The sequence below is a fragment of the Pseudomonas sp. S3E12 genome (assembly GCF_001702295.1).
In the GTDB taxonomy this organism is placed as follows: Bacteria; Pseudomonadota; Gammaproteobacteria; order Pseudomonadales; family Pseudomonadaceae; genus Aquipseudomonas; species Aquipseudomonas marginalis.
Genome location: NZ_MBDT01000014.1, coordinates 1 through 209,633, shown reverse-complemented (window position 1 = coordinate 209,633; position 209,633 = coordinate 1). Strand labels below are relative to the sequence as shown.

141 protein-coding genes and 26 pseudogenes are annotated in these 209,633 nt (G+C 56.4%); 63 read left to right on the top strand and 104 right to left on the bottom strand.

The features are described 5' to 3' along the window. The 4 genes from BB029_RS13490 to BB029_RS13475 all read right to left on the bottom strand — a co-directional run. Positions 1-6,065 (bottom strand): non-ribosomal peptide synthetase (locus BB029_RS13490; protein WP_256558253.1); only part of this gene is annotated, 6,065 nt, incomplete at its 3' end. Positions 6,066-6,418: 353 nt separating this feature from the next. Continuing rightward, positions 6,419-7,408, bottom strand: coding sequence for a threonine/serine dehydratase (locus BB029_RS13485; protein WP_065939534.1), 990 nt, complete (start codon positions 7,406-7,408; stop codon positions 6,419-6,421). Positions 7,409-7,452: 44 nt separating this feature from the next. Next, positions 7,453-8,106 carry a hypothetical protein gene (locus BB029_RS13480; protein ID WP_141696538.1) on the bottom strand — a complete coding sequence of 218 codons (654 nt, stop codon included), beginning with the start codon at positions 8,104-8,106 and terminating at the stop codon, positions 7,453-7,455. A 121-nt stretch (positions 8,107-8,227) separates the two neighbouring features. Next, positions 8,228-9,034, bottom strand: a complete 807-nt coding sequence (locus BB029_RS13475; RefSeq protein WP_065939532.1) for a pentapeptide repeat-containing protein — start codon at positions 9,032-9,034, stop codon at positions 8,228-8,230. Between the two features lie 296 nt (positions 9,035-9,330). On the opposite strand from BB029_RS13475, the gene BB029_RS13470 reads away from it, so the two are divergent. Continuing rightward, on the top strand, positions 9,331-10,521 hold the full coding sequence (locus tag BB029_RS13470) for an efflux RND transporter periplasmic adaptor subunit (RefSeq protein WP_083236409.1): 1,191 nt from the start codon (positions 9,331-9,333) through the stop codon (positions 10,519-10,521). Between the two features lie 5 nt (positions 10,522-10,526). Next, entirely contained in the window at positions 10,527-12,524 is a 1,998-nt protein-coding gene (locus BB029_RS13465) for an ABC transporter permease (RefSeq protein ID WP_065939531.1), read from the top strand. A gap of 14 nt (positions 12,525-12,538) precedes the next feature. Here the strand turns inward: BB029_RS13465 and BB029_RS13460 are convergent, their stop codons facing one another. The 5 genes from BB029_RS13460 to BB029_RS13440 form a co-directional block, all read right to left on the bottom strand. Continuing rightward, positions 12,539-13,357, bottom strand: a complete 819-nt coding sequence (locus BB029_RS13460; protein WP_083236406.1) for a GNAT family N-acetyltransferase — start codon at positions 13,355-13,357, stop codon at positions 12,539-12,541. 27 nt (positions 13,358-13,384) lie between these two features. Beyond that, positions 13,385-15,313: an amino acid adenylation domain-containing protein gene (locus tag BB029_RS13455; protein WP_065939530.1), complete on the bottom strand. Its 1,929-nt coding sequence runs from the start codon at positions 15,311-15,313 to the stop codon at positions 13,385-13,387. A gap of 67 nt (positions 15,314-15,380) precedes the next feature. Beyond that, positions 15,381-16,796: a condensation domain-containing protein gene (locus tag BB029_RS13450; protein WP_065939529.1), complete on the bottom strand. Its 1,416-nt coding sequence runs from the start codon at positions 16,794-16,796 to the stop codon at positions 15,381-15,383. A gap of 87 nt (positions 16,797-16,883) precedes the next feature. Further along, positions 16,884-19,199, bottom strand: coding sequence for a 7-cyano-7-deazaguanine synthase (locus BB029_RS13445; protein ID WP_083236404.1), 2,316 nt, complete (start codon positions 19,197-19,199; stop codon positions 16,884-16,886). Further along, the gene (locus BB029_RS13440) at positions 19,200-20,999 is read right to left on the bottom strand and encodes a non-ribosomal peptide synthetase (RefSeq protein ID WP_065939527.1); all 1,800 of its coding nucleotides are present in this window, start codon (positions 20,997-20,999) and stop codon (positions 19,200-19,202) included. Between the two features lie 943 nt (positions 21,000-21,942). On the opposite strand from BB029_RS13440, the gene BB029_RS13435 reads away from it, so the two are divergent. From BB029_RS13435 to BB029_RS13420, 4 genes are read left to right on the top strand one after another with little or no spacing between them, the layout of a single operon-like run. Then, positions 21,943-26,418, top strand: coding sequence for a non-ribosomal peptide synthetase (locus tag BB029_RS13435; RefSeq protein ID WP_065939526.1), 4,476 nt, complete (start codon positions 21,943-21,945; stop codon positions 26,416-26,418). Next, positions 26,415-27,944 (top strand): condensation domain-containing protein, encoded by a 1,530-nt coding sequence (locus BB029_RS13430; protein WP_065939525.1) that lies wholly within the window; start codon positions 26,415-26,417, stop codon positions 27,942-27,944. Before BB029_RS13435 ends, BB029_RS13430 begins: the two co-directional genes overlap by 4 nt. 5 nt (positions 27,945-27,949) lie before the next feature. Further along, the gene (asnB, locus tag BB029_RS13425; protein ID WP_065939544.1) at positions 27,950-29,809 is read left to right on the top strand and encodes an asparagine synthase (glutamine-hydrolyzing); all 1,860 of its coding nucleotides are present in this window, start codon (positions 27,950-27,952) and stop codon (positions 29,807-29,809) included. 15 nt (positions 29,810-29,824) lie between these two features. Continuing rightward, a complete protein-coding gene (locus BB029_RS13420; protein WP_065939524.1) occupies positions 29,825-35,035 on the top strand; it encodes an AMP-binding protein in 5,211 nt (1,736 codons plus the stop codon). A 51-nt stretch (positions 35,036-35,086) separates the two neighbouring features. Here BB029_RS13420 and BB029_RS13415 read toward each other — a convergent pair whose 3' ends face one another. Beyond that, positions 35,087-36,772, bottom strand: coding sequence for a cyclic peptide export ABC transporter (locus BB029_RS13415; protein WP_065939523.1), 1,686 nt, complete (start codon positions 36,770-36,772; stop codon positions 35,087-35,089). Between the two features lie 42 nt (positions 36,773-36,814). Continuing rightward, a complete protein-coding gene (locus BB029_RS13410) occupies positions 36,815-39,229 on the bottom strand; it encodes a penicillin acylase family protein (protein WP_065939522.1) in 2,415 nt (804 codons plus the stop codon). A 171-nt stretch (positions 39,230-39,400) separates the two neighbouring features. Between BB029_RS13410 and BB029_RS13405 the strand changes: the two genes are divergently transcribed. Further along, complete coding sequence (locus tag BB029_RS13405) at positions 39,401-40,162, top strand: thioesterase II family protein (RefSeq protein WP_083236401.1); 762 nt, start codon at positions 39,401-39,403, stop codon at positions 40,160-40,162. A gap of 32 nt (positions 40,163-40,194) precedes the next feature. Here the strand turns inward: BB029_RS13405 and sbnB are convergent, their stop codons facing one another. From sbnB to hutH, 5 genes are all read right to left on the bottom strand, one after another. After that, entirely contained in the window at positions 40,195-41,217 is a 1,023-nt protein-coding gene (sbnB, locus tag BB029_RS13400) for a 2,3-diaminopropionate biosynthesis protein SbnB (RefSeq protein ID WP_065939521.1), read from the bottom strand. A 24-nt stretch (positions 41,218-41,241) separates the two neighbouring features. Further along, positions 41,242-42,231, bottom strand: a complete 990-nt coding sequence (gene sbnA, locus BB029_RS13395) for a 2,3-diaminopropionate biosynthesis protein SbnA (RefSeq protein ID WP_065939520.1) — start codon at positions 42,229-42,231, stop codon at positions 41,242-41,244. 11 nt (positions 42,232-42,242) lie between these two features. Further along, the gene (locus BB029_RS33770) at positions 42,243-54,104 is read right to left on the bottom strand and encodes a non-ribosomal peptide synthetase (RefSeq protein WP_256558252.1); all 11,862 of its coding nucleotides are present in this window, start codon (positions 54,102-54,104) and stop codon (positions 42,243-42,245) included. Positions 54,105-55,338: 1,234 nt separating this feature from the next. Then, a complete protein-coding gene (locus BB029_RS13385) occupies positions 55,339-57,705 on the bottom strand; it encodes a condensation domain-containing protein (protein ID WP_065939518.1) in 2,367 nt (788 codons plus the stop codon). 6 nt (positions 57,706-57,711) lie between these two features. After that, the gene (gene hutH / locus BB029_RS13380; RefSeq protein ID WP_065939517.1) at positions 57,712-59,238 is read right to left on the bottom strand and encodes a histidine ammonia-lyase; all 1,527 of its coding nucleotides are present in this window, start codon (positions 59,236-59,238) and stop codon (positions 57,712-57,714) included. A 310-nt stretch (positions 59,239-59,548) separates the two neighbouring features. Here hutH and BB029_RS32165 point away from each other — a divergent pair, with 310 nt between their 5' ends. The 3 genes from BB029_RS32165 to BB029_RS13365 all read left to right on the top strand — a co-directional run bounded on the left by BB029_RS32165 (position 59,549) and on the right by BB029_RS13365 (position 62,178). After that, positions 59,549-60,604 carry a GNAT family N-acetyltransferase gene (locus BB029_RS32165; RefSeq protein ID WP_083236399.1) on the top strand — a complete coding sequence of 352 codons (1,056 nt, stop codon included), beginning with the start codon at positions 59,549-59,551 and terminating at the stop codon, positions 60,602-60,604. Between the two features lie 32 nt (positions 60,605-60,636). Beyond that, entirely contained in the window at positions 60,637-61,884 is a 1,248-nt protein-coding gene (locus BB029_RS13370; RefSeq protein WP_065939516.1) for a lysine N(6)-hydroxylase/L-ornithine N(5)-oxygenase family protein, read from the top strand. Positions 61,885-61,956: 72 nt separating this feature from the next. Next, positions 61,957-62,178: an MbtH family NRPS accessory protein gene (locus BB029_RS13365; protein WP_065939515.1), complete on the top strand. Its 222-nt coding sequence runs from the start codon at positions 61,957-61,959 to the stop codon at positions 62,176-62,178. On the opposite strand, the gene BB029_RS33220 is transcribed toward BB029_RS13365, so the two are convergent. After that, on the bottom strand, positions 62,161-62,382 hold the full coding sequence (locus BB029_RS33220; RefSeq protein WP_168166811.1) for a hypothetical protein: 222 nt from the start codon (positions 62,380-62,382) through the stop codon (positions 62,161-62,163). The two genes, BB029_RS13365 and BB029_RS33220, sit on opposite strands and share 18 nt — an antisense overlap. Before the next feature lie 549 nt (positions 62,383-62,931). On the opposite strand from BB029_RS33220, the pseudogene BB029_RS32160 reads away from it, so the two are divergent. After that, a pseudogene (locus BB029_RS32160) lies at positions 62,932-63,125 on the top strand (transposase); the annotation flags it as partial. 443 nt (positions 63,126-63,568) lie between these two features. On the opposite strand, the gene BB029_RS13360 reads toward BB029_RS32160, so the two are convergent. From BB029_RS13360 to BB029_RS13350, 3 genes are read right to left on the bottom strand one after another with little or no spacing between them, the layout of a single operon-like run. After that, a complete protein-coding gene (locus tag BB029_RS13360) occupies positions 63,569-64,006 on the bottom strand; it encodes a hypothetical protein (RefSeq protein WP_218188802.1) in 438 nt (145 codons plus the stop codon). A 59-nt stretch (positions 64,007-64,065) separates the two neighbouring features. After that, positions 64,066-65,454, bottom strand: a complete 1,389-nt coding sequence (locus BB029_RS13355; RefSeq protein WP_065939513.1) for a HAMP domain-containing sensor histidine kinase — start codon at positions 65,452-65,454, stop codon at positions 64,066-64,068. After that, complete coding sequence (locus BB029_RS13350; protein ID WP_017530590.1) at positions 65,454-66,131, bottom strand: response regulator; 678 nt, start codon at positions 66,129-66,131, stop codon at positions 65,454-65,456. Before BB029_RS13350 ends, BB029_RS13355 begins: the two co-directional genes overlap by 1 nt. 126 nt (positions 66,132-66,257) lie before the next feature. Here BB029_RS13350 and BB029_RS32150 point away from each other — a divergent pair. Further along, positions 66,258-67,111 (top strand): IS5 family transposase gene (locus tag BB029_RS32150; protein WP_085986890.1). Its coding sequence is split into 2 segments (ribosomal slippage): positions 66,258-66,606 and positions 66,606-67,111, totalling 855 coding nucleotides; the frame shifts between segments, so codons are not numbered across the junction. A gap of 156 nt (positions 67,112-67,267) precedes the next feature. Here BB029_RS32150 and BB029_RS13340 read toward each other — a convergent pair. The 8 genes from BB029_RS13340 to BB029_RS13305 form a co-directional block, all read right to left on the bottom strand. Then, positions 67,268-67,654, bottom strand: coding sequence for a hypothetical protein (locus tag BB029_RS13340; protein ID WP_065939512.1), 387 nt, complete (start codon positions 67,652-67,654; stop codon positions 67,268-67,270). Positions 67,655-67,798: 144 nt separating this feature from the next. Further along, entirely contained in the window at positions 67,799-68,254 is a 456-nt protein-coding gene (locus BB029_RS13335) for a hypothetical protein (protein ID WP_174556999.1), read from the bottom strand. Positions 68,255-68,667: 413 nt separating this feature from the next. Continuing rightward, positions 68,668-68,874: a hypothetical protein gene (locus BB029_RS13330; RefSeq protein WP_032883549.1), complete on the bottom strand. Its 207-nt coding sequence runs from the start codon at positions 68,872-68,874 to the stop codon at positions 68,668-68,670. A gap of 99 nt (positions 68,875-68,973) precedes the next feature. After that, positions 68,974-69,288: a hypothetical protein gene (locus tag BB029_RS13325; protein ID WP_015371109.1), complete on the bottom strand. Its 315-nt coding sequence runs from the start codon at positions 69,286-69,288 to the stop codon at positions 68,974-68,976. A 29-nt stretch (positions 69,289-69,317) separates the two neighbouring features. Continuing rightward, positions 69,318-69,920: a hypothetical protein gene (locus BB029_RS13320; protein WP_015371108.1), complete on the bottom strand. Its 603-nt coding sequence runs from the start codon at positions 69,918-69,920 to the stop codon at positions 69,318-69,320. A 203-nt stretch (positions 69,921-70,123) separates the two neighbouring features. Next, complete coding sequence (locus tag BB029_RS13315; RefSeq protein WP_065883888.1) at positions 70,124-70,984, bottom strand: SMP-30/gluconolactonase/LRE family protein; 861 nt, start codon at positions 70,982-70,984, stop codon at positions 70,124-70,126. A gap of 39 nt (positions 70,985-71,023) precedes the next feature. After that, the gene (locus BB029_RS13310) at positions 71,024-71,497 is read right to left on the bottom strand and encodes a DMT family transporter (protein WP_015371102.1); all 474 of its coding nucleotides are present in this window, start codon (positions 71,495-71,497) and stop codon (positions 71,024-71,026) included. Positions 71,498-71,508: 11 nt separating this feature from the next. Then, the gene (locus BB029_RS13305; RefSeq protein WP_065939511.1) at positions 71,509-72,906 is read right to left on the bottom strand and encodes an amidohydrolase family protein; all 1,398 of its coding nucleotides are present in this window, start codon (positions 72,904-72,906) and stop codon (positions 71,509-71,511) included. A gap of 145 nt (positions 72,907-73,051) precedes the next feature. Between BB029_RS13305 and BB029_RS32145 the strand changes: the two genes are divergently transcribed. Further along, positions 73,052-73,963, top strand: coding sequence for a LysR family transcriptional regulator (locus BB029_RS32145; protein WP_015371104.1), 912 nt, complete (start codon positions 73,052-73,054; stop codon positions 73,961-73,963). On the opposite strand, the gene BB029_RS13295 is transcribed toward BB029_RS32145, so the two are convergent. Next, the gene (locus tag BB029_RS13295) at positions 73,876-75,123 is read right to left on the bottom strand and encodes an MFS transporter (protein WP_015371105.1); all 1,248 of its coding nucleotides are present in this window, start codon (positions 75,121-75,123) and stop codon (positions 73,876-73,878) included. The genes BB029_RS32145 and BB029_RS13295 overlap by 88 nt on opposite strands. Before the next feature lie 88 nt (positions 75,124-75,211). Here BB029_RS13295 and BB029_RS13290 point away from each other — a divergent pair, with 88 nt between their 5' ends. Continuing rightward, entirely contained in the window at positions 75,212-76,006 is a 795-nt protein-coding gene (locus tag BB029_RS13290; RefSeq protein ID WP_041931406.1) for a helix-turn-helix domain-containing protein, read from the top strand. A 126-nt stretch (positions 76,007-76,132) separates the two neighbouring features. Here the strand turns inward: BB029_RS13290 and BB029_RS13285 are convergent, their stop codons facing one another. Continuing rightward, positions 76,133-76,912, bottom strand: coding sequence for a GIY-YIG nuclease family protein (locus tag BB029_RS13285; RefSeq protein ID WP_168166818.1), 780 nt, complete (start codon positions 76,910-76,912; stop codon positions 76,133-76,135). A gap of 280 nt (positions 76,913-77,192) precedes the next feature. Further along, positions 77,193-78,335: a hypothetical protein gene (locus BB029_RS13280; RefSeq protein ID WP_141696537.1), complete on the bottom strand. Its 1,143-nt coding sequence runs from the start codon at positions 78,333-78,335 to the stop codon at positions 77,193-77,195. 298 nt (positions 78,336-78,633) lie between these two features. Here BB029_RS13280 and BB029_RS13275 point away from each other — a divergent pair, with 298 nt between their 5' ends. After that, positions 78,634-79,203: a hypothetical protein gene (locus tag BB029_RS13275; protein ID WP_065939508.1), complete on the top strand. Its 570-nt coding sequence runs from the start codon at positions 78,634-78,636 to the stop codon at positions 79,201-79,203. Between the two features lie 63 nt (positions 79,204-79,266). Here BB029_RS13275 and BB029_RS13270 read toward each other — a convergent pair whose 3' ends face one another. Beyond that, positions 79,267-81,573 (bottom strand): hypothetical protein, encoded by a 2,307-nt coding sequence (locus BB029_RS13270; RefSeq protein WP_141696536.1) that lies wholly within the window; start codon positions 81,571-81,573, stop codon positions 79,267-79,269. Between the two features lie 308 nt (positions 81,574-81,881). Here BB029_RS13270 and BB029_RS32865 point away from each other — a divergent pair, with 308 nt between their 5' ends. Both BB029_RS32865 and BB029_RS13265 read left to right on the top strand, forming a co-directional pair. Continuing rightward, positions 81,882-82,835, top strand: coding sequence for a hypothetical protein (locus BB029_RS32865; RefSeq protein ID WP_141696535.1), 954 nt, complete (start codon positions 81,882-81,884; stop codon positions 82,833-82,835). 525 nt (positions 82,836-83,360) lie between these two features. Beyond that, on the top strand, positions 83,361-84,098 hold the full coding sequence (locus BB029_RS13265) for an EthD domain-containing protein (RefSeq protein ID WP_065939506.1): 738 nt from the start codon (positions 83,361-83,363) through the stop codon (positions 84,096-84,098). A 44-nt stretch (positions 84,099-84,142) separates the two neighbouring features. Here the strand turns inward: BB029_RS13265 and BB029_RS13260 are convergent, their stop codons facing one another. From BB029_RS13260 to BB029_RS13160, 21 genes are all read right to left on the bottom strand, one after another. Next, a complete protein-coding gene (locus tag BB029_RS13260) occupies positions 84,143-85,276 on the bottom strand; it encodes an FAD-dependent oxidoreductase (protein WP_083236397.1) in 1,134 nt (377 codons plus the stop codon). 315 nt (positions 85,277-85,591) lie between these two features. Then, entirely contained in the window at positions 85,592-87,061 is a 1,470-nt protein-coding gene (locus tag BB029_RS13255; protein ID WP_065939505.1) for an NAD-dependent succinate-semialdehyde dehydrogenase, read from the bottom strand. Positions 87,062-87,077: 16 nt separating this feature from the next. Further along, complete coding sequence (locus BB029_RS13250) at positions 87,078-88,094, bottom strand: dihydrodipicolinate synthase family protein (protein WP_065939504.1); 1,017 nt, start codon at positions 88,092-88,094, stop codon at positions 87,078-87,080. Positions 88,095-88,123: 29 nt separating this feature from the next. Further along, a complete protein-coding gene (locus BB029_RS13245; protein ID WP_065939503.1) occupies positions 88,124-89,134 on the bottom strand; it encodes an ornithine cyclodeaminase family protein in 1,011 nt (336 codons plus the stop codon). A gap of 99 nt (positions 89,135-89,233) precedes the next feature. Further along, positions 89,234-90,184, bottom strand: a complete 951-nt coding sequence (locus tag BB029_RS13240; protein ID WP_235865574.1) for a LysR family transcriptional regulator — start codon at positions 90,182-90,184, stop codon at positions 89,234-89,236. Continuing rightward, on the bottom strand, positions 90,181-90,912 hold the full coding sequence (locus tag BB029_RS13235) for a FadR/GntR family transcriptional regulator (protein WP_027603329.1): 732 nt from the start codon (positions 90,910-90,912) through the stop codon (positions 90,181-90,183). Before BB029_RS13235 ends, BB029_RS13240 begins: the two co-directional genes overlap by 4 nt. After that, entirely contained in the window at positions 90,909-91,694 is a 786-nt protein-coding gene (locus BB029_RS13230; protein ID WP_065939502.1) for a cyclase family protein, read from the bottom strand. Before BB029_RS13230 ends, BB029_RS13235 begins: the two co-directional genes overlap by 4 nt. Further along, positions 91,681-92,688, bottom strand: coding sequence for an NAD-dependent epimerase/dehydratase family protein (locus tag BB029_RS13225; protein WP_065939501.1), 1,008 nt, complete (start codon positions 92,686-92,688; stop codon positions 91,681-91,683). The genes BB029_RS13230 and BB029_RS13225 overlap by 14 nt, the downstream gene beginning before the upstream one ends. Further along, on the bottom strand, positions 92,679-93,671 hold the full coding sequence (locus BB029_RS13220; protein WP_065939500.1) for a fumarylacetoacetate hydrolase family protein: 993 nt from the start codon (positions 93,669-93,671) through the stop codon (positions 92,679-92,681). The genes BB029_RS13225 and BB029_RS13220 overlap by 10 nt, the downstream gene beginning before the upstream one ends. Further along, positions 93,668-94,240, bottom strand: a complete 573-nt coding sequence (locus tag BB029_RS13215; protein WP_065939499.1) for a cupin domain-containing protein — start codon at positions 94,238-94,240, stop codon at positions 93,668-93,670. The genes BB029_RS13220 and BB029_RS13215 overlap by 4 nt, the downstream gene beginning before the upstream one ends. 63 nt (positions 94,241-94,303) lie before the next feature. Then, entirely contained in the window at positions 94,304-95,257 is a 954-nt protein-coding gene (locus tag BB029_RS13210) for a PDR/VanB family oxidoreductase (RefSeq protein ID WP_065939498.1), read from the bottom strand. Beyond that, entirely contained in the window at positions 95,257-96,300 is a 1,044-nt protein-coding gene (locus BB029_RS13205) for an aromatic ring-hydroxylating dioxygenase subunit alpha (RefSeq protein WP_065939497.1), read from the bottom strand. The genes BB029_RS13210 and BB029_RS13205 overlap by 1 nt, the downstream gene beginning before the upstream one ends. Further along, positions 96,297-97,370, bottom strand: a complete 1,074-nt coding sequence (locus tag BB029_RS13200) for an aromatic ring-hydroxylating dioxygenase subunit alpha (protein WP_065939496.1) — start codon at positions 97,368-97,370, stop codon at positions 96,297-96,299. The genes BB029_RS13205 and BB029_RS13200 overlap by 4 nt, the downstream gene beginning before the upstream one ends. A 48-nt stretch (positions 97,371-97,418) precedes the next feature. Then, entirely contained in the window at positions 97,419-98,621 is a 1,203-nt protein-coding gene (locus tag BB029_RS13195; protein WP_065939495.1) for an MFS transporter, read from the bottom strand. 126 nt (positions 98,622-98,747) lie between these two features. Beyond that, positions 98,748-101,282, bottom strand: coding sequence for an RND family transporter (locus BB029_RS13190; protein ID WP_065939494.1), 2,535 nt, complete (start codon positions 101,280-101,282; stop codon positions 98,748-98,750). A gap of 4 nt (positions 101,283-101,286) precedes the next feature. Continuing rightward, positions 101,287-102,390: a YCF48-related protein gene (locus tag BB029_RS13185; RefSeq protein WP_065926049.1), complete on the bottom strand. Its 1,104-nt coding sequence runs from the start codon at positions 102,388-102,390 to the stop codon at positions 101,287-101,289. Between the two features lie 71 nt (positions 102,391-102,461). Next, positions 102,462-103,826, bottom strand: coding sequence for a DUF1329 domain-containing protein (locus tag BB029_RS13180; protein WP_065939493.1), 1,365 nt, complete (start codon positions 103,824-103,826; stop codon positions 102,462-102,464). Positions 103,827-103,838: 12 nt separating this feature from the next. Beyond that, a complete protein-coding gene (locus BB029_RS13175) occupies positions 103,839-105,518 on the bottom strand; it encodes a DUF1302 domain-containing protein (protein ID WP_065926047.1) in 1,680 nt (559 codons plus the stop codon). Between the two features lie 128 nt (positions 105,519-105,646). Continuing rightward, positions 105,647-106,771 (bottom strand): FAD-dependent oxidoreductase, encoded by a 1,125-nt coding sequence (locus BB029_RS13170; RefSeq protein ID WP_065939492.1) that lies wholly within the window; start codon positions 106,769-106,771, stop codon positions 105,647-105,649. A 178-nt stretch (positions 106,772-106,949) separates the two neighbouring features. Further along, positions 106,950-107,312 (bottom strand): Rieske 2Fe-2S domain-containing protein, encoded by a 363-nt coding sequence (locus BB029_RS13165; RefSeq protein WP_065939491.1) that lies wholly within the window; start codon positions 107,310-107,312, stop codon positions 106,950-106,952. A 15-nt stretch (positions 107,313-107,327) separates the two neighbouring features. After that, positions 107,328-108,266, bottom strand: coding sequence for a VOC family protein (locus BB029_RS13160; protein ID WP_053121646.1), 939 nt, complete (start codon positions 108,264-108,266; stop codon positions 107,328-107,330). Positions 108,267-108,592: 326 nt separating this feature from the next. On the opposite strand from BB029_RS13160, the gene BB029_RS13155 reads away from it, so the two are divergent. After that, positions 108,593-109,504 carry a LysR family transcriptional regulator gene (locus BB029_RS13155; protein ID WP_065926044.1) on the top strand — a complete coding sequence of 304 codons (912 nt, stop codon included), beginning with the start codon at positions 108,593-108,595 and terminating at the stop codon, positions 109,502-109,504. A 219-nt stretch (positions 109,505-109,723) separates the two neighbouring features. Further along, positions 109,724-110,881, top strand: a complete 1,158-nt coding sequence (locus tag BB029_RS13150; RefSeq protein ID WP_065939490.1) for a S9 family peptidase — start codon at positions 109,724-109,726, stop codon at positions 110,879-110,881. A 289-nt stretch (positions 110,882-111,170) separates the two neighbouring features. Here the strand turns inward: BB029_RS13150 and BB029_RS13145 are convergent, their stop codons facing one another. From BB029_RS13145 to BB029_RS13135, 3 genes are all read right to left on the bottom strand, one after another. Beyond that, positions 111,171-112,532, bottom strand: coding sequence for a cytosine permease (locus BB029_RS13145; RefSeq protein ID WP_065939540.1), 1,362 nt, complete (start codon positions 112,530-112,532; stop codon positions 111,171-111,173). Then, positions 112,532-113,218 (bottom strand): cysteine hydrolase family protein, encoded by a 687-nt coding sequence (locus tag BB029_RS13140; RefSeq protein WP_065939489.1) that lies wholly within the window; start codon positions 113,216-113,218, stop codon positions 112,532-112,534. Before BB029_RS13140 ends, BB029_RS13145 begins: the two co-directional genes overlap by 1 nt. Positions 113,219-114,854: 1,636 nt before the next feature. Then, positions 114,855-115,430: a hypothetical protein gene (locus BB029_RS13135; protein ID WP_371914620.1), complete on the bottom strand. Its 576-nt coding sequence runs from the start codon at positions 115,428-115,430 to the stop codon at positions 114,855-114,857. A 658-nt stretch (positions 115,431-116,088) separates the two neighbouring features. On the opposite strand from BB029_RS13135, the gene BB029_RS13130 reads away from it, so the two are divergent. The 12 genes and pseudogenes from BB029_RS13130 (at position 116,089) to BB029_RS34040 (ending at position 126,101) form a co-directional block, all read left to right on the top strand. Further along, the gene (locus BB029_RS13130) at positions 116,089-117,207 is read left to right on the top strand and encodes a hypothetical protein (RefSeq protein ID WP_256558240.1); all 1,119 of its coding nucleotides are present in this window, start codon (positions 116,089-116,091) and stop codon (positions 117,205-117,207) included. A 126-nt stretch (positions 117,208-117,333) separates the two neighbouring features. Continuing rightward, positions 117,334-118,101 (top strand): annotated as a pseudogene (locus BB029_RS33475) (transposase). Positions 118,102-118,255: 154 nt separating this feature from the next. Continuing rightward, a complete protein-coding gene (locus BB029_RS13120) occupies positions 118,256-118,957 on the top strand; it encodes a FadR/GntR family transcriptional regulator (RefSeq protein ID WP_065939487.1) in 702 nt (233 codons plus the stop codon). Between the two features lie 16 nt (positions 118,958-118,973). Further along, positions 118,974-119,672 carry a GntR family transcriptional regulator gene (locus BB029_RS13115; RefSeq protein WP_065939486.1) on the top strand — a complete coding sequence of 233 codons (699 nt, stop codon included), beginning with the start codon at positions 118,974-118,976 and terminating at the stop codon, positions 119,670-119,672. A gap of 250 nt (positions 119,673-119,922) precedes the next feature. After that, entirely contained in the window at positions 119,923-120,177 is a 255-nt protein-coding gene (locus BB029_RS13110) for a hypothetical protein (protein WP_065939485.1), read from the top strand. Positions 120,178-120,405: 228 nt separating this feature from the next. After that, positions 120,406-120,639 (top strand): hypothetical protein, encoded by a 234-nt coding sequence (locus BB029_RS32850; protein ID WP_141696533.1) that lies wholly within the window; start codon positions 120,406-120,408, stop codon positions 120,637-120,639. A gap of 411 nt (positions 120,640-121,050) precedes the next feature. Further along, entirely contained in the window at positions 121,051-121,347 is a 297-nt protein-coding gene (gene tnpB, locus BB029_RS13105) for an IS66 family insertion sequence element accessory protein TnpB (protein WP_065939484.1), read from the top strand. A gap of 80 nt (positions 121,348-121,427) precedes the next feature. Then, positions 121,428-122,932, top strand: a pseudogene (locus BB029_RS13100) (IS66 family transposase). Between the two features lie 32 nt (positions 122,933-122,964). Continuing rightward, positions 122,965-123,774: pseudogene (locus tag BB029_RS34240) on the top strand (MCP four helix bundle domain-containing protein); the annotation flags it as partial. Positions 123,775-123,882: 108 nt separating this feature from the next. After that, positions 123,883-124,857 (top strand): methyl-accepting chemotaxis protein, encoded by a 975-nt coding sequence (locus BB029_RS34235; protein ID WP_371914619.1) that lies wholly within the window; start codon positions 123,883-123,885, stop codon positions 124,855-124,857. Positions 124,858-125,156: 299 nt separating this feature from the next. After that, positions 125,157-125,222: pseudogene (locus BB029_RS34045) on the top strand (hypothetical protein); the annotation flags it as partial. Further along, the gene (locus tag BB029_RS34040) at positions 125,223-126,101 is read left to right on the top strand and encodes a cache domain-containing protein (RefSeq protein WP_305881723.1); all 879 of its coding nucleotides are present in this window, start codon (positions 125,223-125,225) and stop codon (positions 126,099-126,101) included. A gap of 60 nt (positions 126,102-126,161) precedes the next feature. On the opposite strand, the gene BB029_RS34230 is transcribed toward BB029_RS34040, so the two are convergent. Further along, positions 126,162-126,500 carry an SDR family oxidoreductase gene (locus BB029_RS34230; protein WP_371914616.1) on the bottom strand — a complete coding sequence of 113 codons (339 nt, stop codon included), beginning with the start codon at positions 126,498-126,500 and terminating at the stop codon, positions 126,162-126,164. Positions 126,501-126,641: 141 nt separating this feature from the next. On the opposite strand from BB029_RS34230, the gene BB029_RS33565 reads away from it, so the two are divergent. From BB029_RS33565 to BB029_RS33205, 6 genes are all read left to right on the top strand, one after another. Further along, positions 126,642-126,980 (top strand): hypothetical protein, encoded by a 339-nt coding sequence (locus BB029_RS33565; protein ID WP_218188801.1) that lies wholly within the window; start codon positions 126,642-126,644, stop codon positions 126,978-126,980. 57 nt (positions 126,981-127,037) lie between these two features. Then, on the top strand, positions 127,038-127,628 hold the full coding sequence (locus tag BB029_RS33560) for a GMC oxidoreductase (RefSeq protein ID WP_256558250.1): 591 nt from the start codon (positions 127,038-127,040) through the stop codon (positions 127,626-127,628). A gap of 408 nt (positions 127,629-128,036) precedes the next feature. Next, positions 128,037-128,393: a cytochrome c gene (locus BB029_RS33555; RefSeq protein ID WP_218188799.1), complete on the top strand. Its 357-nt coding sequence runs from the start codon at positions 128,037-128,039 to the stop codon at positions 128,391-128,393. 29 nt (positions 128,394-128,422) lie between these two features. Continuing rightward, complete coding sequence (locus tag BB029_RS33550; RefSeq protein ID WP_065939481.1) at positions 128,423-128,971, top strand: c-type cytochrome; 549 nt, start codon at positions 128,423-128,425, stop codon at positions 128,969-128,971. Between the two features lie 134 nt (positions 128,972-129,105). After that, entirely contained in the window at positions 129,106-129,669 is a 564-nt protein-coding gene (locus tag BB029_RS13065) for a hypothetical protein (RefSeq protein WP_065939480.1), read from the top strand. A gap of 168 nt (positions 129,670-129,837) precedes the next feature. Further along, on the top strand, positions 129,838-130,002 hold the full coding sequence (locus tag BB029_RS33205; RefSeq protein WP_168166817.1) for a hypothetical protein: 165 nt from the start codon (positions 129,838-129,840) through the stop codon (positions 130,000-130,002). 164 nt (positions 130,003-130,166) lie between these two features. Here BB029_RS33205 and BB029_RS13060 read toward each other — a convergent pair whose 3' ends face one another. Genes BB029_RS13060 through BB029_RS13040 form a run of 5 tightly spaced genes read right to left on the bottom strand, consistent with a single transcriptional unit; the run spans position 130,167 to position 135,177 of the window. Then, entirely contained in the window at positions 130,167-130,877 is a 711-nt protein-coding gene (locus BB029_RS13060) for an ABC transporter ATP-binding protein (protein ID WP_065939479.1), read from the bottom strand. Beyond that, positions 130,874-131,722 carry an ABC transporter ATP-binding protein gene (locus BB029_RS13055; protein WP_065939478.1) on the bottom strand — a complete coding sequence of 283 codons (849 nt, stop codon included), beginning with the start codon at positions 131,720-131,722 and terminating at the stop codon, positions 130,874-130,876. The genes BB029_RS13060 and BB029_RS13055 overlap by 4 nt, the downstream gene beginning before the upstream one ends. Beyond that, on the bottom strand, positions 131,712-132,566 hold the full coding sequence (locus BB029_RS13050) for an ABC transporter permease (RefSeq protein WP_065939477.1): 855 nt from the start codon (positions 132,564-132,566) through the stop codon (positions 131,712-131,714). Before BB029_RS13050 ends, BB029_RS13055 begins: the two co-directional genes overlap by 11 nt. Further along, positions 132,563-133,567 carry an ABC transporter permease gene (locus BB029_RS13045; protein ID WP_083236394.1) on the bottom strand — a complete coding sequence of 335 codons (1,005 nt, stop codon included), beginning with the start codon at positions 133,565-133,567 and terminating at the stop codon, positions 132,563-132,565. Before BB029_RS13045 ends, BB029_RS13050 begins: the two co-directional genes overlap by 4 nt. 32 nt (positions 133,568-133,599) lie before the next feature. Then, positions 133,600-135,177: an ABC transporter substrate-binding protein gene (locus BB029_RS13040; RefSeq protein WP_065939475.1), complete on the bottom strand. Its 1,578-nt coding sequence runs from the start codon at positions 135,175-135,177 to the stop codon at positions 133,600-133,602. Positions 135,178-135,556: 379 nt separating this feature from the next. Here BB029_RS13040 and BB029_RS13035 point away from each other — a divergent pair, with 379 nt between their 5' ends. Continuing rightward, complete coding sequence (locus tag BB029_RS13035; RefSeq protein WP_065939474.1) at positions 135,557-136,519, top strand: LysR family transcriptional regulator; 963 nt, start codon at positions 135,557-135,559, stop codon at positions 136,517-136,519. A gap of 87 nt (positions 136,520-136,606) precedes the next feature. On the opposite strand, the gene BB029_RS13030 is transcribed toward BB029_RS13035, so the two are convergent. The 4 genes from BB029_RS13030 to BB029_RS13015 form a co-directional block, all read right to left on the bottom strand. Next, positions 136,607-137,215 carry a DUF6250 domain-containing protein gene (locus BB029_RS13030; protein WP_256558238.1) on the bottom strand — a complete coding sequence of 203 codons (609 nt, stop codon included), beginning with the start codon at positions 137,213-137,215 and terminating at the stop codon, positions 136,607-136,609. A 76-nt stretch (positions 137,216-137,291) separates the two neighbouring features. Beyond that, positions 137,292-140,045: a Tat pathway signal sequence domain protein gene (locus BB029_RS13025; protein ID WP_065939473.1), complete on the bottom strand. Its 2,754-nt coding sequence runs from the start codon at positions 140,043-140,045 to the stop codon at positions 137,292-137,294. 11 nt (positions 140,046-140,056) lie between these two features. Further along, complete coding sequence (locus BB029_RS13020) at positions 140,057-142,237, bottom strand: TonB-dependent receptor (protein WP_256558237.1); 2,181 nt, start codon at positions 142,235-142,237, stop codon at positions 140,057-140,059. Between the two features lie 143 nt (positions 142,238-142,380). Next, the gene (locus BB029_RS13015) at positions 142,381-143,415 is read right to left on the bottom strand and encodes an ABC transporter substrate-binding protein (RefSeq protein WP_083236392.1); all 1,035 of its coding nucleotides are present in this window, start codon (positions 143,413-143,415) and stop codon (positions 142,381-142,383) included. A gap of 184 nt (positions 143,416-143,599) precedes the next feature. On the opposite strand from BB029_RS13015, the pseudogene BB029_RS13010 reads away from it, so the two are divergent. Beyond that, positions 143,600-144,883, top strand: a pseudogene (locus tag BB029_RS13010) (MFS transporter); the annotation flags it as partial. Here the strand turns inward: BB029_RS13010 and BB029_RS34225 are convergent. After that, positions 144,837-145,229 carry a prolyl oligopeptidase family serine peptidase gene (locus BB029_RS34225; protein ID WP_083236391.1) on the bottom strand — a complete coding sequence of 131 codons (393 nt, stop codon included), beginning with the start codon at positions 145,227-145,229 and terminating at the stop codon, positions 144,837-144,839. The pseudogene BB029_RS13010 and the gene BB029_RS34225 overlap by 47 nt on opposite strands. A gap of 127 nt (positions 145,230-145,356) precedes the next feature. After that, positions 145,357-145,491: pseudogene (locus BB029_RS34220) on the bottom strand (alpha/beta hydrolase); the annotation flags it as partial. Between the two features lie 621 nt (positions 145,492-146,112). Between BB029_RS34220 and BB029_RS13000 the strand changes: the two are divergent. The 3 genes and pseudogenes from BB029_RS13000 to BB029_RS12985 all read left to right on the top strand — a co-directional run bounded on the left by BB029_RS13000 (position 146,113) and on the right by BB029_RS12985 (position 150,026). After that, positions 146,113-147,592: pseudogene (locus BB029_RS13000) on the top strand (ABC transporter permease). Next, positions 147,589-148,418: pseudogene (locus BB029_RS32115) on the top strand (ABC transporter ATP-binding protein). The pseudogenes BB029_RS13000 and BB029_RS32115 overlap by 4 nt, the downstream one beginning before the upstream one ends. A 114-nt stretch (positions 148,419-148,532) precedes the next feature. After that, positions 148,533-150,026, top strand: coding sequence for a methyl-accepting chemotaxis protein (locus BB029_RS12985; protein ID WP_065939467.1), 1,494 nt, complete (start codon positions 148,533-148,535; stop codon positions 150,024-150,026). A gap of 878 nt (positions 150,027-150,904) precedes the next feature. On the opposite strand, the gene BB029_RS32110 is transcribed toward BB029_RS12985, so the two are convergent. The 8 genes and pseudogenes from BB029_RS32110 to BB029_RS34215 all read right to left on the bottom strand — a co-directional run bounded on the left by BB029_RS32110 (position 150,905) and on the right by BB029_RS34215 (position 155,277). Continuing rightward, a complete protein-coding gene (locus BB029_RS32110; RefSeq protein WP_083236389.1) occupies positions 150,905-151,276 on the bottom strand; it encodes a histone-like nucleoid-structuring protein, MvaT/MvaU family in 372 nt (123 codons plus the stop codon). Positions 151,277-151,519: 243 nt separating this feature from the next. Continuing rightward, positions 151,520-151,702 (bottom strand): DUF1289 domain-containing protein, encoded by a 183-nt coding sequence (locus tag BB029_RS32105; RefSeq protein WP_083236388.1) that lies wholly within the window; start codon positions 151,700-151,702, stop codon positions 151,520-151,522. A gap of 3 nt (positions 151,703-151,705) precedes the next feature. Beyond that, positions 151,706-152,076 (bottom strand): annotated as a pseudogene (locus BB029_RS12980) (hypothetical protein). Between the two features lie 25 nt (positions 152,077-152,101). Continuing rightward, the gene (locus tag BB029_RS12975) at positions 152,102-153,124 is read right to left on the bottom strand and encodes a WD40 repeat domain-containing protein (protein WP_065939466.1); all 1,023 of its coding nucleotides are present in this window, start codon (positions 153,122-153,124) and stop codon (positions 152,102-152,104) included. Further along, the gene (locus tag BB029_RS12970) at positions 153,117-154,088 is read right to left on the bottom strand and encodes a GTP-binding protein (protein ID WP_065939465.1); all 972 of its coding nucleotides are present in this window, start codon (positions 154,086-154,088) and stop codon (positions 153,117-153,119) included. The genes BB029_RS12975 and BB029_RS12970 overlap by 8 nt, the downstream gene beginning before the upstream one ends. 326 nt (positions 154,089-154,414) lie before the next feature. Then, on the bottom strand, positions 154,415-154,612 hold the full coding sequence (locus BB029_RS33470) for a hypothetical protein (protein WP_065939464.1): 198 nt from the start codon (positions 154,610-154,612) through the stop codon (positions 154,415-154,417). A 211-nt stretch (positions 154,613-154,823) separates the two neighbouring features. After that, positions 154,824-155,030 carry a hypothetical protein gene (locus tag BB029_RS33750; protein ID WP_065939463.1) on the bottom strand — a complete coding sequence of 69 codons (207 nt, stop codon included), beginning with the start codon at positions 155,028-155,030 and terminating at the stop codon, positions 154,824-154,826. Further along, positions 155,008-155,277: a His/Gly/Thr/Pro-type tRNA ligase C-terminal domain-containing protein gene (locus BB029_RS34215; protein ID WP_083236387.1), complete on the bottom strand. Its 270-nt coding sequence runs from the start codon at positions 155,275-155,277 to the stop codon at positions 155,008-155,010. Before BB029_RS34215 ends, BB029_RS33750 begins: the two co-directional genes overlap by 23 nt. A 266-nt stretch (positions 155,278-155,543) precedes the next feature. Here BB029_RS34215 and BB029_RS12950 point away from each other — a divergent pair. From BB029_RS12950 to BB029_RS12935, 4 genes and pseudogenes are all read left to right on the top strand, one after another. Continuing rightward, a pseudogene (locus tag BB029_RS12950) lies at positions 155,544-157,671 on the top strand (TonB-dependent receptor). Further along, positions 157,671-158,450: an ABC transporter ATP-binding protein gene (locus BB029_RS12945; protein WP_065939461.1), complete on the top strand. Its 780-nt coding sequence runs from the start codon at positions 157,671-157,673 to the stop codon at positions 158,448-158,450. The pseudogene BB029_RS12950 and the gene BB029_RS12945 overlap by 1 nt, the downstream one beginning before the upstream one ends. 52 nt (positions 158,451-158,502) lie before the next feature. After that, positions 158,503-159,411 carry an ABC transporter substrate-binding protein gene (locus tag BB029_RS12940; protein WP_371914618.1) on the top strand — a complete coding sequence of 303 codons (909 nt, stop codon included), beginning with the start codon at positions 158,503-158,505 and terminating at the stop codon, positions 159,409-159,411. Next, positions 159,408-160,448 carry an iron ABC transporter permease gene (locus tag BB029_RS12935; protein ID WP_065939459.1) on the top strand — a complete coding sequence of 347 codons (1,041 nt, stop codon included), beginning with the start codon at positions 159,408-159,410 and terminating at the stop codon, positions 160,446-160,448. Before BB029_RS12940 ends, BB029_RS12935 begins: the two co-directional genes overlap by 4 nt. 500 nt (positions 160,449-160,948) lie before the next feature. Here the strand turns inward: BB029_RS12935 and BB029_RS12930 are convergent. Beyond that, positions 160,949-161,836, bottom strand: a pseudogene (locus BB029_RS12930) (LysR family transcriptional regulator). 139 nt (positions 161,837-161,975) lie between these two features. On the opposite strand from BB029_RS12930, the gene salA (BB029_RS12925) reads away from it, so the two are divergent. After that, a complete protein-coding gene (gene salA / locus BB029_RS12925) occupies positions 161,976-163,259 on the top strand; it encodes a salicylate 1-monooxygenase (protein WP_065939458.1) in 1,284 nt (427 codons plus the stop codon). 182 nt (positions 163,260-163,441) lie between these two features. Beyond that, on the top strand, positions 163,442-163,639 hold the full coding sequence (locus tag BB029_RS34210; protein WP_371914617.1) for a hypothetical protein: 198 nt from the start codon (positions 163,442-163,444) through the stop codon (positions 163,637-163,639). Positions 163,640-163,825: 186 nt separating this feature from the next. On the opposite strand, the gene BB029_RS32845 is transcribed toward BB029_RS34210, so the two are convergent. Both BB029_RS32845 and BB029_RS32070 read right to left on the bottom strand, forming a co-directional pair. Further along, positions 163,826-164,050: a hypothetical protein gene (locus BB029_RS32845; protein ID WP_141696531.1), complete on the bottom strand. Its 225-nt coding sequence runs from the start codon at positions 164,048-164,050 to the stop codon at positions 163,826-163,828. 1,251 nt (positions 164,051-165,301) lie between these two features. Continuing rightward, positions 165,302-166,327, bottom strand: coding sequence for a LacI family DNA-binding transcriptional regulator (locus tag BB029_RS32070; protein ID WP_083236383.1), 1,026 nt, complete (start codon positions 166,325-166,327; stop codon positions 165,302-165,304). Between the two features lie 678 nt (positions 166,328-167,005). On the opposite strand from BB029_RS32070, the gene BB029_RS12900 reads away from it, so the two are divergent. Beyond that, entirely contained in the window at positions 167,006-167,410 is a 405-nt protein-coding gene (locus BB029_RS12900) for a hypothetical protein (RefSeq protein WP_065939453.1), read from the top strand. A gap of 211 nt (positions 167,411-167,621) precedes the next feature. Here the strand turns inward: BB029_RS12900 and BB029_RS32065 are convergent. Beyond that, positions 167,622-168,754: pseudogene (locus BB029_RS32065) on the bottom strand (IS3 family transposase). Positions 168,755-168,816: 62 nt separating this feature from the next. Between BB029_RS32065 and BB029_RS32840 the strand changes: the two are divergent. Continuing rightward, positions 168,817-168,894 (top strand): annotated as a pseudogene (locus BB029_RS32840) (Lrp/AsnC ligand binding domain-containing protein); the annotation flags it as partial. Between the two features lie 2 nt (positions 168,895-168,896). Here the strand turns inward: BB029_RS32840 and BB029_RS12880 are convergent. From BB029_RS12880 to BB029_RS12870, 3 genes and pseudogenes are all read right to left on the bottom strand, one after another. Next, positions 168,897-169,301: pseudogene (locus BB029_RS12880) on the bottom strand (TrbI/VirB10 family protein); the annotation flags it as partial. Positions 169,302-169,685: 384 nt separating this feature from the next. After that, on the bottom strand, positions 169,686-169,943 hold the full coding sequence (locus BB029_RS12875) for a DUF2958 domain-containing protein (RefSeq protein ID WP_332847455.1): 258 nt from the start codon (positions 169,941-169,943) through the stop codon (positions 169,686-169,688). Between the two features lie 405 nt (positions 169,944-170,348). Next, a pseudogene (locus BB029_RS12870) lies at positions 170,349-171,276 on the bottom strand (IS5 family transposase). A 229-nt stretch (positions 171,277-171,505) separates the two neighbouring features. Here BB029_RS12870 and BB029_RS12865 point away from each other — a divergent pair. Further along, a complete protein-coding gene (locus tag BB029_RS12865; protein ID WP_065939448.1) occupies positions 171,506-173,299 on the top strand; it encodes a rhamnogalacturonan lyase B N-terminal domain-containing protein in 1,794 nt (597 codons plus the stop codon). 50 nt (positions 173,300-173,349) lie between these two features. Here BB029_RS12865 and BB029_RS32060 read toward each other — a convergent pair. From BB029_RS32060 to BB029_RS33735, 3 genes and pseudogenes are all read right to left on the bottom strand, one after another. Continuing rightward, positions 173,350-173,927: pseudogene (locus BB029_RS32060) on the bottom strand (chromosome partitioning protein ParB); the annotation flags it as partial. Further along, positions 173,912-174,115: pseudogene (locus tag BB029_RS32835) on the bottom strand (IS5/IS1182 family transposase); the annotation flags it as partial. The pseudogenes BB029_RS32835 and BB029_RS32060, both read right to left, overlap by 16 nt. A 349-nt stretch (positions 174,116-174,464) precedes the next feature. Next, a complete protein-coding gene (locus BB029_RS33735) occupies positions 174,465-174,653 on the bottom strand; it encodes a hypothetical protein (protein ID WP_256558228.1) in 189 nt (62 codons plus the stop codon). 124 nt (positions 174,654-174,777) lie between these two features. Here BB029_RS33735 and BB029_RS12845 point away from each other — a divergent pair. Next, positions 174,778-175,874 (top strand): annotated as a pseudogene (locus BB029_RS12845) (IS5 family transposase). A gap of 98 nt (positions 175,875-175,972) precedes the next feature. Here the strand turns inward: BB029_RS12845 and BB029_RS33730 are convergent. Together BB029_RS33730 and BB029_RS12835 are read right to left on the bottom strand one after the other, a co-directional pair. Then, positions 175,973-176,368 (bottom strand): hypothetical protein, encoded by a 396-nt coding sequence (locus BB029_RS33730; RefSeq protein WP_174556998.1) that lies wholly within the window; start codon positions 176,366-176,368, stop codon positions 175,973-175,975. A gap of 11 nt (positions 176,369-176,379) precedes the next feature. After that, a pseudogene (locus BB029_RS12835) lies at positions 176,380-176,604 on the bottom strand (MarR family transcriptional regulator); the annotation flags it as partial. A gap of 715 nt (positions 176,605-177,319) precedes the next feature. Between BB029_RS12835 and BB029_RS33195 the strand changes: the two are divergent. Then, the gene (locus tag BB029_RS33195) at positions 177,320-177,484 is read left to right on the top strand and encodes a hypothetical protein (RefSeq protein WP_168166812.1); all 165 of its coding nucleotides are present in this window, start codon (positions 177,320-177,322) and stop codon (positions 177,482-177,484) included. A gap of 138 nt (positions 177,485-177,622) precedes the next feature. Here BB029_RS33195 and salA (BB029_RS12830) read toward each other — a convergent pair whose 3' ends face one another. Beyond that, positions 177,623-178,918 carry a salicylate 1-monooxygenase gene (salA, locus tag BB029_RS12830; RefSeq protein ID WP_065939442.1) on the bottom strand — a complete coding sequence of 432 codons (1,296 nt, stop codon included), beginning with the start codon at positions 178,916-178,918 and terminating at the stop codon, positions 177,623-177,625. A 102-nt stretch (positions 178,919-179,020) separates the two neighbouring features. Between salA (BB029_RS12830) and BB029_RS34205 the strand changes: the two genes are divergently transcribed. Next, positions 179,021-179,299, top strand: a complete 279-nt coding sequence (locus BB029_RS34205) for a LysR family transcriptional regulator (protein ID WP_083236382.1) — start codon at positions 179,021-179,023, stop codon at positions 179,297-179,299. A 250-nt stretch (positions 179,300-179,549) separates the two neighbouring features. On the opposite strand, the gene BB029_RS12825 is transcribed toward BB029_RS34205, so the two are convergent. Continuing rightward, positions 179,550-180,497 carry a LysR family transcriptional regulator gene (locus BB029_RS12825; protein WP_065939441.1) on the bottom strand — a complete coding sequence of 316 codons (948 nt, stop codon included), beginning with the start codon at positions 180,495-180,497 and terminating at the stop codon, positions 179,550-179,552. Between the two features lie 107 nt (positions 180,498-180,604). On the opposite strand from BB029_RS12825, the gene BB029_RS12820 reads away from it, so the two are divergent. Beyond that, positions 180,605-180,850, top strand: coding sequence for a DUF2790 domain-containing protein (locus BB029_RS12820; protein WP_065939440.1), 246 nt, complete (start codon positions 180,605-180,607; stop codon positions 180,848-180,850). Between the two features lie 13 nt (positions 180,851-180,863). Here the strand turns inward: BB029_RS12820 and BB029_RS12815 are convergent, their stop codons facing one another. The 4 genes and pseudogenes from BB029_RS12815 to BB029_RS32045 form a co-directional block, all read right to left on the bottom strand. Next, on the bottom strand, positions 180,864-182,120 hold the full coding sequence (locus tag BB029_RS12815; RefSeq protein WP_065939535.1) for an OprD family porin: 1,257 nt from the start codon (positions 182,118-182,120) through the stop codon (positions 180,864-180,866). A gap of 73 nt (positions 182,121-182,193) precedes the next feature. Then, positions 182,194-183,534, bottom strand: a complete 1,341-nt coding sequence (locus BB029_RS12810; RefSeq protein WP_065939439.1) for an aromatic acid/H+ symport family MFS transporter — start codon at positions 183,532-183,534, stop codon at positions 182,194-182,196. A gap of 309 nt (positions 183,535-183,843) precedes the next feature. Further along, on the bottom strand, positions 183,844-184,749 hold the full coding sequence (catA, locus tag BB029_RS12805) for a catechol 1,2-dioxygenase (protein WP_065939438.1): 906 nt from the start codon (positions 184,747-184,749) through the stop codon (positions 183,844-183,846). Between the two features lie 60 nt (positions 184,750-184,809). Then, positions 184,810-185,004 (bottom strand): annotated as a pseudogene (locus BB029_RS32045) (muconolactone Delta-isomerase); the annotation flags it as partial. Positions 185,005-185,119: 115 nt separating this feature from the next. On the opposite strand from BB029_RS32045, the pseudogene BB029_RS12800 reads away from it, so the two are divergent. Beyond that, positions 185,120-185,875: pseudogene (locus BB029_RS12800) on the top strand (LysR family transcriptional regulator); the annotation flags it as partial. A gap of 788 nt (positions 185,876-186,663) precedes the next feature. Beyond that, positions 186,664-187,143, top strand: coding sequence for a hypothetical protein (locus BB029_RS32825; protein WP_141696530.1), 480 nt, complete (start codon positions 186,664-186,666; stop codon positions 187,141-187,143). A gap of 294 nt (positions 187,144-187,437) precedes the next feature. Here BB029_RS32825 and BB029_RS12790 read toward each other — a convergent pair whose 3' ends face one another. Then, positions 187,438-187,875, bottom strand: a complete 438-nt coding sequence (locus BB029_RS12790; RefSeq protein ID WP_065939436.1) for a hypothetical protein — start codon at positions 187,873-187,875, stop codon at positions 187,438-187,440. 1,010 nt (positions 187,876-188,885) lie between these two features. On the opposite strand from BB029_RS12790, the gene BB029_RS33725 reads away from it, so the two are divergent. Beyond that, a complete protein-coding gene (locus BB029_RS33725) occupies positions 188,886-189,146 on the top strand; it encodes a hypothetical protein (protein WP_256558223.1) in 261 nt (86 codons plus the stop codon). Between the two features lie 46 nt (positions 189,147-189,192). Here the strand turns inward: BB029_RS33725 and BB029_RS34200 are convergent. Continuing rightward, positions 189,193-189,330: pseudogene (locus BB029_RS34200) on the bottom strand (LysR family transcriptional regulator); the annotation flags it as partial. A gap of 648 nt (positions 189,331-189,978) precedes the next feature. On the opposite strand from BB029_RS34200, the gene BB029_RS12785 reads away from it, so the two are divergent. Next, positions 189,979-190,893 (top strand): LysR substrate-binding domain-containing protein, encoded by a 915-nt coding sequence (locus BB029_RS12785; protein ID WP_065939435.1) that lies wholly within the window; start codon positions 189,979-189,981, stop codon positions 190,891-190,893. Positions 190,894-192,557: 1,664 nt separating this feature from the next. On the opposite strand, the gene BB029_RS12775 is transcribed toward BB029_RS12785, so the two are convergent. From BB029_RS12775 to BB029_RS33710, 7 genes and pseudogenes are all read right to left on the bottom strand, one after another. Next, on the bottom strand, positions 192,558-193,457 hold the full coding sequence (locus BB029_RS12775) for a LysR family transcriptional regulator (protein WP_065939434.1): 900 nt from the start codon (positions 193,455-193,457) through the stop codon (positions 192,558-192,560). Positions 193,458-193,511: 54 nt separating this feature from the next. After that, positions 193,512-193,799, bottom strand: coding sequence for a hypothetical protein (locus BB029_RS12770; protein WP_141696529.1), 288 nt, complete (start codon positions 193,797-193,799; stop codon positions 193,512-193,514). A 577-nt stretch (positions 193,800-194,376) separates the two neighbouring features. Further along, positions 194,377-195,012 (bottom strand): annotated as a pseudogene (locus BB029_RS12765) (transposase). Positions 195,013-195,250: 238 nt separating this feature from the next. Next, positions 195,251-196,650 (bottom strand): annotated as a pseudogene (locus BB029_RS12760) (sensor histidine kinase). Continuing rightward, the gene (locus BB029_RS12755; protein ID WP_065939432.1) at positions 196,628-197,311 is read right to left on the bottom strand and encodes a response regulator transcription factor; all 684 of its coding nucleotides are present in this window, start codon (positions 197,309-197,311) and stop codon (positions 196,628-196,630) included. The pseudogene BB029_RS12760 and the gene BB029_RS12755 overlap by 23 nt, the downstream one beginning before the upstream one ends. Before the next feature lie 1,183 nt (positions 197,312-198,494). Next, positions 198,495-199,064 (bottom strand): reverse transcriptase domain-containing protein, encoded by a 570-nt coding sequence (locus BB029_RS33715; protein ID WP_256558222.1) that lies wholly within the window; start codon positions 199,062-199,064, stop codon positions 198,495-198,497. A 65-nt stretch (positions 199,065-199,129) separates the two neighbouring features. Further along, positions 199,130-199,543, bottom strand: a complete 414-nt coding sequence (locus tag BB029_RS33710; protein ID WP_256558221.1) for a hypothetical protein — start codon at positions 199,541-199,543, stop codon at positions 199,130-199,132. 272 nt (positions 199,544-199,815) lie between these two features. On the opposite strand from BB029_RS33710, the gene BB029_RS32025 reads away from it, so the two are divergent. The 4 genes from BB029_RS32025 to BB029_RS32020 all read left to right on the top strand — a co-directional run bounded on the left by BB029_RS32025 (position 199,816) and on the right by BB029_RS32020 (position 208,366). Beyond that, positions 199,816-200,133 (top strand): DUF2790 domain-containing protein, encoded by a 318-nt coding sequence (locus tag BB029_RS32025; RefSeq protein WP_083236379.1) that lies wholly within the window; start codon positions 199,816-199,818, stop codon positions 200,131-200,133. A 601-nt stretch (positions 200,134-200,734) separates the two neighbouring features. After that, positions 200,735-201,685: a helix-turn-helix transcriptional regulator gene (locus BB029_RS12745; protein WP_065939431.1), complete on the top strand. Its 951-nt coding sequence runs from the start codon at positions 200,735-200,737 to the stop codon at positions 201,683-201,685. A 998-nt stretch (positions 201,686-202,683) separates the two neighbouring features. After that, a complete protein-coding gene (locus tag BB029_RS12735; protein ID WP_256558220.1) occupies positions 202,684-203,667 on the top strand; it encodes a GGDEF domain-containing protein in 984 nt (327 codons plus the stop codon). Positions 203,668-205,351: 1,684 nt separating this feature from the next. Further along, complete coding sequence (locus tag BB029_RS32020; RefSeq protein WP_141696528.1) at positions 205,352-208,366, top strand: autotransporter domain-containing protein; 3,015 nt, start codon at positions 205,352-205,354, stop codon at positions 208,364-208,366. Between the two features lie 98 nt (positions 208,367-208,464). Here BB029_RS32020 and BB029_RS12725 read toward each other — a convergent pair. After that, positions 208,465-209,593: pseudogene (locus tag BB029_RS12725) on the bottom strand (IS3 family transposase); the annotation flags it as partial. Positions 209,594-209,633: the final 40 nt, after the last annotated feature.

Sequence of the window (209,633 nt, the reverse complement as noted above, 5' to 3'; positions counted from 1 at the left end):
AGCTTGCCATTGACCGTGCGTGGCAGGTCATCCAGCAGCATCATCGCCGCCGGCACCATGTAACCGGGCAACCGCTCCGCCAGGTAGTTCTTGAGCGCCTCGGGAGTGACCGCCTCAGCCTCGTGCAGCACCGCATACCCGACCAGTTGCCGAGGCTCGTCACGCAGGATCACAGTCGCCTGCGACACCGCTTCGTGCTGCAACAACACCGCTTCGATCTCTCCCGGCTCGATTCGCACGCCGTTGAGTTTCATCTGCTGATCGGCACGGCCGCGGTAGACGAGAGTGCCGTCGTCGCGCCAACTGCCGAGGTCGCCGGTGCGGTACATGCGGCTACCGGCTTCGCCGTACGGGTTGGCGATGAAGCGTTGCGCCGTCAGACCCGGTTGGTGCAGGTAACCTCGCGCCAGTCCAACACCTGCAAGGTACACCTCCCCCACCACGCCGACGGGCACCGGCTCCAGGTAGTCGTCCAGGATAAACACCTGGTAGTTCGGCAACGGCCGGCCAATCGGCAGCGTGCCATCGTCCATGTCCTCCAGCGTCACCCGGTAGGCAGTGGCATCACAGGTGGTTTCCGTGGGGCCATACAGGTTGGTGATGCGTTGCGCGCTCAGGGTATGGTAGATGGCTTGGCACACACTGGCCGATAACGCTTCGCCCCCTAAAAGCACCTGCCGCACCACCAGCCCCTGGGGCGCTGCCGACAGGGCATGGGCCAGATAAGAGGGCACGCAGCTCAGCACGCTGATGCCCTGGGTGTGCACGTATTCCCAGAAACGTGCGAGGTCGTCGCGCGTCGCGTCGTCGATCACCACGGTGCAACCACCGCAAATCAGCGGTACTGCCAGTTGCACGATCAGCGCATCAAACGACACGCCGCTGAGCAGCGACACGCGGTCGTCAGCACCGATCTCCAGGAAACCGGCAAGGCTTGCGATCTTGTTGGCGATCGCTGCGTGGCTCACCATCACGCCCTTGGGCTGACCGGTCGAGCCCGAGGTATAGACCACGTAGGCCAACTGGTCGGCACTTTGTACAGGGTTTAGCGGGGCTGATGAACGACGCCCAGCCAACCACTGCTCGGCATCCAACGCCCGTGCCGGTACGCTTGACGGGAAATCCGCCAGCGCCGACTCCAGGCACAGGGCCAGAACCGGCTTGGCATCTTCCAGCATCCACTCGATACGCTCACGAGGGTGCAACAGGTCCAGCGGCAAGTAGGCCGCGCCTGCCTTGAGCACGCCCCATACCGCCACCACAAACTCCAGCGAACGCGGCAAGGCGAGCGCAACCAGGTCCTGCGCGCCGATGCCTTCGGCCAGCAAGGCATCGGCCAGCCTGTTGGCTTGCTGATTGAGTTGTTCGTAGCTCAGATGACGGCTGCCGTGCTGTACGGCGGTGGCGTGGGGTGTGCGCAGCACCTGGTCTTCGAACAACGTCACCAAGTTCTTGGCATCGAACTGCGTAGCTGTGTCGTTCCACGCCTGCAGTACCTGCACGCGTTCATGATCCTGGAGGATATGCAATTGGTCCATACGAGTTGGCTCGCCATGGCCCAAGGCATCGGCCAGTTGCTCCAAGGCGCTGCGCATGTGCTCACACGTACGCGCTGGCGAGATCGGGCTGGCAACGTGTGCAATAAGCTCCAACGACTGCCCATAGTCCTCGATCGTCAGACAGAATGGATACGTTGCCCCGGCAGAGGAGCCAAGCCACTCGACGTCTGGTACGCCTGAGTCGTTACCCGTTGCAGCCATCGCCCCGTGTCGGTAATTGAGCAACGCACTGAACAATGGTGCGGGTACAGCGATACCACTGCAACTTTGAGCCAAGGCTAACGGCGCGTGCTCATGACGCAAGAGTGCAGTCAGGTTGGCATGGGCTTGACGAACAGCCGCATCCACCGCCATATCCTGCAACTCGAGACGCAGTGGCAAGGTATTGATGAACAGCCCCATGGTGCGCTCAGAATGCTCTTGAGTGGACAAACGCCCCAGCAATACGGTGCCAAATACCACTGTGTCAGACCCACTGGTGCGGGCCACGACCAGCCCCCACGCCAAATGGCAGAGGCTGCTCAAGCCAACTCCAAGACGCCGGGCCTGAAGGCTCAGTCGCTCTAAAAGTGCGGGCTCCAGCGCCAGACGGAACTCTGCAATGTCCTGGGTTTTCAACTGCGCGATGCCATACGGCAAGGCAGGTTCGTGGATATCGGCCAACTGCTCGCGAAAAAACACCTCGTGGCGCCCAGAGTCTTCCTCAAGGAAGGTCTGCGCGATCAAATTGCGAAACGGACGAGCCGTTCCCAGCGTACGTGCGTTTCCAGCAAGGATCTGGGTGACTTCTTCGTGCAACATCTCCAGCGTGGAATGGTCGCCAATCAAGTGGTGCTGAAGCAGCAGCAACAGCCACCTGTCGTGCTCAGAATCATAAGCGATGGCCGCACGCAGCAATCCAGCTTCCGTGACATCGATGCTCCGATACCGAGGGTCGAAACGCGCATGCAATTGCTCGCTGATCGCTCCTTGTGCGGGATCCAGATGCACCTCTTCGATGTGTAGCGGTGCCTCGCGCCAGACCACCTGCACAGGTACTGACAAGTCTTTCCAGACAAACCCGGTACGCAGGATATCGTGGCGCTCGATGACAGACGAAATGCCGGCCAGGTAGCGGTCGAGTCGCCCTCGATCCTGAAAGGCCAACTGGTGCGCCAGCAAATAAGGATCGCCCTGCGATGCCATCAAGTGATGAAACAAAATGCCGCTTTGCAAGGGCGACAACGCGTAGATGTCCTGGACGTTGGCCCGTCCACCACGGACCCGGGCAACGACCCGGTCGATATCGGCCTGGACCAACGTTGCCAGCGGCAGCATAAGCGGTGTGATAAGGGTGTCATCGTGCCTAATCAGGTTGGGCGGAACCTGGGCTTCTCGTTTTTCGTAAAGCGCCTTGGCCATGTCTGCCAACCTCGGTGCAGCAAACACCGAATGCACCTCCAGGTCGAGCCCTTGGGCGCGCAATTTCGCAACCATAGACACCGCCATCAACGAGTGCCCGCCCAGCTCGAAGAAGTGATCGTTGCGACCAACCCTCTCCAGGGTCAGCAGCTCTTGCCAAATGGAGGCCAACACCCACTCGCCGGTTTCGATGGGCGCCTCATAGGCGGCGCTCGCCGCACCGGCCTGATCCGCGCTGGGCAACGCCTTACGGTCGATCTTGCCGTTGAACGTCAACGGCATTGAATCAAGAAAAACGAAGCCACTGACAACCATGTGCCTAGGTAATCGCTGGATCAAATACTCGCGTAACAGCCCGGGCAAATGTTCCGAATGTTTCCCCCGGGGAACGACATAGGCCACCAGACGAGCATTGCCGCTGACATCATTGCCGGCGACCACTACCGCATCACGTACCTCGGGATGACTGATCAGACAAGTATCAATTTCACCTAGCTCGATCCGAGCGCCGCGAATCTTGACCTGGAAATCGTTGCGCCCCAGATACTGCAGGCGACCATCGGATAACCATCGTCCCATGTCACCGGTCTTGTACAGGCGCCCCTGCCCGCCACTGAAGGGGTCCCGGACAAAGCGTTCGGCGGTCAGCTCCGGACGGCCGATATAGCCCCGTGCAACACCTGCCCCACCGATGTGAATTTCACCCACGGCCCCCACAGGAACTGGTGTACCAGAGGGGTCAAGGACGTACACCTGGGTATTGTCCAGCGGCCGGCCAAGCGTGACCTCTGCCACGACGTCGCCCACCAGATGCTGGCACGTCGACCATATGGTGGTCTCCGTAGGCCCATAGAGGTTCCAGAGTTCTCCCGAGTACGCCAGCAAGCCCTGCGCCAATCCTGGCAGCAATGGTTCGCCACCCGACAATACCCGCACTTTCCTGCCAGGCCAGCCATGCTCGGCAAGCATCTTCCAGGTTGAAGGTGTTGCCTGCATGATCGACACCTCATGGTCCTCCATGAGCTGCGTCAGCATCCCGGGGTTGGCAGCGGCTTCACGGCTTGCCAGCACAATGCGCGCGCCGCATACCAAAGGTAAAAACAGTTCCAGTACAGCGATGTCGAAGGAAATTGTGGTGACCGCCAGCCACCCCTCTCCCGCTGCCAAGGGGATGCGCCGGCCAATGGCGCCCAGCAGGTTGATGACATTGCGGTGCTCGACCATTACCCCTTTGGGTACACCGGTCGAGCCCGAGGTGTAAATCACATAGGCCAGATCTTCCGGGCGACCTGCGTGCCTTAGCCCTGACCAGCGAGATTCTGGGGGTACGTTCCAGTCTTCCTGCAGGATATGGGTGAGGCAGTGAGCACTCTCGGGCAATACACTAACCAGATGTGCCTGGGTCAACATCACCTTCGCACCTGAGTCTTCGCACATGAATGCCAGGCGTTCTACGGGATACCCAGGATCCAGCGGTACATAAGCCGCTTCGGCCTTCAAGATGCCCAACAGCCCAACCATCATTTCAAGCCCACGCTCCGCCAGTAACACCACCCGCGTGCCGGCCTGCACCCCAAGCGCCAACAGCCCGGCAGCAAGACGGCTGGCCCTGGCATCTAGCTCTGCATAAGTCAGCTCTTGCCCTTCGAAAACCACAGCTACGGCGTCGGGCACCAGGCTCGCCTGTCGCTCGAACAACTGATGTATCGACTCGACATTCGCCTGGCTGGTCGCTGTGTCATTCCATTCGACCACCACCTTGTGCAGCTCCTGAGCACAGAGCAGCCGTAGCGTTTCAACACGCGCCTCAGGGCGTTCGCCGACGTCCTCCAGGAGCACCTCAAAGTGCTGCACCAACCGGCGCATCGTCGACTCGTCAAACAGTGCAGTGTTGTACTCCAGACTCCCCAGCAATTGATGAGGGTGGGCGTTTTCCACAATGGCACAGGTCAGGTCGTACTTACTTAGTTGGACAGGGCTTTCCAGCGTTTCGAAATGCAAGCCGGGAATATTCAGGGTGCCGCGTGGCGCGTTCTGCACAATGAACATTACCTGAAACAACGGCGAATGACTGAGGCTGCGCGTGGGCTTGAGTTCATTGACCAACTGTTCGAAAGGCAAGTCTTGATGGGCGTAAGCCTGCAAAGCGGTTTCCTTGACTTGCGCCAGCAGGTCAAGAAAGCGTGCCTGGGGATCGATACGCGTACGCAGCACCAGCGTATTGACGAAGAAACCGATCAGCGGCTCTAACTCGGTGCGGCTGCGGCCGGCAGTCGGTGTTCCCAGGCTGATATCTTCCTGGTTACTGTAGCGGTGCATCAACACGCAAAAAGCTGCCTGTAGCACCATGAACAATGTTGCGCCATGGATTTTCCCCAGTTCCCTCAGCCTGGCGGTGGTCTGTTTGGACAACATGAAGTCCAGGCTCGCCCCTTGGTACGTCTGGATGGGCGGCCTGGGTCGGTCCGTGGGCAAGTCGAGCAAAGCGGGAGCACCGGCCATCTGACGACGCCAATAAGTCACCTGCTCCTGAAGTAATTCACCTTGCAACCGTTGGCGCTGCCACACCGAATAATCCAAGTACTGCAACGGCAACTCAGGCAACTGCGACGGAAGACCGGACAAGTGCGCGTTGTAAAGGCTGAGTACATCCTGGATTAGCACCGACATGGACCAGGCATCCGAGGCGATGTGGTGCAACGTCACCAACAACACATGCTCGCGCTCGCCCATGCGAACCACCGTTGCCCTGAGCATGGGGCCACTGGTCAGGTCAAACAGCCTGGCCGACTCCTGTGCTAGCAGTGCCATCAACCGAGCCTCTCGCTCAACCATTGGCACAGCACTTAGATCGATCATGTCGATGAGTGATCGAGCCTGTGGCAGAACGACCTGATATGGCCGGCCTTCGCGCTCCACGAATACCGTCCTGAGTGACTCGTGCCGCATCAAAAGATCGTCCAGCGCGCACTGCAATATCGGCAAACTGAATGCCTCACCGCTCAGGCGAACGGCCGCCGGAATATTGTATTGGGCACTGCCGGATTCGTAGCGATCGAGGAACCACAACCGCTCCTGACCAAAGGACAAAACAGCAGGAAGCATCCGCTCCTTATCCGCCACTCTTGGGATTGTCCCTGCGCCGTTGAAACTCTTCAGCAGATCGATCAATGCCCGCTTGCTGGTCACGATCAGCTCCCGCATAGGCTCGGTCATGGCATCGCTTGGCGCCTGCACCTTGAGCTGGCCAGCAGGGGTGAGTGTGAGCCGTATATTGGCGGCTTCAAGCACACGCAAGATATCCAGCGGCGAACCGTGCGGGCGGTTTGAACCTTCAGCAGGCACAGGGGACTCCAGACAAAAAGAGAATGGCCGACAGGCCAAAAAAACGAGAAATTTGCCAACGCGTAGTTGTCAGCACGCACCAGCAGCGGCGTCAATCACGGATCCGGAGCACGTCAGCTTGATGAGAGATGCGCCTCAAGCGCAATGATTTCAGCGAATGCCGACGCATCGACATTTCCGCCCGACAGGACCACACCTACCGAGGCTCCCGTAAACAATTCGGGAGCAGACATGACCGCCGCCAACGCAATCGCACCGCTCGGCTCAACGACCAGCTTAAGCTCGGAGAATGCATGGGCAACTGCCTTGCGTACCGTCTCATCATCTGGTCTTAACGATCCACACCGGCCTTCCAAGGCCAATTCAAGCGTGATATCGGCAGGTGCGCGGGCCATGAGCGCGTCACAAATTGACCCTTCGCCCAAGCGGTTTTCGATCTTGCACCCAGCCTCCATGGATCGACGCATGCAGTCGAACCCCTCGGGCTCAACCGCCCATATCCTGGCATTCGACCGAGCGGCCCGGACGGCCAGCACTGCTCCCGAGAGCAACCCGCCTCCACCGCATGGGATCAGGATGTGATCCAGCTCACTCCCCTGCTCTCGACACTGACGGATCAGTTCGAGCGTTGCCGTTGCCTGGCCACAGATAATGTCCTCATCATCGAAAGGCGGGAACAGCACGCCTTGGGCGTCGTTGCACAAGCGTTGTGCCAGAGCGACTCGATCGGTATGGGTCCGGTCGTAGAAAACAATCTCTGCACCCTGCTCTCTCGCCCGTTCGATCTTGATTGCAGGCGCATCATGGGGCATCACGAGTATCGCTACGAGACCGTGTTGGCGAGCAGCAATCGCCACAGAGACAGCATGATTACCTGAGGAATACGCCACTATCGTAGTGCCGGGTGGCACTGGGCAGGCAAACAACTTGTTCATCACGCCGCGATATTTGAGCGCGCCTCCCCATTGCAGCGAGTCTGCCTTGATGAAGGCGTTACCATGGATCATTCGATCAAGGCTGCTGCTGCACAGGACCGGCGTCTTCCGGACAACACCCTCAAGTCGCAACTCGGCATCGAAAATATCCTGATTTGAAATCGTCATTCATGCATCCTTGCCAGACTACGCTGCAATACAACCTACCACCGTCAGAATACCCCGACGACATTTCCCCAAGACGTCCGCGACACTCTCATCTGAGCCACCGAGCGGCTTGGCACACAGACAAGCGGGAGCCCGAACGCCGTCGCCATAGGCTCGTTTGCCAGCACCTCCCAGGCAGGAGGGCAGCGACGCCCCAGATGAAACATGCTCAGGGAGGCCGACTCATCTTCGAAGCTGATCGTCACGGGCCTGTTGGACCCTGCCAGCGCTCCAGCCCGAAGTCGGGTGCGCTCCACACAGGCAATGAGTTCACACACTTCCCCATGCACCTTGTCACCGAGTAAACCAAGAGGAAATGACAACCAGGCAACCGGCCCTTCGTACTGGCTTATCAACGCCCAGAACGCGCAAAACGCGATAATTCCATAGAACTGCGGTACATCACCGGGACGCGTGGGAAAGTAGATAGCGCGAACCAGATCTGGTTCTGGCCGATACAACGGTGTTACCAACTGAGCACACTGCTCGACCAATGCCTGAGTCGGAGCACACGAAGGCAGTGTCTTGAGATCCCGACAATACATTGCAGCCATCAACCTGAAAGCCAGCCTGGCCAGATCCGGTTCGGCAACGTCGGCCAACTGTACGTCGAGTTCCTCGCAGGCTGCGATCCAGTCGGGTGTCAACAACGGGTCCATCAACCCTGAGTCCAAAGCGCTTTCCCTATGCTCATCCATTTTGCCATGCCTCCAACCTTGGTGTCGGCATCACCAGCGCGGCGCGCCTGGGCATTTAAGCCGCCTGGTGACAGGTCCAGACTCAGTCGTCTTTCAATGCACCTTTCATCGACGCATGCGTGAAGTCCGCATCGGTCAATATCGCACCACGCAGATCCGCGCCCTTCAATGAGGCTTCGATAAACTTGGCGCCTGTCAGGTCTACCCCTGAGAAGTTGGCATTTGCAAGATTGGCATAACTGAAGTCGACCCCTTTGAGATTGACCTTTCTGAAATCCACATCTGACGCCAGGCACTCCCCCAGATAGGCATTCTCAAAGATCGCCCCATCCAGTGTTTTTCCCTGAACGTTGGTATTGCTCAATCGAGCGCCTTCAAAGTTGGCACCGCGAAGATCAGCCCCACCTAGATTGCAATTGTTCAATGTGCAAAAACTGAAATCGGCGCCGGACAGATCGGCATCCTTGAAGTTGGTCACATTGAACTCGCCGCGCTTGGCACGTGCATCAACAAGAACGGCATTGATGAAGTTTCCACCTTCCAGCGAGACGCCTTCCAGCGTCGCCCCGCGAAGGTCTGCGCCCTGGAAACTGGTCCCGAGAAATTGTCCGCCGGAAAGATTGGCATGAGCGAGCCTTGCCTTCTCGAGCCAGGCGCCGCTGAGGACGGCACCAGAGAAAAGCGCACCCTCCAGATTGGAAGACGACAGATCGGCAAACTTCAGGCTGATGCCATCGAGCACCACCTCAGGAAATTCCATGCCCACCAGATCGAGATTCTCGATCCCCTCTGTATTTGCGCTGCGAATTAGAGCGATAAGATCCGATGCAACAGCAGTCTGATCCTCATCAACACCACGCAGTTTCCTGGTCAATCGACTTGCAGCCATCGCGCCTCCTTGCTCTGATAGAAAAACCTGTGAAGTAAAAAGCCAAAGTAATGTGCAGCGCCATAAAAGACGTATAATTTGCGCGTGCGCAACATGCAGATACTACGGCCAAACCCATGATATCGATGTGACGTTTTCGATTTTTGCACTCCCTGCAATAAGCTTCGTGGGGAGCGCTCAAAGGTCGCGCCGAGTATACTGAGTGTCCACTAAGAAAACAGCCCTCAAGATGGGGGTCCATCCGAACAAGGAAGCCGGCCGTGATTCTTCGCCGCCGTCATTGGCAGTCCACCACTATGTCCTCTAGAACTTCTGTCGGCACGCCACGTCATTCACGCTTGGCGCGCTGGTTTGCATGCGGTTTCGTACTTGTCCTTCTGCTGGTTGGCGGTGCGGCATGGCACCCTTGGGATCAGCGAGCGTCGAACCCTCCAGCATCCGTCGCCGTGACGCGCTCGACTATCGAAACCAGCGTCACTGCCTTAGGCACCTTGCAGCCACATCGGTATGTCGATGTCGGTGCACAGGTGTCGGGACAGATCATGCACTTGCATGCCCAGGCCGGGGATGTCGTGACCAAGGGACAACTGCTGGTTGAGATCGACCCGAGTGTCCAACAAGCCTCGGTTGACGCGGGACGCGCCTCGCTCAAAGCCCAGAAAGCCCAACTGATCGATCAGAACGCGCAGTACTGGCTGGCTACTCAGCGGCATGCGCGCCTTCGGCCATTGGCCAGCGACGGTGCCTCAAGCCTTGACGAACTGCAAGACGCGCAAGCCACGCTCACCTCCTCGGGCGCTCGCATTCAACAGTTGCAAGCGCAGATCACCCAGACTCAAGCCACACTCAAGGCCGATGAGGCGCGACTGGGCTACACCCGCATCTACGCCCCCATGGCTGGCACGGTTGTGTCGGTGGATGCCCGCGAAGGACAGACGCTCAACGCCACCTACCAGACTCCCAACGTGCTGCGCATCGCAGACTTGACGTCCATGACAGTGTGGTCCGAAGTCTCCGAGGCGGATGTGGGAAGAGTCAAACCCGGGATGGCCGCCTACTTCACCACACTCGGCAATGACCAGCGCCGCTGGGAAAGCAAGGTTCGCCAAGTATTGCCCGCGCCGCCTGCTGCAGCGGCAGGTGCTGCCACGGGCACCCCAAGCGCCGCGAACAAGGTGGTGGTGTATACCGTGCTGTTCGACGTCAGCAACACAGATGCCGAACTCATGCCCCAGATGACAGCGCAGGTAACCTTCGTCGAGACCTCGGCCAAGGACGCATTGTCGGTACCTCTTGCCGCGCTGTTTCCGGTAGAGGGCTCTGCTGATCTGTTCCTGGCGCAGGTGGTGAAAGCCGATGGCAACACTGAAACGCGCCAGGTACGTATCGGGACGCGCAATCGCTTTTTCGCTCAGGTCCTCGAGGGACTGCAGCCTGGTGAGCGTGTTGTCACCGGCAGCCTTATCCAAAATGGTGCAAAAGGATGACCTCCATGGATGGGCACCTTGGTAACCGCGCGCAACCGTTGATCGAGCTGCGCGACATACGCAAGACCTATGGCGACTCGCCGAAGCGAAATGCCCAGGGCCTTGCCTGTGCCGAAGTGCTACGCGGCGTCTCCCTGAAGATATACCCGGGAGAATTTGTCGCCATCGTCGGCGCGTCGGGCTCAGGTAAATCCACCCTGATGCACATTCTCGGCTGCCTGGATAAGCCCAGCTCCGGAGACTATTTATTTGAAGGGCGCGATACCCTTGGCTTGAGCGCCGACGAACTGGCTCAGCTTCGACGCGACGGCTTTGGCTTCGTGTTTCAGGGCTACCATTTGTTGGCCACCGAAACAGCCAGGGAGAACGTAGAGGTTCCGGCCCTGTACGCCGGGCAATTGCGCGAAAAACGCCGGGAGCAATCCACCAACCTGCTTCAGCGGCTGGGCATGGGTGCACACCTGGCGCATCGCCCCAGCCAATTATCGGGGGGTCAGCAGCAGCGCGTCGCGATTGCCCGCGCCCTGATGAATGGCGGACGTATCATCCTCGCCGACGAACCGACCGGTGCGCTGGACAGCAGCAGCGGAGCAGAAGTGATGGCGCTGCTGCATGAACTGGCCGAAGCGGGCCATACCATTATTCTCGTCACCCATGACCGTGACATCGCCGCACAAGCGCGTCGTATCATTGAAATCCATGACGGCCAAATCGTTGCAGATTCGGGCGACGCACATACACTCGATACCCCACCCAGCGCCTTAGAAACCGAGTCGGCAGCACCTAGCCCGCAGCTCAACGCGACGCGGTCCAGACGAGTGCCGGCCGATCTGGGCGAAATGGCCCGCTCCGCCTGGCGTGTCATGCAAACCAACCGGTTTCGCACCGGATTGACCTTGCTGGGTATCGTGATAGGCATCGCTTCCGTCATCGTCATGCTCGCCGTGGGGAGCGGAACGCAACGCCAGGTCATGGCACAGTTCGAAACCCTGGGCATTCAGACGATGTTTGTGTCGGTCAAGGCGGCCGGCACCCGCACCCAAGGGGCGCCACTGACCCTGGAGGATGCCAAGGCTATCCAGTCGCTGCCTAATGTCGAAGCCGTGGCCCCGTATATCGAAGATCGGGTAGTCGTCAGACGTGGCAATGTGGACCATGTAACCTACGGGGGTGGCGCCACCCCGAGCTTCGCTTCAGTCATGAACTGGAAGATGGCTGAAGGCACGATGATCGATGCGCAGGATGATCGCCGTGTCGAGAAAGTCGCGATGATCGGCCAGACGGTCAAAAAGGCACTTTTCGCGGACGGTTCAAACCCTGTTGGGCAGAACATCCTGGTAGATCAGGTGCCCTTTCAAGTCATCGGCGTCTTTGCCCCCAAGGGCGCCAGCGGTGGCCAGGATCTCGATGATCGTGTCACCGTGCCTTTCTCGGCTGCCGCCGCCCGCCTGTTTGGCCGCCCCAACCCATCCTGGATAGCCGTGAAGATCCGGGACATGGGGCAATCCTGGGAGACCGCCGAAGCCATAGAGGCGCTGCTGGCCGAACAGCGTCATGTGTGGGATGTGCAGGTGTGGAACAGGATCGACGCCATGCAGGCTCAAGCCGCTGCCTCCCAATCCATGACCAGGATGCTCGGGCTGGTGGCGGCAGTCTCCCTGATCGTCGGCGGTATCGGGGTGATGAACGTGATGCTCATGAGTATCCGCGAGCGAATGCGCGAGATCGGCGTGCGCATGGCTACGGGGGCCCGACAGCGCGATATCCTGTACCAATTCCTGACCGAAGCCGTACTGGTTACCTCCATAGGGGGAACCGCCGGTGTGATCATCGGGACGAGCGTGGTTGTGGCCCTGGAGTGGCTGAAGGTACCGGTGGTGCAGTCGCTGGCGGCGTGCGCAAGCGCCTTCGGCTGTGCCGTTCTGACCGGCCTGGTCTTCGGGTTCATGCCGGCGCGAAAAGCAGCCAAGTTGAACCCAGTCAATGCATTGGCCGCGGACTGACGGCCCAGGCCGCTTCAGTCTTGCGCAGCCGTGTAAAGCGTCTGAACATGGGAAAAGCCTAGGCCGAAGCGCTCCAGGTTGCGCCGGCTTTGCGAATTCATCAGCGCAGTCGCCGCCACACCATGACATCCGAACCGACGCGCTGCTGCGATCCTCGCTGCAATCAGAGCAGCGTGACAACCTTGCCCACGAAATGCTTTGGCCGTGGCAGCGGTCCCCAGATAGGCCATGCCGTTGGTGGCAAAATAGACAAGTGCCGCACCCGCCACTCGCCCGTCGATCTGAGCCACGAAAAAACCGGCACGCCCCGACTCGTACAACCCGACGAACGAGGCCAGTGACATCTCGCGCTCCTCAGGTGGGGTATGAAATGCCGAGGCATGGATATCAAGAAACGAGCCCAATTTCGCTACGTCCAACTCTTCGATCCGCACGCCGGGCTTGATCGCTTTCAACTCATCGACCGATGCGGCCATCTGGGCATGAGTCCAACCGCGCATTTTCGTAAGCCGGCACTCTCCGACCTGCCGCGCCTCACCACCCGGCTTGCGGGCGGACACAAGGGGCACAGCGACCTCCCTGCCATCATTTGCAAACCAACGTGCCAGCGCAGCGAAGTGATCTGGCGACTTCACCGCATCGCCGCAAACCCGGTTCAACATCGGGCTTTTGGTCGCCATCACCTTACACCCCGACAACTCCCCCAATTCACGAACACTCGCGCCATAGGGATTTCCAGCCAGGGCAGACAGAGCACGGACGCGTGCAGCGAGGTATTGCCCTTCGCAAAACTCGATTGAGCCCATATCAACAGGAAGAACTGAATTAGTCATGACACTTTCCGGCGGGCAGTGAAGCGTTCATTGAGCAAGATCATCGAGCACCCAGAGGATCTCTTCATCCTCGTCGGCCTGACTTTGAGTATTCTCTGGATCAAGCGCCAACCTCGACTCGATTGACGCGCAAAGCCCTTCGACAGTCCTGAGTTCGAGAATATCCCGAACCCCGATATTCACGTGACGCCAGTGCGTGTTGATAGCTGCGACGAGCCTCATTGCATCCAGAGAGTTACCGCCCAGCATGAAGAAGTCGTCACGTACTCCCACCGTGTCAAGACCCAGGGCCCTGGACCAGAGCTCACAGAGCCATACCTGAGTCTCACCCACCGGGGGCAGCCGAACCCCATCATCGAGGGTAGCGAGCGCCAGGCTGGGTTCCGGCAAAGCATGTCGATCTATCTTGCCGTTGATTTGCAAAGGCATGGTTTCCAACTCACTCAGAAACCTGGGGACCATGTGCGAAGGCAGCCTGTCGAGCAAGTGGCGTCGCACGCTGACACTGTCCGGCCATGGCCCGCCGAGGGTGTAGTAAGCCGCCAGGTCATGCCCATCCTCCCTTGACCGCGCTACGATCACGACATCCCTGATTCCACTCAACTGGCGCAGACATTCCTCAATCTCGCCCAGCCCCACGCGCATGCCAAGCACCTTGACCTGCGAGTCGCGGCGCCCCAGGTATTCGATTTGCCCGTCGGCTCGCAGCCGCGCCATGTCGCCCGTTCTGAAAAGTCGCTGGCCGGGCACTGTCGAGAAAGGATCAGGCACGAAGCTCCAGGCTGTCGCCGCCGGGTCGGCAAAGTAGCCCAGCGCAAGATTACTCCCCGCCACATACAGCTCACCCCGCGCGCCCTGCGGTAACAGGCTCATGTTCACATCGAGGACATAAGCCCTGACATTCGCCATCGGACGACCAATGGGAACGGGCACGGATACTGGCTGCATCTGATTCACCTCGGCGAACAACACATCACCCGAGACCTCAGTGGAACCGTAGAGGTTGAGCAGCAGGACATGGGGCAGCAAACGCAGAAACTCATTTCGCGTCTGTCCATCCAGCGCCTCGCCACTGACCACGCACAACCTGAGTCCGGCGAACTGCTGGCGCACCGCACCGCCCACCGCCAGTAACACCTTCAACAACGAAGGCACCAGCACAATGCGGGTAATTGCCTTCTGCTGCACCAGTGACAAAAAAGTCAAAGGCTCCTTCAACTGCGCATCGCTGATCAGCACCAAAGGCACGTTACTCAGCAACGGCCCGAAAATCTCAGTGATCGAATCGGTAAAATTAAGCGCCGTTTTCTGGCAGCAGACTTCATCGACTGCGTACGGATACTTTTCCCACATCCATTGAAGACGATTGAGGATGCTACCGTGCAAGCCTGCAACCCCTTTGGGAAGTCCCGTAGAGCCGGACGTGAATATCACATAGGCGAGCTCCCCGCCAACGACTTCAGGGTTGTCCTCGCTATAGCCGCCAAGCTGGTCATCGTCATAGATAACCCACTGCAGCGTGGTGTCGTCGCTGTCGGCAAGCGCGGCAGACGTGATCACCGTTGCTGCGCCGGATTGGCGCAACAGGTAGTCCAGACGCGCCCTCGGATACGCCGGGTCAAGCGGGACATACGCCGCACCACTCTTCAAGACCGCCAGCAATGCAATGATCATCTGCAGGCTGCGCTCCAGCTTGATACCGACCATGCTGCCGGCACCACAGCCGTCTTCGATCAAGCGGTGAGCCAATTGGTTGGCCTTACCGTTGAGCTGGGCGTAAGTCAGCCGAACGTCGCCGTGCTCCACGATTATCGAATCGGCAAACTGACTGGCCTGGCGCTCGAACACCTCATGCAGACGCAACCCTTGCGGATAGGGGCGCGAGGTATCGTTCCAGGCGGTCAATTGAAGCTGTCGCTGCGCGGGAGCGAGCACATCCAAATCACCTAAACGCACACGACACTCCTTTTTTGTCCATATCCATCCTTGACCTCGCCATGCAAGCAACAGGACACAGCACCCCTTAACACTCGGCAATCTGCGCAAGCAGGTGAAGGAAGTTGCTCGACAGGTTGTGCATCGTCTCTTTATGAAACAGCGACGTCTGGTACTCGAAAGACCCTACCAGCCCTTCGGCAGTGTCTTGCATGAAGAGGGAAAAGGGATATTTCGAATACCGGTTGCCATGCCAATTGACCGACGCCACCTGACTTTCAGACACACGCGCGCGCGCCGTATTTTCCGCGGTCCCCTGCATCGAGAATACCACCTGAAAAAGCGGGCCAACGGCTCGCTCTGCGCTGGCTAACTCCATGAGCTTTTCGTAGGGGACATCCTGATGCTCATAGGCCCTGAGCAAGTTCTTTTTAACGACCTTCAACAACCCTGCGAACGTCTCATCGACGGGTATTTGAGTCCTGATAACCAGCATGTTGGTGAACAGTCCGATAACCGGCTCCAACTCCAACCGCCCTCGGCCCGCCACGGGAACGCCGATGCAGATGTCGCTCTGGCCGGAATATTGGTGCAGCACCACATAAAACGCAGTGGCCAGCACCATGAACAAGGTCGCGTCGTTGGCAGCAGCCAACTGTTTCAGGCGGGTTGCCACACGCTCGTCCACAGCAAACGGCAACACAGCACCCGCGCTGTCCGCCATGGCATAAGAGGACAAGTCGAAGGGCAACTCAAGCGGTTCAGGCATTTGCACCAGTTGATCACGCCAGTAGGCCAACTGCCCGGACCAGGATTGGCCGCCCAACTGTTCAGCTTGCCAGCGGGCAAAGTCGCCATATTGCAGCGACAGCGCCGGCAACCCGTGAGCCCTGCCCTCGAGCAGTGCGCGGTAGATCGTCAGCATTTCCTTATACAAGAGCCCAATCGACCACGCATCGAACACAATGTGATGCACAGTCATCAACAGAACAAAATCATCATGACCGCAATGGTAGACATGCGCCCTGATGAGCGGCCCTGTGCGCAAATCGAATGGACTGGCCACGTCCCGGTCAATACGCTCAAACAGCACCGAGCTACCGGGCTCGGTGGATAGCTGCTGGGTCAGATCTACCAACACAGGCTCGACCGTCAATGCTGGTAAAACCACTTGGCAGAGCTGGGCATCGTGCATATCAAAAACGGTGCGCAGCACTTCATGGCGCTTGATCACTTCGTTGATCGCAAGGCCGAGCGCTGACATATCCAGGGCGGTGTAGAACCGGGTTGCATTGGGCACATTATGAACCGCAGGATCCGATGCAAGCTGATCGAGAAACCAGATACGCTGCTGAGCCAATGACAATGGGATTTTATCTTGGCCTGCGGGACGAGGCTGGATCAGCTGCTTTCTTTTGAATGCACCCTTCGCCAGCATGGCATCCAACAATTGCTTGCGTTGTTCCCGAGCTACGCGGGCGGCCTCCTCGACGCCTGATTCCATCCTTGCCTTCCTTGTACGTTTTATCGACGCAACCACGTTGCCCAGGCCGATGACTGCGCAATCGCAGGCACCGGCGACGCTCACTCATCACTGCACGAGACGGGCCAAGGCCTGCATCAGTGCGCTGTCATCTGCGCGGTCTGTGTTGGCACTCCACATCAGGCTCAAGCCACCGTCAGCCGGCTGAATCGTCAGCCAGGAGGCCTGCCCCACGAAAAATGGTCGGTAGACCTGGGTCGTATCGGGAAACAGCGCCGTGCTGCCCTGTATTTCATCCGAGAAGAGCAGTACACAAAAATCCTGCTCACCCGATTGCTCGGCGCCGACGTTGCCGGGCAATACGCTCATCGGCACAAACCGTGAATGGGACCCCACGATCTGGCCGTCGTCAGCGCGCTTGCACTCCAGTTGATCCGAGGCCCATGACCAGTGCCCCGGAACGTGCTTGCGCAAGACGTCCAGCAACTGCGCAGGCTCGGCGAACGGCAGCCACGCGGTAGCAACCCTCTCAGCGCGGCGCGCAGCAGAAGCTATCCCCCCAGGCGGGACCTGAAGCGGTGCCAGCGTCTCAACTCGCTGCCGAACGGGGCCAGAACGAACAGCGGTTGCGCCCTCTGTCGCCGCGACATAAGCCGCCTGGAAATCCGACAGGTACAGCGCCCACGCACAATCATCAGCCACCATCCCGTGAGTCGTGATCACAAGACTGCTGCCTGCGTTTTCATCATGGGTAAGCACCAGGAAGTTCACCAGTGGGCCACCGGAGCCAGCACGGGCCTTTTCAAGCACTTTGCCCATCGCCGCCGCCGTTACCGCTGCGCGTCGGTCCACAGCGATTTGACTCAGGTCGAGCCACTGCAAGGGCAACCCGGCAGCAGGCATTGGAAAGTCGCGGCGCCAGCGCCCTTCTACTTCCACCAGCGAGCTGCGCAGTGCCGGGTGCTGAATGAACAACTGCAACATCACGCGGCGGAATGCGGCCTTATCCAGGATCAGGCTGGATTCGATCTTGCGTTGCAACCATAAATCCGCAGGCGGCGGGGCCTCAAGCCATTCGGACGCCAAGGCTGGCTCTGTGGATTTATCGCCAACTGCCGGCTTAGATTCCTTGACGACCGCGGCCAACAGGCGCAAAGCATCTTCCTGAACGTTCGCATCGGTGTCGCGAGGAATATGCGAAACGGCCACGACATGCGGAGGCACACCATCGGTGTGCACGGCATTCACCGCCTGTTGCGCCTGCGCCAGCGTCTTGCCGGGCGCCAGCACGCAATAAAGAACCGAAGCCGCTACAGCGTGTCCGGTGCGAGGTGCATAGTTGATACGTCTTAGAATGCCGAGCACAGGTCGCTCGTTCTGGATTGGCGCCAACTCTGCCAACGCCGCTTCACGCTTGAGATGGCCCAAGCGTACCTCCCATGAAGTTGGCACCTCATAATTGGAGTAGCCCTTCTCTTTGCCATGCACGTAGACGCCCACGTCATTGATCAGGCAGTTGGATGAGCAGAAACCGGTATCTTCCGGTTCTTTCCACAAGCTGTCGTGATCGGTCAGGCAGCGATAGATATCTTCCTTCGAAGCATCGGAGTATCTGAAGTAATCAATGAGCGTGATGCGATCAAAGATACTGTCATCCTTGAAACGGGCGCCATTCAAACCGCTGTACGCTTCGACAGTGTGGTAGATCCGTCGCCCATCCTTGAGCCCTTGCTCGATGGTGCCCGAATCGAAAGTGTCCTGTTCGTAGAATTTTTTCAGCCGCTCCTCGACGATCTGCCCTCTGGACAAACCATTGACGATCAGATTGATCCCCTGTTGCTCGGCAAACTCCAGGCTCAGGTCCAGCAATGCCTTGAAGCAGCCCTTACAGACCGTGCTGTGACGGGTGAGGCTCTCGCGGAACACCTCGTGCATGTTCGCATGGGTAAGCGTCGTGTGTTCAACATCCAGCTTCTGCGTGATGTTGCTGATGTTGGTCAGTGCCTGCTTTGAGATGAAGCCGTTATCAAAGGTGAACGTATGGACTTTCAACCCCATCTTCAGCAGCTGATAAAGCACATAGGTCGAGTCCTTGCCACCGCTGTACAGCAGGAGGCAATCGTATGGCCCGCGCTTTACGGCGCGGTTTTCGCTGAACACTTCCGACAATTGGGCAGGTGTCCGAAAATAGGCCGCCAGGCGATCCCGATAGGTGTCGTAACGCAGGCACTCGCTACAGACTCCAGCCGCGTCCAGCACGATGCCGTCCACGAAATCGGAAATCCCACAGCGCGCACAACGGCAGCCCTTGGGCTGGGCCGCCCTCAACAGGACGGCATCAGTCGCCAGCCCTTCGGACTGCATCCGCGAGACCCAAGCGCCAGAGGTCATCGAGGTCGTCGGAAATACAGAGATCAACTCCATTTACGCCCCCTCGTCCATTAGCGCGAACAAGTCGTCGTCCGCACTGGCCTCAAGGAACGCGGTTTCGACCAATTGAGCAAGATGACGAACGGTGGGCGAGTCCAGGAAGTTGCGAATGGATACGCTGACCCCGAACGTCGCCTCGATCCGCGACAGCAACTGCATGGCCAGCAGCGAGTGCCCGCCCTTGGAGAAAAAGCGCGCATCGATGCCCGGTAGTTCGGGCACTTCCAGCAATTCCTGCCACAACTCTGCCACCGCGATCTCCAGAGGCGTCCCGGGCTGAGGACCATCATCATCACTATCGCTTGCCAGCAATTCGACGGCTGGAAGGTTCGCATAGTCGATCTTGCCTGTGACCGTACGCGGCAGAACCGGCATAAGCAGCAAGTGATGGGGCAGCATCACGGCTGAACCCTGTTCCAGCACAAAGCTGCGGACCTGTTCGATATCAGCGCCTTCGGCTATCACGATATAGGCAACCAATTCACTCGTACGCTCAGGCAACTGGCGCTCGACCACGGCAACGTCAGTGACACCAGGGGCCAGACGGATGAGGCTCTCAATTTCAGCCAGCTCAATACGAACGCCGTTGATTTTGACCTGGCGATCACGCCGGCCTACGAACTCGATGTCACCGGAATCCAGCATGCGCCCCAAGTCGCCGGTGCGATACACCAGGTCCAGTGGATCACCACTCAACGGGTTAGGCACAAACACTTCGGCGGTCAGGTCCGGGCGATTGAAGTAACCCAGGCTGCGGTAAGGCGTACGGATGTAGATCTCCCCAACCATGCCAATGCCGCAGGGTTTGTCGCGCGAGTCGATCACCAACGCGCGAGCACCGGGCATCGCCTTGCCCACCGGCACCGATACGCGCGAGTCGGCGTGCATGTCCACACGATGGAACAACTTGACCATGGTCGTTTCGGAAGGGCCATACAGGTTGATCAGCGACACCGTGTCGCCCAATGTTTCCTTGAACACCTGCACGTCCGCGGGAAACAGGACTTCACCCGCGACACACACATGCTGCAGCGACGCAGGGCGCAGGGCGCCGTTCGCCTTGATGGCCTGAAGCAACACGCGCAATACCGACGGCACGCAATGAAGAACGCTTACGTGCGCCTTACCAAGCCAAGCGGCAAAGGCGGCGCCATCACCCACGATCTTGCGAGAGGATGGCACACAGACGGTGCCACCCAATGTGAGTGGCGTGTACAGGTCGCGAAGCACGGCATCAAAAGAAGGCGACGTGATCTGTGAGACACGTACGCCCTCCTCAAGCTGCAGTTCGTCCACTTCCCAGTCGATAAAATGAGCGACCCCCTTGAGTCGACCCAGGATACCTTTGGGTTGACCGGTGGAGCCGGACGTGAAGTAGATGTAGCAAGGCGCATCGGGATCACGCGGGGTGACTTGAAACTGTCCGCAGGAGGTGATCGATAACTGATCGCGCTGAATATTCAAGCGGGGCACTGTAGCCAGCGCGGGGACGGCATCCAACACCCTGGCAGCCTCGGTGTCATGCAGTACCAACTGAGGCTTAACCTGTTCAACGATCTGAGACAAGCGGTGGGGCGACTGGTCCATATCCAACGGCACCATGACTTTGGCGCTGGCCATCAAGCTGATCATCGAGACCGCGGCCCCCATCGCATCGGCGCTCAGAATGAGTACGGCAGCCTCAGTGTCGGTGGCCAACTGCGCCACTTGCTGCTGAATACCTGCAGCCCAATGTCCGAGTTCGCGATAGCTGAGATCCTGGTCTGGCGTGCTGATCGCCACGTGATCGGGCAATGCCGTAATTACCTGGGCGATCGTTTCGGATATGTTCGATGACACTAGATTTCCTCCCTGAAATAGTTGACCAGAAACAGCACGCTAACCGACTTGCCTGCAGACGTGATTGTCCGCCAGAAACGCCTTATCAATGTTTTTTATCCGAGCGACCTTTCACGGGAACTGATAACAAATCTCATTAAAAAGGCCTTGCCTACTCACACGGGATCCCCTCGAAAGCATTCGACTAAACAGAATGTGCGAGTGTTGTGTGAATATGAAGTGACGATGTATGAATAGTTTGTTTCAGTTGATCCTTGCCGCGCAAGCGAAACATAGCGTGACGTCGCTTCGCAGGCACTACTCATCGCACCAAATTCAATAGGTAGTGTTCGCTTCGCACTTAACGTTCAGCGCAGCGACGCCATTAGAAGTTTCTTGCAATGCACGCCTCATTTGCGCTTAGATCTTATCCGTTCATCCGAGCGACGGCATCAAAAATCACTTCACACATCCGCAACTGCTGGTTTGCTTATTGCAAACACAACGCGTTGCGCGTGCGCGTGGTAGCCAATACCCAAGTGGCATCGGATGAACTCGGCAAGCACCGGGAATTCGATCGCCGTGCCGGCCCCAAGCAGCGGGGAGTTTTTGCCACACCCCACTGCACATGAGCGAATCAGGGAGGATTATGCAAAGTACAATCGAATATCGTCGATGGAACCCCGTGACCAATACCGGGGTGACCCTGACTTCTCACCAGCGACCTCTCGATGCCTTTCTCGCAACGATTGGCCAGCCTGGCAGCTTAATGACCTGATGCTTTTTACGTCGGCACCTTGCTGACGTACGACTCGTGTCGGGCGTTATCTCGACCCCGTCTCGCCCATACATCGTCATACGATCAAGGGGAGCGTCATGCCCGTCTCCTCATTCTTGAAATCAGTGCGAAGCAACCTCAGTGAATCGAAATTCGAACATCTTCGATGCCTATCATCTGACCTCGATGCAGGAAGGCATTCTCTTCCACTCTTTGCAGGATGAGGAGGCGAATGAGTACATCGTCCAAGTTTCATGCAAGCTGACCCGGCTGGAAACCGATCGTTGGAGGCGAGCGTGGAACAGTGTGATTGCCCATCATGAAATCCTGCGGGCCGGTTTCAGCTGGAAGAAAGTCAAGCGAGCCGTACAAGTCATTGCCGCCAACGCAGCTCCTGAATGGAACGAGATCGATGCTCGCCTACCGGATGCTACAGCGTTCAACCTGACAGATTTCCTGGCGCAGGATCGGGCCCAAGGTCTCAACCTTTCCAGCGCTCCCCTGATGAGAATGACGCTGGTTCGCCTGAGCGAACACGAGTATCAGTTTGTCTGGACCTATCACCATTTGATCCTCGATGGCTGGTCTGCCCTGATCGTCATGTCAGACGTCATGAAGATGTACCAGCACCCCGTTGAGCAAACGACACGCAACGCGCCCCGGTTCAAGGATTTCGCAAGATGGCTAGAGCACCAGGATGGCAATCGCGCACGCCAGTATTGGTCATCTCTGCTGGCCAATCACAACATCGCGGGCACAATGCAGTTGCCCGAGCCGTCGGCCCCAGGCGCCACACAGATCACCAAGCAAGTGCGCTTGCTGTCACCTGAGCTCTCACACGCAGTCGAAACGTATGTACGCACCCGGCAAATGACCCTGGCGCACTTCATGCAGTCAATGTGGGCGGTTGCCCTGCATCGCTACAGCAACGCAAGTGAGATCTGCTTTGGTTGGGTAATGTCGGTTCGCCCGCACGACCTTGCACAAGCCTCCGAGATGGTGGGCTTGATGATCGCGACCGTTCCCCTGCTGGTCAGTGTCGAACCGTCGCAAACACTGAAAGACCTCTACGCACAAGTCGCGCTGCGCTCTATAGAAGCGAATGAGTACGGACACCTTTCGCTTGCAGAGATCAAGCGTGTCGCTTCGATAGATCCTCGGCAGGAGCTGTTCGAGTCGGTGATGATTTTCGAGAACCTGCCAACTGCCCTCAAGCCCTCCTCCGAGGGTGAGTTGATGATCGAAGACCGGCGTACTCACTGGCAGACCAACTACCCGTTGTCGCTGATGATCGCCCCCGGGCATAGACTCAAGCTTGAGTTTTCTTTTGACAGTGGCCGCTTTTCCACTGACGGCATCGAGCGAATCCTGGAGCAACTGGAACGCCTCGTATCCAGCGCTCTTCAAGCCCCCCAGACCGTACAGCAACTGCTGGACGGTGCTTCATTCGGCAGCGGCGCCTGCACGGTTGTGCGTGGCCCTGCCCGTGCGGCTCCAGCGACGGGCATCGCCAAGACTATCCTTGCCCATGCCGACTCGCAGCCCCACCGGATAGCGATAGTGTCAGGGGCTGACGACGACTGCCGACTGACCTATGCACAACTGGCGCAACGCAGCCGCTCGTTCGCGCAGGCGCTGACGCAGGCCGGCATTGAGGCCGGTGATGTCGTGGCGATCCACCTGCCGCGCTCACCTGCATTGGTGGTAGCGATGCTCGGCATCTTGCAATTGAAAGCCACGCTCCTGCCAATTGACCCGATGCTTCCCTTAGCCCGCAAGCATCATATGCTCAAGGCCAGTGGCGCGCGCATCGCTGTCGCCTGGGAACCACCGTCCAATGGTTTCCCCACTATAGCCCTTGATCAGTCGGGGGGGATTTCCAGTATCGGAGCTCCAGCGCTGAACACCCTGCGAGGCGGTGATGAACGCATCGCATACCTGATGTTCACTTCGGGCACCACAGGTATGCCCAAGGCAGTTTCAGTCCCCCATAGCGCCCTGGAGAACGTGCTGCACGCCATGGCATTACACCCAGGCTTCAGTGCCGAAGATGTCATGCTCGCCGTCACCACCGTGTCGTTCGACATCTCGGTACTTGAACTGCTGCTGCCCGTCATGTCCGGAGGACGCCTGGTGATCGCGGCAGAAAACATGGTGCGTGACGCTGATTTGCTGGCCAAGGCTATCGAACAGTTCGACATCACCGTGATGCAAGCGACGCCTACCTCATGGCGCATGCTGTTGGAGAGTGGCTGGCAAGGCCGCTCGTGCTTGCGGGCATGGTGTGGGGGGGAGGCCCTGTCTCGTGATCTCGCTGACCGCCTCCTGGCGTGCACCGCCTCTCTGTGGAATTTATACGGTCCTACCGAAACCACGATCTGGACCATGGTTGCACAGGTCCAGCCTGGCCCCGCGCCAATAGAGCTGGGCCGCCCCATCAGTAACGTCGATTGCTACATCCTCGATCAATGGCTGCGAGCGGTTCCGGATGGCGTGGCCGGCGAGCTGTACTTCGCCGGAGCGTGCCTGGCGCAGGGTTATGCCGGCAATCCAGGTGCAACTGCCAACGCCTTCATCGCAAACCCGATGCCGGACCACCCCGGCCAGCGCATGTACCGCACCGGCGACCTTGCGCGCGTGGACGCGCATGGGCGTATCTGCTTCATTGGCCGCAGTGATACGCAGGTCAAACTACGAGGCGTGCGAATCGAACTCGGAGAAATCGAAGCGTTACTGAGCCAACATCCGCAGGTCAGCGCTGTCGCGGTCAAGGTGGTATCGCTGCAAGGACATGACACGCTTGTTGCCTATGTCGTCAGCGCCGGGTTGAAGCAAGCGGACATTCAGCTCATCGAGTTCCTCAAGCCGCATCTGTCCAGCGCTGCCATTCCTGCAAAATTAGTGCATCTGGATGCACTGCCCGTCAGCAGTAACGGCAAGGTCGATCGGAAAGCCTTGCCCACCCCCCTCGTCAATACCGAAATTGCTGCGACGGGCCCGCGCACACTCTTGCAGGATGCGGTGGGAGAAATCTGGTGCTCCATCCTGGGCGTCGCAACCTTCCAGCGCGACGACAATTTCTTTGCGCTCGGTGGCCACTCGCTCAAGGCCATCTCTCTGATGTCGGCCATCAATAGGACCTGTCACGTTTCACTGCCACTGGCGACCATCTTCGAAAACCCTGGCGCCGGGCAGTTCGTCACAGCTATCGAACAGGCATTGCGCTCGCCCGGCGCCGTACAGGACACCCTGCCGCCGGTAGATCTTGCGCAACTTCAACCCGCATCGGCCACCCAGGAGCGCCTGTATTACGTCACGCAGATATCCCCGGCGAACCATCCTTACCAGTTGAGTGCCGCTGTTCGCTTCGAAGGCTCAGTGGACTTGCTGGCGCTGCGCCAGGCCGTGGAAACATTGCAACAACGCAACGCTATCCTGAGGACGACATTCGTCAAGCAAGGCGACAGCCTTAAGCAAAAGGTGTTCGAACGCCCGACAGTGGCGCTGGAAGTCATCGACTTGCGCGACGCTGCGCCGAACGAACTGGAGCGCCGGATGCGCTCGGAAATCAGTGGCCCACTGCTGCTCGAAGAGCGCGTGCCGGTTCGCTGCATTTTTATGGAGCAGACAGCCAGCGCCACCCTGCTGCTGATCATCCATCACATCCTTGTAGATGAATGGTCCTTGAAGTTGCTGATTGACGATCTGGGCAGATGCTATGAAGCGGCAATAGACCCTGCGCTCGCACTACCCGATACAGTGCGTCCCGAATTCGCCCAATATGCAGCGCTGGAACAGCAACACGTGCGCGAAGGCCATTTCAACGAAGCCCTCAGATACTGGAGCCGACACCTGAGCGGTGTACGCCCGACGACACTGGCGTTGCGCCGACCACGGCCGGCAGTACCCAGTTTTGTGGGCGGGCACCACACCCTGACGATCTCGCCGGCCACCATGACTCGCCTGGGAACCGTAGCCACCTTGGCCTCCGCGACCCGCTTTGCTGCGCTGATGAGTGCTTTCAGCGTCCTGCTGCACCTTTACCACGCGGATAAAGACATCTGTCTGGGCACGATGGATGCCGGTCGCGATGAGCCATGGCTCGAATCCGTCGTGGGGCCACTCTCACGCCCGCTGGTGATGCGTATACCCGTCTGCCCCGATGATTCATTCAAGACTTTGCTGGCGACCGTACAACAGGTATTCCTCGATGCGCATCGTCACCGGGCCGTACCTTTCCAGCAGTTGGTCCAGCGCCTGGATCGCCATGACGGTATCAGTCAGCTGTTCAGAATCATGATTGTCATGCAAAACATGCCAGCGCCCGGATGCCATATCGCCGGCATCCCCATCAAGACGCAGGCAGTGGATAGCGCCACCGCAGAGACCGACTTGCTGATCGAGATGTTCGAACTCGATCGCGGCCTGACCTTACGCTTCACCTATGACACTGACCTGTTCGACCTGGTAGACATTGAAACTTTTGCCCAACGGTTCCAGCGCTTGCTGGACGTTGTGGTCGATGACGCCAACGTACAGATCGCCAGCATCGATTTACGCCATGGCGAAGATCAACGCATGGCCAATGTGTTCAACGAACGGTGGACCACCTCATGAGCAAGCAGCCTGAACAATCCCTGAGCCAACGTTTCCAGGACCTCACACCGCATCAGCGGCAAATACTGGTTGAGGCCATGCGTGCCAAGGCGAAAACCGCCATTGCGCCCATACCGCGCTATGACCACAGCACCTTCATCCCCCAGTCATACACTCAGCGCAGGCTGTGGTTTCTGTTTCGCATCACACCTGACAGTGCGATGTACAACATGCCGGAGTGCGCACGACTGACCGGCCCCATCGAGCTGGAACACTTCAACGGCGCATTCAATGATGTGCTCGAGCGCCATTCCAGCCTGCGTACGGTCTTTACCGATACCGAGCACGGCCCCGCGCAGACGATCCTGCCGGTCACGAACCAGGCCGTAGAAGTCGTCCAGGCCCCCTTCGCCGAAGGCGACCCCGACAGGGAGGAGCGGGTGACGCAGATGCTCACCGACCTATCCAATCGCTCCTTTGATCTGGAGAACGGACCGCTGGTTCGAATGACCTTGATCCGCGTTGGCGAGCACTTGCATTACCTGGTGGTGAATATGCACCACATCATCAGTGATGGTTGGTCAACAGGGGTATTCGTCGCCGACTTCAGCGAATGCTATCGAGCGCGCGTGGAAAACCGTCCCCACCGGTTGAAACCGCTGGCCATCGAGTTCGCCGACTTCGTACGCTGGCAACAAGAACACATGACGAGCGCAAGGCTGGACACGCTGCGCAGGTTCTGGCGTGAACGCCTTGCCGGCGTCGAGCCACTACGCTTGCCCTTTGACCGGACGCCGACTTCGGCGGTCACTGACCGCGGGGGGTACCGCTACGTACACTTCGACGCCCAAACCACTGCACGCCTCAAGGTGTTGGCCGAGCAATGGGGCGCCACGGTATTCATGGCGCTGCTCGCCGCCTTCAAAGGTCTTCTGCACCTCTACTCAATGCAGGAAGACATCACCGTCGGCGTGCCGGTCGCCGGGCGCACCCACCCCAGCACGGAAGACCTGATCGGCTTTTTCGCCAATACCGCCGTCATCCGTACAAACCTGGGTGGAAGCCCGACGTTCAAGGAACTGACGGAACGCGTGCGCAATTCATCGTTGGACGCATTCGAACAGGAAGACACACCCGTCGAAATGCTGGTGGAAATGCTACAGCCAGAGCGCCCACCGGGGCGCAACCCGCTGTTCCAAGTGATGTTCATCCTGCAAAACACCCGCAAGCCTGCCCTGTCATTGCCACAGATAGATATCAAGCTATTGGCGGCAGGCAGTACTTCGGTGAAGTTCGACATGCTGTTCGAGTTTGCCGAGAGCGGCGAAGGCCTCACCGGCTGGCTGGGTTATCGAATGGACCTGTTTGACGAAGGCACCATGACGCGTTTTGCCGATGCGTTCACAAAACTGGTTCTGGCCGTCTGCGAGTTTCCCGACAAACCCTTGAATCAGATCGATATACCCACGAACCCTCCTCTGGAGGCCCAGGATTTCAATGACGATCTGGAGATCATTCCGCAGATTCGTCGTCCCCGCTTTGGTTGATCGTCATGTGTGGAATAGCAGGTTTCATTGATCTCTCGGGAAGACACCCGGCAGACGCAAACGTATTGGCAGCAATGCTTGACAAGATTTGGCACCGTGGACCGGACGGCACCGGGACCTATATCAACGGTTCCGTGGCAATGGGCATGCGCAGGCTCTCGATTATCGACGCTCAAGGCAGCGCGCAACCGCTGTTCAATGAGAGCGGCGACATCATCCTTGTGGGCAATGGCGAAATCTTCAACTACCGCGAGCTGCGCCAGCAACTCCAGGCGCGCGGCCATTGCTTCAAGACCGAAGGAGACCTGGAGGTCGTGGTGCACCTGTACGAGGAAATGGGCACCTCATTCGTGCATCAGCTCAACGGGCAGTTTTCCCTGGCGCTCTTCGACAAACGTACCCAGGCGCTGCACATCGTTCGCGACCATTTCGGCATCACTCCGGTGCACTATGGGGTCTTTGATGGCGTGCTGGTGTTCGCTTCGGAAATCAAGGCGATGCTGTGCCACCCGGCGGTGCCCCGGCGCGTGGACCTGGCCGGCCTTGACCAGATTCTCTGCTTTCCAGGCCTGACCAGTCCCCGCTCGATGTTCAAGGGCATCAGCGCTTTGCCGCCAGGCCATTGCCTGAGCGTGACAAATCAGAAAGTGACCGCCACCCGTTACTGGGACTTGAATTACCCCGCCGATGGCGTGGCCGAAAACGTCATGACCGAAGACGAGGCCGTCGAAGAGTTCAGCTACCGGTTCAAGAATGCCGTGGCGCTGAGACTGCGCGCGGACACGCCGGTGGGTGTCTACCTCAGCGGCGGGCTCGACTCATCGATTGTCGCCGCCGTCATGCGTGAGCTCCAACCGGATAGAAGCATTCCTTCCTTCTCGATCACTTTTCCCGACTCGACATTGATCGACGAGCGCAAGTACCAGCGCCTGGTTGCTCAGACCTTGAAATTCGATCATCACGAAATCGCCTTTTCCCGCGAGCAGATCGCCTCTCGGCTCAGAGACTCCGTATGGCACTCTGAATGCCCGATCAAGGAAACCTACAACACCTGCACCATGGCGCTCGCTGAAGCCGCCAGGGCCAGCGGAGTCCCCGTGGTCCTGGGCGGGGAAGGTGCCGATGAACTGCTGGGCGGATATCCCGGCTATCGATTCGACCAGTTCGCCGCGAGCAACCCAAGCATGGCCTCGCCCGAGGAGCAGGTGGCCAACCAGCGGCTGTGGGGAGCGCGGGACATTCGCTATGAACGCCAATACGGTCAGTTCAGCCAGTGGCGACGCAACCTGTTCTCCGCCGATGCACTGCATGAACTGGGCGAACAGGGCTGCCTGGGCGCACCTATCCTGGACATTGAGCAGCTCAAGGGCCGCCATCGGCTGCACCAGCGCTCCTACATCGACGTCAAAGCGCGTCTTGGCGATCACCTGTTGGGCGATCATGGCGACCGGATGAACATGGCGTACTCGATTGAAGGCCGATATCCATTTCTTGATCGCTCGCTATGCGACTTTCTCATCAAAGTACCGCCGTCCTTGAAACTGCGTGGCCTGGAAGAAAAATACCTGCTTAAACAGGCCGCCAAGGGCCTGGTTCCAGAGCGCATCCTCAACCGCGAAAAATTTGGGTTCCGGGCGCCAGGCAGCCCCTATCTGCTCAGCCTCAACGAGCCCTGGATCGAAGAATTGCTGGCACCGGAAACGCTCAAGCGCCAGGGTTATCTCAATGTCGAGTGGATCACCCGAATGATCGATGACAGCCGCAAGACCGGGCGGACCCTGAACCCTCATATCGAAGATGACGCGGTGCTGCTGGCCTTGACCTTCGGCATTTTCCTCGACCTCTTCGACATGCCGAACCTATAGGGAACGCACCACCCGATGAATTTCCAGACCAACACATTTGACGGCCTGTCTACCCTGGGTGAAATCCTCACATGGCGTGCCGTGCACGATGCCGATAAGCCGGCCTTTCGCTTTCTCGACAAGGATGGCCAGGAGCGAACACAGCTGGACTATGCCCAGCTGTATCAACGCTGCGCAGATGTCGCCAGCGCACTGCAAGGATGTGGAACGCGCGCAGGTGATCGCGTCGTCGTTTCGTGCTCCAGCCCGGCCGATTTCGTCTGCGCGTTCATGGGCACGTCCCTGCTGGGTGCCATCCCAGTTCCTGCGCCCGTCAACCGGGGACGCCGCCGTGAGCGGATCAATGCCATTGTCGCCGATTGCTCGCCGACGGCATGGATCATGGACGCCAGCACGGCGACCACCCCGAGCGTCATCCACCCTGAGATCAACCTGCTGACAATGGCCGATGTAGAACCTGGCCAAGGTTTTACCACCGCCAGCGTACCGGCCACCCAAGCTGCCTTCTTGCAGTACACCTCAGGCTCCACGGGGCAACCCAAGGGGGTGATCGTCACGCATGAGGGCTGGCTGGCCAACGCACGCATGATTCGCGCCGCGTTCGGGCATGACGCCCGCAGTCGCTTTGCCAACTGGCTTCCACTGTTTCACGACATGGGCTTGGTGGGCACGGTACTACAGCCGCTTTTTCTCGGTGCCGAATCCATCCTGCTACCCACGGCGGGCTTTGTTGAACAGCCATCTCGATGGCTGCAGATGGTTTCCGACTATCGCGCGCACACCAGCGGTGCGCCTGATTCGGCCTACCTGCTATGCGCGCGCGACACTGAGGCGCGAGCCCTGCGCAACATCGATCTGAGCGCCTGGAAAGTCGCCTTCAACGGCGCCGAGCCTGTGCGCCCGACCACCTTGAAAGCCTTTGCAGACGCCTTCAGCAACGTCGGTTTCCGTCAAGAATCATTCCTGCCCTGCTATGGCCTGGCAGAAGCGACACTGTTGTGCTCCGGAAAGAGTCGTGACAGCGTGCCGCGCCAAGTTCACCTGTCTCAAGCGGCCATGCGCACAGATCGGCTGGTGACTGTTTCGCCGCACGATGAAGACGCCAAGACCCTGGTTTCCCTCGGCCCTCCCGTCTGCGACATTGCCATTGCCCAGGTCGACACCGATGCCGCCGTGCTACCCGGCCAGATTGGTGAAGTATGCCTCCGTGGGCCGAACATCACCCCTGGATACTGGCCGCAAGATCGCGATGACCTGTCGAATTATCACACCTCACACGACCACCGCTTTCTGCGCACCGGCGATCTGGGTTGCCTGATCGATGGTGAGCTGTTTATCGTCGGGCGCCAGAAAGACCTGTTGATCATCGCCGGGAGCAATCATCACTCCCAGGATATCGAAGAGACCGTGCGCGCTGCCCATGCCCTACTGACACCTGGGCTCGGCGCGGCCCTGGCGCTGAGCCCGGAGGAAATGCAGGCGGCGTTCGGTATCGAGTCCGCGGAGCGAGAAACCAACGACAGCGTGGTGGTCGTACATGAGGTCGGCCGACATACCCCGGCGGATCAGATCGACATCGCCATGCTTGCGCTACGGCAGGCCATCGCGCAAGAACACGGTATCGCCGTCGCCGCTGTCGTGATCGTTCACCAAGGTGGCGTGGAGCTCACCACCAGTGGCAAGGTCCGCCGGGCACAGATGCGCCATCAGTTGGTTCATCAGCAACTGAAAATGCTCGCACGCTGGACTCGCCCTGCCGAACAGCCTGCCGAGCCAACCTCTACCGCGCTTGAAGCCCTGAGGCTGGCGTACCGTCGACAGGCACCTGAGGCCATGATCGAAGCGCTTTGCCAGCTATGTGGGTACTGGGCAACCTCAACTAACCCAATTGTTGCGCAAACCCCACTGACAGACCTCGGTTTACCCAGCTTGCATGCCATGCGCTTGCTCTCGTGCATCCGCGCACAAACCGGCGTAAGGCTGCCCATGGGCTTGCTCTATGGCAACGCCACTGTTCTGGATCTGGCCACCACCCTTCAGTCCACCCGCGCGATGCCTGCCGAGGCGCCTGCCGCGCCCAGCCCGCTGCCGTTATCTGTGCATGCGGAACAAAAGCTCGGGCCGGATTCCCAGGCTATATGGATACGCCGCAAAGAAATCGGCGATGCCGCGTTTTTGCTGGCCTTTCAGGTCCGATGCAAGGCGTCACATTCAACGACACTGATCGCAGCGGCCCGTGCGTTGCCCCTGCGCCATAGGGCCTTGGCCCGCAGGTTCGCGGAACAGGCTGGCATTGCCGTGATACTCGAGCAACCTCAAGCGCAACCGGCAGAGCTGCATCTGACGGGTGTACATGACGAAGCCCAGTGGCGCGATGAGCTCTCCAACGCACTTGAAACGCCCATGGACCTGGAGCAAGGTGCACTCCGGTTGGTCCATGGCGAACAATCCGGTGGCATGTACAGCGTACTGGTCATGGTGCATCACATCGTCGCGGACTTTACTTCATTGGCGCTCCTGGCCAACGACCTGCTCAACACCCTGACGCCGCAGCCGCACGAGCCATCGCCCCTGGAGGTTCGCCCAGCGTTGGCCCGCTCTCGCGACGAATCGGACAGCCGCGACGAAACGTACTGGGTGGACAACCTGCGTGACTGCACCTGGAGCACTTTCCCTACAGACTTTCACAACATACCGGACTATCGACATCCGCCCCATGAGGCATCTGTTTCGGTGCCTTCGACAGCGGTGTACCAGCGTGCCAGCGATTGGGGGCACACTCCCTTCGCCGTATTGCTGACGGCGTACGCCATCACACTCTGGCGCTACTCGCCAGACAACGATGTCGTCATTGCCGTGCCCATCTCGGTTCGCGATGACGCCCAGGACCCGACCAGCGTCGACTACCAGGTGAACCCACTGCCACTCAGGCTCTCACTGAACGAGCGAATGAGCCATGTCGACGCGGTGAAAGCCGTCGGCCAGGCGATCTTTTCTGCAATCGATCACCGCTCGCTGACACTCGGTCCGATCCTGAGTGCATTGCGCCGCAGTGGCCACGCTCACCAATCACTGGTGCTGGACAAGGCGGCCATTCATCTGTCATTGCCGCCCGGCCTGTCCCACGAGTGGGCAGGCCTGGGTTTGCGCAACAGCCATACGTCGATCGAGGCTGGGCCTTATTCACTGTCTGCGCTGCCCGTCACGCGGCTTGAACAAACCGTCGAACTGATTTCAGCCGAGTGTGCGGGCACGCTGCACGCGCTGCTCCGCATGGACGCTGACGTGCTATCCAAGGCCAGCGCCGAGCGCTTTGCCGCTCGCGTATCCGAATGCCTGCAACACCTCGTCGATGCGCCGGAAGAACTCATCAGTCCACATATCCCGCGTTCGGCCAGCGACACCCACAATGCCCTGGTATGGGGCCAACCCGCCCCCCAGGCAACCAACTCGACCTGCCTGCATACGCAGGTTGATCATTGGGTGCGCAACACGCCACAGAACATCGCCCTGCTGCTTGGCACTCGGTCCTGTAGCTATGAACAACTCGATGCCATGGCCGCGCGCATCCGTGACCAGATCCTCGGGGCAACCCATGGAAGGCACAACCCACGTATAGGCCTGCTGATAAAAGATCCGGTTTTGCAGGTAGCAGCCCTGCTCGGCACCTTGCAGGCGGGCGGGATCGCCATGGCACTCAACCACCAGGCGCCCGAAGATTATCTGGGCGCACGGATTGCAGCGGCCAATCCGGCACTGTTGCTGACCGATGGCGACCAGCCCCCTCTTCTGGGGCACCGTTGCACTGCCCTGGTCGATGTCACGGTACCCGGCGATAGGCCCCAACCTCCACGCTGTAGAGAGGTCGATAGCGCAGCGCCCGCCTACCTGGTCTTCACCTCCGGTTCAACCGGCACACCCAAGGGTATCGAGCAAAGCCACGCGGCCTTCTACCGCTTCCTCAAATGGCAGGCCCACGCCTTGTCCATTCAGCCAGGCACCCGGGTGGCACAAGTCGCAGTGGCCGGCTTCGATGTCAGCTTCTGCGAAATACTCGGCGCCCTTTGTTTTGGTGCAACCCTTTGCTTGCCCAATCGCGATACCGATCTGGCGCCGGGTAATTTCATGGCCTGGCTCGAGCGTGACCGTATCCACTGCGTACAGCTCATTTCATCGTTCGTCAGCGAAGTGCTGCGCTTCAGCCCGGGCCCATGGCCTTCGCACCTGCGCACCCTGGCCAATGTCGGTGAGGCACTGACGCCAGCACTGGCGAGCGAGATCCTGGGGCGCAGCCAGGCGCCGCTGGACCTGCTGAACCTCTATGGTCCCAGCGAGGTCGTCGCCGCCACCTACCATCATGTGACAGCAATGGACCTTCGCCGCCCCAAGATCCCGGTAGGTCGTCCGATCCATGAACGCACGTTGCTGGTTCTGAACAATGAAGGTGAACCTGTGCCCGTGGGCATCGAAGGTGATATCTGGGTAGAGACGTGGGACATGCCCCAGGACTACGCTTTTGGCGCGCCCGCCGTCGGCAACGGTTTCGTGCGCAAACCTGACCCTGTGCGCGCTATCAAAGGGCGTTACCGCACCGGTGACTGTGGGCGCTGGTTGAGCGACGGTGTGCTGGAGCTGGCGGGCCGTCGGGACAATCAGGTGAAGCTGCGAGGTGTGCGTATCGAACTGGGCGAAGTGGAAGCGGCCCTGCTACGTCATGAACACGTCGAGCAGTGTCTGGTCACCCTTGACCGCGAAGAAGGCGCCGATGCGACATTGATCGCCCTGGTGGTCGGCAGCACTGCGCTGGATGCCACCGAGTTGCGCCGCTTCTGCCTCGAAGCGCTGCCGCATACCCACGTTCCTGGCGAGTTGCGCCGGGTGTCCAGCCTGCCGCGGCTGCTCAACGGCAAACTGGACCGCACGCGACTGGAACGAACCAAGCGATCGGTCACACCACCGACGTCTGCCACCACCAAGCTCAGTGCCAACGAACGCTTGATGATTGAGATCTGGAGCAGTTTTTTCCCTGAGGAAACGATTGATATCACCAGCAACTTCTTTGCAGTGGGAGGCAACTCGATCATTGCCATGCAACTGCTCAACGAAGTGATGCGGCGCACAGGCACTCAAGTTGCAATTGGCGAGTTCCTTGCCAATCCAACCGTGGAAGCGTTGGCCAGCAAAACGTTCAGCGCTTGCGCCGCAGCCAACGCCGCCCTGACGTAGGCCGGCGCTCTTGCTGCGCCCGACATTGATCGCGGCGCAGCAAAGGCCCTGTTACCCTTCGCGATACGGCACTTTTACAGGCGTGCGGCTATCAACCAACTTGCCGGACTCCATCACCAGGATCTGATCAGCGATATCGAAATAACGATCGTCGTGACTGATGATCACGACCGCCTTGTCCCGCGCGCGTAACGACGGAAGAATCTTGCGATAGAAAACCTCCTTGAAGGCAGGATCCTGGTCGGCCGCCCATTCATCGAAGACATACAGCGATCGATCCTCCATCAGCGCAACCATCAAGGCCAGACGTTTGCGTTGACCGTCAGAGAGAGCCAGGGTCGAAAACTGCCCATCCTCGATAGAGACTTTGTCTTCCAGCCCCAGGTCGACAAGGTGCATGCGCGCTTGCGCCAGGACGCGGTCGTCCAACGGACACAGCAGACGCTCGAACAGGTGGTAGTCGGAATAGATAGCCGAGACCTCCTGACGAAAACTCTCTCGAGACCTATCGGTCACGGGGTGCTCGCCAAAATGAATCCCGCCCTTCATGGGTAGATAATGCAGCGAGATCATTTTGCACAACGTGGATTTTCCAGAGCCATTGCCACCCACGATGAAGGTCAATTGCCCGCGCCTGATTTCAAAACCCACCGGGCCGACGCTGAAACCATCCTTGCGCGAGCTGCGAGGATGCTCGTAGACCAAGTCCTCGAATGTAATATGGCGCCAGGGTTGTACCGCCTCAAGGGCGTTTTGGGAGGGGTCCTCGGACAGCTCCGCGAACACGCGCTCCATACTAGCGACCGCGCTCTTGGCCATCGCGATCGGTGCGATCACATCCATGATCACCGCCACGGGGCCGGATACATAGAGCAGCGCCATCACGATACCGACCAACTCTGTGGTGCTCACCGCGTGATAGTTGATAAATACGAAGGCGACCACGCCGATCACGAAGAAACTCAGCAGGTCGCCATAAGCATTGGCGGCAACCAGCGTGGTGTAGGTCGCTTTGTCCGACTGCAGCAAATCCCGCTCATGGCCCATGACGACTTCATCCAGATAAGTGCGTCGGCTTGCCGAGTTGAGCTTGAGCTCCTTCGCGCCATACACCAGCCCTGTAATGGACTCCTGGAGTTTGCCGAATATCTGGCGCGATTTGCGAAAACTGCGGGTGCTCAAGAACACCGGCACCTGGTGGGTGACCACGCCGAACAGAATGGCCTGGAGTACAAAAACAAACGCTGGACCATTGAGAAAAGCGAGAAAACCCAATATCCCCAACAGGGTCACGCAGTTCATCAGCAGGTCAGGCAGCAGTTGCCCGCCGAGGATGATGCGCTTGACGTCTTCGGTCATTGTCGCCATCAACCGTGGCGCGCCCACACGCTCAAGATTGTGCAGGTCTGCCGAGAGGATTCGCGCATACAACCGGCTGCGCAGGCTCACGGTCATTTCCACCGAAATGCGCGTCAACATCACCCGTGAGGCCGTGCGAGCCACTAGAATGAAAAGGCACAAGGCGAGGAACACCGCCGCCAGCCTGTGATCCGCAATTTCGATGGAAAACAGCGTAAAGGGTTGGCTGTCCGCAACAGTCTCCCCTTCGCCTGCGCCGCGCAGGCTGCTCAGCACAATCGGTATGAGAAAGGCATAGCACACGCCTGCCAGGCACCCTAGTACCACGGCGGCAAAGAGTCGGTTGGGCGCCTGGCGCCCGAATTCACTGATCAGCATGTCGATTACCGTTGTTGCAGCATGGGTTTCAAGCCAGATGGCTTATCTGGCAGAGGGCTCGGCATCGTCGAGTTTCACGTAATGACCTTGCTCGAAAGGCACCACCATGTCGGCGTAGTGCGGGCTCAATACGTTTCCAGACTGCCCTGTGGAGTTCATGTAGACGTGCTCGCTGTGCTCAGGGCCCATTTGCATGATCTGGCGGAAGCCGGCACCGGAGTATTTGAGGTAGCCCTCGGAATTCTTGAACACCGAATAGGCGATGTTGATGGTGTCCGTCGAGCCCGGTGTGCCGACCTTGCGTTCGAATAACGCATTGAGCGGTTTAACATTGCTGAAGGGAATATGCTCATAAAACGCACGCTGGATCTCACCCCACTTCCAGTTGCTCATGTCATCGCCCTTCAGCTTGCCGAGTTCATCCAGAGCTGCGTCCAGCGAACGTGACAGCGCATCGGCGCACGGTAGCGGCGACTGTGCCTGATCACACCAGGGGCTGGCAGGTTCAGTCAGCGAAGCGTACAAATCATCCGTCGTGGTACGCGCCATCAATGCGTTCAAATAGGTGTTATGACCCTTGGAGTTCCACGGCACCTTGATTCTTTTGCCGTACAACTGGGTGGCAAGATGGCGCATCCACACATTGAAGATCGACGCCGCCTGACTGTCCATGGCCATCTGGCCGTCCCACTGTTCAATGTACTTCAGGGCCGACTGCTGACGCGCCGTTCGGCCCTCGACCTTTTTCAGTACGGCCTGCATCTTGACTGCAGGCAAGCTCAGCACATCCAGCTGAATCTTCTGATGGGATTCAATGCCTATCCCTGTCCCGTTTGCTTTGTACAGGTCCAGCAACTGGGTAATGCGTTGCGCGCGCCCCGGCGGCGCCCAGTCGTTGGAAATGAAATACGGGTACTCGGGCCCTACTACCCGGTTATTGGCCGACACCAGGTAGCCGCTGGGCGGGTTGTAGCTGCGGGGCATTTCGCTTGCAGGGATGTATCCCTTCCATGCATAGGCGTCTGTTTCGCCGGCAACGGGCAAGCTTCCCTCGCCTTGCTGGCGAATCGGGATTCGCCCTGCCCCCAGGTAGCCGATATTCCCCTTGGTATCTGCATACAGGAAATTCATCGCCGGGGACACGAACAAGGCCAGGGCCGACTGAAACGTCGCCCAATCCTGGGCGTAATTCAGTTTCAGCAACGCCTCATACGTCGTGTCCCCGGGATCCAGGGCCACCCAACGCAACGATGCGGTTGCGTCCAGCGCCGTTTCGCTGTCAGTAATCACGGGGCCATGGCGGGTGGAGCGCACCCGGATGTCTACCGGCTGGAGCGGCGGGCGCAAACTGGACGGGAAATCCGACCGCACTTGAATACTTTCCGTTCGACTCGCAAAGTTTTCCCAGTGACCGTTACTCAAGTACTGCCCGGGCCTGCGTGTATCGGTGGTTTCGAAATACAGGTCCTGCACATCCGCCGTCATACTGGTCGCCGCCCAAGCCAGGTCCGCATTACGCCCGAGCACCACGATGGGAAGCCCCACCAGACTCATGCCAGAACTCCTCAAGCGTGAGCCTTTGAGCACGACCGGATACCACCACGATGGCATGCTCAACCCCAGGTGCGGATCATTGGCGAGAATTGCATGCCCGTCTGTGGACAATCGCCCTGCCACGGCCCAGGCATTGCTACCCAGCCATTTGCCACCCAAATGCAATTCATCCTGAACGCTCTGCGTAAGCCCCATGACCGATGTCAAGGCCTTCGCCCTGGCTTGCGCCTGGGTGTTCACGATAACGGGTTGCCCCTGGCCGCGATCCCGATAGAGGAAGGTCATCTCCTCTTTGGAAAGGTACTGGTTGCTGATGTAGCGCTCGATTTCTTCACTGAAGTTGCCCGACAGGTTCAAGGAGAACACTTTGATCCAGGCCAATGAGTCTGCAGGCGTCCAGGGCTCCGGCTTGATGCCCAGCGCAGTGAACTCCACCGGCAACGTGGGATGGCTGCCAATCCAGGCATTGATGCCCTCGGCATAGGCGTCAAGCGAATCCCGGGCTTCGGCGCTCAGGGCGGGCACGGCCGCCTGGGCGGCCCGGTACAGCCCCAATGTCCGGAACCAGGCGTCCTGCTTGACCATGCCTTGCCCGAACAGCTCACTCAAGCGTCCCTGGGCAATGCGCCGCTGTCGCTCAAGCTGCCATAAACGGTCTTGAGCGTGGGCATAGCCCAGGGCATAGAAGACCTCTCGATCATTACCAGCTTCGATATGCGGCACTCCCTGTTCGTCACGCAGGATATGCGCCATAGGGTTGCTCGAAACGTCGCCCTGCAACAGCTGCGTGTCCTGCTCGGGAAGCGCCGAGCGCAATTGATGAACGATCAGCCCCAACACGACCAGCAATGGAATGACGATGATCAAGATGACGCGCGTCAACAGTGGAAATTTCTTGCTCAAGAACTGAATCCTTTCATATCAATGCCTATGACCCGGTGGTCTTCAGGACACCATGCAAACCTTGGGAAGCGCTCACCGGTCATGCACAATGCGCCAATGCGTTCCAAACACTGCGCGGGACAGGTCCACCATAGGCTGCACCTCCCACGCTTTTTCATGACACCCTGATGGATGAATCTTGTGACCCCATCGTACAGTTCTTCTCCCTGGCTCATACATCCAGTGCCTGCAGTACGTAGCCGACAGCTGTATTGCTTCCCCTACGCGGGCGGCAGCGCATCGAGCTTCGCCAACTGGCAAAAGCACCTGGGCGCCCTTGCCGATGTTTACGGCGTACAACTGCCAGGCCGAGGAACGCGGTTCTCGGAGCCCCCGCTGGTCAGCATGGATCACGTCGTGACCCCCTTGGCCGAATGCATCGCACAGGACGTCAGAGGCCCGTTCTTTTTCTTTGGCCATAGCCTGGGCGCTCTGGTGGCATTCGAAGTCAGCCGAAAGCTGCAGGCTTGGGGCTTGCCACCAGAGAAACTGTTTGTCTCTGGCTGTAATGCACCACCACTCTTCAATCTGGACCGGGGCACGATGGCTCTGGATGACCACTCGCTGACCATATGGCTGCGAAAAAACAATGGCACCCCCACCGACGTCCTTGAAAATCGCGAGTTCATGGCGTTGCTCATCCCCCTTATCCGCGCCGACCTGCACATGGCTCGCAGCTACACCTACCGCCCAGGCCCTGCGTTGCAGTGCCCGATCATCGTGTTGAACGGAACCGGGGATTTTCAGGTCAGCCCTGATAAAACCAACCGCTGGGCTGAAGAAACAGCGAGCCCGTGCCGCACCCACAGCTTTGAAGGTGACCACTTTTTCATCAACACCCAGCTGGATGCGGTCATCGCCTGCCTGAAACGGGAAATGGCCACAAGCACCTGAGCGCGCACCTGTACTCAGCGCTCCCAGGCGCCTCAGCTTGACCAGGACAGATTGGGAATATGAAACCCCGGGATCTCCATGGCTGTACCGGCCTTGGTCGCCGCTTCGAGCACCAGGCTCGCCACGGCCAGATCCAGTACGCCCAGGCCGAACGGTGAAAACACTCGAGGTCTGGAGAAATCCGGTTGCAGCGTGCCGCTCGCCAGATCGGCAAACGTACCGGCGACAAATGCCCTGGAACCCAATTGTTGCTCGGCCAGGTGCAACGAGGTATTTGCCTTCATACTGTGTTCCACATCATCGGTAATGTTCTGCACAGAGGCGATGACTTCCGGTGCCAGGTCACGCAAGGACAAATGCAGCACTGTCGGCGCCTGTGCAAACACACCGGCATCGTGAACATAGGGCGTGGCAGCAGTGGTGGCAAACACCACCAGATCCGCGTCGCGGCAAGCCTGCTCCAGGTCTACCGCGCGTTGGGCAGATGTGCATTTGCCCTCCAGCCAGCCACAGAATCGGTCGGCACTATCAGCGTGATGGTCATGCACCACAACCTCCCCCAGTGACCAGTTGCGGCCGATGAGGTACTCGACCACATGCCGTGCAATCAAGCCGGCCCCCACAATCGCCAGACGCTGACTGCTACGGCCACGTCCAGACAACCTCTCGGCCGCCAGCACTGCCGAAGCCGCCGTGCGATGTGCACTGATCTGTGAGGCTTCCAGGCAGGCCCTTGGAAACCCGGTCGTGTAGTCGTTGAGAACCAGCACGGCAGAAGCCCGGGGCAGGTCCAATGCGGCGTTGGTCGGAAAGCTGGAGATCCATTTAAGCCCGGCGCAATCGAACGCACCTCCCAGGTAAGCTGGCAACGCGATAATGCGCGCCGAAGGCTTTTCGGCAAACCGCAGGAAGTAACTGTCCGGGTTCTCGGACTGGCCCTGCGCATGCAACAGATAGGCCTGCTCGACAACCTCGGCGATCGCATCGTGGGCGCGGGCCAGGACGTCGGTCACGGCGACACCCGGAACCAGGGTGAATGAAGGGGTAACGTTCAAAAAACATGCTCCTTGAATAAAAATTCAGTAACCGGTCGGCAACGCGCCGTAATGGTCGATGACCCAGTCATCGTCATAAATGGTATCCAGGTACTTGTCACCGGTATCCGGAGCGATCACAACCACGGTCTGCCCGTCCTGGAATTGCGACTCAAGTGCACGCACCGCAGCCAACACCGTGCCTGAAGAACCACCCAGCAGCAGACTGTAATTGCGGGCAATGTGCCGACAGGCCCGTATGGTCTCCCGTTCCTCAACCTGTATGACCTGATCTGGCAAAGTGGTATCCAACAACTCAGGCACTCGGCCGCCTCCCAGCCCGGGGATCCTGCGAACTCCCGCCGGCCCGCCGAAAATCACGGAACCAACGGGATCGACGGCAACCAGGCGGGTAGAGGGCGACTCGCGGCGAAATACCTCGGCGCACCCCATGAACGTGCCAGAGGTGCCGACCCCCAACACCAGCCAGTCGGGACGTGGGATGTGCGCCAGGATTTCACGCGCCGTTTCCCGGGCATGCACCCCTTTGTTTGCCGGGTTTGCATACTGGTTTAACCACAGGCAATCGGGCTCTTCGAGCACTATCTGCCGCACCCTGGCAATTCGGGCACCCACAAAACCTTCAACCGGGTGAGGTTCAGACACCGAGACTATCTGCGCGCCATAGGCACGCATTGCCAACAGGTTGCTGCGCGACATGGATGGATCGGTGGCACAAATGAAACGGTAACCGCGCTGCTGACATGCGCAACTGAGGGCCACGCCTAGGTTGCCGGAGGACGACTCCACAATAGTGGTTTTGCCCGGCACTGCCCCTCCCAGCCTTTCGGCGTCATCGAGCAACGCGAGCGCGGTCTTGATCTTGATGGACCCGGTGATGTTAAAGCCCTCGAGCTTGGCAATCACTCGTGCACGCTCGCTGAACCCCTCAAGCTCATAAAACAGATCGCGAAAGATCAGGTCTTGGGGCTGCCTTGCCAACTTCCGGGGAGCGGCTGGCGATAGTCTGCTCATAGCAACATTCATTATTGACTGATCTCTGAAATTGCAGCGCCAAGATCTTCAATGGCGACTGAGTCGAAGCGGTCGGATACCCGCTCCTGAGTGGTGTCGTCACGGCCTTCAAGGATATCCAGCGCCTTGGTCAATTCAGACTCGAACACTCGGGCGACTTCAAGCACCCGCTCCCGTGAGATCCGTGCCAGGTCAAGTGTCCAGTGCAGCTCTACCGCCTGCTCACGCACCAGGACATCCAGTTGTACCGCGCAAGGGTTGACACTCATACTGTCGCGAACCGTTCCGCCGCCCGCCTCGATGAAGCTGAGTGGGCCTGGAACACCACCGGCCCGGGAAACGCGGCCGAAATAGTTGAACGCGATTTCCGCAGGTGGCAACTCTGACAAAGCCTGACGCATCGAAGCGTCAGGGCTGAAATGCTTGAGCACGCCGAAACCGACCTGATGCCTTTTGGCGAACCGTATCTGCTCCAGCAGCCCCTCAATTTGCCGATCCACATTCGCATGCTCGTTGACGCGCAGGCGCATGGGGTACTCCGTCGCAAACCAGCCAACGGTCTGGCTCAGGTCCAGCTCATCAAACAGATCCCGGCCATGCCCCTCCATGAGGACGATCACATCGTTGTTGCCAAACCGCTGTTTCAATCCAAGGATCAAGGCGGTCAATAACACCTCTTCGACGCTGGCACCTGCCAGGCGCGGCGCTGGCTGGGTCAAACGGTGAGCGCTGTGCGAGTCGATCATCGTGGTGATGATCGCGGTACCCGCCGGTTCGCCTCCTGGCGATCCGGCAATCGGATGAGCCTGGCCCACACGCGCCTGCTCCACCCAAAATGGCCATTGGTCACGCAGTACTTGGGACTCCGCCAGGGCGATATGACGCTCTACCCACTCCCTGTAGCTCGCGCCTTTGCTCGGTAACATCGGTGAACGCTGCGCCGCCAGAGCCTGGAGCAAGTGCGACAGTTGATCCACGATAATCCGCCACGACACCGCATCAATCACCAAATGGTGTGCCACCAGCAATATCTTGCAGGTGCCGCCATCGCCAGCCGGTTGTACGGCCACTCGCATAATCGGTCCGTGCTCGAGCGAAAGGCCCGCGTTGAGTTGGGCTTCAGCAGCCTGGAAGGCTTCAGTGTTGTCATGAGCGATAAGCGTCAACGGAATATCCGGACACTCTGCCACCGGCGAATACACCTGATGCCAGCGCCCGTGCTCATTGACGAAACGCATGCGCAGCGCGTCGTTGCGATGCAGCAGATGCCGCAAGGCGTCGCGCAAGAGCGGCTCGTTGAGCGCTTCGCTACAGTGCAGCACGACGGCCTGGTTCCAATGGTTGATGTTCGCGTGCCCCGCGACAAAAAAATCCATTTGGTTGGGCGCCAGCGCAAAGTCACCGTGAAGCGGCTCGTCTCGATTGTCCTCACTGAACTGCCCGATAGTGGCAGCAGCCAGGTCGCCAATGGTCTGATGACGGAACACTTGCCGAGTCTTAAGTTTCAGGCCCTGCTTGGCCGCCATCGAAACCATTTGGATTGCCAGAATCGAATCGCCGCCCAACGCAAAGAAGTTGGCTCGAATGCCTACCCGTTTGACGCCGAGCAACTCCCCCCAGATCTGGCACAGAATGCGCTCGGCTTGGGTACGAGGCTCATCAAGCGGGGTTTCTTCTTGTACCAACTGCACTTTCGGCAACGCTCGCCGGTTGACTTTGCCGTTGCGCAGCAGTGGAAAGTCGTCCAATACAACCAGGGTTCCAGGCACCATATAGCTAGGTAGGCGCTCAGCCAGTTTTTCCCGCAGCCGTTGCAATAGGACCTGTTGGGCACGGTTACGCAGGGGATTGCTCGACAACGCGATGGCATCGGTATCAATGTCTTCCACGACCGGCCAGGAGATTTCCTGGCGACTGACCAGCAGATCGAACCCGAAGGCTGCTTGGCTGACGGAACTGAACCCCGTCTGCACCACATAGCCTTGCACAGCGAGCTCGTGAATCAGCTCATCGGGGCAGACCCTCGTCGGCATCGCCAACAGACGCATCTGCTCACGCAGTTCACCGACAGTCCTGAGCGATTCATTGGCGGCCAGGCAACTGGCCGCTCGGCACTCAGCCTCCAGCCGCAGATTCGGAACGCCCGTGATCAGCAGAGTCTCGACGCGACTGTCACGCAGTCGCTGCACAATCCCCGATCCCGCCACGTCCTGCCAAGTGACGCTGTCGATCACGTTGCTGGCGCGCGTATCCAGCATCAGCACGATATCCAGTCTGTAACGCACCAACTCGTTGTCAAACGGCCCGCGCTTGAGCCACTTGCGCACCCCGACAGGTCGACCGTCGAGGCCACTTTCGGCCAGCAGCCCGTTGAAGAAACGATTGGACAGCAATAGCTCCTTGTCGCGGGTGATCGCTACACGCGTGCGCTCCGCCAACTCGGCCAACGACAACTCATCCTCACTGCCGGTCAACTGCACTGCTTGGTGAAACGGTTCGAGCATTTCCAGTGCACGGATGTCACCCAGGAATATATGACCGCCCTTCACCAACTTGCGGCTGGCCGCCTCCAATACATTGCGCAGGTACGACTCACCTGGGAAGTACTGGACCACCGAGTTGAGGATGATGCAGTCAAACCCTGTCTCGTCGATAAGCTCGAGTTCATGGGCCGCGCATTGGCTGACCTCCACGTGGTCCCAATCCGGATGTCGCTCGGCCAGCGACACTTGCAATTGGGAAATGACCACTGCAGACAAGTCGATCCCGCGATAACGCTCGCAGCCCTCAGCGAGCCGGAACAGCAGCATGCCGGTACCGCAGCCGATCTCCAGAATTCTGCGCGGCTTCAATGACTGGATCCGCTCGACGGTCTGGTCCAGCCAGGAACGCATCTGCTGCGCGGGGATAGCGTCGGAGGTGAAACTATCTACCCAGCCTCGGGTGTCGAAAGTCGGGTCAATCGGCGCTTGTGGGTGTGCCGGCTCAACCGCGCGCTCATCACCGTCCTGATAGTAAAATTCGTAGATCGACTGCCATTCCGCAGTGCGATCATGGTTGGCATGATCGGCGATGAAGGCCTCCACTTGCGGCCAGTCTGCGGCCACGTAACCGACCAATCGCGTCTGCGTCTCCCCCGCCGCAATCACGACACTCTGGCGTACCAGGGCATCTTCATTGAGCACCGCTTCGACCTCACCCAACTCGATACGGCATCCACGGATCTTGACCTGATTGTCGACGCGTCCGAGAAACTCGAGCACGCCATCGGGGCGCCAGCGTGCCAGATCACCGGTCCGGTACAGCCCATACGGGCTGCCCGCATTGAAAGGGTCTTCGAGGAACTGCCGCTGGGTCGCTTGCGGGTTGTTCAGATACCCCGCGCCCACGGCGATGCCAGTGACACATAACTCGCCGGCAGCCCCCATTGGCACGATGTTCAGGTGCTCGTCCACCAGGTAGATGCGTACGTTACCGACCGGACGCCCGATAGGAATGGATACGGCATCGACCTCCGGCATGTGCGTGATGACGTGATGGGTCACATCATCCGAACATTCTGCCGGGCCATAGGCGTTCATTAGCGGAATATTCGGGAACACCACAAACCAGCGACGACACAGCGCCACGGTCAACGGCTCGCCAGTGGAGATCAGCCAACGCAGCTTCGCAAACAGCGTCGACGCACCGGCCGCACTGGCGGCGGTGATCGCCAAGTCGAGGAAGCTGGGCACCACCTGCAAGACGGTGACCGCCTCATGGTCGATGGCATCGATGAGCGCACGAGGGTTTTGCGCCATTTCATCATCGTAGATCCGCACACGCCCACCAACGACCAGCGCCGACAACATCTGCCACACGCAGATATCGAAGGTCTGCGGTGCTGTCTGTGCTACGCAGTCCCCGGTCTGCAACGACAGGTCGCTGATCTTGGCCCACAGGTGATTCATCATGCCGCGGTGCTGCACGATAGCCCCTTTGGGCCTGCCGGTGGAGCCAGACGTGAACATCACATACGCTGCAGCGTCAGCAACATCCTCATTAGGTTTGATGTCCTCCCCCCCCGCGAGGGGCACCACCAAGCGAACAGGCAGGTCGATAATCCCGACTTCCTGGCCTGCCTGGCGCGCCACCAAGCAGGCATCACCAACGCTGGGCGTCAGGTCATCGGTACACAGCACATGCCTGACGCTCGACTCCAGCAACAATTCACCAATGCGTCGCGATGGCCAGTTGGGGTCCAGCGGCAGGTAAACCGCCGACACTCGCCATAACGCCAGCATCGACACCAGCAATGGCACATCTCGATGGCAGATAACGGCCACCACGTCACCGGACTGCACACCCTCCGTCCGCAAACGCAGCGCAAGCAAACGGGCCTGCTCGTCCAGTTCGAGGTAGCTCAAGGCGCCCGATTCGCCTACCACGGCTTGGGCATCGGGAGTACGCGTCACCCAATCGGCAAAGATCTCAAGAAACGACCGTTGCTCCCACGCCACCGCTGTCTGGTTAAACTGATTAAGCAGGCGGTCTTTTTCGGCGTCGCCAATGATATCGATCTGGCTGATAGGTCGGCCAGGCTCGAGCAACACGCCCTGCAGCAACCGCAACAAACAATCAAGCAGTCGGTCGACCGTCTCGACTTTGTACAGCTGGTTGTTATAGATGGCCTGCAACGTCAGGCCCTGGCTGGTTCTGTGGGCGTTGAATTCCAGATCCAGGCGCGCAATGCCAATGTCGAACGGCAAGGGCTTGAGTGTCAATTGCGACAGGCTGTCCACCGTGAAATCGAACGTCTCTTGCAGGGTGAAAGCAACCTGGAAAATCGGGTTCCTGAACACCTCCCGTTGTGGGCTGAGATCGTTGACGATCATCTGGAACGGCAGGTCCTGGTGATCGTAGGCATCCAGTGCAGTGCCATGCACACGCGCCAGGAGCTGCGCGAACGACGGGTCTGCCGACAGATCGCAACGGATCGCCAGTTGGTTGACCAGCAACCCGCCCAGCTCCTGGGTGTCAGGCGACAAGCGATTGGCACTGTCCGAACCTACAACGATGTCGGTACGACCCGACATGCGCATCAACACAACAGCCAGTGCTGAAACCAACAGAATATGAGTCGAAGTACCTTGCTGCACTGCCAGTTCGTCGAGCGCCTTCAGCAGCGGCTGTACGATGAACAGGCTGGTAATCGCGCCCTGATTGTCCAGAGCATGGGACCGCGAGTAATCCAGGGGCAGTTCGAACGGAACCGGCAGGTCCGCCAGCTGTTCCCGCCAATATCGCAACTGTTCCGACTTGAGCGCCGGCGCCAAATGGTCCTGCTGGCGACGAACGAACTCAGAGTATGTCAACGCAAGCGGTGGGAGCGCGCGCTCCGGCTCGGCGTACTTGGCCGCTATCTCGCGCATGAACAACGCCAGTGACCAGCCATCGGAAACGATATGGTGCACCACCAGCAGCAACTGGTAGTGCTCCTCCCCCAAACGGGTGACCAGCATACGCAGCAAAGGCCCTTGCTCCAGATCGAAGCCCTTGCGCGCCACCTCACGCGCCAGGGCGATACCCGCGTCGATGCGCTGGGATTGGTCGAGCTCGCGCAGGTCGACCGTTTCGAAATCAAAAGCGCACGACTGCACATACCTGACGCGGCCAACGCCATGCTCTTCGAAGAAGCGGCTGCGCAGGCACTCATGCCGAGCGATAACGCACTCGACCGCTGCGCGTACACGCTCGATCGATAGGGAGCCACAGGCCTCCACCAACATCGCATCGTTATACGCCATCGACTGCGGCGCCAACTGCACCATCGCCCACAAGCTGCTTTGGGAGAAGCTCAGCGGATGAACTGAATGAGGCTGCTCTACAGTGGCCGTGCGAGCCTCCAGCGTCACCGGCGCCTGCTGCGAAATCCAGCGAGTCAACGCTTCGACCGTGGCGTTTTCGAAGACAGTGCGCACCGTGACATCGACGCTCAGTGCTTCGCTCAAATGCTTGGCGAACAACATCGCCTTCAATGAGTTGCCACCGGAACGAAAGAAATGCGCATCCGCACTGGCTGGCGCCGCACCCAATGTTCGCGCCCATAGCTGTGAAATGCGTGTGCTCAGTGCCGTTTCCGGTGCTGGCTCGATAACCGGCACGGTGGAGGCCGACGATGTGCCAACCAGACTGAGAATGCCGGACGCATCCAGCTTGCCATTCGGCGTACGCGGCAGGCGCGGCATCACGAGAAAACGGACGGGCACCATACCCAGCGGCAGGTGATCCAGGGCGAAATGCCGCAGCGCGTCCTCCGACAGCACTTGACCGGTGGCCGGCACGATGGCGGCAACCAACTGATCAGCCTCCAGTACCACGGCACAGTCGGCAACCGCCGGATGGGTCATCAAGACATGCTCAATCTCACCGGGTTCGATACGTTGGCCCATGATCTTGAGCTGCCGGTCCTTGCGGCCGAGAAACTTGATCTTGCCATCGGCCAGTCGCATACCGATGTCACCGGTGCGATACAGCCGCCCCTGGTTCGGCACCAGACCGTCGACGAATGCGGTGGCGGTCAGTGGCGCATTGTTCCAGTAACCATTGGCCAAGCAGGCACCGGCGATGTGAATCTCCCCAGGTTCCTCATCCCGCACCGGCTGACCCTCGTCATCCAGGACATGCAAGCTGCTGTTGCTCAACGGTTGCCCCAACGTCAGCACTGCATCGCTTAACTCGCTGCCGCTGACCCAGATGGTCGCTTCCGTAGGCCCATACATGTGCAGGACTCTCGACGGCCCTTCCCGGCGCAGGCGTTGAGCCAGGGTTTCAGGCAAGACTTCCCCGCCTACCAGCAGTACGTCGAGACTGCGCAGAGCACGGCCTGTACGCGGGTTGGCCATCAGTTCGCGCAGTAGGGTCGGTGTGCATTGGAAGTGCGTGACACCATGGCGCTCAATCAGCGCGGCGAGGGAATGGTCGTCACTCACTGAGGCGATCTCACCGGCCCTGGCCCGCACTTCGTCGAGACGCTCAAGGTTCTCAAGCACCTGGTTGGCATCGATCCCGAAGTCAATCAGGCACGCCAGCTCATCCACACCGCGTCGATGGAGATCGCGTGCGCGCTCGACGCACTCCTCGACAGAACCGATGAGGCTGGCGCTTTCCAGATAGCGCTGAACCGCCTGCTCCAACAGCGCGTCACGCGCACGGGAGTCACCCTCGCGCCCCGTCGCCGGGCTGGCCAGATTCATCGCCCCATCAAGGTATTGACGCAATGGGCCACCGGCGACATCCAGCGCCTGTTGCGCAGAGGTACCTACATAGCTATGGAGCATCAAGGCCACATGAGTTTTCTCGCGGGAGGCACGACGGTAACTCGCGATGTTCTCCGTGAGCCCTTCGACATCCTGAGCCAACAAGTGCGTCAGTACGCCGAAACCGGAATAACCCGCCAGTTCAAACGTTTCACGACCGCCGGCGGCGGAAAGCCAGATAGGCAGTTGGGCCTGAACCGGTCTAGGCAGGGTACTGACCGATCGCGTCGAACCATCACTGTCACGAACCGAAACAGCCTCACCCCGCCAAAGACGTGTGAGTACATCGATCCCCTCCTCCATGCTCTGGCGTCGTTGCGCATGCGGCTCTCTGGCCAGGACAAAATCGTCAGGATGCCAGCCCGAGCCGATGGACAAACCCACACGACCGGAGGAAAGCTGGTCCACCATCGCCCAATCTTCAGCCACTCGCACGGGATCATGCAAAGGCATTACCAGGCTGCCCGCACGAATCTGCAGACGCTGGGTGACCATGGCCAGCGCTGCACTGGTTATGGATGGGTTGGGGAATGGCCCACCAAAAGCGTTGAAATGCCGCTCGGGAGTCCAGATTGCGTTAAAGCCCATCGCGTCGGCGCGCCGGGCAGACTCAAGCAGAAGCCGATAAGCGTCGTCAGGCGCTTCACTGGCAAAGAAAAACAAACTCATGTCCGGGCCGGACCGCGGGTTCTTCCTGCCAGATGAAACACTTGGCAGCAACGCTTGAGTATCGTCATGAAGGACAACGGTGTGGCCTTCAGTCAACGGAAACAGCAGTTCGAGCAGCGAAATATCAAACCCGACACTGGTCCCCGACAGCCACACTGACGCAGAGTCAGATGACAAGAGATCGCTCATCGCCGCGCAGAAACTCGACAGGCTGGCTTGCGAAACCGCGACGCCCTTGGGTTTACCCGTCGAGCCCGATGTATAGGAAAGATAGGCCAAGCCCTCGGCCTTACTCAGGGACACGTCCAGAGCCGCCAGATCGGCAGAGACCTGTGTCATTTCAATCAGGTCGGCACACGGGGTTGCTTCATGCAATAGCGTGCGCCCCCGCAGGTCCGTCAGTACCAGGCTGGGTTGTGAGTCCTCCAGGATCAGCCTCAGGCGAGCAGGCGGCTGGTTAGTCGCCAATGGCACATACACCGCCCCGCAACGCATGGTCGCCAGCATGGCGATGACGAACGCCGGTGTCATTGTCGCGCACAGCCCCACCCGGTCCCCCGGCATTACCCCCTGACTGCGCAAGCGTTGGGCACAAGCCTGTACGCGCTGCGCGAGCTCGGCAAACGATACGTGCGTATTGCGATGTATCAGCGCATTAGAGCCGGGGCTGAGCGTCGCGCGCGATACAATCGCGCGTTCTACCGTGAAATCGGCATGCGCTTGTACATCGCTGCTGTCCCGGAGCTTCAGATCACTGTGGTGTGCATAGGGAGTCTCTGCGATGGAAGACAGGGCACGTTCGTAGCACTCACTGAGCTTCATCAACAGCGTCTCATCCACCACACTTCGGTCGACGGCCAGTGATGCCTTGACTTCCTCAGTGAAGGGTTCCACCCAGAAATTCGCCACCAGTTTGAAGCTCGAAGCCTCATGTCCGGACAGCTTGAGCAGCTCCACTCCATGTTCTTGCTTGAGCTTGCGGGCAATGTAGTAGTTGGTGAAATAGAACAGCGTTTCGCTGATCGCATCCCCGCCAGCCAGGGTTTTGATTTCGGCGAACGGCAGGCGTCGATGAACGAGCAAGTCACGCTCGCGGGAAACGACACGGCGGGCCAAGTCTATCCAGCTTTCGTCTTCCAGCTGGATTCGGACCGGAATGCTATTGATGAACAGGCCGACCATACGATCGCCGTCCAGGGTTTCGGGCCGACCGTTGACTACAATCGATGACGCACAGTCGTCCTGCTGGCGAAGAAGGGCCATTACCTTCAAGTGGATGGCAAACAAAAGGCTCTTGAGGGGCAGGTCGTTGTCCTGCGCGATTTGCTTCAGTCGCTCTGCCACCGGGGTAGGCAGCGATATAGGGTGTACATGGACACCCTGTTTCACTGCCACGGCACGGGGCAGCGGCACGAACCGATAACCTTCAAGTTCTTTGCGCCAGAACTCGCGGGCGACGGGGTCGGCGATGGTGGCTTGTTCCAGCTTGACGAACTCTGCGTATCGGGCCTTGGGGGCTGGCGTAGGGAGCGTGTCGGCAAGCAGTGCAAAATACAGCTCGAACAGTTCTGTGAGGATGACCACATCGCTCCAGCCATCGATCAGCGCATGATGGAAACTCATGGTCAACTGCACCGTTCCATCACCACGGATGTGCAGCATCAAGCGCATCATCGGCAGGGCTTCGATATCGAAACGACGACTCTTTTCCTCAGCCATGTACCGTTCAACGACGGCCGACTGCTGCTCAAGCGACAGCTGGCTGATATCTTCGACAATCAGCATGTCCGGTCCATGGGGGTGAACCAGTTGCAGCGGCTGGCTGTACGACACCAAGTCGAACGTAGTACGCAGGACTTCGTAGTTTTGCACAAGCTGGCGCGCCGCCAGAGTCAGTAGCGCCACATCCGGCGCAAATCGCAGATGGTAGCTGAATATGTCGTGGTACAGCGCATCGCTGCCGCCGTGTTCGTTGTGGTAGACCATTGCCAGCTGCAATGTGGCCATTGGATAGGCATCTTCAAGCCCCTGGGGCAGCCGGCGCCTATCCTGTTCGTCAAGCAGTGCAAAGCGCTCCACGGGTTGTTCAGGGCTTACCTTTTGAGCTTGGCAGGCTTGGGCAAGGGCTTGAATCGTGCGGTTGGCAAACACCTCGGCGACCGTGATTTCCACGCCCTGCAGACGAGCTTCACCGACCAACGCAATACTGCGTATCGAATCGCCCCCCAAACTGAAAAAGTCTTCATCGGTACCGACATCGGTCAGCCCCAGGGTTCGGCACCAGACATCCACCAGAAGGCTCTCCAAGGGCGTGACGGGCCGAGTCTTGCTTTCGACTGCGCCGACCTTGAGCGAGTCGATGTGCGCCATTGCCAGCAATGCCTCGCGATCGAGTTTTCCGTGACGCGTCAGTGGAAAGCCGGCAACCGCTACGATCTGCCCCGGCACCATGGCCGCGGGCAAATGCTCCATGAGACAAGCCTGCATACCGAGCAAATCAGGCAGGTCAGAATTACCCGGGACCACATATGCCTTGAGCGTCTCACTGGCCCCCTCGCTGATTTTCATCACCGCCGCTGCACTGATTCGGCAATGCGCCAACAGCAAGGCTTCAATTTCCCCTGGCTCGATACGCACACCGTTGACCTTCATTTGCGCATCAATCCGGCCAACCAACTCAATTTCGCCACTGGCCCGCACCCGTCCCAGGTCTCCTGTACGGTAGAAGCGCTGTGGCGTGTCAAACCAGGGCAGCGTCACGAACGACCTTTGCGTCAATTCGGGCAGGTTACGATAGCCACGACCGACACCCCTGCCGCCAATACAAATTTCACCGAACACATCGGACGGCACCGGGTTCCCCTGGGAATCCAACACCAGAATATGCGTGTAGTCGACGGGCATACCAATCGGCACATGCCCCATGCGAACATCGTCACGGGTCGCCTCGTGACAAATCGAACCCACCACGGTTTCCGTCGGCCCGTACTCGTTGAAAATTCTTGTGGTGACACCGTCGGCCAGCCAAGGCGCAATGACATCCCAGTGCAACATTTCACCGCCAACTACCAGGCTATGTACTGCACCCTTGAAATGCTTCTCGGGGAGGATTTCATTGATCAATTGCAAGTACGAAGGGGTTGCCTTGAGCAGGGTCAAGTTCCCGGCGATCAACTCATCACGCACAGTTTCAATCTGCGCTCCAGCACCGTTGACCGCATCGTCTTCGATGAGGATCACCGTCTGCCCGACCAGCAAGGGGCCGAGCAAGGCAGTCAGGGTCAGGTCAAAGGTCACTGGCGATTGAACGACAGCCCCACGCCCCTTATCGAGTTCATAAGCATGAGCGGCGTACTGGAGGTAATTGGACAATCCACCGTGAGTCAGTTCGACGCCCTTGGGCTGTCCGGTGGAACCCGAGGTATAGAGCACATACGCCAAGTCATCCGGCTCGAGCAGCACCGGCTCGTCTTGGGCTGCGGGGTCAACCGGCAAGGCCTCATCCTGTACCAAGACACAGCGGCGGTTCGCCAATGCCGGATGTTCGTGCCTTGTCGGGTCGACCATGACCAACGCCGCTTCGGCATTATCAAGCACGTAACCCAAGCGTCGGGCCGGCGCGCTGATATCGAGCGGCAGAAACACGCCGCCCATGCGCATCACCGCCACCATTGCGGCGATCAGCTCCGGCGAGCGTGGCATCATCAACGCGATGACGTCACCTCGTCGGCCACCCGCGGCCTCGAGCTGCACGCGCATGCCACTCGCCACGGCATCAAGGGTTTTGTAACTCCAGGCTTGCCCGCCGCAACGCAAAGCAATCCGCTCGCTGGCCCAGCCCAAGGTGCGTTGCAACAACAGGGGAAATGGCAGGTATTGAGTAGATGCCGGCCCCGACACTTGCATCTGCGCAGCGAGCTGCTTCGGGTCTGCAGTCAGAGGCATCTGCAAAGCGATCGCATCGGGCTGTTGCAGGATGGTCGCCAAAATCGCGGAGTAGCCCTGGACTATATGCTCAAGCAATTGCACGTCATACAACGACGGGTCGGCGCTGATATTCACTTGCAGGGATGTGCCTGAATCCACACATGAAAGGACCAATGGCACGCCGGATGCCGAATATTGCAACTCGCCGACTTCAATGCTGACCCGTCCGATCTCGATCCTCTTCTCGATCCGGGTATATAAGAACGAGTAGTTGCACGCCTGTGCCGGGAGCATGAAGGTCGTAACATCCACGGGCTCGCAGATATCCAGGTGCACCTGGCGCACCACGTCCTGGAACGACACCTGCTCTTCGACCGATACACACTGAACCCTCGGCATCGAATACGGCCCGACGCCCGCGCTGTCGCCGACCACTGTTCGAACGTCGGTGCAGACCTCCACCGAGATAGCATGAACGGTGTTCATGCGGGCCACCAATGAAGCCCATGCGGCGAGCAGGACCGCCTCCACGCAAGCGTCCGGAAACAATGAGACCAGGGGTTCCCTCGCGACCTTCAGTTGCATCGAGCAGCGTGCCGGACGCTGCCCAACCCTGGTCGGTACGGAGGTTTCGCCGGAAGGCATCGACGTCAACAACCAGCCCGCGACGTCAGCAAAGGGGATTCTGTGGACTTCGGGCAGAGCGTCGATTCGCCGTGCCACATCCTCAAGAATCATGACGAGGCTGGCGGTATCGACCACCTCGGCGCGGTGGTGCAGTGACACATGAATCAGACCGTCCGGTGCGACCGCAAGCACCGCACCGCCTTGAAGCCAATGCTGATTCGCAGTGTTTCGCTCGGCCTCTCCCACTTGTTCGTGGAAACCACGCAACCACTCTTCACTGTCCACTGCCTCCAGCGACAACGAGACGATGCAGGGTGCCGCCGATTCGTCCACAGCGAGCAGGGGCTCGGAAAACCCTTCCGGCACTTCAAGCCTGGAACGCAACCCCTGGTGCAGATCCCAGACGGTCAGCAGATGCGCATGCAGCTGTTTAAGGTCGCTACTGGCCCCTTGAATGCGAGCATATGCACTTACCGTGGACACTTGATCGTCCCCGGTTTGCTGGTCGACCGCCCAGAAATGCACTTGATGAGGCGCAGGCTCGAAATGTGACGCCATGTATAAATTCCCTTTTATCTGGTCTTGCTCAGTGACGCGAACCACCTGCCATGCTGACGAGTATTCGTCGAGGTGGGGTGTAGGTTTCGCGGCCGTGAGCCATAAGTCGGTTATCCAGCAACAGAATGTCACCCTGCTGCCAGTCGAAATGCACGGCATTGCGCCGGTAGGTATCACGGATTATTTCAATCCACGAGTCGGGTATGGGCTCGCCATCACCGAAGAATGTCGAGGTTGCCATCCCATCGGGATCATGATCCTGGAAGTGTCGGCGCAGCATCTCTGGCAAAGCAGCCCGGTGGAACAGACTGGCATGGTTGAACCAGCTCCTGTCGCCGCTGACGGGATGAGTCACTACGGCGGGAGCCCGAAAGCGCGCGACCAAGGTATGTTCACCCAGCCATTCAAATTGATAACCCTGAGGCCCGAATCGCTCTTGGAGTTCGCTCCGGTTGCGAACACCGAATGTTTGCTCCCAGGCAATCCCCATCCCGGGGCTGAACTGGCGGCGATACAACAGCCCACGTGATTCGAAAGCCTCTTTCACATAGCCAGGTAAGCTTGCGAGGACTTTGCGGCCATCGGCAATCGGTGTCCTGCCACCTGCGGCAGCAGGCTGGTCACACCAAAATGCAATCTGCTCAGGCCAAACGGAGGCGTATGAGTTTTCATTATGGAAAAAAATCTCCTGATCCGCCGGGTACTCGGTGGACGTATAGACCTTATCGAGCACGGCAATACGAGGAGTCGAGCACTGCACATAATCCATTACATCGGTGTTAAAGGCGCGCACGATGTCACTGAAATGCTGAGCACTGTCGACATGGAATCCGCGCAATAACACAGCTCCGGTTTCAACCAGCAGGTTGTTGAGTTCAACAGCTGATTGTCGAACCCATGCTCGCGCATCAACCTTGGCATGACTGGCAATGACCGTCGCGGGCAGTGCTCCGGGGACGTCATTGCGTACGATACGGGCCAAGGCTCCAACGGCAACCGGTACCCGCCGAGCGATAAAGGCTGCCGGGGCGACCACGGGTGGAGGCACACCAGCCTCATCGGGGAAAATCGAGGCGCCAGGGTCGGCGACCATCTGTTCAAGCGTGGAGAAAAGACCGCGGTGCAGTGCTCCCAACCAAGCTGAATCGGTGTAATGCGCAGAACCGACCATATCGCCACGCATGCCGGCCTGCGCATCCCAAAGCTCGATGAGCAACGGGAACTTCGCCCGCATGGGCTCGATCTCAACCTGCTCGACGGCCAGACCTGGCATATCCAATGTATGCATCGGCATGCTATGAAGCACAAACTTTACCGCGAACTCAGCGCCCGCTCCCGGCACATCCTTGCACGCACGCGCAATCATCGGGTACGGCAAGTCCTTGTGTGTTAGAGCAGCGATACAAACTCCATGGACATGGGCAAGTAACGCCTGCGTCGTCTTCACATGACCAATGTTCAGGCGCAAGGGCAATTGATTCACCAGCAGTCCGATCATTGGCTCCAGCTCGGGCAGGCCCCGATCGCTGAAGTCGGTCGCAATCACCAGGTCCTTCTCTCCAGTCATTTTGGCCAAGGCGACAGCGACCGCTGACAGCATGACCACGAACACGCTCGTTCTTGCCTGCCGAGCCAAGGCTGAAGCGCCGTCGATCAAAGCCTGTGGCGGAGCCAGTCGCTCATGGACGGCGTGGTCGGCCATCCCGGGGCGCTGTACCAGCAACGGACGCAGCGGACGATCACGCAGTTGGCTGCACCAGAAACGACCTGCGGCCTCCCCGGCGGCGCTGGCCACAAAAGCCCGCTGCCGTGCCGAATAGGCACTTGGCGTGGTAAGTATTTCAGGTAATTGGACATCCACCTGTCGCACCAAAGCACCGTAAAATGCTGAGAGATCGCGCCTGAATATTCCAAGCGACCACCCATCGACGACGATGTGATGCACAGCAATGACCAATACGTGATGGTCAGTTGCTAACGTGCCGAGCTCTGCACGAAACAAAGGCCCTGTTCGCAGATTGAACCCTGGGAGCGTGACACCTTTGATCCAACTGGCCAACAATTGCTCGTCATCCTGCAACGCGGGCGCGACTGACAGCACTACCGACGGTACGGACGCAACGCATTGCACGAGTCCTCCCCGACTCTCTACAAAACAAGTGCGCAGTGCGGCGTGACGCGCGATCACGTGTGATAACGCACGCTCAAGCACAGCCACATCGAGTGAACCGCGAAGATGCAAGACCACACTCTCGTTATAAGCACCCTGCTGCTGACGCATCGACTCGACAAACCACACCCCTTCCTGCATCAACGATGCAGGCCCGGACGATACGGGAACGGGGATAGCCATCAATTCGATACCCGGCTCGGCTGCATCATTGATGCCAGCCATGATCGACTACTCTAGGGTCTCGAGAACTGCATTGACTTCAGGTGAAGAAGCCAGGAATACACGGGTTTTATTGATAAGGTCACTCATCAACAGATCGTGCTCGAGGAAAGGTACCGTCTTGCGAAACGCGTTGAGCAAACGCTCTGCCGGCTCGGAAAGCACCAGGCCTTCGTTCAACTGCGTTGCTTGGCAGGCACATAGAAACTCGATAGCCAAGATGATTTCGCAGTTATCAAGCACCGTGACTAGCTTATAGGCGGAGGTGCCGCCCATGCTGACATGGTCCTCCTGTAGATGGCAGGTCGGAATCGTATCGATCGAGGCGGGAGTCGACAGCACCTTGTTCTCGTTGACCAGCGCCGCCGAAGTGTACTGAACCACCATGAAGCCCGAGTTTACGCCAGGACGGCTGATCAGGAAGTCAGGAAGACCGTTCTGCCCCGATAGCAATTGATAAGTGCGCCGTTCCGAAATGTTCGCCAGCTCGGACATGGAAATCGCGGCAAAGTCCAAGGCGAACGCTGTTGCCTGGCCGTGCAGGTTACCGCCAGTCAAAAGCTTGCCAGCCTCAGGAAACACTAATGGATTATCCGAGACGCTGTTGCATTCCTTGGCGATACTCGACGTTGCGAAATCGATGACCTGGCGTACTGCGCCATGTACTTGAGGCGCGCATCGGAAGGAGTATGGATCTTCCTTGGCGGCGTTACATTGAGGCAATGCGTAATGATTGCTGCCCTGGGTAAGTGCCGTGATGTTTGAAGCACAAACACTGCGCTCCGGATGATGGCTCGTGCGGTGAATAAGCGCATCGTAGAAGGTGTTTGCCGTGCAAAACCCCTGAATACTCATGGCTGCACACAGGTCTGCGAGCCTCAGCAAGCGCTGCGCCCGGACCAAAGACATCACGCCGTAACCGTTGATGTACTGCACGCCGTTGGTCAAGCATAACCCTTCCTTGGGTCCGAGCTGGACGGGCGCCATACCCAAGCGATTCAAAGCCTCGGATGCCGGGATCAAATGACCATCCATCCAGACTTCACCTTGGCCGATCAGGGGTAGTGCAAGATGCGCCAACGGCGCCAGGTCTCCACTGGCCCCTACAGAACCTTTTTGAGGAATGGCACCCACCACGCCTTGATTCCAGAGGTCAATGACCCGATCAAGGGTTTCGCGACCAATACCACTATTGCCGCTGCGGAAGGTCAGCAATTTGACCAGCACCACGATACGGCTGAGCAACTCCGGAACGATCATCCCGACGCCACAGGCATGCGAAAGCAGGTGATTATGCTGCAAAGCGGACAGTTCGGACTGATCCACTTTCGTCGTGCACAACGAACCGAAACCAGTATTGATACCGTAGGCGAAATCTTCCGACGAAGCGATTTTCAACACGTAGTCGCGGCCCTCATCAATCTTGCGAGCGACCTCGGGCGATAGGCGAATAGGCAGCCCACTCGCAGCTGCCTTGCTGATATCTTCAATGGAATAAAACTTGTGGGTGATTTCGATGTAATCGCCGCAGATCATCACAACATCCTTATTGCAAACGGTAGGTATTCTGCGCACCCGCTCGAACGCCAGAGCCGTTGTCACGGCACTGGCGCGGCCAGTCATTTCAGCTGACACACACGGAGGCTTGAGGAAAAATTAGTTAGAAAGAAACTGCTCGCCGCCTTTTTTGAATGGATCTTACTGCCCAAAATCGGCTACTACGTGAGCCAGAGCGAGCATTGATGCTTCATGATCTTGACAGTCACTCGCGTGCGTTGCGGGAAGAACTGCTGCTACCATAGCTCGAACCGTGTTTCGCTAATATTACATTACAGAAGATTACAACATGCAAGCAATAGGATGTGCTTCCGAAATCGAGAATAATGTCCAACACTTCCGCTCCTTCATCGACGCGCAATTGCTGGAGATTTCGCAAAACGGCAGGGCATTTACAGTGAACAGTCATGACTGTTCTACGCACAGCCATTGGCGATTGACTGGCGAGAATCATCTGGTGCAATTGGAGTCCTCAACCGACGTTGAGGCCTCACATGAGGGTCGACATTCACTGGCTGTCATCGATGCCGTGTTTGCATGCAACCCTGGCATCGGCCACGTTCACTTTTCTGGCTCGCCACGCCATGTGGAACATCTGCTGCATACCGGCGTTGCTGTCCCCCAGGGCGACCATGGTGCGGTCGTTGCACGGGAAGCCTTCTGGCAATCACCAAGAATCTGGCACAGCACCAATCCCGCTCCCTATCCGACCCGATACGTCAATGCCCAAGGCACGCGACACCCCCTTCGCCGCCCCAAAACATCCGGGGTTCTGTACCAACGCCATGTGCCGTGGCTGAACAAAACCCTGAGCTTTCGAACACTCGATCCTAAGGATGATCTGCCGCTCTTCCATAAATGGATGAATGACCCGCGTGTTGCACATTTCTGGCAGGAGGAAGGCGATCTAGAACAACACAAAACCTACATCCAAACTTTACAAGGCATGCCACATCAGCAAAGCGTCGTAGGCTGCTTCGATGACGTCCCCTTCGGCTACTTCGAAACGTACTGGGCCAAAGAAGACCGTATCGCCCCGTTCTGCAATCCAGGCGACCATGACCGCGGCTGGCACGCCTTGGTGGGAGAGCCCACATACAGGGGCCGAGCCTATCTGTCAGCGTGGCTGCCTTCTCTTGCGCATTATCTTTTTCTCGACGATTGCCGTACAGAACGGGTCGTGGTAGAACCCCGTGTGGACAACCTGAAGATGATCGGCAACTTATCCAAGTGCGGCTACGCCCTCCTTAAAGAGTTCTCTTTTCCCCACAAGCGAGCGGCCTTGTGTGTAATATCACGAGAGCGATTCTTTGAGGAAAGCCTTTGGATTCCAAAGGCAAACTGATTCAACTTTCTTATTTCAATGGACGTCAAAACATGGAAGTTCACGATCTCATCGGCATCGGTTTTGGCCCCTCAAATCTGGCGCTGGCCATTGCACTAAATGAAAAGCCCCAGAAGGAGCGTCCGCTCAACACCCTCTTTCTTGAGCGTCAGCCAGTGTTCGCCTGGCACAAACATATGATGCTGGAAGACACTAGAATGCAGATCTCGTTTCTGAAAGATCTGGTGTCACTGCGCAACCCGAAAAGCCATTTTACTTTCGTCAACTATCTGCACCAAAAACAGCGTCTTCAGGACTTCATTAACCTCAAGACCTTTTACCCAAGTCGATATGAATTCAATGATTACCTCAACTGGGCAGCCAGTCACTTCGAAGACCATTGCCGCTATGGTGAAGAGGTAGTCAGCATCACTCCTGAAAAAACGGGAGATGAGGTGAGCGCGCTTCGCGTGCAATCCATCAATAGCGACGGAACGCCCCATGAACGCCTGACCCGCAACCTCGTCGTCAGCATTGGTGGCGCCCCACATATCCCCGAGGCTTTTTTGTCATTGAAAGCGGATGCCCGGGTGTTCCACTCCAGTTCTTACCTACAAGATATCAGGTGCAGATCCAACATCCGCAACGTTGCGATCATAGGCTCGGGACAAAGCGCGGCCGAAATATTCATGGACCTCCAGAAGCACCCGGACTCACCCAACATTGATATCATCATGCGCGGGCATACGCTGAGGGTCTCCGATAACAGCCCCTTCGTGAATGAAATATTCAACAGTGACTTTGTCGACTTTGTTTATCATCATCCGGATAAAAGCCAGGCACTCATCAAAGAGTTCTGGCACACCAACTACTCAGCACCCGATGTTGAACTGGCAGAAAAGATGTTTGAGATTTTCTACAACCAGAAAATCAAAAGTCAGTACAAACATCGCTTCCTGAAAAGCCATACAGTGACTAGCGCCCAAGCGCACGCCGAGGGTGTCCACATCAACACATACGATATGGTTGGCAATTCAACTCAAGGGCATACCTACGACGCCGTCATCCTGGCAACGGGGTATGTGCGAAACCAACACGAAACGCTGCTCGCTCCGCTCCTGCCCTATCTGGGCGACTTGCGTGCAGACCGTCAATACCGCCTAGGCTCGACGGAAAACTTCAAACCTGCTGTTTTCCTGCAAGGAGCCTGCGAGGACACTCATGGCCTGAGCGATACACTTCTGTCGGTTATTTCTACCCGAGTAGAAAATATCAGAAGTGCATTGGTTGACGCCTATTAAGCCCTCCAGATCTTTTCCTCCGTTTTCAAACGCGAGAAGCGAATAAAACAGTGCTCATTATGAAGGTATATCATGTTGTGGGATAACGAAGACACTCAGTTTCACGTAGTCGTCAACGCAGAAGGACAGTACTCCCTATGGCCAATCGTCAAGGAAATCCCGAATGGGTGGCGCACCGTTGAGTTCCAAGGCACCAAAACGGACTGCCTCGCCTACATAGAAAAGAACTGGAGCGACATGAGCCCATTGAGCTTAAGGCAGTCGTCGCAGAGCACATCACGCGCGATAGAGTGACACGCCTAGTGCCAGGTAGGAGCGAGCCTTGATAAAACCATGGCCGATTTTTTTCAACAGAATCGGCCAAAAGAGTCCATACAACGCCGCCGGCCAAGAGGCCGCTTCAAAGCCCGCCCTCTTATACCCACCACGCCAGCCTGACGCGGCGATGCATACGCCGCAAAAGAAATAGCCCAGCCCCGTACAGCGGGCCTTGATCATCCCGTAGCCCAATATCGTCTCGGATTGATGGCTTTACTCCACCAGCACTTGAAATTGCCTCCTTGTGCTTGGCATTTACCGATACGCCCGAGCACCAAAAAGCCTTGCAGGCCATCTAGCACAGGCATCCAAACGCTGGGGCATTTTCCAGGCACAAAAAAAGCCACTCATATGAGTGGCTTTTTCTGAATCTTGGAGCGGGAAACGAGACTCGTATCTGGTGTCCGACTCATTGAAATATAAGGGGTTTCTTTTCTTGCCGTAGCAGGAAAAGACTTAATTCTGGACTTGTATTTGGGGAATAACAAGGGCTAAGAAAGCGTGATTCCGGGCTGCTCTATTTGCTTCTACCCATAACCAGCCGGACGGGAGCGTCCGGTCTGGACAATTACTCACTAATTTCTTAGGTAACTAGATGGGGCCGTGAAACTGCTCCTGCTGTAGCGCCCCTACGAGTTTAATGAACCGTATCCTGGAACTGCGACCTAGGGTTTGTCTGAAAAGTCGCTTTGGCTAAGATGACGTGCTCTGGTTGCTGGGAGGGCCGTTATGGCAGGCCGATATGAAATCTCATCTGCACGTTGGGCGATGATCGAATCCATCGTTCCCCTCCTCAACGCATGGGACGCCCAAGGCGCGATGACCGTCAGATGCTTAACGGTATCTTCTGGATATTGTGCTCGGGCGCCAAATGGCGGGATCTTCCAGAGCGCTTTGGGCCTTGGAAGACTGTTTGTGACCGCTGATGACGGATTGCCCCTGTTGCGGACGGGACGCTTACCCGGTCAGCTCGCGAATTACCCAGAGCCAATGATCGTTTACGTCACAACAGCCCGGGTCAGCTAAATATTAGCAACTGGATCAATCTCGCTCCAGCGCCAACAATGGTCTTTCAGCATGGCCACGCCTACCGACACTTGGCCAATCGGTCACCATTATTCAGAGCATATTGCGATCAAGCTTTACGGCTCCGTCCGATACCCTGATGCATTCAAACACCCAACCATAGAATGCTACCTACATTTAGGCCCACTACTCCTAAGCGACAAGTCGGCTCCTCGCTGCATCGACTCTATGCAGGCGACTGGCAAACGGCTCATTGCATATGTCGCCGTTGACCTATAAAAGCAGATTGAACAATTATGCGGGATTTTTCCAATAGTACTTGGAGTACTCACGGCATGAACTAGAGTTCGTTAGCGCAATTTATATCGCCGTCAGCCCAGCGCTTGATATCACTTATCTTCGGCGATCTAGCACCGACACTCAAGATGTTCTTTGTTGTGTACAACCTGACCTGTGCTTTGTTCGCATCATGTCTTTCTATTTCAATTAGGGCGTTGTTAATCAACAGTCCTTCCGAAAGGAGCTTTTGATTGATCTCACCTTCACTGCGCTCATCGCTAAACTCGCTTAATACGATGACCGGCTTTCCTGTATATGTCTCATGTTCCAGGCATTGTCTTGCCATTAGTCTTAAGTTTCGATAAGTATCGGAGGGCGTCTTCTCGCTAGTGAAGCTGCCGTCATAAGATGAATGACTACTTTTTAATTCGCTGACGGTTATAGCGCACCCGCTGATTGAGATAGAAAATAATAGTATAGGCAAGGATAAATATTTCAATTTCAACTCCATTGTTCTGGTATGGGCCCTCCGCCGGGCAGGCATCAAATCATGCTTTTTCAGTCGGAATTGTGTTTTGGAAAATCAACAGTCGCCAGGAGTCCACCCTCTGCAGATGTACTTAGCCATACGTTGCTGTTGTGCTGCAGTGCAACCGCTTTGACTATTGCGAGCCCCAGTCCGCTGCCGCTTTGCATTTGATTGGGCTCGCGAAAAAACCTATCGAAGACTCGCGCCCTTAATTCAAATGGAATGCCAGGGCCTGCATCTGAGACACGTAGCTGAGTAGATTTATCAAGTGATCGCACATCTACCTCAACGCGTCCGCCCTCAGGGCTGTACTTCACGGCATTTTCAATTAAGTTATCAATCAGCGACATAAGGCGTTCCCTGATGCCATTGATCCAGCTTTCACCATCAGAGTAGAATTCAAGTTCAATCCTACGCTCAGCCGCTAGGGGGGCCAGCGCAGCCATTTGCTCTTGTATGAGGGTCGTCAGCGGCACAGCCTCCATAACAGTGTCGATGCTTGCTTCGCTATGCATCAGCAGCAATAACTGATTGACGAGACGCGCAGCACGGCTATTGCTGCGAATAATCCCTGCAAGCAGCTCCTGTTGATTAGTGCTGCTTACATAGGACTGCAAAGCCTCAACATTGATTCGCATTGCAGCCAGGGGAGTACGCAGCTCATGAGCGGCATCTGCAATGAAAACCCGTTCCCTCTCAGAACTTGCTCGCACTCTGGCAAGAAATAGATTAGTCGCGTCCACCATTTGGCGAAGCTCTATCTGCTTTGGTCCTTCTTTTAAGGGGGAGAGATCTTCTAAAGTTCGCAAAGAAATACCATTTATCACCTTGCTCCAAGGGCGCATTGCAATACGGACTGATAGCCATGCGGGAAAAAAAAGAAAAGGAATGCACACCAGCAGCGGCAATATGTAGTATCCACGAGAGTTCAGGTATATGAAGAAGTTCCAGCCTCCGGCAGGGGTAATAAGTGTTACCTCCGCGTCGGAGTTCCCTGATTTGAGAGTACGGCTATTCCAGCTGCGCCCCTCACTCTGAATGCTCTGAATTTCTCCATACCTGCTATTTGTTACTCCTGTCGGAGCACCATCAGATGAATAAATTATCTTTCTATTCTTACGAACAATGAGGCTGATTGACAGTTTGGGATCTTCACCTCCGCCATAACCTTCCTGCAATGCTTCGCTGAACTTTTTCAGCACGGTAGTGAGGTCCTGCGGGCGATCATCCATGCGCTTAACTAATGTAAGAATGGTTTCGTAAGTATTGCTACCCGTGAGCATAGAGGGGCTTCGCAAGTTCTCCCACAAAATGTAGGTCAGAAAAAGACACCAAAGCAGTGTAAGTAGTAGCATCTGGGCGAGTATAATTCGTCTTACAAGCGTTGGAGTTTTCAAGTTGAGCCAAAAATTTCGCATCAACCAATCCCTTTCTGAATTGTAGCGGTATCAATGACATACCCCACACCCCGCACCGTTCGCACATAGCCTTCGCCGATTTTGCGACGCAAATTTCCCATATGCACATCCAGCGGATTACTCATATTTTCTTTCGCGCCGAATAGCCTTTCCTCCAGAAAACGTCGTGTAAGCACGCGGTCAGCGCGCATCATTAAAATTTCAAGCAGGGCGTATTCACTTGCCGTTAAATCAACATTACGTCCACTAACTGTCACGCGACGAGTCGGCATATGAAGAAATAATCCTCGAATTTCTATCACCTCATTTTGAAAACCGTAACTGCGTCGGGCCAGTGCTCTCACCCTAGCCAACAACTCGGCGAGAACAAATGGTTTTACCAGATAGTCGTCTGCACCCGCATCGAGCCCACACAGGCGATCTTGCAGAGTGCCTCTTGCAGTCAGGATGATGACGGGGATCCCCCTGAACTGCTGACGTAAGCATGCTACCAGGCTCATGCCGTCACCGTCGGGCAGTCCGAGGTCGAGTAGCACAAGTTCTGGCACGCAGACATCGAGCTGATGCAACGCATCTACTTTTCGGCGAACCCATATGACATCTAACCCTTGATCTGCAAGTGCGATACGAACGCCATTGCCGAGATCCAGGTCGTCTTCGATTAGGAGAATTTTCACAATAGTTACGTTATCAAAAGTGAATGAAGAACGTCTGAAGAAAAAATATATTAGGAAATCTATTATGATTTGTCTGAAAAGTCTCTTTGGCTAAAATGATGCCCTCTGATTGCCAAGAGGGCCGTCATGACAGGCCGCTATGAAATTTCATCTGAGCGTTGGGCGATGATCGAAGCCATCGTTTCTCCTCCTCAACACATGGGGCGGCCAAGGCGCGATGACCGCCAGATGCTTAACGGAATCTTCTGGATTTTGTGCTCTGGTGCCAAATGGCGAGATCTTCCAGAGCGCTTTGGGCCTTGGAAGACCGTTTACCAGCGTTTCCGACAATGGCGTGACAACGGCACTTTTGAGCAGGTTCTGCGCCATTTACACCTTCGTTTGTGCGAAGATGGCTTTATCGATCTGAATACCTGGATGGTCGATTCGACATCGATTCGAGCTACCCGAGCGGCCAGCGGTGCTGGAAAAAAAGGGGCCCGCAAGAACCGCAACACCACTGCCTAGGCCGTAGCCGAGGCGGATTGACCACCAAAATACATCTCGCCTGCGACAGCCATGGCTTCCCCCTGGCTGTCATGTTGTCGCCCGGTCAAGAAGCCGACTCGCGCTATTTCATGCCGCTACTGGAACAGATCAGCCTGCCAGGCAGCAAGGGTCGTCCGCGTAAGCGTTGCCGATGTGTACTGGCGGACAAGGGCTATGACAGCCAGATACTGCGTCAGTACTGTGACCGCTACGGCATGCAGCCGATCATTCCCTTGCGCAAGATGCATCGCAAGCCTCGACCAGGCCTGCCTCGACTGTTCGACAGGCCACAATATAAAAAGCGCAACGTGATCGAACGGCTGTTCAGTTGGCTCAAAGAAAAGCGTCGGCTCTGTACGCGATACGAAAAACTGGCGAGCAGCTTCAAAGCCATGGTTACACTGGCCTGTATCGAGAAATGCTTGCGGGCTGACTTTTCAGACAAACCCTAAGTCGCGCACCGTCATCGGTTCGCTGGCATGATCCAGCGCCTGGATGATCGCTCAAAGGACTGCTTTCGGCCAAAAGCAGCTCCTCAATTCAGGGGCGTTTTCGTCCGAAAAAACACCATTCGGAAATGTCTGAAAGAGGACGCGCAGGCACCTACCTCAAGGACGATGCAGCCCTGTCGCATCCCGCCAGTACAAGGTTTTTTCGAACTGAAAGCTAATAAGAAAGAAAGCCGAACACGACTGAGATATGGACCGAGCGATTTTATTCAGATCTTCCATAGCCGACTCCCCCTCTGGTTCGGGCCCTTTAATTCTGATGGTGCAACGCACAGCGACAGGGAAGTCGATACCCATTGTATTCTCAGCATAAATCGTAGGGGCATCGAGTACGTCATTGGTACTCAATTTAAGTCCCGAGGTAAATTCAGCGTATAGCCCATTTCCTGCGACCTCTATTTCCCAAGCACTGGCATTCGCAACTGCCTTGCTCAGCGTCGAAATTGTGAGCGTACTATCAGCTTCCAAGCACAGATCAAGACTCATGAATCCTCCCTTTTCCTTGGCTGCACACTTGCACCAAAATTTTTGAGTGCGATCTTCGCGACAGTGTATTTGGCTAGGGGTTTGAACGACCTCCGCCGTTCACTATGGGCGGGAGTCGACCCAAAGCCGACATAACTCCGTGCATTATCGTTTTTCCACAACAACCACATAATCGGAGAAGTCGACATCACCCACCCCGTCGCTACATTCCAACGTCATCGTGCCATCGGTCCCGTGGACGTGAATTCCAGCATTGCCAACCCATGCATTCATGCCAAAAGCGCTCTTCCAGACGTTCCAGATTTTTAGAACGTTTCCACCTTTAGAAAACACTTCTATCTCCAAAGCATCGGGACTGGTATCAGACCACAAAACTATTTCGGGACAGCCGTTGCCAGAGCCTTCGACGACGATTTGCCCGCCCATCATCTTTAATGCCAATCCTTGCACTCGACCGTTCGTAGCGCCCAATCGACGAACTGAAAAGACGGTTCTGGGTTCTGTGATCTTGATCTCCATTATCGCAACGATAGTTTTTCCATTGAAACTTATGGGCTTCCCTTTGGTGCGCATAAATGTAGAGGAGAGTGTTTCTTCCATTTTTTGATCCCCGGAATCTCTCAGGTGCCTTGCCTCAGTTTGGCCTAGCGAGGTTAGCATCCCTATACCTTAAGGGATTATGAATGGCTGCTTCTGGCCGAGGCTGTGGAAAAACGTTTTTGAGCGCGACAGGTACTCAAAACCGAACCGAAAATCGCGTTTCTACGCAAAATCCACATCTGCTGACGTACCGATAAATTTCAGATTTGACGTAGACGCGGACACTTAAATTTTGGTGAAGCGTTTTTACACACTCTGGGCCATTAGCCGCCATTTACTAAAAGCCGCTTTCGACTCAAAGCTGGCAATGGCGATACCCCAGACTGATTCCGGCCCGATACGATAGAAGCATTTACAACACTTGGTCGTGCCCAGCCCCATTGTTCGGGAACCTTCTGGCCACTTAATAAGAACTAATGCTGATCGTCTGGAGGGACGGTAACGGGATGAAGAAAAGAGTTCCAGGCCTTGTATGCTTCATGATGCTTTTTGACTTCCTCATCCCAATCAGGCCCTGAAACTCTCTTCGAGACCACCATCATCATCATTTTGGTATTGGCGGCATCAAGCTCAACTAGTAGCTCGTGGCATCTAAATCTAAAATCATCTATGTCTTCCATATACTCACCTTGCGACAGGTCTAGCCGGATATACCGGGTCATGCCCATTTTCGTAATGACAAGTCCCCAAAGACAAAGGTTCATTGAGCAGCCGAGTTTCTATTCGGCATGTTTTGAACAGACTGCATCGCACAGCAGCTCCAACAACTCATTCGCCAGGACCGCCGCTTCTTGTCGATAGTCGGCGTTCCAGCGGCACGACCAGTTATCAGGCTTTCCCTCATCCTCCCATTGCGCCAATGCAAGCCCGTTGAGTATTTCCAGCTCGAACCAAACACGCTGCCAAGCGACGGCGTCCTGGACTGACGCCGTGTCTTGCCATAGGAATTCTGTTTGCACGACAAATGCCGACCATGCAAACAGATCCTCTGAGGCTCGCTCACCGATCATTCGGAAGTATTTTGCGCTAGCCAATCAACGATTCCTTGTAGTCGTTTACCTGTTTAGTAAACGTCTATCCCCGGATAGAGATCCGCGGGTGGACGATAATTGGGGTTCTCAAAGCGGCTGTTCTCGTAATGGGTTTTGGCCGTCGGTCCATCGCCGTTATAGGTCACCTGCGGGTTTGGCGTGAGATGCCAACCGCTTCCTTCCTTGTCGCGCTCGATCAGTGATGCGTATAATCTACAGTTGCCTGATGAGCCGGATGTCAGCCTGAACTGGTAATAGCGTCCGGCTTGGGGCGTGAACTTAGTCGAGACATAGCAGGAACGAGTGCGTGTCCCCTCCCAGAATAGATCCACTTGCGTTTCGATACCGGGTCGGATCTGCGTTTCGTAATAGTCCCATGTAAGGTCTTGCCCTGCCTTTGGCATGCCCACGTCCTGTGTGTGGGTGAACGGCAGGGGGCCGGTGCGAACGGCGCCGCCCGAACGTTTGCCGTTTTCGTATTGGTAAATTTCGGCGTGCTGCGTGTAGTCGACGATACGTACCCAGGCAGGGTTGGGCTCGTTTTCGGGCGCGGTAAAGTAGTTGGTATGGGGCAAAAACTGGCAGCCTGCGAACAACGGCAATGCAAGCAGGCAGAGCAGAGGGCGTATCGACATGAAGCCTTTCCTTTTGCAGAGTCAGGGTTACAGACAGCAAAAGAGGAGGCGCATTGCGTAAAAGCTGAAAATTTTGTGGCTGAATCGTCGCGACGATATCGGTTTCAACCGGTCGCGACAGGCAGAAATCGGCCAGAAGCGGTCATTCATACGCGTCTACCAAGTTGGCATTCAGAACGGCGCGACAGGCTAGAACCTACTATTCAGTGCAGTCGTCCTGTAAATCGCTCTTCAGGGGATCCGGCAGCTAAAACGGCTTCGGCTTTTATCAGCGTGCCATCGAAATCTGCCGGCTTATCCAGCCCTATCCGTGCGCTGGTGCAGTAAAGCGTTTCATAACCAAGTCCCGCTAACACCGGACAAGTGGTCTGAATACACGGGGAGTCGATCACGCTGTCAACTTTGCCGTCAGTCGCGTAACGCACGACTCTGCTACCGCCCCATTCCGCATTCCAGAGAAAGCCCTGCGCATCAATACAAGAACCGTCTGGAGCACCCTGACCGTTGACTGTAGTGAATACACGCTGGTTTTCTAGCGACGGGTAATCGCAGCAGAAAATGCATCCTTGCAGGGAGTCCGCGTAATACATGGTGGAACCGTCCGGGCTAAAACAGATGCTGTTCGGGATCGCCACTTCGGGAAGGTCCAGCGTTTCAGTCTTGAGCGTCGCGGCATTGAACCGGTGAAATCGCCCTATAGTTTGCACCGCCTCACCGGCATCCATAGTGCTAAACACAAAGTTGCCCATACGGTCGCAGCGGCCATCATTGACCCGGGTTCCGGGTACTCCAGGCGTGATGGTAATTTTGGTGAAGCGAAGAGTACTCAGGTTGTAATAACCTAGGCAGGAGGCCAATCCCATTAGCAATACGTCTGTATTGGTCGTAAGGGCGAACGACCCCAGCGGCTCGGGCACTCGCCAGTGCTGTACTTCACCGCTCACGGGGTCCAGAGCAAGCAGTTCGCAACCAGGGATATCGGTCCAGAACAGGCGTTCCGTTCTTTCACACCAGACAGGGCACTCGCCAAGAAGACTGGTGGTGCCGCTTAGGGTTTTAAACATGGTTGCGTCCTACGAAACAGGATGGGGCAAACAAGGCAGTCAGTTGGAGAAAAGCGCTGACCACCTGTCACCGAACAGGGCGATGGCCAGTCCTGCGAGCATCACCATCGACCCGGCCAACTTGATGAGAGACACCGGCCTTTCCGATGCCCCCATCAATCCGAAATGATCGATAACCAGTGAGGAGATAATCTGACCTGCGATAGCGAGGCCCAGCAGGGCTGACAGGCCGATTTTTGGCGCAAGCACCACATAACTAAGCAAGGCACCGGCACCCAGCAGACCGCCCAGCAGGCTCCACCAGGGCTGGGCAGGTATAGCCGCCAGTGAGGCCACTATCCCGCCACGCATCAATGAAAAGACGCCCAGGCACACCGCTCCGGCAGTAAATGAGAACAGCGCCGCCGCTACGGAATCTCCACCAACACCTTTAGCGAGTTGACCATTCAGCGTGGTCTGCAGGGTAATGCCAAGCCCCGCGGCGATGGCCAGCAGGTAGTAAGCTGCGTTCATTTCGCGCCTCCTTACTTGGCTGACTCAAGCGGCATGAATGTCTCGGCAAAAATATCCGGCTGGTAGCCTGCGGCATCAAACAGATGCTCACGGGATTCGTCGATTGCTGCACGCAGCCTTTCGCTGTCCACGCCCAGCACCTTGCCGCCGCGCTTGACGATGCGCCCGCCAATCATGACCGTGTCGACATTGCTGCGTTCGGCCGCGTGTACCACGGTGCCGAATGCGTTACCCGACGGGTAAAGGTTGATGTCCTGCGCATTGATAAGGATCAGGTCGGCCTGTTTGCCGGGGGTCAGGGTGCCGACTTTGTCCTGCAATCCTGCACAGGTGGCGCCGTCAAGAGTGGCGGCTTTGAGCAGGCCATGAGCCGGCAGGGTCACCGGATGATGCTCTGCGCCGCAGCAGCGCTGCTGGTGCATGCCCATGACGCGTTGCAGGTAGAACGCCACCCGCATCTCCATGAACATGTCACCGCTATAGGAGGTTTCGTTATCGACACTCAGCCCCGGGCTGATGCCGTGACGCTGGGCCGACTGCATGGCGAACATTCCATCTTCAATGCCGTAGTGGGCATCTGAACGCGGGCATACGTTGACCCGCACGCCAGCCTCGCGAATGATTTTCCAGCCGGCGTCCGGCAGCGCTGTGCAGTGGTTGAAGATGTTATCGGGGCGCAGCAGACCCTCGCGATGCAAACCCTCCAACTCAGCTGCCATGTCCCCGCCGAAGAATTCGGTAATGATAGGCAGCCCCAAGCGCCGGGCCTCAGCCCATAGCTCAGGCTCCAGCTGCGCCATTACCGCCAGCGAGAGCAGCGGGTTGTCACCGTTCTTGACGTATTTCCCCTGGAGACGCTCCAGGTTGCCGGGCCAGTGGGCTTTGTCCCACTCACCAGAAACTGGCGCACCGGAGGCGTGTACAGACCGGATACCAGCATCGAGCAGCGCCTCGACCGCGGCGTCGGAGTGCGCGCCGGTGCGGCTGTTGTGCGAGTTATCGACCACGGTCGTGATGCCCGCATCGATGCACCCCAATGCAGTCAGTAGATTGCCAATATACATGTCAGCCGGGCGATAGTATTTGGCGAACGAGAAGTGCGTTGCGTTGCAGTAGTCTTCCAGGGTTTCGGCATTCGGATTGATTCGACGCAGTTGGCCCTCCCAGGAGTGACGATGCGTATCGACCATGCCGGGCATGGCAATCATGCCGGATGCCTCGATAACCATAGCGTCGCCGGCCTCGATGTTTTCACCTATGGCCGTGATGGTGCTGCCTTCGATAAGGATATCGCCGCGCGCCAGATTGCCGATATCACCGTCCATGCTCAGCACAGTGGCGCCGCGGATAAGGGTGCGGGCGGCCTGAGCGGTCGGGGCCTGCACAATGCTGCGGTTATATTCAGCCATTTTCTGTACACCTCTTCAAATTTCGTTGGAAGCAATGTACGCAATGCGATACTGCGGGAAAAAGATGGTTAAACTGTTTTTATTATTCAATATCTACGAATAATAACGACTTTACCCGATCACTGCTTTGAGGCTGCTAACAGTCATGGACCGTATTCAAGCGATGCAGGTTTTCGTACGTGTGGCTGAAGCAGGAAGCTTTATCCAGGCGGCGCAGACGCTCTCTCTGCCGGCCTCCACAGTTACCAGCAGCGTTAAAAATCTTGAGAAGTACTTGCAGGTACGCCTGCTGAACAGAACAACGCGTCGGGTCAGCCTGACCTCTGAGGGCGCACAATATCTGGCGCAATGCCGGGAAATATTGGAGCTGATCGAACACACAGAGACCAGCCTGACGGATTCCGTAAAACGGCCACAGGGGCGTTTGCGTGTCGATATGCCGGGTGGCATTGCACACTTCATCGTCATGCCAAACCTGCAAGACTTCTACAGGCGCTACCCGGATATCTACCTGATGATAGGCGTCAACGATCGGCAGGTTGATCTGGTTCAAGAGGGTGTCGATTGCGTTATTCGTACAGGCGAGCTCGATGACTCAACGCTCGTTGCGCGCCCACTCGGTCGGTTTCGCTGGGTAACCTGTGCGTCTGCCGCCTATCTCGAAGAGAACGGCACTCCGCAAAATCCGCAAGATTTGTCTCACCACCGGGCCATCCATTACTTCTCGGGCCGCGCAAGGCAAGCAGGTGAAATGCGCTTTGCCCGTGGTACCGAAAAAATCTCAGTCCCGGTGAACGGCACAGCGGCCGTCAACGAGACTGGGCTTTACATCAAAATGTGCCTTGAAGGCTTCGGGCTGGTGCAGCTCGCTGAGAACGTGGTCAGCGAGCATCTGCGAGAAGGGCGACTGGTCGAAGTGCTTGCTGACTGGCAGCCCGCATCGGTTCCTGTTCACCTGCTATACCCGCATCAGCGCTTTTTATCGCCAGCTGTGAGCGCATTCGCTGACTGGATTGCTGGGCTTGTTCGCGACGATGATTCAGCAGATTCAAGTTGAACGTTGCGCCCGGCCAGCATGCCGGTGAATGCTCCGGCTACGGAGATTGCGGCTGTGATCAGCAGCGGTCCTGTCCAGCCACCGGTCCAGTCGTGCAGTTGGCCCAGCAGCAAGGGGCCTGCGGCTGCCATCAGGTAGCCGACGCACTGCGCCATTCCTGAAAGTGCCGCCGTGTCACCGGCATTTTTTGTGCGCAAGCCGATGAAGGTCAGGCCGAGCATCATGCTGGCACCAGAGCCGAAGCCCAGGACCGCGGCCCACAACATGGCGTAGTCTGGCGCGTAAATGAGCCCGATCAGGGATGAGGCGGTTAACAGGCTGACGGTAGCGGCTGCCAGTTTCTGGTCTTTGAGACGACGAAGCGTGGCCGCCAGAATCAAGCCGGGAATGGCCGTCGTCAGTTGAAGCGTGCCGTGTACCGTGCCTGCTTGCTCCGGGGATATGCCATGGTCCATCAGAATGGTCGGCAGCCAGCCGACGGCTACATAAAAAGGCATCGCGTTCAGCCCCATGAACAGTGTGACCTGCCATGCCAGCGGCGAACGCCAGACGGCCACGGTTGGCGCTTGTTTCGGACCTGACAGATTTACGTGTTCGTGTTTTTTCAACTGCGGCAGCCACACCACCAGCGCCAACAACGGGGCTGCGACCAACAAACTCAGGGCAATCGGCCATCCCCATGATTGGGTCAGCGGAACTATTACGGCTGAACCGACAGCGCCCGCTGCACCCATGGTGATGGAATAAGCGCCGGTCATGGACGCCATTTTTGTCGAGAAGTCGCGTTTGATCAGGCCGGGCAGCAGCACGTTGCCCAGGGCGATCCCAGTGCCTATCAATATCGTACCGGCGTACAACACCCATGCGCTGCCTGCGGAGCGGAGCAGGATGCCCGCTGAAATGACCAACAGTGCACCGAAAAGCGTGCGCTCGATGCCGAACCTGCGGGCGACCGATGCGCTGAGCGGGGAGAAGGCTGCAAAGGCAAGTAATGGCAGTGAAGTAAGCAGGCCTAGAGCTGAGGCGCTCAAGCCAAAATCATTCTGGATCAGCGGCAAAACGGGCGCGATGCTGGTAAAGGGAACGCGCAGGTTCACGGCGATAAGCAGAATGCCTGCGACGAGCGCGATGGCATGCCACTTGTTTTTTGTATCTGACATATTCTTTATCTGTCCTCTTAAAAGAAGACAACTGTAGAGAACTTCAGAACCGGCTAATATAGATATCAAGACACCTGATATCTAAATTATGCCAAGCTCAAAAAATGTCGTTTCCTCGCCGGAAGATTTCGATTCAGACCTTTTCGCCCAGGCAGCGATTGCCCTCAAGGTTGCGCCTGACCTCAATGATTCGGGTGCCCGTCCGCATGATCATCGCAAAGGCCAGCTCATCCTGTCTTTGCATGGCGCAGTGAGCTGTGAGGTGCAAAATGCACTCTGGCTTGTCCCTCCCCAGCACGCCGTATGGATCCCGGGCGGCACGCCGCACAGTTGCCGAGTGACCGAAAACGCCCGGACCTGCTTTCTGTTCGTTGAGCCCGGTGCGGCAGCCATGCCTGAAGAATGCTGCACGGTTGCCATTACGCCCCTTGTTCGGGAGATGGTCCTGCATCTCGCTGAACAGGAACCTGCTTACCATTCCGAGGGCAAGACAGCTCGGCTGGTTGCAGTGCTGCTTGAGCAGCTTTCCGATGCCCCGCTGAAAGAGCTGCATTTGCCGATATCAGACCACCCCAAGATCAAACAAATCGCGGATACGCTCTTCTCAGATCCAGGCGACCGAACCACGTTGCGCGAGTGGGCCACTCGGCTTGCAACCAGTGAACGAACGCTGGCCAGGCTTGTAGAAAGCACGACCGGGCTGAGCTTCGGACGCTGGCGTCAACAATTGCATTTGATGATCGCACTGAGTCATTTGGCGGAGGGGGTATCCGTGCAACGTGTGGCGGGCATCCTGGGATATGACTCTGTTAATGCATTCATCACTATGTTCAAGAAAGCACTGGGTAAACCGCCTACTCAGTATTTTTCCTCTCTGCGCTAGTGCTCTGCTGGCTGATACAAAGCGCCGAGGCTGTAGAACGATCTGTCTGCTATTGGCCGTTAGCTGCCGATCCCGACTGTTCGCTCACGGGCGATTCTGTTGAAAAAGTCCCCCCGTCCGCAGAGATTATGGAACAGAGGGTGGGATTTCGCCGACGCCATGCCCCACCAGTAACTTGAGCGTTGCCTCGGGGTCAACGCTCCACCATGGGCCACCCCGCACATGCTGCCACCCTACTCTACGCATCAGACTTACCGTAGCCTTGGCGGCGAAACTCGCGGCCTCCGACTCGGCGACTATTCCCAAAGATCGGACGCTTAAAACCTCAACAGGTCTATACATCGTGGTCCATTCCGAACCTTTGCCCGCAAAGTGACGACGAATGCGTGCGACCGGGTTACTGCTGTAGCCTACAAAATACCGGTCCCCCTCCAGCAGTAACACGAACAGCGAGTACTCCCCGCCATTGCCCAACTCTGCGGGGCCGACAACATCGCAGGGTGGTTGTCCTGCGGCCATCGCGGACGCGACGCTGTTGAAGGCTTCCATGCCAGGCATTGCACCTACCACGTCATGGTGGCCATGACTGATCAGGGCCTTGACGGTGAGCTCATGGCTCAAATTAGTAAAGAAACCGCCTCGAACATTCTGATACCCATGGATGCGCATCAGCGCGAGAACTGCTTCGTTCTCCGCCAACTCCCCGGTCCTGTAGTCAATCTCTCCCAAGTCGACCCGACGTACTTCGCGCACGGGTGGATGGAGGCGTGTCCATTGAGATCCCGTGCCACTGAAATGCTTTTTAATGCGACGGTTTGAATCCTTTGCCTGCCCCACGTAAAACTTTCCGTTAGCAAGTTCCAAGACATACAGTTGGCGAGCGGCGAGCTCCAGTTTCCAGTCCATAGTCAGATCCATACCAATGTCAAGTCCGTAACATATGCACGAGTCGCTGATGTTGCCATCACCAACCGGCGCGACGACAGCGATATATCGCATCGCTTAGCTCAATCGCATTTCGCGAAGAGCAGCTTTAGAATCGATAGTTGCCGTTCATTAATGTTCCCTCTTGGTCAGATTCAGTAGCGTGCAAACACTGAACATTGGCCAGGCATCGCAACATCCGCGACACGGTACGCGGGAAGGACATTTCGTTTCGTTACAGGATGGTCATCCTGCAAATTTCCTACTCAAACGTTCCCATCTGCGGCAACCGCTGCAAAAGCGAATTACTTAGCGCATCACGCAGTCCTGTCGGGATGCTCGGTGGTCCCTGCCGAAAAATCGGGCTCACCATCTGCCCGTCAAACTCATTGAGAATGGTGTCGATGATCTCATCTGGTACCTTTGTCATATCGTATTGAACGATGGGCGTGGTGCCAGGAAACAATGTGTGTATTGCCATGAGTTGCGCCAGCTCGGCCAGCTTCAGTTCATGTGTCGCGACAAAGGCGATTTCGACATGGCCACCATTCACTGGCGGCTTCAATAGCAGTTCTGGCGTTCTCAGCAGCAACAAGTCCCACGCGGTAGCGGAAATATTTCTGAGCGCCTTTTTACGTGAGGTGTTCTCCTTGATTCCGAGCAGAGAGCCTGCTTGCCCGCTGAAGTAATGCAAAGCCAACTGGCTTTCCCGCGCAAGCGAGACATTTACCGTAGAGCTGATAAACCGCTGATAAGCAATATACTGGTCTGCTGCCGAGGCGCCTCGCATTTCAAATTCCCGTAACAGAACCATCTTCAGCAATGCTATCTCGGTGACTTCAACTGTCTCCAGAGCCTTACGCTGGGTGTGGGTTGCGATAAATGAATGCACATGCCGCTCGGCAATCTCATCAAGGGAATCTACGCCCTCCTTCGCAAGATAATGCGCGACGGCGGCCGGGAGCAGGCGGACGTTACCTGTCGCCAGAAAATAACCGGTGTCCATGGCTAGAAACCGATAAAGCAACCGTAAGCGCCGTGTGGCATGAAGTATGAAATTTGCGCGCGTTGATTTTGCATACTGCTCGACCAAAAAGAAGCCCGCGTTGATATCCCAGCCTTCTCGCGAGACAAACTCAATAAAGCCTCGCATGCCATCTTCTATCTCAGCACCAGACATCAGCGCTGCGATGCCGTCCAACAAATTGGAATCGACCACGACCCTGGCACAGGCCGGATAACTCAACTCGCCCTCTTCCCGGTACTGTTGGTTAATTAGGTAAGGTTGTTTACCGCCGAACTGATCGATCAACATGACGGGCTTATTGACACCAAAAATCTTCGTGCCGCGTAGCCAAGGCGAATCAATTGGGGAATCTTTCACCAGCCACTGGAATGCCGTCACGATGCTGCCCTCCATTTCCAAGAACTTTTTTTAATAACTACATTCCGAGGCTTGTGCAGCGCGAAATGAGCAACGATTAACTCGACACTTTGTCCATAAGGATGTCCATCCTAAACCCTTTCCGCGCTATCTCGCATGGCTGTGTGGATCATACAGGGAGTCTGGGTGACGGTCCGCTTGAGGTATGCGCTGTCACTCGTCAAGTTCGCCCTCCGCCTCGCCCCGCTACGGGGCAGCAGCCTAGAATCCCAGCCTGGCGCCGGCCATAATGAAGGTCCAATAATGCGTAGGCGCGATCATGAAAACAGCTCTAGGAATAGGACTAGCGCTACTGCTGGTGGTGACAACCTTTACGGCGCTCGGCCTCTTTGAAAAAAATCATATGCTGGTCTTCGGCCTACTCCTTGCGGTGGTCTCAGGCCTCGTAACCATCGCCCTGGCCGCCACGGCGAAAATCCAAGCGCTGCGCGCGACCTTTGAACCCACACCCTCGGTCGCGCAGAATAAGTCGCACTCTTTCAGCAACACCACAGCGATGCACCACTACCCTAGCGAGGAGCTCCGTGAACTGGCATCGCTACGCCAGGACTTACGCACGCTGCAGGATCTGCACGGTAATGCCGTGTTTGAGATTGCCGCACTGAAAACGCACATGCGCCTGTGCTTCGACAATATCCGCTACCACGAGCAAATCACCCTCCCCCACGCGCTGGCGGGTCAGGCCAGCGCGATTATTGTTGCAACGCTGTTGACGCTCGTGGGCACAGCCTTGTGCGCTCTGCCCGATATTGCCTATGCGCTGGCTAAGGCCGTCAATGTAGTGGTTGTTGACGGCTGGCAACACCTCAGTCATTGGCGCGCCGGCTGAACGCTCGACTACAGTGTGCTGATTCACGCCACCCCGGAATACCGGCCCATGGGATACACGGTCTCAACCCGGGAACACGATGGCAGTGAAGCTGTAGGGCTGCTGCCACGTTTCGATCATGCGCCCCACGACAACGCAGCGGGCTTTGCCAGTCTGCGCCAGTATGTCCTGAGCGAACTGACCAGCCACTTCATTACGCGTACTGGAGAGCATGCGCGGAAAGACGTAGAACGCCACCACGCTATCGCTGTAGGGCGCCGGCAAGACAGCGAGCCCTCGCGGCTGCTTGGGATCATGCGGGTTCACCGCAACATCCTGTTTAAGCGCCAGTAGCTCGTCGTCCAGGCTGTCGCCAGCGTGGAAAGCGATGTCCAGCAACGCCAGACTGACTGTCGTCCAGCCGTGACGGCCACGACGCTGCGCCTCTAGAATCATATAGCGCAGCGTGTCGGGTAACAGCAGCGTTGGCTTTGGCAGACTTACTCCGGCATCACGGCTGGTGTAATAGCGGTCAACGGGCTCGGACAGGCCGGAGATGGCAAACAGTGCGTCAGTCCGCGCGACTTCCCCCATGCCAAAGGCGGTTTGCAGATAGAATCCGAGGTAGTCCAGTTCATCGCCTAGCAGCCCCGTCGAGCGCTGGACAGATCCGCGATTAGCCAAATAGTGGAGGATGTATGCCGGCTCCTCCAAGACTTCTAAAATGCAGCCAAGGTCGGCGAGATTCACCGTCGGAGCAAGCTCGAGATCCAGCGGCACCCAACCTGCCTCCTTCAGCTCCGCTTCGCAACTAGCGAGAATGGAAAAGTCCTCCAGTGTCACCGACAGCCGAATCACCTGATCGATTACCCTGGCGTCAATCCCTAGGGATGTAACAACCTGTTGACTGAGCTCATCACCACGCTTGGCAGCGTCAATCACCTGCGCCAGCCGATCTGATTGAACGGCCGGCTCGACCAGCAATTCCTGCACATGGCGTTTAACTCGGTCTGGCGCCCCGCGCAGACCCTGTGCGCTCAAAGCTCCAGACTTCGCTTCAACAATCAGCACCGTACGATCGAGGATCAGCAGTACATCCGTCTCGTAGCGATCTACCCCCACCGCCCACTTGACTCCCGCCTGCAGCCGGGCGGAAGGAAATGCCCCTCGCAGCAGATCGGTTACTTGCGCTTCCAGGTACTCGGCCCGTGTCCGGGCCATTTTGTTCCTGACGGCCGGGGTGAGGTCTCCCAACAGCGAACGCATTACGCTATGAATATGACTGAACACTAACTGGGGCATGGGGAAGAAGTACTCAAGTCCGGTACTGATACAGGGTGCAGACCAGATCGGATTACCCATGAAGAAATGGGGGATGTCGTCGGCGCTTAAGCTCCCAGGTTCCCGCGACAAGCGTTCCAACACCCGTACCACGACGCCTCGATCACGGCCGGTGGCGTGTGCGATGCCTTCGGAGTCCACGATGGCCAGCTTGAGCAGTTGAAAATCGGCGTGAGACATTATCCAACCGGCCAACTGCTCGCGGCTTACGGTTTCCGGGATTTGGCGCAGAAACGCCTCAGGATCGCCTTCGACAAAGTCAGGCTCGCGAAAAAAAGCGTGGACCATTTCAGCATGGGTTTGGCAACGGATAATCGCGCCCAATCGCCGCAGACGTTCTGATGCGCGCTGCTCGACATCCACGAGCAAGGCCTTAGCCACCTCGATCACGTCGGTCGCGCCGAATCCGTAGGCAGCGGTAAGGTCGCCGTCCAACGCGCCGTATAGCTCGCGGGCAATGCGTAACACGGCACCATGGTAGCCCCAATTCCTGACGAACTGGGTATGCCCGCGCAAGCGCTCCTGGAGCACCAACGCGGCGCGTTCATTCACCTCCTTCGCCTCGGACAGTGAGGTGTACCGGGCATGGTAAAACGCGTCTGCTAGGGCTTTCAGGCGCTCGATTAACTGCTGAATCTCGTCGGGTTCAGCCGGGCGCTGCCCCCACTGATCCTGACGCAACGTCAGGATCAAGGCTTGCAGCAATTCGACATGCGGCTGCCCGATGCCCGACATTAGACTGCGTTGAGCTACGCCCTCGGCACTGACCGGTGCCTGCAGCCCGTAATGGGCGAGGACCGCCAGCAGGTGCGGGGGATAGCAGCGCTGCAGCAACGCACAAATGTCACTGCACAGTACAGGCAATTGCCGTTGGCTCTCGATCCCGTTTGCCACCAGTTGCGCTTGCAGCTCATCACGATCCATCGAACTGTAGGGGTGAATCGTCCATCCTCCAGCGGGCAACGCCGACGCATCATTCATGAGGTTCTCTTCCATTTTCCGTATCGTCGATGGCAACTTAGCCGAACGGGTCACCAGGTAGTTTTGCACACCGTGCCGTCCGGTCAACGCTCCGTTGTGAGAGCGAGACATGAAACATGTTTGGAGAGATGAAGTCAGGCGCGCCAATGCTGGAGTCAGAACCTAAAAGGCAAAGCCCGGCAGCATCAGCGATTTGCGAAGAGGATGGAGTCTCAACGATAAAGTTAAAAGGTGGACAAGGGATAGCCAATTGCCATTCCTAGTAATTCGACCATACTCAGATGCCATAGGAATGAAGCATAGGAATTTGACCGCCCCCTCAAGGGCTCCACTAATCCAGCATCTGACGAACGCAATCTATTCGCAAGGAGCAGACTTTGAAGGCATTTTTTCCTATGGTAGCCACCATGCTCCTCAGCGGCCTTGCACCGCTTGCGTCCGCTGAAGAAGTCGAGTCTTGTGGAGATATTCTTAGGTATGCGTCCCGGGATGTCCGTCACGACGTATCCTTCTCTGACCAAAGGAAGTACTACTACCAAAACGTGTGCAAAATGGCCGGTTCGGGATTTGGGATTGACTACAAAGACGCCTCATCCGCGCTCGGTTTTTCTTACTCTTCGAAAGATGAGTACTGCAAAGCAGAACAGTCGCTCAATACAAACACCAACTACAACCAAGCCGATTCAAGTTTAGTGGTTCGCAGTTCTTTGGATGCTTACGTTGCTTGTCGTGCACTTAGTGCTAAAGGCGTTGCTACGTCAATATCCATGCCGCCGGGCGAGACGCCCACTGTTTTTTCCATAAGCGTGAAGCGTCTGAGTTCATTACCGCAATCCGTTGACTCTTTGGCCATTGACCCTGAGGCGGTTTCTTGTAGTTCACAAAATAACGGCCAAGTGCAGTCCTATGACAAAGCGTTTAATGTTGTCGGGTTTCAGCTTCCACAAAGCGAAGCACAGTGGTCGCTCCTTTGCACGAGAAAGGCTGCGGTCAATTCAAATGGTAATCGGACATATGGCTCTGTCCAACTCATTCTTACGACCTCGTCAGGAGCGCTTCCTATCTCACTGCCGCAAGCCGGATATGCCTCTGGAGCCTGGGCAACAGAGCTTCAGGGTGAAACAGCAGCCATCTCGAAGAAGCTAACCTCTGTTGAGACAAGCCTGGCTGCGCAGAAGCTGATCGCGCAATGTAGTGGTGATGGTTGGCTCCCTCGACCTGCGGCGCCTGCCTGCCCTTCTGGATTCAAGGACAGTGGGCAATTCACTCACTCCGCACCTGGAGGCCCGCATGGGTTTGGTGGAAATTGCCGTATATGCTTGGGGAATTAAACGCCCCAAGCGCCAATTTGCTCACTAATATGAGGCCATATGAGCATTTTCTTGATGGTCCAGGCAGGCATACTGAACGTGTTGAAATAGCGGACCAGATGGGCTTTCATTTTCGTTTTTATGCAATTTTGCGGACAGCACCATGCCATATTCCAAAGCTGAGTGCTGTTGGCTTAACCAGTGTATACCCAACACTGACGGTCTCGTCCAAGAAGCGATGTTCCCCGATATGCAGGCATGAAGGGCTATTGCAAAGCTTATAGGCGATGCAGAGTACGCTCACTACATGCTCTGCCTTCAGAGCTCTCTCACTTCACACCAAACGCTCAAAGCCGAAGCCGAAGCCGACTCAAGGCTGGTCAAGCATGTTATTGCGTGATACCAGCCAGTAGAAATACTGATTGGTTTGCAGGGCCACTCTGACTCTATATTTTGGTGTTGAAAAACAACTAGATGAATAACACCCGCACAAAATGCATTTAAGGTCCAAGACCAGTCAACCCTGCCAAAAACGAGAACGCGCCCATGATTAAAATCCTAGCCGCTGTACGCAGAAAACCAGGAATGACGCATGCTGAGTTTTTAAACTATGTAGAGCACACCCACGGAGAAATCGCTAAAGCCAAACCGTTAGGCGTCAAACGGTACGTGCAAAACCATGTCATCGACGCGGCTTTCGGGGTCGACGCCGACAATGCCTATGCACAGTCCTTCCACAAAGACTCCATTACGGAGCTGTTTTTTGAAGACGTGCCAGGTTTGATTCGCACCTTCAGCGATCCCTATACCCAGCAAACCGTCGGCCCAGATGCAAAGAACTTCGCTGACCTTTCCGAGCAGCTCGCTCAATTGATGGACGAAGAAATAGAGACCTCCAACGTCGCTAAAGCCCCCCTCCAGTGGAAGGCGATGATCCTGCTGAAGAAGAATCCCGCGATGGCGCTCGATCGTTTTTTCGAAGCTTGGGACGCAGCTCACGAGAGCATTACCCGCGAACAGCCCGACTTCCAGAACGCCCTACGCCGGTATGTTCGCTCCCGGTATCTGCCCGAGGGTGACAAGGTGACGGCCTATTTCGGGCCAAACATCGCCGTATACGAAGGCGCCTCTAGCCTGTGGTTTGAAAATGAAGCGGATTTTTCGACCTTTCGGCAGTATCAGCGAGCGCTGTTTCAAAAACTTGCCGAGGACGGCGTGGCGCTGACGTCGGCGTCTTTTTTCGCTTACGTCAAAGAGGTCGTTATTTTCGATCACTGCTCCTAACGACCAGAAGCGCGACCCTTCTCATCCAGCAGGGTCGCAATCAATCAGATAGGCTCAGCCAGCGTCGCAGTGGACTCACGCATGATCTGCGCATGCTCTTCCTTGTCCCCGCCACTTTTCTCTATCTCGCACAGACGCGCGGAGTTCTCGACCACGAGTTGGCAACGCTCCCAGCGCCGCGTTTCGAACCGGCTCAGGGCCGTCTGTAGATTGCTACTGGCGAGCAACTCTTCGGCAAGCACGATGGCGCTCTCGATACCGATGCCGGCCCCGGAAGCCAGGTGCGGCGTGGTGGCATGCACCGTGTCGCCGATCAGCACGATACGGCCCTTGTGCCAGGGCAGCGGCACCAACAGATTGGACAGCGGACGATAGTCGATATTGGCGCCCGCCTCGTGCAGTTGTGGCACCAGCGCTTGCAGGATCGGGGCTGGGAACTCACTCAGCAGGCGCGCCATTTCACCCGGCCAACTGGCCGGATCAATCCACTCGGAAAACTCGCGGTTTTCCATGAGGAACATGTACATGTGCGTTTCGGAGATTGGATTGACGCCAACCTTGGTGCGACCCAGCCAATGAGTGGGGCGCACGATTTCCGGCGGACGCTTCAGCACCGCGCGCCAGACGCTCTGATGAATGGGTTTTGGCGAGGGTGCTTCCGGGAAAAAGTCCTTTCGCGTGCGCGAATGCACGCCGTCAGCGGCGACGACCAGGTCATAGCGTTCAGTGGTCCCGTCGGTGAAAGACACGTCAATGCCATCGTCATGCTCGATGACGCTGTCGTAGGTGATGCCCAGGCGCACACGGGTGCCCACTTCCCGCGTCCTGTCGGCAAATATTCGAGCCAGTACCGGGCGCAGGATGCCGCCACCACAGGGAATCGGCTTATCGCTGACCGGCGGTCGAAGCGCCAATTGCACGATCAGGTCGCCCGCCGGTGAAAACACATCGAAATTGGTCGACAGGTACCCTTCCCCGGCGACCCTTTCCAGAATCCCAACCGTATCAAGCGCTCGCAGCGTGGGCCCACTGAGCGTAATCCCCGCCCCCAAAGGACACCACAATGGATCGATTTCGACGAGGTCCACTTCGACGCCCTGGCGGGCGAGCTGGATAGCCGCGGTCATACCGGAGAACCCTCCCCCAATCACCAGGACCTTACTGACTGCTGCAATCATCACGCTCTCCTAATTATTCTTATTCACTCGGGCAGACATTGCATGGCGCACCGACGAGCTCTGCGGCGCTATCGCGTCAATGCCGCAGGAACATGGAATGCCGACGGAAAATGTCGGATCAGCCACGAGACTATCGAATCGGCTATCAGCGCTGAAATCGCTTTGCACAATCCGAGGTATCGCTGGCGGCGATGGGTCTCGCAGGTAAGCCGGGGGCATTGTTCGGAGTGCCTGCCTTTGCGGCAGAACAAATACAAAAGCCGATGAACGACGGCCCACACGAGCCGCCATCCATCGGCCTTTAACGGCGTTAGTTCAAACGCTTTCCAAGCCATCCCAGCACAGGTATTTCACTTCAAGGAATTCGTCGATTCCGAGGTGTGAACCCTCGCGCCCAAGTCCGCTCTGCTTCACGCCACCGAAAGGCGCGACTTCATTTGAAATCAAGCCACAGTTGATGCCCACCATGCCCGATTCGATGCGCGCGGCGTTGCGCCAGATACGCGCCGCGTCACGGCTGAACAGATACGCCGCCAGGCCAAACTCGCTGTCGTTGGCCATGGCAATGGCTTCGTCATCCGTGTCGAAACGCACCAGGGGCATGACCGGGCCGAAGATTTCTTCGCGCGCAACCCGCATCCCGTGGGCCACATCGGCCAACAAGGTGGGCTCGAAGAAACACCCGCCCAGCGCATGGGGCTTGCCGCCGGAAAGCAGCCGGGCCCCTTGCGCCAGCGCATCATCAACAAGTGCCTGGGATTTGCGTACCGCTGCGTCATCGATCAACGGCCCGACCTGTACACCCGGCTCCAGGCCATTGCCCACCTTCAAGCGCGCCATGCGCTCGACGATACGCTCGGCCAATGCGTCATAAACCGCTGACTGCACCAACACCCGATTCGCGCCAATACAGGACTGCCCACCATTGCGGAACTTGGCCAGCATCACACCGTCAGCCGCCGCATCAAGATCAGCATCGTCGAAGACAATGAACGGGGCATTGCCACCCAGCTCCATGGAACATTTCTTCACCGTCTGCGCCGCTTGCGCAAGCAGCAGCCGGCCCACTTCCGTGGACCCGGTGAACGTGAGCTTGCGCACCAACGGGTTGGCCGTGAGTTCACCGGCAATATCGCGCGTGTCATTGCCGGTGATCACACTGAACACACCCGCCGGCACTCCCGCGCGCAGGGCGAGTTCGGCGAGCGCCAGTGCGGTCAAGGGTGTCTGGCTGGCCGGTTTCACCACCATCGTGCAACCGGCCGCGAGGGCCGGAGCGGCCTTGCGTGTAATCATCGCAGCGGGGAAATTCCAGGGCGTGATCGCCGCGCAGACGCCGATGGGTTCGCGCAGGACCACGATGCGCTGAGTGTCCTTTACGCCCGGAATCAGATCACCGCGCACCCGTGTGGCTTCCTCGCCAAACCAGCGCACAAAAGACGCCGCGTAATCGACTTCACCCCGCGCCTCCTCCAGTGGCTTGCCCTCCTCCAGGGTAATCAGCGTGGCAAGGTCCTCCCGATGTTCAACCATCAACTCATACCAGCGGCGCAACACCTCGCCACGGCGTTTGGCCGTCAGGCGACGCCATGGGCCAAAGGCCTCATTCGCCGCGTCGATGGCGTGCCGAACTTCAGTTTCACGACAACGCGGCAACTCGGCCAGCACCGTTTGGTCAACCGGATTACGCAGCGTGTAGTGACCGTGCGGCGTCTCGCTCAGCCACTCACCGGCGATATAGGCACCGTCACGCCACAGTGTGGGATCTTTAAGTAAATGCTTCACTGTGCAACCCTCCTGATCAGCACGGATGACGCCCGATCATGAAGGCGCTGTCAGGATCCGAAGTCACCGGCAACCCCGACGCAACCAACCCTTGACGCAGCGACTTCATGAAGCGATCCGGCACGCGCATCGCCGGGGCACGCAGTGGGCCGCCGTTGAAGCCGGCGAGCCAGTCCTGGTATTTCCACATCGTGCGATTGAGCACACCAGTGCCGCCGGCATAGCTTTGCGCGGCGGCGCCGTTGGCGCTGCGTGCCGGATTGACCTTCCAGTACAGTTCCATCGCCTCTTCAAAGCGGCCCGTGCGTGCCAGTTCGAAAGCTTTCGGGTAGTAGTCGCTCATCCAGGCGGTGTTGCTGGTGCCGGAAAACTGCAACTTCATCAGGCTCATCAAGGGGATTGCGTCGCCTTCGATCGGGCAACTGATCACCACCTGATCACGGAAGTGGTAATACATCTCGCAAATGCCCGCCGGCAGCGGGAACCCTTGCTCGGACTTGATGGCCGCGATATTCGGGCAATCGGCCAACAGCCGACTGACCAACTCCAAGGACATCCCTGCCGGATGCACGCGCTCAAAGCCCCAGAGCGGAATCGGGAAGAGCATGACGGCGAGGTCCGTCGCGTCACAGAACGACTTGGTGTAGTCGTAGATTTCCTGCTCGCAGGTCGGCCAGAACTGTGGTGGATAGGAGAGTAGGACGATGTCCGCACCGGCATTCTCGGCGAGCTTCACCGCCTCGATATTCTCGGCAAGCGTGCCAAAGGCCGCATGGAAAAACAGGATCAGGTCTTTCCCTGACTCACGGGCCCAGGCAGTGAACTGGGCATTCTCCTGGATAGAAATCGCCAGCTCGCTGCACAGCAACGTAGCACTGTAGCCCAGGCCAACCGTATGTTCGATGTCGTGGCGTATGCCACGCTCATTGAGACGCTTCAAATCAGCACTGAAACTTGGGATGGTGACAGCCGAGCAGCCCACCAGGTTTTCCCGCGCCCAGGCACGGGCATCCGCTTTCTTGTATGTGGCCATGATGATTTTCCTTTGAACAGTGAAGGGAGTTATTTCGAGACAGGGACAATGCTGGCGGGCAACTCGATGCCGAGGCCTTGTTGCCGGGCGCGCTCGTACAGCGCTTGGGCGATGACGACGTCCTGCAGCGCCGAGCCAACAGACTTGTAGAGAACGATGTCGCTTGCGTGCTGGCGCGGTATGACACGGCCCGCGACGAGTTCCGACAGCGCGACCAATTTGTCGGCGACATAAACGCCGGCACTGATCGCCGCAATGGCGTCACCGGTATCGTGAAGCACCTCTTGCGGCATATCGGCGACGATGCAGACGGCTCGCTCCATCGTGACCGGGTCAACTTCCCGTTGCTCAGGCAAGGTGGAACCCAACGACACAACCGTGGCCCCCGGGCAAAGCCAGGCGCCTTGCAGGACCGGAGATTCGTCACGACTGCGGGCGGCACAAATCACCACGTCGCAATCCTGCACAGCTTCTTGCGCGCTGTTCACCGCTTGGATCTCCAGCCCTGGCCTGAAGCTCTCGGCAAAACGCTCGCGGCTAGCGGGCGTTGGACTGAATACCCGGACATGCGCCACATCGCGCACGGACTTGAGGCAGTCCAATGCGCCACGGGCCTCAAACCCCGAGCCAATCACCCCCACCCGCAGCGCGCGCTTGGGCGCCAGTAAATCGACTGCCAGCGCAGCGGTTGCCGCGGTGCGCAAACCCGTCACCCGGTTGCCGTCGATCAGGGCACTGAGCGCCATGGTTTTCTGATCGAACAACGCAATCAGGTAGCTGGCGCAGCGCGCCCGCATGGAGGCTGCGATCAACTTGCAGCCCATATGGCCGCCAGCCGGAGGTACGGCAGTCAAACTGCGCAGCCAGATGCCATCGCCCCGGGCCATGGAGCGAGGCGGCACCATGGCATCCGATGCAGGGCGTGCATACGCCTCGGCGAGCGCGGCGACGGCGGTGCTCCAGTCGGCGAGCGAGGCCACATCGGCGTCACTGAGAAAAAGCGTCGGGGCAATGACTTGGAGTTCTTGGGCATGATGCATGGCGCAAACCTCGCAATCGGGGATCAGTCGTTGGTTGACTGACACCCTACGAGGCGCGCCCCCCACCGAATACTGCTGGGGATGCAAAGCAGCTATCGCTTAAATCGATGGCATGGACAGATTGCAAATCAGCCGTCGCACTTCACGGGAAGCACGGGTCAAGGGGCGCCGGGGCGATTCGACCAGCACGACAAAGCGCTCCAACACGGGCTCTATAATGCGCGATGAAATAAGTCGTTGATCCAGTGAGCCCGGCAACACCGAGGCAATCGCATAGCCTCCGCCTGCCGCGACGACTTCGTACTGGAGCTGGACCGAGTCGGCTTCCACGGCCACGCACAGTTCCACGCCTTGCTCCGCAGCCAAATGATCGAGCCTGGCCCTCAGCAGATGCGGCCGCCCAGGCACGACCAATGGCAACCCAGATAGATTTTCCAGCGCAATATCTCGATTTCCGAGCAGAGGATCGGCGACGGGTCCTACCAGGTGCAGCGGTAGCCTGGCCAACAGATGAGCTTGGCCGACGCTCGCCTCGCTCTCGCGCAGCACCAGCGCCATATCCAGACGACCATCGTGCAACTGCTCTTCGAGTTGAGCACTGGCGCCCTCGATCAGGTGCAATCTCACCCCGGGCATCTGCGCGCGCACCGCAGAAAAGAGCGTCCCCGCAAACCGGCGCACCGCGGAAGGCAACATGCCCACAACTACCTCCCCCACCGGCTTTCCACGCAGGTTGCGAATGTCATCGACAAGGCTTTCAGCGTTCGCCAGAAGATCCGATATACAGGGCAGCAACTGCTCGCCAAATTCGGTCAGAACCACCCCACGTCCGTTGCGATGGAACAGGCGTTCGCCACATTGCGATTCGAGCAGGGCAATATTGCGACTCACCATGGACTGCGGCATGTCCAGCAGTACGGCCGCTTTGCTGAGACTGCCAGCCGCCACGACCCGGACGAACAAAGTCCAGCGGGGATCGATGATGGTGAGCGCCGTGGCAGTAGGCTGCGTGGCCATGTCCGGCACCGGGTAGCTCTGGTTCTCCGTCATGTCATCAACTCTTGGCGGGCCTGGTGCAAGTATTCGCGACTGTCCTGGAGATGCAGGCGCATCGCGGCACGCGCACACTCAGTGTCCTGATGGAAGATCGCCTGGTAAATCTGCTCGTGCTCGCTTTGCATGCGCTGTTCGTAATGCAAAGGCTCATCGTGAAACAGACGCGCAGAATCCAGTCGGCTGCGGGGGATGATGACCTCGCCCAGGTTGAGCAGTGTGCTGGCGATGTAGGGGTTGCCGGTCGCCTGGGCAATGCCCAAATGGAATTGAAAATCCAACGCCGCCCGATCATTGACGCTGACATCCGGCTGCCCGAGCTGATCGAGAAGTGCCCGCAACCCCGTCAACTGATCCGTGTTGCGTCGCTGGGCCGCGAGCCCGGCGGCTTCGACCTCAAGACCGATCCGAAACTCCATGATCGCCAGCGAATCGGTGATGAGACCGATCGTCTCCGGGTCGATGAAGGCCCCCAACGACAGGGCGCTACCGCATACAAAGGTCCCTATGCCGTGGCGTGTCTCGACCATTCCCCCGGCCTGTAGACGCGACATGGCCTCGCGCACCACGGTCCTGCTGACGCCATGCTCCAGCATCAGGGCCGACTCGGTGGGCAACTGTTCACCGCCACGCAGCCGTCCCTCGATAATGTGCTCCGACAGCAGCGCCTCGAGCCCCTGGGACAGGCTAGCGCGCTTTTTCCCACCGGCAGCCGGCACGCTCATTCCTCGAAAATCGCTACGGCGCGGACGAAACCGGCCGAAGCGTGCCTGATCTTGTAGGGGAAGCAGGACACCTGGAAACCATGGGCCGGCAGGCATTCCAGGTTGGCCAGCTTCTCCATCTGGCCGTAACCGATGTCGCGTCCGGCCTTGTGCCCTTCCCAGATGATCGAGGCGTCGCCTGTGGCGGCGAAGCGTTCGCGTGTGTACTTGAACGGCGCGTCCCAGCTCCAGGCATCGGTGCCCACCACGCGCACGCCGCGTTCCAACAAGTACAACGTGGCCTCACGGCCGATGCCAACCCCGGCGTCCAGGTACCCAGGCTGGCCAAACAGCGCGCCGGCACGGGTATTGACCAGGACAATGTCCAGCGGCCGTAGAATATGGCCAATACGCTCCAGCTCTGCTTGCACTTGGGCAGCGCTGACCACATGGCCATCCGGCAAATGACGAAAGTCCAGTTTGACGCCGGGTTGCAGGCACCAGTCCAGCGGCAACTCGTCGATGCCAAACGCCGGCTTGCCACCGTCCGTGGTCGAGGCGTAGTGCCAAGGGGCGTCCATGTGCGTACCGCTGTGCGTGGTGATCTGCAGGCGCTCGGCCGCCCAGGATTCGTCGCCAGGCAGTTGCGCCTTGGACAGGCCGGGAAACATCGCGGCCATCTCCGGCCAGCCTTGCTGATGGTCCATGTAGTCGATTTTCGGCAGCAACGGCGGTGGATCGGTGTAGGGGTTGTTGTCCAGGGTGACGGACAGGTCCACCAGGCGGCGTTTAGCTGTTTGCATGATCAGTCACTCCAAGCGCCACCCGTCCACGCATACGACGCGCCGGGGCAGCAGCGTTCAAACTGTTTCGTATCAAGGCGCCGGCAGAGCCGTCATGGCGAAAGCCAAGGGCGCGGGCCAGAGGGGTTTTCATTGCAGGGAAGTTGCCGAACAACGCTTGCAGCCCGGCATCCGGCGCGAAGCTGATCAGCGCGCGGCGTTCCTGGCCGTAGGCTGCGGCCAGGGCATCGATGACCTGGGCAATGGACAGGTGCAACAGCGGCAATTGCCAGACACGTGACTCGCCAAGCTCAACGGCGGGCAGTTCGGCGGCCCGCAGCAGGTTATCCACGCAACACCGCACGGACATCCACCACGCCTGCGCCTGCGGCGACACCGGGCAGCAATACGGTTCACCTTGAGCGAAGGCGTAAAGTAGATCGCTCATGAACGCCGAGCGCAGCCCATTGGGTTCACGTGGACGGGCTACGATGCCGGGCAGGCGCACGGCACGACCGTCCACCTCGCCCCGTCGGGCAAGGTCATTGATCGCCATTTCCACCATCGTCTTGTGCGCACCGTAACTCAACTGCGGGTGCGGCACGGCACGCTCATCCATGCGAGCCGGCAGGTCGCCGCCGTACACCGCCACGCTGCTGGCATACACCAGCACCGGCGTACCAGGCTGCTCGCGCAACTGGTCAAGCAACTCCAGGCTTGCCAGCAGGTTGACCTGATAGCCCAGTGAATAGTGCTGCTCGGCCGCGCCACCCGGGATGCTGACCAAGTGAAAGACCACATCGATGCCATCGGCCAAGGCCCGGCGCAATAACGCGGCGTCGGTGACACTGCCGCAATGCCGGCGCAGGCGCTTATCCTCAGCAAACCCCACCAATTCCTTGTCCAGTAATATCAACGCGCTGATCGACCGGCCTCGCAACTCATTGGTTTGGAGCAATCGTTTCACCAACGCCCGGCCGACAAAACCATTGGCCCCGGTAATCATTACGCGCATGGGAGGCCTCCGCGCACGATGCACTGGTCTATCGCCCCGAACACCGACTGCCCTTGCAGATCGAAGACCTCCATGCGCACGCGGTCGCCAAAGCGCATGAAGGACGTCTGTGGCGCGCCGTGCTCAATCATCTCAACGGCACGACGCTCGGCGATGCAGGCCGCGCCCACCGTGGGATCGGCATTGGAAACGGTGCCGGAACCGATCACGCAGCCGGCCCTGAGTCGCCGGGTCAGCGCCGCATGGGCGATCAATTGATGAAAGCCGAAATGCATGGCGCCACCGTGGGCATGACCGAACCACTGGCCATTCCATTCGACCCTCAGCGGCAAGTGCACACGCCCGTCGCGCCAGGCCTCGCCCAACTCGTCGGGGGTGATCGCCACCGGGGCAAAACTTGACGAGGATTTGGCCTGGATAAAACCGAAGCCGGTCTTCATTTCCCGAGGGGCGAGCGCACGCAAGCTGACATCGTTGACTTGCACGATGAGCCGGATATGGTCGGCGGCCTCTTGCGCCGAGCAGCCCATGGGGACCTCATCGACCAATACCGCGAACTCACCTTCGAAATCGATACCATGGGTTTCACTAGGCAGCACAATGTCATCGCGAGCGCCGAGAAAATCATCGCCAGAGCCCTGGTACATCAGCGGCGTGTGTTCAACGCCTTCGATCGGATCCAGCGCAAACGCCTTCTGCATCCGCTCGCCATGACTGAGGAAAGACGAGGCGTCCAGCCACTGCCAGGCACGTGGCAAGGGCGCGGCGGCTTGCCCCGGATCAAAGGCGAAGGCACCGGCCAGCGTGCCTTCGTTCAAGGCGTCATACCGCAAGCGCAAGGCCGTTTCGACGTTCGACCAATGCTCGAGGGCGGCCTGCAGCGTCGTGGCGATATCGCTGGCCTCCACCGCCCAGGCCAGGTCGCGCGACACGACCAAGAGGCGACCGTCGCGGCTGTGATCTTTCAGGGTGCTGAGCTTCATGCCGGTTCTCCTTGCAGCTCGGGGGCGAAGCGGCCATCGAGCAGCACGAACAACATGCGCGCCATCTGCTCGGTGCGATTGCTCCAAGCGTGGTTGGTGCCGCGCTGCACGACGATGTCACCGCGCTTGAGATGCACTTCCTCGCCATCGAGCACCAGCCACACCTCCCCCTCCGTGACCACGCCGTAATCGAGCGTTTCGGTGCGGTGCATCAGCTTGTGTTTGGAATCCGCCTGCCCCGTGCCGGCATGGGCCTGGCCAATTTCGACAAAGGCCGCCGCGGCATCCTCGGCGCTGATTTGGTTCTGCATGCTGTCGGGCGGGATATCCACCACGCGAATGACGCTGCCCAGGGGTGCCGGACTCAATTGAAGCGGCTTGCGGGTGGGGTCGTCGCCGTTATCCAGCACGGCCGGGCTGGCGCCACTGCTCCAGATCTCATGGAAGACCGTGCCAGGCACGGCCTTGAGCGGGAAGCTATTGGGCGTCGGTCCGCTGAGCGCGACCACCGCCTGGCCCTGGGCATCGTGCCCGGTGACCACGCGTTTGAAACCAGGAAGTTGTTGCATGTCCGACTCCTCAATCAGTTGGCGAAACACCGCAGCGGGTAAAGATGGATGCATGGAAAAACCTTAAAGATCGAGCACCAGCCGCGCGCTCCTGGCGCGCGAGCAACACGGCGTGAACTGGTCGTTGCGGGCTCGCTCGGCATCGGTCAAGAACATGTCACGATGCTCTGGCTCGCCTTCCAGCACGCGCGTGATGCAGGTGCCACAGATGCCCTGCTCGCAAGACAACGGGATCTCGATGCCGGCCTCCGACAGCACCTGGGCAACGCTGAGCGCGGCCGGCACTTGGAAACACTGTCCGGTGCTCGCCAGTTGCACTTCGAACCCGCCCGCCTCACCCGCCGGGGCAGCGGCGGCGGTAAAGTACTCACGGTGCAGTCGCGCCTCGGCCCAGCCCTGCTCGCGAGCCGTGCCAAGCACGTGTTCCATGAAACCGTTGGGGCCACAGACGTACAGGTGACGGTCGGCGGCTGGCCCGGATAAAACCCGAGCGGCGTCGAGACGCTGGGCATCCTCGCCATCGTCCACATGAACCTGCACACACTTGGCAAACGTCGAATGGCGCAGGTACTCGATAAAGGCCATGCGCCCGACCGAGCGACCGCAATAGTGCAGCTCGAAAGGCGCGCCGATCCGCGCCAGGCGCTCGGCCATGCAGAGAATCGGCGTGATGCCGATACCGCCGGCGAACAGCACGCTGTGCCCCGCCCCATGCTCAAGCGGGAACAGATTGCGTGGCTCGCTGATGCGCAGCCGGCTGCCTTCGTGCACTTGCTGGTGCATGGCCTGCGAACCGCCGCGAGACGCTGGGTCGAGCAACACTCCCAGCAGGTAGCGGTGGCGTTCTTCCGGGTGATTGCACAGCGAGTACTGGCGCACCAGGCCATTGGGCAGGTGCACGTCGATATGCGAGCCAGCGCTGAAGGCAGGCAGCATGGAATTTTCGACCGGGGCCAGTTCGAAGCTGTAGATGCCCTCGGCTTCGAGGCGCTTGCGAGTGACGATGACTTCAATCATCACTGGGCACCCGCAGGCTGTTCGGCAGCAATCATGCGGTCGAGGACACGCCGCGCCCGGACCGCTCCTGCATCACCAATCAGCAGGACCGGCTTCAAGTCCCAGAACGATGCAGCGCCCATCATGCGCTGCTGCGCCTCGAGCATTGGCAAGTCTTCATCGGCAAAGGGCCGGCTGATCGCGGCCGCCTGCTCATCAGCGAATCTCTCGACAAATTCGCCCATTGCCTTGGGGAAACAGACTGAGAACCAGTAGTGAGTCGTGGTCTCGGTCTCTGGAGTGAACAGATGCGGAATCGGTGTGGAAACGCCCTTATCCCTGGGGAGCCCGGTCGCCACGGCGCCGGAAAACAGCAACATGTTCGCCGGAGCATCCCAACGCACATCGATCCAACGGTCCACCGGTGTGCCCTGAGGAATGTTCCAGGCGGTGTAGAGAAACTCCGGCATGATTTCCGCAACCGTCTGGCGGTTGGACCAAACGGTGTTGCCCTCCTCTTGCACGCTGGTCAACGCGCTCTTGACGCCATCGCCACCCAGCGTAGACGGGTGCAAGAATTCGATATGACTCAGGTCCATGATGTTGTCGGTTTCCAGCACGTAGTTGGCTCTGGCGTGCAGGTAGCGTTTGCCGACATACCAACGGTCTTCATCCATGCAACTGAAATCCGGAATCAGCGTCGCATCGGCCAGTTGTGCATCGCCCATCCAGATCCACAGCAGGCTGTAGCGTTCAACCAGCGGGTAGGCCTTGACCTTTGCCGCCTTGGGAATTGCACCATCACCATGAGGGTTATGCACACAGGTGCCGCTGCCATCGAATTCCAGGCCGTGGTATGGACAACGCACCGCATCGCCTTTGAGGATGCCCATGCCCAGGGGCGCGAAACGGTGGGGACAGCGATCGGCAATGGCTTGGGCATTACCTTGGGTGTCGCGAAAAAACACCACGGGTTCATTGAGCAAGGTTCGTTGGAACAACTCGCCAGCCTTGATCTCGTTTCCCCAGGCGGCCGCGTACCAGACGTTGCGTAGAAAGCTCATCGCAGTTCCTCTTTTTCATAGTTTGATGACCGACTGGCTTGCGTCTCCGCTCGCTCGGCTTCCATCAATCGACGCAGAACACGTCGACAGCGCACGGCCCCTGCATCGACTGGCAGCAACACAGGGTTGAGGCCAAGCAGTTCAACCTCACCAATCTGGCGCTGTTGAGCCTCGACCATGGGTTTGTCTTCACCAGCGAAAATACCGATCAACATCTCTTGGACGAAGGCATTCAACTGCGCATTGTCCTGCTCGAAACTGCGCGTGTTGGCAAAGAAATAATGGGTGTTGGCCGCGTCCTGCGGCGTCATCAGATGCAGGTTCCATGTCACTGGTCCCTCGGCCCTGGGGCGCCCTGGCGCCGTGGCGCCACTGCCGAGCAGCATCAGGCCGGGGGCGTGCCAGATGACTTCGGCCCAGACGTCTGCCCGGCTCGGATCTTCAAGGTGAGCGCCGAAAGCCGGCGGGGGCACATCGTCCGGCGCCCACCAACTGATGCGTACGCGATCGTTGGGCAATTCCTCGATGGTGGCTCGGGTGTGTGACAACGCCCCGCCACCGAGCGTATCCGGGTGCAGGAAATCAACATGGCTCAGGTCCATGATGTTGTCGGACAGCAACTCGTAGTGCGCACGGGTCGGCAAATACCCATGCCCTTTGGCATGGGTGGGCGCCTGCTCGAAAAAGGAAAAATCAGGAATCAAGGCATCGCTGGCCAGGTGACGATCGCCCGGCCAGACCCAGATCGCCCCGTGGCGCTCAACGGCCGCGAAACCGCGAACACAGGCGGCCTTGGGGATGTTTCCTTCGCCATGGGGATTGTGCGTGCATTGGCCACTGCCATCGAAACGCAGGCCGTGGTACGGGCACTGGACGCTGTCGCCGACAACCTTGCCCATGTGCAGCGGGGCAAAACGGTGCGGGCAACGATCGGCGAGCGCCTGGATCACACCGTGGCTATCGCGAAAGAACACGATGGGTTGCTCGACGATGGTTCTGCCCAACATGCCACCTTGCGCCAGCTCGTCTGCCCATCCAGCGATGTACCAGGTGTTGAGCAAATAACTCATGATGTTCTCCTCGTTGTTCTTATTTTTATGAAACGTCGAATGGGCAGGTCAGTGCTCAGGGTCTGTGACAACCGCAGTAGTAAAAGCAGCCCCGCTGCCTCGCAACCGAAGACAGGCCAGGGCTACCACCAGCTGAACGCCCGCGACGATGCCCAGTGCGGCTGGCAAGGCGCCGATTACCCCGCCGGTGATCGCCAGCACCACCAGCGGGCTGGCGAACTCACCGGCGAAGAACATCGCCGTGAAGCCGCCGGCCGCGCGGCCGCGCTGCTGGAAGTCGACCTGGCTCATGATCCAGGTGAGCAGGGTTGGCATCATCAGGCCGATGCCCAGGCCGTTGATCAGGACGGCGATCACCACCAGCCCATGACTGTCGGCTACCGCCAGCAGCCCGCCACCCATCCCGGCCGCGACGAAGGCCAGGAGCATCTGCCGGTGCGCCGGCACACCACTGAACAGACGGAAACTCAGGGCGCCAACCAGCACGCCGAATTGACTGGCGCCCATGGTCAAGCCGATCTGCTGAGCGCCTTCAACGTGCAATAGGTTGAGTAGATAACCGACTTGTACCGGCACGATGAACAGGCTCAAGCCCGCCAGGAAAGACAAGCCATACAACGGTGCCAAGGTGCGCCAGGGGAATGCCCTGCTCATCGCCTTCTTCTCGATGGCCGCATGCCCGCGCGGCTCCCAGAGCAACCAGGCCATCAGCGGCAGCAACACCAGCCCCAGCCCATACAGGGCAAACGGGGTACGCCAGCCGTGCTCGCCGAGCACACCACCGACGGCAATGAAGATCGCCGCCGACAACGACGTCGCGACCATTTGCAGGGCGAACATGCGTTCACGTCGTGCGCCGCTGTAGTAGTCACCCATCATCGTTGTGCAGCAGGTCATGATCGCCGCTTCGGCCACGCCGATGCCGGCGCGGCTGATGACGATGACCTGCAGCGACTCCAGCCACAACGGCAGCACGCCACAGACGGTGTAGAGCACCATCGCACCGATCAGCAACGTCTTGCGCCCCAGCCGGTCGGCGATGATCCCTGCCACGGATGCCAACAGCGCAATCATCAACGCCGGCAGCGTCAGGGCGATGGGCACCAGCACGGCCACACCCGGTGTGTCGGCGAAGTGTTCCTGCATACGCGGCAGGACGGGGGCCAGCAGCACCGCACCGAGCACTGGCAGGCAACTGCCGAGCAACAGCAACAAGGATTGCGGTAGCCGCGCCTGGCGTTCAACGTTCATCGCGCACCTCCGCAGGTTGCGCCGCGCAAAATGCCATACCGAAGGCGCTCAGGCCGGCGATGACGTCAAGCCATAGAGACTGCTGGAACAGAGATGCACGAGACATGGGAAAGTCCTTTCTTGTTGTTATGACGCGACAGGGTCAGCAGCCGCTGTCGTCGTTTGATCGTGTCCCGACGTCAGGCGCAGTGAGTGGTGCTTCACACAGGCCCCCTCCTCGGCTACGGCCGGCATTAGCGGCAAGCTCAATGGGTGGCTGGGTCTGGCCTCGGCCGACCCCGCGCTCACCCGCTTGCTCGGCAACAGGAAGTGAGCCAGGGCTGGCAATAGAACCAGCGCACCGACCATGTTCCAGACGAACATGAAGGCCAGCAGCACGCCCATATCAGCCTGGAACTTGATTGGCGAAAACATCCAGGTGGCCACGCCGATCGCCAAGGTCACGCCAGTCAGCATCACCACCTTGCCGGTGGACAGCAGTGCCCGGTAATACGACTCAGACAAGCTTGTGCCCTGGCGCATATGACCGAGCAGGATGCTCATCACGTACAGCGCGTAGTCGACGCCGATGCCCACGCCGAGGGCAATCACCGGCAGGGTCGCGACCTTGACGCCGATGTTCAGCCAGACCATCAGCGCCTCACAGAGGATCGATGTGAGCATCAGCGGAATCACCGCGCAAATCGTGGCGCGCCAGGAACGGAAGGTGATCAGGCACAGCAGGATCACCGCGCCGTAGACCCAGAACAGCATTTCGCGGTTGGCCTGCCTGACGACGATGTTGGTCGCGGCCTCGATCCCGGCATTGCCAGCGGCCAGGAGGAACTGGACGTCATCGGTATTGTTCGCCGCGGCGAATTGCTCGACGTGATCCACCAGGCGGCTCAAGGTTTGCGCCTTGTGGTCGGAGAGGTAGACGTACAGTGTCAGCAGGCTGCAGTCTTCGTTGTACAAACCGCGCGGTGCCCCGGCGGTGACCATGTTGAGCATCGCCTGGTTGTTCTGCAGCTCATACCATTTCGGGCTGCCTTCGCTCAGGCCCACCAGCATGCGGCGGTTGAGCAACGCCAGGGAATTGGTCGAATCGACACCCGGCAAGGTGCGCAACTGCCAGTCGAGGGCATCGACCTTGTTCAGGATGTCATAGCGCGAACAGGCGCTGGCGGGTGTCTTGATCATGACCGCGAACAGATCGCTGCTGGCGCCGTAATGCCGGGTCAGGAATGCATCATCCTGGTTGTAGCGCGAGTCGGCCCGCAGCTCAGGCGCGCCCGCATCCAGGTCACCGACTTTCAATTGCAGGCTGACGATGAAGCCGAGCGTCGCCAGCGCCAGGCTCAGGGCGATGCACAGCGCCGCCCACCGGCGCTGGGTGAACAGGTCGAGGAAGCGCCAGAATCCGTGGCGATTGTGGCCGGCCAGTTCGGCGTGCTCGCTTTTCAGGCTCAGTTGCGCCGCACGGCGGCTGACCCCCACATAAGAAAGCAATATCGGCAGCAGGATCAAATTGGTGAAAATCAGCACCGCCACGCCGATACTGGCAATCATCGCCAGGTCCTGGATCACCTGGATCTTGATGATCATCAGCACCGCGAAACCGACCGCATCACACAGCAGCGCGGTGAGGCCGGCGAGAAACAGGCGGCGGAAGGTGAAGCGTGCGGCGACCACCCGGTGCATGCCGCGCCCGATATCCTGCATGATGCCGTTCATCTTCTGTGCGCCGTGGCTCATGCCAATGGCAAACACCAGGAACGGCACCAGCACCGAATAGGGGTCCAGTTGATAATTGAGCAGCGGCAGCAAGCCGAGCTGCCAAACCACCGCCACCAATGAGCAGAACACCACCAACAGAGTGCTGCGAATGCAGCGGGTGTACCAATAAAGCACCACCGTGGTGATCAGGATCGCCACGGCGAAGAACATCAGGATTTGCCGTAGGCCGGCAATCAGGTCACCGACTTTCTTGGCGAAACCGGTGATGCGGATGTCGATGCTGTCGCTCTGGTATTGGCTGCGCAATGATTCCAACTGTTGCGACAGTTGGCTGTAGTCCAAGGGTTTGCCGTCCGGGGTGCGCTGCAGCAGCGGTACCTGGATGATGCTCGAAGCCTGGTCGAACGCCACCAACTGGCCGATTTCGTTGGACAACTGCACGTTGCGCCGCAATGCCGCAAGGCTCGCTGCGCCGCCATCGTAGTTATCCGGAATGACCGGCCCACCCTCCAGGCCCGCCTCGGTCACCGCCACCCAGCGCGTGGCCGGCGTCCAGAGCGATTTCATGTACGCACGGTCGACACCGGGCAGCAGGTAGATCTTGTCGCTCAACGCCTGCAGGGTCTTGAGGTAGGCGCTGTCATAGATGTCGCCCCGCTTGTTGACCACTGCAATGCGCACCGCATTCCCCAGCCCGCTCAACTCCTGCTGGTGCTCAAGGTAGTTGGCGATATAGGGCTGATGGGTGGGAATCATTTTTTCGAAGCTGGCATTGAGCTCGACACGACTGGACTGCCACCCCAGCACCAGCGTGGTCGCCAGGCACAGCAGCAACACCCACAGACGATGGTTGAACAATGCTCGTTCGAGCAGCGAGCCGGAGCGTGGATCAAAGTCATCGAACGTACTTGCACGAGACGGGGAAAATTTATCAGGGGACGTCATAACCTCACTCCGGAGCGGCAGTGGCTGGCTGCGCAAGACGCTGCAGCCCGGTGAAACCGGCAACGATCAAGCTGCCATCGGCGGCCTCGATCACACTTGAAACAGGTTTGCCCAAGGGCGTTCCCAACGGCAGCAGCGCCGCCCCGGTCTGCTCGCTGTTGCGAAACAGCATGCCGCCCTGGTTGACCAGCAGTAGTTGGCCGTCGGCCAGGCGTGTGGCGTCGTTGAAGGAGATCGGTACGGGCACCGAAAGACGCTGGAAACTTGCGCCGGCGTCGTGGGAGACAAAGGCATTGCCCTTCAGACCGGCGACCATCAGCGCGCCATCCGCGCGGTTCTGCAGGGTGAAGAAACTACCTTCGTAGGGGCTGTCCAGTTGACTGAACGACAGCGCATCGTCGTCCGAGCGTGCCAGGTAGCCCTGCTCGCCAGCCAGGAACCAACGTGTGCCGTGGCGACTGATGGCGTACAGGTGCAAGCCGTTGGGGTTGGCAATTTGCCCCATCAGCGATTGCCAGGTGGCGCCACCATCGGTGGTCAGCAGCGCCAAACCGTAGGCACCGACGATCAGCCCGCGATGTGCGTCGACGAACTCCAGTGCCAGAAAGGGTTTGTCTGGACCATCGGCGACAAGACGCTCGGCATTTTGTACCCGTATCAGGGCGGCATCCGGGTCGACAGCGGTGGCTTGTTCCGCCTTGGCGGCGTCCAGTTCCAGCTGTGCCACGCGTACGCCGTCGAGCTGCAGCGTCCAGTGCTCGCCGCCGTCCAGCGTCGCCAGCACCACGCCCGCATGACCGACTGCCCAGCCCTTTTGCGCATCCACGAACCGCACCGCCGTCAGGCTGACCGAAACCGGTACCGAAGCCTGGTGCCAGCTTTGCCCATTGTCGTCGGAGAACAGCACCAGGCCGCGCTCACCCACGGCCACCAGGCGTGTGCCGGCACGCGCCAGGTCGATCAATACGCCGTTCTGCGCAGCCGGTACCCGCATGGCCGGGGTATTGAGCGGCACGCCCACCGCTGCCGACCCGGCCAGACACTCGCTCGTGGCGAGGGGCAAATACAAGGCCAACAGCAACGCGCTCGCCTGACTGATTCTGTTCATAACCTACCTCGGACAAACACTCGTATCCCAAGGGCAGACCGGCAGGCCTGCCCTTCACTCTCGGCTCAGGTCTAACGCACGCCACGCCCCGCCATCGCCGCGGGCGAGAACTCCGAGGACTTGTAGCGATCGACCGCGCGATACTGATCCGGCAACCCGGCATAGAGATTCTGGATAAACCACGCACCGGAGGTCAGGTCATAAAAACCTGAAGAGAGTTGCACCAGCCCAGGCAGGTCGGGCAATACGGAAGGCAGCGACCAGAGGGTCTTGGCCAGTTGGCCGCTGGCATCCCAACGGTCGCCGAGCAGGGCTTGCCAAGTGTCTTCATCGAGGTAGTAACGCCCCTTGGGCAACTGGTGGCGCTTGCCGGCGGCCACCGTCGATTCGAGCACCCAGACGCGGTGCAATTCCCAGCGCACGTAGTCCGGGTTCAGATGGTGCTTGCCCAGCAGGTCCTGCGGCTGGGCAGCGTTTTGCACCTTGTTGGTGTTGTAGGGGACATACATCTCCTGCTTGCCCACCAGTTTCCAGTCGAACCGGTCCGTGCGACCACCCCACACACTCAACTCATCGAAGGACATGACCCCGGCAGTGGACGGCGTCGGCGTATCGCAGCAAGCGTTGGGCAGCGTGCGTACCCGGCGTTGACCGCTCAGGTAGACATGGGCCTGGGATTTGTCACCGTTGATGTTTTCACGCCCCAGGATCTGCTCACCGGCACGAATCGCCGGGCCGAGATTGACAAAGTGCACCTGCCAGTAGTCGCCCGAATAGTTCTCAGGGCCGCCCTCCTGAAAGTAGTAGGGCATTTCCTGGGTCAACAGGCCGTCGCTGGTCATCACCTGGTTGCCGTCAGCGGTCATCAGATAGTGGCGAAAGTGCCCCGCCACCGAAGTGCCGCGCCAGTTCAGCACATGGTTCCAGATGGCTTCGGTACCATTCTGTGGAATCGGGAACGGGATCCCGCCATAGGCACCGTCGGGGATCAGTCCGGCGCTGCTGTCGACCAGTTTGGCGCGGGTCGCATTCTTGAACGTGTTGTCATAGACCCACTGCGGCGCGGCCGCCGTGCGCCGGGTCGGATAGACATCGATGCGATAGGTGTCCGGGAAACGCTTGAACAGCTCCTTGGTGCCGTCGCTGAGTTTGTCGGCGTACTTGGCCAGGTTCTGGGCGGTGATGCTGTACAAGGGTTTGTCCGCAGCAAATGGATCGCTGCGTTTGCCGCCCGGGACGTAGCCTGGATCAACCTTGGTGTAGCCACCGTCCCAGGCCGGAATACTGCCGTCGGCATTGCCGGCTTTCTCGGCACCGAAGGGCGTCAGGGTCTTGCCCAGCGCGGCCGCTTGTTCGGCGCTGGCGGCCAAGGCCATCGGCGCGGCAGCGGCCAGCAGGGTTAAGCACAAGGCCTTTAGAGTGAACTGAATGGTCATGCGCAAATCCTCTTAGAACGTGGTCTTGACGGAGAAAGCCAGGTAATCCCGATCCTTCAGCGACTGCTTGTAATTGAACTGGTTGGCGGCGTTGAGGCTGGTGTCCTCGGGACCGTAAAAGTGGGTGTAGGTCAGCCCCACCGTCACTTGGTCCAAATAGGTGGCGGAGACGCCGATGTTCATGTCCCCGCCTCTGTCGGGGCCGAACCCGCTGATCACAGCCGACTTGCCCATGGGGAAATAGCTGATGCCCAGCGGCACGCTGATATCCACGCCCGGAAAGAACTGGCGATAGGTGGGCGTGTAAACCAACTTCAAGCCCAGGCCATCATCAGTGGCGTTAGGGTCTAGGGCGGCGCGGTTCCTGGTTACGGCGAGCAGGCGGTTCCAGGCGATTTCCCCTACCAGGCTGGCTTCATTGGCGACGAAGGAAGGGCCCAGCGATGCCAGGACGTTGAGGTTGACGTGGGCCGTACGGCCGACGGCATAGAGGGCGTCGTCGTTGTTGTCCGCCTCGGCGCCCGGCAGGACGGTCTGGGCGTTGGACACCAGCGGCATGTTCCAGCGCATCGATGCCTCGCCGGCAAAGCTGTACTCGTTCACGGAGGTCGCGAAACTGGCGCCCAGGACCCGGATATCTTCCGGGTAGACCCAGGAATATTCGCCGACTTGCCCGGTACTGAAGTTCGGCCCGGTGGCATTCGGCTTCAAGTACAGCGTTGGGGTTTTCTCGTGATATTGGAGTGCGTACAGGCCGTAATCCGTCGTCCCGGTGTTGTACTTGAGCTGCAGGCCGCCCTGGCCGGAACTCCTGGCTTTCTTGTCCTTGCCATGGAAAAACGCAGCCGGGCTGTTGGCATTACCGCCGAGGAAATCCGGGAACGGCCCGCCGGTGATCAGCCGTTCATTGCCGTCGCCGATGGTATCGCTGGTGGAGAAATAGCTACCGGCGCCCGGCAAGCGGGTGGCTTCCCACTCCAACTGGTAGAAGGCGCCCAATGACACATCGTCGGTTAGTTGGTAGGCGGTCGAGAGCTGGTTGACCGGTCGGGTGATTTCCTTGAATTGGGTGTTGGGCACCGATTGCGCCTTGACCACGTCCACCGGCGCCATGGCTCCGGCAATGCCGTTGCCGCCGAAGAACAGGCTCTCGCCCCAGATCAGCCCGTGGCGCCCGGCGCGAACCGACAAGGTACGGTCGGCCAGCTCACCGTTCCAGTAGACGAACGCATCCAACAGTTCACCGTCACCGCCGTGCAGTTGACGGGTATCACTGGTGAACTCGTTGAAACCCACCGAACGCTGGTTGGCACTGGCCGCGTCGTTGTTGTCGTTGCGGTCCTGGTAGACAGTGTCGTACCAGGCCGCACCGCTCAGACGGGCACCAAAGTTGTGAAAACCGATGTCCAGTTCGGAAAGAATATCCAGGCGATTGGAGATCAGGCCCTTGCCGAAGTTGTGATCACCGTCATTCTGGTTCAGCGCCGTCTGCCCCTCGCTAAGCTTGCTGCTGGGCTCCTTCAGGCGCCAGGCCGCGCTGTACTTCAGCGTGTTGTCCCAGCGCAAGCTGAGATCGGGACTACCGGTGTCGATCTGAAAGGCCTGGGCAGCCGAAGCGCCAAGCCCCAGGCTGGCCGCAAGGGTCAGGGTGAAGGGGACGCGCCGCGACGCAGCGAACTTGCGAGTAGCCATCGAAGTAACCCTCTTTATTGTTGTTGTATGTCAGCTCTTCTGGTGGAACGGCGCCCGCAGTCGAACCGGGCCAAGCCTGCACAGGCATGAAGCATCCATGGGAGAGCAAATTCAGTTTTGCCGGCGCCTCAGATAGGCGCTGCCGTGACGTCGAGCATCCGCCTGACCAGGCCGATCCGGTCGAAGCTGCTGTCGTGGGCCATTTCCTTGTCACCGGCCAGCACCGAGCTGTCGCTGATGAATTTGCAGCGCTCATAACGGCGCGCCATAAAGCGTTCGAGCTGCTGTTCGACGTTGCCGCCGGCGACCAACTCTTCGCCAAGCACCACGGCATCCTCGATGGCCATGCCGGCACCCTGGCCCAGGTGCGGCGTCGTGGCGTGCACCGCATCGCCAATCAGCACGACACGGCCGCGGTACCAGGGCTCGCTGACGAACAGCACCTCCAGCGGCTTGTAGACCACCTGGTCGCTGTCGGTTATTTGCTCGCGCAGTTCGCCGATCAGCCCGGTGAAACCACTCAGGCGCTGGCGCATCTGGGTCGCCAGCGTGGCAGCCTCCATCCTGGGGTTGGCGGGCTCATGGGAAGTCACGAACAGGTACATCTGGTCGCGGCCCAGCGGCACCAGTCCGGCGTTACCGGCAGGTCCCTGGAAGGTGGCCAGATGATCAATTCCAGCGGCACGAGGAAAGTTGTAGCGCCACACCGATTGACCGGTGAAGCGCGGCAGGTACTGCTCGCCAAACAGCAGACCGCGCAGGTGGGAGTACAGGCCATCGGCGCCGACGACCAGGTCGTAGCGACCGCGACTGGCATCGGTGAACAGCACATCGACGCCCTCGCCCATCTGCTCCAGCGACTCGACACTCAGGCCCAGACGAACCGAGACGCCAAGGGCAGCAACGGTTTCGCTGAGGACTTGATGCAGGGCCAGGCGCGAGATGCCGACGTTGGCTGGATACTCGGGCCCCGCCAGGCGCTTGCCGGGAATTCGCGCCAGTTGTTCACCGGCGGTGGTGTTGATGGTCACATCCTCGAACGCGTAGGCGGCATCCAAGTAGCCGTCCAACACACCCAGCTTGGCCATCTCACGGACGACGTTACTCTGCTGGATGATGCCAACGCCATAGACTGTCCACTGCGTCTTGAGCTCGACAAGATCGACTTCGATGTCCTGGCGACGCAAAGCGATTGCCGCACATAGACCACCGATACCACCACCGACGATAAGCACCTTTTTCACTGCGTTCATGCTCGTCTCACTCTTATTCTTGTTATTCACGCTAGCGCTCTGCCGGAGCGATCCCAGGCTTCACCACCGGCTGTGTTTGCACGCATTCGCTACCGCGTTGTGTTCACTTTCTCGGCAAAGCAGGCGTTTGACTAATCGCATGTAGGGATACGATGTATCAGCTACCGCGATACGTTAATCAGGATGCATACGCCTCCAACTGATCCGCTTCGAGCACCAGCCAATCGGCCTCTGCATGCCATTGCAGTGCGCTCAGGCTGTCCCCCAGGCACGGCCCGTAGACGCACAGACCACTGTCCGGAAGGAACCGGGCACCATGGGCGTAACAGACGATCTGGCGGCCATCGACGCTGAGAAAACGATCCTTGCGGTACTCCAGGCGCACCTTCAGGTGCGGACAGCTGTTGCGATAGACCCGCACTTCGCCGTCATGGCGCAGGGCGAACACACTGTCCTTCCCCGTGCCCAGGGGATCGAACCCGCGGGCCTGCCCTTCCACCAGTTCATCCAGGCAACAGAGCACCAGGGCCTCGTGACTCATGGACAACCTCCACACTCAGGCCTGCTTGGGCGGAGGGCCGCTCGGGAACCATTTTTCCCGGGAGGTGAACAGGAACAATTGCGAATTATCCGCCGACAGTGGCGCCTGGCGCGCTTGCCAGGCGTCATCGTGCTTGTCCATATCGGCGTCGTATTCGATGTGACAGCCCAACGGACTGTTGAAGTACCAGAACCAGTTGGAACCGAAGAGATGGCGGCCCGGCCCCCAGAAGCTGGTCCAGCCTTGCTGCTCGAAGCGACGTCCGGCCAGCAGGACTTCCGTGCCGCTGCCCATGTGAAAGGTGAAATGCTCGCAACCCTTCATGTGTGGCGGTGTCTGGATCATGAACAGGCAGTGATGGTCATCGGAACCGGCCGGCCGCATGAACGGACCCGCGCCGACAAAGGTGTCGGTGGTCACGAAGCCCAGGCGCTGGTAAAAAACCTCGGCCTTGGCTGCATCCGGCACGAAATACACCACGTGGGACAGGGTACGCGGCAAAGCCTGCATATCGGGGCTGATGCCCGGCTGGTTGACCGGCCGCTGGGGGACATGGCCCGGTGCGTTAGTCAGGTCGGCGGGCGCGCTGTACGCACGCCGCACGCTGATCTGGAAACCAATGGCAAAGCCCATATCGTCCACGCTGTGCACGGAGCCATCGGCACCGCGGGTCACCGGGCGGTCGCGCCCCAACTCATCGGCGATGGCCTCGAGGTCAGCCACGCCGGCCACGCCATAAACGGTTTCCCGAATCGAGGGAGCAGGCCCGATGGCCACCGGCAAACGAGCATCGTCTGCATGACGGATAATCACCGCCGTGCCGTCGAGGGCTTCAAAACGACCGCCCTCGCTGTCGACATCGACAGGGCGCAGGCCGTAGTCACGCAGGCAATGGGTACAGGCTTGAATATCGTCGACGCCAAAAATCAAGGCATCAAGGCCAATGATGTTCATTGAGTTACCACTCCATTGTAATTATTCAGCGCAGGCCAGCACCCCGCTTACGGGAACCGTGCCAGGCGGAGCGCTGCCGAGGCGGGTCTTGAAGTCGATGAAGCGTCACGCCAACCGACTGTGGGCCGATACTGAAGGGGCAAAAACCCACTGACTAATCGCTTGTCGGGATGCGACCTATCGGCAAATGCGATACCTGGCTGCGCGGCGCAAGTGACATGGAAAATCGAACCAGGCGTCGTTCGATTCATCCATTCACGGGACTTGACGCCGCGATAGGAAGGCCGGAAGGTATTTACAAAATAAATACAAGAATCGAGACCGCCATGCGCTTCAACCACCTGGATCTCAATCTCCTGGTGGCGCTGGATGTGTTACTGGAAGAGCAGAACATCACCCGCGCTGCCGAACGCCTGCACATGACTCAATCCGCCACCAGCGGCGTACTGGGCAGGCTGCGCCTCTACTTCGAAGATGAACTGCTGGCGCAGGTCGGGCGCAAGATGCAGCCCACGCCCTATGCCCGCGAGCTGGCGGCGCCCGTACGCCAGGTGCTGCTGACGATCCAGTCCTCGATCACCGCCAAACCGGTGTTCGATCCCGCCACCAGCAAGCGCCATTTTCGCCTGATCACTTCCGACTATCTGATCAGCGTCCTGTTTGCCCGGGTGATCCAGAAGATCTCCCTGGAAGCCCCGCACATCACCTTCGAATTGCTGGGTCCCGGTGACACGTCCACTGAGATGCTGATGCGCGGCGAGGCCGATATGATGATCGTGCCTGAGCGCTACCTCATCGAAGGCCACCCCTCGCAGCTGCTGTTCGAAGAAGAGCACGTTTGCGTGGTGTGGGACGGCAACACCCAGGTGGGCGACAGCATCACCCTCGATCAGTACATCGAGATGGGCCATGTCTCGGTGATTTTTGGCCGCAACCGGCAATTGAGCGTCGAAGAGTGGTTGATGAGCCAGTATGGATTCACCCGTCGCATGGAAGTGGTGACCCATGACTTCAACACCCTGCCGCAGTTGATTGTCGGCACCCAACGTGTCGCCACCATGCTCCAGCGCATGGCCAGGCTCTACGCCAACTACCTGCCGCTGCGCATCTTGCAGCCTCCGGTGAAAATCCCGGTGATGCGTGAGTTCATGCTCTGGCACCGAACCATGGAAGGAGATCCGATGCACCGTTGGTTGCGGGCGAAAATCAGTCAGATCATCAACAAGCTGGAGCAGTAGTCGCTCCCGCTGCTCGGCGGCGAGCCAGGATTCATGCGCGCGCCGAGACTCAAGCCAATGGCGCATATGCGCCCTATCGCCGTTCGCAATACCTCCCATCCTGACTCGCGATTGGCCAAACAATGGGCCTCCCCTTAGCCTGCTTCGAACCGTCAGGTCTGGCGTACCCCGCTCCGGATTTGGCCGCCTGCCTTTGCTTGCACAAGGACAATAACAATCATGTTTCGCTACTTCCCGACCAACTACGTGTGGAATCTTTCCGTCGACCTGGCCATTGAAATGGGCGCCCGCATCGGCGAAATCGAGGAAATGTGCGCGCCGCTGCAAGAAGCCGCCAAACAGCCGGATGCCGCCGGCAGCAAAGCCTTCCGTGAAACCTGGGCGAACATGGCCGACAAGCTGTGCGGCCTGGCGGAAGAAGACGAAGGCAAGGGTCGACTGTTGTCTGCCGGTGAAAAATACAACCGCGCCGCGACCTATTACCTGAGCTGCGAACGCCTGCAGGCCCACGGTGCACCGGGCCGCATGGAGCTGTACCAGCGCTTTCTGCACACCTTCCAACGGAGTATCGAACTGGCACGGGAAAATTGCGAGCGCGTTGAAATCCCTTACGAAGGCAAACACCTTTCCGGTCTGCTGGTCCGTGCCGAAGGCGTCAGCGGCCCAGCGCCGATCCTGGTGCAGGTCAATGGACTGGATTCCACCAAAGAAATGAAATACCGCGTCGGCCTGCCCGCCTGGCTGGCCAAACGTGGCGTGTCATCGTTGATCATCGACCAACCCGGGACGGGCGAAGCGCTCCGGCTACATAATCTGACTGCGCGTTTCGACAGTGAGCATTGGGCCAGCCGCGTGGTGGATTGGCTGGAAACCCGCGACGATGTCGACGCCAAACGCATCGGCCTGGAAGGTGTGTCGCTTGGAGGCTACTACTGCCCGCGCGCGGTAGCCTTCGAGCCGCGCTTCGCGTGCGGCGTCGTATGGGGGGCCAACCATGATTGGCGTGATGTGCAGAAACGTCGAATGGAAAAGGAAGGCAGCTTCCCGGTGCCGCATTATTGGTCGCATGTGTCTTGGGTCTGGGGTGCCAAGGACACGGACGAGTTCATGACCATCGCCGAGAACGTTCATCTGGACGGCATCCTGGACCGCATCAAGGTGCCCTTCCTGGTCACCCACGGAGAAAAGGATTCGCAGATTCCATTGAAGTGGGCCCACCGCACTTACGAACAGTTGGTCAACAGCCCCAAACGCGAACTGAAAATCTTCACCGAACGTGAGGGCGGCGTGCAGCATTCGAGCTTCGACAACAGTATCAATGCCGGCCAGTACATCGCCGACTGGGTGGCTGAGGTACTCGGCGGTCGTACTGCATGACTATTCGTTTCAAACTTGAGCCAACGCTCGTTGCGGAAATGCTTCTGTGCCGGGCAGCGCCTATCGCTCTGGAATCGATGACCCGCCACTACCGTTAAAAAAGCTTCCCCGTCTGGCCTGCCGCAAAATCTTCGCAACGGCCAGATGGGGAAGCACACAGCATGATGGGACAGCTATCGAGTGGATAGATACGACTATCTCGGTTGCTCAGTCACAAAGATCACATCCAAGCACTCCCTTCAGCGCAGCCTGATCAGTGTTTTGATCTGAGCGATCTCCCGCTCAAAGATCATGCTTTTGTTGGCTTGATCACCACGAGACCGCGCCGACTCATTAATCCGTAGTAAGCGCATGCTGGAAACAGCAGACCAACAACCCACGCCAAATCGATCCCTTGCAGGGCGGAGGCGATGGGGCCGACGTAAAGGGAAGTATTCATGAATGGAATTTCTAGCAAGATGGTCGCGAGGAACACCCCGATAGCGATCCAGTTCACCCGACCGTAAATTCCCGAGGGGTCAAAGATATCGGCAATCTTGTATACGCCTTTGCGTAGCGCGTAGTAGTCGACCAGGTTTATTGCCGTCCATGGGATGAGAAAGTAGCTCATGAAAAAGATGAAATTCAGAAAAAACTGAATGAAGTCATCCTGGGCCATGGTGCATAACGCAGTGGCAACGGCACAGATAATGAGCATAAAGCTGGCGCGCACCTTCGTAGTGACCTTGAGCGCAGCAAAGGGCTCGATAACGGTAACCGTCGACATAAAGGCTCCATAGAGGTTGAACACGTTGATAGCGATCTGACCATAGAGCACGAATGCCACGGTCAGCAAACTTCCACCCCCTAGGACGCTAAGCAAATGAAGGCCAACATTATCTGAAAAACCTGTGACGCCCTTGGTCAATATCGCCCCCAGCAGCATCATCCAACTTCCACCAATGACCGTCCCCGTATAGCTGTACCAGAAGACCTGGCGCGCGGAAGTATGGGTAGGCAAATAGCGAGAATAGTCAGCCACATAAGGGGCATAGGACAATTGCCAAGTCACCGCGATGCTCACTGAGGCGAGGAAGCTCGCCAAGTTGAAGCCCTGCGTCGTCCATTGTTGCGCATCTATTGGCAGCGCAAGGGCGAACAGGGTCGCGATCCCGAAAAAAACAACCGAAACCAACGACAGCATTTTTTGCAGGCGGTGGATGAGCTTGTAGCCAAACAGGGCTACCAGAAAGCAGAGCGAACCAAGCAGCACAATGTTTGCCTCACTGCTGAGGGGGCTTGAGGCGGCGACTGCTTGGGTGGCCAACAACGTATTACTGACAAAAAACCCTAAGTAAATGAGCATTACGAACAGCAGCGGAACAATGGCTCCAAATACCCCAAACTGCGCACGGCTCTGGATCATCTGCGGGATGCCCAACCTCGGCCCCTGTGCAGAATGCGAAGCCATGAATACCGCGCCGATTAGGGAGCCGAGCAGGATCGACAAAGCGCTCCAGAACAGGTTCAGCCCCAGGCTGACCGGCAGCACCCCGGCCGCAACCGTGGTGATGTTGGCGTTGGCCCCAAACCACACGAAGAACAGAGAACGGGGTTCGCCGTGACGTTCGGTTTCTGGAATGAAATCGATGCTTCTTTTTTCTACGTTCATCATGCTCTCCGCTCTGTCTTGGCAACGAGGCAATTTTCCAGGCGCGCGATAGCTTGCATAAACTCTTCTGGCTGGAAGGCAAGGTGGTCCGGCTCCATCGTGCGAAGTGAAGGTGCTGGCTCGCCCGCCCAGCGCCGCAACAGCTGTTCGGTAGAGAGCATGTCCAGTCCGTAAAGCCAGTTGGAGACAATAAATAAGGCCGAGTAATGGGCTGCGGTAGTCGTAGCCGTACAAGCGTCGGCCACGAGGCTCAAGTGGAAGTCGTGCTGATAGGCATCGAACAGACTACTCATCACGCAGACGTCAGTCAGTACGCCCATCACCACGAGATGCTTGATGCCGCGCTCCCTCAGCATCGGAGTCAGCCGAGTACCGTGGAAGGCACTGTAGCGTTGCTTATCAATGACAACGTCATCGGTTTGTGGGGCTAACGCGTCGATGATCTCTATGGCAGATGTACCTGCGCGATAGCTGGTCGGTTTGCCCTCGGCATCTACGGGCTCGCCCAGCGCCAAGCCGAGACCTTGGGCATCGTTGACATGACGGGTGTAGAACAGAGGGATGTTGTTTTTTCGAGCGCAATCAACCAGCGCTGTTGCGTTTTTGATTACTTGATCGAACCGCTCCAGAGTGAAGCCGTCTTCTTTCTGAAGATCGATCACGAGCAAAGCCGTGTCTTGGGTCATCAGGTTTTCTTCCAATTGCAGAGCACCAGGCGATAGCCGCAAGGCTCGCTGGTCGCTAACGAATGCTCAGGCGCAGGCACCGCAATCGCGGGCTACGGAAAGTTCGAGATTCTCGAGGAAGGATTACCTGACTATTTGCCAAAAACCGTTTTGCTTAGCGGCAACGCAGGAGGGAAGACGTTTCAGCGTCACGTGGGAAGGCGCAATCGATCGACGTAGAAAGTTCTTCATGGCTCCGCACGGGACTAACGTTGGCCAGCCAAGCAGGCTGATGCGCGTTATGCCGGGTCGAAATGCGGAACTGACCATGACGTAGACTCTTGGGGTTAGTTCCGTCAGGCAAGCAATATGCACGCCATAGTATCGGAAGGCTCGGAAAGCGGCCGAATAGAGCGATATCAGGAATCATCGTGATGTCTTATGGCATTCGGTATGCCGTAACACCGCGCTACGGAACGTAGCACGCAACGCCGAAGTGCACCTTTCTGAAACTCCCGTTGCAGGTGGGCAGCTTTGGCCAATTCTGTTCCCAGGCGTTTTGCCAGGCGCCTAGCATTACGCTCCATCCGCCGATAATGTTTTCACGGGACGGCGCGGCAAAAGTCGAAGAAAGACTTTTCTTTGGACGAAAAAAAATGGACCTCTTTTCAGAGGTCCATTTTTAAATACTTGGAGCGGGAAACGAGACTCGCATCTGGCGTCCGCCCCATTGAAATATAAGGGGTTTCTTTTCTTGCCGAAGCAGGAAAGTACTCAATTCTGGACTTATTTTCGGAGCATCTCAAGACCAAAAAATTGATCGAACAGCAGCATTCATTATGCTTGAGCCCGTCGGCGCGACTGGATGCTCATCCCCCATGCAGCTATCAACGGACAGATATGCTCAGGATTAACCTTTAAACTTCAAAAGAACAGCAACACCGAGGACAGCGGAAAGAATAGAGCCCATAAGTGTAGGCGCTGATGAAGAATTGACCCATCTGCCGAAAAAACGCTGACCCAATAAGCCTTCAAGGCTACGGCCGTCTGTGCTGGGTATCTACCTATCCTTATTGGGGCAGACTTGCCCCAGCAGGTAGGGCAATTTCGCATCAGCGCCAACAGCTGACGGTCAATCGCAGCGTCGTCTGGTCGAGTTCGCTGTTCTTTTCCAGGTGATTAATCTCATCTGACACCAAATGACTGCTCGCATTATTACGCGCGGGACGCATTAGTAAACCGTGTACGAATCCACTCTATAATTAACCGACCTCCAGCCCCGGTTTATGAGTGGAAAACTATTTGGAGTGCAATTTTCTGCTAGGTGAGATTGGACATGAAAGAGCGTGTGCTGAAGAGTAGGTCATTGCCATACTAAGCGAAGCGGAAGCTGGCTAGTTGAGCGCTGCCGATGCGCATGACAGCCAAAATTTCGAGGGTCTTTGGGATTCCAGCAATACTGTACACAGGGCTTGGGCCAGCAGTGACGTTGCCTCGACGCGCGCGGGGTTGCCTGCTCTGCTACATTGGCGCACCCAAATTAAGCACAGTAGTTTTTATATGAGCGGAGACTCTAATCTTATTAGTAGCATGGTGTACTATTTTAACTAGAAGGCTTAGTAAAAGTGACTGGCCATTATTGTCCCGGCTACCTTACTTATGCGAGCCGGGCTTGGACGACGGCTACCGCATCCAGGACTTTCTGCGCCCAGCAGTCATCCTCCGGATGCACCACGACAACGCGAAAGCCATGATCATTACCTTCAATTCCCACGCCCTCGGAATCATCGACATGTAAGTCGATATCGAATGCCGGCGGATACTTCGAAGGTGCATTCGACATCCCATGGACCGCGAGGGCACGGCTGTGCAGCACGCTGTTAACGACGCCATCGATGCGGATACCGTACAGCAAAAACCAACGTCGGATATAGGTCGGAGTGCGTCCAGACGAAGTGTAGACCCAGATACTGCAGCCCTGACGACGCAGCTCTCGGATCAGGAGACGTGTGCCCATTCGCAACGGCTCACCCAACCTACGATGAACATAAGCAGGTAGCCAGCTTTCCTCGATTGCGCAGTGGCGAAGTTGGCAGGCGAGCGTGTCATCGATATCGAACGAAATTCGTATGCGCTGGCGCTTGAACAACTGCGTCTGCACAGCGCAGCGGATATCCTGACCTAACCGGCTACCAAAGGCTTTGAGCCTAGCAAACGTTGGATAGATGGCCAAGGGCTTGATTTTAATAAAGAACTTCATTGGATCGGAACCCGTTCTTCTAAAAAACGCTGCGTATTTTATCCTAAAATTGAGCAATTCGTACAAGATCTTGAATCCGTGCTTGGCGGAGTTGCAGATGACGGACGCCTGGGTTAAGTGCCTCCCGCAGCACTTTCCAGCGTCAACACGAACTAGGACCGGCCTGCGTAGCTGACGTGTGAGAACTGGCGTACGGAGAGCATGAGTGAATCTCGCAGCGCCGTTAGCCAACAACCGAACCCGACTTATTTAGTAAGCGGCCAGCGAACACACCTTCAGAAATCCGGAATTAAGGGCGATGATGTCCGCCTCAGGTGGACATCATCGCCTCAAGCGAAGGTGTCAGGAAGGTGTGTTGCCCGGACGGTTACATCAGTGCGGCCTATAGGGACGCTGTCTCTATTGTCATAGTGACCTGAGCCTACCCAGCGACCTCAATGGAAATTCGAAAATAGGTACATCGGAATTCCAATCCAGTTGTTCAAGACGGGGTCGGCAGACGCTTACCGTATTTAGGCTTTGTTAAGGTCTATTCATCGTCCGCGTACGTTGATCAGCTACTGCCGCATCAGTGTAAGCTTGGCTTCTAACGTATGAGCGAGTGTTCTAAATGCAATCGATGCGACGCTTCATGACTATCATGTTTGGTCTGATGCTTTGTGCAAGTCAAACTCATGCCGGCATATTGGTACGCGAAGAACAGTTCTTATTGCCGATTCAGATCGACTCCCATATTGAGAAAATCGAAGCATTGATCGTCCGCCCCGTAAAAGGGCAGAATTTCCCCATCGCACTGATTGTTAACGGCTCGGCGGCAACATCTCCGTCTACCGCACATGCCGATTGGCTTGCTCATATCGCTCACGACTTTGCGCACCGTGGCTGGCTTGCCGCATCGATTGTATGGCCCGGCTATGGCCGTTCGACCGGAACCTTCATGAATGAAGGGGGAACCTGCACCGATCCCAATGTGGCCCGGTTTCTCGATGCGCATGGCAAAGAACTTGGCGCCGCATTGGCGGCTGTGCGCGAGCGTCCAGACGTCGATCCATCTTTGGCAGTAGGTGTTGGTATCTCTATCGGCGGAGCTTCAATGCTAGACCTGGCGGCTCAACCAGGTCATCCATTGGCAGCGGTAATCAACATCTCTGGCGGCGTTTACCACTACACGAATGTGGGCTCTGCCGACTCTGATTGCTCATTATATCAAACCGATCTTGTGCGAAACCTAACGAAATTCGGCAAAGACAACCCAACGCCAACACTCTGGATTTACGCCAAGAATGATCCGTTTTTCAACCCGGATCTTGTTGCCCGGATGATCGCGAGTTATCGCTCGGGGGGCGGTAGCGCTGAGCTGGCGTTGCTACCCCCATTCGGTAGGGATGGGCACACGCTCTACAAACAAGAGGCTAATATACTTTTAAAGCCATATATCGAAGATTTTCTCAGGCGCAACCGGTTTCCTGCCATGGACGACAGCGCATTAATGCCGCTGCTTTCGAGGCTGGTGCCCGAAGACCGTGCGGGCGCCGAGGCTTATCTTCAAAGCGTTACCGAGAAAGCGATGGCAATGTCCAAGGAGAGTAGCGGCATTTATTGGTACTACGGCGCGCGCTCACTCAAGACAGCGCGACAGCAGGCCCTCAGCAACTGTCGCAAGGCAACTGGCAAGCCCTGCCGGCTCGTTGCGCAAAATATGGAATTGATGGATGGCTGGCAAGATGTGGTTTCCCCATCAGGGAAATGACGAGCTGTTTGGGGCAACAACTAGATATCAACCCATGTCTTGACTGCGGGTCTAGATAGATAAATTTTCCGGACGCTTACACTTACAGGCTTCGACGACAAAAGAATCGCCATGTAAGCCCGGGGCATGACGGTACGTGAGATCCGCGTTTTTCTGTCCGAGCAGCATGGAACCGACGTGTCCCATGACTTCATCAGTTCAGTCACCGATGCAGTCATAGAAGAAGTCGGCGCCTGGCAGCAGGGCCCCTTGGAGCCTATGTATCCGGTCATCCTCTTTGATGCGCTACGGGTCAAAGTCCGGGACGAGGGGTTAGTGCGCAACAACGTTATTTATCTGGCGCTGGGGGCATTACCCGATGGCACACGCGACACTCTGGGGATCTGGATCGAGAGTACCGACGGCGCCAAGTTTTGGATGAAGGTCTTAAATAACCTCAGAACCCGGGGAGGGGGGGGTAGAAGATGTTCTGATCGCCGTCACAGATGGCCTCAAAGGAATACCGGAGGCTTTGGAGCAGTTTTTCCTGCCACAACGCTGCAAACCTGCATCGTGCATCTGATCGGCAACAGCTGGACTATGCCGCTTAGATAAGCGTCGGGCACTGGCCAAAGCGCTCAAGCCGATCTTACCAGGCAATCAATGCCGATGTGGCCGAGCAAGAGCTTAACGCCTTTGAAGCGCGGCCTTGGGGTAAGCAGTATCCGACTAGTTGCTGCATTGCCTCGAGGTTGGGATCGTATTATACCTTTTTTTGTCTTACCGGCGGGTATCAGAAAAGTGGTCTATACAACCAATGCCATCGAAAGCATCAATGAAGTGCTGGAGGGTCAGCAAGGTTATGCCTTCCAGGCCAAGAAACCGGTGTTGCCAGCGGCGCATCAGGAGTTCTAACCCGCTTTCAAGGCCGAAATCGTTCAAACGTGGGGACTGGCTTGACTGGTAGTGGTGCTTCAGCCGACACAATTCTGTGCCTGATACACCGCTATCGCAGGCAAGCCAGTTCCCACAGTGGCTCTGGTGTTCGTAAAAAGAAGGAGACATCGACGTGATCAGCACCTCAACCCTCGTCAATTCAGTGGTAGAAAAACTGCGCGCCGCCCTCGTGCGGGGCCAGTGGCGCCGGGGCGAAATGCTCCCCGGCCAGCGTGAACTGGCCGAACAGATGGGCATCAGCCGCCCGAGCCTACGCGAAGCGGTGATCGTGCTGGAAACCCTCGGCCTAGTCCGCTCCATGCCCGGCAAAGGCGTGGTAGTACTCGAACCCCGCATCAGCGAGCGGCAATCGAGCGATGCGGTAGCGGATGCGAGCTTGGAAGATATCCTGCAACTGCGCTACACCCTCGAACCCTTCATCGTCGGCCTGGTGGCCCAGTCCATCAGCAGTAAGGAAGTCGGCCAACTGCGCCTGACCTTGATGGACATGCGCGAAGCCCTTGACGAAGGCAACGCCGAAGCGGGCATGAATGCCTACATCGGTTTTCACGAAGAACTGTTTGCCCTGACGTCCAACCCAATCTTCCAAAATGTGGTGCAGCAGACCAGCAATGCCCTCAAGCAAAGCGCCCAGGTGCTGCGCAATTCACCGGAACATCTGGCCGAACGTCTGCAGGAAAACGAAGCCGTGGTGCGCGCCATTCGCAACAAGAACAGCGCCCTGGCCAATGCCGAGATGCGTCGGCACATCCTTCAGGAAGGTCAGCGCATGGGCATTGCCCTGAACATCCCAGACGACTATCTAGGCAGCTGACTTTATGGAGACGAGCATGACGCAACTCCACGCCCTGCAAAACGAAACGTCCCTCACAGCCCTACGCTTAGAGCGCCGTACAAAGCCCTCGGTGGACGACATATATACACGCCTTTTCGACGCAATTCTCGAACAACGCATAGTCCCAGCTAGCCGTTTTACCGAAGAACACCTGGGCGAAACCTTTAGCGTGAGTCGTAGCATCATTCGCCGGGTGTTAGCAAAGCTGTCCCACCAACAGGTAATCATCCTACGCCCCAACCAGCGCGCCCAAGTGGCGGCGCCAAATACCCAACAAACGCGGCAGATTCTGGAAGCGCGTCGCGTTACTGAAATTATCGTGGTGAAGCTGGCGTGTGTCCAAGCTACATCTGCGCAAATCCGGCAGTTGCGCCAACTGATTGCGTGCGAACGCGATTGCATTGAACGGGAGCAACATGGCCCGGCGATTCGTCTGTCGGGGGAATTTCACCTGCACTTGGCGGCAATTGCAGGGAACGGGCCGCTGGAAAAGTTTCTGTATAGCCTGGTACCGCTGACCTCTTTGGTCATCGCCCAATCTGAATCAGACGCCTGTTCGCATTGTGCAGACCATGAGCATGTCGAAATTGTAGATGCGTTGGAGCGTCGGGATTCGAATGCCGCCGAGATGTTGATGGCTCAGCATTTGGCTCATATCGAAACCAGGCTAATCAAACATAATTGCCCGAGCTGACAAAAATCAAAGGATAAAGTTTGTTTAAACTGACCGAATAATTCTGTGCATATTGAGTGAGCAACATATCCCTTTAAGCTGCCATATCACATATAAAGTTAAAAACGCAACACCAAGCAAAAAAAGAAATGGCAAATCAAAATGAAGTGCGAAGTATTAAAGCTACTCTCTTAGCACTACGTCTCGCCACGAAGATTAGCAGGGACGAGAGCACTATAGAACCTTCGAAGATTCTGAAAAGGAGATACTAATGACAGACCACCATGCAATCCCAATACAGAAACTTACGGCTCCTTTACATCTCACATTCGATTCGGATGCAGTGTCTGCATTGAACGATTATCTTAACATTCGTGCTTTAACTGAGGTCGCAGACTGGGATGATTCGGAGGCAGGCATAAATCTTTATTTGGCTTACCAGAAAGCTGCTTACGAATTAGCTGAGCATGTGGCATCTATCATAAACAAAACTGATATTGACGCTATCAATTCATCCAAAAGTTAAAACTATAAGGTCTAAAAAAATTATAGCGATAGCTAGTCCCGTAATACAACATTCACTTATTTAATAGACAATTCTTACCAAGGGTTCCCACCACAGATGAGTACCAGGCAAATTTAGAAACGCTGCGTCCTTGAGAAGGCCTACCTACAAACGGGCTCCGTTATGCAGCGTGCAAATGAAGCATGGTGAAACCGTCTGATACTAGTTACATTACAGATGGAGGTAAAAATGCAAACTCTGAATGATCTAAGACTTGAATATGACAAGCTCGCTAAGACCATTATCATGCTTACCGGCAAGAACACTGCCCTAGCAGAAGAAGTAAAAAAGGAGTTGCATACACTTTTAATTGCACAGCGCAATCTCAATGCTGTAATAGAAAGATTAGAGCGAATATCAACAACTGGCCCTAATTCCAAACCTAAATTTCGAGTTATTAAATCGCCCCCTACAGCAGGGTAGGTAGTGCTGTTTTTATCTTATCACAAAAATAGCCTGTGATACTCATCTACCTTCATAAATTCCGTCGAAACCTAGCCTCCTAATTTAGCCATACGTAATCACTTTTAAAAAATACAAGATACTCCCAACCAACCATCCAATACAAAAAATCAAAAATAAAATGCAAATAGTATCTTCTAAACGAGAATCTAATTAGCAATTCGCACTACCTTTTAATCAAGTTCTTGATAACGCGACGATTCTAATCCTGAGTTCTATTAATCCATACGATGCACACTTTAGTGTGCGCCAGCACGGAAAACGAGTGATATTTTTGCTAAATTTAAAAGTAAGCTCTCCATAAACCCCACATTCAAAGCGCTTAGCTGATCCCGGATGCTGTGCTCCCGATGCCCTCAGGAGCCAGCCGTCATGGTGCGACCCGATGCCAAAGTCGAAAAAGTCTATCTCTACCCCAAACCCGTGGACCTTCGAAAATCCATTGATGGCCTGGCTGCGCTGGTCGAGTTGGATATCAAGGTGGCGGTATTCGACGCCATGTTATTTGTCTTTCTCAACAAGCCACGTAACCGCTTGAAGATCTTGTACTGGGAGCGCAACGGTTTCTGCCTTTGGCTCAAACGCCTCGAATCCGAACATTTCAAAACATCGCCCGACGCAGCGGACGAAGCGATTGTTTTGACCGTGCAGGAACTCAACAGGCATTGAATGGTTTCGACCTCTGGCGTAATCGCCCGAATCAGGTTTTGACGCCGCGATTCGTGGCCTGATTCGGTATAATCCAGAGCATGAATCCCATGCCCGAAAACCTTCCCAATGACCCCAAATTGCTCAAGCAAATGCTTGCGAAGATGCAATCCAGAGTTGGCTTTCTTGAAGAACAGTTGCCCTGCTGCGCCAGCGACTGTTTGGCCGACAATCCGAGCAAGCAGTCGATCCTGCGGCGCCGCAAATGGTGTCGTTCAACGAGGCAGAACACGAAGTAGAGCCCGTCGACGAATCCGCGAAAAGCGGTTTCACCCGCCAAGCGGCGCGGCAAACGCAAGCCGTTGCCCGCATCTGCCGCGCATTGAAATCATCCACGAACTTCCTGAGCATGAACTGACGTGCGTATTTGGCTGCCGCAAGCACGCCATTGGCGAGGAGGTCAGGGAGCAGCTTGAAATCGTGCCGATGCAGATCCGCGTCATCAAGCACGTGCGCAAGGTATACCGCTGCCGCGACTGCGAAATAGCTCCCGTAACAGCAGACAAACCGGCCCAACTGATCTAAAAAAGCATGGCCAGCACTAGCGTGCTAGCCATGCTGCTGACCACCAAGTACGTGGATGGTTTGCCGCTTCACCGCTTTGAAAAAGTCCTGAGCCGTCACGGCGTCGACATCCCGCGCCAGACCCTGGCCCGCTGGGTTATCCAGTGCAGTGAACATTTACAGCCACTGCTGAATCTGATGCGCGATCAACTGCTGGAAAGTCCGCGTTATCCACTGCGATGAAACCCGCGTGCAGGTCTTGAAAGAGACAGGCCGACAGCCCTGCAGTCAGTCCTGGATGTGGGTGCAGACCGGCGGCCCGCCCGACAAACCAGTGATCCTTTTCGACTACTCCACCAGCCGTGCGCAGGAAGTGCCGGTGCGTCTGCTCGAAGGCTATAGCGGCTATCTGATGACCGACGATTACGCCGGTTATAATGCACTGGGCGCGCAGGATGGCGTCGAGCGTTTGGGGTGTTGGGCTCATGCACGGCGCAAGTTTGTTGAAGCGCAGAAACTGCAACCCAAAGGCAGGACGGGACGTGCGGATATAGCGTTGAAGCTGATCAGCAAGCTATACGGCATCGAGATCGCGTACAAAGGAAGTAGTGATGATGGCCGCAAACGAGGTCGTCAGGATTTAAGTTGCCATGTGATGAGCGAGCTAAAGGCTTGGGTCGATAAAACGTTCCCCTATGTCACAACGCAGAACGCACTGGGCAAGGCCGTAACCTATCTGGCCAACAACTGGAACAAACTCGAGCGGTATGTCGAGGAAGGCTATTTGCCGATCGACAATAACCCAGCCGAACGCGCCATCAGGCCCTTCGTGATCGGACGAAAGAACTGGTTGTTCAGCGACACGCCCAACGGCGCGACGGCCAGTGCTTGGCTCTACAGCCTAGTCGAGACAGCCAAAGCCAACGGCCAAGAGCCCTATGCGTGGCTGCGCCACACACTGGAGCGGTTGCCGCAGGCGGTATCAGTTGAAGATTACGAAGCCTTGCTGCCTTGGAACTGTACGCCTCAGGTGTATGGCTAAACGCTCTGCCCGCCTTTTGATAGGTGGGGTTTATGGAGCGCTTACGTTATACGAGAATAAATAACCTGCACACAAAAACCTCACTCAAATGCATCCAACTTATTAACGCAAGTGATGGGTATAGAATCTGCCACCTTGCCGTAACCGTGCTTAATTCAGCCGGCCTCAAATATGTCAAAGTGAAAAAAAATTTAATAAAAAAAATAAAGCTTTCCGAATGTCTGTCGATAGAATTTGAAAGGAGCTTGTGCTTTACCTTAATGGAGTCGATTTTCTCTATTTTTGAGATCTATGCTATGAACCTACGCTCACTTAAACTCGCCCCACGGTCCGTTCTGTGTTTCGGAATTTTTTGTATGCTGATTATTGGCTTGGGACTTTTTGCTATTAGGCAGGCATCGATTTTGAACGACGCGGAAAAGAAAATCGAAGAAAATGTCGTTCCCAGCTTTAAGCTCCTTGGACTGCTTGACCGTGAATTCATGAGCGTGCGCAACAGCAACAGCAAACTACGAAATGCGGGGGAATCTGACTCGGTTAAAACGCAAAGTTTGGAGGACATCAGCCAGTCACAGGTCTTGATTAAAAATAATCTGGCGGACTTCGACGCGCTTGTGATTACTCCGGAGGGCATGATAATACTTGACTCATTAAAAAAATCGATTGCTTCGTTCGAAGCCATTCAAGATAAATATTTATCTATAATTGCCATGAAAGACTTCGTCCAAGCCAGTAAATTTGCTGATGAAACTGTTCGAACAAGTGCTGAAAATGTGGCATCGAACATCCAGAAGCTTAAAGAAAGCAACGATGCAAAAGCTAAAGTCTCTGGCGATGAGGCCGATGAGGCATATACCAATACACTTAAATTGGTTGGTGTTTTTATTGCCGCTTCATTATTGGCAACTGTTCTGCTGGCCTGGTTGTATACTCGTAGCCTCGTAATACCAATGCAACAATCATTAATAATCGCTGAGGGCATTGCGGATAATGATTTTAGCCAAGAAATTAAAGCGGATGGCAATGATGAAATGGGCCGTCTGACTAATGCTTTATCGACGATGCAGGCTAACTTACGTAATGCGATCATTCAAATCAGTGAATCTTCAACTCAATTGGCGGCTACCTCTGAGGAAATGCATGCAGTAACAGAAGACGCCTCCACAGGTCTGATGCGTCAGAATAGTGAAATAGAAATGGCGGCTACCGCTGTTACGCAGATGAGTTGTGCGGTTGACGAAGTTGCCAGCAACGCCGCAGGCGCGTCGACTGCGGCAGCACAAACGAGCAAGACCGCTATGGAAGGAAGGGGGAAAGTAGACGAAACCATCGACGCAATCAACCTGATGGTCAGCAATGTGGAATCTACATCCGCCAGTGTAAGAGGGCTGGCATTGATGGCAACTGATATCAGCAAGGTGCTCGATGTTATCCGATCCATTGCCCAACAAACCAACCTGCTGGCTCTGAATGCGGCAATCGAGGCTGCCAGGGCAGGCGAAGCGGGACGTGGCTTTGCTGTAGTTGCCGACGAAGTGCGCGCATTGGCCCATCGCACCCAAGAATCAACGAGCGAAATTGAACAAATGATTTCAACCATACAGGCAGGTTCGAACGAGGCGGTTTCGTCAATGGACCAAACCAGCCTGCAAGCGAGTAGAACATTGTCACTGGCTCGATCAGCAGGGATAGCGCTCGTCGAAATCACCGAATCGATTAGTCATATCAATGACCGTAACATTCAGATCGCTACCGCTGCTGAAGAGCAGTCACAAGTCGCAAGACAAGTTGACAGCAGTTTAGTAAGTATCCGCGACCTATCGATACAATCAGCGGCAGGCTCACACCAAACATCGGTTGCCAGCGGCGAACTATCCAAATTAGCGGTTGACCTAAATCACTTGGTTAAACGCTTTAAAGTTTAATACTATATAACTCGGCTTAAAATCTAACTTTAACTGCAACTACTGATTTCACACGTACCTATGGACCGGTGAATTGGCCAATTCATTGCTAATGATATTCAAATTTTCATCTCCCGGCGAACCACCCTCTTTCTGGGCAACCATTTTTTTATTGATAAGCAAACTACTGCCGCCATTAATAACTAACAGAAGCAGAAAGAAAATGATCGAACCCGAACGGATCGTCTCCCTATCACGAGAAGTGGAGTCTGGCCAATCGTGGTGTCAGCGATATACATACAATCACTCAACAAACTCGATTGCTTGCAATTAACGCACTCATCGAAGCGGCACACGCAGGTAAGTCCGGAATGGGGTTCTCGGTAGTGGCCGAAGAAGTCAAAAATATTTCCGAGCGCATCTCAAAAATCGCCAGTGGGCTGACCGAGGACTTGCAGGTTTCGGTCAATGAACTTACTGCGCTGGGCCAAAGTATGTGTTTTGACATGCGTGGGCAGCGGTTGGCGGATCTGTCGCTTAACATGATCGAAATTATTGATCGAAACCTTTACGAGCGCACCTGTGATGTGCGCTGGTGGGCAACCGATGCCTCTCTGGTAGACGCGTTAACGAATCATTCCCCAGGGAACTGTGCTCATGCCAGCGAACGTCTGGGAATCATTCTCGACAGCTACACCGTGTACTTGGATATCTGGTTGGCTGATAACAACGGACGGATAATTGCTTCGGGCCGATCGGGGTTGTATGGCAGAGTCATCGGAGCCAATATCGCACAAGAGCCTTGGTTTAAAAAAGCAATGCAACATTCATCAGGTGATCAGTATTTCTCCGGACAAGTAACTGCAGAATCGCTCCTGAACAGCTCGCAAACTTGCACATTCAGTGCGGCCGTGCGAAGCAAGGCAGGCAAGCAGACTCCGGTGATTGGCGTTATTGGGATTTTTTTCGACTGGAAAAATCAAACTGACTCTGTTCTCAAAGGCGTTCGCTTGAGCGATGACGAGCGCTCGCGAAGTCGATTGATGATAATTGACGACAACCGAAGAATAATTGCCAGCTCTCACACCCATAATCATCTGGGCGAACGCATTGAGTTAAAGACTAAAGCAGCCCAAACGAACGGTTACACTATTCTGGGTAAAAATCTCATTCAGGGCTACTTGGTAACGCCTGGGTTTGAAACCTATCCAGGTATGGGATGGTTGGGTGTAATTGAACAACACTTGCCTACGACTGACACCTAACTCATAGCCACTTTAAAGCTTTCGAGTTATATCGAAAGCTTCGGGAAGTACTGCGAGCGCTCATAGAAGTAGAATGAGGGTCGGTAAGTGGCTCAACCAACCGGCCGCGCCAACAGCGCCGCAGCACTCTAGCACGTAACCAGCACTGTGTTGATGATGAGAACTCCAGAAGCTACTTCGCCGTGGCGCGAACCGCACAGATAGCCTCGCCTCTCTGCTTAGGGGGCGCCCTAGGAAATGTCCTCCACCAAAGGGAAGCGCCTGCCCAGTAAGGAATGACGCATCCTCGCTGGAAAGAAAGCACACTGCGCCGGCAATGTCGCTGGGCTCGGCGAAGCGCTTGATCGCTTGCTGTTGCCACGTCTGGCACTTGATTTCTTCGGGCATTTCCTGAGTCAAGCGCGTATTGGTAATCGACGGGAGAACCGCATTTACAGTGATGCCCGAATCGGCGACACGGCGGGGCCCTGCACCTATTGCGGTTTACGGCTGCGGCACTTCTCCAAGTCGAGCCCCAATGCTTGCGTGATACCTGCCCTGATGCAACGCAGCAACTTCACGGTGCTGACTAAATCTGCCGTGCTGCTCGCCAACCTCGCCGAAGACGGCAAGACCGCCACCGGTGTGAGTTATCTCGACCGCAATAAAATGGAGTGGGAGCAACCGGCGGACATCGTGATTTTCTCCGCCGTCCAGATGCAAAACGTGCGCTTGCTGCTGTCGAAGATCGGCAAGCCCTACAACCCCGCAACCCGCGAAGGTGTGGTAGGCCGCGCCTACAGTTTCCAGACCGTGTCCGGCGCCAATCTGTTTTTCGAAGATGAGCAACTCAACCAGTACATCGGTGCGGGTGCCCTCTCCGCCCAGGTCGACGACTAAAACGGCGACAACTTCGATCACGCGGACAAGGACTTTATCGGCGGCGCCGGTATCTTGGTGGTGGCCCGTGGCGCACGCCCGATTGGCAACGCCGATGCGGTACCGCCGGGCGCACCACGCTGGGGCAGCGACTGGAAAAAAGCCTACACCCACGCCTTTCAGAACGGCACCTTCATCTTCAATCAGGGCACCAGTTTCTCTCACGATGAGTGCTACCTGGACCTGGACCCGGAGTATACAGACGCCAACGACGACCCGTTGATTCGCGTGACCTTCGACAACAACGAAAACGACCGGCGCATGGCCAAGTTCACTGAAGACAAGGCCGTGGAAATCGGCAAGGCCATGGGTGCAAAAATCGTCAATGGCTTTGACACGGCTGCCGTGAACTATGGGCCTTACCTGCCCTACAACAACCACACCATCAGTGGCGCCGTGATGGGCCTGGACCCGAAGACCAGTGTGCTCAACCGCTATCAGCAGAGTTGGAACGTGCACAATGTATTTGTATTGGGCGCTTCATCGTTCCCGAACAACGCCGGCTACAACCCTACCTCGACCATCGGCGCCCTTAGCTTGTGGACCGCCAAGTCGATCATCGATCAGTACGTGGCCAAACCCGGACCACTGGTGGGAATGCCAGCATGAACCCACGCTGTCGTATGGCCCTGACGGCCACCTCCGTATTGTCCCTGGGTTCGACCATCGGCTTTTACGGTGCATTCGGCGTTGCCGATGCGGCGGACAGCATTGCCCTACCCGGTCAGCAGTCCGATAGCAGCACCGGCATCAAGGCGCCCGTCACCCAGGCCCAGGAAGACCCGGCAGTGACTCGCGGTCGTTATGTGTCTATCGCCGGCGACTGTGCGGCCTGCCACACCGACCCGCATCACGGCAAACCGTTCGCGGGTGGTTACGCGCTGGAAACACCGTTCGGCGAGTTGCTCGCCAGCAACAATACTTCCGACAAAAAGACTGGCATTGGCGCCTGGACCGATCAGGAGTTCACACAAGCAGTGCGTGAAGGCATAGGCCGGCATGGTACCCGGCGATGCCATGCCCTACAGCGCCTACGCGAAGTTCAGCGATCAGGACATGCACGACTTGTGGGCCTATATGCAAACGGTGCCGGCGGGGGAAAACCATGTGGTGTCCAATCAACTGCCCTTCCCGTTAAACATCCGCCTGATGATGATGGGCTGGAACCTGCTGTTCTTTGATAACACGCCGTTCAAACCCGTCGCGGGCGTCTCCGAACAAATCAATCGGGGAGAGTACCTCGTCGATGGCCTGGGTCACCGTGCAGCCTGCCATACGTCGAAGAATTTCCTCGGCGGCGACCAGGGCGGCACGTATCTGCAAGGCGGCAAACTGGCTGGCATGCGCCGGAAATCACCGGCAACCCGTACGTAGGCATCGGCAACTGGAGTAATGCGCAACTGGTGCAGTACCTCAAGACCGGCAGCAACCACGTGGCCGTGGCGTCCGGGCCGATGGCCGAAGCCGTGGCCGACTCAACCCAGCACCTGCGCGACAAAGACCTGTACGCCATCGCGGCCTACCTGAAAAACTTGCCCGGCTCAAATATTCGCAACCCGCAGCTGCTCAAGGCCACCGGCACGTTGATGCAACAAGGCGCCAATGTGTACTCGGCCAACTGCTCGGCGTGCCACAACAGCGATGGCAAGGGTATCAATCAACTGGCCTCGAGCCTGACCGGTAACCCCGGCATCCAGGCTGACAATGCGCAGAGCCTGATAACCACTGTACTGGAAGGCGGCCGTGGCGCGGTGACGGTCGATAACCCCGCCAGCGGTACGATGCCCAGCTTTGCGTGGAAACTTTCGGACCAACAGATCCCGGCCACGCTCTCGTATATCCGCAATAGCTGGGGCAATGCCGCACCTGAAGTAACGGCCAAACGAGTCGCTGAGGTGTGCGAGCACCGCAAGTTGCCTGCACATTTGAGCGCGGACGGCAGCTCTCGCTGACCCGGTGCCGGTCCTGCAAATACAATTACAGCTCTAACCCGTCAAAGGAAGCTTGCTTAGCATGGGCAGCCCCCTCAAGCGTCACGGCCTATTGAAGGCCAGCGTCAGCATGAGTACCGTGGATCGGGTACTAAATGACCGTGGGGGACGTTTCCGACCTCGAACGGCGCAAGGTGCTCGCGATGGCCCGTGCCTTGGGCATACACCCGGCCCTGCCAGCGCCGTTCAAAGGCCCGAACATTGTCGATGTGCTACTGGCCGACAGCGCTACCGATCACTTCAAGCGCCTGAATGCGGCCTTCGATCGGCAAGCACAACGCCTGCGATCGGACCTTACGCTAAGCCGCCAACCCTGGCCGGAAAGTGCCCCCCAGCAGCTTCTTGACACCCTGCGCAAACCCCGCGCCCCTACAATAGGCATTGGAGGCATCGTGCAGGGCGGTACTCCCACCGTCTTGCTGACCACTAACCTCAGTGATGTGGACGGCGCGGTTTACGTGGGTATCAACAACTATGCCGCCGGGCGCAGTGCCGGGCGGTTGATGAGCCAGTGGGTCAACCAGCGCCCGGGGGGCGGTGCTGCTGACGATCAACTCACTGGCCTATACCACCCATCAGGAAAGGGCGAAAGGCTTTATGGAGGTCATGGCATACCACGCCCCCGGTATCCGAATCATCGGCTCCGTCGAGTGTTTTGATGACGATGTGCTAACGCAGACCGCCGTCGCGCAAACTCTCACTGATGGGCCTCTGGCAGGTTTGTACGACACAGGGAGCGACTCGCATGGCATTCATACGGCCCTCATGCACGCCGGGGCAAACCCGGTGTGGATCGTTCATGAAGCAAGCACGCAGCAGCCACCCTGTTGCGCAAAGGCATGATGTCGCTGGTGCTGGCTCAGGATCCAGAAGGCCAGGTGCAGGCCAGCATCGATTATCTGCTGTATCAAAGGGGCATATCGATACTCCCCCCGCTCCTGCCGCTGGCGATGAAAATCGTGATCGATGAGAACCTGCCGAAACTGGCGTGAGCACTGACGGTGGATATAACTTTGGGCTTAAGTAATTGCGCACACGCCTTAGTTCGCCCTTGGACACTGCTGCAAAAGTGAAACGTTTTCTATACGCCTAGTACGCTGCGATTTTATTCTCAGCGGAGTTTTAAACGCAGCCTACCAGAATAAAGCGCTGCACCTCAACGTCCAGCAAGTGCAGATAACGCAGCCCGATCAAGACGCTGCTCGACACGCCCCTGCTTGATCAGCAACGCCCTGTCGCAGAGGTGGGCAACCGTGTTCATGTCGTGGCTGACCAGGATCATGGTGGTGCCGGTGTCGCGGCGCAGGGCCTGGAGAAGGTTGAGGATTTCGGCCTGGACCGTCATGTCCAACGCGGAGGTAGATTCGTCAAGCAACAGCAACCTGGGGCGCAGTTGCAGCGCACGCACAATCGCGATGCGTTGGCGTTGACCACCGGATAACTGGTGTGGAAACCGTTCCAGCACATCGCCAGGCAAGCCCACTTGTTCGAGTGACGCGACAAGACTTGCCTCATCAAATGGCAGCCCATTGACCTGACGCGGCTCACGCAAGCTGCGGCGAATCCGATGCAGGGGATGCAGGGAAGCATAAGGGTCCTGGAACACCATCTGCACATCCCGACGCAATGTACCGGTAAAGGCTCGCCGCGCCGCCAGAGGTTGATCGAACAACTGCACACTGCCCTGCCAATCTCGCTGCAACCCCGCCAGCACCCGCAGCAAAGTCGACTTGCCGGAACCGGAGCCGCCGATCAAACCAAAACACTCACCAGGCTCGACCTGTATCTGCTCGACGTGCAGCGCAGTAATGTGACTTAAGCCGCGTTTGAAACCGACGTTCAACGAACCGATATCGACGATGCTCATTGCAGCGCCTCCAGCCGGCTTCGGTCCAGGGTCGGCAACAACTGCCCGTAGCTGAGCGCCGACGGCTGGCAGCTCCACAAGGTGTGCGTATACGGATGGCTGGCGCTGGCCAACTGATCGGCCCGGCACTGGTCGACAAGGTTGCCGCGGTACATGACCAGCACTCGGTCACAATAGCGCGCCACCAGCGGCAAATCATGGCTGATCAACAGCAAGCCCATGCCGCGTGTTTCCACCAACTGCATGATCAACTCCAGCATTTGGTCGCGCAGGCTGCTGTCCAGTGCCGAGGTCGGTTCGTCGGCAATCAGTAAGCGCGGATCGTTGATCAGCATCGCCGCCAACATGACGCGCTGGCCCATGCCGCCGGAGAGTTCGTGAGGGTAACGGTCATAGAGGGCGGTGGGGTTTGGCAAGCCAACCGCGTCGAGCATTTCCAAGACTCTTTCACGGCGCTCACGTCGACTGAGCCGGGTATGCAATATGAGGACTTCTTCTACCTGAGTGCCCACTTTGAGCACCGGATTCAGGGAATATTTGGGGTCCTGCAAGACCAGCGACAACGCCGTGCCGCGCAGGGCCTGCCACTGTTTTTGGCCCAGCCCAAGCAAATTCACAGGCCCCAGGCGCAAGTGCTCGGCCGTAACACGGCCGGGACGTGGGACTAACCCGAGCAGCGCACGCGCAGTGAGTGACTTGCCGGAGCCAGACTCCCCCACCAGCGCAACCTTTTCAGTCCCGACGGTAAAGTCGATGCCCTTGACGACTTCAATCAACTCGGCGCTGGGACCGGGAAACCTGACACGCAGGCCACGCACATCCAGCAGGGTTTCTTCACGCAGCATGGCGGGGATCCAGAACGTCGCGCAGGCCGTCGCCCAGCAGATTGAAAGACAGGCTCGTCAGCAAAATGGCAATACCCGGTGCGGCGGCAACCCACCACTGATCAAAGATCACCCGGCTGCCGTCGGCAACCATCGAACCCCACTCGGCTGTCGGAGGCTCCACGCCAAGCCCGAGAAAACCCAGCCCAGCGGCCGCTAGAATGATGCCGCCCAGGCTCAAGGCCACGCGCACAATCACTGACGGCAGGCACAACGGCAACACATGTCCGACCAATAAGCGCACGCCGCGAATGCCTTGCAGGTGAGCGGCGGCGAGGTAGTCGCTGTCGCGCAGCACACTGGTCTCGGCCCTGGCCTGGCGGGCGAACGCCGGCCACGCTGTGAGGGACAGCGCCAACGCGCCATTAAGCAGGCCGGGGCCGAGAATTGCGACAAATGCCAAGGCCAGCACCAGTTGCGGAAATGCCATGACCACATCGGTGATGCGCATCAGGATGCGTTCCAGCCAGCCACCGTAAAACCCCGCCGTCACGCCCACCAGCACGCCGATGGGCAGGGTCAGCAGCAGCACCAGCGAGACCAGCAATAAGGTCGGACGGGTGCCGTAGAGCAACCGCGTGAAAAGGTCTCGGCCAAAGCCGTCGGTGCCCAACCAATGCTGGGCCGAGGGTGGCAGCAGGCGCTCCTGGATGTTCTGGTGATTCGGGTCAAAACCGCTCAATAGCGGTGCGAATACGGCCACCAGCACCAGCAGCACGATCAGCGATACGCCCAGGGTAAACGCCGGCGAACGTCGCCACCAACGCGGGGCCAGGACGCTGTCGAAGGCGATGGAAACACTCATAGCAACTCCCGTGTACGTGGGTCGATCAGGCCCGCCAGCACGTCAGCGACACCGTTGACGACGACGAAACACAGGCCAATCACGAAGGTGCTGCCGAGGATCGCCGGTACATCGCCGGCGAACAATGCGGTGGTCAGGTAACGGCCGATACCGGGCCAGGCGAAGACGGTTTCAGTGAGAATCGAACCTTCGAGCAAACTGGCGTAAGCCAGTGCAACCACGACCACCAGCGTACTTGCGACATTGGGCAGCACGTGACGCAACAACACCCGACCGCGCCCGGCGCCTTTGGCCAAGGCGGTAATCACATACTCCTTGCCCATTTCACCGAGCAGGGCGGAACGCGTGAGCCGGCAAATACCCGCCATGGCGTAAAACCCCAGCACCAGCACCGGCAACACCAGGTGCGCAAAGGCATTCGCCAGCGCCCCCGGTTCACCCGAGCGCCAGGTGTCCCAGAGCATCCAGCCGCTGGACAACTCGATGCTGTACAAAAATCCGTCGTCCAGGCGGCCCGGCCCTGCGGCCCATTGCAAGGTGGCGTAAAACAGCAACAGCATCAGCAGGCCCAGCCAGAACACCGGCACCGAATAACCAATCAGCGAAAACAACCGCACCAGGGTGTCGACCCAGCCACCCGGTCGCCACGCAGCCAGCAGGCCCAAGGACAAACCCAGGCTGGCGCCCAGCACGATCGCCAGGGTTGCCAGTTCGAGGGTCGCGGGCAGCGCACGCTTCAAATCACCTAGCACTGGTTGACTGGAGGTGGTGGAAACACCCAAGTCGCCCTGGGCCAAATGCGTGAGGTAGCTGCCAAAGCGCACGGGCCAGGGCTGATCGAGCCCCAGGTCGGTGCGAACCTGGGCCAGCATCGAATCACTGGCGCGATCCCCCGCGAGGCGCAAAGCCGCGTCCACCGGGGACAAGGTGGTCAGCAAGAATGTGAAGAACAACAGGCCAATCAGCGTGACCAGCAAGGTCAACAATCCGGTACCGGCCACGCGTGCTCGGCGGGAAGCGGAAGCCCCCACCCTCACTTGGTCTTGCTCACCTGGTCAAAGTACGGCAGGGAAACCGTGATGTTCTGCAGCACGCCCTCAACGCCATCATGCACCGCCACTTGGTTGCGGCCTTGCAGCGCCACCACAAACGGCGAGCTGTCTTGTACGGCCTTTTGCAGCTGGCCGTACAAGGCGCTGCGTTTTTGCGGATCGCGCTCAGCGGCGGCGGCACGGGTCTCCTGGCTCAACTGCGGGATATCCCACTGAGTGCGCCAGGCCAGGGTTTTCGGGCCGTTGGCGACATTATAGGTGAAGGTACTGGCGTTGGAGTTGGGGTCGAGGTAATCCATGCCCCAGTAGGTGAAGATGAGTTGGTAGTCACGGCTACGCATTTTTGCCCACAGCTCGCTTTCCACCAGCGGCCGTACCGCAATGTCGATACCGGCTTTGGCAAAGCTCGATTGCAGCGCCTGGGCAATGTCGGTGTACGGCGGCTGGTTAAATACACTCAGCTCAACCTTGGTGCCTTCGGCAATGCCGGCATTTTTCAGGATGGTCTTGGCTTTGTTCACGTCCAGCTTGAACGGCGCTTCACTGAGTGAACCGGCCACGCCGGACGGTAGAAAGGCCTGGTGCACGCTGTACTGGTTTTTCAACAAATCCTTGGAAATGCTCTGGTAATCCACCAGCCAACGGGCAGCCTCCCAGAATGCCGGATTCTTCAGCGCTGGCACTTGAGTGTTGCCGCTGTTGATACCCAGGTAATAGATCATTGACGACGGGAAACTCTGCACGCTCACGCCCTTCTGCTGCTCCAGCGCACTGAATTGGTCAGCGCCCAGGTCGAAGGCGAGGTCGGCATCGCCCTGCACCACCAGCAGACGTCGGGTCGCAGGGTCGGTGACGTTTTTGATCACTACGGTCTTCAACTTGGGCGCTATGGCGGCATGTGGATTGGCCTGCAACACTACCGTCTCGTGCGGGATGTACGAGCGCAACGCATAAGCACCCGTGCCGGCAGAGTGAGTTTTGAGCCAGGCATTGCCCAGGTCCGCGCCTTGGGCATGTTTTTCGACCTCTACCCCATCAACGATAAAGCTCACCGGGGTCGCCGACAGAATGCTCAAGGCGAACGCGCTACCGACACCGGCGGGCCAGGCGATTTTCACGTGGTGGTCGTCTACCTTGGTAAGGAAGCCGTCAATGTTGTCAGCAGTCCAACCCAGCTCACCCAAGATAAAGGCAGGGGTCTTGTTGAGTTTGGCCACACGCTTGAAGGAGTAGATCACGTCCTCCGGGCGCACCGCATTGCCCGACGCAAAGGTTGCGCCATCGCGTAGTTCAAAGGTCAAACTCTTGTCGTCGCTGGCTGCCACCCAACTTTTGGCCAGTGCTGGGACCAGCACCGAAGGGTTCTGGCGGTCCGGTTCGAGCAAGCGCTGGTAGAGGTTCACCAGGGTATTGGTCGCAGTGATTTCAAAACTTTCAGCAGGGTCCAGACTGGCAATGTCATCGATCGAGCGTGCCACAATCAATGTATCGGGTGGGGTTTTGGCCCATACTGAATCGCTTATTCCGATCGCGAATGCCAAAGCCATTAGACGCCACATAACTGATTTCCTTGAGCAAAAATTCAATTCTTAGAAATCGAATCTATATCGCCACCAGAAATAAGCATAATATTTTTTGGGCATTAACTTAGAACGCTTAAGGCAGGGCCGTACAATACGGATCAGACGCTGAGTGTATGGCAGAAATCCCTCAATAAATCCCTAGGTTGCATCCCGGCAAATATTTTTTCCATAACTGCGGTACCTTCGGAAACGCCGCTGGAGGCATACTATTCTGGACCGTGCCCGAGGACTATTCCGAGAATTTCTTTGAGCATATTCCCAAAATACGCAAAGGATGAACTATTGATTCTTATAAAATCACCCGGTATTACGACACAATCTTATAGTACCCGTCATTAGAGAGCTACAGTAACTCATGCATCTGGATTTACGACAGTTACGGCACTTTATTGCTCTAGTTGAGCAGCGCAGTTTTGGCCTCGCTGCAGAGTCGGTCAACCTTTCACAATCAGCCTTCAGCCGAAGCATCCAAGCGCTCGAACAGAGCTTCGGAGCTCGACTGGTTGACCGTACCCGCAACCTTGAACCGACAAAAAAAGGTCTGATAGTGCTAGACCACGCCAGACGGATGATTGGCAATGCTCACGACCTGATCAACTCGGTACGGCAATTCAACGAGGACGAGGCCGGTGAATTGTCGTTTGCCTGCGGTCCCGCTCCAGCGGCCTGGTTGATGCCTCAAGCGCTTGGGATTTTTACTCGACGACTGCCTAAGGTGCGTCTGCGCTTTCATGTCGACAACTGGCAAGCCCTGGGTCAACGACTGCAGGTCGAAGAGTGCGAGTTTTTCGTCGCAGATGCGCGCAACTTCGAGCATGACCCCGACTACCGCGTTGAACTGTTGAGCCCGCATCGCTGGGGGTTTTGCTGCCGCAGCGAGCATCCGCTGGCAGCGCTGGATGAAGTGAGTGTCGAGCAGCTATTCAGCTATCCATTGGCGGGCACCGTGCGCCCACCCAATTTGCGCAAGGCGCTGGTGGAGCTTAGCGGCAGGCCCGATTTCCAAACCAGCATCGAGTGCGATAACGGCTACAGCCTGGCCAGTGTCATCCAGCATTCCGACGCCATCGGCACGACCAATGTCAGTCGCAATAACCCCTATCTGCAACAGGGCCTTAAGTTGTTGAATGTGACCGGACTAGATCAACAGGCGCCGGAGTTTTACACTCACTACGGCATCGTCAGCCGCGCAGGGTACAAGCTGTCGCTCCTGGCGCAAAACCTGATAGACGCCTTCCATGAAGCCGATCGGGCAATGCAGGTGCTGGAAGCTGATCCGGTCGCTACCGTCGTGATCTCCAATGATCTTCTCGAGTAATAAATAGCTGTGTGAAAATGTAATTTTTGTGGGAGCCCTGCCTGTGATGCACGACAGCACGCCTTCGAAGAAGGGTGCCCAACACAATTACAACGCACGCACCTTGAACCGGCTTATGGCCTGGCGCGACCACACTGAACGGAAACCGAAGTAGCCGGCAGCAGGTATCCCGTGCAGGACTTGTTCGAACACCAACTCGTCGTCCACCCAATAACCAGTCGACGTTGTGGTGACCTCGATTCGAATCCGGTAGATCCTGCCCGCTTTCAGCAAGTGAGCCGAGTCCAGGCTTTCACCCAGTAGTTGCCGCTCACCTCCTCCATCGTAAAAGCGAAACCGTGTGGTGGTATTTGTGTTCCCCCCCATTCCCACGTACCAGGTCGCCAGTGAATCATAGGATTCCAGCACGCCGTCACGGCTGAGCAGCCCTTCTGCGTCGTGCGCGCCCCAGAACAGGTTCATGTCGGAAAGTCGATCGTTGGCCTGCCCGGCCACTAAGACCTGACGCAGGAACTCAATGCGGTAAGCGCCACTCAGGCGCTGCCCCAGCCAGACCGTCATACCCGCAGCGGTGTCCATGATCAGGCGACCCTGCTCGACGAAAACCCGAGAGCGCTCTGGTTGTTCACTCTCGACCCGCCAGCGCCGGGCATCGAAGCGTTGAAAATCATCCTGCACGAGCAGGTGTGAAGACACGGCGACAGGCGCCGCTGGAACACGTGGTTGAGGCATGCAGACAGTCTCGAAACTTGAAAAGGAGAAATAACGGCCGCTAGCGCGGCTCATTATCGAGCGCTAGCAGGGCAATCGCAGTCAGCCCCCACTGAGCGACGGCGTTGGTCGACAGATTGGCTGCGGACGAGGTGCCGGAATGCTCATCAATCACCGATACCGGATCGGGTTCATTCAGCGCGTACAGATAGGCTGGGGGTTCAATCCGGTGCATGCGACGATTGGGCTGCGGAATACCACCGGCCCCCTCAAAAAACTCTTTCCAGGCCCGTTCATGCAGCGCCTTGTCCTGAAGTCGCCACCCGGCAAATGCGGTCAGGCGCGCGTGCCCCTGCTTGAGGTTCAGGTTGGCCAAAGGTTCGCCCAGTGCCTTTTCATGCTCGGTGACGGGCGCGTTGTACAAGCGGCAGTAATCGAGCCAGGCCCGTTCGAAGCTTGCCGACGGCAAAAGCTGCAACAGCTCGCTGCAAATCTCGGCCAACCCAAACACTGCGGACAGGTGCGACACCGAAAGCTTGCCGCTCTGATCCGGATCAAACCGACCGCTGTCCAGGTGCATGTTCGCCACTCCGGTGAAGAAGCCATGGGGCTGCGCGGCAATCGTCTCCATGCTGTTGAGCAACCGGCGCGCCACTGCTGGATCGCCGCTGCGCTCCCAGTCGGTCAGCCAGGAAGCAGCAATCGCCCCCCAATCCGTGCCGAAGGTGATGCTGGCGTAGCCTTCACGAGCGTCGGCTTGCTGACCGATCTTGCGCCCAGGCACCACTTCTCGAAGGGTACGCAGCGCTTCGACTTGCTCATCAAGCAGATCCCCCACACGTTCGTCAGCGGTCAGGTAGTACAGAAAGCGACGATTGGCGGCGGTGGAAATACGAAGTTGCTTGGCGCTATCCCCCCAATGCTGCACGTTATGCCGCGACCCCAAGGGCGCGAAGCGGCCGATGTGATGCACATCCACCTCACCGGTATGCCGGGTCATGGCTTCGGCCATGCGAAAAACATCCTGACGACCAGTGCGTAAAAAGTAGTACCACAGCCACAGGTCGGTGCTCAGTTCCGAGTTGTCCCAAGCAAAGCCGCCGACGTCATAACGCCAGACATGGCGCTGCTCGTCGTAGGTGTGCATCACGTCGCCGTAGTCCCAGAAGCCGTACCATTTGCGCTGTTCGACTTCGTCGCGATAGAAATCGAAATACCAGGCCAACTGCTGCTCAATCTGCTGTTTACGCCCGCTGGACTTACCCGGCGGTGCCCAGTCCGGACCGAACACGCCTGCCGCGTGCAGACGCTCGGGCGGTGCTACCAGCAACGGCGGCTGTTGAATACGCCGGGCTATGTTTTGCAATTCGACCGCGCTCGGGGTGGCCCCGACAAACTGCAACTCCAGCTCACTGGTGCGGGCAATACCTGACGGCGTATTGAACCCAGGCTCGTAGTCCTCGTACGTTATCTCCAACGCTTCGCGCTGTTTGACGAAGCTGTCCTCGCCCAAGCCATCGTGATAGCTGCGCAAATCCATCGGCGCGGCCTGAGGTGCCCACAACCAGACCGTGACTTGCGCCTGCTCGCTGTGCGCGGCTTCGATGTCCAGTTGCGCGGGATAGCTCTGCCAGAAATTACGCAGGCCGAACACCACACCGCCGTCGGGTGAACCCAGGTAACCCACACCCGCGGCACGCTGACCGGTGGCGCTGTGCAGCCAGCTTTGACCGGTGGACGTGCGCTTGCTGATCTGGAACCCGTCGGGATGCGCCTGCAGCAATCGATAGCAGCCAAACGCTGGAATGTACTGCAAGCGATTGGCGACCTCTGGAGCAAAACCCGTCAACTTGCCAGTGCTGCGGCCCTCGATCTGGGCACGCATGATCCCGTCGCCGGGGTTGCGCCGCAGGCCGGTCACCCCCCTGACAGCCTCGGCGAACACCCCGCCATCGGCCGAGATGAAACGCACATGCCGGTCATGCAGTTGTGCGTGCAACGGCGAGTCAAAACGCAACCCGACGCCCTTGATGAAATCCTTGCGCTCGTCGATGTCCAGCACCAGGGTGTGAATCACTCTCAACACATCGCTGCCGGCGTAAAAGTAAAGGCGCACCGTGAACGGCAGCAGTGTCGCCGTGCCGTTTTGATCGCGATGGGTGCCGTGTAACGCCAGAACAGCACGCACCGGGCCTTGCTGCTCCACCACCACGCGCTGGACCTCGCTGCGGTACTGACGCAGCGGTTCGGCTGGCTGATCCGGGTCGCCTTGCACCTGGAGCAACAGATGGCCGTTGAGCAACGCACTGCGCCCCCTTTGGGTGACGCTTTGAATCAGGCTCGCGCCCTGCTGGGAGATCACACATTGCAGCAGCCCGGTATCAACGCGGATGGCATCAGCGCTTTCCTGGATCAGGCTGGTGTTGTCCGCCGCGCTGGTTCGAGTCGGGCGCAGGTCGTAATGCTCGGCGACCGTTTGCGCCTGAGGTGCAATGGCATGGGCGGTCCACTTCAGGCTGCCATCAGGCCAGTACGCCAACGGCCAGCTTTGCAGGGTCGGCGTGGAGCCGTCGCTGCCGTGAATCTGGAACTGACTGCCCGCCGCCACCTGGCCCCACGGCCATGGTGTGCCCCACGTGACGCCGGCAAACGACTTCGGCGCAGTATTACCCAGCCAGCCAAGCGGGCTTTTGAGCCCGGCGTCGGCGTTTTTTTTCGAAGTTGCTGTCGCTGCATGACCTATGAAAGGCGCTGCACCGGCGGTTACGACACTGGCGCGCAGAAAACTGCGGCGATCTAGCTTGAACTCACTCATCAACCCAGCCCTTAGAAGTCGTAGCCAACCGTCATGCCGAGCGTACGCGGCTCGCCGAGAATGCCGAACGCCGAGCCGTAATCGCCCGTGTTAAGCGCGCGGTAATAGCGTTTATCGGTCACGTTGTTCGCCCACAGCGAGGCATTCCAAGTGCCCTCGTTGTATTTGCCACTCAGGCCGGTGGATAGGCTCAGCAAACCGTAGCCCGGAATTCGGGTGAACTCGGAGTTGTCGACTGTGCCGTAAGACCAGGTGCGGTAGGAGTAACGGCCAGAGACAAAGGCCTGCAAGGCATCGAAGGTCTGCCATTCATAACGGCTGGTCAGGTTGTACGTGACCTTGGGCGAACGGAACACGCGGCTGCCACTCAGATCGCATGAAATCGGCGCACCCGGGGCGAGGGTTACTTCCGCAGGGCATTTGCCGCCCTTGAAGTCCAGGAAGGTATTGTCGAGCAACGTGCCGTTGAAATTGACGCTCAGACCATCCAGTGGACGCAGGGTCAGGTTTGTCTCCACGCCACGAGAACGCATGGTCCCGGCATTGATCAGGTAACTGCTCTGGGTTTCAACGTCGTAGGCGTTGGTCTGGAATTTACGCACTTCGGACCAGAAAACTGCGGTGTCAAAACTGATGCGATTATCCAGCCAATGGCTCTTGATCCCGATTTCGCCGCCGCGAGTATCTTCCGGATCGACCAATAGGCTGTCATAGCCAGCGGTGCTTGCCGCGCCTTGAGATACGTTGAGACCGCCCGCTTTTTCGCCGTAAGCCACGGTCAGGTAACCCTGCAGATTTGGCAGGAAGAAGTAGCTGAGGTTGACCATCGCCGCCGGCAAGTTGCTGTATTGGTTCAGCTCGCCAGAGTCAAAGTCGTTCTTGTTGACCCGGCGAAACGAGCCGGACTTTTTGTTGTAGCTGTCCCGAATGCCAGCGGTGATGTCGAACTCATCGGTGACATGCAACGTACCTTGGGCGTACAGGGAAAACACCGTATCGTCGATTTCACCCCAGCGTTTGACGTTCTTGCCGGTGTTGATCGCGCTGCCGTAGTACTGGGTGGTCTGGTTACCCGGTGCGTAGTAGTCGTGGGCAAAAGTGTCGAGGTTTTCGCCCCAGTATGTAGCCCCCAAGGCGTAGTCGAACAGCTCGCCCTTGGGTGAATCCAGACGAATATCCTGGGACCATATGCGGTCCCGAGCATCGGCGCCGCTGCCGGCATACAACGGCACGTCGAGGGTATCGGTGTTGTTGGGCTGGAAGCCGAAGTAACGATAGGAAGAAACCGAACGCAGGTTGTAGCCGTTAGCCAGCGTCCAGTTGGCCTCCGCCGAAAGGCCGCCTTGCTTTACGTAAGCCGCGTTCTCGTCATCGGCGTTGACCTTATAGCCACCACCCACCAAATGCGCGCCGACCAGATTGGCGCGGTTCTGATACGGCACGGCGCCGTTGACCGCGTTGGCTTTGTCCAGCACCAGCACGGGATAACTCGTGGACTTGTTGTAATCAGCGATCACTCGCAGACTGAAGTCGTCGACTGGCTGCCAGAGAAACTGACCGCGAATGCCGTCCTGATTGCTGCCGCCCAAATCGTGGCCGGTGTATTCATTCTTGATGTAGCCGCCCTTCTCCGTGTGCGAAAGGTTGATGCGCCCGGCAAGCGTTTCGGTCAACGGCCCGGAGAGCATCGCCTGGGTCTGGGTATAGCCACGCTGGCCGACGGACTGGCGCAGCGACCCTTCAGGGGTGAAGGTCGGTTTACGGGTATGGATGTCCACCGCACCGCCGGTGGTGTTGAACCCCTTCAGAGTGCCTTGCGGGCCACTCAGCACATCGGCGCTTTCAATATCCAGCAGGTCGTTGGACATCATGCCCGGACGGCTCAGATAAACGTTATCGAGGAACAGGCCGACACTGCTTGGCATACCGATGTTGATCTCGGTGCCGCCGCCATCGCCGACTCCGCGAATGGTCATACGCGTGTCGTAAGCGTCAATGCTGGAGACGTCCAGCCCTGACGCCACTTGCTGCAAATCCTCAAGCCGGTAGACGCCCTGCTGCTCCAGAGTCTTGCCACTGAACTTTTGCACCGATGATGGCGGCTGCTGTGCATCGGCTTCGCGCACGCCCTCAACTTGTACTGTGGCCAGTCGAGTGTCGCTGTCGTCAGCCATGACCGGTGTCGCAGCCATGACCAGAGCGTGCCCCAAGGCCATTCCAGTTACCCAAGGTAAGTATTTTTGCTGTGCGTAAAGTTTCATCAGGCATTTCCAGCGAACGAGTTGGCGAGTGCCGCGCGTCAACGACGCTCGGCAAGTTGCGAATCAAGGGTTGATCAATGGGCACTGTGCTGCAGGAATTGCGGTGCGAGCCATTGCTCCACGTCTATGTCGCGACGGATCAACCTAGCGTTCCTGGCACTGGCAATCGCTTGCTTGAGTTGCGCGGTAAAGCCGGGGGTCAGCTCTGGCGACAACAGCACTGACAGCGGCGGAGCATCTTCGAGATCGGCACGCAGTAAGTTGGCCGGATAAGCCGCCTGATCAGCGAGCAGCTGAATATAGGCATCGCGGTTTTGTGGATCGCTTGCCCAGGCAGCGGCTTCGCGCTGGACCTGAACTATCTTGTCGACCCACTGCGGATGCTGATCGATGATTTTCTGCGAGACGAGCAACAAGCCAGCCAACTCACCTGCGCCATTCAGGTGCCGAGTCGAGACGGGCACCCTGGCCTGTTCGCGCTCACGCAACGCCAGCACGTTGATGCCGCCCCAGGTGGCGTCAATCTGTTTGGCGGCCAGTGCAGCGCTGGCGGCGGCGAAGTCCAGGTTGATCACGCTGATGTCCTTCTCGGTCAGCCCTGCAGTCTGTAAGGCGCCAATGAACGACAACTGTGCGGCGGTACCGCGAAACAGCCCTACTCGCTTGCCCTTGAGGTCAGCCATCGATTGAATCTGTGAGTCGACCGGCACCGCCAGGTAATGGGCGACACCTCGGGCGGCAACGGCTACCACTCGGGAATCGAGCCCGCCCGCTTTACCAACGATGCCGCCCAGATCGCCAAGGTAGGCCATGTCCACCTGGCCATTGGCGAAGGCTTCATTGATCAGCGGCGCAGCGCCTTTGAAGAAGTGCCATTTGACCTCTACGCCATCTGCACTGAGCGCTTTTTCCAGACGTTGTTGAGCATGGATCACATCAACCAGACCGCCACCGGCAGGCGATCCACCGGCGCCAATATCGGACACAGCAATATTGAGTTGCACCGATGACGGCGCAGCCAGTGCAGGGGCCAAAGGGCCCAGTGTGAGGGTCAGATTCAGAGCAAGAACCGACAGCAGCGAAGCAAGCAGATGAGGACGCGATGGCATGTTTGGTTTCCAACTCCATAGAAGACTGCCGACCCTGTCTGGGCAGCAGGCGATGACGTTTAACCACAGCCATCGCGTCAGCCATAAATACTAAAACCGGAGTTAGTTATTCCTTAAAGGCATAAATGAGTAATTACGTGCTGCCTAGAGGTTATGTAAAACACGCAAAAATAAGTTGAGCCAAATGCATTGGCCCAGCCATCGAGGTTGCGATCTACTGGCCGATCCTGACCCTTCGCCTGACTGCCTTATGCCCTTGCTGCCCGCTGTGCCCGCCCTCGCCGCTCCCGCCCGTGTGGCTCCCGCGCTACTGATAATTGCCGTCGCCCATGCTTTCAACGATCTATTCCAGGCGGTTTTGCCCTCGCTTTATCCCACGCTGCAGGCCCGCTTCGCATTGAGCTATGCGCAGCTGGGCCTGATCACGCTGTTATTCCATTTGATCGGCTCCGTTTGCCAACCGCTGGTGGGCTGGTACACCGACCGCCATCCCAGCCCAAAACTGCTGCCATGGGCGATGGGCTGCATGGGGGCCGGGATGCTGCTGTTGACAAATGCGAGCAGCTTTGTAGATTTCCTGCTAGTGGCGGCGCTGGTCGGCCTTGGCTCATCGATCTTCCACCCGGAAGGGTCGCGCGCTGCTCGCGCCGCATCTGGCGGCCGATTGGGGCTGGCCCAGTCTGTTTTTCAGCTGGGTGGCAACATCGGTTCGGCGGCGGCACCGTTACTGCTGGCCATGCTGCTCTTCATACCCTTGGGTAGCCTGGCAGTCGGTCTAGCAGTCCTGGCGCTGGGCGTATTCATGTTGCTGCGCAAGGGCGTGGTGGCAAATTTGCAGCGCCCGGTTACGCATACGGCTGCGCCATCGGCGCTGGGCCTGATGCCACGCGGTAGAAAAGCCCGGGCCATGTTGTTGCTGATCCTGCTGGTGATATCGAAAGACGTTTACCTGGCCTGCGTCGCCAACTTCTATACCTTCTTCCTGATCGAGCGGTTCACGATAAGCATCCCGGACGCGCAGCTGTACTTATTTGTTTTCTTGCTCGCCATCGCCCTGGGCACATTACTGGGCGGACTGCTGGTGGATCGTATCGGCAGGCGTCGGGTGATCGCCTTGTCGATACTCGGTGCCTGCCCGTTCGCCGGGCTGTTGCCGCACGTCCCCTTGGTGACAGCCGTCGGTTTGTCAGTACTGGTGGGGGTCATCATTGCTTCGGCGTTCGCGGCCATTCTGCTCATGGCTCAGGAGCTGTTGCCGGGGCGCATAGGCCTGGTGGCAGGCGGTTTTTTCGGCCTGACCTTCGGCATCAGCGGCATCGCCGCCGCAGGCCTTGGCGTATTGGCCGATCACTGGGGCCTGATCAGCACCTTTGAGTACGCCAGTTGCCTGCCGTTGCTGGGCTTGATTGCCTGGGGGCTGCCTAAAGATGATCAGTCAGAAAGCGTTCAGAGACCCGCAGCGCCCGATAGTTGGCTGCCTGCGTCGCGGGTTGGTCACGACCCACAAAACTGTGGCCCACATCAGGCAATAACAACAGCTCGACCTGCCCCTGCTGACGCTTCAGGGCAGAGGCCATTTGCTGCGACTGCTGCCACGGCACAACCCGGTCAGCAGTGCCGTGAATCAGCAATGTCGGCACGTGGGCAAGGTGGCTGATCGGGCTGGCATCCCTGACGCGTTGCGTCGGGCAGGAGTCGCCTGGGCAGCCGAGATACTGCCGGGCAGCCTGATTAATGGCAGCTAAGTCCGGTCGAGCGAGCACACCGGCAAAGTCGAACAGGCCAAACCAGCTGACCAGCACCGTGGCGCACATTGGTTTTTTTATTTAGGTTTTTTGAGTGATGGCCTGTGGCGAATAATCCAGTGCTGCGAGCGCCGCCAACTGTGCCCCCGCCGAACCGCCCCACAGTGCGACGCGTTTTACGTCGATTGCGTACAGCTCATGATGGGCCTGCAAACTGCACCGCGGCGCGTAAGTCGTCGAGCGCCGCCGGGAATATCGCCGCGCCGCTGAGCCGGTAATTGACCGAAGCCACGACGTAGCCCTGCGCAGCGAAGTTAGCCAGCACCGCCGGGAAATCTTCAAAGGCACCCGATACTCGTGAATGATCTGCCGACCAGCCGCCGCCGTGCCATAGACAATCAAAGGCCTTGCGGCGTCAGGTTTGGGCGGTAGATAGAGATCCAGGGGCAGGGTCGGGTTGTCGGCCGACGTTGCGTAGTTCAGGTCCGTCAGGCGCAACACGCCGCTGGCAAAGTGTCTTCGCTCCAATGACTCTGGCGCTGCGGGCTGCGCCTTGCTTGCCACGGCGATGCCATGGCCGATCGAGGCGCTCGCTTGAGGCAGATCGCTCATCAACAGCGACGTCAGTATGATCAATATCCGCCAGCAGTTCAAAAGCCCAGGCAAAAGTATATTCCATTTAGCGTAGCTTTTAGGACCATAAGGAATTTTACGGCATAAGCGCGTTCGGCTATAAAGGCAGCCACCCATGGGGTCAAGGGATTGTCCTCTTGGCTGCATTGCGCGCGCTATTGCATGCCACGCATAAAAATTATTCGCGGTTTGCGCTGCCGCTTACCGCGCCACGTAATGGACAATATCCGGCTTACCGCCTTTTCAGGTCGACCATGTTCCCCACAACTGTAATCACCCCATTTCAACACAGGCACCGCTGCTGGTGCTGGTGCTGATCATGTGGTGGGGCGCCGCCGATCGCCACTGGATGAGTGAGCAGGTATTACCTGGACCAGACATGGTCTGGCAAAGCGCTGTCGAGCTGGCCACTGGAGAATTATGGCGCAACCTGATCATCAGCCTCGGCCGCCTCGCGGCGGGCTTGGTGGCGGGCATCGCTGCTGGCGCCGTGCTTGGAGCATGGCTCGGCGCGAGCCGTTTCGCCGAACGCCTGGTGCTGCCGACGTTCAGTGCCTTGGCGCAGGTCCCGACGCTGGCGTGGATCCCGTTGCTGATGACGTTTCTGGGAATAGGCGAAACCTTGAAGCTGGCGGTGCTGATCAAAGCCATGATCGTAGCCGTGCCCCCTGCACACACTGACCGGTGTACGTGATGCGCAACCCCGATTGCGTGACGTGGCCGCGGTGCTGCAGGTGCCTAACCCCACCTTGATCATGCGAGTGGTCGTGCCCGCCGCCGCGGCATCGTTCATGGCTGGCGTACGCCTCGCGTTGTCGGCAGGCTGGTCGGCAATGCTGGCCGTGGAACTACTGGCGTCGAGTGAGGACATCGGTTACCTCATGGTCTGGACCAGACAGCTGTTCATGCTGGACATCGTGTTCGTCTGCATTCTGTTCATCGGCATCATGGGTGCGTGCATGGACCGGGGCATCAATTGGCTGGATCGGCGCTGGGTGTTATGGCCCCATGCGGCGCTGGCGCAACTGCTGAAAAGCACCGCGCGAACCGGTTGGCAGTGCCTGGTTCCGTGGTTGCTGCCGGTCGGGCTGCTGATCTTCTGGCAATCCGCAACCTGGCAGGCGTGGCTGGCCCCACAGTTGGTCGCCTCACTGCCGAACGTACTAGGCACACTGTTCGACGACCTTATCAGCGGGCAGTTGCCACTGGCGCTTGGCACCAGCCTGGGCCGGACGCTGGGCGGGCTGACTTTGGGCAGTTCGGCCGGGGTCATCTTCGGTCTGCTGCTAGGCACACTGCCTTTGGCTCAACGCGTGTTGGGGCCAAGTTTCAGCGCGTTGCGCCAGATCGCGATTTTCGCGTGGGTACCGCTGCTCAGCGCGTGGTTCGGTCTGGGTGAAACGGCCAAATGGGCGTTTGTCGCCATGGCAGCGTTCTTTCCGTTATTCATCGCGACTTACCGTGGGGTGGCTTACCTCTCCGTGCAACTGCACGAGGCCGCCCAAGTGATGCGCTTGAGCCCGTTCCAACGCCTGCGCTGGCTGATCCTGCCAGGTGCGGCACCGGCGATTTTCAATGGTCTGCGCCTCGGGCTTATCTACGCCTGGCTCGGCACCATCGGCGCTGAATATTTCATGCCGTCCAACGGCGGTATCGGCAGCCTCATGATCGGCTCTCAACAAGTTCTACGCACTGACCTCATCCTCAGTTGCATGCTGTTGATCGGCATCGCCGGCAGCGCCCTGAACCACCTCGGCCTGTGCCTGGAACAACGCGCGACACGCTGGAGATACCAATGAACAGTTCACTGCGCCCTGCCATTCGCCTGAGCCATGTCGGCAAGTCTTTCAACTTGGCCAAAGGCAGTTTTGAAGCCATACACGACCTGAGTCTGGACATAGCCGATGGCGAGTTTTTCGCGATTATCGGCGCAAGTGGCTGTGGCAAATCCACCTTACGGAGAATGCTTATCGGCCTTGACCCAGCGTTCAGCTGCGATATCCAGATCGACGGCGCCCCAATGCGTGGCATTGGGGCGGGCGCGGCATCGTGTCTCAGGAGCACCGCCTGTTCCCGTGGTTCAACGTAAAAGAAAACATCGGCCTGGCCCTGACTAGCGAAGCATTGTCCAGTGATGAGAAACAGCAGCGAATTACCGCGTGGGTTGAACTGGTGGGCCTGAAGGCCTTTAGCCGCGCCTATCCGCATCAGCTATCTGGCGGTATGGCCCAGCGGGTGGCGATTGCTCGATGCCTTGTGACCAGCCCGCGGTTACTGCTGCTGGATGAACCCTTCGGAGCTCTGGACGCGCTGACCCGACAGAGCATTCAGGATCAGTTGCACGCAATCCGCCAGCGCACGCCGATAACCACGGCGCTGGTAACTCATGACGTTGAAGAGGCAGTCTATCTGTCTGATCGCGTGGTGGTGCTGGAACCTCGACCTGGCCGCATCAAAGAGATCCTCGACATCGACTTGCGTAGGGTTGGTTTGGCCGGAACGTTGCCTCGCAAACTCGTCGTCTCATGTGTTGACATGCATCACGCAAAATTATTAGCACTTTTGAGGGCCGTGAATGGGTGTCCATGCTTACTATTCAGTTTTACAGCCTCCCCTCAAATATGACGTGAGAGTGCCGAAAACTGCTTTTTTGGTTGTCATTTAACTAATTCGCTGTTCAACGATTCCCTTAGTGCCCTTTGCTAGCGATGCTGGCGCGATCACCTGGAGTAAGCGTATATGTCGTCCATTCCCCGTTTTTATGAGCACTACCGTAAAGCCGACAGAATCATGTTAAGCCTGATTTGGCTGATGTTCTTCTTTGCTATTGGCCTAGCATTTTGGCACGGCACGTTTATCCAGGCGTTTGTGATCGGCGGGGGGACCAGTTTGGTACTGACGCTGCTGTATCGGGTAATGGGCGGTACGCGGCTGATGCGCTGCTGTGTGGGGCTCGGCTTGATGGTCATGGCAGCCGTGCATATCAATCAGGCCGAGGGGATCATTGAAGCGCACTTCGGTATTTTTGCGTTGCTGGCGGTGCTGACCTTTTACCGTGATTGGCTGCCGATCGTGGTCGCGGCGGCAACCATCGCGATTCACCACCTGCTTTTTCAAGCGCTGCAACAGCAGGGTTTTCCTGTCTATCTGATGAACCATCATGGCGACTGGACGATGGTGTTCGTGCATGCCTTTTATGTTGTCATGGAAACGGCAGCCCTGCTTTATCTAGCCCTGCATAGTCAGGCAGAAGCAGTCGAGAGCCAGGACATGCTGGACAAGATGCTGACGGCCACCACGCAGCTCACCGATGGTGCCAGTGAGGGAGCCCAGGCCAGAATGCACGTCTCGCTGGCAGATCGCTTCGATCAATTTTTGATGCAGATTACCGGGTTGGTGAATGGGGTCGTGCGCGACTCCCATGGCCTGGGTGAACTGAGCCAGGAGCTGGCCACGGCCAGCGATACACTCGAGAAAGGCGCCAAACACCAGTTGACGGAGATCGCGCAAATGACCGGCTCTATGCAACGAATGGGCGACGCAATGGGGCACATCAGTGTGCATGTCGAGCGCGCCGTCGCACATGCCTGCCAAGCCAATGCACAAATTACCAAGGGCCAGGAAAGCGTCAATCGTGCCCAACTTGAGATCACTCAGCTGTCAACGAGTATTAAGGGTACGAACGAAACAGTGAAAGTTCTGGCGGGCCAGGCGGAACAAATCGGTACTGTTCTAGAAGTTATCAGCAGCATCGCTGACCAGACCAATCTGTTGGCCCTCAACGCGGCCATTGAAGCCGCCCGTGCTGGCGAGCAAGGCCGGGGCTTCGCCGTCGTGGCAGATGAGGTCCGCAGTCTGGCGCAGAGAACGGCCATTTCCACCCGGGAAATCAAGAAGATCATCGAAGACCTGCAGCAAGGTAGCAGCAAAGCCGTCGCGGCGATGCATGACAGCCATCAGGGCGTGGAACGTTGCGTTGCAGACGGCCAACAGGCAGCAGCAATGTTGCGCGCGGTGGGCATCGATATATCCCGGATCGATGAAATAAACGGGCGCATCGCGAAGACTACCCGAGAACAGGCCGCGGCAAGTTTCGAGATTGTCGAGCAGTTGCAGTCTGTGCAGTCCATCGCACAAAACACTGCGGACGATGTCCAGACCTTGGCCCTTAGCAGCCAGCGCTTACCGTCTATCGCCGTGAGCCTAGACGCCCTGGGGCGCTCGTTTCGGTAATAATGCATGCCGTCGCAGGTGGTGTTCGCATCGGCGCTGCAGGATCGGGCACCACCCGCTAGGCTGTTTCTAGCAGCTGCAACGTACTCCAAGGCTTTAGTTGAGAACGTGGCAATACTTTTCCTTAAAGTTCAAGTATAGCGCAATTTCTGGCTGTTCAACAAGTCAATCGCTGAAAGGAACATGTCGCCATTGGCCGATCCCAGAAGCTTGATTGATCGCTGGCTGCGGTTGTCCGTCACGAGCTGGGTGGAGGTGGCATTGATTCCCTATGCTGCGAATGCTGACGCGCCGAATACGAATGCTGTAGCGGCTAACAGGCGCCGAGCTTTTGGGCTTAAATGTCTCATGGCTTGCCCCCTCGGTACCAGGCGATCTGCTGTTCGGCCAGTGACACATTGAGCGGTTGCCGCAAGCGACATCAGTTGAGGATTACGAAGCGCTGCTGCCATGGAACTGCACGCCCCAGGTGTATGGCTAAACGCTCTGCCCGCCTTTGACTAGGCGGGGTTTATGGAGCGTTTATGTTTCACATACAGGGTGCAATCAATTTAGCTTGACGCCCGAAGAACATGAACTTCCTGGCAAGCCAGTGTGGACCACAGGACGCTATCATCATGGTGCTGGACTTTAGTTTGGCTGCGAACGCAAGCAAACGATGGTGATCAATTTGCTGCATAGTACTTCATGGCCTTTTGCATAGTGCCCAATGAGATGAAAGGTTCTTTTCCAATATCCAGGCTAAGCAGCTCCAAGTTACCCACAAGAAGGTTCCTTCAAGTAAGTGAGAACCCCGATCCGTTTAGATATAACGGGGTACTAATGAATGGCTGACCATTTCGTTAGAGCCCTTGCAGAGCCTTAGTAGTCAATAGTTTCTAATGAGTACGCCACGACTCCACAACATCCGCACCAAATTCGGTTTTCCATTCTTTCAATCGCCGATGGTTTCCCCCCTTAGTTTCGATCAGCTCACCAGAGTTTGGATTTTTGTAAACTTTTACAACGCGAGCTCTACGGACTGCTTTTACAGGTGCAGCTATTGATATCAAGGATCCACGGCCAGCCTCTGGATCCAGAATACTAATAATGTGCTTCAAGCTAAATCTGTATTCGCCAAGCAACGCTCGAAGTTTACCCTCAAATTCCATTTCTCTTTTCAGGCCTGAATTACTTTTCATAGATTCAAGCTCTGCGAGCTGGTCAGCCAATTTTTGTTCAAGCTTACGAAACTCAGCTAAACGAGACATGTGAATTCCTTCAGGTTAAGTTAAAGAGGAATCAATCCTGCAATGCTAAGCTATTAGCATATTTTTTCACCCTTACTGCCGTCAACAAGGGCGAATCTACTTTTACCAAACGGCCACTACATTCCGTAGCGCCCACGACTAGATTGGCGTGAGCCCTAAACTGATGTCGGAACGTTGTCCGGATATTTCGGTCTACTTCTCGCAACCTCTTTAAATTTATCGGAGGAAATTAATAACCAAGAGTCATGCATTCTTCTTTTGCAGATTTTTCAGGCGCAGCGTTGCGCGTTGTACTGCGGCCATCTTCTCTGGGCGTTTCATCCGTTTCCATTTTAGAATGTCTTGTTTGGTGCGCCCACAACTCAGGCATAGTTCGCCACTTAGCTGGCAAACAGAAATACACGGATTCTCTATGTCCTTAGCCACGTTTTAATTCCTAGCCCGATGGTTGCGTGCCAGACGTTGCTGCCAGTTACCCGCATCAACGCGCTGGCACTGCTCTTCACTGTCGAAAGCCAGATGAGCCGACACCGCGCTGACGCTAATGCCTGCTTCGCTAAACGCCTCGGCGGTGAGTTCAGCCATGCGTTCGCCCTGGCCATTGGCAAGAGCGTGCTCTCCATGATCTGGGTGTCGAAAACCCAAGTCACCATTAGGCTGGAGGGGAAATTGTAGTAATCCAACTGATGAGTCAGCCAGACAAACCCCACTATTTCCGCTTGGCCTGTTTCGCAAGCCTGAGTCAGGCAAGCAGTCAACTGACGCTCACTGACGGCCTGCTCGCATTTACTCAAAAGCATGTGTTGATCCTTGATGTGGGCGTTTTCACGCCACTGGCATAATACCGACAAAGCCTTCGGCCGTACCGATCACTAGGCGCGTGCCATCCGGCGCAAAAACCATGCTCGATACTGCACCGTTACCTGGGGGTTTAATCATCACGGCGCGTTCTGTGGTGGAGTTCTCATCAAGTTCGGCAATCAACACCAGACCGTCCTCAAAGCCGACTGCGACCAATGGCAGCATCGGGTCACCCGCAACTGAGCTGACCACGCCATTCTCACGAAAGCCCAGGGTGATTGGCGTTTCGCCCATTGGCCCGCTGCGTTTCTTGAACGGCCAGCAGGCCACGCAATTCCCCGCGTTGGTGGCGAGCCAGCGTCCGCCGTGTAGCCATGACCAGGACTTCACTCGATTGCTGTATCCGCTCATGTGCAGGTCTTGTGGCTCTTTCAGACGCCAGCCACGAATGCAGTTTTCCTGCATGCTGGTCAGTACGAAACGGGCATCTGGGCTCCAGGTCACCGCCAGGTGCGACCCCGTCCACTTCAGAACCTTAGGTTTGGCATCGCTGACCAATGTCCAATGCACGCTGACACCGCCATAGTGCGAGACGGCAATCTGGCGCCCATCGGGGGAAAAACTTAAGCCACCAACGGTGCTTGGATGCTCAATGGTCAAGGTGCTGCGGTCGGGCTTGATCAACTGCAACTGTTTACCTGCTGAGCAGGCCATCAATCCATTGCTGTGACTTTGCACGTGCTCAATCCAGCGGCCCGGATAATGGCCGAGCTGGTCGATGCTGCCGTCCACTGAGATGGCTAAAAAGAGCCCATCATCGCCGCCGCTGAGAAAGCCTTGGCCTGGTGCTGCGCATAGGCTCAGGCAAGCGCCGGTGTGCGCCTGAGTGGTCAAAGGCGCTTGACCATCGGCGGGCACGACAAACACTGTGCCGTCACCCTGGGCGACTGCAAGATTGCCTGCACCATCGAAACAGCAGGCTACCACGTAGTCGGTCAGTTGCCAGACTTCGCCTAGCTCTTCGATAAACGACTGGGTTTTAGTCATGGTTCAGGACTTGGCAATTGGCAAATCCGGCGCGCAGGGCTGCCTCATTGATATTGCGTCCGATAAACACCAGGCGGCTCTGGCGTGGCTCGTCGCTGCCCCACGGTTGCGTCAGGGCACCGTCCGCTAGCATATGCACACCTTGGAAAACATAGCGCTGATCGATGCCGTCTAGGTCGAGGATGCCTTTGCAACGCAGAATGTCGGTGCCTTGGGTGCTCAGCAGCGTCCCGATCCAGTCATCGAATTTATCGCCATCGAGGGGCGTGTCGGTGGTCAGCGAAACGCTTTTCACCGCGTCGTCATGCTCGTGGGCATGGTCTTCCGTGAGGAAGCCGGGCTCGATTGACATGATCCGTTCCAGATCGAAGGAGCCGAGGTCGAGCAACTGATCCAGCGCTACATCGCAATGATTACTGTGTAGGATCTTGGCAAACGAATTGATTCCGGCGATACGTTGTTTCAGCGTGGCAAGCTGCTCTGCGCTTACCAGATCGACCTTGTTGAGCAGCACGACATCGGCGAAGGCGATCTGCTCGGCGGCTTCCGGGCTATTGGCCAGTTGTCTGGGAAGGTGAAAGGCATCGACAACCGTGACCACCGCATCCAGCGCGGTTTTCTCGCGCACCTCATCATCAACAAAGAAGGTCTGCGCCACCGGAGCCGGGTCGGCCAGGCCGGTGGTTTCCAGAATGATCGCGTCAAAGCGATTGAGGCGTTTCATCAGGCCCGAAATGATGCGGATCAGATCGCCGCGCACCGTGCAGCAGATACAGCCATTGTTCATCTCGAACACTTCTTCATCGGCACCCACCACCAGGTCGTTGTCGATGCCCAGTTCGCCGAACTCATTAACGATCACGGCATAGCGTTTGCCATGTTGCTCGGAGAGGATGCGATTGAGCAGGGTGGTCTTGCCCGCGCCCAAATAGCCGGTCAGAACTGTCACTGGGATTTTGCGCATAAGGGTGTCTCCTGAATGGCTCTGTTATGTTATACCTTTTCATAGCACCTAATTCGACCCAAGCGTCGCTAAGTTACGAGCGGTTACGCGGCTTGAGCCAGCCTGGGCATACGCTGCTTGCATCGACGAATGGCAGGGGGATGATTCGCGCTTAGCCCTTTCCCGAACTAGCCTTGTTGGCTGGGAAACAATCGGAGAAGCGCTGAACATGGGTACTTGTACGAGGCATTCCCGATCACAACCACCAACATCAGGCGGGCTGTGGTCACATGGCGATCTAGCACGATGGCCATACACGACGGCCACTTGCACCATATGCACGGTGATCATGTCGACGAGCACAGCCTGTTGGTGACGCTCACAACCCCGAGCGCTGCACGCCAAGCCATCAGGGCGCCGGCCACGCCGCCGGTCATATCCACGGTCCAGGCTGCGGCCATGAGCCGGTGCCCCATGGTGATCATGTTGACTACCTGATAGATGGCCATCTGCACCATCCGCACGATGACCACTGCGATGACCATGGTCCTGTGACCGTTAGTAGTTAATATCAGACAAGCGGACGCTTGCTATAGGGTTCGCCAGTGAGCATCTTGACGAATATCAGCGGGGGATGGCCCATTCGATTTTGACCTGCGCGAAGAACCCGATCTGGCTCAGTTCGAACGTGCCCATGCGCGGGTTATGGACGTCTTGGCGAAAGCACTGCGCGATATAGTCCGGGTCATTGCTATCTCAGAGCGTCAAGGCATGATCGAAGGCGTCGATAAAAGTCGTCCGCCGTAGCCCTGAGCAAGCCGAAGTCGTAAGCCATCTGGCCGTGATCCAAAGCACCGCCCCCCCCAGCAATACTTCGACCTCGTAAGTGGCCGAACAGCGTTGGCCGCTGCATCCAGGCACGATATGCGCGCTCTCGAATTTAAGCAGCTTGCGGATCAGCATGACCGCTCCTGCCGGGCATACGCATTTCGGTACTCAGGCGCGCGACCAATTCATTCAGCACCGGGCTGCCGATATTATCGCAGGCGCGGATACGCAGAGTGACGCACCCCTCGGCCTTTTCCTGCTCGTCGATCACCAAAAGAAAGGGCACTTTCTTCAGGGAGGCTTCGCGGATCTTATAGCCGATCGTCTCGTTGCGAAGATCCAAGCTGACCCGCAGGCCAGCGCGTTTGATCGTGGCGATCACCTGACGGGCTTAGTCATTCTGCCCTTCGCTGATGGTCAGCAGGGCAGCCTGTTGCGTCGCAAGCTACTGCGGGAACAGGCCGCTGTATTGCTCGATACCCTGGTTCAACGCAAGCGATTCGATGAACCGGTGCAAGCAATGTGCTGCGTGGTCCATACGCGAATGGCCTCGTCCTGAGAATAAAACTGAGCGAGTAGCGCGCCACAAATAAACGTTATAACATAACGTTTAATTTGATTTTTGGTCGATGACAGCGATTCCCAATGATGAATATTCTTCCAGTGACCTATCGATGCTTACTTTCGGGCACCTGCGTACTGGGGTCAGTCATGGCTCACGCCGACGATCCTTTGGAACTCAGTCCTTTGACAATTAGCGCAGTAACTGCAGAGCGCAAGCCTGACAGTCTCAAAACGTTAACAAATGCTGGTTCTCGTCTCCAGATGAATGCCCTCGAGACCCCAGGCAGCGTTAGTTCGTTGACTGGGCGCGAGGTGCGTCATCGCGGCGACCAAACCGTCCAGCAGGCCGTTGCGCGCAGTACTGGTGTCACGACAGTCGGAACCCCAGGAAATGGGGGAACGGCACTATCGGCGCGGGGGTTTACCGGGCAAGGCTCAGTGATGCAGCTCTATGACGGGACGCGGATGTACAGTGCTCACCATGCCTGTCGATACATGGTCGATTGAGCGCATCGATGTGCTGCGAGGGCCGGCTTCGGTACTTTATGGGGAGGGAGCCACAGGGGCAGTTATCAATGTTATTCCTAAAAAGCCTTTCGAAGGCGAGATTGAAAACCACCTTCGCCTAGGCTACGGATCTTTTGATTCCCAACAGACGGCTCTCGACAGTGGCGGGTCGTTGACCGACCAGCTGAGTTACCGCTTGAACGTCAACCAGTTACGCAGCAACGGCTGGATCGACCGGGGCGAGTCAGACAGCACCTATTTTAGTGGTGCGCTGCGTTGGCAAGCAGACGAGAACCTTGCGTTTACTCTGTCCCACGACAGCGGTAATCAACGGCCCATGAATTATTTCGGGATACCCCTCATCAACGGCCGATATCACGAAGGTTTGCGGGAAAAGAACTACAACATCAACAACAATAAGCAACAGTACGATGATCAATGGACGCGCCTAAACATTGAATGGCGATTATCCGATAACGTGACTGCGAGCAACGAACTGTATTACCTCAAGTCTCGTCGCCGCTGGCAGAACTCGGAAAATTTCAATTGGGATGCCAGCGCGCAGCAGCTCACTCGAAGCGGTTACTATGGCATCAAGCACACCCAGGAGCAGATAGGAGATCGACAGACCTTCTTCTTCAAGCACAGTGTGTTCGGGCTGGACAGCCAAAGCGTGGTGGGCACTGACGTCAACCGTATTCGCTTCAAGTTGACCAACAATTCGCCTTATGACGATGTAAACGCTAAGGGCGATCCCGTTGATCTTTACCATCCCCAGTACGCAGGATTCCAAAGCGCTTCGGATTACTTGCCTCTCTTCAAAAGTACTACTCGTCAAACCTCAGTATTTGGCGAAAACCGTACCCATTTGACAGAAAAATTGGCTTTGGTCACGGGTGTACGCCGCGACTACGTTGATATCGACCGCGACGCCCTGCGCGACGGCAGCCGCGCCAGTAAAAACTTGATCGGCAATAATTGGAAGGTAGGGCTGGTCTATGCACTGACCCCTGACAGTTCTGTCTACGGCCAATATTCCACCAGCACCGATGGTGTCAGTAGCTTGGTATCCCTTAGCCCCAGTCAGCAGCAGTTTGACTTGGCTTCGGCGCGCCAGTCGGAAATCGGTTTCAAGCAAGCACTCTGGAATCAGCGTGTCGAGTGGACGTTGGCGGCCTATCACATCGTCAAGAAGAAGCTTCTTACTGCCGATGACACCAATCCCGACCTGACCCAGCAGGTCGGGCAGCAATCCTCGAAGGGATTGGAAGCAAGCCTGCAGATGCAACTGCCACATCACTGGAGTCTCATGGCCAACGCAGCGGTGGTACGGGCCAGATACGATCAATTCGATCAAAGCGTCAACGGCGCCGCAGTGTCGCACGACGGTAATCATCCGGTTGATGTGCCGCGGCGTACCGCCAATGTATGGCTAAACAAACAGATCAGCCAAAATGTGCAAGCGGGTGCAGGACTTCGCTATGTTGATAGGCGTTATGCGAATATTGCCAACAGCAACGTACTGCCCGCGTACACAGTGATCGATGCCAGCGTGTCATGGGAAGCGCTCAGTAACACGACGCTAGGACTGCAAGTACGCAATCTGTTCGACCGCCAATATGCAGCCACCCAATACAATGAAGGACAGCAGTGGATCCTTGGCGAACCGCGCTCATTATTCGTAACTGCGGACGTCAGTTTCTAATGCTGGCTCTAGAAAGTCTGTCATGGTCCCCTGAGGTAGGGCCCTCGTGCGCGCACGAACATTTTGCCCTCAAAGACATCACACTGCAGGTAAAGCCCGGCGAGTTTGTAGGTTTGATCGGGCCCAACGGCAGTGGCAAGACCAGCTTGTTGCGCTGCGCGTTCCGTTACAGTCGTCCCCGTCAGGGGGGCGTCGCGATAGGCGATCATGACATGTGGTCGCGCAGCCCTCGCTGGTGTGCGCGACGTGTGGCGGTACTGGCTCAAGAATTTCCTGACGCATTCGGTTTGACGTTGTTTGACGTGATTGCTATGGGCAGAGCACCTCATCAACGGTTCTTTTCCACCGACAATGCCAATGATCGAGCTCTGGTGGCCGATGCGGTCACTGCAGTAGGCCTGAAAGGTTACGAGCAACATCGCTTTGAAACGCTCTCAGGGGGTGAAAAGCAACGCTGCCTACTTGCACGGGCGCTCGTACAACAGCCCCGATTAATGGTGCTCGACGAGCCGACCAATCACCTGGATCCGCGTCATCAGCTCGAGCTACTAGGGATGGTTAAGCGGCTTGGTGTGGCGACCTTAGCAAGTATTCATGACCTGAATCTCGCAGCGGCATTCTGCGATCGACTGTGCGTTATTAATCATGGAAGGCTGATTGCCCAAGGCACTCCATGGGAAGTACTAACCCCACAACTGCTCGGCCAGGTATTCGGTGCGCGCGCCTTGGTCGACGCCCACCCTGTTCACCACCACCCTCGTATCACCTGGATCCCCTAACATGAAAAGCCTGTTCGTATGGTCAGTTCTTCTGGCGATAATCGGCTGCCAAATGGCGTACGCAGACGCTACGGTATATCCCGTCGCGATAAAAAGCTGCAACCGTGTTGTTACGTTCCAAGCTCCACCTCAGCGTGCGGTTAGCAACGATGTCAATCTGACTGAGATGATGGTTGCCTTGGGTTTGCAGAGCCAGATGGTTGGCTACAGTGGTGTCAGCGGTTGGAATAAACCAACGCCGGAACTGCTGAACCTGTTGGGTAAACTCCCCGAAATCGCTACGAAGTACCCGTCGCTTGAAACCCTGCTCGGTGCGAATGCTGACTTCTACTTTGCTGGCTGGAACTATGGCATGCGCTTGGGCGGTGATGTCACTCCGGAGAGTCTTGCGCCGCTGGGCATTCAGACCTATGAACTGACAGAGTCCTGCGCGCAAATCATGCCCAGGGCGCAAGCGACGTTGAACGATCTATACAACGACCTTTACAACCTGGGGAAAATCTTTGACGTGCAGGGCCAGGCAGACGCTTTGGTTCAGGATATGCAGAACCGGGTCGCAGCGTCTGAGGAGAAAATAGCCGACGCGCCTGCGGTGAAAGTGTTCCTTTATGACAGCGGTGAAGATCGTCCGATGACAGCGGGTCGTCTGGCAATGCCCCAAGCACTGATCAGCGCAGCAGGTGGACGCAATGTAATGGGGGATGTTGAGGCCAGTTGGACCCATGTTAACTGGGAGTCGGTGGTCGCCGCCAATCCGCAGGTTATCGTTATTGTCGACTATGGTGAGGTGAGCGCGGCGCAGAAACAGAAATTTATCGAGAACAATCCCGCCTTGCAGTCCATCGACGCGGTGCGCAATAGGCGCTTCGTGGTATTACCCTATGTAGCGGTGACACCCGGCATTCAGAATGTCAAAGCGATTGAAATCATGGCGACTGCTTTTCACGGCCCCCGGCGATGACTGCTGCGCAATGGTTCACTGAACGCCCTGGGCGCTATGGTGCTCTGCTGATTGGTATGTTGGTGTTGTTGCTTCTGTCCTGCCTTATAAGCGTAACTTTCGGCTCCGCTTCGGTACCGTTGTCCAACGTTGCCGAAATACTTGTTTTCAAGTTATTCGGGTGGGTAAAAGTGCCGCACTCCTGGGCAACCAGCCAGGAAGTCATCGTCTGGCTTATTCGCTTACCCAGGGTTTTACTGGGGGCGCTGGTTGGAGCCGGATTGGCCTTGATAGGCAGTGCTCTACAAGCGGTAACGCGAAATCCGTTGGCTGATCCGCATTTGTTAGGTGCGACATCGGGTGCAACGCTTGGCGCCGTGATTGTCGTACTGCATTTAGGAGAGGCGCTGGGCATGCTGACTCTACCTTTGGCAGCGTTCGCCGGATCTCTGACTAGCCTGTGCATGGTATTGTGGATTGCCAGTCGCCAAGGTCGCCTAGACGGCGAGCGACTGTTGCTAGGCGGTGTCGCCGTGTCCTTCGTGATGATGGCACTCGCAAATCTGATGTTGTTTTTAGGCGATCAGCGAGCCAGCACCTCGGTCTTGTTTTGGATGCTGGGAGGCCTTGGCCTGGCACGATGGGAAATGCTGCCAGTGCCCTTGGTGACGGTGTTGCTCGGTTGGATAGCCCTACAGGGGCTTGGGCGCTCTTTGAATGCGCTGATGGCGGGCGACCAGACGGCCATCAGCCTAGGCTTACAAGTGGCCAATGTAAGGCTATTAGTGTTTTTAATTGCCTCTTTGATGACGGGGGTCTTGGTAGCGATCAGTGGTTCAATCGGCTTTGTGGGGCTAATGGTGCCGCATATTGCGCGCCGACTAGTCGGGGCTGAACACCGCCGTCTATTACCCCTAGCCGCCTTGGTCGGTGCCTTGCTGATGGTGTGGGTCGACGTCATCGCACGAACCTTGATCGCTCCGCAGGACCTGCCCATCGGCATTCCTACAGCGCTGCTTGGTGGTTTTTTCTTTGTCGTGCTCATGCGCCGTAAGTAAGCAGCGACCAGCGCCATAGCAAGTTGCCCGTCCATTCATTGCTGGCCCAACGCGAACTTGTGCCCGAACGCTCGGCTACGGCCAAGGTCTGGATTACAGCTTTAACGCTGCGTAGCGCTGACGCGCTGTAATCGCCCGACCAAGTCATCTATCCAGCCCCTACAGTCAAGACATAGGCTGAGATATAGTCGCTGTGCTAAACATCTCGTCATTTCCCAGATGGGGAACCCACATCTTGCCAGCCATCTATCAATTCCATATTTTGCGCAACGAGCCGGCAGGGCTTTCCAGTTGCCTTGCGACAATAGAATGCAAACGGAAGCCTGAGGTACTTCAATTTGCCGGTTAACCGTGTGATTGAGTTCGGCACCCGGATCGAGATGTAGATCGCTATGAAACCCCATGCGTCGATATCGAGGCACAGCCAGCTCAAAGGTGCGCTATGTGCTGGGCGACTTGGTCAAGCTATCTGCACATAAGCAATAACCGACCAGCGCGCCTTAATCGCTGAACAAATCGAACATCAGTTGTCGGAACCATTTGTTGGCCGGGTCGCGGTTGTATTTGACATGCCAGAATAAGTTGATGGCGATCTCGGGCAACGGTAGTGGTACCGGAAGGTATTTCAGGCCAAAGGGCTCCGAGCAACTGCGGGCAAAGCGCTCCGGAACGGTGGCGATCAAGTTAGTGTTCTGCAGGATATGCCCGACAGCAGCACCAAGCGAATCTCAAGCCGCAGGCCTGCACGCTGCATATGCGTATCTATTTCTCCATGACCTGTGCTGTCGGCGACGATCAGCACAGGTCCGTATTTGGCAGAAAACCTCGCGGGTTATCGGTTGCTCCGTGAGCGGGTGGTTTTTCCTGCATAAACATGCGTAACGGTGGTGGAACAGCTGGCGCTGATAAAATCCGGCTTGCAGGTGAGGCAGCAACTCGACCGCCAGATACACCTCGCAACTGGCCATGTTCTCGGAGAGCTCGGTATTGCTACGTAGCGTCTTCACCGATATGCCAGGCGCTTGCTTGGGTAGTGCGTCGATCAAGCGCGGCACGAAATAAATTTCACCTATGTCTGTCATCGCTAGGACAAATCGTTTTTGGCTCGTCGCGGGATCGAACTCATCATGACGGTTGATTGCTCCGTGGAGCAGACCGATTGCCTGGGAGACCGGCTCGGCAAGTTGGGCGACAAATGGAGTGGGCTGCATGCCCTTGGAGGTCCGTACGAACAATTCGTCGTTGAACGTGTTCCGCAAACGCTTTAGCGCGTTGCTCAGCGTCGGTTGCGTAAAGCCAAGACTGTCGGCCGCCACCGAGACGCTTCGGTCTACCAGCAATTGGTGGAAGGTCACCAATAGGTTCAGATCAAGTTCGCGCAGAGTCATCTTGGCTCTTAGGTGTGAGAGGCTGACGAAAACCTGAGTCTATTCAGCTTGGTGATAGCTTGTATGTCTGGCAGGGAATTTATCAATTTTTTGTGAATAGTCAGGATAGGGCTACCACAAAAAAACTTAGGTTTTTCCCATGACTGGCCTTAATTCTGTCTTGCAAGTGGGCATCGTCGGCGGCGGTATCGCTGGAGTGGCCTTGGCTCTCGAACTCTGCCGTCATCCGCACCTGGAGGTGAAGTTATTTGAAGCCGCACCAGCCTTCGGTGAGGTGGGTGCCGTTGTGTCATTCGGTGCAAACGCCGTGCGTGCCATAGAAGGCTTGGGGATCGGCGGTAGCTACAGGCGCATCGCTGATCGTAACCCGCAGCCCTGGGAGGACATTTGGTTTGAATGGCGTCGGGGTATTGATGCCGGTTATCTCGGCGTTAGCATCGCTTATGGCGTGGGACAGTCGTCTGTGCACCGGGCCGATTTCCTCGATGCATTGGCTCAGCACATACCGAAAGAGATTGCTTGTTTTAACAAGCGCGCCGAGAGCGTTAAGCAGGTGCAGGACAGAGTCACCGTTCAGTTCACCGACGGTACCAACCATGAATGTGATCTACTGATTGCGGCAGACGGTATCAAATCGTCGTTGCGTGACTATGTCCTCAAAGGGCTTGGGGAGCCTATGGTTGCACCTCGATTCAGTGGCACCTGCGCCTATCGCGGCATGATCGACAGTGAGCAACTGCGCGCCGCGTATCGTGCAGCCTGCGTCGATCAGCACCTGATCGATATCCCACAAATGTATCTGGGGCTAGACGCCCATATCCTCACGTTCCCTGTCAAAAAAGGCCGGTTGATTAACGTGGTGGCCTTCGTCTCCGATCGTTCAGTCCCCAATCCTGTCTGGCCGCAAGACACGCCCTGGGTCAAAACCACCAGCCAGGCGCAAATGCTGGACGCCTTCGCACATTGGGGAGATGCGGTACGTGTATTGCTTAAGTGCATTCCTGCGCCAACTCTGTGGGCGCTTCATGAGCTGGACCAGCTAGCAGGCTATACACACGGGCGTGTCGGGCTGATCGGTGATGCTGCTCATGCCATGCTGCCTCATCAGGGCGCTGGGGCTGGTCAAGGGCTTGAAGATGCGTGGCTACTCGCGCGAGTATTGGGAGACAAGCGGGTGTTGCAAAGCAACCCCCAGGAGGTTCTGCAGGTTTATGACGCGATCCGTCGTCCTCGCGCTTGCCGTGTACAGCGCACGTCTCGGGAGGCTTGTGAACTCTATGAGTTTCGAGATCCGCATGTTGAAGACAGCGAGCCTCATCTGTCGACCAGCCTGGCCAGACGCTTTGATTGGTTATGGGATCACGATATGCAGGCAGATCTTGCGCAGGCCCACATACTGCTCGGCTGGGCTGAAGTAACATGACTGTATTTGACACAAGTACCTTAGCCTGGCGATCTGAACTCACTATAAAGCGACGGGTGTAATTGCCATTACTGTCCGCATACGCTTCAGGCAACCGTCGCAACAAATACATCGTGCTGCGTATCCTGCAACATCGAAGACAGGAGATAACTGACGATGAATTCTGAGCCGGGGTCGAATATATCAACCGGTTTGGTGAGAGTAACGAAGCAGGGCTGCTTGCAGAGGAACAGGGCTTGGAGCATTTTTTCGACCTGCTCAATGATGCGAAGGATGCCGAGGCTGACTGTCGACTTCAACGACGTGTCGACGAACGGCCAGCTGGGTTGGCAGCACGAGGGTTGACACCAAAAAGGCGTCCGCATGCATGGCATAGATGACCACCGATGTCAGGTCTTTTCGAATACTTATCAATGCTGTTCCTTGGGGGCAACCCATTTAGGCATGGCAGTGGTGTTGCTAATAAAAACCATCAGTGTCGTAAAAGTAAAACGAGCTCGTTTAGCGGATTCTTAAGACCTCGACCAGCCGGAATAAAAATTCTTAAAGTGGCGGAACTTTAATTTTTATAGTCGTATTTTAATAATCTGAAACTTAACTTTGGATTGGCGATTGCTCGCGGAAGCTTGTTCCAAACTCTCTATTACAGCGTAAAGATTTCGCTGTGCAAAAAACAATACGCGCAAATCCTTATTAACTGCCTCAATAAGGGCTATATCATTGCCTGTGTGTTTGGCAAGTATATCGATAAGATTTTCATACTGGAGTTCTAAATCAGGCAGCGCTTTCATTTTTCACCTTAATCTAACAAGAATATACGTCATGACGAACCCAAGGCGCTTGCTACTTTGTGTTAGGGATATATGCTCGGCTGCTAGTTAGGTCGCTGGTGAAACGAGATTTGGTACTGCCCAAAATTTAGCTTCTAATAAGATAATTCGCTAAGTGTAGTTGTTATTTCGCATGCTGATACAGGGATTGGATTATCTCCGTCGTTCGCTCCGTTTGCTGACTTGAGCGCTCGGTAAGATCAGCTACTTCCTAAGTGAAGTTGGGCTCCGAGCACCTTCGGTCCATGTACTCGGGTTACTCTGGCGACAAGTTACGTTTGGCAGTCTCCAAAAAATAGCGAGCACGGCCAGCGATCCAACTCTAAGGAGCCTTATCGTCTGCCTCCATCCGGGCCAACCAAAATGCTCCTGCTGACATTAAGCCCAAGACAAAGGCGAGTAAGGTGAGTGACGCTAACGAAAGCCACTGTTTAAGGGGCTGGGCGGTTACTGTGTGTAGCTTTTTGGGGGACAATTTACTCGTCGAAAAAATAGGGCCAATCATAAGTTCCTGGCACACGAATATTATTAGGGATGCAGCACTTATCGCGAGAACGTAAGATATAAGCCTGGTAACCAAAAGTCCGAAATTAAAGCTCGCCATAAAACCGCCTTCACTTTTAAGTTGCAAAACTACAGACTTTATATGCCGACTCGGTCGGGGTTGTTTTCAACGTAGCTTTGAAAACAATCGCAATCTGACGACATATTTGAGTGATCCTATTCAAATATTGCAGTAAAAAATTTTCATAGAAAAAAGTATAAACACCGAGGACCAAGCAACTCTTATTTGAGTGTGAATAAAGTAATCATAAGACTTAGGCACTGTAAAAGTGGTAGGATTGCCCACACCAAAGACTCTCGAAAGAAATCATGACGCCCCTACTTATTAGCAATCCGGATAGATGTCTGGCTTCGGAGATCTATATATCCTGCTCAAAGAAGTAGTGGTTTGGCACGCTGATTAAGCATATTTACCAATGACTACGTCTTCACTGCATTTAGAGTCAGGAAATTGGTGCAAGATCATATCTAGATAATATTGCCTAGCTGTTCGGGCTTTACCGCCTATTTCCGTTTTTATATATGTAAACTGTTTCACCTGCCACTCCACGGAAAGCATCAAAAATTGTTTAAGCTCTAATTGGTGTATGGGGAGTCTATGATAGCTATCAATAGTCATGCCACAGAAAAAATGACCGATTCGAGTCATTAATTTCGCTCTATCATTTCAGCTAAAATAATGTGAAGCTTAGGGGCAACAACTGGTTTTTTCTCTAAATCACCTAAAGCGAACAGTAAATGCTGAATGGCAGCGTGAGCTTGCACTTCAGGGTCTTGGTCAATAACAACCGATAAAATCCCGCGGTCAAGCATTTGAATATTCTCTATACTCTGCTCATGGGCAACCCACACGGGCCGGATATTAAGCTTATCTAAAGCACTGCTTATACCCAAGGTCCCGGCGCCAGTATTATAAATTCCGACCACCTCCTGATTTTTTTTGTGGTTTGCTAAAACCGCCTTGAAAGTGAGTAAGTCATTATCGAAACATTCCACGGCTCGGGCGACGTGCAAACCAACGGATTCTTCCTGAACAATAGACAGAAACCCTTTCAATCTTTGCTGGTGTGCTTGAAACTCAAGTGAGTTAGTGATTGGTAAAATTTTCCCATTTGTTGATCCCAGCCATTTAATCATTAGTTTTCCAGCGCAACGTCCTGCCCGGAAATTATCAACACCAACGTAGGTGGCAGCGTTGAGTTTGGAAATACCGCTAGTCAGTAAAATAACTGGAACACCTTTCGCAATTTGTTCAATGAGTGCGGTGCGAACAATATCCGTATCGTGAGCAACAACTATTAGACCTTGGCGGGGTGCTTCTGGGTTCTGGATAAAATCCAGAAGCTGCTCTGGCTTTGTTTCGCGCCAAATTAACCGTTGAAGCACCAGACGTGACCGAAGCAGTTCAGCCTGTTGTAAAAACGCCTCCGTTAAACAACGAAAGTGGTGCGTAGGACTGTCCACGATTACCAAATCGATTCTGAGCAAACCATGGACGACAGATGGAAGAGTTCGCTTTATGCCTAAGGACTTAGCAGCCAAAATTACCGCGCGACATCTCGCATCAGAGACACCGCCTCGCTCATTTAATACGCGGCTTACCGTACTGAGACTTACGCCGGCAAGTTTAGCTACTTCGTAAAGTGTTTTCCTGTTATAAGAAGTATCATTCATGACGAAATCACCGCTACGGTAATTGGAGTAAATTAAAAATGTTTATTTCCCTTGAGTCGAAGTTAAAAAATCACTATTCTGCGCTGAACCGGCAAAAAATCTGCTCATGTTAGTACACCTCACAAAGCATTGTTTAAAATCGCAACTAGCCCTGTGCATTATCGATGGTCAGCGGCATGCGGCACCGATACTGCACTGGCTTCTGTCAGGCTGATGTTGCAACCAGAATCAATGAGTCGCCATACTACGAGGTCGTTGTCTCATGGTTATGCTCCACGAGTGGGTTCGCGCCCACTGTCTCTTTGCAAAATTAACAATCGATTAACGAGGTTCTAACTGACAAAATTTTCATTTTTTTAAACTTCTGCGTGTGCACCCATCGCACAGAAAGTTTTGTGATGGTTAAGGCCTCAAGTACATGTTCTAGGTGATTCCGTACACACACGTCTCCATGCGCAATCCGTGATTCACATCTGTCCGGTTGACGCCGTTCGCCGTAACGTCGCTGCTCTGCTGCGGCGGTTAGGGGCCGAGCTAACCAAACTTTTCAATCAGGTTAAAGAATATTTAGCTAAACGCTGAAAATCGTTTCATGTGTATTCATTTGCTCTACGAGAGCTACACCTTAAGAATGTGCCTGTCGAATCTTTATCTATTTATTGATTCTGGAGGTGTGCCATGAAACCACTATTCATGATCCCAGTCCTGGGTGCAGCCTTGCTGTTGTCAGCGTGTGCGGGCGCGATTCCGAAAGCTGACCCGAGCAAAGCGTGGATTAGCTTGCAAGAGGAAACGCCGAATAATTTGCTGGCTGAGCGTGTGGACGGCAAACCCGTGAACGACGGGCGCTACTTTGAAGTGCTCCCAGGTGGTCATCGCCTAGATGTGACTTTCTTCAAGGAAGAGCCAGGAGACGACAACCAGCAGGACTGCCAGGGCCAAATCGAGTACAAAAATTTCAATGCGGGTGAACATTACACCTTGGTAGAGTCCAGCTTGGGCACTACTTTGCGTGCATCTCTAATGGATGGTCGCGGCAAGGAGTTAGCGTCGACTGACGATTTCGACTGCATGCCTGGCTAAGTGCGGTATGCAACTGAGCTCGCCATAGTTGAGACGGGGGGGCTGTGAGTGGCACTAAGCCCCCCAAATATAGCAACGTGTACCTTCAGCTAACTGCAGACCTTTATCCATCTATCAAGGTCGTCGTTGATGAGTGGCTCTCGAACATTTATCAGGTTCAGAACCTTCAGTGGTCGGGTAAGACAGGTCATCCTGAATCGCCCCGGATTCTCTAGACACCTTGCAAGCTCAATGCGTAACGCTTTTCAATCTCTACCGGTGACAGCTGATTGTTGAAACCATGGCGGCGTTTTGCGTTGTAGAACATCTCGATGTAATCGAACCCATCACTACGAGCATCTTCGCGCGTGGAATAGATTTTCCGCTTGATCCGTTCCCGTTTCAGAAGCTGGAAACAGCTCTCGGCCACGGCGTTGTCATACAGTTGCCTCGGCGACTCATGCTGGCAACCAAATTGTTCGCCTTAAAATAAGCTGCGCCAGTCGGAGCTGCTGTAGTGAGCTGCCCTGGTCGGAATGAACCATCACCTCTTGCTTCGGTTTACGCCTCCAAACCGCCATCAGCAACGCATCAATAGCCAAATCACTGGTCATCTGCGCCTTCATTGACCAGCCAACGACCATCCAGCACCACCGCCAAATACAACCAGCCTTCATACGTACGAATGTAGGTGATGTCGGTGACTCAAACTTTGTTGGGTTCTACGACATCGAACTGGCGCTTCGGCAAATTGGCTGAGGTGACCGCTGGCTTACCGCCGTATTTGCCAGGACGGCGTCGATACCCTGTCTCAGAGCGCAGACCTTCAAGACGCATCAGCCTCGCCACACGATGCCGACCACAATCCTCACCGACTTCGCGTAGATCGTCATGGACTTTGCGATAGCCATAAACGCCGCCGCTCTCCAGCCAGGAATGCTTGATCAAACCCAGCAGTCGCTGGTCGTCTTTGGCGCGTACAGATTGTGGCTTAGACAGCCAGGCGTAATAACCGCTGGGATGGACTTTCAGCTTCAGGCAAAGCCGTCGAATGGAATAGTCGCCGGTTCGCTGCTTGATAAAGGCGTACTTCAACCGCACTCCTTGGCAAAGTACGCGGCGGCCTTTTTTAAGATGTCTGGCTCTTCGGTGACCCGCTTGAGTTCGTCTCGCAGACGCCGCAGTTCCGCGTGCTGATCATCGTATTGCTGCCGTTCTGCCTGAGGTTTGCTGTAGCGCTTTATACAGGCATAGATTCTATGACACGCAAAGACGCGCCGCCACATTAGCGACAGGCAGCTTCTTTTTGGTCACTTGATTGACCGCTTGGATTTTGAATTCTTCGGGATAACGCGGGTTGCTCATGGCACCTACTGATTGGCCTCAGTTTAAGGCATGGCCGTGTCTACGAAACCCGGGGCGATTCATCGAGCATCCGCAACATCAACGAAGTGCTGGAGTGCCACTTGATCAGCGGCGGCTACGATTACCTGGTGCGCTTCCTGTAGGCGTTGTCGCGCTCGGCGATGACGATGCGGTTGCCGTGCTGGCGGCTCTCCGGGGCAGCCAGTTCTGTGCCCCCGCCCAGCAGCGTCTTCAGCACCGCGCCGGCGACGATGCGGTCAGTGGTAGTCCACACCGTCCTCCAGTCCGAACTAGCCGGCCGGATCGGTGCGTCGGCGAGGATGTGTCCGGCAGATGATGCAGTTCCATACCACTTGAACCCGGCACTGCCCATAGCTGATTTTCCCAGAAGGCGTGCCCCCTGCGGGATCAGCATGAATTTGCCTGTGGCCATGTCATATACAGTGGCGATCACATCGCCCGACAAGTCCGACTTGATGCCCGTCGTCAGTGCACCCGCGATCACCGTTCCGGCCATCACCTGATACGGCGAGGCAGGCATTACCAGAAATCGGCGCTTCGGTCAGCCATGATGCAACCTCCTGTTCAACACAAACGTCGCGGAGGGCGCCGGCTGCGAGATCTACGACATCAGAGCGTCATCAGAAAAAACATACACTTGAGCGGTAAAAAGGCATGTCAATACCGATTGACTCCGAATCCTTACGCGGACGATCCGAGTGCGACGGCCACGTAGCACTGAAATGGGGCTGCGGCATAGGACACCGTGCCGCAAGCCGCGCCACGCATCCTGTCTGTTTCGGCCAAGATCGCACCCGCTTGGTGCAAGAGTGCTTATCCATACCGCAACCGTCTTGACTCAGACTCAAAAAGACACAATGTGCCTTAACGGCCTGGGCGTGATGGACCGCAGCAAGACGCAGGTGGTGCGTTAGTCCGGGATCGAACCATCGCGCTGCGCCAGCCGGGCGTACTCCGACAACGGCCGCGAGGCGCGGAAATAAAGGTAACGCTGGATGGGCCGCTGCTGCGGACCGACGATGCCCGCCAGGTCGGACAACTTGACCGTCCCGAGTGCGGGCATACCGATGCCAAGGTCGATCAGCCCCCACGCGGTATCGCCATCGGCCGGGTCGAGCGCGGCCAGCAGCCGTGCGCGTTCGTCGGCGGTGGTGAGCGACTGGGTCACGGCGGGGAACCCCGCGTATCTACGAATGCGCGAACACGTTTTTTCGGCGAAGCACGGAACCACCAAGCCGGATATGCGATTTCGTGCGCAAGCATGGATGCACAAGTTCTTGAATCAGGCCATGCACAGAAACGCAGATCCGTAGAGTTGTGGTTGTCAGGAAAGGCACAAATGTGGCTCCCAGGTTCTGGCGAAATTCTCAGATGCAGACTTCCTCAAAGGCACAAATACGGAAAACAAGAACGCTAAGGATGGTCTGATTAATATGATGCTTGGCGCGCATTCGCCTACGAATGGTTCGTTCGCTGCCTCACATGCGCCGATTTGCCAGTAGCAGCAGGCGCTGGGCGTTCATTCTGAGCAGTTCGCTCCCGTGCAGCCCATTTGCCTGTGCAGCAGACGCACTCATGCCTGCGCAGGCATCAATTTTTCGCGCGCCATCCACAGGTTCGACAGCGCGAACATGGTGACCAGTTGCGCGGTGTTCTTCCTCAGCCCGCGGTAGCGCACCTTCACATGGCCGAACTGGCGCTTGATCAACCTGAACGGGTGTTCGATCTTGGCACGCACGCTCGCCTTGAGCTTCTCGACCTGGTCGACCAAGGCATCGATCTCGTTGCTTGTGTCCAGTGCCCTGCACTTACCCGGGCGCATGGCGGACTGGCTTGGCGTCAGACCGATTGGCTGCGCCCTGGTAACACATCGCTCTCATGCTCATGCAAGAGGCTGTTTGGCCTCGACCACATCGCTGATGTTGCCCGCCGTGCCTCGCACGGTGTGCACCAGGCCCGAGTCGGCATCCACACCGATGTGGCCTTCCCCGAAGAACCACTGGTTGCCCTTCTTGCTCTGGTGCATCTCAGGGGCGCCCTGCCCGTCCTTGTTCTTGGTCGAACTCGGTGCATCGATCAGCGTGGCATCGACCACCGTGGCCGGCCTTGAGCAGCAAGCCTTTGCTGCTCAGCAAGTCGTTGACCAGCGTGAGGATCTGATCGGCCAGCTTGTGGCGCTCCAGCAGGTGGCGGAATAGAAGGATAGTGCTCTCGCCGGGCAGCCGGTCCCAGTCCAGGCTGGCGAACTCGCGCAACAACGGCACGGCGTGCAAGGTCTCTTCCATCGCTGGGTCGCTGAGGATGAACCATTGCGGCATGAAGTGGATGCGCGGCATCGTCTCCACTGCAAATGGTGGGCCGCCCTTCATGCCTTAGGGCGCGCAAGGCGCCACCAATTCAACGAGCGCCGCCCAAGGCACCACGCGTCCCATCTGTGCGAGAAACTCCCGCTTGCGCGTGCGCTTGGTCGTCAGGTTCAGGCCCAGATCGGTTTGCTTCATGGCTTAGATCGCAAGCAGGTTGTGGGCCGGATTATGCAGAGTGTCCTTAGAGGCCAGCGCGTTGCTTCTGGTGATAGAGGATTAGTGCAGGTGCGTTCATTTGGGCTCACTCAAGATTCAACACTGCACTAGTATTTCCGAAATGTGCATCGGTCTGAAACACAACAGCGCTGGCTGCCGCCATGCGACCTGAGTTGCTTGTCGCGTAACTTATGAAGAGTTTGAAAACATGTCGAACGATTCGCCTACTACCTTGCTACGGTTCCCTGGCGCGCGGGCGCTTGCAGTAAGCGCATTTCTCCTGCTCGCGTCGTCCGTTGCGGCGCTGGCGATCCTCGCGTCATCAGCGATGGCCCACGGCCGGGACACCGGTACTTCTGCCTCGCAAGTCGCAGCGTCATCCTTCGGCCTCAGCAAAGACGCCATATCGATCACGGTGGACACCGGCGCGGGCCTCGTCTTCAAGGTCCGGTGCCCGGATGCAGGCGGATCCAGCAAGGGGGCCGGGGACATCGTGTCAATGCGCTGGCACGGCGTCGAGTACCAAGATCAGTCAAAGGGTAGCCAGGTCAATATCGGCTTTACGGATCTGTACGCGGGGCAAACGACTGCGAGCGTCACGGCTGCACGCATGGATGCCGACTACATCAAGGTGACGGTACAGGCTGGCGATCTCGTCCACTACTACCTTGCGAAGCGCGGCGTAGCGACGATCTTCATGGCGACCTACTTCACGCGCGAACCACAACTGGGCATGGTGCGCTACATCGCTCGGATCCGGCGCGCGGCGTTGCCCGATGGACCAGATCCTTCAAACTTGTCGGGGACCGATCGTCTCGTCGAGGGGCACGACGTCTTCGCGCGCCCCGACGGCCAGACGCGGTCCAAGCATTATTCGAACATGCGCCTGAAGGACTGGCACCTCTTCGGCGCGAGGGGGCCGGGCGTCGCAGTGTGGATGGTACGCGACGACAATGAGGGCGGATCGGGTGGGCCGTTCTACCGCAGCCTGCTCGATCAGGGGACGGATACGGACCAGGAACTTACCTACATCGTGAACTATGGCGAGGCGCAGACCGAACCATTCCGGACCGACATCCTCGACAGCTACGCTCTGGCGTTCACGACGGGCAGGATGCCCGATCCGCTCGATACGTCCTGGTTCGGCCGCATGGGCCTGATAGGGTACGTCGCTCCCGGCGCGCGGGGCGCGGTCGCCGGCGTCGGACTCGACGGCATGGATGCGGCCTTTCGCTACACCGTAGGCTTCGCCAACGGGAAGGCGCAGTATTGGACCGAGGCTCAGCCGCAGACCGGTGCCTTCGCACGTGAGGGCATGCTGCCCGGGACTTATCGCTTGACGGTCTACAAGAACGAACGCGAGGTGGCGGTGCGCAACGTCGAGGTGCGCGCGGGAACGACCATGTCTCTTCCCGCACTCCGGATCGACCACGATCCCGCGCGCGACGCAGCGGTCTGGCGTATCGGCGACTGGGACGGTACGCCGTCCGAGTTTCTCAACGGTGATCGAGTGACAACCATGCATTCCTCCGATGTCCGGATGGCATCGTGGTCGGCTCCACCGTTCGAGATCGGTCAGTCGAAGGCGGCGACCGGCTTTCCTGCCTATCAGTGGATCGATGTCAACTCTGCGTTGCCGATCCGCTTCACGCTGACCCGCACACAGATCTGCACCATGACGCTTCGCATCGGCATCACCACAGCCTTCGCCAATGCGAGACCGGCAGTCACCGTCAACGGATGGCAGGCGCCACCACAAGCGCCAACGCCACAGCCAAAGACGCGTACGCTGACGGTCGGCACCTACCGCGGAAACAACAGGATCTATGCCATCACCCTGCCAGCGTCCGCGCTCCGCGTCGGCCGCAATGAACTTACCCTCTCGGTCACCAGTGGCATACGTGGCAGCGGCTTTCTCAGTCCTGGCCTATCCTACGACGCGATCGACATGGTTCCCGCGGCGCCCCGCTGCAAGGTAATGTCCGCAGATCCGCGTCGTTGATAGACGAGCAACTAGTGCTGCAGTGTCCTATATCGCTGTTGCGTGTCGCCCTCCAGTTCGGCGTCGATATTGTTCAGGCAGTTTTGCAGCGATGCGATGCGGCGGGCTTCGCGGGCGCTCGGTTCGCGGCGTTGGCACGGTGCGTTCTAGAACGCGTGCCGTTCGGCATAGCTCAAGTGCGGCACGGCTTCCACCCACGCCCAGCCTTCGGCCAGTTCGTCCAGCTTGCCGCGCACCAGTGTTTCCAGCAGCGCGGCGTTGGTCAGATAGGTGCCGCTATCGTCGTCGGCGAACAGGTCGCGGCGGATGCCGCCATCCGCCGCCGGTAGGCATCCATTCCGATGAAATGCACCAGCGGGTGCGATGCGTCGATTTCGTGTTCCGTCAGACGTTCGCGCAGTGCTAATGCGCTGCGCTGCCAATCGGGCGCGGCGTAGAACGCGGCTTCCTGCACGGCGTGGTCGCCTGTGATGGTCAGGGCCATCAACTGTTCCAGCGTCACGCCACCAGTCCGATAGTCGGCCATCAGGCGCGGCGAGACGTTGGCCAACTTCAAGCGGCGTTGCACCACCAGCGGGGACACGCCGAAGTCAGCGGCAATGTCTTCGTTGGGGCGATCTGCAGCGACGGGCCGAAGAGATCGTCATGTTCTAAGACGCGACTCGCGCGTACCCGGCGTGCGAAGTACGGGGCCATTGCAGCTTCGATCTGCGTCCAGGCAAGCCGGCTCGCCAGCACCGCCAGCGGGTGGCGAAGGTCGATCATCTCGGCCAGGCGGGGGCGGAAGAAATCAGCCGTGTCGGTGGTATCGGCCATGCGCAAACCCCTCAGGAATCAGCTGCCTGCACAACGGATCCTGGGGGACTCGGTGGACCGCAAAGAGCCATGGAGCGAGTGTTCATGCGGAGCACGGGGGATTTGCAGGGCCGACTACTGTAGAGGGAACAGCAAGACTGCCCCGCACCCTCGAAATCTTGCTGTCGGCAAGCGGAGCGCGCAGGCCCGCGAGCCCGACGGCGGCCACCCCGGGACGCAGGCAGCATAGTCTTTAGGTTGCGAAAAAGTACAGATCAGCAACACTCAATTTTCTTGATCTTCGGGATATGCTGCCTGCGGAATTGCTACCCAGCCTTCGCGAGTGATGCCTGCTCCAATACGCATGTTCTTACTTTCGGTTGCCGCCCAGTGCCCGCCCCGGTGCAGTACGGCGCGAATCACTGACTTCCTCGACTTCATCTTCAACTGCTGGTGCCGGCTTACCCTTCAGCGCAGCCATCACTTCAGCGGCAGCGTTGGACGGTATCTCGAACAGGGTCAGGGTTGAACCCAGGCTGCTTTTGGTGCTGGTGCCCAAGTTATCGCGTGGCAGTTCCTGCGCTTGCCACCAGCAGGCCGTTGAAAAAGACCAGAACGGGAACGAATTGGATTCTGGCAAACTCCCCCGTCATGTTCCTCAATGTCAGCGGAAGACCGAGCCGATGCGCGGACCCGATCTCAAGCAAAATGACCTGTAGTTACACGACGCTTGAACAGCGTATCCCCAAGGGTCACCCGCTACGCCCGCTGCGTGAGCTGGTTGATACGATCTTGGTATCGATGGATTCTGATTTCGAGGCGTTGTATTCCTCGCTGGGACGCGCCTCGATTCCACCAGAGCGGCTACTGCGGGCTTCATTGCTGCAGGTGATCTACACCGTGCGTTCCGAGCGGCAATTGGTCGAGCAGATCGATTTCAATCTGCTTTCTCGCTGGTTCGTCGGCCTGTCGATGGACGAACGGGTGTGGGATCACTCAACTTTCAGCCAGAACCGTGACCTTCTGTTTAACCAGGATATTGCACGCCTGTTCTTCCAGCGCATCAAGTCGCTGGCCCAGTGGTCGCAGTACGCCAGCGATGAGCATTTCAGTGTGGACGGCACACTGATCGATGCTTGGGCTTCGCATAAATCCTTCGTCAAAAAGGACGATGGCGAGAAGCCGAACGATGAGCCGCCAGAGGGTGGCCCTCGCAACAACTACCTCGATTTCAAGGGTGAGAAGCGCGGCAACAAGACTCACCAATCAACTACCGATTCCCAGGCACGGTTGGCTCGTAAGAGCCCATCCGATGGCAGCCGCCTGGCCCATATGGCCCACACGCTGATGGAAAACCGCAATGGGTTGATCGTGGATGTTGAATGCACCGAGTTCAATGGACACGCCGAAGTGGTGCTGCCTAGAAGATGCTTGAACGCACGGCCAAACCTGGCAGTACCGTGGGGGCGGACAAAAGCTACGACCAGAAATTTTTTGTCCAGATGGCGCGCGATTTGAAGGTGACACCGCATGTCTCGAGAAAGGCTATCAAGAGCGCGATTGATGGCCGTAAGACCCGCCATCCGGGTTATGGCGTCAGCATGAAAATACGAAAAAGAATCGAGGAAGGATTTGGCTGGTTAAAGACCGTGGGCGGCCTGCGCAAGACCAAGCTGATTGGCCGTGAAAAGCTCAGCGCCCAGTTGCTGCTGGCCTTTTCGGTATACAACTTGATCCGTTTGGGAGCTTGTCAGGTTGGTGGCGTGGTTCGCATGCCTAGAAATCGCCCAAAGGCGAATATTTGCGCTGGAACTGGCAAAACACCCGCTGATTGAGGCGGGATAAAGGGCAGCGCCAAGCCTGAGCGGCTGAAAAATCTCAAGCTTGGCGGGTTGGGGGAGATAGGGCTGAATTTTTCAACGCCCTGCTAGAGGCATGCTGCTCCCTCTCGGCGTGGTGATCGGCCGGACCGGTGACCTTGCCAATTAAATACAGTCGACTAGCGGGCGAATAGGTTACGACCCAGTCGCCATCATGTATATCATTGAAGAACCGCCAGAATTGAGATTCGCCCGAAATAAACATCCCTTGTTTTGCTTGAGGTTCAGCAGACGGGTACAGAGCGATCAACTGTTTACCTCCGACTCCAGGCTTGGCATGTGCGGCCAACTGATTCCAGCCCACGGCTGAGAAACCCCTCGCCCGAAAATCCTCGTACAGGCTGCCACCGTCGCCGCGCACCACCCACATCCTGGCTATCTTGTTCCCTTTCATGTTCATGCTCATCAATCCAACGCGACCAAAAAATCGGTCGCCAATGCAGTCGGTTGGACATCCCGGACATTGCGCTGCAACGAGACCAGACCGTAATCCGCCATCAGACGCAAGGTACGCGATAGATTCGGAACCTTACGTCCGCTAACCTCAGCCAGTTCTATTAGTGACTTCGGATGTTTCTCGTGGATTGAGCGCAGCAAGTGCCGGTTGTCGTCTGAGATTACAGCAGCAAGATCGCGACCACGGCCGTGGCGCTGGCAGAACACTGCGATTTGGATATACATCGGCAGCGCTCATTTCTCGGTTCTGCTACCGTTCATGCAAATCCGTTTCAACTCTGCCAGAGCGGCATCGCACGCATCAGGAAGCACTGCGAGGGCGTCAATCAGATGAAGTGTAAGACACCAGCTGTGCAAGCGCATTACTTAATGGTTCCGACGCGGCGTGAAAACGAACTTGGATGGCAGGTTCTCGTTGGTGCCGCTCGTCTACGGCTGGCTGGTCGGCGTCGCATGGATTGATCACGGGGACTAGAAACGCGTTCGCGATAAGCCAGCTCCTTGTGATAAGAGCAGTCCATGGGAAACAGCCGATAAGCGTGATGATGACCTATTTTGAACTTGGCCAGCGAATATAAGGACCGTAATGCGTTGGAAATCAACTAAGCAGTCAAATATGTTTTTATCAAAGCCCACCTGACCGAACCGTGTGCTTCGGAGAGAGCAGGCGGCCACCATTTGCAGTGAATATGCGGAAAATGGGCTGGCCCGACTTGCCGAGCTTTCTCTGGCAATACAGAGACCTTCTTACCCATCTTAGCTGCGATCGTCAATTTGGGTGTACTCCTCGCACAGAGGTGCACCGGCTTCGTATAACGAGCCTTCGATAGTCCGAGGGGGCGCAATCCTCCCGAAGGCCACTTTTTCCTTCTCATCGTGGAGCAGGTCGATGAAATTCTCCAGTCTGAAGCCTTCCCATCAGTATCCTGGCTTCACCTTTGGCGCCGAGTCGAATCAGCTAATCATCCTCAACCCAGAAATCATCGTCGCTGATCTCCCACTCATCAATAAGCTTGATGCTTTCCGGCAAGATGGCAGCAGCACATGCTTATGATGGAATGCTGCCATTCGCGTCTTAGAGCCCCGCGGCCTCACTCTGCAGGCGTTGGATATCATCGGGCATGGAAATCACTAAGTCATGATGAATCCTGCGCTTCACTGGTCCTTGTCGCCACGGCTCAATAGCGCGACGTCACAGGGCTGGTGGAGTCGCTTTCCAGTTCAGCAGGCGTCGGGCATCTTCCAGATCCTTGTGTAGGTCGTGACCCCAAACCCAATCAAAACGACTTGCCAGCGTCGAGGAGAGTTGGGGCTCGTGGTCACCGATCACGGGATCGCGAAACTCGTACAACTCCCCGGCTTCCCACGACGTGCGTTGAACTCGGCAGGCGCGTGGGCGGCGTATGGCGTCGTAGATTTTGAGAAGGTCCTCAGGGGCGGTCTCAACGGCTTGCGGGTCTCCCAGAAGGCGAGCGAGCAACCAGGCATCTTCCAGCCCCTGCCCTGCACCTGCCCCCTGATGAGGCAGCATGGCGTGGGCAGCATCTCCGATTAGTGCAACACGCCCGTGGACGTAACCAGGCAATTCAGCCAGATCGTGAAGCGCCCAAAGCGTGGGGTGCGGGATACATTCGAGCAACACTCGCACTGCATCACCCCAAGCAGAGAATGCCTGGAGCATCTCGCTCTGCGTTGTAGGCTTTACCCAGGATTTATCGGCAGGCCATTTGGGATTCGGATGGGTGCGGTCCGAGACAAAGGCCACTACGTTGATGAGCCTCCCTTGTTTAACCGGGAAGGTAAGGATGTGGCCGTCAAGCCCCAAATACATCTGCGGGACATTTACAAGGTGCTCATCTATGCCTTGGGCGCGATAAGCAGCACGCAGCGTTTCGCTGTCGATCATGCCGCGATAAGCGGTGGTGCCGCTGAAGCGGGGAGCGACTAACGGGGCACCCAACCCACTCAATACGTGATCACGGATTGAAGACTTGATGCCATCGGCAGCAATCAGGACGTCACATTCGTTGCAGGTGCCATCGGAAAAAGTCACTCGCGGGCGTTGGCCGACCGATTGTTCAACGCTGACAGCGCGCTTGTCGAACTGCGCAATTCCAAGCGGCAGTTCTGTGGCCAGCACATCTAGAAAATCGGCGCGGTGCACAGAGGACTGCCCTACCCCTTCATAAATACTTGAGCCCAGGTAGCCCCCATCCGTTCCACGACGCCACTCGAACCAGATATCTTGCCAAGGTGCTTGCGTGCGATCGGCTATAGCTTGGTAAGCAGCGCCAATGCCCAACCCTTCTATCGCTCGGACAGCATTAGCGCCGAAGGAGACACCGGCTCCGACCTCGCCAAACGCAGGAGCTGATTCAAACAACTTTACCTCCAGATGGGCGTGACGACAAAGATCGAGCGCCAAGGCCACCCCGGCAATACCGCCACCTACGACACTGATTTGCAAAGCAGATTTTGAACTATTCATGGGCTAAACCTCGTGTTTTTTTTATTTGCCCCCCGATGATGCTCCGCTCATGAGCTATTGATAAATGGTCTTAAAAGCATACAAGCTATCACTGGACTGAATATGAGAGGGCTGAGTCCGCAGCGACGACCACACAATCCTCGCGGCATCGGCCTGAATCAACTGGTCATTTTTCACAAGCTACTGCTTGGTCGCAGTGTCTCGCTCGCTGCGGACAAGCTAAGCATGACCCCTCCCGCCGTCAGCAACGCAATGAAGCGCCTTCGCACGGATTTTAGGGCTGATCTGTTGGCCAGACGAACCGCCAAGCCCCTATGCAGAACAGAGCCCCGAGCCAATTCCTCGTGGAGTCGGACCGCCGGTTGTTGCGCTGAATGGTAACGATGACTTCAAGCCAAGACTCAAAGAGAAACGTTCGCGATGATATTCATCGGCATCGGTGAAACCTAATCATGCCGATGCTGGTCTCAGCACAGCTGGAGTGGCGCGTTTTATTAGCCCGCGATCCGGGCACACCGTATAAACGGCGGAGTATGGCGGCATCGACCTTCACGATTCCACCGTGGTTTGTTTCCTGTCTCGACCGGACAACTGCACAGACGAAGTCAGGTTTCCTCTGACTTCGAGCGGATCAGCAGACCGTTTCAGGGATGGCCCAGTACAAAGGGTTGTCAATGACCTCAAGGTGCTCCGCGAACAGTTGAGGGAGATGCGCCTGGAGAAACTCCACCCAGGTACGAACCTTGGCATCCAGAAACCGCCGAGACGGGTACATGGCAAATATGTTGCGTTCTCGCAACTTGTAGTGAGGCAACACTCTGTTCAATGATCCATCGCGCAACCCCTGGGAAGCGCTGAAAAAAGGGAGCAGGCTTATCCCCATCCCTTCCTGTGTCGCCTTGACCATCGCGTCGGCCACATTCGTCCGGAATGCACCGTCCGGTGGCACCGACACGTCGCCTTCATCGGTCTTGAACACCCAGTGGTCTTCCTGAAAGTCTTGTAGGTGCAAGCGCTTGTGACTTTCCAACTGCTGCGGATGCGATGGCACGCCCCGATTCTCCAGATATTGTGGAGCCGCACAGGTCACACTGAATATCTGCCCTATGATCTGGCTGACAAATGCGGAATCGGGCAACGTATGCGCGATCGATATGACGATGTCGTGGCCTTCCTCAAGCGGATCGGGATTATGTTGAGAGAGGTTCAACTCGATGGAGACGGCTGGGTAGCGCTCGCTGTATCGGGCTATCAACGGCGTCAGTAATACTCCAAGGCCGCTCATGCAATGGACGCGCAAACGTCCGATGGGGTTGAGATGAGCACCCCGTGCCTCGCCCGTGGCCTCGCTAACGTCTTCAAGAATATCGCGGCATCGCAGCAGAAAACGTTCGCCTGATTCAGTCAGGCTCAATCTGCGCGTCGTGCGCTGAAGCAGTCGGGTTTCCAGATGTTGCTCTAGGTCAGCAATCAATCGTGAAACTTGAGCCCCCGATAAATTCAAAACCTCAGCGGCTCCTGAAAAGCTTCCGCTGTCCACTACTCTGGTAAACACCAGCATGCCATTGAGCAGATCCACCTATGCCTCTCGATTGCTACGTTAAAGGTATAAGTGCTTCACGGGTTGCTGCATTTATCACGGCTGATGGTTCGGTAAAATGAGCCATACACCCAGAGGATTTCATCATGAACATAAAAATCATAAGCCTCTCTATTCTCTTTACATCGACAGGGGCGCTGGCAGCGGGCAGCGGCGAACAAATCCAACTGTCGGCCAGCCCAATTTCGCTGGACATCCAGCATGTCGTCTCAGTCACGGCCGTGCCTGGCAGTTGCCAGGTGGAACCGGCGACCATGACTTACGTCGACAGCCAAGGCATCACCCACAGCGTTACGTACAACGTGATGGGGACCTGCGAGGGAGGTGTCTGACCATCACTTTCACTCAAAGTAATTTCCACGTGTAACTGAAGATCAGGCGATTTTCGTCAATGTCGCTGCGGTAATTTGATCTTGCCATGACGTTCCGCACGCGAATACCCAACCCGCTGAGCATGCCGCTCTGAAACGCGTAGCCGATATCTAGGTCTCGCTCGCGATCCTTACCTTCATAGCCTGCGCCAGTGTCAACATTGTCGCCGCTGATATATCGTACCGTCGTCCTGAGTCCAGGAACGCCGAGCGCAGCAAAATCGTAATCATACCGCGCCTGCCACGAGTGCTCATTGATGGAGGCGAATTCGTAAGTGGGTACTTCGTTACCCAACGGGGAGATGTTGGCGAATACTCGGGGAAATGCACTGTCCCCGTACATGCCTTGATAACCCACATAAACCGTATGACCACCATGCTCGGCTGACAACAGGGAGAAAAAAGCCTGGTTGTCTATTGTTCCGAGTTCCTTACTGCCATCCGCTTTGGCATCGTAGTACCCCAGATTAGCGCCCAGCACCCAATCCCCGACGGGTTGACTGTGCTTCAGGCCCACAAAGTTCTGGGCATATATGTCTTTCAATTGTCCACGCCATAGGCTGACACTGGTGCGATTGCTGTTAAAACTGTAATCACCGCCTAGATAGTTGAAGGCGTCGCTGTTAGCTTGACGTTGAGGAATATAGCCCAGCATTGCGATCATTTTTTCGTCACCCGCTTCATTGCGCAGGCTGGTGCTGGTGAGGTGACCTGCTTGCACGGTCAATCCAGTAATTTCGTTCGAAGTTAAGTTCACGCCTTGATAGCTCGGGGGCAGCAGGCGTATGTCGCTGAATGCCAGCACCGGGAGATTGGGTTGCAACTCACCGGCCCTCAGCTCCGTGTGAGAGACGTTGGTTTTAAACGTCAGGCGCAGCCGGCTGTAGTCATCGGCCGCTCCTCCATCCTCCTTAACGGGCAACAACCCTGTGTTGGCTACGTCCGGGCTGCTGTCGAGCTTGAGGCCTAGGGTCCCCAGTGCGTCCATACCGAAGCCTATCGGGCCTGCCGTGTATCCTGACTTGATTGTGAGGATGAAGCCCTGCCCCCACTCCTCAGTCCTTGACTGCTGGTTCGCACCAACGATGTCGGAGAAGTCACGGCTGAAGTAGTAATTGCGCGCTTGCAAGGTCGCAGTCGAACCCTCGACTAAGCCGCTATCCGCCGCTGACGCTGCTAGAGGCACACCCAATAGAGATAGCAAAAAACGCTGCGTGGTCTGCTGCGTCATGTCGTCGCTCGTATTTATTATTATCGACAATGGCTGGCCCCGCATGGGCGCGCCGTTTTTTTCCAGAGATGTATCAACCCTCAGCCGAGGCTGACGGGATCATCGTTTGCGTGCCGCGGCTCTCGTTCAAAGCGAACGCGATCATGACCAGCGCGGCGACGGCACCAGGGATCGCAAACGCCATGAAGTTCAGTTGCAACGGCAAGTCGATAGCCATCAACGCGCCGCCGAGTATCGGGCCGATAATCGCGCCGTTGCGACCGATGCCGGAAGCCCAGCCCAGACCAGTGGAGCGCGTGTGCGAGCCGTAAAGCTGCGCCGTGCCGGCATATAGCAAAATCTGGGTACCGATCGTCGTCGCGCCAGCAATAAAAATCAGCAGGTACAGAACTGGCATTGGGTTGTTAATGCCAAGCAGACTGATCGAAATTGATGCCACCCCGAAGAAACCCACCACGACCTTTGTTAGGTTCAAACGATCTCCCAGCCATCCGCCAAGAATCGCGCCAGCCATCCCTCCGAAATTCAGTGCCATCAGAAACGAAAGGCTTGAACCCAGGCTGTAGCCGGCGTTAGCCATCAGCTTCGGCAGCCATGAACTCAGAGCGAAGACCATCAAAAGGCAACAGAAAAAAGCCACCCACATCGCCACAGTCCTCACTGCCAGCCCGCCGCTGAAAAGCTCCACCACCGAGGCGCCCTTGCCTTTCGCCTCGACGATCTGGAGCACATCATCAGAAGTGATTTCGCTTTCCGGCGAGAGCCGAGCAAGTAATGTTCGCGCCTGATCAACGTGGCCCTTTCGGATGAGAAACCCAATCGACTCAGGGAGAAGCGACAAGATCACCGGAAGTAGCAGCAAAGGCAGCGTGGCAGCGAAGAACATTGAGGGCCAGCCAAAATGCGGAAGCATAAAAATGCCGACACCGGCAGATACAACCCCGCCTAGGGAATAACCACTGAACATCAACGCCACAAGAGTACTGCGCATCCTTTTGGGCGCGTATTCGGTCATTAGCGCAACCGCATTGGGCATCAACCCACCACATCCCAGCCCCGCGATGAATCGACAGATGCCGAATTCCGCCGGGCTGGTTGCAAACCCATTAATGACCGTTGCAACACTAAACAGCGCGAAGCAGATAGCGATGCCTTTTTTACGTCCGATTTTGTCAGCCAGGCTGCCAAAAACCAGCGCGCCGAACATCATGCCGAACAGCGCGTAGCTACCTAAAGCGCCGGCTTGCAAAGGCGTAAGCCCCCATTCTTTCATGATGACGGGCAAGACGACGCCGTAGATGAACAGGTCGTAGCCGTCGAAAACCAAGAGCAACGCGCAAAGTGCCGTGATCAGACCGTGGAAGCGCCCGAAACGGGCGCCGTCGATTACCGAATGAACATCGATTGTCCGCATTGCATTGTTCTCATTCTTTTTGTTGTGAGTGCGTAATCCGCGACCAAGCCGTCGAGAAGCCAAGGTTGTTTTTTAAAAGACTGATGCAGTTGAGGTCATGTGAACAACCACAATTGAACCGCCTAGGTAAAGCACTGGCCACGCATTTATAAATCACCAGGTTAGCCAACGCCGAAACGGGCAGATAGAGCACATTGTTGCTCAGCTCAGGGCAGCAAATAGCGCCGGCGTTAACATAGGCGTTTACCACGCCGTGAGAGTCTGGTTGTTTGCGTTGATTAATTACGACAGCGACTTCGAAAAATAGGGTCACCCCTCCAACGCTCGCACTCGCTCAGGACGCACTTGATCTTTTTCCGATGCGGTAGCCTGTAGCACGAAATCGAATTCGATATCAGCCCGAACTCCGTTCGCATCTTCACTGAAATGGACCTCGGCTATCAGCTCGTCTCGGGTTGCATACGCAAAATCGTCGTGCAGGTATTGGTCACCTGCCAGATTGATTTGAGTCGTCAGATGGCGATGGCCAGAGGCCGAAATGAAGAAGTGGATGTGAGCCGGCCGCTGACCGTGGCGCCCCAATTGATCTAGCAATTGCTGAGTCGGGCCATCCGGCGGGCATCCGTAGCCAGAAGGTACGATGCTCTGGAACCGGTAACGCCCCTCGGCGTTGGTCACAATCCGACGACGTAAGTTGAACTCCGATTGCGAAGGGTCGAAGTAGGAATAAGTACCGCCGGAGTTGGCGTGCCAGACATCAACGACTGCATTGGCAATAGGCGCGCCAGTGGTGTCCCGAACCTGCCCGGTCATGAAGAGCACTGTGCCTCGATCCTGACCGTCGTCCAGGCGCGCATAATATTCTGAAACCGGTGCGCCAGCGACGTAAAGCGGGCCCTCAATCGTGCGAGGCGTCCCACCGACGTGGCCAGCCTGCTGATCTTCAGCATCCATCAGCATGTCCAAATAATGCTCAAGCCCAAGGCCCGCTACCACCAGACCGGCTTCTTGACGGCTGCCGAGCTCATTAAGGTAATTGACGGCTTTCCAAAACTCCTCGGGGGTGACCTGCAAGTCTTCAATAACTTTGATCGATTCAGTCAGAACCCGGTGCACTACAGCTTTCGCGCGCGGGCTCCCGCCTACCTGGTCCAAACCTGAGGCTTTTTCAAGGAATTTCTGGACTTCGATAGTTTGCAAGATACGAACGGCCATATCTTTACCCTCATCAATATTATTTTCTTATCGGTGCCAGTACCGTCAAGACGGATGACCTCAGCGGTCGTCTGCATGAATAGACGACGGATGTCTGCAAATCGGCGTGACCTCAATCTCCGTATAGGCATAGAGAGGCAATTGCACCAGCGTGTCATGTAACGACTGATTGTCAGCCACATCAAAGATGCTAACGTTGGCGTACAATCCCGCGAGACGCCAAAGATGTCGCCACGTGCCTTCCTGCTGCAAACGATGACAGTCATGGAGGATTCCGTCTGCGTTTATGTTTGTTGCTATGCGGAGAGTGACGGGAGTGAATTGTACCGTCCAATATTGAATAGGTCTCGCTTAATACCTTGGAGGTATCGTGGAGCTTCGTCATTTACTTTACTTTCGCGTGCTCGCTCAGACACTCAACTTCACACGCGCTGTTGAACGGTTGAATATTGCCCAGCCACTGTTGAGTCGGCAGATCCAGCAACTCGAAGATGAGCTGGGGGTAGCACTGCTGGAGCGTTCCCGCCACATACGCTTGACCGAGGCTGGGCGTTTTTTTCAAGAGCAGTCAAATCAGCTGCTCGAACAATCCGCATGCATTGGTGACGACACACCGCGTGTCGACACTGGTCAGAAGTGCTGGCTCGGAATTGGCTTTGCCCCTTACACGCTCTACTGAGCCCTACCAGCGCTGATTCGTCAGTTGCGTAATCTCGGAGATGTTTTGGAGCTGATCACTCTGCAGCAACTGGAGGCCCTAAAGAGTGGCCGTATTGATATCGGCTTCGGTCGAATTTTTATTGATGATCCAGCCATCTCACAACAAATATTATTCTAGGATCCCTTGGTCGCGGCTCTACCCGCTAACCATCCACTGTTAAGTGGCGCTGTCACTCTGAAGCAGCTTGCATCCGAAGCTTTCGTACTCTACCCAGATACTCCACGCCGCAGTTATACCCACCATGTATTGGGCATATTTTCAGACCAAGGCTTGCGGATCAGAGTTGCACAAACGGTCAACGAAATGCAGACAGCGTAAGGTCTGGTCGCCGCTGGTATTGGAATCACATTAGTACCTGCGTCAGTGCAACGGCGCTCCGATGAACCTGTGTGCTGCATGTCGCTGGGTTGGGCAATCAGTTGCCGCCGGTTTTCCCTGGGCGGGCAGATTTTGTACGAGGAGGTCAGCTGTCGGGGTTGCGCCAATGCGACCTGGACACCGTAGGCAAATCGGCGGCGCACTGGCACGGAGCACAACATTCAATACACTCCCTCCCGGGCGGACCGAACATTTACGAATTTCAGGTGCGGCAGGTGCAGGTAGCAAATATTCGCCAGCGCTTCTCATCACCTGGTCAAGCGGCTTGCAGCAATCGGTGCGCAGGCTTTCAAATCAACCTACAACTCGAATTAATGGGACTGGGCTCAAAGAGTGAAAGATGGCCCCACGGCTCCCCGTCCAACTGTAACAACCCATGTATTCGATGGGAATAACACATGAAGGCCGATTTAACCACCTGACAAAGTGGTGCATCGTAAGCGAATGTTGGCCCGCACTTTGGTAACCCTTTAAATCATGCGCGCTGAAAGATCAGCAAGACGAGTCACTGTATCAAAACGTTACTAATGGCGTTGCGCATCACAGTCTAAACCGCTAGCGTAACCTAGTAGTCTTTTATTATGAAGATTTTATGACCGAAGGAATTATCGCAGTCAATCAGCGAGAGCATCATTATTTCAAAGGGACTTCGACCTGTTATGCGTCTCCAAGATCCAACGGTAACAGGGCACGGACCAGAAAAAAACGAACGGTTAAAATAACACGCAGATATTTTTTTGGGAGATATGGCTTTCCATAGATTGATGCAATAATCTTCGGTTACAGACAAGTGACATTTCGACGGGGCAACAATTGTGAAGAAGCTTGAAGATTTTTATAACCGCACCGCGTCAGAATACGAAGACTTGACAGTCAAATTAAGCGTGCAGGTTGACTCGATAATCTTCTCAATACGCACGTTAGAAAAACCTTTTACGGTTCCAGCAAAGTCTATTGCCCGAACGTCTAACATTACTTCAGAAGTAAGTGACCCCAGCCCTACCGAGATGATTCAGCAGGAGCTGAAAGACCTCATAGACGCACTAACCAGTTTAAAAGAAATGGTCAATATAACGCTAGCGTCCGTCATCCAAGCTACAAATATCTCTACGACACAAACAGCAAATGATATAAATACACATGGACAATTGCATGAGGACTCCTGCCAAAAATCAATGAACAACTTCAAAAACACGCTAGCTAAATGCATCAGCGCACTTGAAGAATTGGACAAAGACTTGTTCAACACAGAAATCAAGTTAGTCCAAAAAAACTTAAACCGAACCAGGACATAATCTATAACATTCAACATATTATAAAGCCAACGTCCAGGCAGGTTAGCTGCCTACTGAAAGCAATCGATTAAAAAATTCCGGAGTCACAAAACGGTGAATGCGCTAAAGTGCTAAAGAAATAGCCTTTGGTTGAGGTTTTACAAACTTTCAGATTTTTTTGCAGATATTACTACAAAGATTTGGGCACCCAAGCTACTACAACAAAAAATCTGTTAGTAACTTTTTTGTATCAATCTTACTCCGCACGGCCTTGATACTCGCTTTTTGCCTGACTGACCGAGGACAAAGAATCAATCACAAGGTCTTATTAAAGCTCAGCCGATGCTCCATAATCCTAAGCAGATCCAGGCTCACGACTAGCTGGGCTTGAGCATTTTCTAACTCCGGATAATCTTGGTATCTATCTAAAAACATTCTACGATTCTTACATAAGGCGGATCTTCCTCTTTTGATGAGTATGGTGATGGATACCACCAATGCTCTCTTCATTCGATCAACGGCTGCCAATAATAAAATCATTTCCCGCCGTAGGATGCGTTCCATTAAAGCTTGTCTTACGACGTTGTCCAGGTCCTGCGCAACACAAGTATTCAATATCGCGCTAGTGACTTCATCGTGTGCTTTCTCCACCTGCTCTACTGACGTAACGACTTTTGTTACCTGTAAGCACATATCACCTGAGAACTGTATGAACTGTGCGGCTGCTCTCTTGAAATCCGTGGGGGTAATCATGGTTCGTCTTCATACCTTCTATAAAATCTGGAGATCAGAAAAATTTCACGCTGGCCTTTCTTTATTCCCTTTTTGATTACTCCAATCTTGCCGGGCATGCGCATCGGCGTGCGCTCGGATTCAAAAATCCGAACCAATATAAAGCATTGGCCGCAAGTGCAATCTACATTAAGATTATTCGAGTTTTAAGTTAAATAAAATTTAACTCACTACACGATTAGGAGCTATTTTTTTGTTCACTTCTTTTTTATACGTTCGGTCTCCTCAGCATCCTGTGTCTGGTTACAGGGCAAACCTTTTCACGCTGATCGGTTTTCTATTGACGACACTAAGAGCATGTGATGCCATTGTACCGCTTTCGGTTAGTTAGAGACGCGACTACAATGTCTACCACCACAAAATACGCCGTTCCAGAGACATCTGTTATCGCTTGGTTTACTCGTGATAGTGAAGGCTTAGATACCAATACCCGACTGAGACTTTTAGCAGGCTCATTCACGTCCGGACAAGCGCTGTTAGTCGTCGGGTGCAACACGATGTAGATCTGTGCCGTAGCGCTTTACCTGCATCCAAATATAATCTTCCTCGCCTGGCTATGTGTGGATGCCTTGGTCTGGATATTGCGGGTATTGCTCTTTCGTCGCTGCAACAGCTCAGCAAAAGTGCCCCTAAAATACGCGACTGACCACTCGATACTGCTGGGCCTGATGTGGGCCGCGGAAATAGGTTTGGGTACAGCAGCCTGCATCCTTACCATAGTGACAAAAGTCTACAAAATTAAGGAAAAAACCAGGACGACCATCTTAGGTTCTATAGATCAAGCAGCTACATTTAAGAAATTCTCCTAGGCTCCGATAAAGTACCGATGATCAGAAATTAGATGTTAAACGCCCTGAGACGCCGATTAAACGAGTGGCCTACTGCGCGATACACCGCTCCAAGCACCAAGAGCGTGCAGCTCAAGCGTGTTCACGGGCTCCAATGAGCCTCCCCAATTCACGGAGAATCAAATGATCAAGCTATCTCTCGAGTTGACTCGCAGTGAGGCTAACGGTCCGACATACCGCCCTTATACAGATGTTGTAGATAAGGTTTCCAGCGAGAGCTTTGAAGCCGTGAAGGCGAAGGTAGAGTTCCAAGGTTGGTTGATCCATCCCTGGCTGGTATCCGATCAGCATCCTTACGACGAGGGATATGCCGTTGCTGCGTTATATGTCCCTCTGAAAGTACATTGCTGTCAGCGACAGCGCTTAGCGCCACGTCAACATTGAAAATCATGAGGGTACAACGCTGGAAGAAATCTTGCCCCACCTGAAGAAGTTGAATCTGTTGCGCAGCCCTGTTCAGTAACGCGGCATTCGGATAGTACTCCAGCCGAGCAATGCTTTTTGAAACTCTCGGAAGCCTGATATTCAACGCCGTCGCTGCGGCGCTGCAGCTACTCAGCTTGGCAACAGATACGAACGTTCACACAAGGTCAAACAAGTTCACAATCACTGCTTAAATGACCAAATTAAAAATAACAGCATCCGAGTGCGATGGGAAAAACAACGTAGGGAGAAAGTCACAACGCCATGACTTGGAGGAAACAGATAAAACGAGACGAGACACGAGAAAGGAGGAACTGGTGTACACTTTACCGGAGTCGCTATCAGTACATTTATAAGATTTTCGATAACCGCTATCGAACACTTTCAGCCACATGAAAATACTTTTATTTTTTGTATGAACGCCGTATATTTAAGTGTCCGATTAAAAGCTCGCACTATTCACCATTGCGATACTTGCTACTCACCAAAACATCACCTGTCACACCGGGTCTTCTTTACCCTGCTTGCCTCACAGGCAGCGTCCGAAGCCAAGACCTGTACCTCTGTGAATACGTAGGTACAGAAATACGGCCGACTATCTAAGGTGCCAGTAAAACGAATTGAGCTGCGCAACCTCCATCTATCTCCTGACGTCGTCGCACAGCCCTGGTGAGCTTCAAGATACTGCGGTTCCTCACATCGAACCGCTGGACTACGCGCGGTCAGCGTCCATAGACTGGCTACTGGCTTTTCATCCAGAAAGGCAGGATGACGGAAGAAGGATGCATTACCAATGAATCGAAATGAACTGCGCAAGGCCGATATGAACCTGATGGTGGTGTTTGAAACTCTCATGCTTGAGCGGAACGTGACGCGGGCGGCCGAAAAGCTATTTCTCGGGCAGCCCGCGATTAGCTCCGCATTGAATCGCCTGCGGGCACTTTTCAATGATCCGTTATTCATCCGCGTCGGTCATCGTATGGAGCCCACCGCACGCGCCAATGAAATTATTGTTCACCTTTCTCCAGCCCTTGACTCGATGTCGACGGCGTTGAGCCTGACCCGGGACTTCGACCCCGCCAGCAGCAATATAACGTTCCGAATTGGGCTGTCCGATGACGTTGAGTACGGCCTGCTGCCCAGCTTTCTGGCAGCACTTCGTGTGGAAGCGCCCAATGTGGTGATCGTCATCAAGCAGGCTAACTACTGGAATATTTCTGAACTGCTGATAGCCGGTGACATAACTGTCGGCGTCTGCCTGACAAAAGAGTTGCCGGCCAACGCCAAGCGAAAACTGTTGCGGACCATGAAGCCCATGTTCGTGCGCGCGGACGCGCCGGACACACCGCTGACGCTGGAGGAATATTGCGCTCGTCCGCACGTTGTGGTGTCGCACGTAGCCAATATCTCCAGCTTTGCCGATGAGTGGCTCGCAGCAGTGGGCCAAAAACGCCGCGCCGTGCTTTCCGTTCCCCAATACACAACACTGCCGGCGATCATGGTCGGCACCGATCTGCTGTGTAATCTGCCCGACTATTTGAGCGGTGCGCTGAGCCAGTCAGGAATGCTCCACGGAGAGCCTCTGCCCTTCATTACACCGGAACTGGAGCTTTCAATGGTCTGGCTGAGCGTGATGGACACGGACCCATCCGAGCGATGGCTACGCAAGAAGCTGGAGCAGTACATGAGCGACAGGAGCAGCGCCTGATACCTGGCGCGACTAACCTTTTCCGCCCTCAATCACTGGCGATTTAACGCTTCGATACGGGCAGCATGCCCTTGAGGATCTCATTTTTGTCGACAAAGTGATGCTTGAGCGCTACCAGCACATTCCCATCAACCAGCGCATCGCAGAACCACGCGAGACATCTATGGGTCAGTTTGGCCACATCATAGAAGTCAGGATTGGGGGCGACTCACGGAGGCAAAACAAACAGACCAGCGACCAAAATGGCTTTGTCCGCCACTGAACTCCAATACCAGCCAGACACAGGCAGCGCTATCAAGGCCTGCGTATACAAAAGCAGGTGCTCCAACACCGCACCGCGCTTAATCAGCTGGCTAATGCTGGCCGGCAGGCGAGTGGGCGCTTAATCGAACGCCAAGAGATCTGCAGCACAATCAGAAAGAGCAAGGTGCTGGCCGCGGCCTTATGTAGAAATATCAACTCATGGTGGGGGTTGAGTTCCTCAAGCCAATGGATGGCGAGAATACCAAAGCACCAGGTGCCGAGCCAAATCAAGGCCATCCCCCAATGAAGCCACTTGATATTTATCCTCGTGCTGTCCAGGCTCTATCGTCGCTTGGCAGCGAGTTGATTATATCCGGTGTGTCCAACTGACAGGTGGCGCTTGAAACGCCGCTCGAACGTTATTTGAATCGACACAGGATTGGAACATGAAGTACCCCCTGATCGATCGCTCCCGGCCATGGTCGGCGAAGACTTTTACTTTCCCAACGAAATCATTGGCCAGCCATTTGCGCCTCGGACTTTCCCGACCTTAAAATCAGCAGCTTCAGCATCAGTGACCTTTTAAATTTGGTGTACTGGGAAACAGGTGCTGGGGAGCCATTGTTTTTCATTCCGGGCTGGTTGGCCAACAGGCCGATGTATTTCCACCTCATGCAGGTCCTCAGCAATCACTATCACGTCTACGTGCTGGATGTTCGCAACCAGGGCTTTCCGAAAAAACCGTGTCGGGCAACCGCATTTCCCGTTATACCGTGGACGTAAAAGAGTTTGCCGAGCATGTGGGTGTGCCCGACGCGCACTATTGTGGATGGTCGATGGGCGCCTCGGTGATATGGGCCAACATTGATCTGTTCGGAACTCAGGATGTTCGCACCTTGAGCATCATAGACCAGGCACCTTCGGTCTACTGTCACGCCGATTGGACAGAATAACAGCGACTCGATGCCCGTGCGTTCACCTCCTCACCGGAACGCAAGATCGACTTTTGCGAGAACATGACACCAACCAATTAATTGACTTCAGAAACTCACGTGCTCGAGCGCACAATGGCACTTGACTCAACACTCACCCTACTTCCACAATACAATTAGCCTGGTCTAGGCGCAGCCATAAACGACGACATTGAGTTTACCGGGTTGGTGCTTTTTGATCACGTCACCAACGACTGGCGAGATGTCCTCCAAACCAAGATCGACGTGCCGACCGCGATATTTACCGAGGAATACGGTGACTGGTTGGACAGTCAGAAGTGAATGAACTCAGTGGTCCACCACTCGGTACTGTTTGCGTACGGCAAGGTCGAACAGGGCGACCCCTTTCTGGTATTCAAGAATCCGCAGAAACTCGCCGCTGACCTGCACAGTTTTTGCAGCGCTCCTGATGCGTGCAGCTTAAACCCTTTAGCGCTCCCACTCGGGATGGGCGAAACGTTCAGTAAGAAAGCTGATCAGCGCCCGAACCTTGTTCGCCAGGTGTTTGCGCGGGGGATAATCCACGTAGATGCCCAACTCGATGGAGCGGTATTCAGGCAGGATTTCCACTAGGGCTCCGCTGCGTAAATCCTCACCGACCATAAAGCTTGGCTGCAGGGTAATGCCGCCACCCGCAATGGCAATACTGCGGCACGTATCGCCATTGTTGCAGCGCACGCTCGAACGAGTGCGCACGCTGACGCGACCATCGGGCCCGTCGAACGGCCATTCATTGCCCGTCGCAAAGTTTGTATAGGCAATCACGCCATGCTCAGCCAGGTCAGTCGGTGTGCGCAGCGGGGGATGTCTCGCCAGATAATCGGGGGAAGCACACAGGCACATACGCGTGCCCGCCAGCCGCCGCCCCACCAAGGATGAATTCTCCATGCACGAAATGCGTATCGCAGCGTCAAAGCCCTCGTCCACCATGTCCACCAAACGGTCATTCAGGCTGATATCCAACTCGACGTTTGGGTGGGCGCTCATGAATGCCCCCCACAGCGGCGCAAGTTGCAGAACGCCGAAACTGACCGGCGCATTCAACCGCAATACACCGCTGGGTTCCGGCGCTACAGACGATACGGCCTCCTCTGCCTGATCCATCAGAGCCAGAACCTCCCGTGCCTGATGGTAGAACTGCCGACCCTCTTCGGTCAGCGAGAGCTTGCGCGTGGTGCGATGCAGCAGGCGCGCACCCAGGCGTTCCTCAAGGGCGCTCACATACCGCGAAATGGACGTCTTGGATATTTCGAGGGCGTCGGCCGCGCCTACAAAAGTACCTTTGTCGACCACCGTGCAGAACACCTGCATCTCAAATGCTCTATCCATAAATGTCTCACTTAGTAGAACGATCTATAATATATGGCCTTATTTATCCCAAGATCACAACTTATAAACTGGGCCCATCGAAACGCACACCAACACACAAGAGGTCGATATGAAAATCACAGCAGTGGGTGCCGGCAACATGGGTTCAACCTTGGTTGAGCCTTCGCCAAGCAATTGTCTGGCGCAGGTCACGTTGTCCGTATTTACGGGCCATGACATCCAAAAGGCAGAAACGCCGGCGCCCAATTCCAACAGGTAACCGACTTCACCGCCGATCAGGAGCTGGGCGACAGAGATGTGGTGGCCTTCCTTGAAATCCACGCTGCGAAGAATGCCGTTCACCTGACTGACCGCTGAGATACTGCGCGTAGGAGTAACGGTGCTGAGGACATCAAGGTAGACCCGCACGTTTTGTAAACCACCGGTACCACTGCAACCGGCTCTCGAGTAGAAGGCAACTTATCGTTGTGGACATCGGAAAAAAGTGTAAGCCCAGTTCAATCAATAGGGTTACCACCAACAACGAGCCTACTCTAGAGACGAACCTAAACCGTTTATTTTTTCTCCACAGATTCTCACTCTAAAGCCGAACACCGAACTGGCGTATACTCTAGCCACAAACTTGACGGATGGAGTTACTAATGCGAGTTCATTCAGCGTCAAGACAGGCAACGCCAATGAATTCTCCGTCATACCAGGCTACAGCAACTTTTTGAACACTACGTGAAGCCATGAAGATTTCCACGCCATTCAATTCTAATAGAAAGTCCTCTAGGGAGGATCTGAAGTAGCCGCTTATTTTTCGACGACTAAGCCATCGGCGTTTTCAAAAAACGACAGCCGTTCAAAATCGGTCAAGTCTGGCGACTACTTCATGCTTCTGGCTGCTGCGAGCGCCTCGTAGCACCCATTTTCCCCGTTACGGATGCACCTCTCCTACGCCGGAGTGCAAATGTCGACGCGCCATCCTCAGGTTCGACAAGGCGAACAGCGTCACCATTTGAGCAGTCTTCTTCACCAAGCCACGGAAGCGCACTTTGGTATAATCAAACTGGCACTTGATCACCCGAAATGGATGCTCAACCTTGGTGCGAACCTGAGCCTTGGCTTTCTCGATCTTGCGTATCACTTTGTACAATATGCTGCGTTTGCCTTGTTTTTCGTAGGTGCTGCGCCGTGCTGCAACCTGACAGATGACTTGGCGTCCCATATGTTCTTCGCGCCTCTCGACACCGGTATAGACCGCATCAGCGCAGACCTCGTTTTCCTCACCATGCAGCAGTCTGGCGACCTGCGTGACGTCCGAAACATTGGCTGCACTGACTAATATACTGTGCACCAGGCCGACTCGTCATCAGCGCCGATGTAAACTTTGGCGCCGAAATAGTAGTGGGTAGGTGGGACGGCCACCTTCGCCTTATGGATAATAGGGCTCAATCAGGGCAATCAACCCCTTCCAGGGCACCACCTGATCCATCTCGATCAGGAACACTTCCTTACGGGTCTGCTTGCGCTTGCCGGCGTATTCGGCGTCGGCGAAGGTCATCTGTTTCATCATCGAAAAACTCGGCGACTGGTGTCTGGAGAGTTTGCCAAATCAGGAAGTCCTTTTCAGAGTTTCCTTAGGCCGGCATGCTCTTTCTGTTTCGCCAATGTATATTTGAAAAATGGCCGCAGCCGGACTGCGATGCGGCCCCAAGACTCACAACCCATCGTGACCGAACGGCCTGCTAATGGTTTTACACGCGCGCGCGACGACCCCGATCAACTACTCCGAATTTATTTCTGCTGCGTTATTCAGGCATCAGCTGCTGACGACAATCTAGGACCAATTTTGCGCCGCCTAACGTGCTGGTATCAACATCCAACTTGAATCCATGCAAATTGATGATCGCCGCCACGATTGATAGACCCAATCCGAACCCGCCTTTCTGATCACTGTCATCCAGCCGATAAAAACGCTGGAACACTGCAGCTCGCTCCGACTCAGGTATGCCTGGGCCGGAATCGTGCACTTCGATGCGAGTTCTGCCGGCATTATTGAATCCGCACACCATCACTTCGCCACCCGGTGGGCTGAACTTGATCGAGTTACTCAGCAGGTTAGCTAACGCCTCGAATAACAACGCGCGATCACCGGTGATCCACGGCAGTGATTCGTCTACCTCCAGCACCAGATCCAGTTCGCGTTCATCAGCCAAGGGTTGGTAGAAGTCGTGCAGCTCGCGAAGAAATGGCAGCGGATCCATCGCTACAAAGCCGGAACGGCGCTGGTGGTCCTCCAGTTCCGATATGCGCAAAAGGCCGCGAAAGCGCGCCATAAGGGTATCGGTTTCGGCGATAGCATTATCAAGTTGGACCCTGTAGGCTGAGTCTTCCTCAGCCTCCTGCCTGATGCGATAAAGATGCGCGCGCAGGCGCGTCAGAGGTGTGCGCAAGTCATGGGCGATGCTGTCGCATACCCCCTTGACTTCGGTCATCAATTTTTCGATGCGGGCGAGCATGGCATTGACAATGGCGGCGAGCATGTCCAATTCATCGCGCCGATTGGACAGTGGCAGTCGGTGGGTAAGGTCTCCCGCTACGATGGTTTCGGCACTGGCTTGGATTTCGCGAATCCGACGCAATGGACGTCTACGTAATAAATGCCATCCTACAGCACCAGGGATGATCGTTAGTGATAGCGCCCATAACAGTGCTTGCCAGATGATTCGTGTTACGCCGAACAACGAGCCGTTGACACGCACCAGAACCAGCCAACGGCCGTCGTCATTCCGAGTGGCCACTGCGTCGCAGCGTTTCTTCGGTAGTTGAGGATCGAAGGAATAAACGCAGTTGCTCAACGTGTGAATTTTGCCATCCAACGGCAGGTCAGGCGGAATTGAATGGATTGGTCCGCTCAAGGGATGCAATTGCGCGTCGAACAGGCCAAAGGCATCCCCACACCCACGCCCCTCATATCGAGCGTCATACTGGTGGTCAACGCCTCTACCAACTCGTCACCGCCGAAACGCTGGAACATATGCTAGCGTTGTAACAGGGAATTGCGCGAAAGATCGCTCAGAGAAACCGATACTTCGTAATACAGGACTCCCATCAAGATGCAACTCCGGGTCACGAATAACGAACTGTATAGTGCTAGCAAGCGGCTGCTGGAGGAGCGCCAGCCTTTAGAGGGGTTCAGCAATGACATAGCCGGAGCCTCGTACGGTACGTATCAGTGGTGTGAGACCTGGTGGGTCGATTTTTTTGCGCAGGCGACCAATGTGCACATCTATCAGATTGGTGCCCGGGTCGAAGTGATAGCCCCAAACCTCCTCGAAAATCATCATGCGCGTCAGGACCTGTCCGGAGTTGCGCATTAAAAACTCCAGCAGTTTATATTCAGCGGGCAGTAAGCTTATCGATTGGTCGCCGCGGCGGCCTTCGCGACTGATCAGGTCAAGTTCCAGGTCGGCGACGCGAAGGGTGGTTTCGAATCTGTGAGCCGTAATCTTGCGACGCAGCAGCACTTCGACACGGGCAGCCATTTCATCGGACGCGAAAGGCTTGGTGAGGTAGTCATCACCACCAGCACGCAGGCCGCGTACGCGTTCGTCCACATCGGAAAGAGCGCTGATCATCAGAATCGGCGTAGACACGCCAATGGTGCGCAAGGTGGTCACGATGGCCAGGCCATCGAGTTCCGGTAGCATCCGGTCGAGGGTGATCAGGTCGTAATCACCACTCACGGCACGAACTAAACCTTCACGGCCGTTGCTCACCCAATCTACATCCAGTCCATGGCTGCTCAGCTCGGCGACAATCTCGCGAGCTGTTACCGCGTCATCCTCGATGGTCAAAATACGGATCATAAGATTACCTCGTTGACATGGTATATCGTTCATACGTAAAAGTTTTTGCTTGGCTTTTGTAACCGTTTCTGTGGCACATTGTTCTCATGCCATCACCTACACCAGCCTGTGTGGCCTTCGTGAACATTCTTCTGCGCACACACGATTGACCATTTTTGTGGTGAAGGAGCCGCTTAAATCCGCCGAATGAAAATCCACTTGGTGCACAAGTCGATGGTCAAAATGGGGGTGCGCCTTAACTATTTCGGCACCATTGTCCAAGACCAATAGCTTTGAGCGTAATGTGCCCCCCCCAAGCCTCGTCCGATTTGGCTGAGTCGTATGCTGGTTTCCTCTACGTACTTCCGCCAGTGGCCAATTCAGTTAAGGTGATCACTTATCCGGCTGGCTACCCGCCAGAGCGTGGAACTCTCCCGTATCCTGACCGAAGTAATACACTTGGAATGTCGCCCGCCCCCGACGTCCAATTATCTATGCTGCTTTCCACGACCTTGACGGCTGGCGTGCCGGTTGAACAGCTCCCGGCCGGTGAAAGGGTCTCGTGATGCACCTAAGTCTTCTCATCAGATAGGAAATCTTGCTTCGATAAGCGCCACAATTGGGTTTTGTAAGCTTTTGAGCAACAGTTGCTTTATCTCCTTCCTCTTTTCGCAAAAATGTCCACTTGTATAAATGGTTACACTATAACATATTTTTTATTGCCTTTTGTGTTGACCGCTGTGCAGGGTTGACGAGATGCTCGAGGGAATGTCATGAGGTCAGCACGGTTGGTGGGAGAGAGGCCGTTGAGGCCATCGGCTTCGACGCTTGCTACTTCGCCCGACTACGGCACTGTGCAGCAAAGGAGGCGCTCCTGCCTCGCGTATGTGACGCAAAGCGATCCTCAGGGTAAGGGTGTGCATTTCTAGGTCTCGGGATATAGAGATCGGCAAGGCGTCCGTAACGTGAACATTGAAGCCGATTACGCTGGCTGCGACGCTTAAGGGCTTGGCGCCAGAGACGGCGCACCGCCAAACGAAAACCGCCAAGACGTATCAGGTTCCCCGGTACCGCGTGGTAATTGAAGTAACCGCCACCACACCTTTGAGCCATTGCCTTGAACCCGGACAAGGTCATGACGCCGGCAACTCAACTCCTCACGGATAGCAAGAAGCGTCGCACGCATACGCTTTTTGACAGTCAGTCACAGTACTTGGAAGTCACCGCGTCGGCTGACACTACAACAGTGGGTGAAACCTAAGAAATCAAAAGTCTCCGGTTTTCTCAAACCTCGTTTCCTGCGACTCATCACCGCAAAACGACCAAACTCAATCAGTCGTGTTTTCGAGGCGTTGAGCCATAGACCGAACCTGGCAAACCGTTCCTGCAACTGCACCAGAAACTGCTGAGCCTGCACTTTCGTCCTGAACCCCACCACGCTGTCGTCCGCGTAACGCACGACAATTACATCGCCACGGGCGTGGCGCTGGCGCCATTGCCTTGCCCACGGATCCAGCACGTAGTGAAGATAGATATTCGCCAGCAATGGCGATATCATTGCGCCTTGGGGCGTCCCCTTGGTCGCAGCCAACCTACGGCCATCTTCCATAACACCCGCCTGAAGCCATTTGCAAATAAACCCGAGCAGGCGCCGGTCTGCAATCCGGTGTCCCAGAAACATCAGCATCCATTCATGGTCGATCTCATCAAAGAACGACGTGATATCCGCATCTAACATCCAGTTCACCTTCTGGCCCTTCAGCGCGACCGTCAACGCATCCAGCGCATCGTGCAGGCTGCGTCCCGCCGAAACCCATACGAGAATCCAAGAAAGTCTTCCTAACAGATCGCATTCAGAACGGTAACAACCGTCTGCTGTACGATCTTGTCCTCCAAAGAAGTAATACCCAACGGGCGTTGCCTACCATCGGCTTTGGGAATGTAGACCCGCCGCGATGGCGTTGCTCGAAAAGCTCCTCTGCGAAGTCGTCCGTGCAACTCGGTTACACGCTGGAGAAGACCTTCCTCGTATTCCCGCCACGACATGCCGTCCACGCCTACCGCTGCATCGCGGCGCAGGGCATAGAAACTCTGTGCCAATAACTGCGGTGTGATGTGGTGCAGCAAAGCCGTGAACTGCATGCCCTTGTTCCTTCGGGCTGCTTCACGTACACCTTCAAGTCCCATCGACGCGCAACTGATCCGGCTCAGTGTCCGGGGCGCGGGAGGCTTGTAGGTGTTTCCCTTGGCCACGTCCCTTTCCTCCACTATCTCCGCAGGGCCAGACCCTTTGTTCGATGGCTTCTCAGGTACTACTACTCTTACCAAAGCGCACAGAGTGTGCGCTCCCTCATTAAGCATGGTTTATGAAAACATGAAAACTCTACAACTAATTGTTTTCAAAAGAAAAATCACCATGAAAAGATAGGTAATAAGTTCATGCCAATAAAATCCATAGACACTTTAAACTCGCCACTCCAGCCTATTTATACCGACTACTAACTCCCCCCCAAAAAAGTATCATCATGAAAGAATTACTGTTCACTGCACCAATTATCTTTTCCACAGGTTATGCCATGGCTGCCGAGCCCACCAACAACAGCACCTGGGTTACTCAGCCTTATCGTTACGGTACTCAGTTGGATATTGCTAAAATGATCTCTGTCAGTCGCAGCCGTAATAACTGTCAAGCGGGCGGGCACCCAGCGCATTGTCTACGTAGGTCCCAGGGAGTAGAACACGCCATTCGCTATGATGTGATGTATAATAGTGAAGGAGTAACGGGTGACATTATCTATATGGCGTGGCCTGCGTACTGGGAACACCCGATAAGGCAACCCTAAAAATTTTCGCCCCCCCTACTAAAAGGGACGAAACTAACATCAACGCATGCACATTAGAAATATTGTAAGTGCCAATCTTATAGCTTTAACTAATATCAACACAGTGAGCCTATCGATCTTCTTATATGATAAAACTCTTTTTAAGACGGATTATAAATATGTTAAGCAGAGTCGAGAGTTCCGTGCAGTGTCCATCTAGCTGGCAAATAAGGCAGCGTGGATAATCGATTCCCACAGCAGTACTGCAAGCTTCGCGCAGTGCCCCTGTTGCAGTGGTGGGAGACTGCATCGGACGCAGTCACGAGGATTCCGGGCGTCTGTCTGTAATGTCAGATAAATTGAGCCAGTTCGTCGGAAGGTTCAAGTCCTAATGACTAAGGCATACACAGATGTCGAACCATAGCTGCCTCTTGCGGTTTAATTGTTCTCACTCACGACAAGAGCACCCGAAACCGAAAAGGATTTGAAGGGTGCTCGACATCAAACGTGAAATCTTTTTTAGTTAATGAAAAAATTGTCTAGATAATCTCCAATCTGAAACAACTGAATGGTTAGGGGTGTCTAAACTGCAATTCGCATGTATTAACTGAAGGTGGAAGTTATGGGACGCTACTTTTTCGCCAACCCAAGAATGAACCACATAGACGATGCTGCGGCGCATTTTGGCCAACATGACGATCGCATCGCACTGATCCCCTTAGGGAAGGCTTTCAACATATCTAAACGCTTCTGTATGCTAGGGAGTTCGTTCGTAAGCCTTACACTGAGTGAATCGGGTTGGGGATATGAAATGTCAAGCTCGGTGGATGGCTTTCTGCTAATTGCGTCACAAAAAGGACAGATCGAGTGGAAAGCGACGTCGGGAACGCAACGCCTCCGACCTGGCGAAGCAGCACTGGTTGACCACAAACAGGTTTCGAGCGCTACTCACTCTCAAGAAATATCATACACAACAGTCTATATATCAGGATTTGATATGTATTCGTACATGACGATGATATTAGGCAAACCACTGGGTGAAAGAGTGGCATTCACAGATTCATCCATTGAGGCTAGGCACACAAGCCTAATAAGCGCTTACATTCAGCTGATTTTTAATTTGGCAGAGCACACAACCCTCGACTTATCGAAAGTTCTGAGTAGCCTGAAAGAAAGCTTGATCGGGTATATTATCCACAATATACCCAACAACTATAGCGCAGCGCTATTCAATGACACCCCAGAATCGGTACCAACTCCCTATTCTATAATAAAAGCAATACAGTTCATGCGTGACAGCAATGACCCACACCTGACCGTGGGAGAAGTCGCAATTCATGCAGGGATGAGCGTTAGATCGCTACAATCTGGTTTCAAACGATATAAAGAGACTACACCTATACTTTTCTTAAGGGAAATAAGGCTTCAGAAAGCATTTGACTTGCTAGCCGCCGGGACTAATTGCCCTGTTAAAGAAATAGCTTTTGGCTGCGGCTTTACAAACTACCAGATTTTTTGCAGATACTACTTAAAAAAATTCGGTATCCACCCAAGCTATTATAATAAAAAGTAGCTTATAACGATCTCATTTATATAAGCTATTCTCCACCGTATCCTGACCTTTATTGGTGCAAGCCTGGCTAAGGACAACCACTCAAGCTCAGCTATGCTTCATAATCCTAAACAAGTCCAAGCTCACTATCAGTTGGGCTTGGGCATTTTCCAGCTCGGGATAATCCTGGTAGCTATCCGGAAACATTCTACGATTTTTGCATAAAGCGGCTTTTCCACTTTCAATAAGTATGTGGATGGATACCACTAATGTTTTCTTCATCTGATCGATAGATGCTAATAATAAAAGCTTGTCCCGGTGTAGTGTGCTCTCCATTAAAGTTCGCCTTATGAAGTTGTCCAGTCCTGTGCAACAGAAGTATTCACTATTGCACTGGTTACGTCGTCGTGTGCTTTCTCCACCTGCTCCACTGACGTCACGACTTTTGTAACGGGCAAGCACATAGCATCTGAAGGGTACTGGGTACTCATGGCTCTTTTCATACCTGCTATAAGATCTGGATTTCAGGGACACTGCACGCTGCCTTTCTATAGGCTCTATTTTTGTGACGCGCAAGGTGCCGTGCGTCTGGATTCATGAACCTGTCACAATCTAAAGCAAAGCGTTGGCTTCAATTGAACTTTACACTAAGATTATTCGGTCGTGAGGTCAAATAAATATTATTTGGTGCCCGGTTTGCAGTTCGTTTTATTTTTTTCTTCGTATTTTTTACATATCCGCCCCCTTGTGATCCTGTGAATGAATGATAAAGGGCGAAACGTTTCCACACTGATCGTTTTTTATTGACGATACTAGACCATATGATGCTATTGTGCCATCATCACTTGGTAAGAGCCGTGACTATAATGCCTATCACCACTAAATACTCCGTTCCAGAGACATCTCTTATCGCTTGGTTTACTCGTGATAGTGAAGGCTTAGATGCCACTACTCGACTGAGACTTTTAGCAGGCCCATTCACGTCCGGACAAGCACTGTTAGTCGCCGGGTGCAACACGATGTTGATCTGTGCCGTAGCGTTCTACCTGCATCCAAATAGAATATTCCTCGCCTGGCTATGTGTGGATGCCTTGGTCTGGATATTGCGGGTATTGCTCTTTCGTCGCTGCAACAGCTCAGCAAAAGCGCCCCTAAAATACGCGACTGACCTCTCGATACTGCTGGGCCTGGCGTGGGCGGCGGAAATAGGTTTGGGTACAGCAGCCTGCATCCTTAGCGGGGATGGGGTACTTCAGATTTTAGCTTGCACTTCGGCGGTTAGCATGAACGGAGCGATAGCCATGAGAAACCAAGGCATCCCCCGCTACGCGTTCGTTCAGATTCTGTTGACCGATGTGCCGCTGAAAATCGCGACTTTATTTCAACCTGAACCAATGCTGAGAATATTAATAATCCAAGCACCATTTTATTTGACGGGCATGTGGTGCCTGCTTAGCTCTCTCAATTCGAGCTTAATCAAGGCATACGAGGCCGAGGTGTCTAGCTCGCATTCAGCCAATCACGACTCGCTAACAGGCCTTCTTAATCGGTCAGGACTCTTAATGACACTCGACGGTCTGTTGAGGTCGCCTCGGGAGCATCATCATCCCATTTCATTGCTGTATCTGGATCTCGACGGTTTCAAAGCAGTTAACGACCGGCACGGCCATGCCGCAGGCGATGAAGCGCTGATTATGTTTGCTAAACTATTACGTGGTACCGTCAGAGCCAGCGATTTCACCGCTAGACTAGGCGGCGATGAGTTCGTGGTGGTTTTGCAGGGGCCGGAGAGTGAAGCCTCACCGACGGCAAATCGAATAATTCAATTATTTCAAGAATGTTGTGCCAGCAACGCTTTACTACAAGGCTTGGGCGTTAGCGTAGGCATAGCCTTCGGCGCATCGAATGGCCTATATACGCCGCAGTCCCTGATCAGTAGAGCCGACGCTGCGTTATACAAAGCCAAATCTGCTGGCAAGGGCTGTTTTCGGTACGCGTTCTAATTGCCCCAAGGCTGGACTTCACCGAAGGCCTTAGATCAATACAAGGATACCTATGAGCTATCGGTTAGTGTTCATAAAGTCACCGATTACAACCTGAGGCAACATTGCAGCGATCGTTCGAAATGCCCAGCATGGGAACGATATCTATCGCGCTCAAAAATTAGTTCTAACAAAGCTGCGGCTCCCTGGCTCGCGGGTGCTGGTTGATCTAACTGGACTGATATCCAAATCTACCGAGTGAGGAGTTTGACGATATTTTCGAACTCAGTATCCACCTCGCTGAGGCTTGCCTCCCAGAAGGCGACCAGTGTTTTCTGCGCAAGCGCGTGAGTTTCCAAGCCGTGTTGCGAAAGCTACAGTGCCACTATTCGCCGGTCAACCAGATCATGTCGACATAATACGTAACCACCTGCATGAAGCGTGTCGATGATCGTAGATATCCTAAAGGGCTTAACGTTCAAATACCGGCCACAGCCCGATGCAGTTGACGCCACACCACTGGCCAGCACATCAAGAACCCGGTATTCAAGGCTTGTTAGCCCGTACTTGGCAGCGTTGGCTATCCAATCAACAGTCGTCTTGTAAAATATTTCGATAACTATGAGTGGATCGACAACATGCCCCAGCATTGGATACTTCCATGTATCTAGCTACGAGTCGGAAAACAACCAAAGCGACATCCGGTCCGCTCACTTTCTTCAACATTGAGCGCTTGATTTTTTGCAAGTTTTTCCGGTTTTTCATCAGCAATGACTGTAAGTACTAATATCAGCGGCTGATAGCATCTATTCACAGCGGGAATAGTCAACGACTCAGCGTTACACACTGCCCATACGACGGATACTAGAGCCGCTAAAATAGGTGCTAAAAATGTATCTTGGGAGATAATCTTCTCTCGATGCGCTGTCACAATACGTTGCCCCGGGTGCATCACCGCGCATTGACCTAGCGCCCTGTTACAGTCATTTATATATCCAGTTGCAATATTGCTTTGTTATCGGCCAATTGGCGATGTATGCGTATTAGCAGCGCAAACTAACCATTAGCCGCCCTCTAAAATTTGTCCCAAGCGTACTCGATGATTTCAACCGCAGCGTAACAATCATGCTAAGTGACGCTAATCCAAGACAATTGAAGTTCAACGAAGATGTTAACATGTGTTTTTCCCTGTCGCTTCACGCTCAGCGCTAGGACCAGGTCTTACTGCTGTTGAGGCTGATCGAGTCGGTATGCTCATTTAGCGGCCCTGAACCCGTATCCCAGACCATGGCGCCGCAAGGAATTAGCGCGACGCTTGACCGTGCTCCAGCTCAAGTCTTGGCACTCTTCTGCAACAGTTTGCTATACGTCCGCATAAAACCATTGTAAGCATGCAGATCCTTGCGTTTATTTTTCGTGTCTTCGTATTTTTATACTAGACCGACCTCTTTCCTGATCCGGGAGATTGGTAATGTGAATAGAGGGCAAATATTTAGTTTGCATATCACATAACCTTCACATCTCATCTGTACTTTTCAGAACGCTACCGTATGGGGATGGACCTGCAGTAGGAAGCTTCGTTCAATAAGTTTGAAGCTCGAATCTTAGCCATTCTGTTTCCAAATATGAACGGTATGGCTTGGCCTCTCAAAAACACTAGATTTGGGATTCGCAGTTCTGGAGTCACCAAACTCAGGAGAAACACGTGTCTAGTTTAAAATCTTCGATGTCAGTGATTGTCAGCTCCGTGTTGTTTTCTTCAGTGGCGATAACACAGGTCCGGGCGGAGACGGGTCCGCCACCACTTACCGGCGCGCAGCTTGAGGGAATAAGCCGGCTGAGCGGAATTGACTCCCTTCCATTGCAGACTTACCAGCAAAGTCTTCAGGTCGCTATAGCTTTTAATAACGGTGCTAGCGCCGCGCGTGTAGATCAGGCAGTCTTTGACGCAAGTAACTATGTCTACGGAGGTTTCGGAAAAACAATCGACGACAAATTACTAGCGGTTTTTGATAAGCAGTCTTCCCCCACGCCGTTGCATAACTCACTTAAATTCCTCGATTTTTATGCTAATCAGAGGGTGGGGCCTGACAGTTCAAGGCTGAAACTCTACTTCGGCATGTTGACTGATCCCAATCCGGACCCGACGGGGAATGTCTACAGCGATACGGCGCGCACCGGTTATACCCTTGTAGATCAAGCCTTCGCCTCTAATTCGCAAGGCAATCCGCGCCCATTTCAGGTTAGCGATCAAATTCGTCTCGATCCGCGCTACGGCTTGGTTTCGTCGCAGAATTCTGCCGCCTTCCCGAGCGGCCATACAACTGCTGGCACGGCGTTGATGCTCACTCTTGCAATGGAGGTTCCGCAACTCTATCAGTCAATACTTGCCAGAGGTGCTGACATAGGTAACAGCCGACTGGTTCTAGGTGTTCACTATGCGCTAGATGTGATTGGCGGAAGGATCTTAGCCACCCAAGAGACAGTAAAGTACCTGAACAATACCCCTGGTTACACTAACCCAGGTGAGGATTTCGTGCAGGAATTGGCGTCTATTGCTGTTCCTATCCAGCAATTTCTTGCTTCGGAATGCGGCGGTCTATCTTACAAGACAATACAAAGTTGCGCGCAATCGAGCCCCGACGCGTTCACCAATTACAAAAATAACGAGGCGGCCTACACATTCGCGCTGACATACGGCATGTCTCCGGTGGGACCTACGGATCTTGCCCCGGTTGTCCCCGTTGGTGCAGAGGCTCTGCTTGCAACCCGGTTCCCGTATCTCTCTGCCCAACAACGTCGAGATGTTCTGGCAAGCACAGAAATCGCCTCAGGCTATGCACTTGATGATGGTTCAGGGTATGCACGATTGAATCTCTTTGCTGCGGCTGGTGGTTATGGAGCCTTCGTGAATGACGTGACGGTCAATATGGATGCGTCGCGGGGGGGGTTAAATGCTGCTGACTCTTGGATGAATGACATTTCGGGTACAGGTGGCCTAACAAAAACGGGGACAGGGGAACTCACTTTAAACGGCAACAGCACCTACCAAGGCGCAACAGTGATCAATGGAGGCGTATTAGAAGTCAACGGATCGATCACATCAGAAGCATTTGTGAACTCCGGGGGCACCTTGGCAGGGTCCGGTGCAGTTGGCGAGGTTACGATCAATAACGGCGGCAATCTGGCCCCTGGCCGATTAGAAAGCATTGGCACCTTGAGTCTTAATGGACCGTTGACGTTTGCTAACGGGTCGACGCTCACCATACGAGGCACTCCCAACATCAACGATTCGATCGTCTCATCAGCGCCTGTAAGCATTCAAGGAGGGGGGGTCCAAGTTAAAGCTGGGACAGGTTATTATCTTCCCGCCAGTCGCTACACCATCGTGACTGCGTCCGGAGTAACGGGTACGTTCAGCGGCGCTGCGACCGACCTAGCACTTCTGGCACCTTCGCTCAGTTACGACTCCGATCACGTTTACCTCGGCTTTGACAGGAATGCAGTTGCACTGTCGTCTTTGGCGTCAAATGACAATCAAAGGGCAATTGGTGATGCTCTCGATAAGTCCGCCTCTGGCCCCCTGAACGAGACCGGTACCAAGCTTTTGAATAGTGTTTACCAGCTTACAGCTCCTCAGGTTAAGGGTGCACTCCAGACACTTTCTGCGCCAGGTGTCGGGTACACCCAGACGGAAAACCTTGATCGCGGACGCATTGCAAGCTCGGTCGTAGGCGGGCAGATGAGCGACTGGTTGGGCGTGAACAGCGCATCGGTCAGTGTTAGCCAAGCAAAAGAATCAACTCCTAGCCCGGTTCATACTTTAAAATCTATCAGTGGCAAGTTAGATCGCTTTGATTTCATTCCAACGTCTCGTAGCTGGGGCACATTCTCAGGTGGTCGAACCTCGCGAAATTCGGATCCCTCTAATAGCTTTCCTGGGGGTAATAGCAGTTATTCCGGCTTCTTTATTGGCTTCGATAACCAGCTTTCGGACGATACGCTATTGGGCGTCGCTGTAGGTACAACAAGAGGCAACTTCAGCGCATCAAATGAAGGACTTTCTGGCAAAGATGATGGGTACCATGCTCTCGTATACTCAGCGCTTACATTCAATCAAAACTACCTTCAACTCAGCCAGGCCTACAGCCATTTCAACAACCAAACGCTCCGTACAACGGCCAGCTTCGGCGGCCTCCAATCAGAGAGATTAACTGGCTCATTTGACTCTGATGAATGGCGCACGCGGATTGAGGCAGGTCACCGCGCCCGGTTCGGAGGGGTTAATCTGGCTCCTTTCGTTTCCTTGGAAGCGGCGAGCTACCGTTCCAATGAATATGCAGAGCGCGGCACAAGTGGTCAAAGCACAGCCGGGCTAGCGGTAAATGGCAACCGGATAACGTCTCTGCCGGTGTCGCTGGGAGTGCACGCTGCGGGTACGTTTGCAATCGCTGACGAGTGGACGCTGGGTCATAGTGCAACAGTCGCAGTGGTTCGTGAGCTTTCGAATGACCGCAGTATTAGGGCGAGATTCGATGCGTTGCCTGATACCTCATTTGAACTTGATGGTCCGCGAGCGGCTGACACAACAGTACAGCTTGCACCCCGGCTTGTACTCTCATCAGAAGCAGGGCTTTCATTCGCACTAGAAGGGCAGGCTGCCCGTTCTCGCGACTCCACGAGCTTGGCAGGTAACTTTTCCGTTAAGTATGCGTGGTAAACCAATCTTACGAGTTTGATCTATGCCCGGTAAAATGCGCCCCGGAAGTGCGTACCGCCTGCGCCTTAAATGCAGCGAGGTCTTTGAACAAGGCTTCTTCCAGGATAGCAGTCGATCATGGGGGACAGGTACACCTTGCCTGCCGGGATCTGGAACTCCGAGATGTCGGTCAGCCATTTCTCATTCGGAGCTAGGGCCGTGAAGTCGCGGTTGAGGAGGTTTTCCGGCGCCGGACTGATCTCCCCGAGGTAGGAACCGTATCGACGCCGTTTCGGCTTGGCGACGACTAGGCACTCCTGCTTCATCAAGCGCTGCACCACCTTCTCTGAAAGGCGCACACGCTGCCTGCTCAACGAAGCTCGCATCCGACGGAAGCCATAGCAACGATGATTGCGCTCGAATATGTCCGCCATGGCACGACGCACTTCGGTGTACTTTTCCGCGATCTGCATTCGGGCTCGATGATAGAAATAGGAGCTTCGGGCCAAGCCCAACGCGTCAAGCAGCTCTAGCAAGGAGTACCTATGCCTAAGGTCATCAGCCAGCAATGTCTTCTCCCGATTGGTCAGGACTTGCCGGTTGATGCCCGTCTCTTTTTTTATGAGTTCATTCGCCCTCATCAACAGGTCATGTTCAAGCTGCAAACGGCGAACATCGAGCTGGAGAGATTCGAGTTGCCGCTGCAACTCCTCTCGTTCCGGTGACGATGAGGGTTCAAGTCGACACTTCATGGATGGGGATACCTCTGGGCCGAGTAGCTGGTTTTTCCAGTTGTACAAGGTCGGCCTGCACACGCCCAGCTTTTGAGCCAGGGCTTTCGCACTTTCTTTTCGCGTGCACAGCGCGATGACCGCTGCCTGCTTCACCGCTGGCGGCCGGGCTAACCCGTCTGATCGACTGACAACACGCTTATGCAACTCGGGGTGCATTTCGTAAATCCAGGCACGCAAAGAATCCCGCGCGGGGTAGCCCAACGCCTTGATGGTAGCGGCGATGTTGCGACCGTATTCGAGATAGTGCTCGACAGCCTTTTCCCTTTGGGCAGGTGAGTACTTCGACTTCGAGTTCTCGTAGCCACGCGGCAGGTCGAGGCATCGCATACTCTGCGTGCCAGCTCTTCAAAGAGTTCTTCGTCGGGTAGCCCAACTGACGAATAGTTGCCCCGGTTCGCTTGCCCAGTTTGATGTAGAGCTTGACCGCTCGGATACGGTCTTCGTATGAATACATGAACTACCTCCAGGTAGTCCAAGATTTCCGCCGCATCCCC

Excerpts from the sequence above, each read along its gene's own strand:
- BB029_RS12745 (WP_065939431.1), top strand. The coding sequence starts at position 200,735 with ATGGGACGCTACTTTTTCGCCAACCCAAGAATGAACCACATAGACGAT.
- BB029_RS12785 (WP_065939435.1), top strand. The coding sequence starts at position 189,979 with ATGAATCGAAATGAACTGCGCAAGGCCGATATGAACCTGATGGTGGTG.
- BB029_RS13285 (WP_168166818.1), bottom strand. The coding sequence starts at position 76,912 with ATGGACTGGAAACTGGAGCTCGCCGCTCGCCAACTGTATGTCTTGGAA.
- BB029_RS13430 (WP_065939525.1), top strand. The coding sequence starts at position 26,415 with ATGAGCAAGCAGCCTGAACAATCCCTGAGCCAACGTTTCCAGGACCTC.
- BB029_RS12975 (WP_065939466.1), bottom strand. The coding sequence starts at position 153,124 with ATGACTAAAACCCAGTCGTTTATCGAAGAGCTAGGCGAAGTCTGGCAA.
- BB029_RS13245 (WP_065939503.1), bottom strand. The coding sequence starts at position 89,134 with ATGCATCATGCCCAAGAACTCCAAGTCATTGCCCCGACGCTTTTTCTC.
- BB029_RS12815 (WP_065939535.1), bottom strand. The coding sequence starts at position 182,120 with ATGACGCAGCAGACCACGCAGCGTTTTTTGCTATCTCTATTGGGTGTG.
- BB029_RS13205 (WP_065939497.1), bottom strand. The coding sequence starts at position 96,300 with ATGAGCTTTCTACGCAACGTCTGGTACGCGGCCGCCTGGGGAAACGAG.
- BB029_RS32845 (WP_141696531.1), bottom strand. The coding sequence starts at position 164,050 with ATGAAAGCGCTGCCTGATTTAGAACTCCAGTATGAAAATCTTATCGAT.
- BB029_RS33470 (WP_065939464.1), bottom strand. The coding sequence starts at position 154,612 with ATGGTCATCGCAGTGGTCATCGTGCGGATGGTGCAGATGGCCATCTAT.
- BB029_RS32025 (WP_083236379.1), top strand. The coding sequence starts at position 199,816 with ATGAAAGAATTACTGTTCACTGCACCAATTATCTTTTCCACAGGTTAT.
- BB029_RS33220 (WP_168166811.1), bottom strand. The coding sequence starts at position 62,382 with ATGATCAAGGCCCGCTGTACGGGGCTGGGCTATTTCTTTTGCGGCGTA.
- BB029_RS32110 (WP_083236389.1), bottom strand. The coding sequence starts at position 151,276 with ATGTCTCGTTTAGCTGAGTTTCGTAAGCTTGAACAAAAATTGGCTGAC.
- BB029_RS12940 (WP_371914618.1), top strand. The coding sequence starts at position 158,503 with ATGGCGTACGCAGACGCTACGGTATATCCCGTCGCGATAAAAAGCTGC.
- asnB (WP_065939544.1), top strand. The coding sequence starts at position 27,950 with ATGTGTGGAATAGCAGGTTTCATTGATCTCTCGGGAAGACACCCGGCA.
- BB029_RS13355 (WP_065939513.1), bottom strand. The coding sequence starts at position 65,454 with ATGCGAAATTTTTGGCTCAACTTGAAAACTCCAACGCTTGTAAGACGA.
- BB029_RS13250 (WP_065939504.1), bottom strand. The coding sequence starts at position 88,094 with ATGGCCACATACAAGAAAGCGGATGCCCGTGCCTGGGCGCGGGAAAAC.
- BB029_RS12755 (WP_065939432.1), bottom strand. The coding sequence starts at position 197,311 with ATGATCCGTATTTTGACCATCGAGGATGACGCGGTAACAGCTCGCGAG.
- BB029_RS13335 (WP_174556999.1), bottom strand. The coding sequence starts at position 68,254 with ATGGAAGAAACACTCTCCTCTACATTTATGCGCACCAAAGGGAAGCCC.
- BB029_RS13295 (WP_015371105.1), bottom strand. The coding sequence starts at position 75,123 with ATGTCAGATACAAAAAACAAGTGGCATGCCATCGCGCTCGTCGCAGGC.
- BB029_RS13265 (WP_065939506.1), top strand. The coding sequence starts at position 83,361 with ATGATTAAAATCCTAGCCGCTGTACGCAGAAAACCAGGAATGACGCAT.
- BB029_RS13445 (WP_083236404.1), bottom strand. The coding sequence starts at position 19,199 with ATGGAGTTGATCTCTGTATTTCCGACGACCTCGATGACCTCTGGCGCT.
- BB029_RS13330 (WP_032883549.1), bottom strand. The coding sequence starts at position 68,874 with ATGGAAGACATAGATGATTTTAGATTTAGATGCCACGAGCTACTAGTT.
- BB029_RS13260 (WP_083236397.1), bottom strand. The coding sequence starts at position 85,276 with ATGATTGCAGCAGTCAGTAAGGTCCTGGTGATTGGGGGAGGGTTCTCC.
- BB029_RS13220 (WP_065939500.1), bottom strand. The coding sequence starts at position 93,671 with ATGAAGCTCAGCACCCTGAAAGATCACAGCCGCGACGGTCGCCTCTTG.
- BB029_RS13060 (WP_065939479.1), bottom strand. The coding sequence starts at position 130,877 with ATGAGCATCGTCGATATCGGTTCGTTGAACGTCGGTTTCAAACGCGGC.
- BB029_RS13115 (WP_065939486.1), top strand. The coding sequence starts at position 118,974 with ATGACGCAACTCCACGCCCTGCAAAACGAAACGTCCCTCACAGCCCTA.
- BB029_RS13035 (WP_065939474.1), top strand. The coding sequence starts at position 135,557 with ATGCATCTGGATTTACGACAGTTACGGCACTTTATTGCTCTAGTTGAG.
- salA (WP_065939442.1), bottom strand. The coding sequence starts at position 178,918 with ATGAATAGTTCAAAATCTGCTTTGCAAATCAGTGTCGTAGGTGGCGGT.
- BB029_RS33730 (WP_174556998.1), bottom strand. The coding sequence starts at position 176,368 with ATGAAAGGGAACAAGATAGCCAGGATGTGGGTGGTGCGCGGCGACGGT.
- BB029_RS13015 (WP_083236392.1), bottom strand. The coding sequence starts at position 143,415 with ATGCCATCGCGTCCTCATCTGCTTGCTTCGCTGCTGTCGGTTCTTGCT.
- BB029_RS12900 (WP_065939453.1), top strand. The coding sequence starts at position 167,006 with ATGAAACCACTATTCATGATCCCAGTCCTGGGTGCAGCCTTGCTGTTG.
- BB029_RS13415 (WP_065939523.1), bottom strand. The coding sequence starts at position 36,772 with ATGCTGATCAGTGAATTCGGGCGCCAGGCGCCCAACCGACTCTTTGCC.
- BB029_RS12810 (WP_065939439.1), bottom strand. The coding sequence starts at position 183,534 with ATGCGGACAATCGATGTTCATTCGGTAATCGACGGCGCCCGTTTCGGG.
- hutH (WP_065939517.1), bottom strand. The coding sequence starts at position 59,238 with ATGATCTGCGGCGATTACATCGAAATCACCCACAAGTTTTATTCCATT.
- BB029_RS13365 (WP_065939515.1), top strand. The coding sequence starts at position 61,957 with ATGTTGTGGGATAACGAAGACACTCAGTTTCACGTAGTCGTCAACGCA.
- BB029_RS34225 (WP_083236391.1), bottom strand. The coding sequence starts at position 145,229 with ATGTGCGCCACGGTGCTGGTCAGCTGGTTTGGCCTGTTCGACTTTGCC.
- BB029_RS12935 (WP_065939459.1), top strand. The coding sequence starts at position 159,408 with ATGACTGCTGCGCAATGGTTCACTGAACGCCCTGGGCGCTATGGTGCT.
- BB029_RS13185 (WP_065926049.1), bottom strand. The coding sequence starts at position 102,390 with ATGAACAGAATCAGTCAGGCGAGCGCGTTGCTGTTGGCCTTGTATTTG.
- BB029_RS13420 (WP_065939524.1), top strand. The coding sequence starts at position 29,825 with ATGAATTTCCAGACCAACACATTTGACGGCCTGTCTACCCTGGGTGAA.
- BB029_RS32070 (WP_083236383.1), bottom strand. The coding sequence starts at position 166,327 with ATGAATGATACTTCTTATAACAGGAAAACACTTTACGAAGTAGCTAAA.
- BB029_RS13195 (WP_065939495.1), bottom strand. The coding sequence starts at position 98,621 with ATGAACGTTGAACGCCAGGCGCGGCTACCGCAATCCTTGTTGCTGTTG.
- BB029_RS13405 (WP_083236401.1), top strand. The coding sequence starts at position 39,401 with ATGAATCTTGTGACCCCATCGTACAGTTCTTCTCCCTGGCTCATACAT.
- BB029_RS32850 (WP_141696533.1), top strand. The coding sequence starts at position 120,406 with ATGCAAACTCTGAATGATCTAAGACTTGAATATGACAAGCTCGCTAAG.
- BB029_RS33555 (WP_218188799.1), top strand. The coding sequence starts at position 128,037 with ATGCCCTACAGCGCCTACGCGAAGTTCAGCGATCAGGACATGCACGAC.
- BB029_RS13465 (WP_065939531.1), top strand. The coding sequence starts at position 10,527 with ATGGATGGGCACCTTGGTAACCGCGCGCAACCGTTGATCGAGCTGCGC.
- BB029_RS13155 (WP_065926044.1), top strand. The coding sequence starts at position 108,593 with ATGCGCTTCAACCACCTGGATCTCAATCTCCTGGTGGCGCTGGATGTG.
- BB029_RS34205 (WP_083236382.1), top strand. The coding sequence starts at position 179,021 with ATGAGAGGGCTGAGTCCGCAGCGACGACCACACAATCCTCGCGGCATC.
- sbnA (WP_065939520.1), bottom strand. The coding sequence starts at position 42,231 with ATGAGCAGACTATCGCCAGCCGCTCCCCGGAAGTTGGCAAGGCAGCCC.
- BB029_RS33565 (WP_218188801.1), top strand. The coding sequence starts at position 126,642 with ATGCAACGCAGCAACTTCACGGTGCTGACTAAATCTGCCGTGCTGCTC.
- BB029_RS12985 (WP_065939467.1), top strand. The coding sequence starts at position 148,533 with ATGTCGTCCATTCCCCGTTTTTATGAGCACTACCGTAAAGCCGACAGA.
- BB029_RS13225 (WP_065939501.1), bottom strand. The coding sequence starts at position 92,688 with ATGCGCGTAATGATTACCGGGGCCAATGGTTTTGTCGGCCGGGCGTTG.
- BB029_RS12970 (WP_065939465.1), bottom strand. The coding sequence starts at position 154,088 with ATGCGCAAAATCCCAGTGACAGTTCTGACCGGCTATTTGGGCGCGGGC.
- BB029_RS13290 (WP_041931406.1), top strand. The coding sequence starts at position 75,212 with ATGCCAAGCTCAAAAAATGTCGTTTCCTCGCCGGAAGATTTCGATTCA.
- catA (WP_065939438.1), bottom strand. The coding sequence starts at position 184,749 with ATGGCCGTTCGTATCTTGCAAACTATCGAAGTCCAGAAATTCCTTGAA.
- BB029_RS13145 (WP_065939540.1), bottom strand. The coding sequence starts at position 112,532 with ATGAACGTAGAAAAAAGAAGCATCGATTTCATTCCAGAAACCGAACGT.
- BB029_RS13275 (WP_065939508.1), top strand. The coding sequence starts at position 78,634 with ATGAAAACAGCTCTAGGAATAGGACTAGCGCTACTGCTGGTGGTGACA.
- BB029_RS32145 (WP_015371104.1), top strand. The coding sequence starts at position 73,052 with ATGGACCGTATTCAAGCGATGCAGGTTTTCGTACGTGTGGCTGAAGCA.
- BB029_RS33195 (WP_168166812.1), top strand. The coding sequence starts at position 177,320 with ATGAAATTCTCCAGTCTGAAGCCTTCCCATCAGTATCCTGGCTTCACC.
- BB029_RS13210 (WP_065939498.1), bottom strand. The coding sequence starts at position 95,257 with ATGATTGAAGTCATCGTCACTCGCAAGCGCCTCGAAGCCGAGGGCATC.
- BB029_RS34235 (WP_371914619.1), top strand. The coding sequence starts at position 123,883 with ATGCAACAATCATTAATAATCGCTGAGGGCATTGCGGATAATGATTTT.
- BB029_RS13190 (WP_065939494.1), bottom strand. The coding sequence starts at position 101,282 with ATGACGTCCCCTGATAAATTTTCCCCGTCTCGTGCAAGTACGTTCGAT.
- BB029_RS13130 (WP_256558240.1), top strand. The coding sequence starts at position 116,089 with ATGACTATCATGTTTGGTCTGATGCTTTGTGCAAGTCAAACTCATGCC.
- BB029_RS13215 (WP_065939499.1), bottom strand. The coding sequence starts at position 94,240 with ATGCAACAACTTCCTGGTTTCAAACGCGTGGTCACCGGGCACGATGCC.
- BB029_RS13180 (WP_065939493.1), bottom strand. The coding sequence starts at position 103,826 with ATGACCATTCAGTTCACTCTAAAGGCCTTGTGCTTAACCCTGCTGGCC.
- BB029_RS12735 (WP_256558220.1), top strand. The coding sequence starts at position 202,684 with ATGTTGATCTGTGCCGTAGCGTTCTACCTGCATCCAAATAGAATATTC.
- BB029_RS13230 (WP_065939502.1), bottom strand. The coding sequence starts at position 91,694 with ATGCAAACAGCTAAACGCCGCCTGGTGGACCTGTCCGTCACCCTGGAC.
- BB029_RS13470 (WP_083236409.1), top strand. The coding sequence starts at position 9,331 with ATGTCCTCTAGAACTTCTGTCGGCACGCCACGTCATTCACGCTTGGCG.
- BB029_RS13235 (WP_027603329.1), bottom strand. The coding sequence starts at position 90,912 with ATGAGCGTGCCGGCTGCCGGTGGGAAAAAGCGCGCTAGCCTGTCCCAG.
- BB029_RS12865 (WP_065939448.1), top strand. The coding sequence starts at position 171,506 with ATGTCGAACGATTCGCCTACTACCTTGCTACGGTTCCCTGGCGCGCGG.
- BB029_RS13460 (WP_083236406.1), bottom strand. The coding sequence starts at position 13,357 with ATGACTAATTCAGTTCTTCCTGTTGATATGGGCTCAATCGAGTTTTGC.
- BB029_RS13485 (WP_065939534.1), bottom strand. The coding sequence starts at position 7,408 with ATGACGATTTCAAATCAGGATATTTTCGATGCCGAGTTGCGACTTGAG.
- BB029_RS13065 (WP_065939480.1), top strand. The coding sequence starts at position 129,106 with ATGACCGTGGGGGACGTTTCCGACCTCGAACGGCGCAAGGTGCTCGCG.
- BB029_RS13050 (WP_065939477.1), bottom strand. The coding sequence starts at position 132,566 with ATGAGTGTTTCCATCGCCTTCGACAGCGTCCTGGCCCCGCGTTGGTGG.
- BB029_RS13165 (WP_065939491.1), bottom strand. The coding sequence starts at position 107,312 with ATGAGTCACGAGGCCCTGGTGCTCTGTTGCCTGGATGAACTGGTGGAA.
- BB029_RS13055 (WP_065939478.1), bottom strand. The coding sequence starts at position 131,722 with ATGCTGCGTGAAGAAACCCTGCTGGATGTGCGTGGCCTGCGTGTCAGG.
- BB029_RS13110 (WP_065939485.1), top strand. The coding sequence starts at position 119,923 with ATGACAGACCACCATGCAATCCCAATACAGAAACTTACGGCTCCTTTA.
- BB029_RS12790 (WP_065939436.1), bottom strand. The coding sequence starts at position 187,875 with ATGATTACCCCCACGGATTTCAAGAGAGCAGCCGCACAGTTCATACAG.
- BB029_RS13150 (WP_065939490.1), top strand. The coding sequence starts at position 109,724 with ATGTTTCGCTACTTCCCGACCAACTACGTGTGGAATCTTTCCGTCGAC.
- BB029_RS12945 (WP_065939461.1), top strand. The coding sequence starts at position 157,671 with ATGCTGGCTCTAGAAAGTCTGTCATGGTCCCCTGAGGTAGGGCCCTCG.
- BB029_RS13040 (WP_065939475.1), bottom strand. The coding sequence starts at position 135,177 with ATGTGGCGTCTAATGGCTTTGGCATTCGCGATCGGAATAAGCGATTCA.
- BB029_RS33750 (WP_065939463.1), bottom strand. The coding sequence starts at position 155,030 with ATGCTGATCCGCAAGCTGCTTAAATTCGAGAGCGCGCATATCGTGCCT.
- BB029_RS13480 (WP_141696538.1), bottom strand. The coding sequence starts at position 8,106 with ATGGACCCGTTGTTGACACCCGACTGGATCGCAGCCTGCGAGGAACTC.
- BB029_RS13370 (WP_065939516.1), top strand. The coding sequence starts at position 60,637 with ATGGAAGTTCACGATCTCATCGGCATCGGTTTTGGCCCCTCAAATCTG.
- BB029_RS13315 (WP_065883888.1), bottom strand. The coding sequence starts at position 70,984 with ATGTTTAAAACCCTAAGCGGCACCACCAGTCTTCTTGGCGAGTGCCCT.
- tnpB (WP_065939484.1), top strand. The coding sequence starts at position 121,051 with ATGGTGCGACCCGATGCCAAAGTCGAAAAAGTCTATCTCTACCCCAAA.
- BB029_RS13310 (WP_015371102.1), bottom strand. The coding sequence starts at position 71,497 with ATGAACGCAGCTTACTACCTGCTGGCCATCGCCGCGGGGCTTGGCATT.
- BB029_RS13475 (WP_065939532.1), bottom strand. The coding sequence starts at position 9,034 with ATGGCTGCAAGTCGATTGACCAGGAAACTGCGTGGTGTTGATGAGGAT.
- BB029_RS13240 (WP_235865574.1), bottom strand. The coding sequence starts at position 90,184 with ATGACGGAGAACCAGAGCTACCCGGTGCCGGACATGGCCACGCAGCCT.
- BB029_RS13170 (WP_065939492.1), bottom strand. The coding sequence starts at position 106,771 with ATGAACGCAGTGAAAAAGGTGCTTATCGTCGGTGGTGGTATCGGTGGT.
- BB029_RS12775 (WP_065939434.1), bottom strand. The coding sequence starts at position 193,457 with ATGGATAGAGCATTTGAGATGCAGGTGTTCTGCACGGTGGTCGACAAA.
- BB029_RS13200 (WP_065939496.1), bottom strand. The coding sequence starts at position 97,370 with ATGAGTTATTTGCTCAACACCTGGTACATCGCTGGATGGGCAGACGAG.
- BB029_RS12820 (WP_065939440.1), top strand. The coding sequence starts at position 180,605 with ATGAACATAAAAATCATAAGCCTCTCTATTCTCTTTACATCGACAGGG.
- BB029_RS13160 (WP_053121646.1), bottom strand. The coding sequence starts at position 108,266 with ATGAACATCATTGGCCTTGATGCCTTGATTTTTGGCGTCGACGATATT.
- BB029_RS13025 (WP_065939473.1), bottom strand. The coding sequence starts at position 140,045 with ATGAGTGAGTTCAAGCTAGATCGCCGCAGTTTTCTGCGCGCCAGTGTC.
- BB029_RS13140 (WP_065939489.1), bottom strand. The coding sequence starts at position 113,218 with ATGACCCAAGACACGGCTTTGCTCGTGATCGATCTTCAGAAAGAAGAC.
- BB029_RS13175 (WP_065926047.1), bottom strand. The coding sequence starts at position 105,518 with ATGGCTACTCGCAAGTTCGCTGCGTCGCGGCGCGTCCCCTTCACCCTG.
- BB029_RS13305 (WP_065939511.1), bottom strand. The coding sequence starts at position 72,906 with ATGGCTGAATATAACCGCAGCATTGTGCAGGCCCCGACCGCTCAGGCC.
- BB029_RS33725 (WP_256558223.1), top strand. The coding sequence starts at position 188,886 with ATGATCAAGCTATCTCTCGAGTTGACTCGCAGTGAGGCTAACGGTCCG.
- BB029_RS32165 (WP_083236399.1), top strand. The coding sequence starts at position 59,549 with ATGCAAGCAATAGGATGTGCTTCCGAAATCGAGAATAATGTCCAACAC.
- BB029_RS13020 (WP_256558237.1), bottom strand. The coding sequence starts at position 142,237 with ATGGCTGCGACACCGGTCATGGCTGACGACAGCGACACTCGACTGGCC.
- BB029_RS13450 (WP_065939529.1), bottom strand. The coding sequence starts at position 16,796 with ATGGAATCAGGCGTCGAGGAGGCCGCCCGCGTAGCTCGGGAACAACGC.
- BB029_RS13385 (WP_065939518.1), bottom strand. The coding sequence starts at position 57,705 with ATGGCTGGCATCAATGATGCAGCCGAGCCGGGTATCGAATTGATGGCT.
- BB029_RS13340 (WP_065939512.1), bottom strand. The coding sequence starts at position 67,654 with ATGAGTCTTGATCTGTGCTTGGAAGCTGATAGTACGCTCACAATTTCG.
- BB029_RS33770 (WP_256558252.1), bottom strand. The coding sequence starts at position 54,104 with ATGCAAGTGTCGGGGCCGGCATCTACTCAATACCTGCCATTTCCCCTG.
- salA (WP_065939458.1), top strand. The coding sequence starts at position 161,976 with ATGACTGGCCTTAATTCTGTCTTGCAAGTGGGCATCGTCGGCGGCGGT.
- BB029_RS13320 (WP_015371108.1), bottom strand. The coding sequence starts at position 69,920 with ATGTCGATACGCCCTCTGCTCTGCCTGCTTGCATTGCCGTTGTTCGCA.